This is a genomic window from Paracoccus sanguinis (genome assembly GCF_900106665.1).
GTDB classification, from domain to species: Bacteria; Pseudomonadota; Alphaproteobacteria; order Rhodobacterales; family Rhodobacteraceae; genus Paracoccus; species Paracoccus panacisoli.
The window spans coordinates 1-220,571 of the sequence record NZ_FNNA01000001.1; the positions used below are offsets into that span (position 1 = coordinate 1).

At 70.8% G+C, this 220,571-nt stretch carries 214 protein-coding genes, 6 tRNA genes, 1 other RNA gene and 4 pseudogenes (1 of these 225 running past the window's edge); 114 read left to right on the forward strand and 111 right to left on the reverse strand.

What is annotated here, in order from left to right; genetic code table 11:
- The 6 genes and pseudogenes from BLW17_RS00005 to BLW17_RS00025 form a co-directional block, all read right to left on the reverse strand.
- Positions 1–266: pseudogene (locus tag BLW17_RS00005) on the reverse strand (phage tail tape measure protein); the annotation flags it as partial.
- A complete protein-coding gene (locus tag BLW17_RS18390) occupies positions 259–402 on the reverse strand; it encodes a DUF7697 family protein (protein WP_170835562.1) in 144 nt (47 codons plus the stop codon). The pseudogene BLW17_RS00005 and the gene BLW17_RS18390, both read right to left, overlap by 8 nt.
- Positions 403–485: 83 nt before the next feature.
- Positions 486–923 (reverse strand): hypothetical protein, encoded by a 438-nt coding sequence (locus BLW17_RS00010; protein WP_036732914.1) that lies wholly within the window; start codon positions 921–923, stop codon positions 486–488.
- Positions 923–1,864: a phage tail tube protein gene (locus BLW17_RS00015; protein WP_036732913.1), complete on the reverse strand. Its 942-nt coding sequence runs from the start codon at positions 1,862–1,864 to the stop codon at positions 923–925. Before BLW17_RS00015 ends, BLW17_RS00010 begins: the two co-directional genes overlap by 1 nt.
- Before the next feature lie 24 nt (positions 1,865–1,888).
- Positions 1,889–2,305, reverse strand: a complete 417-nt coding sequence (locus BLW17_RS00020) for a hypothetical protein (protein ID WP_036732911.1) — start codon at positions 2,303–2,305, stop codon at positions 1,889–1,891.
- A complete protein-coding gene (locus tag BLW17_RS00025; protein WP_036732909.1) occupies positions 2,302–2,727 on the reverse strand; it encodes a MerR family transcriptional regulator in 426 nt (141 codons plus the stop codon). Before BLW17_RS00025 ends, BLW17_RS00020 begins: the two co-directional genes overlap by 4 nt.
- A gap of 76 nt (positions 2,728–2,803) precedes the next feature.
- Between BLW17_RS00025 and BLW17_RS00030 the strand changes: the two genes are divergently transcribed.
- From BLW17_RS00030 to merA, 4 genes are read left to right on the forward strand one after another with little or no spacing between them, the layout of a single operon-like run.
- Positions 2,804–3,193 (forward strand): mercuric transporter MerT family protein, encoded by a 390-nt coding sequence (locus BLW17_RS00030; RefSeq protein WP_036732906.1) that lies wholly within the window; start codon positions 2,804–2,806, stop codon positions 3,191–3,193.
- 18 nt (positions 3,194–3,211) lie between these two features.
- Positions 3,212–3,517: a heavy-metal-associated domain-containing protein gene (locus BLW17_RS00035; RefSeq protein ID WP_036732904.1), complete on the forward strand. Its 306-nt coding sequence runs from the start codon at positions 3,212–3,214 to the stop codon at positions 3,515–3,517.
- Positions 3,518–3,521: 4 nt separating this feature from the next.
- Complete coding sequence (merF, locus tag BLW17_RS00040; protein WP_139305874.1) at positions 3,522–3,755, forward strand: mercury resistance system transport protein MerF; 234 nt, start codon at positions 3,522–3,524, stop codon at positions 3,753–3,755.
- Positions 3,748–5,184 (forward strand): mercury(II) reductase, encoded by a 1,437-nt coding sequence (gene merA, locus BLW17_RS00045; RefSeq protein WP_036732900.1) that lies wholly within the window; start codon positions 3,748–3,750, stop codon positions 5,182–5,184. Before merF ends, merA begins: the two co-directional genes overlap by 8 nt.
- A 50-nt stretch (positions 5,185–5,234) precedes the next feature.
- Here merA and BLW17_RS00050 read toward each other — a convergent pair whose 3' ends face one another.
- The 4 genes from BLW17_RS00050 to BLW17_RS18395 form a co-directional block, all read right to left on the reverse strand.
- Positions 5,235–5,864: a DUF6441 family protein gene (locus tag BLW17_RS00050; protein WP_036732899.1), complete on the reverse strand. Its 630-nt coding sequence runs from the start codon at positions 5,862–5,864 to the stop codon at positions 5,235–5,237.
- The gene (locus tag BLW17_RS00055) at positions 5,861–6,172 is read right to left on the reverse strand and encodes a head-tail joining protein (protein WP_036732897.1); all 312 of its coding nucleotides are present in this window, start codon (positions 6,170–6,172) and stop codon (positions 5,861–5,863) included. The genes BLW17_RS00050 and BLW17_RS00055 overlap by 4 nt, the downstream gene beginning before the upstream one ends.
- On the reverse strand, positions 6,172–6,507 hold the full coding sequence (locus tag BLW17_RS00060; RefSeq protein WP_036732895.1) for a DUF2190 family protein: 336 nt from the start codon (positions 6,505–6,507) through the stop codon (positions 6,172–6,174). Before BLW17_RS00060 ends, BLW17_RS00055 begins: the two co-directional genes overlap by 1 nt.
- Before the next feature lie 75 nt (positions 6,508–6,582).
- The gene (locus BLW17_RS18395) at positions 6,583–7,083 is read right to left on the reverse strand and encodes a phage major capsid protein (RefSeq protein WP_483140692.1); all 501 of its coding nucleotides are present in this window, start codon (positions 7,081–7,083) and stop codon (positions 6,583–6,585) included.
- Here BLW17_RS18395 and BLW17_RS18400 point away from each other — a divergent pair.
- Positions 6,968–7,228, forward strand: a complete 261-nt coding sequence (locus BLW17_RS18400) for a DUF3489 domain-containing protein (RefSeq protein ID WP_331429081.1) — start codon at positions 6,968–6,970, stop codon at positions 7,226–7,228. The genes BLW17_RS18395 and BLW17_RS18400 overlap by 116 nt on opposite strands.
- A gap of 271 nt (positions 7,229–7,499) precedes the next feature.
- A complete protein-coding gene (locus tag BLW17_RS00075; protein WP_211656917.1) occupies positions 7,500–7,991 on the forward strand; it encodes a hypothetical protein in 492 nt (163 codons plus the stop codon).
- 31 nt (positions 7,992–8,022) lie between these two features.
- Here BLW17_RS00075 and BLW17_RS00080 read toward each other — a convergent pair whose 3' ends face one another.
- From BLW17_RS00080 to BLW17_RS00165, 21 genes and pseudogenes are all read right to left on the reverse strand, one after another.
- Entirely contained in the window at positions 8,023–8,238 is a 216-nt protein-coding gene (locus BLW17_RS00080; RefSeq protein WP_036732890.1) for a DUF7220 family protein, read from the reverse strand.
- Positions 8,235–8,594 carry a hypothetical protein gene (locus BLW17_RS18405; protein ID WP_231572765.1) on the reverse strand — a complete coding sequence of 120 codons (360 nt, stop codon included), beginning with the start codon at positions 8,592–8,594 and terminating at the stop codon, positions 8,235–8,237. The genes BLW17_RS00080 and BLW17_RS18405 overlap by 4 nt, the downstream gene beginning before the upstream one ends.
- 244 nt (positions 8,595–8,838) lie before the next feature.
- Positions 8,839–9,423 (reverse strand): annotated as a pseudogene (locus tag BLW17_RS18410) (DNA cytosine methyltransferase); the annotation flags it as partial.
- Positions 9,347–10,723, reverse strand: coding sequence for a site-specific DNA-methyltransferase (locus BLW17_RS00090; RefSeq protein ID WP_036732884.1), 1,377 nt, complete (start codon positions 10,721–10,723; stop codon positions 9,347–9,349). The pseudogene BLW17_RS18410 and the gene BLW17_RS00090, both read right to left, overlap by 77 nt.
- A gap of 417 nt (positions 10,724–11,140) precedes the next feature.
- The gene (locus BLW17_RS00095; RefSeq protein WP_036732881.1) at positions 11,141–11,521 is read right to left on the reverse strand and encodes a DUF6362 family protein; all 381 of its coding nucleotides are present in this window, start codon (positions 11,519–11,521) and stop codon (positions 11,141–11,143) included.
- Positions 11,514–11,714 carry a hypothetical protein gene (locus BLW17_RS00100; RefSeq protein WP_028720215.1) on the reverse strand — a complete coding sequence of 67 codons (201 nt, stop codon included), beginning with the start codon at positions 11,712–11,714 and terminating at the stop codon, positions 11,514–11,516. Before BLW17_RS00100 ends, BLW17_RS00095 begins: the two co-directional genes overlap by 8 nt.
- Entirely contained in the window at positions 11,711–12,250 is a 540-nt protein-coding gene (locus BLW17_RS00105) for a crossover junction endodeoxyribonuclease RuvC (protein WP_036732878.1), read from the reverse strand. The genes BLW17_RS00100 and BLW17_RS00105 overlap by 4 nt, the downstream gene beginning before the upstream one ends.
- Positions 12,251–12,590: 340 nt before the next feature.
- Positions 12,591–14,912 carry an AAA family ATPase gene (locus BLW17_RS00110; protein ID WP_231572762.1) on the reverse strand — a complete coding sequence of 774 codons (2,322 nt, stop codon included), beginning with the start codon at positions 14,910–14,912 and terminating at the stop codon, positions 12,591–12,593.
- A complete protein-coding gene (locus BLW17_RS00115) occupies positions 14,909–15,676 on the reverse strand; it encodes a hypothetical protein (protein ID WP_036732872.1) in 768 nt (255 codons plus the stop codon). The genes BLW17_RS00110 and BLW17_RS00115 overlap by 4 nt, the downstream gene beginning before the upstream one ends.
- Positions 15,663–16,064 carry a hypothetical protein gene (locus BLW17_RS18230; protein ID WP_157814984.1) on the reverse strand — a complete coding sequence of 134 codons (402 nt, stop codon included), beginning with the start codon at positions 16,062–16,064 and terminating at the stop codon, positions 15,663–15,665. Before BLW17_RS18230 ends, BLW17_RS00115 begins: the two co-directional genes overlap by 14 nt.
- Entirely contained in the window at positions 16,061–16,267 is a 207-nt protein-coding gene (locus tag BLW17_RS00120) for a DUF6511 domain-containing protein (protein WP_036732925.1), read from the reverse strand. The genes BLW17_RS18230 and BLW17_RS00120 overlap by 4 nt, the downstream gene beginning before the upstream one ends.
- A gap of 207 nt (positions 16,268–16,474) precedes the next feature.
- On the reverse strand, positions 16,475–18,163 hold the full coding sequence (locus BLW17_RS00125; protein WP_036732869.1) for a DEAD/DEAH box helicase: 1,689 nt from the start codon (positions 18,161–18,163) through the stop codon (positions 16,475–16,477).
- Between the two features lie 14 nt (positions 18,164–18,177).
- The gene (locus tag BLW17_RS00130) at positions 18,178–18,801 is read right to left on the reverse strand and encodes a hypothetical protein (RefSeq protein ID WP_036732867.1); all 624 of its coding nucleotides are present in this window, start codon (positions 18,799–18,801) and stop codon (positions 18,178–18,180) included.
- A gap of 101 nt (positions 18,802–18,902) precedes the next feature.
- On the reverse strand, positions 18,903–19,460 hold the full coding sequence (locus BLW17_RS18750) for an ATP-binding protein (RefSeq protein WP_269429073.1): 558 nt from the start codon (positions 19,458–19,460) through the stop codon (positions 18,903–18,905).
- Positions 19,457–19,777 carry an AAA family ATPase gene (locus BLW17_RS18755; protein ID WP_269429072.1) on the reverse strand — a complete coding sequence of 107 codons (321 nt, stop codon included), beginning with the start codon at positions 19,775–19,777 and terminating at the stop codon, positions 19,457–19,459. The genes BLW17_RS18750 and BLW17_RS18755 overlap by 4 nt, the downstream gene beginning before the upstream one ends.
- Positions 19,777–20,073 carry a hypothetical protein gene (locus BLW17_RS00140; protein WP_036732865.1) on the reverse strand — a complete coding sequence of 99 codons (297 nt, stop codon included), beginning with the start codon at positions 20,071–20,073 and terminating at the stop codon, positions 19,777–19,779. Before BLW17_RS00140 ends, BLW17_RS18755 begins: the two co-directional genes overlap by 1 nt.
- Before the next feature lie 38 nt (positions 20,074–20,111).
- Positions 20,112–20,306 (reverse strand): hypothetical protein, encoded by a 195-nt coding sequence (locus BLW17_RS00145; protein ID WP_018303655.1) that lies wholly within the window; start codon positions 20,304–20,306, stop codon positions 20,112–20,114.
- 84 nt (positions 20,307–20,390) lie between these two features.
- Positions 20,391–21,113, reverse strand: coding sequence for an RNA polymerase sigma factor (locus tag BLW17_RS00150; RefSeq protein ID WP_036732862.1), 723 nt, complete (start codon positions 21,111–21,113; stop codon positions 20,391–20,393).
- Between the two features lie 99 nt (positions 21,114–21,212).
- Complete coding sequence (locus tag BLW17_RS00155; protein WP_036732858.1) at positions 21,213–21,458, reverse strand: hypothetical protein; 246 nt, start codon at positions 21,456–21,458, stop codon at positions 21,213–21,215.
- Positions 21,459–21,551: 93 nt separating this feature from the next.
- Complete coding sequence (locus tag BLW17_RS00160; RefSeq protein ID WP_139305875.1) at positions 21,552–22,865, reverse strand: hypothetical protein; 1,314 nt, start codon at positions 22,863–22,865, stop codon at positions 21,552–21,554.
- 186 nt (positions 22,866–23,051) lie between these two features.
- Positions 23,052–23,759 (reverse strand): hypothetical protein, encoded by a 708-nt coding sequence (locus BLW17_RS00165; RefSeq protein ID WP_139305876.1) that lies wholly within the window; start codon positions 23,757–23,759, stop codon positions 23,052–23,054.
- Positions 23,760–24,354: 595 nt separating this feature from the next.
- Here BLW17_RS00165 and BLW17_RS00175 point away from each other — a divergent pair.
- The 3 genes from BLW17_RS00175 to BLW17_RS00185 are packed head-to-tail and all read left to right on the forward strand — an operon-like array spanning position 24,355 to position 26,515.
- Positions 24,355–24,810: a DUF2924 domain-containing protein gene (locus BLW17_RS00175; protein WP_036732847.1), complete on the forward strand. Its 456-nt coding sequence runs from the start codon at positions 24,355–24,357 to the stop codon at positions 24,808–24,810.
- Positions 24,810–26,135, forward strand: a complete 1,326-nt coding sequence (locus tag BLW17_RS00180; RefSeq protein ID WP_036732844.1) for a recombinase family protein — start codon at positions 24,810–24,812, stop codon at positions 26,133–26,135. Before BLW17_RS00175 ends, BLW17_RS00180 begins: the two co-directional genes overlap by 1 nt.
- Positions 26,135–26,515, forward strand: coding sequence for a hypothetical protein (locus tag BLW17_RS00185; protein ID WP_425287073.1), 381 nt, complete (start codon positions 26,135–26,137; stop codon positions 26,513–26,515). The genes BLW17_RS00180 and BLW17_RS00185 overlap by 1 nt, the downstream gene beginning before the upstream one ends.
- A 3-nt stretch (positions 26,516–26,518) precedes the next feature.
- On the opposite strand, the gene BLW17_RS00190 is transcribed toward BLW17_RS00185, so the two are convergent.
- The 3 genes from BLW17_RS00190 to ychF form a co-directional block, all read right to left on the reverse strand.
- On the reverse strand, positions 26,519–27,355 hold the full coding sequence (locus BLW17_RS00190) for a protein NO VEIN domain-containing protein (protein WP_036732838.1): 837 nt from the start codon (positions 27,353–27,355) through the stop codon (positions 26,519–26,521).
- Positions 27,356–27,743: 388 nt separating this feature from the next.
- Positions 27,744–27,833, reverse strand: a tRNA-Ser gene (locus tag BLW17_RS00195).
- Positions 27,834–28,216: 383 nt separating this feature from the next.
- Positions 28,217–29,314 carry a redox-regulated ATPase YchF gene (ychF, locus tag BLW17_RS00200; RefSeq protein WP_036707905.1) on the reverse strand — a complete coding sequence of 366 codons (1,098 nt, stop codon included), beginning with the start codon at positions 29,312–29,314 and terminating at the stop codon, positions 28,217–28,219.
- A 177-nt stretch (positions 29,315–29,491) separates the two neighbouring features.
- Here ychF and trpA point away from each other — a divergent pair, with 177 nt between their 5' ends.
- Together trpA and BLW17_RS00210 are read left to right on the forward strand one after the other, a co-directional pair.
- Complete coding sequence (gene trpA / locus BLW17_RS00205; protein ID WP_052176331.1) at positions 29,492–30,358, forward strand: tryptophan synthase subunit alpha; 867 nt, start codon at positions 29,492–29,494, stop codon at positions 30,356–30,358.
- Between the two features lie 28 nt (positions 30,359–30,386).
- A complete protein-coding gene (locus BLW17_RS00210) occupies positions 30,387–31,007 on the forward strand; it encodes a VOC family protein (protein ID WP_231572761.1) in 621 nt (206 codons plus the stop codon).
- A gap of 546 nt (positions 31,008–31,553) precedes the next feature.
- Here BLW17_RS00210 and BLW17_RS00215 read toward each other — a convergent pair.
- On the reverse strand, positions 31,554–33,872 hold the full coding sequence (locus BLW17_RS00215; protein ID WP_074825940.1) for a ComEC/Rec2 family competence protein: 2,319 nt from the start codon (positions 33,870–33,872) through the stop codon (positions 31,554–31,556).
- A gap of 119 nt (positions 33,873–33,991) precedes the next feature.
- Here BLW17_RS00215 and gltX point away from each other — a divergent pair, with 119 nt between their 5' ends.
- Together gltX and gltA are read left to right on the forward strand one after the other, a co-directional pair.
- Positions 33,992–35,410, forward strand: coding sequence for a glutamate--tRNA ligase (gene gltX, locus BLW17_RS00220; protein WP_074825944.1), 1,419 nt, complete (start codon positions 33,992–33,994; stop codon positions 35,408–35,410).
- A gap of 138 nt (positions 35,411–35,548) precedes the next feature.
- Positions 35,549–36,841 (forward strand): citrate synthase, encoded by a 1,293-nt coding sequence (gene gltA / locus BLW17_RS00225; protein WP_036736464.1) that lies wholly within the window; start codon positions 35,549–35,551, stop codon positions 36,839–36,841.
- Positions 36,842–36,888: 47 nt separating this feature from the next.
- Here the strand turns inward: gltA and BLW17_RS00230 are convergent, their stop codons facing one another.
- Positions 36,889–37,380 (reverse strand): SRPBCC domain-containing protein, encoded by a 492-nt coding sequence (locus BLW17_RS00230; RefSeq protein WP_036736465.1) that lies wholly within the window; start codon positions 37,378–37,380, stop codon positions 36,889–36,891.
- A gap of 130 nt (positions 37,381–37,510) precedes the next feature.
- On the opposite strand from BLW17_RS00230, the gene BLW17_RS00235 reads away from it, so the two are divergent.
- The gene (locus tag BLW17_RS00235; protein WP_036736467.1) at positions 37,511–38,821 is read left to right on the forward strand and encodes an NAD(P)/FAD-dependent oxidoreductase; all 1,311 of its coding nucleotides are present in this window, start codon (positions 37,511–37,513) and stop codon (positions 38,819–38,821) included.
- On the opposite strand, the gene BLW17_RS00240 is transcribed toward BLW17_RS00235, so the two are convergent.
- From BLW17_RS00240 to folK, 4 genes are all read right to left on the reverse strand, one after another.
- Positions 38,818–39,507, reverse strand: a complete 690-nt coding sequence (locus BLW17_RS00240; protein ID WP_139305877.1) for a DUF2062 domain-containing protein — start codon at positions 39,505–39,507, stop codon at positions 38,818–38,820. The two genes, BLW17_RS00235 and BLW17_RS00240, sit on opposite strands and share 4 nt — an antisense overlap.
- 182 nt (positions 39,508–39,689) lie before the next feature.
- Entirely contained in the window at positions 39,690–41,810 is a 2,121-nt protein-coding gene (locus tag BLW17_RS00245) for a RelA/SpoT family protein (protein WP_231565648.1), read from the reverse strand.
- Positions 41,811–41,828: 18 nt separating this feature from the next.
- Positions 41,829–42,185: a DNA-directed RNA polymerase subunit omega gene (gene rpoZ / locus BLW17_RS00250; RefSeq protein WP_036701390.1), complete on the reverse strand. Its 357-nt coding sequence runs from the start codon at positions 42,183–42,185 to the stop codon at positions 41,829–41,831.
- A 103-nt stretch (positions 42,186–42,288) separates the two neighbouring features.
- A complete protein-coding gene (folK, locus tag BLW17_RS00255) occupies positions 42,289–42,879 on the reverse strand; it encodes a 2-amino-4-hydroxy-6-hydroxymethyldihydropteridine diphosphokinase (RefSeq protein WP_036731076.1) in 591 nt (196 codons plus the stop codon).
- A gap of 53 nt (positions 42,880–42,932) precedes the next feature.
- Here folK and BLW17_RS00260 point away from each other — a divergent pair, with 53 nt between their 5' ends.
- Both BLW17_RS00260 and BLW17_RS00265 read left to right on the forward strand, forming a co-directional pair.
- Complete coding sequence (locus tag BLW17_RS00260; RefSeq protein ID WP_036701386.1) at positions 42,933–43,505, forward strand: LabA-like NYN domain-containing protein; 573 nt, start codon at positions 42,933–42,935, stop codon at positions 43,503–43,505.
- 95 nt (positions 43,506–43,600) lie between these two features.
- Positions 43,601–44,425: a PAS domain-containing protein gene (locus tag BLW17_RS00265; protein ID WP_052176156.1), complete on the forward strand. Its 825-nt coding sequence runs from the start codon at positions 43,601–43,603 to the stop codon at positions 44,423–44,425.
- Between the two features lie 64 nt (positions 44,426–44,489).
- Here BLW17_RS00265 and BLW17_RS00270 read toward each other — a convergent pair whose 3' ends face one another.
- Positions 44,490–45,911 carry a class II 3-deoxy-7-phosphoheptulonate synthase gene (locus BLW17_RS00270; RefSeq protein ID WP_052176163.1) on the reverse strand — a complete coding sequence of 474 codons (1,422 nt, stop codon included), beginning with the start codon at positions 45,909–45,911 and terminating at the stop codon, positions 44,490–44,492.
- Between the two features lie 219 nt (positions 45,912–46,130).
- Here BLW17_RS00270 and BLW17_RS00275 point away from each other — a divergent pair, with 219 nt between their 5' ends.
- The 7 genes and pseudogenes from BLW17_RS00275 (at position 46,131) to BLW17_RS00305 (ending at position 53,496) form a co-directional block, all read left to right on the forward strand.
- Positions 46,131–47,315: an ABC transporter substrate-binding protein gene (locus tag BLW17_RS00275; RefSeq protein WP_036731078.1), complete on the forward strand. Its 1,185-nt coding sequence runs from the start codon at positions 46,131–46,133 to the stop codon at positions 47,313–47,315.
- A gap of 147 nt (positions 47,316–47,462) precedes the next feature.
- Positions 47,463–48,647, forward strand: coding sequence for an ABC transporter substrate-binding protein (locus BLW17_RS00280; protein ID WP_036731080.1), 1,185 nt, complete (start codon positions 47,463–47,465; stop codon positions 48,645–48,647).
- 145 nt (positions 48,648–48,792) lie between these two features.
- Positions 48,793–49,569: pseudogene (locus BLW17_RS00285) on the forward strand (ABC transporter ATP-binding protein); the annotation flags it as partial.
- A 278-nt stretch (positions 49,570–49,847) separates the two neighbouring features.
- Positions 49,848–50,528: an ABC transporter ATP-binding protein gene (locus tag BLW17_RS00290; protein WP_216593447.1), complete on the forward strand. Its 681-nt coding sequence runs from the start codon at positions 49,848–49,850 to the stop codon at positions 50,526–50,528.
- A 3-nt stretch (positions 50,529–50,531) separates the two neighbouring features.
- Positions 50,532–50,999: a hypothetical protein gene (locus BLW17_RS00295; RefSeq protein WP_036731082.1), complete on the forward strand. Its 468-nt coding sequence runs from the start codon at positions 50,532–50,534 to the stop codon at positions 50,997–50,999.
- 136 nt (positions 51,000–51,135) lie between these two features.
- On the forward strand, positions 51,136–52,137 hold the full coding sequence (locus tag BLW17_RS00300) for a branched-chain amino acid ABC transporter permease (RefSeq protein WP_036731084.1): 1,002 nt from the start codon (positions 51,136–51,138) through the stop codon (positions 52,135–52,137).
- A 15-nt stretch (positions 52,138–52,152) separates the two neighbouring features.
- Complete coding sequence (locus tag BLW17_RS00305) at positions 52,153–53,496, forward strand: branched-chain amino acid ABC transporter permease (RefSeq protein WP_036731086.1); 1,344 nt, start codon at positions 52,153–52,155, stop codon at positions 53,494–53,496.
- A gap of 106 nt (positions 53,497–53,602) precedes the next feature.
- Here the strand turns inward: BLW17_RS00305 and purN are convergent, their stop codons facing one another.
- Positions 53,603–54,214 (reverse strand): phosphoribosylglycinamide formyltransferase, encoded by a 612-nt coding sequence (gene purN, locus BLW17_RS00310; protein ID WP_036731143.1) that lies wholly within the window; start codon positions 54,212–54,214, stop codon positions 53,603–53,605.
- An 11-nt stretch (positions 54,215–54,225) separates the two neighbouring features.
- The gene (purM, locus tag BLW17_RS00315; RefSeq protein ID WP_036731088.1) at positions 54,226–55,269 is read right to left on the reverse strand and encodes a phosphoribosylformylglycinamidine cyclo-ligase; all 1,044 of its coding nucleotides are present in this window, start codon (positions 55,267–55,269) and stop codon (positions 54,226–54,228) included.
- Positions 55,270–55,371: 102 nt separating this feature from the next.
- Between purM and BLW17_RS00320 the strand changes: the two genes are divergently transcribed.
- A tRNA-Ile gene (locus BLW17_RS00320) sits at positions 55,372–55,447 on the forward strand.
- Here the strand turns inward: BLW17_RS00320 and BLW17_RS00325 are convergent.
- The 9 genes from BLW17_RS00325 to BLW17_RS00365 all read right to left on the reverse strand — a co-directional run bounded on the left by BLW17_RS00325 (position 55,426) and on the right by BLW17_RS00365 (position 68,315).
- The gene (locus tag BLW17_RS00325) at positions 55,426–55,809 is read right to left on the reverse strand and encodes a YigZ family protein (protein ID WP_052176166.1); all 384 of its coding nucleotides are present in this window, start codon (positions 55,807–55,809) and stop codon (positions 55,426–55,428) included. The two genes, BLW17_RS00320 and BLW17_RS00325, sit on opposite strands and share 22 nt — an antisense overlap.
- Positions 55,806–56,297 (reverse strand): GAF domain-containing protein, encoded by a 492-nt coding sequence (locus tag BLW17_RS00330; RefSeq protein ID WP_036731092.1) that lies wholly within the window; start codon positions 56,295–56,297, stop codon positions 55,806–55,808. Before BLW17_RS00330 ends, BLW17_RS00325 begins: the two co-directional genes overlap by 4 nt.
- Before the next feature lie 72 nt (positions 56,298–56,369).
- Positions 56,370–58,034: a formate--tetrahydrofolate ligase gene (locus tag BLW17_RS00335; protein ID WP_036731094.1), complete on the reverse strand. Its 1,665-nt coding sequence runs from the start codon at positions 58,032–58,034 to the stop codon at positions 56,370–56,372.
- Positions 58,035–58,251: 217 nt separating this feature from the next.
- Positions 58,252–58,440 (reverse strand): hypothetical protein, encoded by a 189-nt coding sequence (locus tag BLW17_RS00340; protein WP_036707887.1) that lies wholly within the window; start codon positions 58,438–58,440, stop codon positions 58,252–58,254.
- Positions 58,441–58,452: 12 nt separating this feature from the next.
- Positions 58,453–62,088 (reverse strand): vitamin B12-dependent ribonucleotide reductase, encoded by a 3,636-nt coding sequence (locus BLW17_RS00345; RefSeq protein ID WP_036731096.1) that lies wholly within the window; start codon positions 62,086–62,088, stop codon positions 58,453–58,455.
- A gap of 417 nt (positions 62,089–62,505) precedes the next feature.
- Positions 62,506–63,072 (reverse strand): 5-formyltetrahydrofolate cyclo-ligase, encoded by a 567-nt coding sequence (locus BLW17_RS00350; RefSeq protein WP_231572709.1) that lies wholly within the window; start codon positions 63,070–63,072, stop codon positions 62,506–62,508.
- Between the two features lie 9 nt (positions 63,073–63,081).
- Positions 63,082–64,467: a magnesium transporter gene (mgtE, locus tag BLW17_RS00355; protein WP_036701362.1), complete on the reverse strand. Its 1,386-nt coding sequence runs from the start codon at positions 64,465–64,467 to the stop codon at positions 63,082–63,084.
- A 241-nt stretch (positions 64,468–64,708) separates the two neighbouring features.
- Entirely contained in the window at positions 64,709–67,279 is a 2,571-nt protein-coding gene (locus tag BLW17_RS00360; RefSeq protein ID WP_074825950.1) for a DUF3772 domain-containing protein, read from the reverse strand.
- Between the two features lie 4 nt (positions 67,280–67,283).
- Positions 67,284–68,315: a cysteine synthase A gene (locus BLW17_RS00365; protein ID WP_036701360.1), complete on the reverse strand. Its 1,032-nt coding sequence runs from the start codon at positions 68,313–68,315 to the stop codon at positions 67,284–67,286.
- Between the two features lie 277 nt (positions 68,316–68,592).
- Between BLW17_RS00365 and BLW17_RS00370 the strand changes: the two genes are divergently transcribed.
- A complete protein-coding gene (locus BLW17_RS00370) occupies positions 68,593–70,104 on the forward strand; it encodes a class I adenylate-forming enzyme family protein (protein WP_052176158.1) in 1,512 nt (503 codons plus the stop codon).
- Positions 70,105–70,140: 36 nt separating this feature from the next.
- Here BLW17_RS00370 and BLW17_RS00375 read toward each other — a convergent pair whose 3' ends face one another.
- A complete protein-coding gene (locus tag BLW17_RS00375) occupies positions 70,141–70,503 on the reverse strand; it encodes a hypothetical protein (protein ID WP_052174862.1) in 363 nt (120 codons plus the stop codon).
- Positions 70,504–70,721: 218 nt separating this feature from the next.
- On the opposite strand from BLW17_RS00375, the gene BLW17_RS00380 reads away from it, so the two are divergent.
- The 9 genes from BLW17_RS00380 (at position 70,722) to BLW17_RS00420 (ending at position 81,240) form a co-directional block, all read left to right on the forward strand.
- Positions 70,722–72,995, forward strand: coding sequence for an adenosylcobalamin-dependent ribonucleoside-diphosphate reductase (locus tag BLW17_RS00380; protein WP_036731098.1), 2,274 nt, complete (start codon positions 70,722–70,724; stop codon positions 72,993–72,995).
- A gap of 281 nt (positions 72,996–73,276) precedes the next feature.
- A complete protein-coding gene (locus BLW17_RS00385; protein ID WP_414811495.1) occupies positions 73,277–74,779 on the forward strand; it encodes a DEAD/DEAH box helicase in 1,503 nt (500 codons plus the stop codon).
- Between the two features lie 116 nt (positions 74,780–74,895).
- Positions 74,896–75,468 carry a thymidine kinase gene (locus BLW17_RS00390; RefSeq protein ID WP_036731100.1) on the forward strand — a complete coding sequence of 191 codons (573 nt, stop codon included), beginning with the start codon at positions 74,896–74,898 and terminating at the stop codon, positions 75,466–75,468.
- Between the two features lie 110 nt (positions 75,469–75,578).
- A complete protein-coding gene (locus BLW17_RS00395) occupies positions 75,579–76,748 on the forward strand; it encodes a D-alanyl-D-alanine carboxypeptidase family protein (protein ID WP_052176159.1) in 1,170 nt (389 codons plus the stop codon).
- Between the two features lie 20 nt (positions 76,749–76,768).
- Complete coding sequence (tmk, locus tag BLW17_RS00400; protein WP_036731102.1) at positions 76,769–77,482, forward strand: dTMP kinase; 714 nt, start codon at positions 76,769–76,771, stop codon at positions 77,480–77,482.
- A gap of 2 nt (positions 77,483–77,484) precedes the next feature.
- Entirely contained in the window at positions 77,485–78,594 is a 1,110-nt protein-coding gene (locus tag BLW17_RS00405) for a DNA polymerase III subunit delta' (RefSeq protein WP_036731105.1), read from the forward strand.
- A 29-nt stretch (positions 78,595–78,623) separates the two neighbouring features.
- Complete coding sequence (locus tag BLW17_RS00410; protein WP_052176172.1) at positions 78,624–79,478, forward strand: TatD family hydrolase; 855 nt, start codon at positions 78,624–78,626, stop codon at positions 79,476–79,478.
- Complete coding sequence (locus tag BLW17_RS00415; protein WP_036731107.1) at positions 79,475–80,299, forward strand: MBL fold metallo-hydrolase; 825 nt, start codon at positions 79,475–79,477, stop codon at positions 80,297–80,299. Before BLW17_RS00410 ends, BLW17_RS00415 begins: the two co-directional genes overlap by 4 nt.
- Positions 80,296–81,240: an AEC family transporter gene (locus tag BLW17_RS00420; protein ID WP_036731109.1), complete on the forward strand. Its 945-nt coding sequence runs from the start codon at positions 80,296–80,298 to the stop codon at positions 81,238–81,240. The genes BLW17_RS00415 and BLW17_RS00420 overlap by 4 nt, the downstream gene beginning before the upstream one ends.
- A gap of 146 nt (positions 81,241–81,386) precedes the next feature.
- Here BLW17_RS00420 and BLW17_RS00425 read toward each other — a convergent pair whose 3' ends face one another.
- From BLW17_RS00425 to metH, 8 genes are all read right to left on the reverse strand, one after another.
- A complete protein-coding gene (locus BLW17_RS00425) occupies positions 81,387–82,358 on the reverse strand; it encodes an ABC transporter permease (RefSeq protein ID WP_036731111.1) in 972 nt (323 codons plus the stop codon).
- A gap of 6 nt (positions 82,359–82,364) precedes the next feature.
- Positions 82,365–83,681, reverse strand: a complete 1,317-nt coding sequence (locus tag BLW17_RS00430) for an ABC transporter permease (RefSeq protein WP_036731113.1) — start codon at positions 83,679–83,681, stop codon at positions 82,365–82,367.
- A gap of 16 nt (positions 83,682–83,697) precedes the next feature.
- Positions 83,698–84,786 carry an ABC transporter substrate-binding protein gene (locus tag BLW17_RS00435; RefSeq protein WP_231572710.1) on the reverse strand — a complete coding sequence of 363 codons (1,089 nt, stop codon included), beginning with the start codon at positions 84,784–84,786 and terminating at the stop codon, positions 83,698–83,700.
- A 60-nt stretch (positions 84,787–84,846) separates the two neighbouring features.
- The gene (locus BLW17_RS00440; protein ID WP_036731115.1) at positions 84,847–85,923 is read right to left on the reverse strand and encodes an ABC transporter substrate-binding protein; all 1,077 of its coding nucleotides are present in this window, start codon (positions 85,921–85,923) and stop codon (positions 84,847–84,849) included.
- Between the two features lie 110 nt (positions 85,924–86,033).
- Positions 86,034–87,113: an ABC transporter substrate-binding protein gene (locus BLW17_RS00445; RefSeq protein ID WP_036731117.1), complete on the reverse strand. Its 1,080-nt coding sequence runs from the start codon at positions 87,111–87,113 to the stop codon at positions 86,034–86,036.
- Positions 87,114–87,150: 37 nt separating this feature from the next.
- A complete protein-coding gene (locus BLW17_RS00450) occupies positions 87,151–88,257 on the reverse strand; it encodes an ABC transporter ATP-binding protein (RefSeq protein ID WP_036731119.1) in 1,107 nt (368 codons plus the stop codon).
- 192 nt (positions 88,258–88,449) lie between these two features.
- Positions 88,450–88,536, reverse strand: a tRNA-Leu gene (locus tag BLW17_RS00455).
- Between the two features lie 49 nt (positions 88,537–88,585).
- The gene (gene metH, locus BLW17_RS00460; protein ID WP_036731121.1) at positions 88,586–92,326 is read right to left on the reverse strand and encodes a methionine synthase; all 3,741 of its coding nucleotides are present in this window, start codon (positions 92,324–92,326) and stop codon (positions 88,586–88,588) included.
- 308 nt (positions 92,327–92,634) lie between these two features.
- Between metH and lipB the strand changes: the two genes are divergently transcribed.
- The 12 genes from lipB to trpB all read left to right on the forward strand — a co-directional run bounded on the left by lipB (position 92,635) and on the right by trpB (position 103,815).
- Positions 92,635–93,342, forward strand: a complete 708-nt coding sequence (lipB, locus tag BLW17_RS00465) for a lipoyl(octanoyl) transferase LipB (protein WP_081962579.1) — start codon at positions 92,635–92,637, stop codon at positions 93,340–93,342.
- Between the two features lie 125 nt (positions 93,343–93,467).
- Entirely contained in the window at positions 93,468–94,037 is a 570-nt protein-coding gene (locus tag BLW17_RS00470; RefSeq protein ID WP_074825952.1) for a c-type cytochrome, read from the forward strand.
- A 303-nt stretch (positions 94,038–94,340) separates the two neighbouring features.
- Positions 94,341–96,020, forward strand: coding sequence for a cytochrome c oxidase subunit I (locus BLW17_RS00475; RefSeq protein WP_036731123.1), 1,680 nt, complete (start codon positions 94,341–94,343; stop codon positions 96,018–96,020).
- A gap of 63 nt (positions 96,021–96,083) precedes the next feature.
- Complete coding sequence (locus BLW17_RS00480; RefSeq protein ID WP_036731125.1) at positions 96,084–96,524, forward strand: VOC family protein; 441 nt, start codon at positions 96,084–96,086, stop codon at positions 96,522–96,524.
- Positions 96,514–97,005: a DUF2244 domain-containing protein gene (locus BLW17_RS00485; RefSeq protein ID WP_036700650.1), complete on the forward strand. Its 492-nt coding sequence runs from the start codon at positions 96,514–96,516 to the stop codon at positions 97,003–97,005. The genes BLW17_RS00480 and BLW17_RS00485 overlap by 11 nt, the downstream gene beginning before the upstream one ends.
- Before the next feature lie 177 nt (positions 97,006–97,182).
- Positions 97,183–98,490 (forward strand): MFS transporter, encoded by a 1,308-nt coding sequence (locus BLW17_RS00490; RefSeq protein WP_081969045.1) that lies wholly within the window; start codon positions 97,183–97,185, stop codon positions 98,488–98,490.
- A gap of 203 nt (positions 98,491–98,693) precedes the next feature.
- Positions 98,694–100,373 (forward strand): 30S ribosomal protein S1, encoded by a 1,680-nt coding sequence (rpsA, locus tag BLW17_RS00495; RefSeq protein ID WP_036700651.1) that lies wholly within the window; start codon positions 98,694–98,696, stop codon positions 100,371–100,373.
- A gap of 199 nt (positions 100,374–100,572) precedes the next feature.
- Positions 100,573–100,866, forward strand: a complete 294-nt coding sequence (gene ihfB, locus BLW17_RS00500) for an integration host factor subunit beta (protein ID WP_036731127.1) — start codon at positions 100,573–100,575, stop codon at positions 100,864–100,866.
- A gap of 87 nt (positions 100,867–100,953) precedes the next feature.
- Positions 100,954–101,379 carry a lipopolysaccharide assembly protein LapA domain-containing protein gene (locus BLW17_RS00505; RefSeq protein WP_052176161.1) on the forward strand — a complete coding sequence of 142 codons (426 nt, stop codon included), beginning with the start codon at positions 100,954–100,956 and terminating at the stop codon, positions 101,377–101,379.
- A gap of 34 nt (positions 101,380–101,413) precedes the next feature.
- Positions 101,414–102,085 (forward strand): phosphoribosylanthranilate isomerase, encoded by a 672-nt coding sequence (locus BLW17_RS00510; RefSeq protein WP_036731129.1) that lies wholly within the window; start codon positions 101,414–101,416, stop codon positions 102,083–102,085.
- The gene (locus tag BLW17_RS00515) at positions 102,082–102,537 is read left to right on the forward strand and encodes a GNAT family N-acetyltransferase (protein WP_036731131.1); all 456 of its coding nucleotides are present in this window, start codon (positions 102,082–102,084) and stop codon (positions 102,535–102,537) included. Before BLW17_RS00510 ends, BLW17_RS00515 begins: the two co-directional genes overlap by 4 nt.
- A 51-nt stretch (positions 102,538–102,588) precedes the next feature.
- Positions 102,589–103,815: a tryptophan synthase subunit beta gene (trpB, locus tag BLW17_RS00520; RefSeq protein WP_036731133.1), complete on the forward strand. Its 1,227-nt coding sequence runs from the start codon at positions 102,589–102,591 to the stop codon at positions 103,813–103,815.
- Between the two features lie 30 nt (positions 103,816–103,845).
- Here the strand turns inward: trpB and BLW17_RS00525 are convergent, their stop codons facing one another.
- The 3 genes from BLW17_RS00525 to pth all read right to left on the reverse strand — a co-directional run bounded on the left by BLW17_RS00525 (position 103,846) and on the right by pth (position 105,664).
- Complete coding sequence (locus tag BLW17_RS00525; RefSeq protein WP_036731135.1) at positions 103,846–104,448, reverse strand: DUF4893 domain-containing protein; 603 nt, start codon at positions 104,446–104,448, stop codon at positions 103,846–103,848.
- Between the two features lie 49 nt (positions 104,449–104,497).
- Entirely contained in the window at positions 104,498–104,872 is a 375-nt protein-coding gene (locus BLW17_RS00530; RefSeq protein WP_036731137.1) for a DUF2237 family protein, read from the reverse strand.
- Positions 104,873–104,962: 90 nt separating this feature from the next.
- Entirely contained in the window at positions 104,963–105,664 is a 702-nt protein-coding gene (gene pth / locus BLW17_RS00535) for an aminoacyl-tRNA hydrolase (protein ID WP_074825955.1), read from the reverse strand.
- Positions 105,665–105,809: 145 nt separating this feature from the next.
- On the opposite strand from pth, the gene BLW17_RS00540 reads away from it, so the two are divergent.
- The 16 genes and pseudogenes from BLW17_RS00540 to BLW17_RS00615 all read left to right on the forward strand — a co-directional run bounded on the left by BLW17_RS00540 (position 105,810) and on the right by BLW17_RS00615 (position 122,800).
- Positions 105,810–106,439: an ATP-dependent Clp protease proteolytic subunit gene (locus tag BLW17_RS00540; RefSeq protein ID WP_036708135.1), complete on the forward strand. Its 630-nt coding sequence runs from the start codon at positions 105,810–105,812 to the stop codon at positions 106,437–106,439.
- A gap of 205 nt (positions 106,440–106,644) precedes the next feature.
- Positions 106,645–107,910 carry an ATP-dependent Clp protease ATP-binding subunit ClpX gene (gene clpX, locus BLW17_RS00545; protein WP_036708137.1) on the forward strand — a complete coding sequence of 422 codons (1,266 nt, stop codon included), beginning with the start codon at positions 106,645–106,647 and terminating at the stop codon, positions 107,908–107,910.
- 1,261 nt (positions 107,911–109,171) lie between these two features.
- Positions 109,172–110,068 (forward strand): polyphosphate kinase 2, encoded by an 897-nt coding sequence (gene ppk2, locus BLW17_RS00550; RefSeq protein WP_036704723.1) that lies wholly within the window; start codon positions 109,172–109,174, stop codon positions 110,066–110,068.
- Positions 110,068–110,376, forward strand: coding sequence for a DUF1330 domain-containing protein (locus tag BLW17_RS00555; protein ID WP_036735342.1), 309 nt, complete (start codon positions 110,068–110,070; stop codon positions 110,374–110,376). The genes ppk2 (BLW17_RS00550) and BLW17_RS00555 overlap by 1 nt, the downstream gene beginning before the upstream one ends.
- 100 nt (positions 110,377–110,476) lie before the next feature.
- Complete coding sequence (locus BLW17_RS00560; RefSeq protein ID WP_036704720.1) at positions 110,477–110,929, forward strand: tellurite resistance TerB family protein; 453 nt, start codon at positions 110,477–110,479, stop codon at positions 110,927–110,929.
- 73 nt (positions 110,930–111,002) lie between these two features.
- Positions 111,003–111,830 (forward strand): ABC transporter ATP-binding protein, encoded by an 828-nt coding sequence (locus tag BLW17_RS00565; protein WP_036735340.1) that lies wholly within the window; start codon positions 111,003–111,005, stop codon positions 111,828–111,830.
- Positions 111,831–111,856: 26 nt separating this feature from the next.
- Positions 111,857–112,579, forward strand: a pseudogene (locus BLW17_RS00570) (transporter substrate-binding domain-containing protein); the annotation flags it as partial.
- Between the two features lie 237 nt (positions 112,580–112,816).
- Positions 112,817–113,701, forward strand: coding sequence for an ABC transporter permease (locus tag BLW17_RS00575; RefSeq protein WP_036735338.1), 885 nt, complete (start codon positions 112,817–112,819; stop codon positions 113,699–113,701).
- Positions 113,698–114,522, forward strand: a complete 825-nt coding sequence (locus BLW17_RS00580; RefSeq protein ID WP_036735337.1) for an ABC transporter permease — start codon at positions 113,698–113,700, stop codon at positions 114,520–114,522. The genes BLW17_RS00575 and BLW17_RS00580 overlap by 4 nt, the downstream gene beginning before the upstream one ends.
- 6 nt (positions 114,523–114,528) lie before the next feature.
- Positions 114,529–115,863 (forward strand): glutamine synthetase family protein, encoded by a 1,335-nt coding sequence (locus BLW17_RS00585; RefSeq protein ID WP_036712070.1) that lies wholly within the window; start codon positions 114,529–114,531, stop codon positions 115,861–115,863.
- Between the two features lie 184 nt (positions 115,864–116,047).
- Positions 116,048–117,082 carry a rod shape-determining protein gene (locus tag BLW17_RS00590; RefSeq protein ID WP_036704714.1) on the forward strand — a complete coding sequence of 345 codons (1,035 nt, stop codon included), beginning with the start codon at positions 116,048–116,050 and terminating at the stop codon, positions 117,080–117,082.
- A gap of 8 nt (positions 117,083–117,090) precedes the next feature.
- A complete protein-coding gene (mreC, locus tag BLW17_RS00595) occupies positions 117,091–118,086 on the forward strand; it encodes a rod shape-determining protein MreC (protein WP_074825958.1) in 996 nt (331 codons plus the stop codon).
- Positions 118,087–118,090: 4 nt separating this feature from the next.
- Positions 118,091–118,630, forward strand: coding sequence for a hypothetical protein (locus BLW17_RS00600; RefSeq protein WP_036711685.1), 540 nt, complete (start codon positions 118,091–118,093; stop codon positions 118,628–118,630).
- Between the two features lie 76 nt (positions 118,631–118,706).
- Positions 118,707–120,653 (forward strand): penicillin-binding protein 2, encoded by a 1,947-nt coding sequence (mrdA, locus tag BLW17_RS00605; protein WP_036736265.1) that lies wholly within the window; start codon positions 118,707–118,709, stop codon positions 120,651–120,653.
- A 43-nt stretch (positions 120,654–120,696) separates the two neighbouring features.
- The gene (gene rodA / locus BLW17_RS00610; RefSeq protein ID WP_036736267.1) at positions 120,697–121,839 is read left to right on the forward strand and encodes a rod shape-determining protein RodA; all 1,143 of its coding nucleotides are present in this window, start codon (positions 120,697–120,699) and stop codon (positions 121,837–121,839) included.
- Between the two features lie 40 nt (positions 121,840–121,879).
- Positions 121,880–122,800, forward strand: coding sequence for a 2-hydroxyacid dehydrogenase (locus BLW17_RS00615; RefSeq protein WP_036736269.1), 921 nt, complete (start codon positions 121,880–121,882; stop codon positions 122,798–122,800).
- Positions 122,801–122,863: 63 nt separating this feature from the next.
- Here BLW17_RS00615 and BLW17_RS00620 read toward each other — a convergent pair whose 3' ends face one another.
- Together BLW17_RS00620 and BLW17_RS00625 are read right to left on the reverse strand one after the other, a co-directional pair.
- Positions 122,864–123,628: an SseB family protein gene (locus tag BLW17_RS00620; protein WP_036736271.1), complete on the reverse strand. Its 765-nt coding sequence runs from the start codon at positions 123,626–123,628 to the stop codon at positions 122,864–122,866.
- On the reverse strand, positions 123,625–124,329 hold the full coding sequence (locus BLW17_RS00625; RefSeq protein ID WP_081969254.1) for a uracil-DNA glycosylase family protein: 705 nt from the start codon (positions 124,327–124,329) through the stop codon (positions 123,625–123,627). The genes BLW17_RS00620 and BLW17_RS00625 overlap by 4 nt, the downstream gene beginning before the upstream one ends.
- A gap of 221 nt (positions 124,330–124,550) precedes the next feature.
- Here BLW17_RS00625 and BLW17_RS00630 point away from each other — a divergent pair, with 221 nt between their 5' ends.
- Genes BLW17_RS00630 through kdsA form a run of 3 tightly spaced genes read left to right on the forward strand, consistent with a single transcriptional unit; the run spans position 124,551 to position 127,952 of the window.
- Positions 124,551–125,204 (forward strand): ABC transporter ATP-binding protein, encoded by a 654-nt coding sequence (locus BLW17_RS00630; protein ID WP_036705915.1) that lies wholly within the window; start codon positions 124,551–124,553, stop codon positions 125,202–125,204.
- Positions 125,188–127,062 carry a KpsE/RkpR family capsule polysaccharide export protein gene (locus BLW17_RS00635; protein ID WP_074825961.1) on the forward strand — a complete coding sequence of 625 codons (1,875 nt, stop codon included), beginning with the start codon at positions 125,188–125,190 and terminating at the stop codon, positions 127,060–127,062. Before BLW17_RS00630 ends, BLW17_RS00635 begins: the two co-directional genes overlap by 17 nt.
- On the forward strand, positions 127,059–127,952 hold the full coding sequence (gene kdsA / locus BLW17_RS00640; RefSeq protein ID WP_081969080.1) for a 3-deoxy-8-phosphooctulonate synthase: 894 nt from the start codon (positions 127,059–127,061) through the stop codon (positions 127,950–127,952). Before BLW17_RS00635 ends, kdsA begins: the two co-directional genes overlap by 4 nt.
- On the opposite strand, the gene BLW17_RS00645 is transcribed toward kdsA, so the two are convergent.
- Positions 127,949–129,154 (reverse strand): BaiN/RdsA family NAD(P)/FAD-dependent oxidoreductase, encoded by a 1,206-nt coding sequence (locus BLW17_RS00645; protein ID WP_036731978.1) that lies wholly within the window; start codon positions 129,152–129,154, stop codon positions 127,949–127,951. The genes kdsA and BLW17_RS00645 overlap by 4 nt on opposite strands.
- Before the next feature lie 399 nt (positions 129,155–129,553).
- Here BLW17_RS00645 and BLW17_RS00650 point away from each other — a divergent pair, with 399 nt between their 5' ends.
- On the forward strand, positions 129,554–129,823 hold the full coding sequence (locus BLW17_RS00650; RefSeq protein WP_139305929.1) for a peptidoglycan-binding domain-containing protein: 270 nt from the start codon (positions 129,554–129,556) through the stop codon (positions 129,821–129,823).
- Between the two features lie 367 nt (positions 129,824–130,190).
- Here the strand turns inward: BLW17_RS00650 and BLW17_RS00655 are convergent, their stop codons facing one another.
- Positions 130,191–131,462 (reverse strand): Zn-dependent hydrolase, encoded by a 1,272-nt coding sequence (locus BLW17_RS00655; RefSeq protein WP_052176263.1) that lies wholly within the window; start codon positions 131,460–131,462, stop codon positions 130,191–130,193.
- Between the two features lie 77 nt (positions 131,463–131,539).
- Positions 131,540–134,938 (reverse strand): bifunctional proline dehydrogenase/L-glutamate gamma-semialdehyde dehydrogenase PutA, encoded by a 3,399-nt coding sequence (putA, locus tag BLW17_RS00660; protein ID WP_036731980.1) that lies wholly within the window; start codon positions 134,936–134,938, stop codon positions 131,540–131,542.
- Positions 134,939–135,057: 119 nt separating this feature from the next.
- Here putA and BLW17_RS00665 point away from each other — a divergent pair, with 119 nt between their 5' ends.
- Together BLW17_RS00665 and BLW17_RS00670 are read left to right on the forward strand one after the other, a co-directional pair.
- On the forward strand, positions 135,058–135,522 hold the full coding sequence (locus BLW17_RS00665) for an Lrp/AsnC family transcriptional regulator (RefSeq protein WP_036701315.1): 465 nt from the start codon (positions 135,058–135,060) through the stop codon (positions 135,520–135,522).
- 167 nt (positions 135,523–135,689) lie between these two features.
- On the forward strand, positions 135,690–136,331 hold the full coding sequence (locus tag BLW17_RS00670) for a TerC family protein (protein ID WP_036701313.1): 642 nt from the start codon (positions 135,690–135,692) through the stop codon (positions 136,329–136,331).
- Positions 136,332–136,416: 85 nt separating this feature from the next.
- Here the strand turns inward: BLW17_RS00670 and BLW17_RS00675 are convergent, their stop codons facing one another.
- From BLW17_RS00675 to cobT, 9 genes are all read right to left on the reverse strand, one after another.
- Positions 136,417–137,598 (reverse strand): DUF1501 domain-containing protein, encoded by a 1,182-nt coding sequence (locus tag BLW17_RS00675; protein WP_036731983.1) that lies wholly within the window; start codon positions 137,596–137,598, stop codon positions 136,417–136,419.
- 13 nt (positions 137,599–137,611) lie between these two features.
- Positions 137,612–138,979 carry a DUF1800 domain-containing protein gene (locus BLW17_RS00680; RefSeq protein WP_036731986.1) on the reverse strand — a complete coding sequence of 456 codons (1,368 nt, stop codon included), beginning with the start codon at positions 138,977–138,979 and terminating at the stop codon, positions 137,612–137,614.
- Between the two features lie 139 nt (positions 138,980–139,118).
- Positions 139,119–141,053, reverse strand: coding sequence for an aspartate--tRNA ligase (gene aspS, locus BLW17_RS00685; RefSeq protein ID WP_036731989.1), 1,935 nt, complete (start codon positions 141,051–141,053; stop codon positions 139,119–139,121).
- 123 nt (positions 141,054–141,176) lie between these two features.
- On the reverse strand, positions 141,177–141,812 hold the full coding sequence (locus tag BLW17_RS00690) for a CPBP family glutamic-type intramembrane protease (protein ID WP_036731992.1): 636 nt from the start codon (positions 141,810–141,812) through the stop codon (positions 141,177–141,179).
- Between the two features lie 4 nt (positions 141,813–141,816).
- Positions 141,817–142,644, reverse strand: a complete 828-nt coding sequence (locus BLW17_RS00695; protein WP_036731995.1) for a glycoside hydrolase family 25 protein — start codon at positions 142,642–142,644, stop codon at positions 141,817–141,819.
- A gap of 130 nt (positions 142,645–142,774) precedes the next feature.
- Entirely contained in the window at positions 142,775–144,154 is a 1,380-nt protein-coding gene (locus BLW17_RS00700; protein WP_036731998.1) for an FAD-binding oxidoreductase, read from the reverse strand.
- A gap of 151 nt (positions 144,155–144,305) precedes the next feature.
- Positions 144,306–146,114: an aminopeptidase P family protein gene (locus BLW17_RS00705; protein WP_036732001.1), complete on the reverse strand. Its 1,809-nt coding sequence runs from the start codon at positions 146,112–146,114 to the stop codon at positions 144,306–144,308.
- 11 nt (positions 146,115–146,125) lie between these two features.
- Complete coding sequence (locus tag BLW17_RS00710) at positions 146,126–147,319, reverse strand: patatin-like phospholipase family protein (protein ID WP_052176264.1); 1,194 nt, start codon at positions 147,317–147,319, stop codon at positions 146,126–146,128.
- A gap of 38 nt (positions 147,320–147,357) precedes the next feature.
- A complete protein-coding gene (gene cobT, locus BLW17_RS00715; RefSeq protein ID WP_074825965.1) occupies positions 147,358–149,220 on the reverse strand; it encodes a cobaltochelatase subunit CobT in 1,863 nt (620 codons plus the stop codon).
- A 163-nt stretch (positions 149,221–149,383) separates the two neighbouring features.
- Here cobT and BLW17_RS00720 point away from each other — a divergent pair, with 163 nt between their 5' ends.
- A complete protein-coding gene (locus tag BLW17_RS00720) occupies positions 149,384–149,923 on the forward strand; it encodes a hypothetical protein (protein ID WP_036732005.1) in 540 nt (179 codons plus the stop codon).
- Here the strand turns inward: BLW17_RS00720 and BLW17_RS00725 are convergent.
- Positions 149,913–150,695, reverse strand: a complete 783-nt coding sequence (locus BLW17_RS00725; RefSeq protein WP_036732008.1) for a transglutaminase-like domain-containing protein — start codon at positions 150,693–150,695, stop codon at positions 149,913–149,915. The genes BLW17_RS00720 and BLW17_RS00725 overlap by 11 nt on opposite strands.
- Before the next feature lie 116 nt (positions 150,696–150,811).
- Positions 150,812–151,789, reverse strand: coding sequence for a cobaltochelatase subunit CobS (gene cobS / locus BLW17_RS00730; RefSeq protein ID WP_036709607.1), 978 nt, complete (start codon positions 151,787–151,789; stop codon positions 150,812–150,814).
- 198 nt (positions 151,790–151,987) lie between these two features.
- On the opposite strand from cobS, the gene BLW17_RS00735 reads away from it, so the two are divergent.
- On the forward strand, positions 151,988–152,983 hold the full coding sequence (locus tag BLW17_RS00735) for a DUF808 domain-containing protein (RefSeq protein ID WP_036732010.1): 996 nt from the start codon (positions 151,988–151,990) through the stop codon (positions 152,981–152,983).
- Between the two features lie 100 nt (positions 152,984–153,083).
- Here the strand turns inward: BLW17_RS00735 and BLW17_RS00740 are convergent, their stop codons facing one another.
- Positions 153,084–153,572, reverse strand: coding sequence for a disulfide bond formation protein B (locus BLW17_RS00740; protein ID WP_036732013.1), 489 nt, complete (start codon positions 153,570–153,572; stop codon positions 153,084–153,086).
- 26 nt (positions 153,573–153,598) lie between these two features.
- Positions 153,599–154,195 (reverse strand): DedA family protein, encoded by a 597-nt coding sequence (locus tag BLW17_RS00745; protein WP_036709614.1) that lies wholly within the window; start codon positions 154,193–154,195, stop codon positions 153,599–153,601.
- 198 nt (positions 154,196–154,393) lie between these two features.
- On the opposite strand from BLW17_RS00745, the gene ypfJ reads away from it, so the two are divergent.
- Together ypfJ and gyrA are read left to right on the forward strand one after the other, a co-directional pair.
- Entirely contained in the window at positions 154,394–155,239 is an 846-nt protein-coding gene (gene ypfJ / locus BLW17_RS00750) for a KPN_02809 family neutral zinc metallopeptidase (protein ID WP_036732016.1), read from the forward strand.
- Between the two features lie 287 nt (positions 155,240–155,526).
- Positions 155,527–158,232, forward strand: a complete 2,706-nt coding sequence (gene gyrA / locus BLW17_RS00755; protein ID WP_036732034.1) for a DNA gyrase subunit A — start codon at positions 155,527–155,529, stop codon at positions 158,230–158,232.
- A 320-nt stretch (positions 158,233–158,552) separates the two neighbouring features.
- Here gyrA and BLW17_RS00760 read toward each other — a convergent pair whose 3' ends face one another.
- Both BLW17_RS00760 and BLW17_RS00765 read right to left on the reverse strand, forming a co-directional pair.
- Positions 158,553–159,374 (reverse strand): inositol monophosphatase family protein, encoded by an 822-nt coding sequence (locus tag BLW17_RS00760; RefSeq protein WP_052176266.1) that lies wholly within the window; start codon positions 159,372–159,374, stop codon positions 158,553–158,555.
- Positions 159,375–159,474: 100 nt separating this feature from the next.
- Positions 159,475–159,846 (reverse strand): helix-turn-helix domain-containing protein, encoded by a 372-nt coding sequence (locus BLW17_RS00765; RefSeq protein WP_036702428.1) that lies wholly within the window; start codon positions 159,844–159,846, stop codon positions 159,475–159,477.
- A 151-nt stretch (positions 159,847–159,997) separates the two neighbouring features.
- Here BLW17_RS00765 and BLW17_RS00770 point away from each other — a divergent pair, with 151 nt between their 5' ends.
- The 3 genes from BLW17_RS00770 (at position 159,998) to BLW17_RS17555 (ending at position 162,503) form a co-directional block, all read left to right on the forward strand.
- Positions 159,998–160,978 carry an NADPH:quinone oxidoreductase family protein gene (locus tag BLW17_RS00770; RefSeq protein WP_052176267.1) on the forward strand — a complete coding sequence of 327 codons (981 nt, stop codon included), beginning with the start codon at positions 159,998–160,000 and terminating at the stop codon, positions 160,976–160,978.
- A gap of 133 nt (positions 160,979–161,111) precedes the next feature.
- Entirely contained in the window at positions 161,112–161,855 is a 744-nt protein-coding gene (locus BLW17_RS00775) for a Bax inhibitor-1/YccA family protein (RefSeq protein WP_036712627.1), read from the forward strand.
- Positions 161,856–162,092: 237 nt separating this feature from the next.
- Positions 162,093–162,503 carry a hypothetical protein gene (locus BLW17_RS17555; protein ID WP_139305879.1) on the forward strand — a complete coding sequence of 137 codons (411 nt, stop codon included), beginning with the start codon at positions 162,093–162,095 and terminating at the stop codon, positions 162,501–162,503.
- Here BLW17_RS17555 and BLW17_RS00785 read toward each other — a convergent pair.
- The 4 genes from BLW17_RS00785 to BLW17_RS00800 form a co-directional block, all read right to left on the reverse strand.
- Positions 162,491–162,565: transfer RNA gene (locus BLW17_RS00785), tRNA-Glu, on the reverse strand. The two genes, BLW17_RS17555 and BLW17_RS00785, sit on opposite strands and share 13 nt — an antisense overlap.
- 146 nt (positions 162,566–162,711) lie before the next feature.
- Positions 162,712–164,454 carry a single-stranded-DNA-specific exonuclease RecJ gene (gene recJ / locus BLW17_RS00790; protein ID WP_036732022.1) on the reverse strand — a complete coding sequence of 581 codons (1,743 nt, stop codon included), beginning with the start codon at positions 164,452–164,454 and terminating at the stop codon, positions 162,712–162,714.
- 122 nt (positions 164,455–164,576) lie between these two features.
- Positions 164,577–165,542, reverse strand: coding sequence for a class II fructose-bisphosphatase (gene glpX, locus BLW17_RS00795; protein WP_036711010.1), 966 nt, complete (start codon positions 165,540–165,542; stop codon positions 164,577–164,579).
- Positions 165,543–165,638: 96 nt separating this feature from the next.
- A complete protein-coding gene (locus BLW17_RS00800; protein ID WP_036711000.1) occupies positions 165,639–165,899 on the reverse strand; it encodes a BolA family protein in 261 nt (86 codons plus the stop codon).
- Positions 165,900–165,970: 71 nt separating this feature from the next.
- On the opposite strand from BLW17_RS00800, the gene BLW17_RS00805 reads away from it, so the two are divergent.
- Positions 165,971–166,597: a J domain-containing protein gene (locus tag BLW17_RS00805; protein ID WP_036702439.1), complete on the forward strand. Its 627-nt coding sequence runs from the start codon at positions 165,971–165,973 to the stop codon at positions 166,595–166,597.
- A 247-nt stretch (positions 166,598–166,844) separates the two neighbouring features.
- Here BLW17_RS00805 and BLW17_RS00810 read toward each other — a convergent pair whose 3' ends face one another.
- Positions 166,845–167,441, reverse strand: a complete 597-nt coding sequence (locus BLW17_RS00810; RefSeq protein WP_036702440.1) for a peptidylprolyl isomerase — start codon at positions 167,439–167,441, stop codon at positions 166,845–166,847.
- Entirely contained in the window at positions 167,434–167,934 is a 501-nt protein-coding gene (locus tag BLW17_RS00815) for a peptidylprolyl isomerase (RefSeq protein WP_036711003.1), read from the reverse strand. Before BLW17_RS00815 ends, BLW17_RS00810 begins: the two co-directional genes overlap by 8 nt.
- A 192-nt stretch (positions 167,935–168,126) precedes the next feature.
- Between BLW17_RS00815 and BLW17_RS00820 the strand changes: the two genes are divergently transcribed.
- Positions 168,127–169,329 (forward strand): phosphoglycerate kinase, encoded by a 1,203-nt coding sequence (locus BLW17_RS00820; RefSeq protein WP_036711005.1) that lies wholly within the window; start codon positions 168,127–168,129, stop codon positions 169,327–169,329.
- Positions 169,330–169,401: 72 nt separating this feature from the next.
- Here BLW17_RS00820 and BLW17_RS17995 read toward each other — a convergent pair whose 3' ends face one another.
- Positions 169,402–169,713 carry a hypothetical protein gene (locus BLW17_RS17995; RefSeq protein ID WP_052175067.1) on the reverse strand — a complete coding sequence of 104 codons (312 nt, stop codon included), beginning with the start codon at positions 169,711–169,713 and terminating at the stop codon, positions 169,402–169,404.
- 241 nt (positions 169,714–169,954) lie between these two features.
- Here BLW17_RS17995 and BLW17_RS00830 point away from each other — a divergent pair, with 241 nt between their 5' ends.
- Together BLW17_RS00830 and ftsY are read left to right on the forward strand one after the other, a co-directional pair.
- Positions 169,955–170,884, forward strand: coding sequence for a class I fructose-bisphosphate aldolase (locus tag BLW17_RS00830; protein ID WP_036702449.1), 930 nt, complete (start codon positions 169,955–169,957; stop codon positions 170,882–170,884).
- 155 nt (positions 170,885–171,039) lie between these two features.
- Positions 171,040–172,182, forward strand: a complete 1,143-nt coding sequence (gene ftsY, locus BLW17_RS00835) for a signal recognition particle-docking protein FtsY (protein WP_074825968.1) — start codon at positions 171,040–171,042, stop codon at positions 172,180–172,182.
- Between the two features lie 237 nt (positions 172,183–172,419).
- On the opposite strand, the gene BLW17_RS00840 is transcribed toward ftsY, so the two are convergent.
- The 4 genes from BLW17_RS00840 to hisS all read right to left on the reverse strand — a co-directional run bounded on the left by BLW17_RS00840 (position 172,420) and on the right by hisS (position 176,080).
- The gene (locus BLW17_RS00840; protein WP_036712510.1) at positions 172,420–172,698 is read right to left on the reverse strand and encodes a DUF2171 domain-containing protein; all 279 of its coding nucleotides are present in this window, start codon (positions 172,696–172,698) and stop codon (positions 172,420–172,422) included.
- A gap of 70 nt (positions 172,699–172,768) precedes the next feature.
- Complete coding sequence (gene hisG / locus BLW17_RS00845) at positions 172,769–173,494, reverse strand: ATP phosphoribosyltransferase (RefSeq protein WP_036736571.1); 726 nt, start codon at positions 173,492–173,494, stop codon at positions 172,769–172,771.
- Positions 173,488–174,594 (reverse strand): ATP phosphoribosyltransferase regulatory subunit, encoded by a 1,107-nt coding sequence (locus tag BLW17_RS00850; RefSeq protein ID WP_036736573.1) that lies wholly within the window; start codon positions 174,592–174,594, stop codon positions 173,488–173,490. Before BLW17_RS00850 ends, hisG begins: the two co-directional genes overlap by 7 nt.
- 7 nt (positions 174,595–174,601) lie before the next feature.
- Positions 174,602–176,080, reverse strand: a complete 1,479-nt coding sequence (hisS, locus tag BLW17_RS00855; protein WP_036736574.1) for a histidine--tRNA ligase — start codon at positions 176,078–176,080, stop codon at positions 174,602–174,604.
- A gap of 47 nt (positions 176,081–176,127) precedes the next feature.
- Here hisS and BLW17_RS00860 point away from each other — a divergent pair, with 47 nt between their 5' ends.
- Positions 176,128–176,328, forward strand: a complete 201-nt coding sequence (locus tag BLW17_RS00860; protein ID WP_036702459.1) for a SlyX family protein — start codon at positions 176,128–176,130, stop codon at positions 176,326–176,328.
- Positions 176,329–176,403: 75 nt separating this feature from the next.
- On the opposite strand, the gene BLW17_RS18415 is transcribed toward BLW17_RS00860, so the two are convergent.
- Positions 176,404–177,036, reverse strand: coding sequence for a DUF4177 domain-containing protein (locus BLW17_RS18415; RefSeq protein ID WP_074825971.1), 633 nt, complete (start codon positions 177,034–177,036; stop codon positions 176,404–176,406).
- A 100-nt stretch (positions 177,037–177,136) separates the two neighbouring features.
- Between BLW17_RS18415 and BLW17_RS00870 the strand changes: the two genes are divergently transcribed.
- A complete protein-coding gene (locus tag BLW17_RS00870; RefSeq protein ID WP_197055319.1) occupies positions 177,137–178,207 on the forward strand; it encodes a calcium/sodium antiporter in 1,071 nt (356 codons plus the stop codon).
- 52 nt (positions 178,208–178,259) lie between these two features.
- Here the strand turns inward: BLW17_RS00870 and gatB are convergent, their stop codons facing one another.
- Entirely contained in the window at positions 178,260–179,774 is a 1,515-nt protein-coding gene (gene gatB / locus BLW17_RS00875; protein ID WP_036736885.1) for an Asp-tRNA(Asn)/Glu-tRNA(Gln) amidotransferase subunit GatB, read from the reverse strand.
- A 301-nt stretch (positions 179,775–180,075) separates the two neighbouring features.
- On the opposite strand from gatB, the gene BLW17_RS00880 reads away from it, so the two are divergent.
- A complete protein-coding gene (locus tag BLW17_RS00880) occupies positions 180,076–181,281 on the forward strand; it encodes a hypothetical protein (protein WP_036735261.1) in 1,206 nt (401 codons plus the stop codon).
- Positions 181,278–182,648: a cytochrome P450 gene (locus tag BLW17_RS00885; protein WP_036735259.1), complete on the forward strand. Its 1,371-nt coding sequence runs from the start codon at positions 181,278–181,280 to the stop codon at positions 182,646–182,648. The genes BLW17_RS00880 and BLW17_RS00885 overlap by 4 nt, the downstream gene beginning before the upstream one ends.
- A 9-nt stretch (positions 182,649–182,657) precedes the next feature.
- Here BLW17_RS00885 and BLW17_RS00890 read toward each other — a convergent pair whose 3' ends face one another.
- Together BLW17_RS00890 and BLW17_RS00895 are read right to left on the reverse strand one after the other, a co-directional pair.
- On the reverse strand, positions 182,658–182,885 hold the full coding sequence (locus BLW17_RS00890; RefSeq protein WP_036735258.1) for a hypothetical protein: 228 nt from the start codon (positions 182,883–182,885) through the stop codon (positions 182,658–182,660).
- A gap of 99 nt (positions 182,886–182,984) precedes the next feature.
- A complete protein-coding gene (locus BLW17_RS00895; RefSeq protein WP_036735256.1) occupies positions 182,985–183,392 on the reverse strand; it encodes a group III truncated hemoglobin in 408 nt (135 codons plus the stop codon).
- Positions 183,393–183,527: 135 nt separating this feature from the next.
- Between BLW17_RS00895 and queF the strand changes: the two genes are divergently transcribed.
- From queF to BLW17_RS00950, 11 genes are all read left to right on the forward strand, one after another.
- On the forward strand, positions 183,528–183,989 hold the full coding sequence (gene queF, locus BLW17_RS00900) for a preQ(1) synthase (RefSeq protein WP_036735267.1): 462 nt from the start codon (positions 183,528–183,530) through the stop codon (positions 183,987–183,989).
- Between the two features lie 118 nt (positions 183,990–184,107).
- Positions 184,108–184,182 (forward strand) — tRNA-Thr (locus BLW17_RS00905).
- 302 nt (positions 184,183–184,484) lie between these two features.
- A complete protein-coding gene (locus BLW17_RS00910; protein ID WP_052176530.1) occupies positions 184,485–185,606 on the forward strand; it encodes an AI-2E family transporter in 1,122 nt (373 codons plus the stop codon).
- 9 nt (positions 185,607–185,615) lie between these two features.
- Positions 185,616–185,906 carry a hypothetical protein gene (locus tag BLW17_RS00915; RefSeq protein WP_036735253.1) on the forward strand — a complete coding sequence of 97 codons (291 nt, stop codon included), beginning with the start codon at positions 185,616–185,618 and terminating at the stop codon, positions 185,904–185,906.
- Entirely contained in the window at positions 185,906–187,189 is a 1,284-nt protein-coding gene (gene murA, locus BLW17_RS00920) for a UDP-N-acetylglucosamine 1-carboxyvinyltransferase (RefSeq protein WP_036735250.1), read from the forward strand. The genes BLW17_RS00915 and murA overlap by 1 nt, the downstream gene beginning before the upstream one ends.
- A complete protein-coding gene (locus tag BLW17_RS00925) occupies positions 187,182–187,700 on the forward strand; it encodes a DUF2948 family protein (RefSeq protein ID WP_231555410.1) in 519 nt (172 codons plus the stop codon). Before murA ends, BLW17_RS00925 begins: the two co-directional genes overlap by 8 nt.
- Positions 187,693–188,259, forward strand: a complete 567-nt coding sequence (locus BLW17_RS00930; RefSeq protein ID WP_036735248.1) for a GNAT family N-acetyltransferase — start codon at positions 187,693–187,695, stop codon at positions 188,257–188,259. Before BLW17_RS00925 ends, BLW17_RS00930 begins: the two co-directional genes overlap by 8 nt.
- A 79-nt stretch (positions 188,260–188,338) precedes the next feature.
- On the forward strand, positions 188,339–189,640 hold the full coding sequence (hisD, locus tag BLW17_RS00935; protein WP_036735246.1) for a histidinol dehydrogenase: 1,302 nt from the start codon (positions 188,339–188,341) through the stop codon (positions 189,638–189,640).
- Positions 189,637–189,897 (forward strand): SemiSWEET family sugar transporter, encoded by a 261-nt coding sequence (locus BLW17_RS00940; protein WP_036705355.1) that lies wholly within the window; start codon positions 189,637–189,639, stop codon positions 189,895–189,897. Before hisD ends, BLW17_RS00940 begins: the two co-directional genes overlap by 4 nt.
- The gene (locus BLW17_RS00945) at positions 189,894–190,388 is read left to right on the forward strand and encodes a UPF0262 family protein (protein WP_036705353.1); all 495 of its coding nucleotides are present in this window, start codon (positions 189,894–189,896) and stop codon (positions 190,386–190,388) included. The genes BLW17_RS00940 and BLW17_RS00945 overlap by 4 nt, the downstream gene beginning before the upstream one ends.
- A gap of 68 nt (positions 190,389–190,456) precedes the next feature.
- Entirely contained in the window at positions 190,457–190,915 is a 459-nt protein-coding gene (locus tag BLW17_RS00950; protein ID WP_036705358.1) for an arsenate-mycothiol transferase ArsC, read from the forward strand.
- Between the two features lie 30 nt (positions 190,916–190,945).
- Here BLW17_RS00950 and hisH read toward each other — a convergent pair whose 3' ends face one another.
- From hisH to BLW17_RS00970, 4 genes are all read right to left on the reverse strand, one after another.
- A complete protein-coding gene (hisH, locus tag BLW17_RS00955; protein WP_036735243.1) occupies positions 190,946–191,581 on the reverse strand; it encodes an imidazole glycerol phosphate synthase subunit HisH in 636 nt (211 codons plus the stop codon).
- Between the two features lie 5 nt (positions 191,582–191,586).
- Complete coding sequence (gene hisB / locus BLW17_RS00960) at positions 191,587–192,192, reverse strand: imidazoleglycerol-phosphate dehydratase HisB (protein ID WP_036735241.1); 606 nt, start codon at positions 192,190–192,192, stop codon at positions 191,587–191,589.
- Between the two features lie 137 nt (positions 192,193–192,329).
- Positions 192,330–193,613: a hypothetical protein gene (locus tag BLW17_RS00965; RefSeq protein WP_083388316.1), complete on the reverse strand. Its 1,284-nt coding sequence runs from the start codon at positions 193,611–193,613 to the stop codon at positions 192,330–192,332.
- Between the two features lie 72 nt (positions 193,614–193,685).
- Positions 193,686–193,769 (reverse strand) — tRNA-Tyr (locus BLW17_RS00970).
- Positions 193,770–194,253: 484 nt separating this feature from the next.
- Here BLW17_RS00970 and rlmB point away from each other — a divergent pair.
- From rlmB to BLW17_RS00990, 4 genes are all read left to right on the forward strand, one after another.
- Positions 194,254–195,090 (forward strand): 23S rRNA (guanosine(2251)-2'-O)-methyltransferase RlmB, encoded by an 837-nt coding sequence (rlmB, locus tag BLW17_RS00975; protein WP_074825974.1) that lies wholly within the window; start codon positions 194,254–194,256, stop codon positions 195,088–195,090.
- A 132-nt stretch (positions 195,091–195,222) separates the two neighbouring features.
- Positions 195,223–195,651, forward strand: a complete 429-nt coding sequence (locus BLW17_RS00980) for a YHS domain-containing (seleno)protein (protein WP_211656918.1) — start codon at positions 195,223–195,225, stop codon at positions 195,649–195,651.
- Positions 195,652–195,881: 230 nt separating this feature from the next.
- Positions 195,882–196,316, forward strand: a complete 435-nt coding sequence (locus BLW17_RS00985; RefSeq protein WP_036735115.1) for a CoA-binding protein — start codon at positions 195,882–195,884, stop codon at positions 196,314–196,316.
- Between the two features lie 263 nt (positions 196,317–196,579).
- Complete coding sequence (locus BLW17_RS00990) at positions 196,580–198,184, forward strand: 2-isopropylmalate synthase (RefSeq protein WP_052176522.1); 1,605 nt, start codon at positions 196,580–196,582, stop codon at positions 198,182–198,184.
- Between the two features lie 182 nt (positions 198,185–198,366).
- Here BLW17_RS00990 and guaB read toward each other — a convergent pair whose 3' ends face one another.
- Complete coding sequence (guaB, locus tag BLW17_RS00995; RefSeq protein WP_036705309.1) at positions 198,367–199,815, reverse strand: IMP dehydrogenase; 1,449 nt, start codon at positions 199,813–199,815, stop codon at positions 198,367–198,369.
- 86 nt (positions 199,816–199,901) lie between these two features.
- Entirely contained in the window at positions 199,902–200,900 is a 999-nt protein-coding gene (locus BLW17_RS01000) for a TDT family transporter (RefSeq protein WP_036735117.1), read from the reverse strand.
- Positions 200,901–201,123: 223 nt separating this feature from the next.
- On the opposite strand from BLW17_RS01000, the gene BLW17_RS01005 reads away from it, so the two are divergent.
- The 7 genes from BLW17_RS01005 to BLW17_RS01035 all read left to right on the forward strand — a co-directional run bounded on the left by BLW17_RS01005 (position 201,124) and on the right by BLW17_RS01035 (position 208,247).
- Positions 201,124–202,290, forward strand: a complete 1,167-nt coding sequence (locus BLW17_RS01005) for an OmpP1/FadL family transporter (protein WP_081969192.1) — start codon at positions 201,124–201,126, stop codon at positions 202,288–202,290.
- Positions 202,291–202,432: 142 nt separating this feature from the next.
- Positions 202,433–203,296 (forward strand): nucleoside/nucleotide kinase family protein, encoded by an 864-nt coding sequence (locus tag BLW17_RS01010; RefSeq protein WP_036702573.1) that lies wholly within the window; start codon positions 202,433–202,435, stop codon positions 203,294–203,296.
- The gene (locus tag BLW17_RS01015) at positions 203,296–204,219 is read left to right on the forward strand and encodes a homoserine O-succinyltransferase (protein ID WP_036735120.1); all 924 of its coding nucleotides are present in this window, start codon (positions 203,296–203,298) and stop codon (positions 204,217–204,219) included. Before BLW17_RS01010 ends, BLW17_RS01015 begins: the two co-directional genes overlap by 1 nt.
- Before the next feature lie 2 nt (positions 204,220–204,221).
- Positions 204,222–205,289: a polyphosphate kinase 2 gene (ppk2, locus tag BLW17_RS01020; RefSeq protein ID WP_197055297.1), complete on the forward strand. Its 1,068-nt coding sequence runs from the start codon at positions 204,222–204,224 to the stop codon at positions 205,287–205,289.
- Between the two features lie 133 nt (positions 205,290–205,422).
- On the forward strand, positions 205,423–206,343 hold the full coding sequence (locus tag BLW17_RS01025; protein WP_036735123.1) for a TPM domain-containing protein: 921 nt from the start codon (positions 205,423–205,425) through the stop codon (positions 206,341–206,343).
- A gap of 93 nt (positions 206,344–206,436) precedes the next feature.
- Entirely contained in the window at positions 206,437–207,183 is a 747-nt protein-coding gene (locus BLW17_RS01030; protein WP_036735126.1) for an SDR family oxidoreductase, read from the forward strand.
- Positions 207,184–207,224: 41 nt separating this feature from the next.
- On the forward strand, positions 207,225–208,247 hold the full coding sequence (locus BLW17_RS01035; protein WP_081969193.1) for an NAD(P)/FAD-dependent oxidoreductase: 1,023 nt from the start codon (positions 207,225–207,227) through the stop codon (positions 208,245–208,247).
- A gap of 28 nt (positions 208,248–208,275) precedes the next feature.
- Here the strand turns inward: BLW17_RS01035 and BLW17_RS01040 are convergent, their stop codons facing one another.
- Complete coding sequence (locus tag BLW17_RS01040; protein WP_052176523.1) at positions 208,276–208,923, reverse strand: 5'-methylthioadenosine/S-adenosylhomocysteine nucleosidase; 648 nt, start codon at positions 208,921–208,923, stop codon at positions 208,276–208,278.
- A 236-nt stretch (positions 208,924–209,159) separates the two neighbouring features.
- Here BLW17_RS01040 and BLW17_RS01045 point away from each other — a divergent pair, with 236 nt between their 5' ends.
- The 3 genes from BLW17_RS01045 to BLW17_RS01055 all read left to right on the forward strand — a co-directional run bounded on the left by BLW17_RS01045 (position 209,160) and on the right by BLW17_RS01055 (position 211,954).
- Entirely contained in the window at positions 209,160–210,206 is a 1,047-nt protein-coding gene (locus BLW17_RS01045) for an ABC transporter substrate-binding protein (protein WP_139305881.1), read from the forward strand.
- A gap of 117 nt (positions 210,207–210,323) precedes the next feature.
- Positions 210,324–211,487: a TRAP transporter substrate-binding protein gene (locus BLW17_RS01050; RefSeq protein WP_074825980.1), complete on the forward strand. Its 1,164-nt coding sequence runs from the start codon at positions 210,324–210,326 to the stop codon at positions 211,485–211,487.
- Positions 211,488–211,540: 53 nt separating this feature from the next.
- On the forward strand, positions 211,541–211,954 hold the full coding sequence (locus BLW17_RS01055; protein ID WP_052176515.1) for a PaaI family thioesterase: 414 nt from the start codon (positions 211,541–211,543) through the stop codon (positions 211,952–211,954).
- A 4-nt stretch (positions 211,955–211,958) separates the two neighbouring features.
- On the opposite strand, the gene BLW17_RS01060 is transcribed toward BLW17_RS01055, so the two are convergent.
- Positions 211,959–212,594 carry a tRNA-specific adenosine deaminase gene (locus tag BLW17_RS01060; protein WP_052176514.1) on the reverse strand — a complete coding sequence of 212 codons (636 nt, stop codon included), beginning with the start codon at positions 212,592–212,594 and terminating at the stop codon, positions 211,959–211,961.
- A gap of 190 nt (positions 212,595–212,784) precedes the next feature.
- Positions 212,785–213,054: a PepSY domain-containing protein gene (locus BLW17_RS01065; protein ID WP_036735068.1), complete on the reverse strand. Its 270-nt coding sequence runs from the start codon at positions 213,052–213,054 to the stop codon at positions 212,785–212,787.
- 110 nt (positions 213,055–213,164) lie between these two features.
- Between BLW17_RS01065 and ssrA the strand changes: the two genes are divergently transcribed.
- From ssrA to BLW17_RS01080, 3 genes are all read left to right on the forward strand, one after another.
- Positions 213,165–213,521, forward strand: a transfer-messenger RNA (tmRNA) gene (gene ssrA, locus BLW17_RS01070).
- Positions 213,522–213,608: 87 nt separating this feature from the next.
- Positions 213,609–214,283 (forward strand): glutathione S-transferase, encoded by a 675-nt coding sequence (locus BLW17_RS01075; protein WP_036735063.1) that lies wholly within the window; start codon positions 213,609–213,611, stop codon positions 214,281–214,283.
- On the forward strand, positions 214,283–215,560 hold the full coding sequence (locus BLW17_RS01080; RefSeq protein ID WP_036735061.1) for a glutamate-5-semialdehyde dehydrogenase: 1,278 nt from the start codon (positions 214,283–214,285) through the stop codon (positions 215,558–215,560). The genes BLW17_RS01075 and BLW17_RS01080 overlap by 1 nt, the downstream gene beginning before the upstream one ends.
- A 6-nt stretch (positions 215,561–215,566) precedes the next feature.
- Here BLW17_RS01080 and BLW17_RS01085 read toward each other — a convergent pair whose 3' ends face one another.
- Entirely contained in the window at positions 215,567–216,220 is a 654-nt protein-coding gene (locus BLW17_RS01085; RefSeq protein ID WP_052176513.1) for a histidine phosphotransferase family protein, read from the reverse strand.
- 39 nt (positions 216,221–216,259) lie between these two features.
- On the opposite strand from BLW17_RS01085, the gene BLW17_RS01090 reads away from it, so the two are divergent.
- The 3 genes from BLW17_RS01090 (at position 216,260) to olsA (ending at position 218,230) form a co-directional block, all read left to right on the forward strand.
- Positions 216,260–216,457: a DUF3553 domain-containing protein gene (locus BLW17_RS01090; RefSeq protein WP_036702566.1), complete on the forward strand. Its 198-nt coding sequence runs from the start codon at positions 216,260–216,262 to the stop codon at positions 216,455–216,457.
- 106 nt (positions 216,458–216,563) lie between these two features.
- Positions 216,564–217,346, forward strand: a complete 783-nt coding sequence (gene olsB, locus BLW17_RS01095; protein ID WP_036735074.1) for an L-ornithine N(alpha)-acyltransferase — start codon at positions 216,564–216,566, stop codon at positions 217,344–217,346.
- A complete protein-coding gene (gene olsA, locus BLW17_RS01100) occupies positions 217,343–218,230 on the forward strand; it encodes a lyso-ornithine lipid O-acyltransferase (protein WP_081969190.1) in 888 nt (295 codons plus the stop codon). Before olsB ends, olsA begins: the two co-directional genes overlap by 4 nt.
- Here the strand turns inward: olsA and BLW17_RS01105 are convergent.
- Both BLW17_RS01105 and BLW17_RS01110 read right to left on the reverse strand, forming a co-directional pair.
- Complete coding sequence (locus BLW17_RS01105; protein ID WP_036702565.1) at positions 218,227–220,005, reverse strand: SLC13 family permease; 1,779 nt, start codon at positions 220,003–220,005, stop codon at positions 218,227–218,229. The two genes, olsA and BLW17_RS01105, sit on opposite strands and share 4 nt — an antisense overlap.
- Positions 220,006–220,284: 279 nt before the next feature.
- Positions 220,285–220,571: the final stretch of a TIGR00282 family metallophosphoesterase gene (locus BLW17_RS01110; protein ID WP_036735059.1), read on the reverse strand. Its footprint extends 529 nt past the window's final position; 287 of the gene's 816 nt are visible here — the last part of the coding sequence; its start codon lies beyond the right edge, outside the window; it ends in the stop codon at positions 220,285–220,287.

The window sequence follows — 220,571 nt, forward strand, 5'->3', positions numbered from 1 at the left end:
GACTGCGCAAGCTTGGCCTGCGCGTCGACCGTCTGCAGCCCGGACCGGATCATCGCCACGCCAGCGGCAGCGGCCGCTGCCACGGCGGCGGCGGCGGCCACGCGCACACGCCGCGAGAAGGCCGCAAGCCGGGCGTTCGCCGCTTCCATCTCGCGGCTGAGCCGTCCGAAGCCACGCGACCCGGCCTCGCCGACGCCTTCCAGTTCGGCGCGCACCTGCCGTCCGCCCACGGCCGCGAGGCGGACGCTGACCCTCTTCTCAGCCATGGGAGTGATCCATCTGTTCGTTGAGTTTGGCGACCATCACCGCTTCGACGCCGGGCAGCAGTTCGGCCATGGCCAAGGGTGGAATGCCAAGCGCGTCACCTAGGGCAAGCGCGGCCGACATGTCCCAGCCGATCACCGCGCCGGGCAGGACACGCAGCTGTCCGCCGAGCCGGCCGACGAGGTCCCAGACCTGCCAACCCTCCTGAGTTTCCGGACGGTTCAGCCGCGCCGGGCAGTCCGGGCAGGTTTGCGCGCAGGCTTGGCAGTAGCGCTCGCCCCCGCCGAAGGACCATTCGGCGAGAGCGCGGAGACGTTTTTTTCCTGCTCCAGTAGCAGACCCTTCGAGACGTAGGTCAGCTGGAAGGCTTCGAAGATCGGCCAGACGTCGAGCAGCGCGTCGATCGCCTCGGGGCTCGGGTCGATGGCGTTGCCGTCGGCGTTGCCGATGCCGTCCCAGGCGAGCACGGCCCGTCGCGCCAGCGATTTCGCGAAGGCAACGGCACGCTCTTCGTCGGAGGCCTCATCGGGCACGGCCTCGACGGCGGGATCGCTACGGGTCGCCACCATCAGTGCGGTGGTCAGAGGGCGCAGCTGCACCCGGACGCCAGAGGCGAGGTCATGCCAGCGGGGCGCGTTCGTCAGGTCGAGCGTCAGCATCAATACGTCTCCACATCGTTCACGAGGGTTGCGGTGCACATCCGGCCGACGATGCTGTCGCGCGCGGCCTGCCAGTCGAAGGTGGCCTGCACGCCCTGCGGGCCCGCAATCTCGATCCGCGGGCGTGGCAGGTAGACGGCGTGCACGGTAAAGGTGAAGCTTTCGCCCGAGGGCAGGCTGTAGGCGAATTCCATCTCGCAGGCCTCGCCATTGATGGCCTGCGTCACCAGCGTTTGGTCGGCAAAGCGCACCTCGATCCGGCCGGTGAGCGCCGCGATGGACGGGTCCGCGCCGTCGATGCGGCCGTCGCTCCGGATGGTCTCGATCCGGTCGAGGTTGTTGGCATAAGTGATCTCGGCGGAGACCACGTTGCCTAGTGCCGTGCCGTTGCGGGTGATCGCGCCGTTGAAATGGCCGAAGCGCTTCAGCTCCAGCGCGGCGGGCGTTCCGGCACTGGTCGTCGTGCCCACCGTCTCGCCCTGCGCCACCAGCCGCCCCGTTGCGGTCAGGAGCCCCGAGCGCTGCATCTGCCAGGTGATCTGGTCGAGAACGCAGCCGGAATACATCGCATAGCGCGGCACCTCGGGCATGCCGGTCTCGATCGACATCGAGGGCAGCGTCCAGGACCCCGACTGGAACTCGTGGGTGTACGGGGCCTCCGCGCCCGTGGTCGTGGGCGTGCCGAAGGCGGCCTTCAGCCAGAACCCGAAGGCCTCGGCGTCGAGCGGGACCACGACATCGCCATCGGCCGTCACCGCATCCTTGATCGGCGCGAGCGGATCGCGGCCGTAGCCCAGCAACTCCGAGTTCAGCAGCGGCTGCTCGGCGCCGAGCGACGTGCTGGCGAAGGGCATGCGGGTGAAGCCGCTGGCGGGCGGCGTTCCATAGGTCGTCTCGAACGCAAGCGCCATCAGCGCCCGCGCCCCCTGGGCTCGTGCCATTGTGTTCTCCTCGGGTTGTCGGGATCAGCCGAGTGGATCGGCCGTGGAATAGTGCAGCACCACCGGGATCACGGCGGCCTTCAGGCTGGCCGCACCCTCGACCGGCAGGTCCACGGGCCGCGGCGCTTCCGCCTCGACCCAGTCGCAGAGCCCGCCCAGCGTGCGGTCGGCGGCGAGCGCCACGCCGACGCTGGCGGTCAGCGTGTCGAATGCGACGTCTCGGATTGCGCCCTGCACGACCGCCTCGATCTCGGCCCGGTGCTGGTAGTGGTAGGCGAGCGGCGACAGCGTCACCTCCGGCTCCCCCGGCTCGCCATCACGCAGGATCAGCAGGCCGTCAGCCGGCACGCGCTCGGGCAACACGTCACCCCGCAGCGCGGTGGCGGGCAGCGCCGAAAGCCGCGCGTGCAGCGCGGCGAGGATGGATTCGCGGGGTGTCATGGGTCGGCCGAGTTGGAAATCGCGTCGAGCACCGGACAATCGGGGACTTCGGCGCCCAAACACCTGGATGCAGTTGTAGCGAGGACGGATTCGATACGCCGAAGATCCGCGATCCTCGCGCGGACATCGGCAAGGTGCCGCTCCGTCCGTTCCTTGACCTCGGCGCAGGTCGGCGCGGCGCCGTCGCCGAGCCCCATCAGCCCGCGGATGTCCTCCATCGAGAACCCGAGTTCGCGGGCGCGCAGGATGAAGCGGAGGCGTGTGGCGTGTGCGGCGGAATAGACCCGGTAGCCGGCGTCCGTGCGGGGCGGGTCGGGCAGCAGGCCGGTCTTCTCGTAATAGCGGATCGTCTCGATGTTGCAGCCGGTCGCCCGGGCCAGGTCGCCGCGTGTGAAGCCGCTCTCGCGCTCGTGATCGGTCATGGGCAAGTTTCCTCTTGAGCCTGTAGTTGCTACAGACCCTACACCTCTCCTCAATCACAGACGAGAGGTGCGCGACATGGCGCTGACAGACGACAGAACGGACAGCACGGGCGCGGATCACCCGGCCCGAAAGGGCTGGCTCGCGGCGGGCGGGGTGCTCGGCGCATTCCTCGCTTCGGCCTGCTGTGTCGGACCGCTGGTGCTGCTGACCCTCGGCATCTCGGGGGCCTGGATCGGCAACCTGACGGCGCTGGAGCCTTACAAGCCGATCTTCGCCGTGATCGCGCTCGGCTTCATCGGGGCGGGTTTCTGGCAGGTCTATTTCCGCAAGCCGACCGTCTGCGAGCCCGGTTCCTACTGCGCAAGGCCAGCATCGGCGCGCATCACCAAGACCGCGCTCTGGGCCTCGCTGATCCTCGTTGTCGCAGCACTCACCATCGACTGGTGGGCCCCGCTTCTCTACTGACCCCGAAAGGACACCCTCATGAAGAAGATGCTTGCTCTTGCCCTGTTCGGCTTGACCGCCGTCGCGCCGATCACGGCCATCCCTGTTGCCGCGCAGACCGTCGCCGCCGAGCAGACCGTCACCTTCGCGGTCGACAACATGACCTGCGCGCTCTGCCCAGTGACGGTGAAGCGCGCGATGGAAGGCGTCGATGGCGTGCGCACCGTCGAGATCGACTTCGAGGCCCGCACCGCCACGGTGATCTTCGATACCGCCGCGACCAGCCCCGACGCCATCGCGGCAGCCTCGGCCAATGCAGGCTACCCGGCGCGCATCGCGGGCTGACGGGATGACCGAGCAGTCCGATCGCAAGCTGATCGCGACAGGGATCGTAGGAACCGTCATCGCGGCGCTCTGCTGCTTCACGCCGGTGCTCGTGGTGCTTCTGGGCGCCGTGGGCCTGTCGGCCTGGCTGGGTTGGCTCGACTACGTTCTGCTGCCCGCGCTCGCGTTTTTCGTCGCACTGACCGTGTACGCGGTCTGGAGACGGCAGCGGCGACTGAACACTCGAACGGATGGATGACCTGATGAAAGACGATTGCTGCGCGCCCAAGGGCGATTTCGACCTTGCCGTGATCGGCGCCGGATCGGCCGGCTTCTCGGCCGCGATCACCGCCGCGGCAGGAGGAAAGCGCGTCGCGCTCATCGGGCATGGCACCATCGGCGGCACCTGCGTGAACGTGGGTTGCGTACCCTCCAAGACGATGATCCGCGCAGCCGAGGCTCTGCACGGCGCGCAGGCGGCGTCCCGGTTTCCTGGCCTCGTCGGCGAAGCGAAGGTCGCCGACTGGACCGCTCTCGTCGCGGCCAAGGACAATCTGGTCGCGACGCTGCGTCAGAAGAAGTACGCGGATTTGTTGCCGGGCTACGAAGGTGTGACCTATCTCGACGAGGGTCCGGCGCGGCTCGTTCCCGGCGGTGTCGATGTCGGCGGGCGCAGGATCACGGCACCCAAGGTCATCGTCGCCACCGGCGGCCGACCCGCCGTGCCCGACATCCCTGGGGTCCAGAACGCACCATCGCTCGACAGCACGTCGCTGCTGGAGCTGGACCAGTTGCCCGAGACCCTGATCTTTCTCGGCGGCGGCTATATCGGCGTGGAACTCGCGCAGATGATGGCGCGGATGGGCACCCGCGTCACCATCGTCTGTCGCTCGCGCCTGTTGCCGCGCACCGAGCCGGAGGTGGCGCAGGCGCTCACCGAGGCCTTGCGCGCCGAGGGTGTCACGGTTCTTGACGGCGCAACCTATCACGCCGCGCGGCACGACGGGGACCGTGCGATGCTGACCGTGACGGTGAATGGCTCGGAGCGCGAACTGACGGCCGACCGCCTTGTCCTGACGACGGGACGCGCACCCAACACCGAGGGGCTGGGCCTCGCGGAGATGGGCGTCGAGACCGACGCACGCGGTGCGATCCGGGTTGGCGACGACATGCAGACCACGAAGCCCGGCATCTTTGCGGCGGGCGACGTGACCGACCGCGACCAGTTCGTCTACATGGCCGCCTACGGCGCGAAGCTTGCCACCCGCAACGCCGTGTTGGGCGGGGCGGAGCGCTACGACAATGCAGCGATGCCGTGGGTGGTGTTCACCGATCCGCAGGTCGCCGGCGTCGGACTGACCGAACGCCGGGCGCGCGCGGCGGGTCATGACGTCAAGACCAGCGTGCTGGCTCTCGACAACGTGCCTCGCGCGCTCGCCGCCCGCGACACGCGCGGCCTGATCAAGCTGGTCGCCGACCGGGCGACCGACCGCCTGCTGGGCGGCGTGATCATGGCGCCGGAGGGAGCCGACAGTGTCCAGACGCTCGTCATGGCGCTGAAGGCCGGCATGACGACAAAGGCGCTCGGCGAGACGATCTTTCCCTATCTCACCACGGTCGAGGGATTGAAGCTCGCCGCGCAGACCTTCGACAAGGATGTCGCGATGCTGTCGTGCTGCGCGGGGTGACCCGAGCCGTCGATCTAGTGGCTGCCGAGCAAGATTGCGCATCGATGCGATCACAACCTACCCTCCACCCAGTTCGCTACGATCAGCCCCGGCACGCTGTCCAATGCCCGGTTCGCGTCCCGCGTGAGATCCAGCCGCTTCGGCAGCTTGACCTGCGGCACCAGCAGGAAGATCGGCGCGGTGACCTTGCCGCGCCCGGTCTTGGAGCGAGAGACCACCGCCTGGCCTTTCGTGTTCAGCCGTCCCTCCGCCACAAGCAGGCTCGGTCCGGTGCGGCGATAGACGAAGCGCAGGCGGAGGCCACGGCGGCGTTCCCATTCGCCGGGGGTGATCCGGCCGCCGCGGAGGGACTTGCCCGCAGCAGGTAATGGGATCGCCAGCCAAAAGCCGTTCTTCGAGCGGATCAACGGGCCGGTGTCGTGCGCGCCGACGATGACCGGGGCCTTCGACCAGACCAGCGCCGCGGCGTCGAGGCTCTCGCCCGACCTCGGAAAGTTCTGGCTCCGGATCGAGTTGGCGAGCCGAGGGCCGAGCCCCGCGCCGGTGATCTGCAAGCGCCAGGCCGACTTCAGCCCGGTCCCGGCCTCGCGCATGGCGGCCGTCACCGCGCGTTCGCCCGCCGCGACCTCGGCCGCCATCATCGTGACGATGTCGGGATCGATGTCGAGCTTCAGTTTCACGCGGGCCTCAGATCGACGGTCCAGACCAGCCGCTCGCGGCCGCGCACGGGCTCGCCCTGAATGAGGAAGGCGTCGCCATCGATCTCGATGCGGTCGCCGGGGCGCGGGTTAGCCACCTCCGCCACGCGCAGGTCAATCCGGGTGGTCTCGGACCAGAGCCGCGCGTCGCCAAAGTCGGAGACGACATCCGCCCGCCGGGCGACGACGCGCACGAGCACGGGCGCGCCGCCGTCGGCGATGTAGACCGCGTCCCGGCCGACGTTCGGATCGGCGAAGAGCGCGCCCACGGCGGCGGCAAAGGCGCTCATCACAAGGTCGCGTTCAGGCGGACTTGGCCGATGGTGTCACCCGCGCCGCTCGCCACCGCCTCGACAGCCACGCCGATGAGGGTGTTGTCGGTCGCGACCGTGGTGCAGCGCTTGTTGGTGTCGTCCCAATAGACCCTGGCGCCGACGGTCCAGGCCTGGGAGCCGACCTTTGTGATGTCGAAGACGCCGACGAGCGCGGTCTCGACAGGCTCGCCGAGGGCGGCGTCCCCGGCCGCGATGCCGAAGATGGAGCCGACGAGCAGGCCATCGCCGGAGGCGACGGCATAGGGCGCGGTCAGGGTGATGGTGTTGCCGGGCTGGACGTAGTTTTTCATGATGGGTTTCCTCGTGGAAAGACGAAGGGCGGCCCGATTGGACCGCCCCGTATGTCAGGGTTCAGAAAGCGCGCCTTACGCGCCCGGGTTCTTGTAGAGACCGCGCCAATCGATCGCCTTGGCGCCGAAGTCGAGGCGGCACTTGATCTCGACGCCGTCGACGTCGAAGCCGTTGCGGGTCTCGATGTAGGCGCCCTGCTGGCCCTCGAGATAGGCGTACTCGATGGTGTCGATCTGGTTCGGGCTCGCGGCCAGATACCAGGCGGTCTCGCTGGCTGCGTCGAGCCGGGGCTCGCTGATCGGCGCGAGCGTGCGGATCGACTGCGGCACCACGCTGGACGTCGCGGCGGGCACGAGGTTCTGCGCGACCAGCTGCTCGGCCTTCAGTTCCAGCGAGGCCGGCACGATCAGGAAGGCGGGCCGGACGTTCAGCACCGTCTTCTTGTCGAGCCCCGTCTGCTTGGCCATCGCCGCCCGCGCCGCTCCGACGCTGCTCACGTCGAGCGCCGCGCCGGTGCCCGCGAGCAAGCAGGCCACGCTGATCGCCATGCTGCGCGCGCCGGACGGCGCGACCATCGAAGAGATCATGGCCGCGACCAGCTGGCAGTCGCACACGGTGCGCGGCGCGATGGCCGGGGCGCTGAAGAAGAAACTCGGGCTCGAGGTGACCTCGGAGAAGGTCGAGAACCGGGGACGCGTGTACAAACTCCCTGCCGCCTGAGGCACCGGACCCCGACAAGTCGATGGCCGCCGCCCCTACGGGGCGGCGGTCGATCATCCTCGAGAAGGGACGAAATCGATGCAAACAGCCTTTTCGGACTTTGGACCCTTCAGGGATCGGATCGAGGCATCGGACAAACTCCGTCCGCACTGAGGCATAGGTTAGAAGTGCACACGCAGGCGGTGGCGTCTGTCTCGGCTCTTCCGAGGCGTTTCTGCTGCGGCCCGATGGACAAGAGCCTCTTTCCCGCACAGAGTGCGATGTCATGGATATGAGCGAGAAAACAGACAAACAAATTCAGAATCTGATCGAGAACCACCGCCGCGCCGGGAAGCTCGACGCCCCGCTGGCCGTAGCGGCTATCGAAGAACAAGGTCGACGCAACAAAGTATTCAACTTCAAGGCCGGCATCGAGTTCTTGTTGCAGGCGGCGCATGACAAGCGTCCGGTTAACTATCGCCAGTTGGCCGAAGCTGGCGGTGTCCTGAAGCCCGGCGACGTTTGGCACCAACACATGGCCCGGAAGATCCCGCTTTCCCAAATCGTCGACTATGCCCACACCCACGACATGCCAGCTATCACTGCGTTGATTGAGACAACGCAGGGAGTGACGGATAGTATTCTTGCTGGGTTCCAGAAAGGGCTGGACGATACCGGAATTCGCGTGCCATCAGGCATGTCCATAAAAGAGTTCTATTTTTCAGAACGGCAACGTGCCTTCGACTGGGCCGCCTCCCAAGAACCGCCGCTGACCCCTCAGTGAATGTCCGCTCCGTCCTCATAGCCGACCGCCGCTACCGCATCCGGATCGCCTCGAACACCCGCCGCAAGGCGAAGGAACGAGCTATCGACACGATAGTGAAGATAGCGCCCATCTTCAGGTTCTGCGCCAGCGTCGTGTGCAGGCCGAAGATCGGGAAGATCAGGATCTGCGTCATGACCGCGACGCCGTAGCCGACGATCACGTTGACGACGGACTCCACCAGCGACATAAGGCGGGACTGCTTCATGCCGCTGCCTCATCCATCGGCCAGCAGTTCAGCCGCCAGAGTTCGCAGCGCATGCGCCGCAACCAAGGGGACCACGCCGTTGCCACAGAGGCGAAGCCGGTCCACCCGGTGGGCCAACCCATCAGCGCCTCGACGAACAGCGGGTTCAAGGTCCGGCGCGCATCGCAGGTATCGCTCCCAGCCATCGGCGTCACCAGGACCTGGCGGCCAAGCAGGCCGTTCACCGGCGTGTTCGCCAGTGTCGTCGCTCCGTCCTTGTGATCCCGGGCCGTCGGCGTCATCCACATCCCCGCCGAATGGGTCAGGTCGGCCGAGCGGCGGTTGCCCGCGCTCGGCTTGCATCCGTCGTTGGCCATCGGCGTCGGCCACATCACGGCCGTCGTCGCGAGATTCATCCCGTGCTGCCCCGCTGCCTGCGACGGCGTCGGCTTCGTCTGTCGGTTCTCGTTGGCGCTGGCCCTCGGCGTCGGCCAGAGCCGGAGCAGTTCCGTCCGGTTTCCACCACTCGACCGGATCCCAGAGCAGGCGCGCGGGGTTGGCCAGCTGGTCTCCTTCGCGGATGGCAAGGATGAACAGCCGCTCGCGCTTGTGCGGCGCGCCGACTTCCGCCGCCGTGAAGAGGCCTGCCGCAAGCTTGTAGCCCATGCCGACCAGTCCGTTGGCGACTTCGGGGAAGCCGAGCCGGAGATGATGGGCGACATTCTCGAGGAAGACGAAGGGTGGCTCGACCTCGCCTATGATCCGGGCGACATGCGGCCAGAGGTGGCGCGGATCGTCCACACCCCGGCGCTTGCCCGCGACGGAGAACGGCTGGCACGGATAGCCCGCAGTGACGATGTCCACCGCACCGCGCCACGGGCGGCCGTCGAAGGTCGCAACGTCGTCCCAGACAACAGCCTGATCCAGGGACGCGTCTTCCATCCGCGCCACGAGAGTGGCTGCGGCGTAGGTTTCCCGTTCGACATGGCCCACAGCACGATATCCGGGGATGGCGATGGTGAGCCCGAGGTCGAGACCACCTGCGCCGGAACAGAGCGAGAGGCCGAAGAGGCATGCGTCTCCGGCTCCGGAAGCGCGTCCGGAGGAAGGTAAAGCCAGGTCATGCATGTCACGCGGCGGTCTTGCGCTTTCGCGCGGGTTCTGGGGCGGCGTCCGGGTCCGGCGTATCGGCCCGGGCCTCGGCATCGTCGCCCAGCCGCTCCGTCCTCACCTGCGCAAATGTCCGACCGTCACCGTCGAGGATCGCGTCGCGGCCGGTCTCGGCCTGCCAGCGTTCGACGGCGACATCGACGTAGGCCGGGCTGATCTCCATCGCGAAGACGCGACGGCCATTGGCCTCGCCCGCCATGATCTGCGAGCCGGAGCCTGAGAACGGCTCGTAGCAGAGGCCGCCCCGCGCCACATGCTGGCGCATCGGGATGCCAAAGGCGTCCAGCGGTTTCGGGGTCGGGTGATCGGGGCGCTCGTCCTTGGCGAAGCTGGGCAGCGCCCATGTCGACGGGAGGGTTTCCTCGGCGACCTTCGGCGGGCGGTTCGGGCGGCGCCAGCCCATGAAGCAGGGCTCGTGCTTCCAGAGGTAGTGCGACCGGGTCAGAACCCCGCGGTCCTTCACCCAGATGATCTGCTGGTGCACGAAGGCGCCTGCCTTTTCCCAGCAGGCTTCCAGCATCGCCTGGCGGCGCGAGGCGTGCCAGCAGTACCAGGCGGCGTTTTCGGCGATGGCCTCGGCCACGGCAGCCGCGATGAAGCCGTCGTAGAGCTCCGCGCCCTGGCTGCTGTCGTCCCAGGTGACGCCGTAGGACTGGCTCCAGTCCTTGTTGCGGGTCGGATGGTTCGAGCCGTCGTAATCGACGAGATACGGTGGGTCCGTGGCGAACAGGATCGCCCGCTCGCCGTTCATCAGGCGGCGCACATCGGCAGCGCTGGTGCTGTCGCCGCAGAGCAGCCGGTGGTCGCCGAGGATCCAGAGATCGCCGGTGCGCGACGCCGGATTGCGCGGCGGTTCGGGGATGGTCACCGGCGGCACGGAGCCCCCGGCGCCACCTTCTTGACCGTCCCCCTCCGGCACGAAGGCCAGCAGCTTGTCCAATTCGCCGTCCGAGAAGCCGACCAACGACAGATCGAAATCATCGGCCAGCAACTCGTTCAGTTCGGCGGACAGCAGCGCCTCATCCCATGTCCCGAGTTCGGTCAGTTTATTGTCCGCGATCCGGTAGGCCCGTCGCTGCGCCTCGGTCAGATGCCCGAGCACGATCACCGGCGCTTCGGTCAGCCCGAGCTGCGTCGCGGCCAGCACGCGCCCGTGCCCCGCGATCAGCTCGCCATCCTCAGCAACGAGGCAGGGCACGGTCCAGCCGAACTCGGCCATGCTGGCGGCGATCTTCGCGACCTGGTCCGCGCCATGCGCCTTCGCGTTCTTCGCGTAGGGCTGAAGCTTGGCCAGCGGCCACATCTCAATCCGATCCGGGGAAAAGCTCAGCGTCATCGTCAGGTCGTCCTTCGGATCAGGGTGGATGCCCCTGGCTTCCGAACACCGGGGTCCAGACTGGACTCCAGGCGGGGTCCAGCGGCCACCAAGGGTGTCCAGCATCAAGAGTTTGATTTTGCAGTGTTTCAGGCGCGTTCAGGCGGCGCTGGCTTCCGGGTGGCTTCCCAAAAATCCGGCCCTGTCGCTAGCGATGCGTCGTGCTTCGCCCGCCAGCATACGAATGTCGCCAGGAAGGAACCGGAAACTCCCTCGTGGTGGACCCCGGCCAGACCCTTGCTGGATACCGGGGTCCAGACGGCCCCCCGTCAACGCAAGGGGAGAGCGGGCTTTCCAGCGCACTCTCCCCATCTTGCCTTCGGAATAGCATGGATCTGTTGCAGATGTCGAAGGAAAAAGTGTTGCAACACATTGGAGTCACTGCGCATTCAGACGCGCAGCGATCTTGGTCAGCGCCAGTTGCCAGCGACGCCACGCGGTCGTGCGGTCGCAACCCAGTTCCCCGCTGATCTGCTTCCACGGCACCCGAGCCGCGCGCGACCAGACCAGCTTGCGCTCCGCCTCCTCGATCCAGAGCATCCAGTCGAAGGTCTGCTCGAGCCGGGTGATCGCGGCGGCCGAGGGCCAGACCCGCATCGGCTGCGGCTCCATCGCCGCGATCTCGCGGCTGGTCCGCACGATGTCGGGCCAGGTGTTGAAGTAGCCCTGCGCCTTGACGGGCGGCAGCTTGCGGAGGGTGCGGAACGCTTCCTCGAAATGATCGGCGACGCAGTCGGCGGTCCATTCGCGATCAGCCATGGCGCGCCTCCCTGTCGGAAGGACGCGGGCCGTAGAGCTTTTCGCCGAGCTGGCGGACCAGTTCACGCTCGGGCCAGGTGAGGCGGTCGTCATCCGCGGAGACCGCGAGGACGCCCTGTTCCTGCCAGCCCTCGCGCTTGACCTGCTCGGGATCCCGGCGGCGGCCGCCGTAGCCGTGGGGATGCCATCTCATGCGACACCTCCCTTCGTCTCGATTGCCCAGAGCAGGATGGCGATGGCGTCGGCCTCGTTGTCGTCGGCCGGGCTGAAGCCAAGGGCGCGAACGGCGGCGACCATGGCTGCCTTTTCGGCGTTGCCCTTGCCAGCGGCGTGACGCTTGATCGTGCCGACCGGGACGCCCTCGTAGGGCACGCCGCGCAGTTCCGCCCATGCGGTCAGCGTGGCCATGAGCCCGCCGTAGATGTGGCTCGCGTCGGTGCCTGCGTGCCGGCGGACTTCCTCGAACCAGATCGCAGCAACGGGTCCGGACAGCCGGTCAATCTCGGTCAGCCAGTTGGTGAAGCGCAGGTAGCGCATGCCGCCGCCGTCGAAGCGCCCCGGGCGCAGCGAGACGGTGCCGCTGGTGATCAGCCCGTCATGGCCGCGGATCGCCCAGCCGGTTGAGGTGCCGAGGTCGAGCGCGAGGATGCAGCGGTTGCGGGGGGCGTCGAGCGGCAGCGGTTCAAACCTTGCGCCGTCGCAATTGGGGATCAGAGTCGGCTGAGCCATGATGGGTCTCCTTTGCCGGTGGCCTGTGGTGGTGGAAGACGACGGCGGTCTGGTGCTTGGCGGTACGGGGCCGCCGTCGTCGGATCGGAAAGCACAAGGGAGCGTCACGGCGGCGCGCGGGGCTGGCCCGGACGTATGGGAGGAGTGGCCAACCCTGTGGGGTGGCCCTCCCATACGTAGTATGGGGGTTTGACACCTAACTGTTCCGGGGAGGACAAGTGACTGAAATCATTGCGGAATAAGACTTCATCAAGTCTTCGGGCATGAGTTTGGGACCTAACTCTTATTTGCCCGTAACCCGTTGATTTCGTTGAGTGCACAGTTGGCGCTGTCATATGAGTCAGGCCTCACTCATATGAGTTAGGTCGTCCTCCAGCCCCTCCGGGTAGACCCAGACGGCGGGGTTTTCGACCTGCAGGCAGAGCCCCGACTGGGGACATTTGAAGTGGCTGGGCAGGACCGGACGGACCTCGGTGGTGACCTCGCCGGTGGCCGGATCAATCTCCTCGACGGGCGCGCCGAACTGCATTCCCTCGACGCATAGGTAGCCGAACCGGGACCGGGTGACGGGGAAGCCGAACCCCGAGGGGTCGCGCAGGAACTTCACGAAGCCCTTGGTCGCCAGCACGCTGAGGCGCTCACGGATCGTGTGCTTGCTGCCCAGACCGCCCCGGTTCTCGAAGGTCTCGGCGAACTGCATCGCGGTGTAGAGGCGCTCGCTGGCCGCCTCATCCAGCAACATGCCGAGGATGACATCGTGCTTGCGCAGCCGCTCGGCATCGAGCTTGGCGCCGACCTCCTTGCGCACCAGGCGCTCGTTCATCGGGTTCAGCTCGACCCACTCGCCCTTCACCTTGTCGATCAGCTTTCCCGGTAGCGCGGGTCCGTTCCGCAGCTCGATCTCCAGCCTGCGGACGCTGCTGTCCTCGTCGGGCCGGTGCATGAGCAGCCCCGAGGTGTAGAAGCCGCGCAGCGCGCTGGCGCCGGAGAGGGCGAGGAAGGGATCGTCCTTGACCTGATGCTTGCTGGCCTTGCGGGTGTGGTGGGCGAGGATGACGCCCGCGTCCGGATTGACCGCCTCGCGCAGAAGCTCCACCCGGTCCTTCAGGAAGAACATCATGGCGGTGTTGTCGTTCTCGCCACCGCCCTCGGGACCGCCATCGAAGAGGTTGCGGATCGGGTCGATGACGATGATGTCGGGCGGCGCGTCGGGGAATGCAGCCTGGATCGCCTCGGCAACGCGGGCGACGCCCTCCGCGTCGAGCAGCAGCTTCAACTTCGGTGTGGCGATGAAGGTGTCGCGCGCGGCGGCGATCACGGTGGCGGGCAGCGCGATCTGCTGCATGCGCTCGCGCAGGTAGTGATACTGGATCTCGGCCTGCAGGTAGAACACGCGCAGCGGCCGGGGCGGCGTCAAGCCGAGGAACGGCACGCCAGCGGCCATGTGCACGAGCCAGGAGATCAGGAAGTCGCTCTTGCCGACCTTGGGCGCGCCGCCCAGCACCAGGAGCCCGCCCGGCGTCAGCACGCGGGGGCCAATGATGTCCTCGGGCATAGGACTGGTGTCGTCGAGCAGCGCGCCGAGGCTGAAGGTCGGCAGCGGGCTGGCCGGGGCACCGGCATGGGCTGCGCGCAGGAGCGGCGGGCCGTTGCGCTTCACATGCAGCGCCCAGAGCCGTTCGGACTCGGCCTGAAGCCGATCGAGCGGCCAGGACGGGCGCAGCATGGCGGCGTTGTAGCCGCAGATCGCCTCCCAGCCCGCGAAGGGGTCGAGGCGGCCCCCGTGCACGAGGCGTACGTAATGGCCGATGGCGGCGCTGGCCCCCTGGAACCGGGACCACTCGTCGACCGCGCCTTCGCGCACCGGCGTGGTGAGCACCGCGTCGATGCCGGGTTTCGCGGTCGGCGCGGTTGCGTCGCTGGCGAAGCCTACGCCTGGCAGCGGCGGCATGTCGGCGACCTTTTCCGCGAAATCGGCAAGATCCACTTCGACCGAGCGATGCTCGCGGATCTGCACGAGGCGTTGATGGCCGTGCTTGTGATAGACGGTGCCGGGCACCCGGATCGGCTGGTGCGCGGAGCGGAAATGCGTGTCGCCGCCGACCTTCACCGCGATCTCGCCCCGCAGGCGACAGAGGGTGACCAGGTCCTCTCCCTCAGCGGGTTCGGTCAGTTTCCACCAGACATGGAGCTTCGCGGCGCCCTCTGGCGTGCGCCCGCCGCTTTCGATGATCAGCGTCGGCGTTCCGATGTGGCGGGTGACATGGTCCAGCTTGGCCGGGATGTCGCCCGCGTCGAGATCGACGACTATGGCCTGCATCTGCAGCACGTCAGCGGCGCGGGCCTGGCCCTGTTCCTCGACCGTGCCGGGGATGACATAAACCGCAGCGCCTTCACGGTTGGCCCATGCGGCAAAGGTCGTGAGTTTCCCTGGTGCGCTGTCGTCGGCCGCGATCCAGATGTTGTGCGGCTTGCCGTCCCGGCCCTGACCCTTATCGACGAAGCCGCGGAGCGGGATCAGCCCCTCGCACCAGCTGAACACGGTATCGAGGAAGACGGCGATCTGCCCGGGGTCGGGGTCGCAGCCGAAAGGGTTCTCGGACGGCGGCCCGTCGTTGAAGTCCATCCACGGGTTGAAGTGCAGGATGCCGTTGTCGCTCATGCGGGAAGCCTCCAGCAGCGCGCGGACCAAGGGCAGAACCGGCATTCGAAGAAGTCGCGGCTGGCGGCGATGCGGGGCAGCAGCTCGCCGGCGTCGGTGGCCTGCAGGATCCGGACGCCGCGGTCCGACATGCGCTGCGCGAGATCGGCATCGAAGGGCACGAGCTCATGGTGAAGCTCGGCGGTGTCCTTGTTGATCGCTGTGAACACGGCGGGGGCGGCCGAAATGCCCGGCACGCTTGCTTCCATGTAGGCCTGGTAGACGGCGATCTGGGCGGCATAGACGGGCTTGGAGACCGTGACCCCGTCCTTGACGCAGGCGCGCCAGTTCTTCGCGTTCATCGTCTTGCATTCCCAGAGCGCCGGGACGGCGAGGCCGAAGCCTTCCGGGCCGGCGGCAAAGATGCCGTCGACATGGCCACGGATGCGCCCGCCCGCGACAGAGAACCCGAACTGGCCGCCGTCTGGACGGTTGCCTTTTTGCGTGTAGAGCTCGAACCCCGCGCCGCGCAGCCAGCGGATGGCGAGCTCTTCCAGCTCGTGCCCGATGGCAAAGATGCGCAGCAGCTTGCCGGAGAAGTCCTGGCCCTCGTCCTTGGGCGCATCGGCGAACTCGAACTGCAGCGCGCGTTCGCAGGCGTGGCCGAGGCGCGAGCCGCCGAGATAGTCGCGGGGCGGCCGCGTCGCCTGATCGGCGGTGAGGGCCCGATCAACGGCGGCGTTGACCCGGTCGGCAAAGCTGGGGCGGCGGTTATAGTCCAGCATGCTGGCCTCCCTCGTAGCTGCGGTGGGCGAGCCCGTGGCAGGTCGAGCAGAGCCATTCGACCGAGAGCGGCGCGTCATAGTCGTGGTGATGCGCTTCGAGGTCGGTCACGCAGCCACATCGCTGACACCAGACCGGCACGACGATCCGACAAGCCTTGACGGCACGCCTGACGATGCTGTGGGCCCGATATTTCTCGGCGTGGCGCAGGCGATAGCGACGCTGCGCCTCCCGATGCTTCTCGGGGTTCCTGAATTTCTGCGCGTAGGCGCGCTGGTATTCCCGGCGGCAGTCGCGGCACCAGGTCTGCCGACCATCGGGACTGAGCCGGCGGCGTCCGAACTCGCAGACGTCCTTCTCGACGCCGCATTTTGTGCAGAGCTTGGTCAAAACGGCACCTCCGGCGTCTGCGCCCGGGCGATGTCGGACATGGCCTCGCGGAAGCCCTCGACGGCGTCCTCGATCAGCGCGCGCACCTGCGCCTCGGTCAGATCCGCAAGCGGGGTGGCCCAGCCGATCTCGTCCATCAGCAGCGCCACGCGCTTCATGGTGGCGGTGATCGCGGCGCGCTCCTCCTCGGTCAGATCAACCATGGCGAAATGCTCCCGCGCCAAGCGCGTCCAGAAGGACTGGCAGGACATCGAGCAGAACCAGACCGAGGGCCGGGGTCGCTTCGACCGGTGCGGATCGAACCAGCCGAAGCCACGGGTGGGTTGCCGGCAGACAGCACAGAGCGTTCCACGCGGATGCCAGAGTCGCCGCCGGTCCTCGGCCGTGATGGGGATGAAGGTGGACATGGGTCATGCCGCCCTCCGTGCGGGGCTGGCCGCCGTGTCGATCAGCTGGCGGATGGCGCGCTTGTTGAAGCCGAAGGTCATCAGCGCCGAGGCGCGGTAGCGCGTCAGGCCGAAGTCGTGGCGGCACTCGGGCGGTAGGTACTGCAGCTGCTTTTCGGTCGGCGGCTGGCGCAGCCAGGAGCGGGTCTTGAAGGCGCTCTCGTCGGTCTCGTGGGTGTTCAGCCAGTCGTCGGCCTGCGCTAGGCAGACCGTGCGCTCGCCGACGCCGAGCAGATGCGGGCGTTCGCCTTTGGCCCCGCCGATTGCGTACCAGACCCCGTCCAGCCAGAAGATGCCGCCCCAGGCTGCGAAGCCCGTGGCCATCAGCGCGTCGTCCGTGCCGTAGAGGTCGACCCACGCGAAGCTGGACCGCTTCAGCAGGTCGATCTCGGTCATCATGAAGCCCGACAGCGGCGCGGCACCGTCACCTTCACCGGCCTCTTCGTCCTCGCGCGGGAACACCTCGCCGCAAAGCGGGCATTCGGTGGCGGCGAGCGGAATATCGGCGCCGCAGCCGGGGCAGGTCTTGGTCGGCGCCTCGCCGGTTTCGGTCTTGCCGTCGAGATCGACATCCTGTTCCAGCGTGCCGTGGATCAGGCTCGACGTCCCGAAGTCCAGCACGACGCAGTCGGTCTTGACGATGCCGGGGTGTTCCTCGGGATCGACGGTGCGCAGGCCGCGCCCGACCATCTGGATCATGGTGGACTTGTAGGAACTGGGCCGCAGCAGCACGACGCAGGAGGTGGGCGGGTGGTCCCAGCCCTCGGTCAGCACCGCGACGTTGACGACGACGCGGATGTCCCCCGCCGCGTAGTCGGCGAGGATCGCCTTGCGGGTCTCGGCCGCCAGATCGCCATGGATCAGCGCGGCGGAAACGCCCGCCGCCCTGAAGGCGTCGGTGACGTGTTCGGCATGCGCGACGGTGGAGCAGAACACTACGGTCTGCCGGTCGCCCGCCTTCTCCTTCCAGTGCCGGATCACCTCGTCGGTGACGGGGGCGCGGTCCATGATGCCGGCCACCTCTGCCATGTCGAAATCCGACATGGTCTTGCGGACAGAACGCAGCTCGTCCTGCACGCCCACGTCGATGACGAAGGTGCGCGGCGGCACGAGATGGCCCGAGGCGATCAGCTCGCCCAGCCGCACCTGATCGGCGACATTGTCGAAGACCTCGCGCAGGCCCTTCCTGTCGCCCCGGTTCGGCGTCGCCGTGACCCCGAAGATCCGGGCGTCGGGATTGGCCTCGCGCACCCGATCGATGATGCGGCGGTAGCTGTCGGCGACGGCATGGTGCGCCTCATCCACGACCAGCAGGTCGAGACGCGGCATGTCGGCCAGGTTCGAAGCCCGCGCCAGCGTCGGCACCATGGCGAAGGCGACCTTGCCGCCCCAGGACTTCTCCGTGGCGTCGATGACCGAGGTGGCGACGCCCGGCACCACGCGCTGGAACTTGGCGCGGTTTTGCGCCGTCAGCTCGTCGCGATGGGCGAGCACGCAGGCCTTGGCGCCGTCGCCGATCATCTCGCCGGTGACCGCCGAGAGCATGATGGTCTTGCCCGCACCGGTGGGCGCCACGCCCAGCGTGTTGCCGCGGGAGGCGAGCGCAGCCACGCTGCGCTCGACGAAGGTCTTCTGGCGGGGGCGCAGGCGCATGGCCGGTCTCCCCCTTACTGCGCCCAGCTCGGCCGCCCGGCGGCGCCGGGGGCGGACGCGGGCTGACTGGGCTGGGTGGCCGTGGCGGGCTGCTGCGGGGCGTGGCCCTGCGCCGGGGCGGCGGCGAACTGCGGCGCGGCCGTGCCCATCAGCGCGGCGTAGTCGCGGTGATCGGGGGTGACAGCAGCGCGGATCTCGTTCTTGTCCTCGCCGTTGGTGTCGGTGCCGATGTCGATGCGGGCGACGAACTCGACGCCGTCGAGATCGCCGAAGCCGTTGATGCGGCGGCGCGCCTGCGCCTCGGGCGAGTTGTCCTTGTCCGACACGCCGCGCGCCGAGTTGAGGATGCCGCGGATCAGGCCGCGCCCCATGTTGGCCCAGTCAGGGCCCTTCGGGCTGTAGAGGCCGATCAGCGACCAGACCTTGCGGCGGGCGTAGGGCCCCTCGAGCACCGTGTATTCGGCGTCGAGATAGACGGCGCCGGTGGCGGCGCGGCGCGCCCAGCCGCCGGTCCAGCCCTGCGAGGGGTCGTCGAAGCCGCCGGGGCGGAGCGTCAGGCGCACCTTGGCGAGCGTGCCCTTGGGGATGACGTTGGTGTTGGATTGGGCGGAGTTGAAGTCGTTCCAGGGTCCGGACATTGCGCGGCTCCTTTCAGGTTGAGGATGGGACGCGCAGCGGCGTCAGAGGGGAAAAGCCACCCCGGCGACCGGATCGGGACACCGGGCGTGGGGGGAGGCGCTCAGCCATGGCCGGGCTCCTGCGCGGGGGCGGGATCTGCCGGGGTCACCAGCGGCCAGGTCAGGCGTTCGGAGGCAGGCGCCGCGGGGCGATGGATCTTCTCCATCAGCCGGCCAAGATGCGGCGGCTCGACCCTGTCGAGGCGGCCCGAGCGGTCCTTGGCCGGATAGCCCCAGGAGTTCAGAGTCTGGCAGACGAAGGCGCGCTGCGGCTGGCCGCCGGGGTCCGGGATGTCGGCCATGGTGATGACCTGATCGACGATCCCCGGCAGCTCCAGCCCGGTCTTCGAGCCGTCGATCTGCGGCTGGAAGACCTTGCGATTGAAGTCGTCGAGCCTCTCGTCGAGGATGCCCACGAACCAGACATGCTTGCCGCGCGTGTGCTGCAGGTGGGTCAGCCAGCCGATCATCTCGCGGCCATGCAGCCCGTAGGCGCCGCGGATGTCGGGCTTGCCGGTCTTCTCGGAGAACGCCTCGGGTTGGCCGCGGCACCATTGGAAGCAGAGACGACCGGCCACGGTGATCGAGTCGATGAAGACGGTCTCGTACTTTCCGATCACCGCCGGATCGCCGTAGCGCCCGCAGACCTCGTCGAAATGCGCCTGGCTGTAGGGCTGATCCTCGCGCAGCGCCGGGTTCGGCCGCCGATGAACACCGCGAAATCACGGCATTCCTTCCATGTGCGGGGCCGGAGCGTGTCGATCTCCAGCCCCTCGACCGCCAGATCCCCGGCCTCGAGATCGAGGAAGAGCGTGGTCGGGGCGTTCAGCGTCCAGAGCAGACTGGTCTTCCCGATGCCGGACCGGCCGAAGATGACGCCCTTGATACCCTTGCGCTGAGCGAGCCGTTCGTCAGCGCCGATGATGGGAAGGGCCATCACTGGCCCTCCTTCTTCATCACTGCCGCGGCGGCGCGATCCGCGCCGATGCACCCGGCCTCGCGGGCGAGCTTGTAGAGGCGCTTCAGCGCGTCGGCGCGGCGGTAGGCGGCGGTGCTCTCCCGCTCAGCCTCCACGATCGCGAAGGCGATCTCGTCGACGGTCGCCTCGACGACCGGCATCGGCTCGTGCGGTTCGTCTCCGGGACGCTGCGGGAGGGAGAAGGTTTCGGGGAGATCTTCGAGGGCGTAGTTCACCTTGCGAAGACAGGTGATGGCGTCCGGCTGGTCCGGCATGGCGGTTCTCCGTGAGATGATGTGATCAAGGAGGCGCATCACGCGGCCTCGCGGACGTCGGGCGCGGGCTCGGCGACGTAGATCGCCAAGAGCGGCGTCCCGTCGGCATGGGCGCCGGCGTCCTCGATCTGATAGTTGCGGTTGGGCTCGCAGACCTCGGTCAGCTCCCAGCGGCGATAGAGCCCCGGAAGACGCCTGAAATCCTCGAGCGACAGATCGGCAGTGCGGTTCATGCGTGTCTGCTTTCGGTTGGAGGGAAGGCGCTCGGGGCGCTCGAATGGAAAAAGCCACCGGCGGGACCGGATCGGGACATCGGGTCAGGGGATTTCCTCGAGGGCGTCGTTCAGTCGGCGCATCGCGCGCTGGTACCGCTTGCGGGCGGCGGCCTCGGTCAGGCCCAGTGCGGCTCCCGCTTCGGCTTGGGAAAAGCCCTCGACCGCCACGCGGATCACCAGCAGGGCGTCGTCGCCGAGCAGCTTCCGCACGGCGCCGTTCAGCAGTGCGTACCCGTCTGCGCCGATGCCGCGGTTGCCGCTGTCCGCCACCTCGTCGGGATCGGCGCAGCTGGCGAGATATTCGCGTGCCGTGTCGCGCCGGCGCACGCGGATCATGTCGCGCTCGACGTTGCGCAGCACCGTGGCCGCGATCCAGTTGACGCGCCTGAGATCGAGGCTGCGGACTGCCTCGGTGGTGCGCGCCAGAACGTCGGACGCGATCTCATCGGCAGTGCCGAGCCTGCGCCAGATCGATCGGCGGCGGATGGCGTCGAGGCCGGGCCAGAGCGCCAGCAGGAGCAACGTCAGCGCACAGTCGGACGCGGGCCCGTCGCCCTGCGCCGCTCTGACGAGCGCGGAGAGGATCAGGTTCTTCTGGCCCTGATCGCCGGTCGTGCCGTGCAGCCCGTCCAGCAGGGCCGCCGGATCCCGGAACGGTGTGAGGGCAGCCTGCGCACGTCGGACGGCGTCGAAACTGCGCTGGAAGTGAAGGTTGGAAGAAGAATGCATGAGGTGATCACGGATCTCGTGCCACGCGATAGACATCGGACGCCTGCCTTGCGGCCAGGCGTCCGGCGCCTTCTCGTGGCCAGGTCAGGACGTCGCGCGTCTCTGCGATTTCAGGGGATTGGGTGAATGCGCGCGTCAGCGCGCGGGCGCGGTCGCGTTGTTCAGCGTGCCGCAGCCGCGGCAGGTGGCCTGAACCGGGAAGCCCACGAGATACTCGTGCCCCCGCGCGAAGCGCAGGTGCATGCGGCCGTCCCGGCAGACGCCGAGCAGCTTGTCACAGCGCGTGCAGCGCCATTCCGAGTTGTGGTTGGTGGGCTTGGTCTTCGCGGTGCCGGACCAGCTCGTCGGGGCTGCCTGGCGCGAGGGGAAGGGAGTCGGCATGGAAGTGCTCCTCTGATCGATGGAGCACTCCCATTGGCCTGAGGAATCGGAGCCCGTCAGACCCCCCAATCGGAGCCGGATCGGAGCCAGCTGTCAGATTGCGATCTCCCACGGCCCCTTGGCGCCAAGACTTCTCAGAAAGTTGGCCTTCAGCTTGTCCCACAGCGGCTGCTTGAAGATGTTCGACAGGGACTGGTCTTCAGCGATTCCCTTGACAATATCCTTGGTCGACATCGGCGTCGGGCCGTTGTTGTGGGCATCGACCAGCCGCTGGATGATCTGGATGCGGTTTTCGCCCTTGATGTCGATGGTGCCTTTCCCTGGCACGAAGAGGGTCGCGATATCATCGCCGCTACGGGTGAGTCCGACCGTCATGCCTCCACGGGCCAATATCCGATGTCGCCGGAACACGGACCGGAGCTTGTCTGCGACCAACGCGATTTCGGCTTGCTTGGTGTCGATCTGATCAACAAGTGGCGTCAGAACATTGGCCGCCAGGCACGGTCCAGGAGCGGTGCCGGCCTGCAGAACCAGTCCAATACCGAGGTTGTGGCGCGCCCGAAGTTCCGTATCGACGGCAGACCGGACCCTCTCCCGGTCGAGACCACGCGCAAGGTAGATCGGAACATCGCCGCCATCGATGCTGAGCGTTCCAAGGTAGAGGAGATGATCGGTCAGCTTCTCGATGGCGGGCGCATCGAGCGCCTTTTCGAGACTTTCCTTCAGGTGTTGCGCGACCCAGCCGTCACGCACCCGATAGATCCTGTAGCGATCCGGGTTGCCCGCAGACGTCGCCTGTCCCTCAGTGACCTTGAGGTCGGCCACCTTACGGTCTTCTTCCTCCGCATCTCCCTTCTCGATACGAACGACCACTTCGGCTGCCACCGGGCCGACCTCGTCTTCATCGTCGATCAGGTCGTCGCCTTCCCAGCCGGCCGGCACGAGGAAGCCCAGATCGTTCAGGAGGCCAGGATCGACACCGCGAGATTGGAGCCATGCGCCGGTGACCCTGTCAGCTCCGATATCCCATATGGCCAGCAAGGCGGGCATGACAGCCATGCTCTCCTCATCGCCCGGTGCACGGCCATCACGGAGGATGTTCCAGTGTCTGAGCAAGCGATGCCCCAGAACGCGCTCGAAAGGGTCGTCGATGCTGAGAAGGCTGCTCGTGTTGCGGTCGGTGAGCGTGAAGTTGAGGGTTTGCGCCTCATCTCGTCCCGCGCGGAAATACCGGACCGCAATCTCGACGAAGCGGATTGCGAGCGCCCGCTCGAAGATCCTCGGAAGGCCCGGATGGCTGTCGATGATCTCTGAGATGTCCTGGTCGATCGTGGTGGAAAGCGAGAGGCGGTTGGCGAGATTGCCGATGCTGATGTCAGCGCGGATCACCTGCGCGCGGTCGATCACCACCTCGTCAAGTTCCGGCGGTTCAAGATCGAGCCCCTGCAGGAACTGCGAAATGTCGTAGGCCTGAAAGTCGACGGGCTGGTTGGAGTAAGTCTGCTCGAGGGCAGTCTCGATGAAGCGTTCGGCAACTGTGTGCCTGAGCTTTCGGTTGCCTGCGCGGACATGGACCCGCCCAGTCGATGGCGTCTAGACGATCATCGCCTCTCCAGGCGGGCGGAAATAGATGCTCGACCGATTGCCATCGTCATCGATCTCCCGAACGCTCGTGGGGGGATCGGGATGGAATAGCAGGTACATCTCCGCCGCCGGTTCATCGCCGTCCTCGGGGATGTCGAACTTGTCGATGCTGTAGCCGTCGCCGCGATCGAGACGCTTGTTGAGGTCGACCAGAAGCTCGTCGAGCAATGCACTGCCGGCGTCGGGGCCCCCATCGACCGAAGGCTCGGCCATGAAGGTCTGGTAGTGCTTGTCGTAGCGCCGGTAGAGACGCAGGTGCAGGCTGTTCTCCGCCGCTTCAAACAAGCCGTGTTCGTTGGCGTAAGCCCACAGGCTTCGCGCGAGCTTGTCCCGCCGGTTCAGAAGTTCCTTGGCGCGCTCGGGTTCGAGCGTGGTCTTGGCGAGACCTTCGAGGACATACTCGCCACGGTGGCTTGCGATTGTGACGATCCGGGCAGCTTCAGCTTCGAGAGGCCCCAGCCGGTCCTTCTTTTCCTGGGGCAGCATATTTCTGGCAACCGACGGACCGTCCGGATTCTCGGGGTCGAACCTGTAGGGCCCAAGCCAGCTCAGCCTCTCGAAAGCCTTGCTCTTGAGGAATCCGGACAGCAGTTCCGGCTCTGCATCGTCGAATAGCCGAGAAAGATTGGGGCAAGTTCTGGCCGGGGCGCGTACCATATAAATCTCCGAAAATACTGAGCTGAACTATAGATCGCGACCGTAGTGCCTAGCTCGGGGCTCGACACCGCGACGTCGCCTCAGGGGGCCGAGTTGACTAACACCACCCTCCCGGGCCGAGAGAATCGTTAGGGCAAGATTCACGCGCGCGTCCTCGATCAGCGCCGAAATACGGGGACCGATCGGGCTTGCTTTGCACGGCATGAACTCACCTCATCGAACAACTGCTCTCGCTTGATTCAACTCCCGATGATCATGGACAAATCCGTGATCGGCAAGCCCTGATGTTCCCTTCCTGTTCGCATTCACTCATCTCGTTCAGCTGAGATGTCCCGTCGGGGGCGGCTGGGTGGCTTTTGATCGGTAACGACACCACCGAACACGGCTGCCGAGACATGAAACGCCCGAACCCGCTCCCTCCCGACCAGATGACCGCCTCCGAGCGCCGCGCCGAACTCTGCGGCCTGCTGGCGCTCGGGCTGGTTCGGCTGCTCGGGCAGGATGGACGCGAAGTATCTGACAATACTGGAGAACGTTGCCTACACTATCCCGACGACCAATGCCGTCATGCAACTCCAACTCACCGGAGAAACGCATGACGAAGCCCGATCCCATCCCCGCGCGCCTGGCCGCGCTGAAGTCCATGTCCGTCACCCAGTTGAAGGCGGAGTGGCAGACGATCTTTGCCACGGCGGCGCCAAACAATAGTCGGGCGTTCCTCGAGAGCCGGTTGGCCTACCGCATCCAGGAACTGACTTATGGCGGTCCTGATCGCGAAACCCGGCGCATGCTGGACCTGCTAGCCGACGAGGTCGGCGGCACCCTGACACGCAAGAGCCAGATCGCCGATCCTCGCAATCCCGTGGTCGGCACGAGGCTGATCCGAGAATGGAACGGGGTAGAGCACACGATCACGGTCTTGCGGGACGGATTCGAGTGGCAAGGGCGACCGTACAAATCCTTGTCCGCGATTGCGCGGGCGATCACCGGGACGCGCTGGAATGGCTACCGCTTCTTCGGGTTGCGTGAACGAAAGCGGGGGAATGATTGATGGATCAGCGTCCAAATCCCGTCCGCCGCCAGCGCTGCGCTATCTACACGCGCAAGTCGTCCGAGGAAGGGCTGGAGCAGGAGTTCAACAGCCTGCACGCCCAACGAGAGGCCTGCGAGGCCTACATCGCCAGCCAACGCTCCGAGGGCTGGGTGCTGGTCCGCGATCAGTATGACGACGGCGGCATCTCGGGCGGGACGCTGGAACGGCCCGGTCTCAAGCAGCTTCTGGCCGACATTGAGGACGGCCTGATCGATGTGGTGGTCGTCTACAAGATCGACCGCCTGTCGAGGTCGCTGATGGACTTCTCGAAGCTGGTCGAGGTCTTCGACCGCAACGGCGTGACGTTCGTGTCGGTCACGCAGTCCTTCAACACCACCACGTCCATGGGGCGCCTGACGCTGAATATCCTGCTCAGCTTCGCGCAGTTCGAGCGCGAGGTCACGGCCGAGCGCATCCGGGACAAGGTCCGCGCCTCCCGCATGAAGGGCATGTGGATGGGCGGCTATGTCCCGCTCGGGTACGATGTGAAGGACCGCAAGCTCGTGGTGAATGAAGACGAGGCTGCCACCGTGCGGGGCATCTTCGAGAGGTTCGTCGAGGTCGGATCAGCGACCGTGCTGGCCCGCGAACTGCGCCGCAAAGGGCTCCGCAACAAGCAGGGCACCTTGGTCGACAAGGGATATCTCTACAGAGTGCTGGTGAACCGCGTCTATCGCGGCGAGGCGGTCCACAAGGGCAAGGCCTATCCCGGCGAGCATCAGGCCATCATCGACGAGCAGCTGTGGGATCAGGTCCATGCCATCTTGCGGCAGAATCCGCGAAAGCGCGCCAACAACACCCGCGCGCAGGCGCCAGCGCTGCTCAAGGGGCTGATCTTCACGGCCACGGGCGCCGCCATGACCCCGAGCAGCACGAAGAAGGGCGCGCGGCGATACCGGTACTACGTCTCGATGGACGTCATCAAAAACCGCGAACCCAGCGATGAAGGCATCCCGCGCCGTCTTCCTGCCGACCTAGTGGAAGCGGCTGTGGTGACCGAGTTGCGGCGGGTGATGCGCGCGCCGTCGATCACGGCACAGGTCATTGCCCACTTGGCGCGCGAGGGTCACGCCTTCGCCGAGGCCGACGTGATCTCCGCGCTGCAGACGTTCGATGACGTCTGGGGCCAGCTGTTCCCTGCAGAGCAGACCCGGATCGTGCAGTTGCTGGTGCGCCGGGTCACGGTCACGTCCGAGGGGCTGGTCATCGATGTCCGGACTGACGGCGTCTCCGGCGTCATGCGCGACATGATGGCGCCACGAAAGAAGGTGGCGGCGGAATGATGAAACCCGACGAGTCCATCCAGATCTTCGTACCGCTCAAGGTCCGCAAGCAGAACGGGCGACCGAAGATCATGCCGCCCGCAACCTATTTGCCGAGCGAAGACCGGACGCAGGATCCGCATATCTTGCGCGCCATCGGCCGGGCGTGGGGCTGGCGGCGGCGCATGGAGACTGGTGAATTCAACACGGTCACCGATCTGGCGAAAGCCGTAGGGCTGGCCGAACGCCATGTCAGCCGACAGCTGCGGCTCGCCTATCTCGCGCCGGGCGTCCTCAAGCGACTGGTCTACAAGCGCGAGGTGCCCGCCGTGACCCTGTTGAAACTGACCGATGTCGCGGCCCTGCCATGGCACGCACAGCCGGAGCGGGTGTTCGACTGAGGCTCAGTGAAAGCTCGCCTGAAACGCCGTTGCGGTCAGCGAGACATGCGCGTCCAGTGGCGGGTGCAGTTCGAACGCCTTCGGCTCGCGTGAGAAATTCCACAGCCGGAACAGACGCCATTCCGACCGGCGCTCATCGGCCACGGCCAGTTCGTTGCGGGTGATGTGGAACGGCGTGCGCTCCCATCCGTTCGTGGTCTTGACCTCGATCAGCCGGGGTAGCCCGTCCGGGGCGAAACTGGCGATGTCGTAGCCCGCGCCATCGCCATCCTCCTCCGACACCCAGCGCACCTTGCGCGCCAGATCGTCCCGTCCTGCTGTCCGCAGTGCCGCGCGCTCATGCGCCAGCACACGTTCCTCGCCCGCGCGGCCGAGGGCCCGGTTGCGCTCGTCCCGCCCAGCAACGTCGAACTTGCGGGCGATGTGCAGCATCTGGTCCAGTTCCTGCGGAGGCGGCTGGTTCGACAACGTCGGCGGCGGCCCGATCCAGATCTGCGCCGCCTCGCGTAGGCCAGCGGCGGGGTGCAGCCCCGGTTGGCGCCCGAGCCAGGCGGGGTTCAGAGCCAGCCACCGGGCCACGGCATCCACCAAGGTCATCTGGAAATTGAACGCGGGTTTGTAGCCGGGGATCCAGTCCTCGCCGAGGCCCTTCAGCACCGCGCTGATGTTCTGGTGCTTGAACTCGACGGACCCCTCGGACCGGTTGTTCAGTAGCGGCAGGAGCGCCCGGCGATGCTCGGCCTTGCTGTAGCGGCGCGCGGAGATGTCGTCGGCCAGCATCGCGAAGTAATCCGCGACGATCAGGTCGTTCTCTGCATCCGTCCAGGGCCCGTTCGACATTGCGCCAGGCTATGGGCGCGAAGTCTGTTTGTCATCAGAGACTTCTGGCAGGGTCTTGGCTCGCTTCGGACGCTTCCGCCGGACTTGGAGATCGGCCGCCACTGAGCCGTCCTTCTGACCGCCCTGCGCCTTCGTGTTGGTCTCCGTCACCGGATTATCTCGCGAACGGGGCGACCTCATGAACCTGACAACCCATTGGAAATACGAGGATGTTTCGCACCGTCCCGTGGCCGTTGAGGGGCGTTCAAAGAGAGACGCAGGCCATTCGGAGACCCGTTCTGCGTCAAGCGTCCAGTCTCCGAAGGGCGGATGGCCCGGCCAACGCCCTTTGAAACAAAAAGAAAAAAGGCCCCAATCGGGGCCCCTGGACGGATTCAGTATCTGAATGTGGCGGAGTGGAAGGGATTCGAACCCTCGAGACGGTTTCCCGCCTGCACCCTTAGCAGGGGTGTGCCTTCGACCACTCGGCCACCACTCCGCCGGCGGGTCTATCAGCGGCAGCGGCCGGAGAACAAGGGTGAATCGAAGCATCTGCACGATGTTCGTGACCCGTACGGGCGGAACCCGACGCCCTCTCCCGCCCCGACCCGCTCACCCGGCTGCCGAGAAGCCCATTCATCTGGCGCCGACCAAGCAAATCCGTTCTATAGAAGAGGCACTACGGCGGGACGCGCTTCGTTCAACAAACCACAAACCCATGCCGTCCGCGCCTTCCCGGCGACGTGTGCCAGGCCTCCGCGCGGCCCCACCGCGCAGCTCCACGCCACGCCAATCAACCCATCCCGACGACGTTATCGGGCGACCCAGTTTGCCTTGCCCCCGAGCGGCCACCGCGCGTACCCACCGCAAGGCTCCACCCCCTCAGGCGTTGAACAGAAAATGCAGCACGTCGCCGTCCTGCACCTCGTAGCCCTTGCCCTCGACGCGGAACCGGCCGGCCTCGCGGGCGCCCGCCTCGCCGTTGCCCGCGACGTAATCCTCGTAGGCGATGGTCTCGGCGCGGATGAAGCCCTTCTCGAAGTCGCCGTGGATCACGCCCGCCGCCTGCGGGGCGAGCGTGCCAGCGTGGATCGTCCAGGCCCGCGCCTCCTTGGGGCCCACGGTGAAATAGGTCTGCAGGCCCAGCAGCGCATAGGCCGCGCGGATCAGGCGGTCGAGACCCGCCTCGTCCAGCCCCATCTCGCCCAAAAACAGCGCCGCCTCGTCCTCGGGCAGCTGGCTGATTTCCTCCTCGATGCGGGCCGAGATCACCACGTGGCCCGCCCCCTGCGCGCGCGCCATCTCGGCCACGCGGTCGGACTGGGCGTTGCCGGTCGCGGCCTTCGCTTCCTCGACGTTGCAGACGTAGAGCACGGGCTTCGCCGTCAGAAGCTGCAGCATGTCCCAAGCCTTGCGGTCGTCCTCGGCCACCGTGACGGTGCGCGCCGGCTGCCCGGCCTCGAGCACCGCCTGCGCGGCCATCAGCAGCCGGTCCTGGGCCGCGGCCTCCTTGTCGCCGCCCTTGAGCTTGCGGGCCAGGTTCGCGCGCCGCCGCTCGATCGATTCGAGGTCGGCGATCATCAGCTCGGTTTCGATGGTCTCGGCGTCGGCGACCGGGTCCACGCGCCCCTCGACATGGGTGATGTCGCCGTCTTCGAAACAGCGCAGCACATGGGCGATGGCGTCCACCTCACGGATGTTGGCGAGGAACTGGTTGCCGAGCCCCTCGCCCTTGCTGGCGCCCTTCACGAGCCCCGCGATGTCGACGAATGTGATGCGGGTCGGGATGATCTGCTTGGACCCCGCGATCGCGGCGAGCCGCTCGAGCCGGCGGTCGGGGACCGCCACCTCGCCCACGTTGGGCTCGATGGTGCAGAAGGGAAAGTTGGCCGCCTGCGCCGCGGCGGTGCGGGTCAGGGCGTTGAACAGGGTCGATTTGCCCACGTTCGGCAGCCCGACGATCCCCATGCGAAAGCCCATGTTCCATTCCCTTCGATGCGCGTGTCGCGGCCTTCTAGGGCAGCGGCGGCCCTGCGTCCAGCGGGCCGGACGGCGGCCCCCTGCCCCCGCAGCGGCCGCCGGGCCGTGCGGTCCCTGCCCTTCCCCTCGCAGCCCCGCTTGCCTATGACGGGCCAGACCCGACCGCGAGGAGCCCGCATGACCGCCCCCCACCGCGACCCCGATCAGCGCGACCCGAGCCCCAACGCCCCGGCGCCGACCCGCATCGACGCGACCTTCGCCCGGCTGGGCGCCGCGGGGCGCAAGGCCTTCGTCTCGTACGTCATGGCGTTCGACCCCGACCGCGAGACCTCGCTGCAGATCCTGCGCGGCCTGCCGGCGGCGGGGGTGGACGTGATCGAGCTGGGGATGCCCTTCACCGATCCGATGGCGGACGGCCCGACGATCCAGGCGGCCGGGCAGCGGGCGCTTGCCGCGGGCGGCTCGGTCACCGGGGTGCTCGAACTGGTGCGTGCGTTCCGCGAGGAGGATGCGACGACGCCCATCGTCCTCATGGGCTACTACAACCCGATCTACGCCCGCCGCGGCGGCGTCGCGCGCTTCCTCGAGGAGGCTGCCGCGGCCGGCGTGGACGGGCTGATCGTCGTGGACCTGCCGCCCGAAGAGGACGCCGAGCTCTGCCTGCCCGCGCAGGCGGCGGGGCTGAACTTCATCCGCCTCGCCACGCCAACGACCGACGACCGGCGGCTGCCGGCGGTGGTCGAGAATACCTCGGGGTTCGTCTATTACGTGTCGGTCACCGGCACGACCGGCGGCGCGGCCGCCAACGCCGCTGACGTCGCGCCCGAGATCGCGCGCGTCCGGGCCGCCGCAGGGCTGCCGGTCGTCGTGGGCTTCGGCATCGCCTCGCCCGAGGCGGCCGAGGCGCTGGCCGGGGTCGCGGACGGCTGCGTGGTCGGCTCGGCCATCGTGGCGCGGCTCGGGGCGGGTGAGCCGGTGGCCGATGTGCTGGGCTATGTCGAAAGCCTCGCCGCCGGCGCTCACCGGGCAGGCCCGACGGGCTGAGTCCTCCGCGACGCGACGAGGTGGAACGGTGAGCGGGGCGGACGGCGATGCCGGGGCGGATGGCGCGGCCATCACCTTCGACCATCTCGCGGTCGCGGCCGAGACGCTCGAGGCCGGGGCGGCGTTTCTTGAGGAGCGGCTTGGGGTCGCGCCGGACCCGGGCGGCGCGCATCCCCGCATGGGAACCCACAACCGGCTGCTCTCGCTGGGGCCCGAGGCCTATCTCGAACTGATCGCCATCGACCCCGCGGCCCCGGCCCCGGACCGGCCGCGCTGGTTCGGGCTCGACGGGTTTCGCGGGGCGCCGCGGCTGGTCGGCTGGGTGGCGCGGACGACGGCGCTGCGCCCGCCGCCGGGCACCTCGGTCTCGGCGCAGTCGCGCGGCGACCTGCGCTGGCAGATCGCGCTGCCAGAGGATGGCCGCCCGATGGCGGGCGGCGCGCTGCCGATGCTGATCGACTGGCAGGGCGGCCCCCACCCGGCGGAGCGCCTGCCCGACCGCGGCCTGCGGCTGGCGCGACTGGTGCTGGGGTTCGCGGGCCTCTGGCCGGATTGGGCGGCGACCTCGGACCCGCGGATCGAGATCGGACCGGGCGCAGTTCCGCTGCGGGCGCTGATCGAGACGCCATGCGGGGCGGTGTGGCTCTAGCACAGCGCGGGGGACACGACGTGGCGGGCGTCGTGCGAGATGATTCTGGTGTGATTGTTGAGCGGCGGGCGGGTTCTCCGGCCTCAGGTGGCCTGAGGTTGCCCCCGCACAAGAAGCCACGGCGCGCCGCTTGACCTTACGGTATGCACCCGCGTCTCGATCGCAGGTTCCCGGCTCGCAGTTGCTGAGAAAGGCCGGCGTCCGCGGCACGCGGGCGGCGCTCATCGTCTACCGCCGGGCCTCGGACGGCAACGATCCTAGAGATCGCTCGTCTGCCGCAGGAGGCACAGCCGCTCACCGCGTACCGGCCACGCAGCCTCAACGCACGTTGGCCCCTAAACGTGTCACGCGCACGTGAGTGGACCCCGGTGCGCCACTCCAACCTAACGGTCCGTCCCAGCGTGCCGCCGTTCAACCTCCCGGTTCGAACCGGCGCTGCGCCTCTTCAACCTCCCGGTTCTAGCCAGCGCTGTTTCCCGAGTCATCTAGCTGAGCGTCGCACCCAACGCTGCTCCCACAAGGCCGGCCACCCGTCCCATCTTGCCCTCACCGCTGCCGCGCCATGCCGCCCTTCGCCTCCGCGCCCCGCGCCTCGCTGCCCCGCCCGGCCGCTTCAGCACGCTTTTCCCACTCCCCGCCACCCAGCCCCGCCCGGCGCCGCACCGCGGCCGAAGTCCAGAGCCGCGCGCCGGTCGCCTCGGCGGTGGTGAGCCAGGTGAGCCGCCCCCCGCGCACCCACGCCGCCTGCGCCCCCGTCGCCCGCAGCCGCGCCTCGTCGAGCAATACGCAGTCATGCCGCCCCCTTGCCGCCCGGCCCTGCATCACCACGACCGCCCCCCCGGTGCAGGCGCGCTCCAGCGCCGCCGCTGCGCCCTTTCCCGAGAGGTGGTGCAGCGCCAGCCCGCCCACGCGGCTGACCCGGTCGCCGCGTGGGCCGGTCCAGCCGGGCCGCGCGGCGGCGGCCTCGGCGCTGGCCGCGTCGCCGTCGGCGCGCAGCCAGCTGTCGGCGACGAAGGCGCCCGCGGGTTTCGAGAGCGCCCGCCCCTCGGCCGTCATCACCCCCACGGCGCTCGCGTCCCCGGCGACGATCAGCGTCGGCCGCGCGCCCGCGACCCAGATTCCCGCGGCAAGCGCGACCGCCGCCAGCGCCACCCCCGCCAGTCCCCGCGCCGCACGCCGCCCGAGCGGCGCGCTCAGCGCCAGCAGCGCCACGGTGGCCCCGGTCCCGCCCAGCGGCAGCACCGCCCAGTGCGGCGCGCTGACGGTGGAGACCGCCCCCGCCCAGCCGGCGACCATCTCGCCCACGCCCAGCATCCAGCGCGTGCCCCACCCCATCGCCCAGAGCGCCGGCCCGGCGAGGCCCAGCGGCGCCAGCAGCGCCGCGATCACGCCCGCCGGCATCACCACCGCCCCCATCACCGTCACCACCAGCAGGTTGGCGATGAGCCCGTATTGCGCCGAGCGGTTGAAATGCGCCGCCGCCAGCGGCGCCGTCGCCAGCCCCGCGATCAGCGAGGACAGCACCAGCAGCGCCACGACCCGCAGCACCCAGGGCAGCCGGTCGGCGTGCCGCGACCAGACGGGAAAGACGAGGATCAGCGCCGCGGTGGCGGCAAAGCTCATCTGGAACCCCGGCGTCACCAGCGCCTCGGGCGCCACGGCGAGGATCGCCAGCGCCGCCACCGCCACCGTCCTGAGCGACAGCGCCCGGCGGTCGAGCAGGATCGCCCCGAGCATCACCGCCACCATCAGGAACGCCCGCTCGGTCGGCACCCCGCCGCCCGAGAGCCACAGATACGCCCCCGCCGCCGCCAGCGCCCCCAGCGCCGCCACCTTGTGCAGCGGCCGCCCGGCCAGCCCGCGTCCCACCGGGCTCGCCATCAGCCCCGCCAGCGCCAGCCTGAGCGCGGCATAGACGAAGCCCGCCACCATGCTCATGTGCAGGCCCGAGATCGAGACGATGTGGTAGAGGTTCGAATCGCGCATGAGCTGGTTCGTCGCCTCGGCGATGCCCGAGCGGTCCCCGGTCATCAGCGCCGCGGCGACCGCCCCCTCCTGCCCGCCGATCGCGTCGCGCATCGCGGCCCCCAGCCGCAGCCGCAGGGCGGTGGCGTCAAGCCAGCGCGGCGGGGCGGGCGCGACGGTCAGGATCGGCGTCCGGGTATAGCCGACCGCGCCCAGCCCCTCGAAGAAGGCGGCGCGGCGGAAGTCGAAGCCCCAGGGCTCGGCCGGGCCGGGGTTCGGCCCCAGATGCCCGGTCAGCATCACCCGCGTGCCGGGCGGCGGCAGCGCCTGCGGCTCGGTCAGCGAGATCCGCACCCGGCGCGGCGTCCGTTCGGGGGCGGTGTCGCGCAAGCGCACCTCGTCGAGCGTCAGGCGCATCCGGTCGCGGGCCGAGCGGTCGATGTCGGCCACCCGCCCCTCGATCGGGCCATAATAGCGGAAGTCGAGCACCGGCGCGGCGACCAGATGCGCCCTGAGCCCCGCGGACAGGAACCCGCCCGCGACCAGCGCCAGCGCCAGACCGGCCATCCGCACCGGATCGGCGCGCGCCCACCCGATCCGCCCGGCCAGCGCCGCGCGCCGGACGGCCCATCCGGCCCCCAGCGCCGCCAACAGCAGAAGCGCTGCTGCGGCATAGGCGCGGGCGCCCGGCTCGACCGTCAGGGCGAACCACGGCCCGATCCCGAGCGATAGAAACAGCGGCGCCCAGACGATCAGCCCGGCCTGCCCGACCCGGGTGTCGTCGCCTTCCAACTCCTCGCGCCGCGCCTTGCGCCGCACCAGCGCCTGCCACAGCCGCAGGCCGAGCGCCCGCGGCCCCCGCGCCTGCCGCGGTGTCAGCCCTGCGTCGAGCGCCGCCAATCCTTGTCTCTCCCCGTCCGCATCGCGTATCCCTCGGCCAACCCTAACCGCGCGGCCTTTCCAGAAGGTTAACGCCCGCCCGGGTGACCACCGCCGCGGCCGAGAGACAGGACCGACCCATGACGCCCCCCGCCCCCAGCCAGCCTGCCCCCGACGCGCCCGTCGTCACCCGCTTTGCCCCCTCCCCGACCGGCTACCTGCACATCGGCGGCGCGCGCACGGCGCTGTTCAACTGGCTCTACGCCCGGGGCCGGGGCGGACGCTTCCTGCTCAGGATCGAGGACACCGACCGCGCCCGCTCGACGCCCGAGGCGACGGCGGCGATCCTCGAGGGGCTGACGTGGCTCGGCCTCGACTGGGACGGCGAGCCGATCAGCCAGGCCGGGCGCGCCGACCGCCACGCCGAGGTCGCGCGCGAGATGCTCGCCGCCGGCACCGCCTATCCCTGCTACACCCCCGCCGACGAGATCGCCGCCTGGCGCGAGGCGCACCCGAACCAGGTGTTCCAGAGCCCGTGGCGCGACGCCGACCCGGCCACCCGGCCCGACGCGCCCTATGCCATCCGCCTGCGCGCCCCGCGCGAGGGCGTCACGGTGATCCACGACGCGGTGCAGGGCGACGTGACCTTCCGCAACGACCAGCTCGACGACATGATCCTGCTGCGCTCGGATGGGACACCCACCTATATGCACGCGGTGGTGGTGGACGACCACGACATGGGCGTGACGCATATCATCCGCGGCGACGACCACCTGACCAACGCCGCCCGCCAGGCCCAGGTCTATGCCGCGAACGGCTGGGCGCTGCCGGTCTTCGCCCATATCCCGCTGATCCACGGCACCGACGGCAAGAAGCTGTCCAAGCGCCACGGCGCCGTCGGGCTGCACGAGTTCGCCGCAATGGGCTATCCGCCGGCGGCGATGCGCAACTACCTCGCCCGGCTGGGGTGGAGCCACGGTGACGACGAGCTGTTCTCGGACGCCGAGGCGCAGGCGTGGTTCGATCTGGACGGGATCGGCAAGGCGCCGGCGCGGCTCGACTTCAAGAAGCTCGAGCACGTCTCGTCGCACCATATCGCGCAGATGGACGACGCCGCCCTACTGGCCGAGATCGCGGCCTTCCGCCAGGCCACCGGCGCGCCGGCGCTGACGCCGCGTCAGACAGAGCGGCTGACCCCGGCGCTGGGGGTCCTCAAGGCCAAGGCCCGGACCCTGCCGCAACTGATGGAGCAGGCGCATTTCGCCCTCGTCGACCGCCCCGTCGCGCGCGACGACAAGGCGCAGGCGGGGCTGGATGCGGTATCCGATGGTATACTGCCAGAATTGACTGCTGCGTTGCAGCATGTTAACTGGAATCGCGACGACCTGGAGGCCGCGGCGCAGCGGATCGCCGAGGCGCACGGCGTGGGGCTCGGCAAGATTGCGGCGGGGTTGCGCGCCGCGCTGGCAGGGCGCAGTTCCACCCCCAGCGTATTCGACATGATGCTGGCTCTGGGCCGCGAGGAAAGCCTGGCCCGGCTGGCGGACGCGGCGTCCTGACGCCGCGCCGAGGGGTCTGCGGCGGCTGCCGCAGGGGTGACCGGCGCGCCCGCGCGCCGATGCGAGGACAAAGGTGGCCCGGTGCCGCCCGACGAGTGACCCGGTCCCGCGGGACCAAGAGGCGAAAAGGAACGTGCGATGGCCGAAGCCAAGACTGCCCGGATCACGGTGAACGACAAGGACATCGACCTGCCGGTGCTGACCCCCACGGTCGGGCCGGACTGCGTGGATATCCGCAAGCTGTATGGCCAGGGGGGCGTGTTCACCTTCGACCCCGGCTTCACCTCGACGGCGGCGTGCGAAAGCGCGATTACCTACATCGACGGTGACCAGGGCGAGTTGTGGTACCGCGGCTATCCGATCGAGCAGCTGGCGGCCAAGTCGCACTACCTCGAGGTCTGCTACCTGCTGCTGCACGGCGAGCTGCCGAACAAGTCGCAGATGGACGATTTCGAGACCCGGGTCACCCGCCACACGATGGTGCACGAGCAGATGCACTATTTCTTCCGCGGCTTCCGGCGCGACAGCCACCCGATGGCGACCATGGTCGGCGTCGTGGGCGCGATGTCGGCCTTCTACCACGATTCGACCGACATCAACGATCCGAACCAGCGCGAGATCGCCTCGATGCGGCTGATCGCCAAGGTGCCGACGATCGCGGCGATGGCCTATAAATACTCGATCGGCCAGCCGTTCGTTTATCCGAGGAACGACCTCGATTACGCCTCGAACTTCCTGCACATGTGCTTCTCGGTCCCGGCCGAGCCCTACCACGTCGATCCGGCGCTGGCCCGCGCCATGGACCGCATCTTCACCCTGCACGCGGACCACGAGCAGAACGCCTCGACCTCGACCGTGCGGCTCGCGGGCTCGTCGGGCGCCAACCCCTTCGCCTGCATCGCGGCCGGCATCGCCTGCCTGTGGGGGCCGGCGCATGGCGGCGCCAACCAGGCCGCGCTCGAGATGCTGGAAGAGATCGGCTCGGTCGACCGCATCCCCGAATACATCAAGCGCGCCAAGGACAAGGACGATCCCTTCCGGCTGATGGGCTTCGGCCACCGGGTCTACAAGAACTTCGACCCGCGGGCGAAGATCATGAAGGAATCGGCCGACGAGGTGCTCGACATCCTCGGGATCGAGAACAACCCGACCCTGCAGGTCGCCAAGGAGCTTGAGAAGATCGCGCTCGAGGACGAGTACTTCGTCTCGAAGAAGCTCTATCCGAACGTCGACTTCTACTCGGGGATCATCCTGTCGGCGATGGGGTTCCCGACCTCGATGTTCACCCCGATCTTCGCGCTGTCGCGCACCGTCGGCTGGATCTCGCAGTGGAAGGAGATGCTGGGCGACCCGGACAACAAGATCGGCCGCCCGCGCCAGCTCTATGTCGGTGCCGACCGGCGCGACTATCTGGACGTCGACAAGCGCTGAGCCGCGCCGACCGTCAAGACGAAGGGGGCCCGCCGCGGCCCCCTTTTTCATTCCACGAGTTCGGCGAGCTGCGCGAAGGTCGCGCCCCAGCCCTCGGCAAAGCCCATCGCCGCGTGCCGGTCGCGGTCCTCGGCCGACGCGTGCAGCACCCGCGCGGTCAGCCGCGTGCCGCCCGCGTCGGGCACGAGCGTCAACTCGGCGGTCATGAACGGCGTCCTGGCTGGCCGGAACCCGGCCGAGAGCGCGTCCGTCCACACCAGCCGTTGCGGCGGCTCGGCCACCAGCACGCAGCCGCCCGCCTCGCCCTCCGCATCTGCGGCGCAGTCCTCGGCCGCGCCGTCCGGCCCCTCCATCTGGATGTCGAAGGCCCCGCCCGGATGCGGCTCGACCACCGCCGAGGTCACCCGCCACGGGCGCGGCGCGAACCAGCGCGACAGCTGCTCGGGGTGGGTCAGGGCGGCCCACACCGCCTCGGGTGCGGCGTCGATGCGCCGCGTGATGACAAGGTCGTTGCCCTCGGTCGTGGTCGTGGCTGGCATGGCGGACGCTCCCCTCAGCGGTCCGGGACAGGGTGAGGCGTCGCCCGCGCGACCGTCAAGGCCCCGGTTCCGCGGTGGGCGGCGACGTGCTAGGCCTTGCCGTGATCCGGCTGCGACAAGGGGGCGCGCGATGAACCTGCTGTTCGCCAACGACCGGCGCGGGACCTATCCGCCCAGCCTCTATGCCGAGCAGAACCCGCCGCTGCCCCCCTTCCCGCCCCTGCGCGGCGAGGCGCGGGCCGACGTGGTGGTCGTCGGTGCGGGCTACACGGGCCTCTCCGCCGCGCTGCACCTCGCGCGCGCCGGGCGGCGGGTCATCGTGCTCGAGGCGCAGCGGGTGGGGTTCGGCGCCTCGGGCCGCAACGGCGGGCAGATGGGGTCCGGCCAGCGCCTCGACGTGGCCGACCTCGAGCGGCTGGCCGGCAAGCCCGCCGCCCGCCGGCTCTGGGACATGGCCGAAGAGGCCAAGGCCCTGACCCGCGCCCACGCGGCCGAGGCCGGGGTCGCGGTCCACGACGGCATCGCCCACGCCGCCCGCAGCGCCGCCGAGGTCGCCCACGCGCACGAGAATGCCGCCCGCCTCGCCCGCGACTACGGCTACGACCGCATCACCCCGCTGGACGGCCCGGCGCTTTCGGCGCTGATCGGCACCGGCGTCTATGCCGGCGGCGACCTCGACCGCGGCGCCGGGCACCTCGACCCGCTGGCGCTGGCGCTGGGGATGGCGCGGCTGGCCCGCGACGCGGGCGCGGTGATCCACGAGGGCGCCCATGTCCACGCCATCCGCCACGCCCGTCGCGCGACCGAGACGACCATCGTGCAGACCGGCACCGGGCGGGTGCTCTGCGACCACGTCATCCTCGCCGCCAACGGCTATCTCGGCCACCTCGACCTCGGCGTGGCGGCCCGGGTCATGCCGATCAACAACTACGTCGTCGCCACCGAGCCGCTTGGCCCCCGCGCCGACGCGCTGATGGCCGAGAACGTCGCCGTCCACGACACCCGCTTCGTGGTGAACTACTGGCGGCTCTCGGACGACCGGCGGCTGGTCTTCGGCGGCGGCGAAACGCTGGGCTACCGCTTCCCCCGCGACATCGCGGCCAAGGTCCGCGGCCCGCTTGAGCAGGTCTACCCGCAGCTCAGGGGGGTGCGGATCACCCACGCCTGGGGCGGGACGCTGGCGATCACCATGAGCCGGCTGCCGCTCTTCGCCCGCCCCGCGCCGAACTGCCTGTCGGCGAGCGGGTTCTCGGGCCACGGGGTGGCGCTCTCGAACCTCGCCGGGCGGCTGATGGCCGAGGCGGTGATGGGGCAATCCGAGGGGTTCGACACCATGGCCGCCCTGCCCGCGCGGCAGTTTCCCGGCGGCGCCGGGCTGCGCTGGCCGCTGCTGGTGGCCGGGATGGGCTGGTACTCGCTGCGCGACCGGCTGGGCGTCTAGGGCGCGGCGTCAGGCCGGCCGGGGTCGTCGCCCACCGCGCCCTCGGCGCGCGCCTTGCGCGCCCGGCGGGCCAGCCGGCGCTGGTGATAGACCTCGACCAGCGGCACCGTCAGGCGGTGGAAGAGGAGCGCGGCGATCAGCCCCGGGATCAGCCCGCCGACCATGTAGGGCAGGAACACCGCCTGGGCGAAGTCGACCAGCCGGTCCCATTCCGCCGGCCGGCCGTCGAGCACGGCGAGCAGGTTGCGCAGGAACTGCCGCGTGGCGCCCGAGAACGCCTCGAGGATCAGCATCGGGTCGATGCTGCCCCCCTGCCCCAGCATCCACCGCCCGAGCGTGATCGCCACGACCGCGATCACCGGGATCGTCAGCGGGTTGCCGACGAAGCTGCCGATCACCGAGGCGAGCACGTTGCCGCGGATCGCCAGCGCCAGCGCCATGGCCCCCACGACGTGCAGCCCGAAGAGCGGCGTGAAGCTGATGAACACCCCCGCCGCCACCCCGCGCGCTACCCGCTGCGGCGGGTCCGGCAGGCGGCGCAGCCGGTGCACGCGGTACTTGATCGCCCGCCACCACCCGCCGCGCGGATAGACGATGTCGCTGGCCATCTGCGAATAGCTGCGGGGCTTGCGGCGGAACATGGGCGTCTCGGGCGGGCGGATGGCGGTGTGTCCGCCACTGTCCACCAGCCGTCCGCGGAGGGCAACCGGATCGCGGGAGTGTGTGGCGGGCGGGGTGCTTCAGAACGGTGCGGCAAGGCGCGAACGTGGCTGCGCCGGATCAACGAGTTTCCAGCGGGACCGCTCTTGATCACGCCTCCGCCCCTAACGCCGTTCGGGTTCGCCCCCCCGCACCCCGCAGGGCCCCCTCAGACCACCGCCGAGGGATCCCGGATCCGCGCCACCTGCGCCACGTCGCTCTCCGCCTCGAGCGCCGTCATCAGCGCGTGCAGGTGCTCGCTGTCGCGCAGGTCCACGTCCACCCGCAGGCGGTAGAAGTCCGGCTTGCGGTCCAGGAACTCGAGGTCCGAGATGTTCGCCCCCTGCGCCCCGATCAGCGTGCAGATGCGCCCCAGCACACCTGCGTCATGCCGGATCGTCAGGTTCAGCCGCGAGGAGTAGACCGCCGGGTGCCGCCCCTCGCGCCAGCGCAGGTCGACCCAGCGCTCGGGCTGGTCCTCGAACCCCGCCAGCACCGGGCAGTCGATGGCGTGGATCACCACGCCCTTGCCGCGATAGGTGATGCCCACGATCCGCTCACCCGGCAACGGGGTGCAGCAGGGGGCGCGGGTGAACTCCTGATCGGCCTGCAACCCGGCGACGGCACGGCTTGCGTCGATCTCGTCGGCCGAGGGCGCGAGGTCGGGCCAGAGCGCCCCGATCACCTGCTGGGCCGAGATCTCGGCCGCGCCGATCCGGGCCAGCAGCTCGTCCGCGCCCGGCATCGCCAGCGCCTTGGCGGCGGTGCGCAGCGCCTTGTCGGTGACCTTGCGGTTGACGTGCTCGAACGCCACCCGCACCAGCTCGGACCCGAGCCGGATGAAGCGCGAGCGGTCCTCTTCGCGCAAGGACCGCCGGATCGCCGCCTTGGCCCGGCCCGTCACCACGATGTCGAGCCAAGTGGCCTGCGGACGCTGGCCCGAGGCCGCGATGATCTCGACCGACTGGCCGTTCTTCAGCCGCGTCCACAGCGGCACGCGGATGCCGTCCACCTTGGCGCCGACGCAGGAATTGCCCAGCCGCGTGTGGATGGCATAGGCAAAGTCGATCGGCGTCGCGCCCTTGGGCAGCTGGATCACGTCGCCCTTGGGGGTGAAGCAGAACACCTGGTCCTGATACATCTCGAGCTTCACGGCCTCGAGGAACTCGTCGTGATCCTCTTCCCCGAAGCGCTCGGTGAGGCTCGCCAGCCACTCGGCCGGATCGACCGCAAAGGGGTTCTTCGACCGCACCCCGTCGCGGTAGGCCCAGTGCGCGGCGACCCCGGCCTCGGCCACCTCGTGCATGGCGCGGGTGCGGATCTGCACCTCGACGCGGGTGCCGTCGCGCGCCGAGACGGTCGAGTGGATCGAGCGGTAGCCGTTCGACTTGGGCTGGCTGATGTAGTCCTTGAACCGCCCCGGCACGGCGCGCCAGCGGCGGTGGATGATCCCCAGCGCGCGGTAACAGTCGGCCTCGGACCGGGTGATGATGCGGAAGCCGTAGATGTCCGAGAGCCGCGAGAAGCTGAGCTGCTTTTCCTGCATCTTGCGCCAGACGCTGTAGGGGCGCTTGGCGCGGCCGAAGACCTCGGCCTCGATCCCCTCGGCGTCCAGCGCCGCGCGGATGTCGGCGGTGATCCGCGGGATGATGTCGCCGGTCTCTTTCTGCAGCGTCACGAAGCGGCGGATGATCGAGTTGCGCGCCTCGGGGTTGATGACCTTGAAGGCCAGGTCCTCAAGCTCCTCGCGCATCCACTGCATCCCCATCCGCCCGGCGAGGGGGGCGAAGATGTCCATCGTCTCGCGCGCCTTCTGCACCTGCTTGTCGGGCCGCATTGAGCGGATCGTGCGCATGTTGTGCAGCCGGTCGGCGAGCTTCACGAGGATCACCCGCAGGTCGCGGGACATCGCCATGAAGAGCTTGCGGAAGTTCTCGGCCTGCTTCGAGTGGGTGCCGGAGAGTTGCAGGTTGGTGAGCTTCGTCACCCCGTCCACGAGGTCGGCCACGTCGCGGCCGAACAACTCGGCCACCTCGCCCCAGGTCGAGCGGGTGTCCTCGATCGTGTCGTGCAGAAGGGCGGTGACGATGGTCGCATCGTCCAGCCGCATCTCGGTCAGGATGGCGGCGACGGCGACGGGATGGGTGAAATAGGGTTCGCCCGAGTGGCGGAACTGCCCCTCGTGCATCCGGCGGCCATAGTCATAGGCCCGCCGGATCAGGTCCTCGTTGGTCCGCGGGTTGTAGTTGCGGACCAGCGCGACGAGGTCTTCGACGTCGATCCGGTCCAACCCGTGCCGCCTCTGACCTCAGCCCCGGCCTTGCGCCTCGAGCATCATGCGCAGCATCCGCTCTTCCGATTCCTCGTCGGCGGGCTTGGGACGGTCGATCTCGGCCCCGAGCAGAAGCGCCATCGCGTCCTCTTCGGGCTCGTCCACCTCGATCTGGGTCTGAGTCTGCTCGATCATCCGCTCGCGCAGCTCGTCGACCGGCTGGCCCTCGTCGGCGATCTCGCGCAGCGCCACGACCGGGTCCTTGTCGTTGTCCCGCTCGACCGACAGCGTGGCCCCGGCGCCGATCTCGCGGGCGCGGTGGGCGGCGAGCATCACCAGGTCGAACCGGTTCGGAACCTTGTCAACGCAATCCTCGACTGTGACGCGGGCCATGAGCTACCTTTCCGAATCGACTGGTGGGGCAAGGCGGCATAGGTGGGGGTGCGGACCGGGAAAGTCAAGCCGCGCTGCCCCCCGGAGGGTTTTCAGCCGCCTGTCACACCTGCGCCCGCCCGCCCTCGGGCGCCATCCCCGCCAGCCCCTCGGGGCCGAGCGCTGCCAGCATCGCGGCCACGCTCTGCCCCAGCCGCGGATGCACCCAGCCGGGCGCGATCTCGGCCAGCGGCGCCAGCACGAAGCCGCGGTCCTGCAACCGCGGGTGCGGCAGGATCAGCCGGTCGGGGGCGACCTGCACCTGCGCCGCGGCCGGCAGGGCGCGCCAGCGGTCCTGCGTCGCCGCGTCGGGGCGGACCTCGCCCCCCATCGCCAGCAGGTCGAGGTCGATCACCCGCGCCCCCCAGCGCGTCCCGTCCCGCACCCGGCCGAGATCTGCCTCGACCCGGTGCAAGGCGGCCAGCACCGCCTCGGGCGACATCGACCCCGCCGCCACCACCGCGGCGGCGTTGACGTAGTCCGGCCCCGACCCCGCGGGGTGGGCCGGGGTGCGCCAGAATCGGCTGACCGCGCGCAGCCCCAGCCCTTCGGCACCGAGCCGGCCCAGCGCCACGCGCACGGCGGCCTCGGGCGGACCTGCCCAACAGGACAGGTTTGCGCCAAGGGCGAGCAGGGCTAGGTTTTCTCGCAGCATCCGCGGTGGGTTGGCGGGTCCGGCTTGGGTTTGTTCGGCAGGGGACTGGGGCATTGTTTTACAAGGACGACCGACTGGCGCTGTTCATCGACGGCGCGAACCTTCATGCCGCGACCAAGGCGCTCGGGTTCGATCTCGACTACAAGCTGCTGCGGCAGGAATTCGAGCGGCGCGGCAAGCTGGTCCGCGCCTACTACTATACGGCGCTGCTCGAGAACGAGGAATACTCGCCCGTCCGGCCGCTGATCGACTGGCTGAACTACAACGGCTTCGCCATCGTCTCGAAACCGGCGCGGGAATACACCGACTCGATGGGCCGGCGCCGGGTCAAGGGCAACATGGACGTGGAACTGGCGGTCGATGCGCTGGCGCTGGCCCCGCGGCTCGACCATGCGGTGCTGTTCTCGGGCGACGGCGACTTCCGCCCGCTGGTGGCGGCGCTGCAATGCCAGGGGGTGCGGGTGTCGGTCGTCTCGACCATGCGCAGCCAGCCGCCGATGATCGCCGACGAGCTGCGCCGGCAGGCCGACAACTTCATCGAACTCGACGCCCTGCGCGAGATCATCGGCCGCCCCCCGCGCGAGACCCGCGACCCTGCCGAGCCTGCCCCGGCGGTCGAGGCCTGATCTGAACCGCCGATCTTAACCCTTGGGTAAGATCGGCCGAGACGTTCGCGCCGCCGCCGCGTTATGATCCGAGCCGTATCGAGGACCATTGTGCCATGACCCGCAACAACGACGACGGCAAGACCGCCCCGCTCGGACCCGAGCGGTTGCTGCGCCTGTCCGACTTCGACGCCCGCAGCCCGGACCGGGTGGCGGGGGCGCTGCGCGACTACTGGCTGTCGCTGCGCCGCGGCCGGGCGGTGCCCTCGCGCGCCGATGTCGAGCCGGCCGGGCTGCGCGCCGCCCTGCCCTTCGCCTTCATCCTCGAGCGGGTGGCCCCCGGGGCCGCGCGCTTCCGCCTCGCCGGGCGCCACCTCGTCGACCTGATGGGGATGGAGGTGCGGGGGATGCCTCTCTGCTCGGTCCTCAACGCCCCCTCGCGCGGGCGGCTGAGCGACGTGCTCGAGGCGGTGTTCAAGGGACCGCAGATCGCCGAGCTGGACCTGATCGGGCCGGTCGGCTACGGCCGCCCGGCGCTGACCGGGCGGATGCTGCTCATGCCGCTCAAGTCGGACCTGGGCGACGTGTCCCGCGCGCTCGGGTGCCTCGCGACCGAGGGCGAGATCGGCACCGCCCCGCGCCGCTTCGACATCGCCGCCGACCGCGCGATGCCGGTGGTCGAGGGCGCGCGCGTCCTGACCCCGCAGCCCTCGATGCACGGCTTCGCCGAGCCGCCCGCGCCGTGGCGCGGCGAGCCGTTCGCGGCCGACGACGCCGACTCCCCGGCCCCCGTCCCCCGGCGCCGTCCCGCGGCCGGGCGGCCCCCGTCGCTGCCGACGATGCCGCCGCTCTTCGACGCGCCCGCGCCGCGCCCGGCGATCCGCGAGGACGAGACGCCCGAGGAGCGCCGCGCCCGCTTCCGCGTCATCTCGAACGACTGAAGACCGATTGACGACAAAGGGCGCCCCGCGGGGCGCCCTTCGGTTTCGGCAAGGCCGCTGCGCTTCAGACCGCGTCGCGCAGCCCGACCGGGGTGCCGGTGCGCCGCGCCCGCAGCTCTTCGGCCACGAGGAACGCCAGTTCCAGCGACTGGCTGGCATTCAGCCGCGGGTCACAGGCGGTGTGGTAGCGGCTCGACAGATCCTCGTCGGTGACCGCCCGGACGCCGCCGGTGCACTCGGTCACGTCCTGTCCGGTCATCTCGAAATGCACGCCCCCCGGCACGCTGCCCTCGGCGGCGTGGACGGCGAAGAACTCCCGCACCTCGCGCAGCACCTGGTCGAACTGCCGGGTCTTGTAGCCCGAGGCCGCCTTGATCGTGTTGCCGTGCATGGGGTCGCAGCACCAGAGCACGTTGGCCCCTTCCGCCTGCACGGTGCGGATCAGCCGCGGCAGGTGGTCGCCCACCTTGCCCGCCCCGAAGCGCGCGATCAGCGTCAGTCGGCCGGCCTCGTTGGTCGGGTTCAGCGTGGCGATGAGCCGCTTCAGGTCATCCTCGCTGATCGAGGGGCCGCATTTCAGCCCGATCGGGTTCTGCACCCCGCGCAGGAACTCGACATGCGCCCCGTCCGGCTGCCGGGTGCGGTCGCCGATCCAGAGCATGTGGCCCGAGCCCGCCACCGGCAGCCCGGTGGTCGAGTCGATCCGCGCCAGCGCCTCTTCGTATTCCAGCAGCAAGGCCTCGTGGCTGGTGTAGAACTCGACGGTGCCCAGCTCGTGCGCCGTCTCGGACGACACCCCGGCCGCCTGCATGAAGGCCATGGCGTCGCTGATCCGGTCGGCGATGGCGCGATACTCCGCCGCCTCCGGCCCGCCGGTGAAATCGGCGATCCAGCTCTGCACCCGGTGGATGTCGGCATAACCCCCGGTCGAGAATGCGCGCAGCAGGTTCAGCGAGGCCGCCGCCTGCGTGTAGGCCTGCAGCATCCGCTGCGGGTCGGGGACGCGGGCCGCGTCGGTGAAGTCGAAGCCGTTGATGATGTCGCCGCGGTAGGAGGGCAGCTCGACGCCCCCCATCACCTCGGTCGGCGCCGAGCGCGGCTTGGCGAACTGCCCGGCCATGCGACCGACCTTGACCACCGGCATCTGCGCGCCCCAGGTCAGCACCACCGCCATCTGCAGCATCACCTTGAAGGTGTCGCGGATGTTGTCGGCCGAGAACTCGGCAAAGCTCTCGGCGCAGTCGCCGCCCTGCAACAGGAACGCCCGGCCCGCGGCGGCATCGGCCAGATGCGCCTTGAGGCGGCGCGCCTCGCCCGCGAAGACCAGCGGCGGAAAGCGCGACAGCTGCGCCTCGACGGCGTTCAGGGGGGCGGCGTCGGGATAGTCGGGCATCTGCACGCGCGGCCGGGTGCGCCAGCCCTGCCGGCTCCAGTCCGGGGCGCCCGCGGAACGGCGGGGGGCCTCGGTCTTGGCGCTGAGCGGCATGGCGGTCGAACTGGTATCCTGCGGCATGACGGACGATCCTCGATGAAACACCGGGCGAATATAGTGACGCCGCGCGGGCGAGGAAAGCCGGTCCGCGGCACCCGGCGGGCCGAGGGGCGCACGGATGGTCCTGCATAGCGGCTATGCAGCGGGTGCTTTCCTTTCGGCGGCAACCTGCCTAGTCTCTCGTTCCAGACTGTGTCTGGAGAACGGATCACCATGAAGAAACTGCTGCTCGCCACCGCCGCCACCGCGCTTTCGGTCGGCATGGCCACCGCCGAGGACGTCAAGATCGGCATCTCGATGGGCTTCACCGGCCCGCTCGAGTCGATGGCGCCGCAGATGGCCAACGGGGCCGAGCTCGCCATCAAGGAGATCAGCGAGTCGGGCAAGCTGATGGACGGCGCCAAGGTTGAGGCCGTGCGCGCCGACAACACCTGCGCCGACGCCGCAGCCTCGGTCGCCGCGGTCGAGCGGCTGGTGACCTCGGACAAGGTCAACGGGATCATGGGCGGGATGTGCTCGGGCGAGACGATCGCCAGCCTCGAGCGCGTGGCCGTGCCGAACGGCATGGTGATGATCTCGCCCTCGGCCACCTCGCCGGCGCTCTCGACCATCGACGACAAGGGCTTCTTCTTCCGCACCTCGCCGTCCGACGCCCGCCAGGGCGACGTCATGGCCGACATCGCGCTCGAGCGCGGGGTCAAGTCGGTGGCGGTCACCTACACCAACAACGACTACGGCAAGGGCCTCGCCGAGGCGTTCAAGACGGCCTACGAAGGCAAGGGCGGCAAGGTCACGATGATCGCCGCGCATGACGACGGCAAGGCCGACTATTCGGCCGAGGTCGCGGCGCTGGCCGCTGCCGGCGGCGATGCGCTGGCCGTGGTCGGCTACGTCGACCAGGGCGGCTCGGGGATCGTGCGCGGGGCGCTCGATTCCGGCGCGTTCTCGACCTTCATCATGCCCGACGGGATGGTGGGCCAGGCGCTGATCGACAAGTTCGGCGCCGAGCTCGAGACCTCGTTCGGTCAGAACCCCTCGTCCGAAGGCGCCGGCCGTGACAAGTTCACCGAACTCGCCAAGGCCGCGGGCTTCGACGGCAGCGCCGTCTATTCGGGCGAGGCCTATGACGCCGCCGCCCTGATGCTGCTGGCGATGCAGGCCGCCAAGTCCACCGATCCCAAGGTCTACAAGGACAAGATCATGGAGGTGGCGAACGGCCCCGGCGAGAAGATCGGCGTGGGCGAGCTGGCCAAGGGCCTCGAGCTTTTGGCCGCCGGCACCGACATCGACTATGACGGCGCCTCGTCGGTCGAGCTGATCGAGCCGGGCGAAAGCGCCGGCACCTTCCGCGAGGTCGATTTCAAGGGCGGCACGCTCAACGTCGTCAAGATGCGCTGACACGCGCGCCGCCGCAGTCCGGGGCCCGTCCCCGGCCGCGGCGGACGCCGGACCTACGCCGTGCCCCCGCCCGGGGCGCGGCGGAACCCGCGGACAAGGCGGCCATCAACGGACCGCCGCCGCACACACAGCAGGGAGAAGACCAGAATGAAGAACCTGATGCTCGCCACCGCCGTGGCAGCTCTCACCGCCTCGGGCGCGCTGGCCGCCGACGTCAAGCTGGGCGTCTCGCTCGGCTTCACCGGCCCGCTCGAGTCGATGGCGCCGTCGATGCTCAAGGGCGTCGAGATGGCGGTCAAGGAAGCCAACGACTCGGGCAAGGCGATGGACGGCACCACCTTCTCGATCGTCCAGGCCGACAGCACCTGCGCCGATGCCGCCGCCGCCGTGACCGCGGTCGAGCGGCTGGTGACCTCGGACAAGGTCGCGGGCATCGTCGGCGGGATGTGCTCGGGCGAGACCATCGCCAGCCTGGAAAAGGTCGCGGTGCCGAACGGCGTCGTGATGATCGCCCCCTCGGCCACCTCGCCCGCGCTGACCACGATCGACGACAAGGGCTTCTTCTTCCGCACCGCGCCCTCGGACGCGCGCCAGGGCGAGGTGATGGCCGACATCATCCTCGAGCGCGGGATCAAGTCGGTCGCCGTGACCTACACCAACAACGACTACGGCAAGGGCCTCGCCGAGTCGTTCAAGTCGGCCTACGAGGGCAAGGGCGGCAAGATCACCATCACCGCCGCCCATGACGACGGCAAGGCCGACTATGCGGCCGAGGTCGCGGCGCTGGCCGCCGCCGGCGGCGACGCGCTGGTCGTGGCGGGCTACGTCGACCAGGGCGGCTCGGGGATCGTGCGCGGGGCGCTCGATTCGGGGGCCTTCAACACCTTCGTCTTCACCGACGGCATGGTCAGCCAGACCCTCGTCGACAAGTTCGGCAAGGAGCTCGAGACCTCGTTCGGCCAGAACCCCTCGGCCGAGGGCGAGGGCCGCGACGCCTTCATCGCCAAGGCCAAGGAGTCGGGCTTCGAGGGCTCGGACGCCTTCGCCGCCGAGGCCTATGACGCCGCCGCGCTGCTGATCCTCGCCATGCAGGCCGCCAAGTCAGCCGATCCCAAGGTCTACAAGGACAAGGTGATGGACGTGGCCAACGCCCCGGGCGAGAAGATCATGCCCGGCGAGCTGGCCAAGGCGCTCGAGCTGCTGGCCGACGGCAAGGACATCGACTATGTCGGCGCGAGCGCCGTCGAACTGGTCGGCCCGGGCGAAAGCGCCGGCACCTACCGCGAGGTCGACTTCAAGGGCGGCACGCTCAACGCGGTCAAGACGCACTGATCCGGTCGCGGCGCCCGCCCGGTGCGGGGGCCGCGCGCCAGCCGCCGCCGGCGGGGGCGGCACCTGACCAGACTGGCGGCGCCCTGCGGGGCGCCGCGGCCCCGGCGGGAACGGCCACCGGGCGCGAGAGGGAAACGAGGGACGCATGATCCAGGTCCATGACCTGCACCGGCATTTCGGGGGCTTCCGCGCCGTGGACGGGGCGAGCCTGACCATCGCCACCGGCTCGATCACCGGCCTGATCGGCCCGAACGGCGCGGGCAAGTCGACGCTCTTCAACGTCATCGCCGGCGTCCTGCCGCCCACCTCGGGGCGCGTGGTGATGGACGGCGAGGACATCACCGGCCTCGCCCCGCACAAGCTCTTCCACAAGGGCCTGCTGCGCACCTTCCAGATGGCGCATGAGTTCTCCTCGATGACCGTGCGCGAGAACCTGATGATGGTGCCGCCCGCGCAGTCGGGCGAAACGCTGTGGAACACCTGGTTCGGCCGCAAGCGCATCGCCGATCAGGAACGCGCGCTCCTCGCCCGCGCGGATGAGGTGCTGGACTTCCTCACCATCAGCCACGTGGCCGAGGAAAAGGCCGGCAACCTCTCGGGCGGGCAGAAGAAGCTTCTGGAACTCGGCCGCTGCATGATGGTCGACGCCAAGATCGTGTTCCTGGACGAGGTCGGCGCGGGCGTGAACCGCACGCTGCTCATGACCATCGCCGACGCGATCCTGCGGCTGAACAGGGAACGCGGCTACACCTTCTGCGTGATCGAGCACGACATGGATTTCATCGGCAAGCTCTGCGACCCGGTGATCGTGATGGCCGAGGGCAAGGTGCTGGCGCAGGGCTCGGCCGACAGCATCATGCAGAACGAGGCGGTGATCGAGGCCTATCTCGGCCGCGGCCTCAAGAACAAGGTCCAGGCCGAGATGGCCGAGGAAACCCGCCGCCACGAGGGCCACGGCGCCCAGCCCGGCCTCGGCGCCGAGGCGGGCCGTCCCGTGAGCGCGTCGGGGGCTGCGACCTCGCCGGGCACCACCCGAGGACCGCTGGGCGAACTCGACGACCCCGGCACCGAGGTGCGGCCATGATGCAGACCCAGACGCAAACCCAGACCCAGACCCAGACGCCGGCCCATGCCCGCCCGCGCCCCGGCGCCGCCGGCACCCGCCCGGACGGCACCCTGCCCTATCTCTCGGCGACCGGGATGCGCGGCGGCTACGGCAAGGCCGACATCCTGAACGGCTGCGACCTCAGCGTGGACCGCGGCGAGATCGCGGTGATCGTCGGCCCCAACGGCGCCGGCAAATCCACCGCGATGAAGGCCGTGTTCGGGATGCTCGACCTGCGCGAGGGCACGGTGACGCTCGACGGGCACGACATCGCCGGGCTCACCCCGCAGGACCGGGTGCGCCGCGGCATGGGCTTCGTGCCGCAGACCGCCAACGTCTTCCCGACCATGACGGTCGAGGAAAACCTCGAGATGGGCGCCTATATCCGCGACGACAATTTCCGCGCCACGATGGAGCAGGTGTACCACCTCTTCCCCGCCGTGGCCGACAAGCGCCGCCAGAACGCGGGCGAGCTGTCCGGCGGCCAGCGCCAGCAGGTCGCGGTGGGCCGGGCGCTGATGACCCAGCCGAAGCTTCTGATGCTGGACGAGCCCACCGCGGGCGTCTCGCCCATCGTCATGGACGAACTCTTCGACCGCATCATCGAGATCGCCCGCACCGGCATTTCGATCCTCATGGTCGAACAGAACGCCCGCCAGGCGCTCGAGATCGCCGACATCGGCTATGTGCTGGTGCAGGGCACCAACCGTTATACCGGCACCGGGGCCGAGCTGATGGCCGACCCCGAGGTGCGCCGCACCTTCCTCGGGGGCTGACCGATGCGCCGGCTCGCCCCGCTGACCCTCGCCCTCGCCCTGCCCGCGGCCGCGCTGGCGCAATCCGCGCCAGCGGCTCCGGCCCCGGCCACGCTGCCGCCCGCGGTGGCGGCGCTGGCCGACCCGCCGTCGATCCACGACCCGGCCGCGGTCAATCCCGCCACCGCGCTGCCCGCCGACGCGATCCTGCCCGGTGCGGCGGGCGTGCGCGGCATCGCCTGCGCGCTCGACCCCGCCTCCGACGGCACCGCCCGCAGCGTTGCGGTCATCCACCCGTGGTCCGCCGCCCCGATGCTGATCGGCCCCGAGGGCCCGCGCCCGGCGCGGTTCTTCAAGCGCGGCCGCACGCTGATCTTCGACGCCGGCCGCACGGTCCTCTACATCGACCGCGACCACCACCACGCCACGCTGAGCCTCAGCACGCCTCGCGCGGTCCAGAACCTGCGCGGCCTCTGCCGGGTGACGCCATGACCCCCTCTGCCGCCCCTCGGGCTGGACAGAAATATCCCCGCCGGAGGCATCCCGCGGCCCCGTCCGCGATCCGCCGCCCGCAGGGCGCCGCCTCTGCGCCCGCGCGTCACCGCGACGCCCCCTCGAGAGAGAGCTGATGGACCTGCTGAACGCGCTCGTCGCGATCCTGAACTTCGTCGTCATCCCCGCCGCGGCCTACGGCGCGCAGCTCGCGCTCGGCGCGCTGGGGGTCACGCTGATCTACGGCATCCTGCGGTTCTCGAACTTCGCCCATGGCGACACCATGGCCTTCGGCACCGCCATCGTGATCCTGCTGACCTGGTGGCTGCAGTCGATGGGGGTCAGCTTCGGCCCGCTGCCGACGGCGCTGCTGGCGCTGCCCCTGGGGATCGCGCTTACGGTGGTGCTGGCGCTGCTGACCGACCGCTGGGTCTATCGCCACTACCGCCGCGTCAAGGCCGCGCCGATCGTCGTCGTCATGGCCTCGGTGGGCGTGATGTTCGTGATGAACGGCCTCACCCGCCTGCTGATCGGCGTGGGCGAGATCCAGTTCGCCGACGGCGCCCGCTTCGTCGTCTCGGTCCCGCAGTTCCGCGCCTGGACCGGACTCGACGAGGGGCTCGCCCTCAGGACCACGCAGGTCATCACCCTGGTCGTCGCCGCCCTCGCCGTCTGGGCGCTCTTCCGCTTCCTCAACCGCACCCGGGCCGGCAAGGCGATGCGCGCCTATGCCGACAACGAGGATCTCGCGCTCCTCTCGGGCATCGACCCCGACCGGGTGGTGCGGCTGACCTGGATCATCGCCATCGCCCTCGCGGTCACCGCGGGCACGCTTTACGGCCTCGACAAGTCCTTCAAGGCCTTCAACTATTTCCAGATCCTGCTGCCGATCTTCGCGGCCGCCATCGTGGGCGGCCTCGGCAACCCGATGGGCGCCATCGCCGGCGGGTTCCTGATCGCCTTTTCCGAGGTCGCCCTGACCTACCCCTGGAAGAAGATCGCCGAATATCTCGGGTTCGAGCCGACCGGCCTGCTGCAGATGCTCGGCACCGAATACAAGCTGGCGATCAGCTTCGTCATCCTGATCGTCGTGCTGCTGGTGCGCCCCACGGGGCTGTTCCGCGGCAAGGCCTACTGACCCGCGGAGCCGCCGATGTCCTCCACCCGCCAAGCCGACACCTCCGCCAGCCCGCTGCGCGGCCCGCTGCTGTTCGCCGTACTCGCGGTGCTCTTCGTGCTCGAGGGCACGGTCTCGAACGCGCTCTTCTCGGGGTCGTGGAACAGTTCGCTCGCCATCCTCAACATGGGCCTGATCTCGGCGGTGACCGCGCTCGGGGTCAACATGATCTGGGGCTATGGCGGGCTCTTCAACGCCGGCGTCGTGGGCTTCGTGGCGCTCGGCGGCCTCGCGCCTGTGCTCATCTCGACCCAGCCGGTCGCGGGCGCCTGGGCGGCGGGCGGGCCGCGGCTGATGCTCGCGCTCGCGCTCGGCCTCGCCACGCTGGTCCTCGCCATCGCCGCCGCTGGCCGCCTGCGCCGCGCCGCCCGGATCTGGGTGCCGGCGGCGATCCTGATCGGCGGCTACATCCTCACCCGGCAGGTCTTCGACCCCGCCATCGCCGCGATCGAGGCCAACAACCCGGCGAACGCCGGCAACATCGGCGGCCTCGGGCTGCCGGTCCTGCTGTCCTGGCCGGTCGGCATGGTCTTCGCCGCGCTCGCTGCCTGGGGGGTGGGCAAGGTCGCGCTGGGGCTCCGCTCGGACTATCTCGCCATCGCCACGCTGGGCATCGGCGAGATCATCGTGGCCATCCTCAAGAACGAGGGCTGGCTCGCCCGCGGCGTCCTCAACATCACCGGCATCCCGCGCCCGGTCCCCTACGAGCTGCAACTGCAGTCCAACCCAGACTTCGTCGCCGCCGCCGCCCGCTGGGGCTATGACGCCGCGACCTTCTCGGGGATCTACGTCAAGCTCTGCTACCTCGCGATCTTCGTCGCCGTGGTGCTGACGCTGATCCTGCTGGCCGAGCTGGCGCTGCACTCGCCCTGGGGCCGGATGATGCGCGCCATCCGCGACAACGAGACCGCCGCCCGCGCCATGGGCAAGGACGTCACCCGCCGCCACCTGCAGCTCTTCGTGCTCGGCTCGGCGGTGATCGGGCTTTCGGGGGCGATGATGGTGACGCTCGACGGGCTGATGGCGCCGGGCGGCTACAACCCGCTGCGCTACACCTTCCTCATCTGGGTGATGGTGATCGTCGGCGGCTCGGGCAACAACTGGGGCGCGGTGCTGGGCGCGGTGCTGATCTGGTTCCTGTGGATCAAGGCCGAGGTCTGGGGCCCGGCGCTCATGTCGCTCCTGACCCTGCCGCTCTCGGACGGCCCGCTGCTGCGCCACCTGACCGAGACCGCGCCGCAGATGCGCTTCCTCGCCATGGGCCTACTGCTGCTCGCGGTGCTCCGCTTCGCCCCGCGCGGCCTCCTGCCCGAGCGCTGAGCCGCGGGGGCCAGCCCCCCGGCCTCGCTTCGGGCTGGACAAAAATATCCCCGCCGGAGGCATCCGGCGGTCCCGCCCGCGCCTCGCGCGGGTCAGCGTGCCCCCGTCAGAGGTCGAGCCGCCCGGTCTCGCCCGCCGCAAAGCGGCGCAGCACGGCGGGATAAAGCCGGTGCTCGGCGGCCAGCACCCGCGCCGCCAGCGTCTCGGGCGTGTCGCCCGCTTCGACCGGCACCCGCGCCTGCCCGAGAATCGGCCCGCCGTCGAGTTCCGGCGTCACCAGATGCACGCTCGCCCCCGCCTCGGCATCCCCGGCCGCCAGCGCCCGGGCATGGGTGTCGAGCCCGGGATAGAGCGGCAGCAGCGAGGGGTGGATGTTCAGCATCCGCCCGGCAAAGCGCGCAACGAACCCCGGCGTCAGGATGCGCATGAACCCGGCGAGGCAGATGATGTCCGGCCGCGCCGCTTCGAGCGGCGCGAGCAGCGCCGCCTCGAACGCCGCGCGGTCGCCCCGGAAGGGCCGGTGATCGACGGCAGCCGTCGGGATGCCGCGGGCGGCGGCCTTGGCGAGCCCCCCGGCGGCAGGATCGTTCGACAGCACCAGCACCGGGCGGGCCGGGTGGTCGCCGGTCATGCTGTCGGCCAGCGCGACCATGTTCGACCCGCCGCCCGAGATCAGGATGGCGACCCGGCGCGGACCCTTGGTGACGGCCCCGCTCACCACGGCGCCGTTCACCACAGCGTGCCGGTGTAGCCTACGCCGGCGCGGCCGCCGACCTCGCCGATCTCGCGCACCGTCTCGCCCGCGGCGCGCAGGCTGGCGGCCAGCGGCTGCGCCCGGTCGCGCGCCACGACGAGGATCATGCCGATCCCGCAGTTGAAGGTCTTGAGCATCTCGGCCTCGGACACCCCGCCCTCTTCGGCGAGCCAGCGGAACAGGGCCGGCGGCTCCCACGCGTCCAGATCGACGATCGCGCCGAGTCCCTCGGGCAGCACCCGCGGCAGGTTCTCGGTGATCCCGCCGCCGGTGATATGGGCCGCGGCATGGACCCCGCCCGCGCGCATCGCCTCGAGCACCGGGCGGACGTAAAGCCGCGTCGGCTCGAGCAGCGCAGCCCCCAGCGTGCCACGGCCAAAAGGCGCCGCGGCGTCCCAGCCGAGCCCGGTGCGCTCGACGATCCGGCGCACCAGCGAATAGCCGTTCGAATGCACCCCGCTCGAGGCGAGGCCCAGCAGCACGTCGCCCTCGGCCACGCCCTGCGGCAGATGCGCCCCCCGCTCCATCGCGCCGACCGCGAAGCCGGCAAGGTCGAAGTCGCCGCCGTGATACATCCCCGGCATCTCGGCGGTCTCACCGCCGATCAGCGCGCAGCCGGCGGCCTTGCAGCCCGCGGCGATCCCCTCGACCACCGCGGCGGCCTGCGCCACGTCGAGCTTGCCGGTGGCGAAATAGTCGAGGAAGAACAGCGGCTCGGCGCCCTGGCAGACGAGGTCGTTGACGCACATCGCCACCAGGTCGGTGCCGACGCCTGCGACGATCCCGGTGTCGATGGCAATCCTGAGCTTGGTGCCCACCCCGTCGGTCGCGGCGACCAGCACCGGGTCGGCATAGCCCGCGGCCTTGAGGTCGAAGAGCGCTCCGAACCCGCCCAGCCCCGACATGACGCCGGGCCGGTCGGTGGATTTCGCGGCCGGCTTGATCCGGTCCACCAGCGCGTTGCCGGCATCGATGTCCACGCCCGCCTGGGCATAGGTCAAGGCGCTGTTCTCGGTCATCGGGGCCCCCTCGGTGATGCTGCCCCCCGATAGCGCAAGCCCGTGCGGCCCGCAACGCGCCGCGCTTGACCCGGGCGCCGCGGCTGACTAGGCGAAAGGCGTGGGGCTGTAGCTCAATGGTCAGAGCAGGGCGCTCATAACGCCTTGGTTGGGGGTTCAAGTCCCTCCGGCCCTACCACTGCCTAGCGGCCGCTCGGCGAGGTAATGCCGCACCGCGCCGATCACGTGCCGGAAGCGGTCGCCGCCCAGGTGCTTGCCGCCGTACCAGCGCGTCACCACGACCACGTGGTCGTCCAGCCCCTCGGTCTCGAGCATCCGCAGGATGATCGCGCCCGCGCCCGCCTCGCCGTCGTCGGCCTTGAGCCCCTCGCCCCCGATCCGCGCGGCCCACGAGTTGTGGGTGGCCTTGGCGAACCTCCGCTGCGCCGTCAGCGCGGCCAGCGCCGCGTCGATCGCCGCGCGGTCGGCGACCGGGCCGCCCGAGACGGCATAGACCGAGCCGCGGTCGCGGATGATCCGGTCGAAAGTGGTCAGTGTCATGCCGCCCCGTCCGCCGCGCGGGCCAGCGCCACCCGCATCAGCACCGCCTGCGCGGGCAGGCGCAGCGCCTCGGCGGCGGCCACGCGGTCCGGGGTGAAATGCCCGGCGCGGTCGAGCAGGTTGACCGTGCCGATCACCCGCCCCCCGACCGTGACCGGCAGGTTCAGCGCCGCACCGCAGCCCAGCCGGGCAATGGTGGCGTGGTCGAAGAGCAGTTCGGCAACCTCTTCGGGCGTGTTGGCGACCCAGGTCCGGCGGGCGCGGATGACGATCTCGGTCCAGCGGTTCTCGGGCAGCGGCTTCTCGCCGCCGACCGGGTAGGTGTCGGGGTCGCTGGTCCAGACCCGTCGCGCCATCCCCGTGTCGGGGTCGAGCGCCATGACGGTGTAGAGCCGCGCCCCGACCGTCGCCTGCACCAGCGCCTCGAGCGCCCCGAGTGCCGCCTGCGGGTCGGGATCGGCGAGTGCCGCGCTCAGATCATGGCTCATGGGAGGGGCGCTTTCGTCGGCATGGCATTCGCATGAACCGTGCATGAACGCTGCACGAACCTTGCACGAACATCAGAACAGCCCGACGACCTCACCGGCGGCATCGAGGCCGATGCGGTCGGCGGCGGGTTCGCGCGGCAGGCCGGGCATGGTCATGATGTCGCCGCAGATCGCCACGACGAAGCCTGCGCCGGCCGACAGCCGGACCTCGCGGATCGGGATGACGTGGCCCTCGGGCGCGCCCAAAAGCTTGGGATCGCTCGAAAAACTGTACTGCGTCTTGGCCATGCAGACCGGCAGATGGCCGAAGGCGGCCTGCCACTCGTCAAGCTGGCGGCGCACCGCGGGCAGCGCCTCGACGTGATCGGCGCGGTAGATGCGGGTGCAGATCGTCTCGACCTTCTCCCACAGCGGCAGGTCGTCGGGATACAAGAGGTTGAAATCGCTCTGCGTTTCGGCGGCCGCGACGACCGCCCGGGCGAGATCCTCGGCCCCTGCCCCGCCCTCAGCCCAGTGGCGGCAGACGACCGCCGTCACCCCGACCGCCGCCGCCGCGTCGATGATCGCCTGCGCTTCCGCCTTGGAATCGCTCGAGAAATGGTTGATCGCCACGACCACCGGCGGGCCGTAGAGGCGCAGGTTCTCGATATGCCGCAAGAGGTTCGGCAACCCGCGCCGGACCGCCGCGACATCCTCGGTCCCGAGGTCGGCCCGCGCCACCCCGCCGTTCATCTTGAGCGCCCGCACCGTCGCCACCAACACCACCGCCGCGGGCCGCAGCCCGGCCGCCCGGCACTTGATATCAAAGAACTTCTGCGCCCCGAGGTCGGCCCCGAAGCCAGCTTCGGTCACGACGTAATCCGACAGCCGCAGCGCCGTCCGCGTGGCGATGACCGAGTTGCAGCCATGCGCGATGTTGGCGAACGGCCCGCCGTGGACGAGCGCCGGGTTGTTCTCGAGCGTCTGGACGAGGTTCGGCTGCAGCGCGTCCCTGAGCAGCACCGTCATCGCCCCATCCGCCTTGAGGTCGCGCGCCGTCACCGGCCGCCCGTCGCGGGTCCGGGCGACGATGATCCGCGCCAGACGCTCCTGCAAGTCATTGAGATCGTTCGCAAGACACAGGATCGCCATCACCTCGGAGGCCACGGTGATGTCGAAGCCGCTTTCCCGCGGGGTGCCGTTCGCGGGGCCGCCCAGCCCCAGCACCAGCGACCGCAGCGCGCGGTCGTTCATGTCCATCACCCGCCGCCAAGCCACCCGCCCCGGGTCGATGTCGAGCGCGTTGCCCCAGTGGATGTGGTTGTCGATCAGCGCCGCGAGCAGGTTGTGGGCGCTGGTGATGGCGTGGAAATCGCCGGTGAAGTGAAGGTTCATGTCCTCCATCGGAATGACCTGCGCCCGCCCGCCACCGGCCGCGCCGCCCTTCATCCCGAAGTTCGGGCCGAGGCTGGCCTCGCGGATGCAGACCGTCGCGGCCTTGCCGATCCGGTTCAGCGCATCGCCCAGGCCCACCGTGGTGGTGGTCTTGCCCTCGCCCGCAGGCGTGGGGTTGATCGCGGTGACGAGCACCAGCCGCCCCTCGGGCGCACCGTCGAGACCGGCGATGAAATCGCGCGAAATCTTCGCCTTGTCGTGGCCGTAGGGCAGGATGTCGCCGGCCCCGATGTCGAGCCGTGCGGCGATCTCGGCGATGTTGCGCGGGGTCGCGGCGCGCGCGATCTCGATATCGGTCAGCATGATGTCCCCCCCGTGGTCGGCCCCGGTCTGGACGCCGGGTGGCGGCACCCTAGCCGCGGCGGCGCGGTGCCGCCAAGCCCGACACGGCATCGCCGCCCGAGGCTGGCCCCGGACGGCGATCTGTCCCTGTCCCGCGGTTACTCCGCGCGTCTTGGCTCAACTCGACAGGTTCCCCGCCCGGTCCCGGGTCGGAGGTCGTGCCCGGCCGGGTGGCCGGTCATTTCTGCGGGCTGCGGCGCCCGTCCGGTTCCCTGGCGACGCCCTTGAAGGGGCCGTCAGTGGACTTGCGGTCCATGAACTCGCCGGTCCTGGTGTCGCGCTTGACCCAGTCGCCCGAGGGGTGCTGCGTCTGGGTGCGGTCGGTGACCGATCCCTTGCGATAGCCGTCTCCGGTGTTGGTCGCCATCTCGCCCTCCGTTCAGCTGCAGCCCGAGGTGCCGCCGCAGGTGTTGCACTTCATGCAGGTGCCGTTGCGCACCAGCGTGTAGTTGCCGCACTCGCCGCAGGGGTCGCCCTCATACCCCTGCATCTTCGCCTTGGTGCGCGCGTCCATCGTCACGGCGACGGTGGTGCTTTCGAAGACCGCGGCCTCCTCGGCCAAGCCCGAGGCGACGGCGACGGTCGAGACGCCGCCCTGCAGCACCATCAGCTCTTGCGGCATCCGCTTGCGCAGGTAGCCCGTCGAGCTGATCTGCTTGAGCAGCTCGACCGACTTCGAGGCGCCGGTCTCGGCCGGGACCAGCTCGGGCTGGCCTTCGCGGTGGCCGTTACCCAGGTCGTCGAAGCTGGTGCCGTTCGGCTTGACGTGGGCGAGGTCGGTCCGGTCGAGGTAGCTGACCGCCAGCTCGCGGAAGATGTAGTCGAGAATCGACGTCGCGTTCTTGATCGAGTCGTTGCCCTGCACCATCCCCGCCGGCTCGAACCGGGTGAAGGTGAAGGCGTCCACGAATTCTTCGAGCGGCACGCCGTACTGCAGGCCCACCGACACGGCGATGGCGAAGTTGTTCATCATGGCGCGGAAGCCCGCACCTTCCTTGTGCATGTCGATGAAGATCTCGCCCAGCTTGCCGTCGTCGTATTCGCCGGTGCGCAGATAGACCTTGTGGCCGCCGATGATCGCCTTCTGGGTATAGCCCTTGCGGCGCGCGGGCAGCTTTTCGCGGTTCGAGCGGATGGCCTCCTTGACGATGATGCGCTCGACGATCTTCTCGGCGATGACGGTGGCCTTTTCCTGCGCCGAGCCGGATTCGAGCACCTCGGCGGCCTCGTCGTCATCCTCGACCAGCGCGCTCGCGAGCGGCTGCGAGAGCTTCGAGCCGTCGCGGTAGAGCGCGTTGGCCTTGATCCCCAGCGACCAGGACAGCTCATAGGCCGCGAGCGCGTCGGCGATGGTGGCCGAGTTCGGCATGTTGATGGTCTTCGAGATCGCGCCCGAGATGAAGGACTGCGCGGCGGCCATCATGCGGATGTGGCTGTCCACCGACAGGTAGCGGGTGCCCTTCTTGCCGCAGGCATTGGCGCAGTCGAAGACGGCGTAATGCTCGGGCTTGAGGAACGGCGCGCCTTCCAGCGTCATCGTGCCGCAGACGTGGTCGTTGGCCGCGTCGATCTGGGCGCGGGTGAAGCCGAGGTGGCGCAGCAGGTCGAAGCCCGGGTCCGACAGCTTCTCGGCCGGGATGCCGAGGGTGCCCTTGCAGAAATCCTCGCCCAGCGTCCACTGGTTGAAGACGAAGCGGATGTCGAAGGCGGACGCCAGCGCCGCGTCCACCTTTTCCAGCTCGCGCGGGCCGAAGCCGTGGCCGACCAGGGCTGCGTGGTTGATGCCGGGGCAGTTGCCGAGCGAGGCGTGGCCGACGGCGTAAGCCACGATCTCCTCGATCTGGGCCGAGCCGTAGCCGAGGGTTTCCAGCGCCGCCGGCACCGACTGGTTGATGATCTTGAAGTAGCCGCCGCCGGCCAGCTTCTTGAACTTCACCAGCGCGAAGTCGGGCTCGATCCCGGTGGTGTCGCAGTCCATGACGAGGCCGATGGTGCCGGTCGGCGCGATCACCGTCGTCTGGGCATTGCGGAACCCGTGCTCTTCGCCGAGCGCGAGCGCCTTGTCCCAGGCCCGCTGCGCCATGACGGCGAGCTCCGGGTCGGGGCAGTTCTCCACGTCCAGCGCCACGGGGGCGACGTTCACCGCCTCGTAGGCCTCGGTGCCGTGCGCCGCGGCGCGGTGGTTGCGGATCACCCGCAGCATGTGGTCGGCGTTCTTCGCATAGCCCGGGAAGGGCCCGAGCTCGCCCGCCATCTCGGCCGAGGTGGCGTAGCTGACGCCGGTCATCAGCGCGGTCAGCGCCCCGCAGAGCGCCCGGCCCTCGTCGCTGTCATAGCCAAGCCCGAGGTTCATCAGCAGTCCGCCGATGTTGGCATAGCCGAGGCCGAGGGTGCGGAAGTCGTAGCTGCGCTGCGCGATCTCCCTGGACGGGAACTGCGCCATCAGCACGCTGATCTCGAGCGTCACGGTCCACAGCCGGGTGGCGTGCACGTAACCCTGTGCGTCGAACTGCCCGCCATTCAGGAAGGTCAGCAGGTTCATCGACGCGAGATTGCAGGCCGTGTCGTCAAGGAACATGTACTCCGAGCACGGGTTCGAGCCGCGGATCGGCCCGTCCTCGGGGCAGGTGTGCCAGGCGTTCACGGTGTCGTGGAACTGGATGCCGGGGTCGGCGCAGGCCCAGGCGGCATGGCCGATCTGATCCCACAGCTCGCGCGCCTTGACGGTCTTGGCGGTCTTGCCGTCGGTGCGGCGGATCAGCGCCCAGTCGGCATCCTCGCGCACCGCCTTGAGGAAGGCGTCGGTGACGCGGACCGAGTTGTTCGAGTTCTGGCCCGAGACCGAGGCGTAGGCTTCCGAATCCCAGTCGGTGTCGTAGGTCGGAAACTCGATCGAATCAAAGCCTTGGCGGGCGTATTGCAGAACCCGGTTGATGTAGGTCTCGGGGATCATGGCGCGCTTGGCGGCGCGGATCGCCCCCTTCAGCGCGGCGTTCTGGGCCGGATCGGTGGCGCCCTCTGCGCTGCCATCCCACTGACGGATCGCCGCGAAGATCTCGTTCAGCTTCGCCTCGTGCTGCTTCGAGCCGGCGACCAGCGAGGCGACCTTCTGCTCCTCAATGACCTTCCAATTGATGAACTGCTCGATGTCGGGGTGGTCCATGTCGCAGATGACCATCTTGGCCGCCCGCCGCGTGGTCCCGCCCGACTTGATCGCGCCCGCCGCGCGGTCCCCGATCTTGAGGAAGCCCATCAGCCCCGACGACTTGCCGCCACCCGAGAGCTTCTCGCCCTCGCCGCGCAGCGACGAGAAGTTGGTGCCGGTCCCCGAGCCGTATTTGAACAGCCGCGCCTCGCGGACCCACAGGTCCATGATCCCGCCCTCGTTCACGAGGTCGTCCGAGACCGACTGGATGAAGCAGGCGTGCGGCTGCGGGTGCTCATAGGCGCTGTCGGACTTGACCAGCGCGCCGGTGCGGTAGTCGACGTAGAAATGCCCCTGGCTCGGGCCGTCGATGCCGTAGGCCCAGTGCAGGCCGGTGTTGAACCACTGCGGGCTGTTCGGCGCCCCCATCTGCCGGGCGAGCATGTGGCGCATCTCGTCGTAATAGGCGCGGGCGTCGGCCTCGGTGGTGAAGTAGCCGCCCTTCCAGCCCCAGTAGGCCCAGGCGCCGGCCAGCCGGTCGAACACCTGCCGCGCCGAGGTCTCGCCCACGTTCCGCTCACCCTCGGGCAGCGCGGCGAGCGCCGCCTCGTCGGCGACCGAGCGCCACAGGAACTCGGGGACGCCCTTTTCCTTGACCCGCTTGAGGCGCGCGGGCACCCCCGCCTTGCGGAAGTATTTCTGCGCGATGACGTCGCTGGCGACCTGGCTCCAGCCCTCGGGGACTTCGACGGCGTCGTTGCGGAACACCACGGTGCCGTCCGGGTTGCGGATTTCCGAGGTGGTGGTGACGAAGTCGATGCCGCCGTAGGCGCCCGTTTCGGTGGTGGTGTAACGCCGGTCGATCTTCATCCTTCGCCCCTCTGGTCCGCGGTCTCGGGCCGCGCTGGTTGGTCTGGTCCGGGCCGCTTGCACGCCCCCCGCCGGCTGGCGGAAGGCGGGCGGCGAGGGTGCCGCCGCGGCGCTGTCGGTTGTCGTGTCACCCCTCGGCCGGCAACTAGATGTGGTGGTCTCGTCCGCCGGCTCACACAAAGTGAAGCGTCGGAGCCGTCTCTTCAAGCGGATTATTTGCGCCGTCGACGGACATCTTTGGTTGACACGCCGGAGTTGTGACGCCCCGATCGAGCTGCGACTCGAAGGTTAACGGCGCTTGGGAATCACCGCGGCGCGGCCGAAAAAATCAGCCCCGCGCGCGCCTTGGGGGCGGTCGTTCAGCAGTTATCAAGGGTTGTCCACAGGGCCATCCACAGCGCGACCCCTGCGGGGGGATCAGGCCGGGGTGGCGAGGATGCCACGGTCGGTGACGATCGCATCGAGCCGCTCGTCCGTCGCCGTCGCGGGAATCGCTGGCAGCTGCTGCCCCGCCCAGCCGAGCCCGATCGCCGTGACCGGCCCGGCGGCGCGCAGCCGGGCCAGCGTGCGGTCATAGAACCCGCCGCCGTAGCCCAGCCGCTGCAGCGCCGCGTCGAACCCGACCAGCGGCACGATCAGCACCTCGGGCGTGACCTCGGGCGCCGAATCGGGCGGGTTCGAGGTGCCGAAGCTGCCCGGCACCAGCGCCTCGCCGCGCCAGAGGCGAAAGACCAGCGGCTGCCCACGCCCCGGCACCACGGGCAGGCACAGCGGGCCGTCGTGGGCCTCCATCGCCGGACGGGGATCGGCCTCGCCGCGCATCGGCCAGTAGCCGGCGAGCACCCGCCCCGCGTGGGGGGCGAGCGCCCGCCTCAGGTTCGCCGCCAGCGCCGCCGCATCGCCGCCCGCAAGCCGCCCGGTCAGCGCCTGCGTCCGCAGCGCCGTCTTCTGCGCCACGACATCCGCGTCCACGTCACCGCCCACGGCGCACCCTCACAACAGGATCACGGTGGCGAGGCCGAGGAAGGCCAGGAACCCCATCACGTCGGTCAGCGTGGTGACGAACGTGCCGGAGGCCAGCGCCGGGTCGAGCCCCAGCCGCTCGAGCGTCAGCGGCACCAGAACGCCCCCCAGCGCGGCCACGATCTGGTTCACGATCATCGCCATCGCCAGCACCATCCCCAGCTTCGGATCGCCGAAGATCAGCGTCCCCGCGAGGCCGAGGATCAGTGCCAGCCCCATGCCGTTCAGCATCCCCGCGAAAAGCTCGCGCCGCACGACGCGGCGGGCGTTGCTCGAGGTCAGGTCGCGGGTGGCCAGCGCCCGCACCGCGACCGCGAGCGACTGGGTGCCGGCGATGCCGCCGGTCGAGGCGACGATCGGCATCAGCGCGGCGAGCATCACCAGCGACGAGATCGTGTCCTCGAAGCGCGAGATCACGATGGCCGAGAGCGACGCGGTGAAGAGGTTCACCACCAGCCACGGCAGCCGCTGGCGGGCGGTGGCGAAGGCGCCGTCCGAGACGTGGCTTTCCTCGTTGACGCCCGAGAGGCGCAGCATGTCCTCTTCGTGCTCCTCGTCCAGCACGCCCATCGCGTCGTCGATGGTGATGACGCCGACCAGCCGGTCGTCGGCATCCACGACCGGGGCCGAGATGAGGTGATACTGGTTGAAGGCGTAGGCCACGTCGCCTTCGTCCTGCAGCACGCCGATGGTGCGGAAACTGTCCTCGGCGATGTCGGCCAGCCGGGTCGTGCGCTGCGCCGAGAGCAGCCGGCCGAGCGTCACGTAGCCGACCGGATGGCGGCGCGGATCGACCAGGATGACGTGATAGAACTGGTCCGGCAGCCAGTCCTCGCGGCGCAGGAAGTCGATGGTCTCGCCCACCGTCCAGTGCTGCGGCGCGGTCACAACCTCGGACTGCATCAGGCGGCCGGCGGAGTATTCGGGATAGGTCAGCGACTGCTCGACCGCGACCCGGTCCTCGGCGTCGAGCGCGGCGAGGATCTGTTCGCGCTCGGGCGGGTCGAGGTCCTCGAGCAGGTCCACCACGTCGTCGGTGTCCATCTCGCGGACGGCCTCGGCCACGACCTCGCGCGGGAGCTGCTCGATGACCTCCTCGCGCAGCGATTCGTCGATCTCGGTCAGGATCTCGGCGTCGATCTCGCCCGAGTAGAGGCGGATGAACTCGCGCCGCCGGTGCGGCGGAAGCTGCTCGATGAGGTCGGCGATGTCGGCGCCGTGGACGGGTTCAAGCAGTGCGTTCAGCCCGGCCGCGTCGCCCGCGTCGATGGCCTCGACGACCTCGGCCACCAACGCGCGGGCGGGGACGAAGTCGTCGTCCTCGGGGTCGTTGTCGCGCGGGCGCGGGTCAGTCATGCGGGCGGCCTTCGGCAGAGGGTGGGTTGCGGCGCGACCATAGGCCGTTCACCCGCCCCGAGACAATGCACCGGGACCGAGGGCGCCGCGACGCAAGCTGTCATTTCGCCGCCAAAAAACCGGCACAGGTCGGCGTATCGCGCGGCACGTCCAACCGCCGCGCGGCGTCGTTCTCGCCGATTTACCCCGGGGGGGGGGGAGGCGGCCGTCAGCGGCAGGGGGCCGCGCCCCCCGCCGTGCCTCAGCCCCGGTCGCCGTCGCCGTCCCCGTCGCTGCCGCCCTCGGCGATCTCGAGGCCCGACGAGGTCGCCTGCGTGATCCGCGGGTCCTGCTGCTCCTCGCCCCGCGGCCGGGCCGTTGCGGCCTCGGCCTCGGCGTAGTCCGCCGCGGCGGGGGCGCCCGACCCCGGGGGGCCGCCCAGGGCCTTCTTGCCGCTCTCGCCCAGCTCTTCGGCATTGACGATGCGGACCTCGCGGTGGGCGAAGGGGATCTCGATCCCTTCGGCGGCGAAGCGCTCGATGATCTGGTGGCGGATCTCGGACTGCACGCCCATGCCCTGGTTGATGTCCGACAGGATGGCGCGGATCTCGAAGTCGAGGCTGTCGGCGCCGAAGCCCATGAACAGCACGTTCGGCGCCGGGTTGATCAGCACCGTCGGCTGGTCCTCGGCGATCTCGCGCAGGATGTCGACCACCCGGCGGGTGTTGCTGCCGTAGGCCACGCCGACCTTGATGATGATCCGCCCCTGCAGGTTGCCGCGGGTCCAGTTGGTGACCTCCTTCGAGATCAGGTCCGAGTTCGGCACGATCACGTCTGTGCGGTCGAAGGTCTGGATCTGGGTCGAGCGCACCGAGATGCGCTTGACGTAGCCCTGCGACTGCCCGACCTGGATCCAGTCGCCGACCGCCACGGGACGCTCGACCAGCAGGATGATCCCCGAGACGAAGTTCGACACGATGTTCTGCAGGCCGAAACCGATACCGACCGACAGCGCACCGGCGAGGATGGCAAGGCTCGACAGGTCGATCCCGGCCGAGGTCACAGCGAGCAGCGCCGACAGGAAGATGCCCACGTAGCCGAGGCCCGAGACGGCGGCGTTCTTGGCGCCGATGTCCAGCCGGGTGCGCGGCAGGATCGAGGTCCGCACCGTCCCCTGCACCACCCGCGTCGCCATGTAGCCGAGCGTGAAGACCACGACGAAGGTCAGCACCGCCCCGGGCGAGAGCTTCACCCCGCCGAGCGAGAACCCGTTGCGCAGGCTCGTCCACGCCTCGCCGAGGTCGGAATTGCTCGCGCCCCAGATCAGCGCCAGCAGCGGCATCGCCAGCACCACGAGGCCGAAGCCGATCAGCACCGGCGCCAGCGCATTGCGCGACATCCCCCGGTCGCGCTTGACCACGGACCAGAGGTCGGTGGCGAACTCCTGCAGCACGATCACCAGCATGGCGAGGCCGATGGTCAGCGCCGCCGGCCACAGGATCGAGTTGGCAAGCGTCACGAAGCCGATCACCGCCAGCACGGGGCTGGCAAGCGCGATCAGCCGCGCCGCGGCGCCGAGCGCGGCCATGACCTTGCCGGCATAGCCCGTCTGCTCGGAGGCGTCGTGCTCGGGCCGGTGGCGCAGCACCAGGCCGAGGCGGAAGAGCAAGAGCGCCCCCACCACGATCAGCGGCAGGTGCCAGACCGCCGCGGCGGCATCGCTCACCTCAAGCGGGATGCGGCTGCCGGTGCCGGGATCGGTGCGGATGCCCGACAGCGGCAGGACCGCCTGCCCGGCGATGTGGTGGACCGCCAGCGCGGCGGCCATCGAGATGCCGTAGAACTGGCCGCGCTGGCGCTGGACCTCGGGGTAGCAGATCGGCGGATCGCCGGTCAGGGTGAAGAACCGCAGCGACAGCCAGCGCCCGGTGAAGAACAGCAGCGCCGCCACCGGCAGCACCATCAGCAGCGGCCGTGCCCACGACCCGGCCAGCCCGGTGGTGTCGAGCGCGCGGACCAGCAGATAGGCGCCCGCGGTGGGGATGGCGATCTGGCCCAGCGACACGGCAAAGGCCACCGCGTCGCGGGCATAGTCGCTTGCCCGCGAGCCGAGGCGCGAGGGCAGCGAGTCGATCCACCGCCGCCCGTAGATCAGCAGCCCCAGCGCCAGCGCGAGATACAGCCCGATCAGCGGCAGCCGCCCGATCAGCGCCCGCCCGGCGGCGCCATAGGTCCGGTCGCGCACGTCGCCGGCGATGCCGTTGAGGACCGTCATCCCCTCGGAGGCCGCAGCGATCAGGCTCGACGGCAGCAGCGGCGAGGGGCTGAGCTTGAGGATCGCGTCGGCCTGCCGGGTGCGGGCGGTCTCGTCGATGGCGCGCACGAGGCTGTCGGCGCGGCTGTAGGCCTCGACCGCGCGCAGGCCGGGGGCCTGCAACTGCGCGAGCTGCTCGGTCAGCTCCTTGCGGCGCTCGGCGATCTCGGGGGCCTCGGTCTCGCCCTCGGCGGGCGCCGGGCCCAGCGCCGAGATCTGGTCGCGCAGCGTGGCGATGCGCGGGGCGTTGAGCGACTGCGCCTGCAGGAAGCGGTCGCGCCACGAGACGATGTCGGCGCGCAGCCGCTGCAGCGTCTCGGTGGTGGCGCCGCCGGCGTCCACCTCGTCCTCGGCACGGCTCGCGATCTGGTTCCACGCCTGATAGTCGGGCTCGGTCTGGGCCAGCGCCGGCGGGGCCACCGCCAGCGCCAGCCACAGCGCGGCCAGCGCGGCGAGAAGGACGGCGGACCAGCGGCGGCGGGGCGCGGGGGTGGCGCGGGCAGTCAGTGCAGCAGCCATCCCGTCAGGCCTCGGTCACGTCCGGCAGGGCCGATTCGCGCGTCTCGAGCCAGTGCGGCACCGGCAGGCCCTTGTCGCGCAGGAACACCGGGTTCCAGAGCTTGGTCTGGTAGCGCGTCCCCGAATCGCAGAGCACCGTGACGATGGTCTTGCCCGGCCCCATCTCGCGCGCCATGCGGATCGCGCCCGCGACGTTGATCCCCGACGAGCCGCCGAGGCACAGCCCCTCGTGCTCGAGCAGGTCGTAGAGAATGGGCAGCGCCTCGCTGTCGGGCACCCGGCAGGCGAAGTCGGGGGTGAAGCCGTCGAGGTTCGCGGTCACCCGCCCCTGCCCGATCCCCTCGGTGATCGAGTTGCCGGGCGCGTCGAGCTCGCCTTGCGTGTACCACGCAAACAGCGCCGAGCCCTCGGGGTCGGCGATGCCGATCTTCACCCCCTTCGGCTGCAGCGCCATCCCGACCCCGGCGAGCGTCCCGCCCGAGCCCACCGAGCAGATGAACCCGTCCACCCCGCCCCCGGTCTGGTCCCAGATCTCGGGGCCGGTGGTTTCCAGATGCGCCTGCCGGTTGGCGGTGTTGTCGAACTGGTTCGCCCAGACCGCCCCGCCCGGCAGCGTGGCGGCCAGCGCCTCGGCCAGCCGGCCCGAATAGCGGACGTAGTTGTTGGGGTTGCGGTAGGGGGCGGCGGGCACCTCGACCAGCTCGGCGCCGGCGAGGCGCAGCATGTCCTTCTTTTCCTGGCTCTGGGTCTCGGGGATCACGATGACCGAGCGGAAGCCCATCGAGGCGCCGACCAGCGCGAGGCCGATGCCGGTGTTGCCCGCGGTGCCCTCGACGATGGTGCCGCCCGGGCCCAGCGCCCCGCGCGCCACGGCGTCGCGGATGATGTAGAGCGCGGCGCGGTCCTTGACCGACTGGCCGGGGTTCATGAACTCGCACTTGCCCCAGATCTCGCAGCCGGTCGCCTCGGAAGCCCGGTTGAGCCGGATGAGCGGCGTGCGGCCGATCAGGGCCGCGAGATCGGATGCGTTGCGCATGGTCAGCCCTCGCTGTTGATCCTGCCGTTTAACCAGCCGGGGACGAGCGCGGCAACCCGTCCGCCGCGGGCGAAGGCCGTGGACGCACGCGATCGTGGGCAGAGTTGAGGCGTGCGGGCCGTCGCGGTTGGCGCGCCGGGGCCGTCGCCGCAGGCGCACAGGCGCAGTCAACCGCGGTTGCCCCGCACCACGTCCGGGGGGCGGGTTGCGGCGGCGACGGCCCAACCCCTCGCACGGCCCCTTGCACCCGCCGCCCGGGCAGGATCATCCTGCCGCCATGAGCCAGACGCCGCCCCCCGCCCCCGCCCCCTCGCGCCCGCTGAACCTCGCCGCGCACGTGCTGGCCGCGGGGCAGGCCACACCCGAAAAGCTCGCCCTCGCCGTCGTCTCGCCGACCCGGGCCGACCGCTGGTCCTACGGGCGGCTGACGGCGGCGGTGCGGGGAACGGCGACGGGGCTGCTCGCCCGCGGGCTCAGGCCGGGCGACCGGGTGCTGCTCAGGATCGGCAACGAGCCTGCGTTCCCCATCGCCTATCTCGGCTGCATCGCGGCGGGGTTGGTGCCGGTCCCGACCTCGGCCATGCTCACTGCCCGCGAGGTGGGCAAGATCGCCGCCGAGATCACCCATGCGCTGACCATCGCCGGCCCCGGCATCGCCCTGCCCGAGGGCGACTCCGCCCCGGTCCTGCCGGTGGCCGAGCTGGCCGCGATGGCGACCCTGCCCCCCGCCGAGTTCGCCGAGGGCGACCCGGACCGGCTGGCCTACATCGTCTATACCTCGGGCACCTCGGGCCAGCCGCGGGCGGTGATGCACGCGCATCGCGCCATCCTCGCGCGGGCGATGATGTTTCAGGGATGGTACGGGCTCACGCCGAACGACCGGCTGATGCACGCGGGCGCCTTCAACTGGACCTTCACCCTCGGCACCGGGCTGATGGACCCCTGGACGGTCGGCGCCACCGCGCTGATCCCGGCCGAGGGCACCGCGCTCGAACAGATCCCGCTGCTGGCCGCGCGGCACGGTGCCACGATCCTCGCCGCCGCCCCCGGCGTCTTCCGCCGCATCCTGCGCGCCGACTGGGCGCCGATACCCAGCCTTCGGCACGGGCTGACCGCGGGCGAGCGGCTCGACCCCGCGCTGCGCGACGCGTGGCGGGCGCGGACGGGGACGGAACTCCACGAGGCGATGGGGATGTCCGAGTGCTCGACCTTCCTCTCCGGCTCGCCCGCGCGGCCTGCGCCGCCCGGCACGGCGGGCTATCCGCAGCTGGGGCGGCGGGTGGCGATCCTGTCCGAGGACGGGGCCGAGAACCCGCCCGGCACGCCCGGCGTCCTCGCCGTCCATCGCAGCGATCCGGGCCTGTTTCTCGGCTATCTCGGCCAGCCCGAGGAGACCGCGGCCCGCCATCAGGGCGACTGGTTCCTGACCGGCGATCTGGCCGTCGCGGCCGAGGACGGGGCGATCTCGACGCTCGGGCGGGCCGACGACATGATGAACGCGGGCGGGTTCCGCGTGGCCCCCGCCGAGGTCGAGGACGTGCTCGCCCCCGTGCCCGGCGCGGGTGACGTGGCGGCGGCGGAGCTGACCGTGCCGGGCGGGGCGTCGATCATCGCCGCGTTCTGGACCGGCGACGCGACGCAGGACGCGCTCGCGGCCGCGGCCGCGACGGGGCTGGCCCGCTACAAGCAGCCGCGGCGCTATGTCCGCGTCGACGCCCTGCCCCGCACGCCGACCGGCAAGGTCAACCGCCGGGCGCTGCGCGAGGCGCACAGGCCCGAACCCGGCTGACCCCCGGCTGACGCCGCGGGCGGGCCTGTCCCCGGCTCACTCGGGGAAGCGGATCACGTCCAGCGGATACTCCATCACCGCCTGCAGCGGCTGATCGAGGTCCTCGCTGAAGGCGAACACGTGCAGCGCGTCGCCGTGCAGCACGACCCGGCAGAACCGCCCCTCGCGGGCCAGCGCCTTGGGGCATTCGGCGAGGTCGGCGTGATCGACCGTCGCCTCGAACACCTCATAGGTCATCACCGCCATCGGCACCGGACGGGCGGGGACGAGGTTGATCGGCGCGGCCACGCCCGCCGTCTGCGGGCCGGTCTCCATCTCGCCGGGCTGCGAGGCGAGCGCCGGGGCTGCGGCGAGCACGGTTGCGGCAAGGATGCCGGCGGAAATCCTGTTGCGGATCATTCGGTTGGCCTTCTCGGGCTGGTTGCCCGAAATCCTTATCGCTTTGCTAAGGTAACGGGGCTGCGCCGAATTGTCGCACCCCCGCCTGTCAGCCGGTGACGCCGCCCGTCCGCCCTCGGTCCCACGGCGTCACCGCAGCGCAGGCTTGCCTGCGCCGGGCGGTTGCCGCAACAAGGCGCCCTGTGCCCCCGACCCTCTCCCGACCCGCAGGACCGCCCATGACCCGCTTTGCCGCCCCCATCGCCGAACAGATCTGGGACATGAAATACCGCCTGCGCGACGCCGACGGCACGCCGCGGGATGGCTCGGTCGAGGACAGCTGGCGGCGCGTCGCCCGCGATCTCGCCAGCGTCGAGGCCGACCCCGCCGCGTGGGAGGACCGCTTCTACGCCGCGCTCGAGGATTTCCGCTTCCTGCCGGCCGGCCGCATCCTGTCGGGCGCGGGCACGGGGCGGTCGGTCACGCTCTTCAACTGCTTCGTCATGGGCACCATCCCCGACAGCATGGAGGGCATCTTCCAGTCTCTCAAGGAAGCCGCGCTCACGATGCAGCAGGGCGGCGGGATCGGCTACGACTTCTCGACCATCCGGCCCAAGGGGGCGCCGGTGACGGGGGTGGCGGCGGATGCCTCGGGGCCGCTGTCGTTCATGGACGTGTGGGACGCGATGTGCCGCACGATCATGTCGGCGGGCTCGCGCCGCGGGGCGATGATGGCCACCATGCGCTGCGATCACCCCGACATCGAGGCCTTCATCGCCGCCAAGCAGGACAGCGCCCGGCTGCGGATGTTCAACCTGTCGGTGCTGGTCACCGACGAGTTCATGGCCGCGCTCAAGGCCGATGGCGACTGGCCGCTGGTCTTCGGCGGGCAGGTCTACCGCACCCTGCGCGCCCGCGATCTGTGGGACCGGATCATGCGCGCGACCTATGACTACGCCGAGCCGGGGGTGATCTTCATCGACCGGATCAACGCGATGAACAACCTCGCCTATGCCGAGACGATCGCCGCGACCAACCCCTGCGGCGAACAGCCCCTGCCGCCCTATGGCGCCTGCCTCCTGGGCTCGGTGAACCTCGCCCGTCTGGTCCGCGACCCCTTCGGCCCCGAGGCGTCGCTGGACGAGGACGCGCTGGACGAGCTGGTGACCGTCGCCGTGCGGATGATGGACAACGTGGTAGACGCGAGCCGCTTTCCCCTGCCCCAGCAGGCCGCCGAGGCGCGCGCCAAGCGGCGCATCGGGCTGGGCGTCACCGGGCTTGCCGACGCGCTGATGATGGTCGGGCTGCGCTACGGCGCGCCCGAGGCCGCCGCCGCCACCCGCGGCTGGATGCGCCGCATCGCCCGCGCGGCCTATCTCGCCAGCGCCGATCTGGCGCGGGAAAAGGGCGCCTTCCCGCTCTACGACGCCGAGGCGTTCCTCGCCTCGGGCTTCATGCAGCGGATGGACGAGGACGTGCGCGCCGCGATCCGCACCCACGGCATCCGGAACGCGCTGCTGACCTCGGTCGCGCCCACCGGCACGATCTCGCTTTACGCCGGCAACGTCAGCTCGGGGATCGAGCCGGTGTTCGCGCTGAGCTACACCCGCAAGATCCTGCAGAAGGACGGCACCCGCAGCGAGGAAGAGGTGGTGGACTATGCCGCGAGCCTCTGGCGCGAACGGATGGGCGACGCCCCCCTGCCCGACTGGTTCGTGGACGCCCAGACGCTCGACCCGCTCGACCATGTCGCCATGCAGGCGGCGGCGCAGGAATGGGTGGACAGCTCGATCTCGAAGACTATCAACTGCCCGCCCGACATCCCGTTCGAGGCGTTCAAGGACGTCTACCTCGCCGCGTGGGACCAGGGCTGCAAGGGCTGCACCACCTATCGCCCGAACGCCGTGACCGGCTCGGTCCTGTCGGTGGCCGAACCCGCCCCCGCCCCCGCCACCGCGCCCGCAGAGCAGCTGCCGGCGGTCTATCTCGAGGCGCCGATGGACAGGCCGCAGGCGCTCGAGGGGGCGACCTACAAGCTCAAGTTCCCGGGCAGCGAGCACGCGATCTACATCACCCTCAACGACATCGAGGAGGGCGGCCGGCGCCGGCCGTTTGAGGTGTTCATCAACTCGAAGAACATGGAACATTACGCCTGGACCGTGGCGCTGACGCGGATGATCTCGGCGGTGTTCCGGCGCGGCGGCGACGTGTCCTTCGTGGTCGAGGAGCTGAAGGCCGTGTTCGACCCCCGCGGCGGGGCCTGGATCGAGGGCCGCTACGTCCCCTCGATCCTCGCCGCGATCGGCGGCGTGATCGAGCGGCACATGGTGGCGATCGGCTTCCTCGCCGCCGAGGGCGCGGGGCTGAAGGCCGACCCGACCGCCGACGCCGCGCCCCCCGCGCCGGGGGCTGTGCCGGTCGGTCCCTCGTGCCCGGCCTGCGGGATGCCGGGGATGCGGATGGTCGAGGGCTGCCTGACCTGCCCGAGCTGCGGCCACTCGAAATGCGGCTGACGCCGGATGCGGCAGGGTTTCTGCCGCATCCGCCCTTGACTTTCAGACCCCCGGCCCCGATCTAGGCCACGTCTAGGAACCCGCTGCCGCGTGAGCAGCCGCAGTCTGACTGCCAAGGGCCGGACGCTCAATCGGTTTCCCCTCTCACGCAGGGTTGCCCGCGGGACTTCGTATCGCCCCGCGCCCCTGACGTTGCCGCGACCGACCCCTGACCGGGGCGGCGTCGGCGTGATCTTTCCGCGCGGCCCGATACGGGGGCGGCGCCACAGGACCATGAGAATATGACTGACAACATGACCCAAGCCCGCCCCGCCAACCCGGCCGGGCGCACCCAGAAACCCCGCCGCAGCGGCGACGCCCCCCATCGCGGCCCCCGCGAGGGCGCGCACGGCACCGACGGCCCGCGCGGCAAGTCGCGCTTCGACGCCGACAAGCCGAAATCCGCGGGCTTCGGCGCCCGCCGCGGCCCCGGCCGCGCCAAGAAGGCGCGCGCCGAAGGCCAGGCCGAGCCCTTCATCCGCCGCGCCATCCCCGAGATGGACACGGCCTTCACCCGCATGGGCATCGACCCGCGCGTGGCGATCAACCTGCCCGAGCTGGGGCTGAACGAGCCGACGCCGATCCAGGCCGAGGCCATCCCGGCGCTGGTCGCGGGCCGTGACCTGCTGGGCCTCGCCCAGACCGGCACCGGCAAGACCGCCGCCTTCAGCCTGCCGATGCTGACCCGCCTCGTGAGCAAGGGCGAGCGCGCCGAGCCGATGAGCTGCAAGGCGCTGATCCTCGCCCCCACCCGCGAGCTGGCCACCCAGATCGCCCAGAACGTCGAGGCCTTCGCCCGCGGCACCGGCATCCGCAGCTTCCGGGTCGTCGGCGGCGCCTCGATCAACGTGCAGGTGGACCGCCTCGCCCGCGGCGTCGACGTGCTGATCGCCACGCCCGGCCGCCTGATCGACCTGATCGAGCGCAAGGCTGTCCGCTTCGACCAGACCCGCTATCTGGTGCTGGACGAGGCCGACCAGATGCTCGACATCGGCTTCATCCACGCGCTACGTCGCATCGCCAAGCTGCTGCCGGCCGAGCGCCAGACGATGCTCTTCTCGGCCACCATGCCGAAGCTGATGGAAGAGCTGGCCGACAGCTATCTGACCGATCCGGTCCGCGTGGCGGTGAACCCGCCGGGCAAGGCCGCCGAAAAGATCGACCAGGGCGTCCACTTCGTGAACCAGGGCGACAAGGCGGCGCTCTTGGCCGAGTATCTCTCGAAACACCCGGGCGAGCTTGCGATCGTCTTCGGCCGCACCAAGCACGGGTCCGAGAAGCTGTCGAAGCTGCTCGAGAAATGGGGCTTCTCGGTCGCCGCGATCCACGGCAACAAATCGCAGGGCCAGCGTGAGCGGGCGCTCTCGTCCTTCCGCTCGGAAGAGACGCAGGTGCTCGTGGCGACCGACGTCGCGGCGCGCGGGCTCGACATCCCGCAGGTGGCGCATGTTTATAACTACGACCTGCCGAACGTGCCCGAGAACTACGTCCACCGCATCGGCCGCACCGCGCGCGCCGGGCGTGACGGCCGCGCCGTGGCGTTCTGCGCCCCGGCCGAGGTCGGTGAGCTCAGGGCCGTGGAAAAGGCCATGAAGGCGCAGATCCCGGTCATCGGCGGCGAGCCGCCGGCTGGTCCCGTGCCCAGCCCGCGCAAGCCCGGCGCCCGCCCGCAGGGCGACGGTGCCGCCCGCAAGCGCCCGGCGCGCCGCCCCTCGCGCGCGCCGAAGGGCCAGCAGCGCGGCTGACCCCGCGCCCGCCTCGATCCTGTCCAGCCCGGCGCCCCCCGCGTCGGGCTGGATCTTTTCGGCCCCCCCGTGCGCCCGGCCCTTGCAGCCGCCGCGCCGAGTTGGCACCCCGCGGCATGGCCAAGCTCTATTTCCACTACTCGACGATGAACGCCGGCAAGAGCACGCTCCTGCTGCAAGCCGCCCACAACTACCGCGAGCGGGGCATGACGCCCCTGCTGCTCATCGCGGCGCTCGACACCCGCGCGGGGCCGGGGCGGATCGGCAGCCGCATCGGGCTCGGCGCCGACGCCATCGCCTTCGACGCCGACACCGACCTCTTCGCGCTGATCGCGGCCGAGGGCCCCGACGCCGCCTGCATCTTCGTGGACGAGGCGCAGTTCCTTACCCCCGCGCAGGTCTGGCAGCTCGCCCGGGTGGCCGACGACCGCGGCCAGCCGGTCATGGCCTACGGCCTGCGCACCGATTTCCGCGGCGAGCTGTTCCCCGGCTCGGCGGCGCTGCTCGCGCTTGCCGACGACCTGCGCGAGGTGCGCACGATCTGCCATTGCGGGCGCAAGGCCACGATGGTGGTGCGGCTCGGGCCGGAGGGCGCGGTGCTGCGCGAGGGCGCCCAGATCCAGGTCGGCGGGAACGAAAGCTACGTCTCGCTCTGCCGCCGCCACTGGCGCGCGGCGATGGGCGCCTGAGCCGGTTCAGGGAATCTTTACCGCCGCGCTGTAGGACGAGACCGGGGGTGAGCGTTGCGGCAGCGCTGCGGCTGCGTTAACCCTGACGCCGAACCGGCAAAGGACGACCCATGCGGCTTTCATCGCTTCCTCGCACCGCCCGCGGCGCGCTTGCTGCCGCGATCCTGGCGCTGACCGCGCTGCCCGCGGCGGCGTTCGACACCACCGCCCGCGCGGCCTGGGTCTATGACGTGGCCACCGGCACGGTGCTGATGGAAAAGGACGCCGACCGGGCGATTCCTCCCGCCTCGATGTCCAAGCTGATGACCGTCTACATGCTGTTCGACGCGATCCAAGAGGGGCGCGTCAGCCTCGACACGCGCTTCCCCGTCTCGACCAAGGCCCGGCAGATGAAGGGCTCGACGATGTTCCTGAACGAGCGCGACCGCCCGACGGTGGAAGAGCTCATCAAGGGGATCATCGTGCTCTCGGGCAACGATGCCTGCGTGGTCGTGGCCGAGGGGCTGGCCGGCACAGAAGAGGCCTTCGCCCGCGAGGCGACGGCCCGGGCCAAGGCCCTGGGGCTGACCGAGACGCATCTGACCAACGCCTCGGGCTGGCCGGACCCCGGGCACCGGATGTCCACCCATGACCTCGGCGTGCTCGCCCAGCACCTGATCACGGACTTCCCCGAGCTCTACAAGAACTTCTCGATCAAGGAATACGCCTTCGACAACCGCGCGCCCGCCAACCGCCACAACCGCAACCCGATCCTCGGGCTCGGGATCGGCGCGGACGGGCTCAAGACCGGTCATACCGAAGAGGCGGGCTACGGCCTCGTGGGGTCGGCTGTACAGGACGGGCGGCGGGTGATCTTCGTGCTCAGCGGGCTCGGGTCGGAAAAGGCGCGGGCCGAGGAATCCGAGCGCATCGTCAACTGGGCCTTCCGCCAGTTCACCATGAAGACCGTGGTGCCGAAGGGGGAACGGGTGGCCTGGGCGCCCGTCTGGCTGGGGGCCGCGCGGCGGGTGGCGCTGACCACGCAGGACGGCGTGAATGTGCTGATCCCGGCCGGGGCGGCCGCGGGCGTGACGGCCGAGGCGGTGTTCGACGGTCCGATCGAGGCCCCGATCACCGCCGGGCAGCGGCTGGGCGAGCTCGTCGTGACGGTGCCGGGGTCGGTGCAGTCGCGCCTGCCGCTGGTCGCCGCCGATGACGTGCCGCGTGCAGGCTTCATGGGCCGGATGCAGAACGCCGCGATGCGGCTGGGCCGTCAGGCCGCCGCCGCCGTCGGCGGCTGACGCGCCGGGGCCCGCGGACGGTGTTCATCAGCCTCGAGGGCATCGACGGGTCGGGCAAGTCCACCCAGGCGCGGCGTCTGGCCGAAGCGCTGAGGGCCGAGGGACGCGAGGTCGTGCTAACCCGCGAGCCCGGCGGCGCGCCGGGGGCCGAGGACATCCGCCGCCTGCTGGTCGAGGGCAGCGCCGACCGCTGGTCGGCCGAGACCGAACTGCTGCTTTTCACTGCCGCGCGCCGCGATCACCTCGAACGGACCATCCGCCCGGCGCTCGACCGCGGGGCATGGGTCGTGACCGACCGCTTTGCCGACTCGACCCGCGTCTATCAGGGGGCGACCCGCGGCGACCTGCGCGGAGCGGTCGATGCGCTGCACGCGCTGATGATCGGGGTCGAGCCGGACCGGACCTTCGTGATCGACCTCGACCCGGCCGAGGCGCTGGCACGGACCCTGCGCCGGCAGCAACCGGGCGATCTCCCGCCCGCCGCCGAGCTGGCCGAGGCGGCCGCGCGCGCCGTCGCCGCGCCGCCGGTCGCGGCCGTGCCCGCCGGCACCCACCTTCCGTCAAGCGACGATGCCGCCGCCGAGGACCGCTTCGAATCGATGGGCCTGCCGTTCCAACGCGCGCTGCGCGACGGGTTCCGGGCGCTCGCCGCGGCCCATCCCGACCGCATCCGCCTGATCGACGGCAGCGGCCCGGCCGAGGCAGTCGCCGCCCGCGTTCGCGCGGCGCTCTGAGGATGGCCCGCGACCTCGCCCCCGACGACCCGCCGGTCGAATCCGACCGCGTCCCCGGCGCCCCGCACCCGCGCGAGACGCCCCGCGTCATCGGCCAGGACGAGGCCGCGGCCGGTTTCCTCGACGCCGCCGCTGCCGGCCGGCTGCACCACGGCTGGCTGATCACCGGCCCGCGCGGCACCGGCAAGGCGACGCTCGCCTGGGCCATCGCCCGCTGGCTCATCGCCGGCGGCGAACCCGGCCGGCTCGAGGTCGACCCTGACCACCCGGCCGCCCGCCGGATGCGCGCGCTGGCCGAGCCGCGGCTGCATCTCGTGCGCCGCAGCGAGGATGACAAGGGCCGCCTCAGGGCCGAGATCGTCATCGACGACATCCGCCGGATGATCGAGTTCTTCCACCTCTCGGCCATCGACGGCGGCCGCCGGGTGGTGATCATCGACGCCGCCGACGACATGAACCCCCAGTCCGCGAACGCGGTCCTCAAGATGCTCGAGGAACCGCCGCGCGACGCCATGCTGCTGCTCATCTCGCACCAGCCCGGGCGGCTCTTGCCGACGATCCGCTCGCGCTGCCGGCAGCTCCGCCTCGGGCCGCTCGCACCCGACGACATGGCCGCGGCGCTGGCCCCGCTCGAGGTCGAGGGCGACCCGGCCCGCCTGGCCGCGCTTGCCGCCGGCTCGGTGGGCGAGGCGCTGCGGCTTGCCGGGCAGGACGGGCTTTCGCGCTACGGCGACCTCGTGGCGCTGTTCCAGACCCTGCCGCAGATGGACCGCAGCCGCGCCGCGGCGCTGGCCGAGACGGCGGGCGGGCGGCCGGGCCCGGACGGCGATCCCTTCGACCTGACCATGACGCTTCTCGACCGTTTCCTCGCCCGCGCCGCCCGCGCCGGCCTGATGGGCCCGCCGCTGCCCGAGGCCGCGGACGGCGAGGCCGCCCTGCTCGCCCGCCTGTCCCCCGACGAGCCCGCCGCGCGCCGCTGGGCCGAGGCGCAGGCCGAGCTGTCGGCGCGGGCCCGGCGCGGCCGGGCGGTCAACCTTGACCCCGCGGCGCTGGTGATGGATATGCTCATGACCCTCGCCCAGACCGGCGCCGACGCGCCCGCGCGGGGATGAACGCTGACCCCGAGGCCGGGACCGATCCGATGAGCACCGACGCACCCCGGCCCGCCCGGTCCCCCGAACCCGTGGCGCAGAACCCTGCGGACCGTCCGCAGCTCGTGGACAGCCACTGCCACCTCGATTTCCCCGATTTCGCCGGCGAGCTGCCGGCGCTGGTCGACCGCGCCCGCGCCGCAGGCGTCACCCGGATGGTGACGATCTGCACCCGGTTGCGGCTGGAACCCTCGGTCCGCGCGATTGCCGAGGCGCATGACGGCGTCTTCTACGCCGCCGGCACCCACCCGATGTATGCCGCCGAAGAGCCGCTGGCGACGGTCGAGGATCTCGTCGCCCTCTCCCGTCACCCGAAGTTCGTGGGCATCGGCGAGACAGGGCTCGACTACCACTACACCGCCGAAAGCGCCGCCCGGCAGGCCGAGAGCCTGCTGGTGCACATCGAGGCCGCGCGCCGCACCGGCCTGCCGCTCATCATCCACGCGCGCGACGCCGACGACGACATGGCGGCGATCCTGACCCGCGAGCACGCGGCGGGCGGCTTTACCGGCGTGATGCACTGCTACACCTCGGGGCCGGCGCTGGCCGAGGCGGCGCTCGGGATCGGCTTCTACCTGTCGATGTCGGGCATCGCGGCCTTCCCGCGCTCGACCGAGCTGCGCGAGATCTTCGCGGCCGCCCCCCGCGACCGCATCCTGGTCGAGACAGACGCCCCCTACCTCGCCCCGCCCCCGCACCGCGGCAAGCGGAACGAGCCCGCTTACGTCGCCCACACCGCCAGGGTGGGTGCGGCGCTGTTCGAGATGGAGGAGTCCGCGTTCGCCGCCCTGACCAGCGCCAACTTCGACCGCCTGTTCACGCGCGCCGCGGGGGCCGCGGGGTGAGCGCGCCGGCCGGGGGGCAGCTTCGCGCCGTCATCCTCGGCTGCGGGTCGTCCGGCGGCGTGCCGCGGCTCGGCGGGCATTGGGGCGCCTGCGACCCCGAGAATCCGAAGAACCGCCGCCGCCGCTGCGCACTGCTGGTCGAGCGCCACGGCCCCCGCGGCGTCACGCGGGTGCTCGTCGACACCGGCCCCGACCTCGTGCCGCAGCTGACCGACGCGGGCGTCGGGCTGCTGGACGGGGTGGTCTGGACCCATGCCCACGCCGACCACATCCACGGCATCGACGACCTGCGCCAGATCGTCCACAACCGCCACAGCCTGCTGCCCGGCTGGGCCGACGCGCCGACCGAGGCCGCCTTGCGGACCCGCTTCGGCTATGTCTTCGAGACGCCGCCCGGCTCGGGCTATCCGCCGATCGTGACGCTGAACCGGATCGACGGGCCCTTCGCGATCGAGGGCGCCGGCGGGGCGCTGCACCTCACCCCCTTCACCGTCGATCACGGCGCCACCCCGGCGCTGGGGTTCCGGATCAGCGCCGGCGCGGGCGCCCCTGCCCTCGTCTATCTGCCCGACGTCCTGGAAATCCCCGAGGCGGCCTGGCCCGCGATCATGGAGCCCGAGGTCTTCATCTGCGACGCCCTGCGCTACGCCCCGCACCCGAGCCACGCGCATCTCGCCCTGACGCTGGAGTGGATCGCGCGGTCGCGGGCGCGGCGCGGGGTGCTGACGAACATGCACATCGACCTCGACCATGACGCCGTCATGGCCGAGACCCCCGACCACATCGTCCCGGCCCATGACGGGATGGACATCCGGCTGTGACGGCGCTCTTCGACGTCATCCTGCCGGTCTTCCTGGTCATCGGCTTCGGCTATCTCGTGGCTTGGCGGGGGCTTTTCGCGCCGGCCGCGGTGGACGGGCTGCAGCGCTATGCGCAGAACTTCGGCGTGCCGGTGCTGCTCTTCAAGTCGATGGCGGCGCTGGACCTCTCGGCCGAGTTCGACCCGCGGCTGCTGGTGTCGTTCTACGCCGGCGCGCTCGCCTCGTTCCTCGTCGGCTGGGTCGTCGCGCGCCGCGTCATCGGCCGGAGCCCCGAGGATTCCGTCGCCGTCGCCTTCGCCTGCCTCTTCTCGAACTCGCTGCTGCTCGGCATCCCGATCATGGAGCGCGCCTACGGCACCGAGTCGCTCGCCGGCAACTTCGCCATCATCGCGCTGCATTCGCCGATGCTCTACACACTCGGGATCACGGTGATGGAGTTCACGCGCGCCCGCGGCACCGGCGTCTCTGCGGGTCGCGTCGCGGGGCGGGCGCTCCGGGGGGTGCTCAGGACGCCGCTGGTGATCGGCATCCTCAGCGGGCTGACGATGAACGTGCTGACCATGGCCGGGCTGGTGCTGCCCGGCGGCTTCTGGGCGGCGGTCGAGATGATCGCCCGCTCGGCGCTGCCGGCGGCGCTGTTTGCGCTGGGGGGCGTGCTGCTGCGCTACAAGCCGCAGGGCGACGCGGCCTCGATCGCGCTGATCTGCGCCTGCTCGCTGATCCTGCACCCGGCGCTGACCTGGTGGCTGGGGCAGATGCTGGGCCTGCCCGTGGCGGGGCTGCGTTCGGCGGTGGTGACGGCGGCGATGGCGCCGGGGGTCAACGCGTACCTGTTCGCCAATCTCTACCAGTCAGCGATCCGGTCGGCGGCGTCCTCGGTCCTGATCGCCACGGCGCTGTCTATCCTGACGATCTGGGGCTGGCTCGCGCTGCTGCCCTAGGCCCTGACGCCGGAACGGGGCATCGGTGGGCTAGGGCGTTCTCGTCAGCGCAACAGTGCGGTCGAGGGCGGCGGAGACCGCGAGCGCCGGGGTCGCGGCAGCTCCGGCCGAGCGCCGCGTGGCGGGCTCGTCCCCCCACCCCGCCCTCACGCCGGGGTCAGCCCACGCAGACGCTCGCCCCGCCGCCGCAGCACCTCGACCGTCGCCAGCAGCGCGATCGAGAAGATCACCAGCAGCGTCGCCACCGCGAGGATGGCGGGCGAGATCTGCTCGCGGATGCCGTTCCACATCTGCCGCGGAATGGTCTGCTGGTCGGGGCCGGCGATGAACAGCACCGCGACGACCTCGTCGAACGAGGTGACGAAGGCGAACAGCGCCCCCGAGATCACGCCGGGCAGGATCAGCGGCATGGTGATCTTGAAGAACGTGGTCCGCGGGTTCGCCCCCAGCGAGGCCGCGGCGCGGTTCAGCGACTGGTCGAACCCGATCAGCGTCGCCGTCACGGTGATGATGACGAAGGGAATCCCGAGCGTCGCGTGCGCAAGGATCACGCCGAGGTAGGTGTTGGCGAGGCAGCCCGAGTTCGACAGCATCGGCGCCAAAAGGCGGCCGATGGTGCTCGTCGTGTCCACGCAGGTCGAGGAGTAGAAGAAGAACATCCCCGTCGCGGTGATGATGATCGGCACGATCATCGGCGAGATCAGCACCGCCATGATGATCCGCCGGAACGGCATCTCAGGGCGCGACAGCCCCAGCGCCGCCAGCGTCCCCAGCACGGTGGCGAGGATCGTCGAGAAGAACCCGACGATCAGCGAGTTCTTCGCCGCGTTCAGCCACTTGGCGTTGGCCCAGGCGTCCGCCCACCAGCTCGCGTCCCGCGGCGCGTCGGCCCGCGACCTTCCGAAGGTCAGCAGCGTGTCGTACCAGCGCATCGAATAGCCGTCCGGGTCGAAGGACAGCATCTTCTCGGTGAAGGTGAAGTAGGGCTCGGCGTTGAAGCTGAGCGGGATCACCACCAGGATCGGCGCGATCAGAAAGACGAAAATCGCCACGCAGATCGCGATGTAGGTCCAGTGCCAGACCCGCTCCAGCGGCGAGGCGTAGGTGGGCAGCGCCATGTCGGATCACCCCAGCTTGAGATTGTCGATCCCGACCAGCCGGTCGTAGATCCAGTAGAGCACCAGCACCGCGCCCAGCAGGATCGCCGCCAGCGCCGCCGCCATCGACCAGTTCAGCGTCTCGGTCATGTGCATCGCGATCATGTTCGAGATGAGCTGCCCGGTCGAGCCGCCGACCAGCGCGGGCGTGATGTAGTAGCCCACGGCCAGGATGAAGACGAGCAGCGCCCCGGCCCCCAGCCCCGGCAAGGTGAGCGGGAAATAGACCCGCCGGAACGCCGTCCACGAGGTCGCGCCCAGCGACTTGGCGGCGCGTACGTAGCTCGGGTTGATGGTCCGCATCACCGAATAGAGCGGCAGGATCATGAACGGCAGCAGGATGTGGGTCATGGCGATGACCGTGCCGAGCTGGTTGTAGATCATCTGAAGCCGCTGCTCGTTGCCGATCACCCCCAGCCAGACCAGCAGGTCGTTGATCACCCCCTGCTGCTGCAACAGCACCATCCAGGCCGTGGTCCGCACCAGAAGCGAGGTCCAGAACGGCAGCAGCACGAGGATCATCAGCAGGTTCGACTTCCGCATCGGCAGCGTCGCCAGCAGATGCGCGATCGGGAAGCCGAGCAGGAAGGTGGTGAAGGTGATCAGCAGCGACAGCATCAGCGTGCGCTTGAAGAGCATCACGTAGACCTGCTGCTGCGGCGGGGCCATGACCACGTTGCCGGCGTCGTCGCGGGTGCGGTCCACCGCGGCGAGGTAGAAGTTCGCGGTGTACGCCGTCGAGGCATTGCGCATCGCCCGCCACAGCATCGGCTCGCCCCATTTCGGGTCGGCATCCAGCAGCGCCTCGCGGTAGGGCGGCTCGAACCCGTCGCGCGCCTTCCGCCCGGTGGCGGTGAAGAGCGAGCGGGTGCCGGGCACGTCATAGTTGATGCGCGTGCCGACGATCCCCACGGTGCGGTTGTCGGCCGCGGCCTTGAGGTCGGCGGCGAGCGCGGCAAAGGCGCTTTCGTCCGGCTGGGTGCCGGGCTTGTGCTCGGCGAACCAGGCCGAGGTCTGCGGCATGTTGGCCGAGAAGCCGTCGTTGTACATCGAACGGTGCAGCATCTGCCCGATCGGAATCACGAAGGTGATGACGATGAACGCCAGCAGCGGCAGCACCAGCATGAAGGCGCGGCGCCGCGCCTTGGCCTGGCTGCGGGCCAGCGCCCGGGCGAGCGGGCGGCCGTCGGCGGTGGTCAGCGGCGCGCCGGGGGCGGTCACGGTCGGGCTGGCGCCCGAGGCGCCGGCGACCACGGCGGCGTGGGGGTCGAGTGCAGATGCCATGCTCGGGTCCTTCCTCTCAGCCCGCGGCCAGCCAAGCGGCGAAACGCTCGCGCAGCTCGGTCTCGTGTTCGGCCCAGAACTGCGGGTCCACCGCCAGGGCGGTGGCGACGTTGGCGGGGGCGGTCGGCAGATGCGGGGTCATCGGCACCGGCGCGCCGCGCTTGGTGGTCCCTGCGAAATTGCCCACCATCGCCTGCGACGAGAGCCGCGGGGGACCGTAGGGCAGCTCTTCGGCGAAGCGCGCCAGCGGCTCGGGCGCCGTCGAGGCCGCGACGAAGGCCAGCGCGCCGGCGCGGTTCGGGGCGCCCTTGGGGATCACCCAGCCCTCGAGTTCGTAGATCTGCGCGTCCCACAGGATCGCCAGCGGCAGCCCGTCCACCTCGGCCGCCTTGAAGATGCGCCCGTTGTAGGCCGCGGCCATCGCCACCTCGCCATCGGCAAGAAGCTGCACGGGCTGGGCGCCGGCCTCCCACCAGACGACCTCGTGCTTGATCGTGTCGAGCTTGGCGAAGGCGCGGTCCTGCCCCTCGGGCGTGGCGAGCAGCGGATAGACCTGATCGCGCGGGACACCGTCGGCAAGCAGCGCCAGCTCAAGCGTGAACTGCGGGGTGCGCGACAGGCCACGGCGGCCGGGGAAGCGCGTCAGGTCAAAGAAATCCGCCGCCTGCGTCGGCGCGGCGCGGCGCGCGTCATAGGCGATGACGGTGGAATAGATGTCGGTCGGCACGAAGCACGGCCCGAGCGTGCCGGGCATGAAGTCCGCCGTCGCGGCCGTGCCGTCCGGGGCGGGGACGAGGGTGGCGGGGTCGATCGGCTCGACCTCGCCCTCGTCACACAGCCGCATCGCGGCCCCCTGCCCGACGCTGGCCACGTCGGTGGTGACGTTGCCGGCCTGCACCTCGGCGTGGACCATGCCGTGCGGGTCGTCGCTGTCCGAGAACCGCACCATCGTCCCGGTCGCCTCGGTGAAGGGGCGGGCCATCGCCACCTCCTGCGCGGCCGAGAAATCGCCGCCCCAGGACAGCACCCGCAGCTCACCCGCACCGGCCCAGGGCACCGGGGCGACCGAGACGAGCAGCGGCAGAAGGGCAAGGCGCATCAGCATGGCAAGGGGTCCGTGAGTTGGGGACCGGGGCGCCCGCGACGGGCGCCCCGGCGCGCGGGATCAGCTGGCGAGCCAGGCGTTGAAGCGCTCGGTCAGCTCGGTGCCGTGGTCGGCCCAGAAGGCGGCGTCGTTGACCAGCCCCTTCTCGGCGTTCTCGGGGGTCGAGGGCAGATAGGGCGCCATGTCGGTCTTGCCGTCCTTGTACTTGCCGACGCTGGCCGCCGCCGACTTCCGCGACGGGCCATAGGCGATCATGCTCGACATCACGGCCTGCCGGGCGGGGTCCGAGGCGAAGGCGATGAACTTCATCGCCGCGTCCTTGCCGGGCGCGCCCTTGGGGATCACCCAGTAGTCCATGTCCAGGTTCACGCCGTCCCAGACGAAGCCGAAGTTCTTGCCCTCGCCCACGATGGCGTCGAAGATCCGGCCGTTGTAGGCCAGCGTCATCGACACCTCCTTGTCGGCGAGCAGCTGCGGCGCCTGGGCCCCGGCTTCCCACCAGACGACGTCGCCCTTGATCGTGTCGAGCTTCTTGAACGCCCGGTCCACGCCCTCGGGCGTCGAGAGCACGTCATAGACCTCGGCCGCGGGCACGCCGTCGGCCAGCAGCGCGAACTCGAGCGCGTATTTCGGCCGCTTGATGATGCCGCGCTTGCCGGGGAACTTGGCGGTGTCGAAGAAATCCGCGACCGTCTGCGGGGCGCCGTTCGGGAAGGCGTCCTTGTCATAGGCGATGGCGGTGGACCAGACCATGATCGCGGTGCCGCACTCGTTGAGCGCGCTCGGCAGATAGTCGTCGGCCGCGGCCGAGCCGTCCGCGCCCTTGGCCAGCGCCGCCGGATCGATCGGCTCGATCAGCCCCTCGTCGCACAGCCGGATCACGTCCGACTGCTCGACCTCATAGACGTCCGAGGTGATGTTGCCCGCCTCGACCTCGGCCTTGAGCTTGGCGGGCGGGTCCGAGGCGTCGAGCACGCTCGTCTGGATGCCGGTCGCCTCGCTGAACGGCTTGACGTAGGCCTCCTCGACCGTCTTGGCGAAGGCGCCGCCGTAGGTGGTGACGTTCAGCGGCCCCTCGGCCAGGGCGGGCGCGGCGATCAGCGCCAGCGCGGTGCCGAGGATCAGTCTGGTCTTCATGATGTCTCTTTCCCCTCCACGAAAATGGGCGCCGGCGCCGGTCAGGCCCGCATCGGCGGCCCGGATACCCCCCGCACCACGCGGCGCGGGGGACCATTGCAACCCGTTCGTCAGCCAGCCAGCCAGGCGTTGAAGCGCTCGCTCAGCTCGCCGTCATGATCGACCCAGAAGTCGAGGTTCGAGCTCAGGCCCTTCTCGAGGTTCTCGGGCGAGGTCGGCAGGTGCGGCCCCATCGGCTGGTCCTTGCCGGCGATGTTGCCGACGAGGCCCGAGGCCGACTTGCGCGGCGGGCCGTAGCTGATCTGCTCGGCCGCCTTGGCCAGCTGCGGCGCCTCGGTCGAGAAGGCGATGTAGTCCATCGCGTTCTGCTTGTTCGGCGCGCCCTTCGGCACCACCCAGCCTTCCATCTCGTAGATCTGGCCGTCCCAGATGATCTTGAACGGCTTGCCCTCGCCCACGGCGGCGTTGAAGATCCGGCCGTTGAAGGCATAGGCCATGGTCACCTCGCCATCCGCCAGCAGCTGCGGCGGCTGGGCGCCGGCTTCCCACCAGATCACGTCCTTCTTGATGGTGTCGAGCTTCTTGAAGGCGCGGTCGACGCCCTCGGGGGTGCCCAGAACTTGATAGACCTCGGCCGCCGGCACGCCATCGGCCATCAGCGCCAGCTCGAGGTTGAACTTGGCGCCCTTGCGCATGGTGCGCTTGCCCGGGAACCTGGCGGTGTCGAAGAAATCGGCCGGGGTGGCGGGCTTGGCGTCGGCGAACTTGCTGTCGTCATAGGCCAGCACCATCGAATAGACGTCGGTGGCGACGAAGCATTCGGTCACCGCGCCCTCGATGAAGTCGTCCTTGGCGGCCTCACCGCCCGGACCGGCTGCCAGGATCGCCGGGTCGATCTGCTCGAGCGCGCCCTCGTCGCACAGCCGCACCGCGTCGGCATATTCGACCGAGGCCACGTCGGCGGTGACGTTGCCCGCCTCGACCATCGCCTTGATCGGCGTGGCGGGGTTGTCGGCGTCGGTCACGGTGATCTTGATGCCGGTCTTTTCCTCGAACGGCGCGTTATAGGCGACCTTGTGGCTTTCGCCGTAGGACCCGCCCCAGTCGAGCACGTTCAGGACCTTGTCCTGCGCCGAGGCAGCGCCGGCGAGCACCACCAGCGCGGTGGTCGAGATCAGCAGCTTCTTCATGTCTCTCTCCTGTTGGTCTTGTCGTTGATTGGGTCTGTCAGACCGGGTCGAGCGCCCGGGCATCCTGCGGGTTCCAGCCGATGCGGATGTGCTGGCCGGGCGACAGCCGGGTCTGACCCAGCGTGTTGCGGAACTTCATCACGAACTCGTCGCTGCCCGCCACCTTCATCCGGGCCCGCAGGATGTCGCCCATGTAGATCACGTCGCGCACCTCGGCGTCGATGGTGTGGGCGCCCTGCGGCATCATCTCGGGCTTGAACTCGACCCGCTCGGGGCGGATCGAGACGAGCGTCGGCTGGCCCGCCTCGCGGACGTTGACCGCGGTCGCGTCGATCAGCTCGCCATTCGGCAGGCGAACCACCGCGCGCTCGCCGTCGAGCTTCTCGATCACGCCCGAGAGCTTGTTGTTCTCGCCGATGAAGCCCGCGACGAAGCTGTTCTGCGGCTTCTCGTAGAGCTCGGAGGGCGGCGCGAGCTGCTGGATGCGGCCGTCGTTGAAGACCGCGATCCGGTCCGACATGGTCAGCGCCTCGCCCTGGTCATGCGTGACATAGACCACGGTGATTCCCAGATTCTCGTGCAGCGCCTTGATTTCATACTGCATATGCTCGCGCAGCTGCTTGTCGAGCGCGCCGAGCGGCTCGTCCATCAGCACCAGCTTGGGGTCGAACACCAGCGCCCGGGCCAGCGCGATGCGCTGCTGCTGGCCGCCCGAGAGCTGCGCCGGGCGGCGGTTCTTGAACTTGCCCATCTGCACCATGTCGAGCGCGCGGGCGATCCGGCTCTCACGCTCGGCCTTGCCCATGCCGCGCACCTCGAGCGGGAAGGCGAGGTTCTCGCCCACCGACATATGCGGGAATAGCGCGTAGCTCTGGAACACCATGCCGATGCCGCGCTTGTGGGGCGGGACGTCGTTGATGTTCTTGCCGTCCAGACGGATCTCGCCGTTGGTCGCGGTCTCGAAGCCGGCGAGCATCATCAGGCAGGTCGTCTTGCCCGACCCGGACGGCCCGAGCATCGTCAGGAACTCGCCCTTGCCGATGTCCAGGTTGAGGTCCTTCACCACAAGGGACTGGCCGTCATAGCTTTTCTGGACATGGTCGAAGACGACGAAACCGTCGCTCCTGGCCGAAGACGTACCCACGCGCCCCTCCTTGGTCGGTCCGATGCGGTGCGAGACTAAGCGGCGATCACCGCGCGCCGCAATCCGAATCTAGCGGTCAGGGGCCGATGAACGCGGCAGGCTTGCGTCATTTCGGTGGCAGGATTGCGACAGCGAGCGGGCGCTTCGGACAGGAAAAAGGGGCGCCCGGTTGCCCGGAGCGCCCCTCATTCATGGTGCGGTCGAGAAGACTCGAACTTCCACTCCGGTTAGGGAACAGCGACCTCAACGCTGCGCGTCTACCAATTCCGCCACGACCGCATTCCGTGGTGGGCGTGACATAGCCGCGCCCGCCGGGTTTGAAAAGGGGTCATTCGGCGGCGACGACACGTCCCGGCAGATAATTCAGCACTGGCGCCAGCCAACGCTCGGCCTCGGCCAGGCTCATGCCCTTGCGGGCGGCGTAATCCTCGACCTGATCGGCCTCGACCTTGGCCACGCCGAAGTAATAGGCGCCGGGATGACCGATGTAGAGGCCCGAGACCGACGCCCCCGGCCACATCGCCATCGACTCGGTCAGCTCGACGCCGGTCGCCTCGGTGGCGGCCAGCAGCGAGAAGAGGGTGGATTTCTCGGTGTGGTCGGGCTGCGCGGGATAGCCGGGCGCGGGGCGGATGCCGGGGTAGGATTCGGCGACCAGCTCTTCGGTCGAGAGCGCCTCGTCCGGGGCGTAGCCCCAGTAGGACCGCCGCACCCGCTCGTGCAGCATCTCGGCCATCGCCTCGGCGAAGCGGTCGGCCAGCGCCTGGACGAGAATCGCCGAGAAATCGTCGTGCGCGTCGCGGTAGGCCTGGGCGCGGGCGGTCTCGTCGCCGGCCGTAACGACGAAGCCGCCGACCCAGTCGGACTGCCCCTCGGGCGCCACGAAGTCGGCGAGCGCCACGTTCGGCCGCCCGTCGCGCTTGGGCAGCTGCTGGCGCAGCGTGTGCAGCGTGGCGAGCGGCGTGGTGCGGTCGTCGCCGGTCCACAGGCGGATGTCGTCGCCCACCGCGTTGGCGGGCCAGAAGCCCACCACCGCGCGGGGCTTGAACCAGCCCTCGTCGATGATCCGCGCCAGCATCGCCTGCGCATCGGAGAAGAGCGCGCGCGCCGCCTCGCCCTGCTTCGGGTCGTCGAGCAGGCGCGGATAGACGCCCTTCATCTCCCATGTCTGGAAGAACGGGGTCCAGTCGATGTAGCGGGCGATCTCGGCCAGATTCCAGTCCTCGACCACCCGCGGGCCGGTGAACTGCGGCGCGGTGGCCCGGTAGGCGGCCCAGTCGAGCTTCAACGCGTTCTCGCGCGCCGCCGCCAGCGGCAGGCGCTCGCGGTCGGTCTGGCCGCGGGCGTGACGTTCAGCCACATCCTGATATTCGGCCCGCAACTGGCTGACATAGCCTGATTTTGCCTCGCCCAGCAGGTTCGCCACCACGCCCACCGCGCGGCTCGCGTCGGTGACATAGACGGTCTGCCCGGCGCGGTAGCGGGGGTCGATCTTGACCGCCGTGTGCACGCGGCTGGTCGTGGCCCCACCGATCAGCAGCGGGATGTCGAAGCCCTCGCGCTCCATCTCGGCGGCGACATGGACCATCTCGTCCAGCGACGGGGTGATGAGGCCCGAGAGCCCGATCACGTCCACCCCCTCGGCCCGCGCGGTCTCGAGAATCTTCGTCGCCGGGACCATCACGCCGAGGTCGATGATCTCGTAGTTGTTGCACGACAGAACGACGCCGACGATGTTCTTGCCGATGTCGTGGACGTCGCCCTTGACCGTCGCCATCAGGATCTTGCCCGCCGAGCGGGCGCCGCCACCGGCCTTCTCGGCCTCCATGTAGGGCAGCAGGTGGGCGACCGCCTGCTTCATCACGCGGGCCGACTTGACCACCTGCGGCAGGAACATCTTGCCGGCGCCGAAGAGGTCGCCGACGACGTTCATCCCCGCCATCAGCGGCCCCTCGATGACGTGCAGCGGGCGTTCGGCGGCAAGCCGCGCCTCTTCGGTGTCGGCCGCGATGTATTCGGTGATGCCGTTGACGAGCGCGTGCTCGAGCCGCTTGTCCACCGGCCAGTCGCGCCAGCGCAGGTCCTTTTCGCGCCCCTTCGCGCCGCCCTCGGCGCGGAACCGCTCGGCGAGGTCCAGCAGCCGCTCGGTGGCCGAGCCGCCGGCGGCGGGGCGGCGGTTCAGGACCACGTCCTCGCAGGCCTCGCGCAGCGCGGGGTCGATCTGGTCATAGACGGCGAGCTGGCCGGCGTTGACGATCCCCATGTCCATCCCGGCCTGGATCGCGTGATACAGGAACACCGCGTGCATCGCCTCGCGCACCGGCTCGTTGCCGCGGAAGCTGAACGACAGGTTCGAGACACCGCCCGACACATGGACGTGGGGCAGCGTCTGGGTGATCCGCCGGGTCGCGCCGATGAAGTCGTTGCCGTAGTTGTCGTGCTCTTCGATCCCCGTCGCCACGGCGAAGATGTTGGGGTCGAAGATGATGTCCTCGGGCGGGAAACCCATCTCGGTCAACAGGTTGTAGGCGCGGGTACAGATCTCGACCTTGCGGTTCTCGGTGTCGGCCTGGCCGGTCTCGTCGAAGGCCATGACGACGACCGCGGCCCCGTAGAGCCGGCAGAGCCGCGCCTGGGCAAGGAACGCGGCCTCGCCTTCCTTGAGCGAGATCGAGTTCACCACCGGCTTGCCCTGGACGCATTTCAGCCCGGCCTCGATCACCTCCCATTTCGAGGAATCGATCATGACCGGGACGCGGGCGATGTCGGGCTCGGCGGCGATGAGGTTGAGGAAGGCGGTCATGGCGGCGGCCGAATCGATCAGCCCCTCGTCCATGTTGATGTCGATGATCTGGGCGCCGTTCTCGACCTGGTCGCGGGCCACGTCGAGCGCGGCGGGATAGTCGCCCGCGGTGACGAGCTTGCGGAAGCGCGCCGAGCCGGTGACGTTGGTGCGCTCGCCCACGTTGACGAAGGGGATGGCGTCGGTCTTGACGAAGGGCTCGAGCCCCGAGAGGCGCAGTTTCGGTGCGATGTCAGGGACTTGCCGGGGCGCCTTGCCGGCGACGGCGGCGGCGATGGCGGCGATGTGCTCGGGCGTCGAGCCGCAGCAGCCGCCGACCACGTTGACCAGCCCCTCGTCGGCGAAGCCGGCGATCTGGGCGGCCATCTGGGCGGCGGATTCGTCGTATTCGCCCATCTCGTTGGGCAGGCCGGCGTTCGGATAGGCGCAGATCAGCGTGTCGGAAACGCCTGACAATTCAGCCAGATGCGGGCGCATCGCGGTGGCGCCGAGCGCGCAGTTGAGGCCAATGGTCAGGGGGGCCGCGTGGCGCACCGAATGCCAGAAGGCGGTGGGCGTCTGGCCCGAGAGGGTGCGGCCCGAGAGGTCGGTGATCGTCCCCGAGATCATCACCGGCAGGCGCAGGCCGGTCTCGGCAAAAACCTCTTCGGCAGCGAAGATCGCGGCCTTGGCGTTGAGGGTGTCGAAGATCGTCTCGATCAGGATCAGATCCGCGCCGCCCGCGACAAGGCCTCGAATCTGCTGGGTATAGGCCGCGCGGAGCTGATCGAAGGTGACGGCCCGGAAGCCCGGGTCGTTGACGTCGGGGCTGATCGAGGCGGTGCGGTTCGTCGGCCCCAGCGCCCCCGCGACCCAGCGCGGGCGGCCGTCCTGCGCGGTCGCCGCGTCGAGGGCGCGGCGGGCGAGGCGGGCGCCCTCGCGGTTCAGCTCGAACACCCGCGCCTCCATCCCGTAGTCGGCCTGGGCGATGGTGGTCGAGGAAAACGTATTGGTTTCAACGATGTCCGCGCCCGCGAGCGCATAGCGCAGGTGGATCGCCTCGATCGCCTCGGGCTGGGTGAGGTTCAGCAGGTCGTTGTTGCCCTGCTGCGGGTGGTCGGCGTGCAGGTGGCAGCCGCAGCCCCCGGAACGGTTTGATTCGCCAAGGAAATCCGCCTCGCCCAGGCGCAGGTTCTGGATCTGCGTGCCCATCGCCCCGTCGAGGATGAGGATGCGCTCGCGGGCGGCGGCGCGGATGGCATCGAAGGCGGGGGAGAGGCGGGGCATGGGACGGACTCCGGGCGGGCGGTTTGCGGTGGATATAGGCCGCGCGGGGGGAAATGGAAAACTCATGTTGTGCGGGGTGAAGTTGAGCGGGTTTCACGTTGTGGGTTGGCGCGCGACGGGGCCGGTTAGGAAGCCGCGAGCGATCACGGCGAAAACGGCACTGCACATCCCGTGCACCGTTCGCCTGATGTTCATGCACCGTTCATGCACAGTTCATGCGAACGATCGTGCGCACCCGACGACCGCGCTCGGCCGGGCTGGGACGCTGCCCCCTTGCACGCGGCGGCGGGTCGGGCCACCTCGGCGCCATGACCGCGACGCTTCCCACCCCCGACACCGTGACGCTGCCCCCGCTCGAGGGGAGCGCGGTCGAATGGCTGCTCACCCCCACCCCCGTCGGCCACCCCGAGGCGGTCGAGTGGATGGAGGCGCGGGTGGCGGCGATCCTTGCCGGCACGGCGCCCGAGACGCTGTGGCTGGTCGAGCATCCGCCGCTCTATACCGCGGGAACCTCGGCCCGGGTCGAGGACCTGACCGATCCGGGCCGGTTTCCGGTCCATCCCACCGGGCGCGGCGGGCAGTACACCTATCACGGGCCGGGGCAGCGGGTGGTCTATGTGATGCTCGACCTCAACCGCCGCGGGCGCGACGTGCGGGCCTTCGTGCAGGCGCTCGAGGGGTGGGTGATCGACGCGCTGGCGGGGTTCGGCCTGCGGGGCGAGATCCGCGAGGGCCGGGTGGGCGTGTGGATCGCCCGCCCCGACCGCCCTTCCCTGCCCGACGGGACGATGCGCGAGGACAAGATCGCCGCCATCGGCATCAAGCTGCGCCGCTGGGTCAGCTTCCACGGCCTGTCGATCAACGTCGAGCCGGACCTGTCGCATTACGCGGGAATCGTCCCCTGCGGGATCAGCGGGCACGGGGTCACGAGCCTCGTGGACCTCGGTCTGCCGGTCGGGATCGACGATCTGGACGCCGCCCTCAGGGTCACGTTCCCGCGACATTTTGCCGGTTGACCGAACCATTTGACTTATGTCGTGTTGCGGGATTGCAGGCGGTGCTATGAGCTGTCCATGACGGCGCGCCCGAGGGGCCGCTGCGCCGCGCAAGCAAACGTCAAACGCCCTGGAAGGACGACCCGATGAAGATCAGCCTTTACGCCACTCTCGCCATGTTCGCCCTGGCCGTTCCGGCCGCAGCCCAGGACGCCGCGGGCGACCCCGTCAAGGGCGAGAAGGAATTCAACAAGTGCAAGGCCTGCCACATGGTGCAGGCGCCCGACGGGACCGACATCGTGAAGGGCGGCAAGACCGGCCCGAACCTCTACGGCGTCGTCGGCCGCAAGGCGGGCACCGAAGAGGGCTTCAAGTACTCGGACGCGCTGGTGAAGCTCGGCGAGGCCGGTGAGGTGTGGTCGCCCGAGGACCTGATGCACTACATCACCGACCCGAACAGCTACACGCAGGAAAAGACCGGCGACAACAAGCTGAAGACCAAGATGACCTTCAAACTCGCCAAGGGTCAGGCGGACGTGATCGCCTTCCTCACCCAGCACTCGCCGGACGCCGGCGCGGCCCCGGCCGCCGGTTCGGCGCCTGCCGCGGCGGCCCCGTCGGCAGCGGCCCCGGCGGCAGCGGCCCCGGCTGCGGCAGCCCCTGCGGCGGCGGCCCCGGCGGCTGGCGCGGCGCCCGCGGCCCCGGCCTCGAACTGAGCCGCGGCGGGCGGGCCTCGTGTCCGCCCCACCGGCGCCTCGGCCACGCTGGCCTGGGTGACCTGACAGCGCGCCCCGGATGCAGGACGCATCGGGGGCGTTCCTCTTGCCCCCCGCGCGGGCTAGCCGAGGCGCGACCTGAGCCGGATCGCCTCCCTGCCCCCGCCGGTCGGCACCGCTGCATTTATCTGCGGCCGCCGCTGCGCGGACGCATTGCCTCACTCGAATTCGTGACCTAGAACCGGACCGGAGTCCGCCGGCCACGCCAGCCGGGCCGGGTCCGATTCTGAGGAGAGCATTCGCATGGCTGACGCCGCCGTTCACGGCCACGGTGAGCACCATGACACCCGCGGGTTCTTCACCCGCTGGTTCATGTCCACCAATCACAAGGACATCGGGGTCCTGTACCTCTTCACCGCCGGCGTCGTCGGGCTGATCTCGGTCTGCTTCACCGTCTACATGCGGATGGAGCTGCAGCATCCCGGGGTGCAGTACATGTGCCTCGAGGGGGCGCGCCTGATCCCCGCCGCGGCCGGTGAGGTCTGCACCCCGAACGGGCATCTATGGAACGTGATGATCACCTATCACGGCGTCCTGATGATGTTCTTCGTCGTCATCCCGGCGCTGTTCGGGGGGTTCGGCAACTACTTCATGCCGCTGCACATCGGCGCGCCGGACATGGCGTTTCCGCGGCTGAACAACCTGTCCTACTGGCTCTACGTCGCCGGCGTCGCGCTGGGGATCGCCTCGCTGCTGGCGCCGGGCGGCAACGACCAGATGGGCTCGGGCGTGGGCTGGGTGCTCTACCCGCCGCTGTCGACCACCGAGGGCGGCTATTCGATGGATCTCGCGATCTTCGCCGTCCACGTCTCGGGCGCCTCATCGATCCTGGGCGCGATCAACATCATCACCACCTTCCTGAACATGCGCGCCCCGGGCATGACGCTCTTCAAGGTGCCGCTGTTCGCCTGGTCGGTGTTCATCACCGCCTGGATGATCCTGCTGTCGCTGCCGGTGCTGGCCGGCGCCATCACCATGCTGCTGATGGACCGCAACTTCGGCACCCATTTCTTCGACCCCGCCGGCGGCGGCGACCCGGTGCTCTACCAGCACATCCTGTGGTTCTTCGGGCACCCCGAGGTCTACATGATCATCCTGCCGGGCTTCGGGATCATCAGCCACGTGATCGCCACCTTCTCGCGCAAGCCGATCTTCGGCTACCTGCCGATGGTGCTGGCGATGGCCGCGATCGCGATCCTCGGCTTCGTCGTGTGGGCGCACCACATGTACACCGCCGGCCTGTCGCTGACCCAGCAGGCGTATTTCATGCTGGCGACGATGACGATCGCGGTGCCGACCGGCATCAAGGTCTTCTCTTGGATCGCCACGATGTGGGGCGGCTCGATCGAGTTCAAGACGCCGATGCTCTGGGCCTTCGGCTTCCTGTTCCTGTTCACCGTCGGCGGCGTGACCGGCGTGGTGCTGAGCCAGGCCCCGCTCGACCGGGTCTATCACGACACCTATTACGTCGTGGCGCACTTCCACTACGTGATGTCGCTGGGCGCGGTCTATGCGATCTTCGCCGGGGTGTATTTCTGGATCGGCAAGATGTCGGGCCGGCAGTACCCCGAGTGGGCGGGCAAGCTGCACTTCTGGGCGATGTTCATCGGCTCGAACCTGCTGTTCTTCCCGCAGCACTTCCTGGGCCGCGAGGGGATGCCGCGCCGCTACATCGACTACCCTGAGGCCTTCGGCTACTGGAACAACATCTCGTCGATCGGCGCCTATCTGTCGTTCGCCTCGTTCCTGTTCTTCATCGGCGTGGTGTTCTACACCCTCTTCGCCGGCAAGCGCGTGACCGAGAACAACTACTGGAACGAGTACGCGGACACGCTGGAGTGGACGCTGCCCTCGCCGCCGCCCGAGCACACGTTCGAGCAGCTGCCCAAGCGCGAGGACTGGGACCACGCCCGCGCCCACTGAGCGTGCGCTGAGGTTGAAGCGGCCCCGGAGCGATCCGGGGCCGTTTTTCTGTCGGAGGTGAGGATGCCCGCGCTGGTCCCCGAGCTGAGCGTGTCGGATTTCCCGGCGGCGCTCGCGTTCGATCTCAGGCTCGGCTGGGCGGTCGTCCATGACCGCCCCGAGGACGAGTTCGCCCCGCTGCGGCTGGGCGAGGGGCCGCAGGCGGCCGAGGTGATGCTGGACGGGCTGCGGACCGGGCGCAACTTCGACGCCGACCTGACGGCCGCGGACCGGCCATTCGGGCGCGGCCTCAACCTCGAGATCACGGCGCCCGCGCTCGCGCCGCCGCTGGACCATCCGCTGGCCCTGCCGGTTGAGGAGATGTGGTACCGCGCCGGCGCGGTCGAGACCGGCGTGCGGCAGTTCATCGTTGCGGACCCCGACGGCTACCTGCTGCGCTTTTCCGAACCGCTCGGCACCCGCCCCTACGCGGGCCCTGCGGCGAGGGGCGGCCATGCCTTATGAGTGGCAGCCCGCCTCTGCCGAGGGCCGGCGGGTGCTGCTCTGGCGCCACCGCTCGCTGACGCCCGAAGGCTTCGTCTGGGTCATGGGCGGCGCGGCGGCGGCGCTGGTGCTGCCGCTGGTCGCGGTGATCGGGCGGGCGGTGATGTGGGGGCTGCTGCCGTTCGCGGCGCTGGCGCTGTGGGGGCTGTGGCGCGGGGTGCAGCACGGCTGGCAGAACGGCGGGACGCGCGAGGAGGTGGTGCTGGAGCCCGCGCGGCTGACCGTGACCCGCCGCGATCCGGGCCGGGCCGACCGGGTGTGGCAGGCCAACCCCTACTGGGTGCGCCTCGCGCTGCGGCGGGACGGGCCGGTCGAGGACTACCTGACGCTGACCGACGGCAGCCGCGAGATCGAGCTCGGCGCCTTTCTCGACCCCGCCGAGCGGCGGGCGCTGCGGGCCGAGATCGAGGACGCGCTGGCCGAGGTGCGGGCGCCGCGCTGACGGCTGATAACGCGGCCTTATGGTGCTGAGCCACTGGCCGAGCCGCACCCCGCGCGTCCGCCCGCGCGGCGCCTGCCGCGCCACAACAGGCTTTCGCCGACCGCCCGGGCGTGGCAGAGAGCGTCACGCGCGCCCCGCCCCTTGCCCCTGCAGTTCGCCCGACCAGATCACCCGACCATGACCACCACCCTGCCCCGCAGCCGCGCCGACCGACGCCGCGCCGCGTTCCGCCGCAAGGGCGGGCGGGCGGCGCGGATGTTCGTGCTGCTCACGGTGCTGATCGACGCGACCGGCATGGGGCTGATCTTTCCGGTCATGCCGAACCTGCTGGAAGAGCTGACCGGCCAGAACCTCGCCGGGGCGGCGGTCTGGGGCGGAATCCTCGGGACCGCCTATTCGGCCATGCAGTTCCTGTTCGGGCCGGTGGTGGGCAACCTGTCGGACGCCTACGGGCGGCGGCCGGTGATGCTGACCGCTCTGTTCGTCATGACGATGGACTATATCCTGCTGGCGGTCGCGCACACCGTCACGCTGATCCTGATCGGACGCATCATCGGCGGGATCATGGCCGCCACCCACGCGACCGCCGCGGCCTATATGGCCGACATCTCGACGCCCGAGGAAAAGGGCCGCAACTTCGGCCTCATCGGCGCGGCCTTCGGGGTCGGGTTCGTGCTCGGCCCGGTGATCGGCAGCCTCGCCTCGGTCATCGACCTGCGGGCGCCGTTCTGGATCGCGGGCGCGCTGGCTGCGGCGAACCTCGTCTTCGGCTGGTTCGTGCTGCCCGAGACGGTCACCCGCTCGATCCGCCGGCCGTTCTCGTGGGCGCGCGCCAACCCGCTCGCCTCGTTCGCGGCCATCGGGCGGCTGCCGGGGCTTCGCCCGCTGCTCGCAGTCTTCGCACTCTTCAACCTCGCGGGCTACGTTTACCCCGCGGTGTGGAGCTTCTTCGGCAAGGCGCGCTTCGGCTGGGACCCGCTGCACATCGGGCTGTCGCTGGCGGCCTTCGGCATCGCCATGGCCTTCGTCCAAGGCGTGCTGGTCGGCCCCGCGATCCGCCGCTTCGGGGTCTGGCGGACGGTGATCCTGGGCTTCTCGCTCGAGATCGTGGCCTTCCTCTTCTACGGGGTGGTGGCCAACCCGGTGCTGGCGCTGGCCTTCACCCCGCTTGCCGCCATCGCCGGGCTGGGCGGGCCGGCGCTGCAGCAGATCATGTCCAACATCGCCCGCGACGACCAGCAGGGCGAGTTGCAGGGCGTGCTCTCCTCGGTCGCGGCCATCGCGATGGGGATCTCGCCCCTGATCATGACGGCGATCTTTGCCTTCTTCACCCGCGAGAGCACCCCGATCTATGCGCCGGGGATGCCCTTCGTCGCTGCCGCCGCGATGATGGTGCTGGCGCTCGCGATCCTGTGGGCCTACCGCCCGCGGGGCGCGGTGGTGCCGCCGGCCGAGGCCGCGGGACGCCCGCCCGGCGCGGCCTAGCGCGGCTTGCCCCGCGCGCCCGTCTGCGCTATACGCGCGCCAGTCCCGGGCGACGGGATGGTGTGACGGGGCCACAACAGGCCGCTTGAACTCGGGTCGGGCAATTTGCCGCGACCCTTTGTCGTTGCCACGGGCCTGCCAATCACCAGACCGGCGGAGCCAACCGCCCGGCCCGCAACAACGTCAAAGGATTGATCAGCCGCATGGCAAAAGCCGCGACCATGGAGGAATTCGAAGCCCTCCTCAACGAAAGCTTCGAAATCGACACCCCGGACGAAGGTTCGGTCGTCAAGGGCAAGGTCATCGCCATCGAGGCGGGCCAGGCCATCATCGACGTCGGCTACAAGATGGAAGGCCGCGTCGATCTGAAAGAATTCGCAGCCCCCGGCGAAGAGCCCAACCTGTCGGTCGGCGACGAGGTCGAGGTCTATCTCGACCGCGTCGAGAACGCCCGGGGCGAGGCCTCGATCAGCCGCGAGAAGGCCCGCCGCGAAGAGGCGTGGGACCGGCTCGAGCAGGCCTATGCCAAGGAAGAGCGCGTCGACGGCGCCATCTTCGGCCGCGTCAAGGGCGGCTTCACCGTCGACCTCGGCGGCGCCGTGGCGTTCCTGCCCGGTAGCCAGGTCGATGTGCGTCCGGTGCGCGATGCGGGCCCGCTCATGGGTCTCAAGCAGCCGTTCCAGATCCTCAAGATGGACCGCCGCCGGGGCAACATCGTCGTCTCGCGCCGCGCGATCCTCGAAGAGAGCCGCGCCGAGCAGCGCGCCGAGGTCATCTCGAACCTGCACGAGGGGCAGGTCGTGGACGGCGTGGTCAAGAACATCACCGAATACGGGGCCTTCGTGGACCTGGGCGGTGTGGACGGCCTGCTGCACGTCACCGACATGGCCTGGCGCCGCGTCAACCATCCGTCCGAGATCCTGTCGATCGGCGAGACCGTCAAGGTCCAGGTCGTCAAGATCAACAAGGAAACCCACCGCATCAGCCTGGGCATGAAGCAGCTCCAGTCCGATCCGTGGGATACGGTGGCCGAGAAGTTCCCGATCGGCTCGGTCCACAAGGGCCGCGTGACCAACATCACCGACTACGGCGCCTTCGTCGAGCTGGAGGCCGGGATCGAGGGTCTCGTCCACGTCTCGGAGATGAGCTGGACCAAGAAGAACGTGCACCCCGGCAAGATCGTCTCGACCTCGCAGGAGGTGGACGTCATGGTGCTGGAGATCGACGAGCAGAAGCGCCGCGTGTCGCTGGGTCTCAAGCAGACCATGCGCAACCCGTGGGAAGTGTTCGCCGAAACCCACCCGGCCGGCACCCAGATCGAGGGCGAGGTCAAGAACATCACCGAGTTCGGTCTGTTCGTGGGCCTCGACGGCGACATCGACGGCATGGTGCACCTGTCGGACCTGTCGTGGGACCAGCGCGGCGAGGATGCGATCCAGAACTACCGCAAGGGCGACGTCGTCCGGGCCGTGGTGCAGGAGGTCGACACCGACAAGGAGCGCATCAGCCTGTCGATCAAGGCGCTCGAGAACGACACCATGACCGAGGCCGTGGACGGCGTGAAGCGCGGTTCGGTCGTGTCGGTCACGGTGACGGCGATCGAGGACGGCGGGATCGAGGTGGAGTACAACGGCGTCAAGTCGTTCATCCGCCGCTCGGACCTGGCCCGCGACCGTCAGGACCAGCGCCCCGAGCGCTTCTCGGTCGGTGACACGGTGGACGCCCGCGTGACCAACATCGACACCAAGACCCGTCGTCTGGGCCTGTCGATCAAGGCGCGCGAGATCGCCGAAGAGAAAGAGGCCGTCGAGCAGTACGGCTCGTCCGATTCGGGCGCGTCGCTGGGCGACATCCTCGGCGCGGCGCTGAAGTCGCGCGGCTGAGCCGAGGCTCGGACTGAAGACACCGGCCGCCCCCGCCTTGCGTGGGGGCGGCCATTTCATGTGCAGCGGCAGCGGGTTGCGCGAAACCTCTGCAACCTTTAGCCGAGACGCGGCGTTGGGCGACAAGTCTCGGCGCCGGTCCATGGTGCAGCTCATGGACCCTCGCCCCCCAGTTCCAGGCATGACGGGTTTTGCAACGATGATACGGTCCGAACTGATCCAGAAGATCGCCGACGAGAACCCGCATCTGGTCCGGCGCGACGTCGAACGGATCGTGGCCACCGTCTTTGACGAGATCACCGGGGCGATGGCCCGCGGCGACCGGGTCGAGCTGCGCGGCTTCGGCGCGTTCTCGGTCAAGAAGCGCGACGCCCGCATGGGCCGCAACCCGCGCACCGGCGAGGCGGTCGAGGTCGAGCAGAAGCACGTCCCGTTCTTCAAGACCGGCAAGCTGCTGCGGGATCGGCTGAACGGGCTGGACAGCGACGGCTGAGCGCGGCAAGTCCTGTCGGATCAGCTCTTGGGCGCCCGCGCGCAGCGCAACGCGCGTCCGGGGCCGGAATGAATCGGAGAGTTCGGGATGCGCTATCTTCGCATGATCTTTGTCGCGGTGCTGGCGTTGGCGCTGCTGACGGTGGCGCTGGCCAACCGCCAGCTGGTGACGGTCGGGCTGTTCCCGGGCCAGCTCGATGCCTATTTCGGCGGCGGCTGGGCGGCGCGGATGCCGCTGTTCCTCGTGATCCTGCTGTCGCTGCTGATCGGGATGCTGCTCGGGCTGGTGTGGGAATGGATGCGCGAGGCGCATCTGCGCCAGGAGTCGGCGCGCCGGGCGCATGAGCTGACCCGGCTCGAGCGCGAGGTGGGCGGGCTGCGCACTACCCACGCCGCGCCGCGCGATGAGGTGCTGGCGATTCTGGATGCGCCGCGCCGTCCGGGCGCGACCGCTGCGGCCCCGACCGCTACGACCCCTGTCACAACCAATGCCCCGGCGCTGGTCCGGCGCTGAGCTGGTGACCCACAACCTACCTGCAGGCCGCGCGATGAGCGCCGCCGTCAAGATCTGCGGCCTGACCCGCGCCGAGGATGCCGCCGCCGCCGCGGCGGCGGGGGCGCGCTTCGGCGGCCTCGTGTTCTTTCCCCGCTCGCCCCGTCATCTCGACGTCCCCCGCGCTGCCGCCCTCGCCCGCACCATGCCGGAGGAGCTGGCGCGCGTGGGGCTGTTCGTGAACCCGACGGATGAGGCGCTCGACGCGGTGCTGGCCGAGGTGCCGCTCGACATCGTGCAACTGCACGGGGGCGAGACCCCCGCGCGGGTGGCCGAGGTGCGGGCGCGCACCGGGCTGCCGGTGATGAAGGCGGTGGGGATCGCGGCGCCCGCCGATCTGGACCGGCTCTGGGATTACGGGCTGGTGGCCGACCTGCTGCTGGTCGATGCCAAGCCCGCGCCGGGGGCGGCGCTGCCGGGCGGCAACGGGTTCGCCTTCGACTGGCGGTTGCTGGTCGGGCGGCGGTTCCTCAAGCCGTGGATGCTGGCCGGCGGGCTGACGCCGGACAACGTGGCCGAGGCGATCCGCCTGACGGGCGCGCCGGCCGTGGACGTCTCGTCCGGGGTCGAGAGCGCGCCCGGCGTCAAGGACGCGGACCTGATACGCGCCTTTGCCCGCGCCGCCGGGGCGGATGCGGCGGCCGAGGCCGGCGCCGGGTCTCCATGACCCCTGTCCCGCCCGTGTGGCGCGAGGCGACCCGCGCCGATGTCGCCGCCGTGGTGGCGCTGCTATCCGACGACCTGCTGGGACGCGGGCGCGAGGGCACCGACCTCACCCCCTATCTCGCCGCCTTCGACGCCATGCGGCGCGAGGGCGACAACCGCCTGATCGTCGCCGAGGCCGAGGGCCGCGTAGTCGCCTGCTACCAGATCACGCTGATCAGCGGGCTGTCGCTCTCGGCCGCGCGGCGGGCGCAGATCGAGGGGGTCCGCGTCGCCGCCGAACGCCGCGGCAGGGGCCTCGGCGCGGCGCTGATCGCGGATGCCGAGGCGCGGGCGCGCGCCGGGGGTGCGACGCTCCTGCAGTTCACCACCAACGCCGCGCGGACGGATGCGCAGCGCTTCTACCAGCGGCTCGGGTTTACGCCCTCGCACATCGGATTTAAGAAGACCCTCTAGCCCCGCGCCCCTCTGCCCCTTGGCGCGCGGCCCAGCCAGGAGAGCGCGCGCATGGCCCAGGATCTCGTCAACAGCTTCATGTCGGGCCCCGACGAACAGGGCCGCTTCGGCATCTTCGGCGGCCGCTTCGTCAGCGAGACGCTGATGCCGGTGATCCTCGACCTTGAGGCGGAATACGGCCGGGCCCGCAACGACCCGGCCTTCGCCGCCGAGATGGACGATTTGTGGCGCAACTATGTCGGCCGTCCCTCGCCGCTCTATCGCGCCGACCGGCTGACCGAGCGGTTGGGCGGCGCCACGGTCTATCTCAAGCGCGAAGAGCTGAACCACACCGGCAGCCACAAGATCAACAACGTGCTGGGGCAGATCCTGCTCGCCCGCCGGATGGGCAAGACCCGGATCATCGCCGAGACCGGCGCCGGCCAGCACGGGGTGGCGACGGCCACCGTCTGCGCCAAGTTCGGGCTGAAATGCGTCGTCTACATGGGCGCCCACGACGTCGAGCGCCAGCAGCCCAACGTGTTCCGCATGAAGCTTCTGGGCGCCGAGGTGGTGCCGGTGCGCTCGGGGCGCGGGACGCTCAAGGACGCGATGAACGACGCGCTGCGCGACTGGGTGACGAACGTGCGCGACACCTTCTACTGCATCGGCACGGTGGCGGGGCCGCACCCCTATCCGGGCATGGTGCGGGATTTCCAGACCGTCATCGGCCGCGAGACAAAGGCGCAGCTGATGGAGGCCGAGGGACGCCTGCCCGACACGGTGATCGCCGCAATCGGCGGCGGGTCGAACGCGATGGGGCTCTTCCACCCCTTCCTCGACGACCGCGAGGTGCGGATCATCGGGGTCGAGGCCGGCGGCAAGGGCGTGGACGAGACGATGCAGCACTGCGCCAGCCTCACCGGCGGGCGGCCCGGCGTGCTGCATGGCAACCGCACCTATCTCTTGCAGGACGACGAGGGGCAGATCCTCGAGGGGCACTCGATCTCGGCCGGGCTCGACTATCCGGGCATCGGCCCAGAGCACGCGTGGCTGAGGGACATGGGCCGGGCCGAGTATGTGAGCGTCACCGACACCGAGGCGCTCGCGGCCTTCACCCAGCTTTGCGAGACCGAAGGGATCATCCCGGCGCTCGAACCCGCCCACGCGCTGGCCCATGTGGCCAAGATCGCGCCCGACCTGCCGCGCGAGCACCTGATCGTGGTCAACCTCTCGGGGCGCGGCGACAAGGACATCTTCACCGTCGCCCGGCACCTCGGCGTGGCGATCGAGGGCTGAGTCTCGGTCGCCGCCGTTGCCGGTGTTCCGTCAGCGGGTGAGCGTGAGGACGTTCAGCACCGACTCGCGGTAGGGCAGCGGGAAGAGGATCCGCGCCCGGTCGGCGTCGATCGGCTCGAGCAGGCCCACATCGGGCAGCGTCTCGGTGCCCTGGGTGTCCATGTCGTCGGGGAAGTCGGCATAGGGGCGCGGCGCCTCGCCCGCCACGAAGGTCGAGCCGAGGTAGACCCAGACACCGTCGTCATGGTGCAGCGTGCCGCTCGTGCGCTGCGAGCCGGTCAGCTTCTCGAAGCGCAGCGCCGTGCCGTCGCGGGTGATGGCGCAGCGGAAGGGCGGGTAGCTGACAGACGCCTGCAACCCGCCGATCTTGGTCATCCGGCAGGACCAGTCGCCGATCAGCGCCTCGGGCGTGGCCGCCAGCGCCGCGCCGCGCAGCGTGTCGGCCGCGTCGGCCGCCTGGGCGGCGCTGCCCTGCCCCAGCGCCTGGCGCAGCGCCGCCCCGGTCGCCCGGTCGAGCGCCTCGAGCCGCGCGGCATCCTCGGGGCGGATCCGGGTGCCGTCGGCGAGCGGATCGGCGGCCGTAGCGGTCAGCGGAAGCAGCGAGAGCACTGCGGCAAGGGCGAGGCGGGTCATGGCGATCTCCTTGTCGGTCAATGGCTTGGGCGGCAGATTTGAGCCGCCGTCAGCGGTCCCGCTCAACCGCATGGGCGCGCAGCAGTTCCAGCGGCACGATCTCGGTCGCGCGGATGTGCGTGGCCTCGAGCACCACCTGCGGGGCGGCATATTCCTGTGCCGCCTGCAGGAACCGCGCGGCGCAGAGGCACCAGCGGTCGCCGGGCTTGAGGCCGGGAAAGCGGTACTCGGGCCGCGGGGTCGAGAGGTCGTTGCCGAGGTATTTCGAGAGCGCGAGGAACTCGGCCGTGACGATCACGCAGACGGTGTGGCTGCCCGCGTCTTCGCGCCCCGTGTCGCAGCAGCCGTTGCGATAGAAGCCGGTGAGCGGGTCGGTCGAGCACGGCTCGAGCCGCGTGCCGAGGACGTTGCGCGAAGGCTCCATCGTCTGTCCTTTCCGGTGAGGGCGGCGCGGGTTGCGGCGGCCGGACCGGGGCGCTGCCCCGGACCCCGGGATATTGGCGCAGGGAAGAGTTCAGCGAAAGCGATCTGTGAGGGCGCGCAGGCGGCTGGCGAGGTCGGGCTCGGGGTCGGGCGCAGGCGGCGCGGCGGGGGGCGCGGCGGGCGCAGGCGCAGGCGCCGGGGCGGGGCGGGTGCCGCTGTTGCGCGGCGGCGCGGTGCGGGCGGCGACGGCGTTCTGGAACCGCGCGCCGTCCCCCGCCGCCAGCGCCGGCGCCCCGTCCGAGATCCCGCGCAGCAGGTCGTCGAGCATCGCCTCTTCGGCCTTGGCGAAGTCCGAGAGCACGTAGCCCGCGACCCGGTCCTTGTGGCCGGGGTGGCCGATGCCGATGCGGGCGCGGCCGTAGGCCTCGCCGATGTGCTGGTGGATCGAGCGCAGCCCGTTGTGGCCGGCGTGCCCGCCGCCCTGCTTGACCCGCACCCGCCCCGGGGCGAGGTCCAGCTCGTCGTGCAGCACGATGACCTCGGCCGGGGTGAGCCTGAGGTAGCGCATCGCCTCGCCCACCGCCTGCCCCGAGAGGTTCATGAAGCCCTGCGGCTTGAGCAGCGTCACCCGCGCGTCGCCCAGCCGCCCCTCGGCGGTGAGCGCCTGAAAGCGCGACTTCCACGGCGAGAATCCGTGATCGGCGGCGATCCGGTCCAGCGCCATGAAGCCGACATTGTGGCGGTTGCCCGCATATTTCGCGCCCGGATTGCCCAGGCCTACCATCAGCAGCATCACGGAAATCCCCGGTCCCTTGCGGCGGACGTTGCCCGTAACTAAGACTCTGTCAACCTTTCGCCCCTATGAAAGGTCCCTCAGGGCCGGGACCAGCGGCGATTCGAGATACACATCAGGCAACGGCAGGGACGACAGGCGCGAGATGCACGATCCGGCAGAATTCTACATGAACACGCTCGTCCCGATGGTGGTCGAACAGACGTCGCGCGGCGAGCGCGCCTACGACATCTTCTCGCGCCTGCTGAAAGAGCGGATCATCTTTCTGTCGGGTCCGGTCCATGACGGGATGGCGACGCTCGCCTGCGCGCAGCTTCTGTTCCTCGAGGCCGAGAACCCGAACAAGGACATCTCGATGTATATCAATAGCCCCGGCGGGTACGTGACCGCGGGGCTCTCGATCTACGACACGATGCAGTATATCCGGCCGCGGATCTCGACGCTGGTGATCGGCCAGGCGGCGTCGATGGGCTCGCTGCTGCTTGCCGCGGGCGAGAAGGGGCAGCGCTTCTCGCTGCCCAACAGCCGGATCATGGTCCACCAGCCCTCGGGCGGGTTCCAGGGCACGGCCTCGGACATCCTGATCCATGCGCAGGAGACCTCGAAGCTGAAGCAGCGGCTGAACGAGATCTACGTCAAGCACACCGGCCGGACGCTGGAAGAGGTCGAGGCGGCGCTCGAGCGGGACCGGTTCATGTCGCCCGAGGAGGCGAAGGACTGGGGCCTGATCGACGACATCCTGGCCGACCGCGGCAAGGCGGTGCCGGAGACGTGAGGTCCCGCGGCCGGGCGCGCCGTGCGGTGCGACCGGTCGATTGCGACGGAAATGCGGGATTGTGACCGCCGCGCGGGCTGCCTAACATGGGCGGACGCATCCGGACCGGGCGTTGGGCGCAGCCCGCGGGCCCGGCGAGGGGACGGCTAGACGACGAACCCCGGGGCCACGGCCGCAGGGCACCTGACGAACGAGGACGACGACGATGGCCAACCAGCCCGGCGGTGACAGCAAGAACACGCTCTACTGCAGCTTCTGCGGCAAGAGCCAGCACGAGGTCCGCAAGCTCATTGCGGGCCCGACCGTGTTCATCTGCGACGAATGCGTCGAGCTGTGCATGGACATCATCCGCGAGGAGACGAAGTCCTCGGGGCTCAAGTCGGGCGACGGGGTGCCGACCCCGCGCGAGATCATGGCCGTGCTCGACGACTACGTCATCGGGCAGGAGCACGCCAAGCGCGTGCTCGCGGTGGCCGTGCACAACCACTACAAGCGGCTGAACCACTCGTCGAAGACCGACATCGAGCTGGCGAAGTCGAACATCCTGCTGATCGGCCCGACCGGCTGTGGCAAGACGCTGCTGGCGCAGACGCTGGCGCGGATCCTCGACGTGCCGTTTACCATGGCCGATGCGACCACGCTGACCGAGGCCGGCTATGTGGGCGAGGATGTCGAGAACATCATCCTCAAGCTCTTGCAGGCGTCGGAATACAACGTCGAGCGGGCGCAGCGCGGCATCGTCTACATCGACGAGGTCGACAAGATCACCCGCAAGTCCGACAACCCCTCGATCACCCGCGACGTTTCGGGCGAGGGGGTGCAGCAGGCGCTGCTGAAAATCATGGAGGGGACGGTCGCCTCGGTGCCCCCGCAGGGCGGCCGCAAGCATCCGCAGCAGGAGTTCCTGCAGGTCGACACGACGAACATCCTGTTCATCTGCGGCGGCGCGTTCGCCGGGCTCGACCGGATCATCGCGCAGCGCAACAAGGGCACCGCGATCGGCTTTGGCGCCTCGGTCAAGGACAATGATGAGCGCGGGGTGGGCGAGCTGTTCAAGCAGCTCGAGCCCGAGGACCTGCTCAAGTTCGGGCTGATCCCCGAGTTCGTGGGCCGCCTGCCGGTGATCGCCACGCTGACCGACCTCGACGAGGAGGCGCTGATCACCATCCTGACCGCGCCCAAGAACGCGCTGGTCAAGCAGTACCAGCGGCTCTTCGACCTCGAGGACGTGAAGCTGACCTTCACCGACGACGCCCTCAAGGCGATCGCGCGGCGGGCGATCAAGCGCAAGACCGGCGCCCGCGGCCTGCGCTCGATCATGGAGGACATCCTGCTCGACTCGATGTTCGAACTGCCGGGTCTGGGCAGCGTGACCGAGGTGGTGGTCAACGAGGAGGCGGTGGACAACCCCGCCGCCAAGCCGCTGCAAATCCACGCCGAGCCGAAGAAGGAGCCGGCAGCCGCGGGGTGATGCTGCGGGGTTGGGTTTTGGTGTTTAGCGGGGGCGCCCTGCCGCGGTGAGGGGGGGGGGCGCCTCTTGCGTTTCGCTGGCGCCTTTTTCGTTCCGCTTGCTCGCTTAGTGGCTATTGCGTTGCGTTGGGCGACCGCGGCAAGCATCGCGGTCGGGATGGGCCCGATGGGCCGGTGGAGCCGGTCGTGGCAACCGACTTTGAGGACGCGAGCGAACGCTTGGCCGGTGTCATACCGTGGGAGAGCCTGCTCGGCTCGATGCTCGAGTTGCCGGAGGTGGGCAGCTTGACTGAGGTGGTGAACGAGGAAGCGGTGGTTAACCCTGTCTCAAACCGTTGCAGATCCATACCAAGCCGCAGAAGGAGCCGGCCGCCGCGGGGTTAGCTGAGGCAGGCGGGGCCCTGGCTGGGTGCCAGGCCGGAGCAGGGCAGCGTGACCGAGGTGGCGGTCAACGAGGAGGCGGTGGACAATCCCGCCGCCAAGCCGCTGCGCATACACGCCGAGCCGAAGAAGGACCGGCCGCGGCGGGCTAACGCTGCCGGGCTGGGTTTAGTGCTTAGCGGGGCGTCCTACCACGGTGAGTAAGGGGAGCCTCTCGCGCTTCGCTGTCTCGGTACGGGACTGTCGCCGCATTTAAGGTGATGGCGGCAAGCATCGCGGCGGGTGGGTCGGCCCATGCGGTCGGCGGCTCCAGCGCGGCAACCGAACATCGCCGTCCGCGAGCGGACGCTTGTCTGATGTCAGACGTGGGAGAATCTTCCCGAGCCACGAGCTGGATCACCGCGGTGAGTTGATGCGGATGTCGCTGCCCGCGGCTTGGCGCGGATGGGCTGCCCTCAGCGTCCCGGCGATTGACCGTGCGACCTAGTATGAACCGGCACTTCGCGCGTCGTCGGCCTCGCTGACATAGTTGGGCCGGTCGCCGGATGGCTGGTAGTCTGGGCAGCCCGGTCCAGGGTCAAGGTATCAGGCGCCAATTGCGTGTGCAGTGCCCCTGCGGCGTGCCACCGTGCCGAGATGCTCCCGGCAGAGGTTGCGCACCTCGACATCGGAAGGAGCCCCGGTGTTCTTCCTGAAGGTTTCGGCTTTTCCCCCTGCCCAACGCTGACCCAACTCCGCGAGCCGCCCTCCCCATACCTGCGCGGCAAAATGCCGCCCCGCGCCTCGCCCGCGCCGACCGCACCCCCCGCGCCGCCCGGTTGCGCCGCCGGCGAAAGCTTCGCATGATCCGGCCAACTGCCGCGCCATGACAGGGACCGACGATGACCACCGATTTCGACATGCTCGCCATCGACGAAGGCCTCGACGAGGATTTCGAGCTCGACCTTGAGGACGCGATGCTGCCCCGGCAGATCGCCGCCGCCTACAAGGAGATGCATCCGAACCCCCTGCCCCGCCAGATCTACTACACCGAGCTGCTGCGCCTGCAGTCCGAGCTGATCAAGCTGCAGGACTGGGTCAGCCACTCGAAGGAAAAGGTCGTCGTGCTCTTCGAGGGCCGCGACAGCGCCGGCAAGGGCGGCGTGATCAAGCGCATCACCCAGCGGCTGAACCCGCGCGTGGTGCGCACGGTGGCGCTGCCGGCGCCCTCGGACCGCGAGAAGACCCAGTGGTACTTCCAGCGCTACGTCCCGCACCTGCCGGCGGGGGGCGAGATCGTGCTCTTCGACCGCAGCTGGTACAACCGCGCCGGCGTCGAGCGGGTCATGGGTTTCGCCGACGAGCCGCAGGTCGAGCAGTTCTTCCAGGACGTCCCGGAGTTCGAGCGGATGCTCGTCCGCTCGGGCATCCGGCTGGTGAAATACTGGTTCTCGATCACCGACGAGGAACAGCAGATGCGCTTCCTCATGCGCATCCACGACCCGCTCAAGCAGTGGAAGCTGTCGCCGATGGACCTGCAGTCCCGGGTGCGCTGGGAATCCTACACCAAGGCCAAGGAGGAGATGCTCGAGCGTACCTCGATCCCCGAGGCGCCGTGGTACATCGTCCCGGGCAACGACAAGAAGCGCGCGCGGCTCAACTGCATCAGCCACCTGCTGGGGCTGATCCCCTATACCGACATCGCGCATGAGCCGATCAGCCTGCCGGACCGGGTGTTCAACCCGGATTACGAGCGCGACACGCTGCCGCGCGAGCTCTACGTGCCCGAGAAATACTGATGCCCCGCGCGTACTGGGTGGCCCACGTCACCGTCGATGACCCGCAGGGGTATGAGGCCTACCGGGCCGCCAACGGCGCGGCCTTTGCCCGCTTCGGCGGCCGGTTCCTCGTCCGCGGCGGGCCGCAGTCGGTGGTCGAGGGCACGGCGCGCCCGCGCACGGTGGTGATCGAGTTCGCCAGCCGCGCCGACGCCGAGGCCTGTTATGCGAGCGCCGAGTATCAGGCGGCGCTCGCCCTGCGCCGACCGTGCAGCCAGGCGGACGTGGTGATCGTGGACGGCTGGGACGATCCCGCCGCGGGCGCCTGACGCAGGTTCCGCGCGCCCGTCCCGCGTCGCGCCGCGGGCGGTTGAAGCCGTTGACCTTCATCATGTTGCAACCGCCGCGGACGCGTTGGATACTCGGCCCATGTTCAGGAATCTGCTGCCACGGCTGTTTGGTGAGACGCCGCCCGAAACCGGGCTTTCGGCGGATGACGCCGAAATGGCCGTCGCGGCGCTGCTGGTGCGCATCGCGCGGGCCGACAACCACTACACGCAGGCGGAAAAGGCCCGGATCGACGCGCTGCTCGGGCGACGGCAGGGGCTGACGCCGGCGCTCGCCTCGGACCGGCGGGCGGCGGCCGAGATGCTCGAGGCCGAGGCCCCCGACACCGTCCGCTTCACCCGCGCGGTGAAGGAGCGGATCCCGCTCGACCAGCGCCGCTCGGTCATCGCGGCGATGTGGTCGGTGGCCCTGACCGACGGGCCGCGCGGCGCGGCCGAGGAATCCGCGATCCGGCTGGCGGCGAGCCTGCTGGGCGTCAACGATGTGGATAGCGCGCTGGCCCGCCAGTCGGTCGAGGGCGGAAGCCTGAGCTGACCGCCCGAGGCGCGTCCGGCACGGCCACGAACCCGTTGCAATTCATCCCGGCTTTGCGCCAGATGGGCGGATCATGACGCCCGCCATTCCCTCGCCGTCCCCCGCCCCCCTCGGCACCGCCCCCGCTGCCGATGCGGCGCCGGTCATCCGCATCAACGGGCTGCACAAGGCCTATGGCGCGCTTGAGGTGCTGAAGGGCGTCGACCTGACCGCGCCGCGCGGCCATGTGGTCACGCTCATCGGCTCGTCGGGGTCGGGGAAATCGACGCTGCTGCGCTGCTGCAATCTGCTTGAGATCAGCCAGCGCGGCGACATCGTGATCGAGGGTGAGCCCGTGCGCTGGACCAGCGACGGCCCCGCCCGCCAGCCCGCCGACCGGGCGCAGGTGCGCCGGCTTCGCACCAACCTCGCGATGGTGTTCCAGCAGTTCAACCTGTGGTCCCATCTCAGCGTCCTGCAGAACGTGATGGAGGCGCCGGTGACGGTGCTGGGCCAGCGCCCGGCCGAGGTCGAGGCGCGGGCGCGTGCGCTGCTCGACAAGGTGGGCATCGGCGACAAGGCCGAGGCGTGGCCCGCGCAGCTTTCGGGCGGCCAGCAGCAGCGCGCCGCCATCGCCCGCGCGCTCTGCATGGAGCCGCGCGCGCTGCTCTTCGATGAGCCGACCAGCGCGCTTGACCCCGAACTGCAGCAGGAGGTGGTGAAGGTCATCAAGGACCTCGCCGCCGAGCACCGGACGATGATCCTCGTGACCCACGACATGCGGCTGGCGGCGGACGTGAGCGAGCACGTCCTCTTCCTGCACAAGGGCCGGGTCGAGGAAGAGGGCCCGCCCGAACAGGTTTTCCGCGCACCCCGGACGGACCGGCTGCGCCAATTCCTCAGCGCGACCATGGCCGCCTGAGACAACACGACCGACAGGAGAGAGTGATGAAGAAACTGATGCTTGCCGGGGCCGTTCTGGCCCTGACCGCCGGGATGGGCATGGCCGAGAACCTGCGGATGGGAACCGAGGGCGCCTATCCTCCCTACAACTTCGTCAACGACAAGGGCCAGCTCGACGGGTTCGAGATCGAGCTCGGCAACGCGCTGTGTGAAAAGATCGACGCCCAGTGCACCTGGGTCAAGAACGACTGGGATTCGATCATCCCGAACCTGGTGGCGTCGAACTATGACACCATCATGGCCGGCATGAACATCACCGACGAGCGCAAGAAGTCGATCGCCTTCTCGGAAGCCTACACCCCGCCGCCGCCCTCGGCCTATCTCGCCAAGACCGCCGATGCCGACATCAACGGCACCGTCTCGGCGCAGACCAACACCATCCAGGCAGCCCACGTGGCCGAAACCGGCGCCACGCTGGTCGAGTTCGCCACCGGCGAGGAGACCATCGCCGCGGTCCGCAACGGCGAGGCCGACGCGGTCTTCGCGGACAAGGACTTCCTCGCCCCGTTCATGAAGGATTCGAACGGCGAGCTGGTGTGGGTCACCGGTCAGGACAACGTCTCGCTGGGCGAAGGCATCGGCATCGGGATGCGCCAGTCCGACACCGAGCTGAAGGCGCGGTTCGACAAGGCCATCGAGGAGATGAAGGCCGACGGCAGCCTCGACGCGCTGATCGGCAAGTGGTTCGGCCCCGAGGCCAAGACCTTCGCCGCCGAGGCGAAGGCAGCCGCGGCAGCTCCGGCGGCGACCCCTGCGGCGGCTCCGGCGGCGGCAGCATCTGCGGCGGCGGCTCCGGCGGCTGACGCGGCGGCGGCCCCCGCGGCCCCGGCCGCGGCGCCTGCGGCGGATGCGGCGGCCCCGGCCCCTGCGGCCCCGGCCAGCAACTGATCCGGCCCTGACCGAGGCCGCCGTCCCGCGCTCGGGGCGGCGGCCTTGCCTCGCCCCATGTTCGCCCAATGCGCCGACCCCAAGGCCCTCGACGGCCTCGCCTGGATGCTGTGCTACCTCACCTCGGGGACGCACCTGCTGTTCTATCGCTCGTTCGGGATCGTCCTGCTGCTGCTCGTCGCCACCGCGCCAATCGCGCTGGCGATGGGGTTCGCGGGCGCCATGGCCGCACGCTCGCGCCTGACGCCGCTGCGCTGGCTGGGCAAGACCTACGCCGCCATCGTCCGCGGCGTGCCCGACATCATCTTCTTCCTCTTCGTGCCAATCGCGCTCGACCAGGGGCTCGAGTGGCTGCGCAGCCGCGTCTATTGCGACCCCTCGGTGCCGGTCCGGCAGGGCAACGAGTTCGTCGTCTGCCCGGCCGCCAAGCTGCCGCTGTCGAACGCCGCGCCCTGGGTGCATGACCTCTACGGCATCACGCTGGCCATCGTGGCGTTCTCGTTCGTCTTCGGCGCCTTCGCCGCCAACGTCCTTTACGGCGCCATGCAGGCCGTTCCGCGCGCCCAGCTCGAGACGGGCGAGGCCTACGGCATGAGCCAGCGGCAGATCGACCGCCGCATCCTGATCCCGCAGATGTGGACCTATGCGCTGCCCGGCCTCTCGAACCTGTGGATGATCCTCATCAAGGCCACGCCGCTTCTGTTCCTGCTCGGGGTCGAGGACATCGTCTACTGGGCGCGCGAGCTGGGCGGGTCCAAGACCTCGACCTATGCCTATCCGCACGGCGACTGGCGGGTGTGGTATTTCCTGGCGCTGCTGGTGTTCTACCTCGGCATGACCTGGATATCGCAGCGGGTGATCGACCGGCTCTCGGGGCGGCTGTCGCGTGGGCAGGCGACGATGGCGGGTGAGCGGATGCGCCACGCCGGGGCCGCGCCATGAGCTGCGCGCAGACCTTTGCCGACTATGCCCTGCGCTCGATCGGGATCGGCGCGCGCGGCCTGCCGCGCACCGACTTCGACCTCTGCCACCAGTTTGTGCTGATCGGCTCGGGGCTGATCTGGAACCTCTATTTCGGCATCCTCGCGCTGGCCGTGGGGTTCTTCCTCGCCACGGCGCTGGCGCTCGCCAAGGCCAGCGACAACCCGTGGCTGCGCCGCCCGGCCGAGGCCTTCATCTTCGTCTTCCGCGGCAGCCCGCTCTTCATCCAGTTCTTCCTCGCCTATTCGGCGGTGGTGCTGCTGCCGCGCGAGGGGTTGAACGTGCTGGGCGTCACCATCCCGACCGCGTGGCTCGCCCGCGCCTGGGCCGGGGCGCTGATCGTGCTGATCCTGAACACCGCCGCCTATTCGGCCGAGATCTTCCACGGCGGCCTGCGCAACGTGCCCAAGGGCGATCTCGAGGCCGCCGAGGCCTACGGCCTCTCGGGCTGGTCGCGCTTCCGCCGCATCGTCTGGCCGACCATGCTGCGGCTGTCGTGGCCCGCCTACACCAATGAGGCGATCTTTCTCTTCCACGCCACCACGCTGGTGTTCTTTTCGGCGTTTCCGGCCGTGCAGCAGATGGGCGACAGCCTGTATTACGCGAGCTATCTGGCCGACAAGACCTTCAACCCCTTCGTGGCCTATCCGATCGTGGCGGGGTATTTCATTCTTCTGACCCTCGGGCTCATCGCCCTTTTCGGGGTCGTCAACCGGCGGCTGAACCGGCATCTGCCGGGCGCCGCCCAGCGGCTGAGGTATCGGCCCAAGCTCATCAGGTGAACGAACATGGACTGGCTGAGGGACCACCCGGAGGTCAAGACGATCCGCGTCGCGGCGGCCGATCTGAACGGCGTCGCACGCGGCAAGCGCATCCCGGCGCGCTTTGCCGACAAGCTGCTGACCGAGGGGACCAAGTTCCCCTATTCGGTGCTGAACATGGATATCTGGGGCGAGGACGTCGAGAACTCGCCGCTGGTGTTCCAGGCGGGCGATCCCGACGGGCTGTTGATGCCGACCGAGCGCGGCTTCATGCCGATGCCGTGGCTCGACGCGCCGACCGGGCTTCTGCCGCTCTGGATGTTCCACCCCGACGGGCGGCCCTATGACGGCTGCCCGCGCCAGGCGCTGGCCCGCGTGGTCGAGCGCTACAAGGCCGCGGGGCTGACCCCTGTGGTGGCGACCGAGCTTGAGTTCTTCCTCGTCGACGACAGCCAGTCGGGGCATCTGCAGGTGCCGCCCTCGCCGCGCTCGGGCAAGCGCCGCACCGGGGCCGAGACGCTGAGCCTGCGGGCGCTCGACGCCTTCGACAAGTTCTTCACCGACCTCTACGACAGCTGCGAGGCGATGGACATTCCCGCCGACACGGCGATTTCCGAGGCCGCCCCGGGGCAGTTCGAGATCAACCTGATGCACCAGCCCGACCCGCTGAAGGCGGCGGACGATGCGTGGCTCTTCAAGCTGCTGGTCAAGGGTCTGGCGCGCCGCTACGGCTTTGCCGGGTCGTTCATGGCCAAGCCCTATCACCTGTTCAACGGCTCGGGGATGCACATGCATTTCTCGGTGCTGGACCGGAACGGCGACAACATCTTCGACGACGGCACCGACGCGGGCTCGGACCGGCTGCGCCATGCGGTCGCGGGGTGCCTGGCCGCGATGCCCGGCTCGACGCTGGTCTTTGCCCCGCACGAGAACTCCTACGACCGATTGGTGCCGAATGCCCATGCGCCGACCGGCATCGGCTGGGCCTACGAGAACCGCACCTCGGCGATCCGCATCCCCTCGTCGGGCCCCAAGGCGCGGCGGATCGAGCATCGGACGCCGGGCGGCGACGTGAACCCCTATCTCACCACGGCGGTGATCCTGGGGGCGGCGCTCAACGGGCTCGAGGACCGGGCCGAGGCGCCCGCCCCGATCAGCGGCAATGCCTATGACCACCCGCTCGAGCAACTGCCCGCCGACTGGGGCGCGGCCATCGACGCCTTCGAGGCCTCGCCCGAGATCCGCCGCATCCTGCCCGCGCATCTGATCGAGAACTTCGTGATGACCAAGCGGCAAGAGGCCCACTACATGGCCGAGCTGTCGGACGAGGAGACCGTCGAGCTCTATCTCGACACGGTGTAGCGGCGGCGCGGGGTTCCGCCGAGCCGGGCGAAAACAGCTTTCACCGCTGGGTCGCGCGGCCTATATGGGCCATCGGCCAGACAGGGCGCGCGGGCGACTCGTGCGGTCACAGATCAACAATGGCCTCGGGACAGCAGGCGGCAAACGGGCCGCCTGAAAACGGGCAGACGAAGGATTACGGCACATGGCATTCGGCGGTCTGTTTTCGACCGATATCGCGATCGACCTCGGGACGGCGAACACGCTGATCTACGTCAAGGGCAAGGGCGTGATCCTGAACGAGCCCTCGGTGGTTGCCTATCACGTCAAGGACGGCAAGAAGCAGGTCCTGGCGGTGGGCGAGGACGCCAAGCTGATGCTGGGCCGCACGCCCGGCTCGATCGAGGCGATCCGGCCGATGCGCGACGGGGTCATCGCCGACTTCGACAGCGCCGAAGAGATGATCAAGCACTTCATGAAGAAGGTGTTCCGCCGCACCTCGTTCTCGAAGCCCAAGGTCATCGTCTGCGTGCCCCACGGCGCGACCCCGGTGGAAAAGCGCGCCATCCGCCAGTCGGTGCTTTCGGCCGGGGCCCGCAAGGCCGGGCTGATCGCGGAACCCATCGCCGCGGCCATCGGCGCGGGGATGCCGATCACCGAGCCGACCGGCAGCATGGTCGTCGACATCGGCGGCGGCACGACCGAGGTCGCGGTGCTCTCGCTCGGGGACGTGGTCTATGCCCGCAGCGTCCGCATCGGCGGCGACCGGATGGATGAGGCGATCGTCAACTACCTGCGCCGCAATCACAATCTGCTGATCGGCGAGCAGACCGCCGAGAAGGTCAAGACCTCGATCGGCACCGCGCGGATGCCCGACGACGGGCGCGGCGCGGTCATGCAGGTGCGCGGCCGCGACCTCTTGAACGGCGTCCCGAAGGAAGTCGAGATCACCCAGGCGATGATCGCCGAGGCGCTGGCCGAGCCGGTGCAGGCGATCTGCGAGGCGGTGATGATCGCGCTCGAGGCGACGCCCCCCGACCTCGCCGCCGACATCGTGGACCGCGGCGTGATGCTGTCGGGCGGCGGCGCGATGCTGGGCGAGATGGACCTTGCGCTGCGCGAGCAGACGGGCCTGATGATCAGCCTTGCCGACCAGCCCATGAGCTGCGTGGCGCTGGGGACCGGCAAGGCGCTGGAATACGAAAAGCAGCTGCGCCACGTCATCGACTACGACAGCTGAGGCCGCCGATGGCGCGCCGCAGCCATGACTACGCGACGCCCGTGCGCCGCATCCTCGTGGCGCTGCTGGTGCTGGTGCTGTTCGGGATGTTCCTGTTCTGGCGCATCGACAGCCCGCGGGCCGAGCGGATGCGCGCGGCCTTCGTGGACCGCTTCGTGCCGTCGCTCGACTGGGCGATGGCGCCGGTCACGGCCGCGAGCCGGATGGTCGCGGGGGCGCAGTCCTATCAGCGCCTCTACCAGCAGAACCAGGAGCTGCGGCGCGAGCTGCAGAAGATGTCGGCCTGGAAAGAGGCCGCCGTCCAGCTTGAGCAGGAGAACGCCAAGCTTCTGGCGCAGAACAACGTCCGGCTGGACCCGGCGCTGACCTCGGTCTCGGGCGTGGTGATGACCGATGCGGGCACCGCATTCCGCCAGTCGGTGCTGCTGAACCGGGGCGCGCGGGACGGGATCCTCGACGGCTGGGCGACGATGGACGGGCTGGGGCTCGTCGGCCGCATCTCGGGCGTGGGGCAGACCACCAGCCGGGTGATGCTGCTCACCGACCCCTCGTCGCGGCTGCCGGTGACGATCCAGCCCTCGGGGCAGCGGGCGCTGCTGACCGGGGACAACACCCCCTTCCCGGTCCTCGACTTCATGGAATCGCCCGAGGACGTGCGCCCCGGCGACCGCGTGATCACCTCGGGCGACGGCGGCCTGTTCCCGCCGGGGCTGCTGGTCGGCCAGGCGGTGCAGGCGTCAGACCGGCGAATGCGGGTGCGGCTCGCGGCCGACTATGGCCGGCTCGAGTTCCTGCGCGTGCTGCGCTCGCACCCGGCCGAGCAGCTGGCCGACGCGGGCGGGCTGATCCCGCCGCCGCCGCCCAGCTTCATCGGCCCGCCCCTGCCCCCGCGCCCCGCCCCCTCGCCGGTCGGCACGGCCGAGGCCGCCGCCGCGGCGGGCGCCGTGCGGGCGACCGACTCGCCCGCGCCCGAGGCCGACCGCGAAGTCCAGGCCGAGGACTGAGCCGGTGCTCGACGCGCCCCGCCAGCGCCGGCTGATCGGCCAGGCCCTCTACCTCGCCGCAAGCCTCGGGCTGATCCTCGTGGCGCTGCTGCCGCTGTCGCCCGGCGCGATCCGCTGGCCGGGGCCGGACTGGCTGATGGCGTTGACCCTCGCCTGGGTGCTGCGCCGCCCCGAGCAGGTGCCGGTGCTGTCTGTGGCGGCCGTCATGCTGCTGGCCGACGTGCTGTTCCTGCGCCCGATCGGCCTTGGCGCCGCCATCGCCGTGGTGGCGACCGAGGCCGCGCGGCGGCGCGAGACCCGCTGGGCCGAGCAGGGGTTCGTGGCCGAATGGCTGCGGGTCGGCGCGCTCGTGGCACTCGGGCTTCTGGCCGAGCGGGTGGTGATGACGCTTTTCGTGATCCCCCCGGCGCTGGCGCCGCTGCCGCCGTTGGGGCAGGATATCCTGCGCCTGATCGCCACGCTCGCGGCCTATCCGCTGGTCGTGGTGGTGCTGCGCGCCTTCGGCCTGCGCCGCGCCGCACCCGGAGAGATGGACCTCGCCTGACCCCCGCCTGCCCCTCGCCTGACCCCCGCCCGCCCCCTGCCCGAAGCCCTGCCTGACCCGCGAATGACCTGACCCGATGAAGAAATCCGCCCGCGAGATCGTCGACAGCTCCCGCCAGATCACCCGGCGCGGGCTGATGCTGGGCGCGATTCAGGCGGCGGTGGTGGCCACCCTCGGCTGGCGGCTCAAGACCATGCAGCTTGACCGCGCCGACGAGTTCCGGCTGCTTTCGGACGGCAACTCGATCAAGCTGCGCCTGCTGCCCCCGGCCCGCGGGCTGATCCACGACCGCAACGGCGTGCTGCTGGCCGGGAACGAGGCCAACTACCGCGCCACCATCACGCGCGAGGAGGCCGGCGACCCCTCGCTGGTGATCGCCCGGCTGCGCCACCTGATCCCGATGACCGACACCGCCGTGGCGGCGCTTCTGGCCGAGATCAACCGCCGCAGCGCCATCACCCCCATCGTGATCGCCGACCGGCTGAGCTGGGACCAGTTCTCGTCCATCGCCGTCAACGCCCCGGCGCTGCCCGGCGTCTCGCCCGAATCCGGCCTCTCGCGCAGCTATCCGCGCGGCGGCGACTTCGCCCATGTGCTGGGCTACGTCGGCCCGGTCTCGGACTTCGACCTCTCGAAGATGGAGAACCCCGACCCGGTGCTGATGCTGCCCGAGTTCCAGCTTGGCAAGCTCGGCGTCGAGGCCAAGCTCGAGACCGAGCTGCGCGGCAAGGCTGGCACCCGCAAGGTCGAGGTGAACAGCGCCGGGCGCGAGATGCGCGAGCTGGAACGGATCGAGGGCCAGCAGGGCGAGACGGTGCAGATGACGCTCGACGCGGGCTTGCAGAACTTCGCCATGCAGCGGCTGGGCGAGGAATCCGCCGCCGCCGTGGTGCTGGACGTCGAGACCGGGGACATGCTGGCCAGCGCCTCCTCGCCCAGCTTCGACCCGAACCTCTTCGTGCGCGGCATCTCGAGCGGCGACTACAAGGCGTTGATGGAGCACGACCACCGCCCGCTCGCCGACAAGACGGTGCAGGGGGTCTATCCGCCCGGCTCGACCTTCAAGATGGTCACGCTGCTGGCTGGGCTCGAATCTGGGCTGATCAACGCCAACTCGCATTTCTACTGCCCGGGCTACACCACCGTCGCCGGCCGCCGCTTCCATTGCTGGAGCCGGGGGGGCCACGGCTCGGTCGGCCCGGTCCAGAGCCTCGAGCGGTCCTGCGACGTCTTCTATTACGAGCTGGCGCAGAAGATCGGCATCGACCGGATCGCCGAGATGGCCCGGCGGCTGGGGATCGGGGTGCGCCCCGACCTGCCGATGTCCGCCATCGCCGAGGGCATCGCCCCCGACCGCGCCTGGAAGAAGGCCCGCCACAACCAGGACTGGCAGATCGGCGACAGCCTCAACGCCTCGATCGGGCAGGGCTACGTGCTCGCCTCGCCCCTGCAGCTTGCGGTGATGACCGCGCGGGTGGCGACGGGGCGCGAGGTGATGCCGCGGCTCGTCCGGGCGGTGGACGGGGTGGCGGTGCCGGTGACGCCGTTCGCGGACCTCGGGCTCGGCGAGAGCAGCCTCAGGATCGCGCGGGCCGGGATGGACGCGGTGATGAACGGCGACCGGGGCACCGCCGCCAAGTCGCGGATCGTCGCGCCCGAGTGGCGGATGGCCGGCAAGACAGGCACCAGCCAGGTGCGGAACATCACCGCCGCCGAGCGCGCCCGCGGCGTCATCTCGAACGACCAGCTGCCGTGGATCCGCCGCGACCACGCGCTCTTCGTCTGCTACGCCCCGGTCGAGGCGCCCCGCTATGCCGTGGCAGTGGTGGTCGAACATGGCGGCGGCGGCTCGGCCGTGGCCGCGCCGGTCGCGCGCGACATCCTGCTGTTCGCGCTCGCCGGCGGGATGCCGCCGCTCGAGGCCTATCCCCCCGGCCAGCGCGGCGCCATCGAGGAGATGCGCGCCCGCCTGCGCCTCATGCCCGCGCCGGTGGCGCAGGCGACCGGCCGGGCGCGGGCGTGATCGCGGCATGAGCGGGGCATGAGCGCGGCATGAGGCTAAGGGCATGAGCAGCTATCTCGACTACAAGTCCGACCAGACGCCCACCGGCTGGCGCAAGATCCTGTATCTGAACTGGCCGCTGGTGTTCCTGCTGACGGCGGTCGCCTCGGCCGGGTTCCTCATGCTCTACTCGGTCTCGGGCGGGCGGGCCGAGGTCTGGGCCGAGCCGCAGATCGAGCGCTTCGTCGTCGGCATGATCGCCATGATCGCGCTCGCATTCACGCCGATCTGGTTCTGGCGCTCGATCTCGGTCGTGGCCTACGTCGCCTGCGTCCTGCTGCTCTTCGCGGTGGATGTGTTCGGGCACAACGCGATGGGGGCGCAGCGCTGGCTGGACGTCGGGCCGGTCAAGCTGCAACCCTCCGAGATCACCAAGATCGCCCTCGTCCTCGTGCTGGCCGCCTATTACGACTGGCTCGACCTCTCGAAGGTTTCGCGGCCGCTCTGGGTGCTGATCCCGGTGGTGCTGATCCTCACCCCCACGGCGCTGGTGCTGGCGCAGCCCGACCTCGGCACCTCGGTGATGCTGGTCGCGGGGGGCGGGATCATGATGTTCGTGGCCGGGGTGAGCCTGTGGTACTTCGCCGCCGTGATCGGCGCGGTGGGCGGGCTGGTGGCGACCGTGCTCGAAAGCCGCGGGACCAGCTGGCAGCTCTTGCACGACTACCAGTATCGGCGGGTGGACACCTTCCTCGACCCGACCAGCGACCCGCTGGGGGCGGGCTACAACATCACCCAGGCGCAGATCGCGCTGGGGTCGGGGGGCTGGTCGGGGCGCGGCTTCATGCAGGGCACGCAGTCGCGGCTGAACTTCCTGCCCGAAAAGCACACCGACTTCATCTTCACCACGCTCGCCGAAGAGTTCGGCTTCGTCGGCACGATCAGCCTGCTGACGCTCTATGCGCTGGTGATCGGCTTCTGCCTCTACTCGGCGCTGACCAACCGCGACCGCTTCGGCAGCCTGGTCACGCTCGGCATCGGCGGCACGTTCTTTCTGTATTTCGCCGTCAACATGAGCATGGTGATGGGGCTGATGCCGGTGGTGGGGGTGCCGCTGCCGATGGTGAGCTATGGGGGCACGCAGCTGATGATCCTGCTGATGGCGTTCGGCATCGTCCAGTCCGCCCACGTCAACCGGCCGCGCTGATGCCCGTTCCGCCATGTGAAACGACCCGAGGCACCCGCTGATGCGCGCCTTTTTCGCCGCCCGTTCCGCCATGTGGAGCGACTGGGCCCCGGCGCTGACCGCCGCCTGCCCCGAGCTCGATCTCGCGCGCGAGGGCGACCCGGCCAGCTTCGACGCGGTGATCCATGCCCCCGGCTACCCCGAGGACGGCACGGCGATGGACTTTCGCCCCTTCACCCGCGCCCGGCTGGTCCAGAGCCTCTGGGCCGGGGTCGAGCGGATCGCGCCCAACCCGACGCTGACCCAGCCGCTCTGCCGGATGGTCGATCCGGGGCTGGCGCAGGGGATGGTGGAGTATTGCGCGGGCTGGGTGCTGCGCGCCCATCTGGGCATGGACCGCTATGCGCAGGACGGCATCTGGCGCAACGACACCGTGCCGCCGCTCGCCGCCGAGCGGTCGGTGGTGGTGCTGGGGATGGGCGAACTCGGCGCCGCGGTGGGCCGGGCGCTCGCGGCGCTCGGGTTCCGGGTCACCGGCTGGTCGGCCTCGGGGCGGCCGGTCGAGGGGCTCGAGGTGCTGCCGGGCTCCCGTCTCGACGAGGCGCTGGCGCGCGCCGAGATCCTCGTGACGCTGCTGCCCGACACGCCCGACACCCGCGACCTGCTGGACGCGGAGCGGCTCGCGCGGCTGCCACGGGGCGCGGTGCTGATCAACCCGGGCCGCGGCACGCTGGTGGTCGAGGAGGCGCTGATCGCGGCGCTCGACGCAGGCCGGCTCGGCCATGCGGTGCTCGACGTGTTCCGCACCGAGCCGCTGCCCGCCGGGCATCCATTCTGGCGCCACCCCGGGATCACCGTGACCCCGCATATCGCCGCCGAAACCCGGCCCACCACGGCCGCGCGCTTGGTGGCCGAGAACCTGCGCCGGGCGATGGACGGCCGCCCGCTGCTCTATCAGGTGGACCGCAACCGCGGCTACTGACCGCGTCTCGTCTGCACAAATATTCCGGGGGGAGTCCCGGAGGGACGGGGGGCAGCGCCCCCCTTACCAGCGCAGCCGCGGCGGGGCGTCGGGGTCGCGCCGGGGCGGCGCGGGCGCGGGCGCGGGCGCCGCGGGCTCGATCGTCACCGCGCCCTGCGGCAGGGCCAGTGTCTCGAAGGTCACGTCCAGCCCGCCAGAAATCTCGGGCAGGAAGGCCGCGAGTTCGGCCAGCGCCTTGGCGATGGCCGGGCGATCCGCCTCGGCCGCGCCCGCCACCGCCAGCAGGTGGCCGGTCCGCCCGTCCGGCCAGACCGCCCCCACCAGCGCGGCCCCCGCGATCATCCCCGCCATGTCGCCCAGCCGCCCGGCCAGCGGTTCAGCCAGCACGGTCAGCGCCTCGGGGGCGGGCGGCGTCAGGCGCAACGGGGCGGCCTCGGCGGCCTCGGGCGCGCCCGCGAGCGCGCCGACCAGCCAGCCCAGCGCCGCCGCGTCGAGCAGCATCTCGGACGCCCGCCCCGGATTGACGAGCAGCCCCTGCCCCGCCGCCGCAAGCTCGGCCGCAAGCACCCGCCCCGGCAGCGCGAGATGCGCGACCGGACCGCCGAGGAACCCGGCCAGCGCCGCCGCGTCGTCGCAGGCGAGCGCCACCGGCCCGCCGGGCAGGTCGAACATCCGCAATTCGGCCCGGTCCCCGGCGGGGTCGCGGGCGAGGGCCACGTAAAGCTCGGTATCGGCCAGCTGGCGTAGGACCAGCGCCCGCTGCGCCGGGTCGGCATCGTGGAACGGCACGCGGGCGGACAGGCGGTCGAGGGGGGTGGCGTCGGTCATCGGGTCGTCTCTCCCGGCATCGTCTGGGCGGGCGTTGGGTCCAGCGTCCGGGCCAGCGTCTCTTGCAGCGCCGGCAGCAGCTCGGCCGCGAACCACGGGTTGCGCTTCAGCCACCCGGTATTCCGCCACGACGGGTGAGGCAAGGGCCAGACCCGCGGCGCGTGGTCCCGCCAGCCGGCCACCGCCGCGGTCACGTCGCGCAGCCCGAGGTGCCAGCGGATCGCGTGGCCGCCGATGAGCAGCGTCACCTCGGGGGCGATGTCGGTCAGCACCCGCGCCCGCCACGTCTCGGCGCAGAGCCGCGGCGGCGGCAGGTCGGCGCCCGCGGCGTCATAGCCCGGAAAGCAGAACCCCATCGGCACGATGGCTACGCGGCTGCGGTCGTAGAAGGTCGCCTCGTCCACCCCCATCCACGCCCTGAGCCGCTGCCCCGAGGCATCGGTGAAGGGCCGCCCCGAGAGATGCACCCGCATCCCCGGCGCCTGGCTGGCGACGAGCACCCGCGCGCCGCGCGCGAACCACACCACCGGGCGAGGCGCGTGCGCCGTGGCGGTGGCGGCAAACCGGTCGGCGCAGAGGCGGCAGGCACGTAGCTCGGCGGCGACCGGCGGCTCGTGGGCGGCGCGGTCGGCGGGGGCCTGCGCCGTGGCCGGTGCGGCGGCCGGATCGGCCACGTCGGGAGAGGGATGGGGTCTGGGCATGGGGTCCACAGATAGGCGCCCGTCAGGGGAATTACAGGCAGCATTTTCACGATCCGCTGTGCCCAGATGGACAGAACGGCCCTGCGGGACTATCTAGGCGGGCACGGGCCGCCGTCTCATCCGCGGTGCGGCCCGCTCACCCGCCCCTGTCTGCCCCGGCCGGTCGCGTGCCGGCCGTTCCCGCCGTCCCCCACCCCGCCGAGCCCAGGACCCGCCGCCTCATGCTGGAATTCGACAATGTCTCGAAGTCCTTCTGGACCGGCACCCAGCGCAAGGTGATCCTCGACCGGGCCTCGTTCCGGGTGAACCTGGGCGAGTCGCTGGGCATCCTCGCTGCCAACGGCACCGGCAAGACGACCATCATCAACATGATGTGCGGGCTGGAAAAGCCCGACGAGGGCCGGATCCGCGCCAACTGCCGGGTGTCGTTCCCGCTGGGCTTCACCGGCGGGATCATCAACCGCCTGTCGGCCAATGAGAACGCCCGCTACATCGCCCGGATCTACGGGCTCGACCCGGATTACGTCTCGGCCTTCTGCCGCTGGCTCTGCGACATCGACGAGTATTTCGACCGCCCGGTGGGGGTCTACAGTTCGGGGATGCGCTCGCGGCTGACCTTCGCGCTGCTGCTGGCGCTCGACCTCGACATCTACCTGATCGACGAGGGGATGCCCTCGACCACGGATGTCGAGTTCAACCGCAAGGCGGGGACGGTCCTGCTCGAGCGGCTCAAGACGGCGACGGTGGTGGTGGTGTCGCACCAGGCCGCGACGCTGGAAAAGTTTGCCCGGCGCGCGGCGGTGTTGCGCGACGGACGTCTGTTCATGTTCGACACGCTCGACGAGGCCAAGCAGTATTATGACTACACCGCCTAAGGTCCGCCGGTTTCACCTGAGCGCCGCGGAATCCCCGGTCGCGGCCGTGCGCGGCAGCCCGGCCCCGGCCCCGGCGCCCAGCCAGCCGCCCGCAGGCACCCCGCCCCGCGCGGCGATCCGGGTCGAGCTGCAGCGCGGCGCGCGGTCGGGGGCCGAGGCGGCGGCGAACCTGCCCCTGCCCGGCGCGGCCCAGCCGGGCGGGATCGACCGGCTGTTCGCGGGTGAGAACGACGACGGCTTCGGCGACACCCGCTTCCCGGGCGCCGCCCCCAAGCCCGAGGCCACCCCTGCGCCGGGCGCACCCGCCACGCCCGCTGACCCGGCCGCCGCGGCCGCCCCAACCGCACCCGCCACCGAGGCCGAGCGGCTCGCCGCGATCCGGGCCGAGAACCTGACCGGCCGGCAGCTGCGCATCGCCCGGCGCATCGCCGCCATGCACGGGATCGAGGTCGCCACCGACGCCGAGGCGGTGCTGCGCCTGCGCGACCGCGGGATCGACCCGTTCAACCGCGGCGCCGTGGGCCGCATCCTCGCCGATGCCGGGACCGAGGCGCAGGCCGCGCCCTCGCCCCAGGCGCCGGTGCGCTTGCCCGACCCGGCGCTGCCGACCCGCGCCCGGCGCCGCGACTTGGCCAAGGCCGCGCCCCCCGCCCTGCCCGGGCCCCCCAACGCGCCCGGCCTGCCCTCGCGCGAGATGCTGACCGAAGAGCGCCGCGCGGCCGAAATCTTCCGCATCCAGCGCGACATCGCCCGCCGCCGCCGCCGCAACCTGATGATGCTGATGGCGCGGCTGGCGTTCTTCGTCGGACTGCCGACGATGATCGCCGGCTGGTACTACTTCACCCAGGCGACGCCGCTTTACGAGACGCACTCGCAGTTCCTGATCCAGCAGGCCGACTCGGGCGGCGGCAGCGAGCTTGGGGGGCTGTTCTCGGGCACCCAGCTGGCCACCAACCCCGACAGCGTGTCGGTGCAGGCCTATCTCAGCTCGCGCGCCGCCATGCAGCGGCTGGACGAGGAGCTGGGCTTCACCCGCGCCTTCCAGGACCCGGCCATCGACCCGCTGAAGCGCCTGCCCGCCGATGCCACGCAGGAACAGGCCTACGGCGTCTACAAGGACTCGGTGAAGATCGGCTACGACCCGACCGAGGGGGTCATCAACCTCAACGTCATCGCCCCTGACCCGACGCTCTCGCACGACTTCAGCGTGGCGCTGATCCGCTATGCCGAGGGGCAGGTCGACCAGATGACCGCGCGGCTGCGCGACGACCAGATGAAGGGCGCGATCGAGCGCTACGAGGATTCCGAGCAGAAGGTTCTCGACGCGCAGAACCGGGTCCAGCAGCTGCAGGAAAAGCTCGGCGTGCTCGACCCGATGGCCGAGAGCGGGGCGGTGATGAGCCGCATCGCCAGCCTCGAGAGCGAGCTGTCGAAGAAGCAGCTCGAACTCGGCCAGCTCGAGGCCAACCCGCGCCCGAACCAGAGCCGGGTGCAGGGCGTGCGCGGCGACATCGGCCGGCTTGAGACGATGATCGCCGAGACCCGCTCGCAGCTGACCGTGAACCAGGGAGACCGGGCGTCGCTTGCCTCGATCTCGGGCGAGCTGAGGATCGCCGAGAGCGACCTGACCACCCGCCAGCAGCTGCTCGCCGCCGCCGCGACGCAGATGGAAAGCGCGCGGGTCGAGGCCAACAAGCAGGTCCGCTACCTCTCGCTCTCGGTGGCCCCGGTGCCGCCCGACGAGGCGACCTATCCCAAGGCGCTGCAGAACACGATCGTGGCGTTCCTGATCTTTTCCGGAGTTTACCTGATGATGTCGCTGACCGCCTCGATCCTGCGCGAACAGGTGTCCACATGATCCGCGACAACGGCTCGGAAGCGCCGGGGACGCTGGGCGCGGGGGCGGCCGGCGACCAGCGGACGGTGGCCGCGGGCAACGTGGTCTTCGGCAACGACCTGCCGCTGGTGCTGATCGCCGGGCCCTGCCAGCTCGAGACGCGCGACCACGCGTTGCGGCTGGCCGGGGTGCTGGCCGAGGCCTGCGCCGCCGCCGGGGCGGGCTTCGTCTTCAAGGCGAGCTACGACAAGGCCAACCGCACCTCGCTGTCGGGGCGGCGCGGGGTGGGGATCGACGAGGGGCTGGAGATGCTGGCCGCCGTGCGCGACGCCTTCGGCTGCCCGGTGCTGACCGACGTGCATGACGCCGAGCAGACGGTCCGCGCGGCCGAGGTGGCCGACATCATCCAGATCCCTGCCTTCCTCAGCCGGCAGACCGACCTGCTGCTGGCTGCGGGCCGCTCTGGCGCGGTGGTCAACATCAAGAAGGGCCAGTTTCTCGCGCCCTGGGACATGCCCAACGTGGCCGACAAGGTCGCCTCGACCGGCAACGAGCGCATCCTGCTGACTGAGCGGGGGGTCAGCTTCGGCTACAATACGCTGGTCGCGGACATGCGGTCGCTGCCGATCATGGCCCGGACCGGCTGGCCGGTGGTGATGGACGCGACGCACTCGGTCCAGCAGCCGGGCGGCCAGGGCGGCTCGTCGGGCGGCCAGCGCGAGTTCGCGCCGGTGATGGCGCGGGCGGCCGTGTCGCTGGGGATCGCCGGGGTGTTCATCGAGACGCACGAGACGCCCGACACGGCGCCCTCGGACGGGCCGAACATGATCCCGCTCGACCGGATGCCGGCGCTGATCGCCAGCCTGATGCGGTTCGACGCGCTGGCCAAGGCCGACCCGCTGCGGGTCTAGGCCGCAAGGATAGCGCGGGCGGCGGCGTGGGCCGAAGCCCAGGCCCACTGGAAGTTGTAGCCGCCGAGCCAGCCGGTCACGTCGACCACCTCGCCGATGAAATGCAGCCCCGGCACGCGCCGGGACTCGAGGGTGCGGGCGTCGAGGTCGCGGCCGTCCACGCCGCCCAGCGTGACCTCGGCGGTGCGGTAGCCCTCGGAGCCGACCGGGCTGATCGTCCAGGCCGACACCCGGGCGGCGAGCGTCGTCAGCACCCGGTCGGGGACATCGGCGAGCCGGGCGGCCCCCAGCCCCATCTCTTCGGCAATGGCACCGGCGAGCCGCGCGGGCAGCACCCGGCCCAGCACCGCCGCCGGGTGGCTGCGCCCCGCCTGCCGCTTGGCCGCGATCAGCTCCGCCGCGAGGTCGTGCCCCGGCGCGAGGTCGAGGCGCAGCGCCTCGCCCGGCCGCCAGAAGCTCGAGATCTGCAGGATCGCCGGCCCCGACAGCCCGCGGTGGGTGAAGAGCAGCTGGTCCCGGAAGCGCGGCGGGCGCTGGCCCTTGCGCGGTGCGGTGGTGGTCTCGGCCACCGCCTCGACCGACAGCCCGGCGAGCGGCGCGGTCTGCGCCAGCTCATGCGCGCCGAAGGTCAGCGGCACGAGGCCGGGGCGCGTTTCGACGATGCGGTGGCCGGTCGTCTCGGCGATGCGGTAGCCGATGCCCGTCGCGCCCATCTTCGGGATCGACTTGCCGCCGGTGGCAACGACGACGTGGCGCGCCTCGATCGGTCCGGCCGAGGTGTGGACGACGTGCGGGGAGCCGGGCGAGATTCCCTCGACCGCGACGCCGAGGCGCAGCTCGGCCCCCTCCATCCGCCGGCGCAGCATCTCGACGATCTGCTTCGCGCTGCCGTCGCAGAAGAGCTGGCCTTCGGTCTTTTCGTGCCACGCGATGCCCGCCCGATCGACAAGTGCAACGAAGTCCGCCGGGGTGTAGCCCGCCAGCGCCGAGGCGCAGAAGCGCGGGGTCTCCGACAGGAAGCGGTCGGGCGCGGTGGCGAGATTGGTGAAGTTGCAGCGCCCGCCGCCCGAGATGCGAATCTTCTCTCCCGGCGCGTGGGCGTGTTCGAGCACCAGCACCCGCCGCCCCTGCCCCGCGAGGCTGCCCGCGCAGAACAGCCCCGCCGCGCCGCCGCCGAGAATGAGGATGTCTGCACGCTCCATTCCTGGGGCGATATAGGTGGCGCGGGGCGGGGACAAGTTGCGGGGATGGCGGGTCTGAGTTCTGGGGGCGAGGGAGGGGTTCGGGCTCGTATAACAATCTGACGGGACGGCGCCGAGGGCGCTTTGACCTCAGCGTGGATGCGGCATTTTCGCACGCAGTGAATAGTACTTGGACTCTTCGCATGTCATGATACTGGATCAGGCGCAGGCAACACGAAGCAGCCCAGCGGTCTTCAGAGAGCTTCAATCGCGCCAAGGTTGTTAACTTTGTCAGAGCGTGAGGTCGCTTGGAGACAGTTTGCGAGAACGAAATGCCCTCACCTTCCGTCTCATTGGGCTGGCTCTGCCTCTCGCCGGATACGCGCAGGCGGACAGCCATTGCGGGGTGCGTTCACGGCGATGTCGGAGCGGCAGCGCCGTACCGTCCAAGAGGAACTCAAGACCGCGGGCTTCTATGAGGGCCGGGTCGACGGGTCTTACGGGCCGGGCACCGAGCGTGCGCTGGCGGAGGGAGCCGCCTTCATCAGCGAGAACAGTCGGGGAGAGGCCCGGTACGATCTGCGCTCGGAGGCCGGGATCCGCGCGTATCTGAGCGATCTGGCCGACGGAACGGCCGCTGCGTGGCTGTACGGCGAGGGCAATGAGGCCGATCTCTCGGTTTCTGGCTGACCGATTTCGCAGGCGCTGCGCAGGTGGGGGCTTCTTCGCGTTCACCGTAGTGGCGAGCGTTAGACTGTTGGGCGTCACGATGGTGTCGGCTATCCCACCCACAGTCCGGTGAGCAGGTGAGCAGGCGAGCAGGTGAGGCTCGGTCAAGTGCGGAGATCGGTAAATGCTCATCTGAAGCTGCGGCATCGTTCCTGCGCTTCAGCCAGGTACCGCTGAAGGCGGGCGACCGAGACGCAAGCAGTGGCGCGTGTCGCACCGCTTAGAGGCCGCCGCAGAGCATCGCTCGGGATCAGCAGCCGCTCGGGCTGCGATCCGCCCGCGCACCCCTAACCCTCAGTGTCTCAACCGCACCGCCCCCGCCCGCGCTTCACCCGCCCAACCCCTCACCAGCATCGAGCGCCAGCACCGCCTCGGCCATGACCTCGGCGCCGAGGGCGATGGCGTCGGGCTCGGCCCATTCCTCGGGGCAGTGCGAGCGCCCCCCTCGGCAGGGCACGAAGACCATCGCCGCCGGTGCGATGCGGGCCATGAAGGCCGCGTCGTGGCCCGCGCCCGACACCATCCGGCAATGGCTCGCGCCGATTCGATCGGCGGCGGCGGCGAGCGTTTCGACCAGCCCCGCGTCCATCGGCATCGGATGGTTGTCCGACAGCAGCCGCGCGGTGCCGGTGATCCCGGCGGGCTGGTCGGCGACGCGGGCCTCGACCCAGGCGAGGAAATCCTGCATCGCCGCCCGCTCGGGCGCGCGGGCGTCGATGAGCAGGCGGGCGCGACCGGGGACGACGTTCGCCGCGCCCGGCTCGATCGCAAACTCGCCGACCGTGGCGGTGAAATGGCCGCGAGCGGCGCGGGCGGTGGCCTCGGCGTCGATCTGCCCGATCAGGGCGGCGGCCGCGACCAGCGCATCGGCGCGGCGCCCCATGGGGACGGTCCCGGCATGGTCGGCCTGGCCGGTCAGCACCACCTCGATGCGCTCGATCCCGGCGATGGCGGTGACGAGGCCAAGGTCGATCGGGCCGCCCTCGAGCACGGTCCCCTGCTCGATGTGCAGTTCCAGAAAGGCGCGGATGCCGGTCGCGGGCTCGAGCCGCTCGGGGTCGCCACCCACGTCGCGCAGGGCCTGCGCGAGCGTGCGGCCCTCGTGGGTCAGGCCCAGCCAGGCCTCGGGGCGCACCCCCGCCATCGCCCGCGAGCCGATGCAGGAGACGCCGAAGACCGAGACCTCCTCGGCCAGAAAATCCACCACGGCGAGGTCGTGGCGCAGGGCGATGCCGCGCTCGGCCAGCATCCGCGCCACCTCGAGCGCCGCGATCACCCCCGCCGTGCCGTCGAAGCGGCCGCCGTCCGGGACGGTGTCCGAGTGGCTGCCGAGCATGATCGTCCCCAGCTCCGGCTCGGTGCCGGCGCGGGTGCCGATCAGGTTGCCGCCGGCGTCGGTCCTGAGGCTCAGCCCGGCCTGCGCAAAGGCGCCCGCGACCCAGGCGCGGCCCTCGTCGAAACGGGGCGAGAAGGCGCGCCGGGTCCACGGGCGGTCCGGGTCGGTGATCGCCGCGAGAGCCGTCAGGTCGGCCTCGATCCGGTCGGGGCTGACGCGCAGGTTGCGGGGCGGCAGGGTGGGGGCAGGGGTCGCGTCGGGCATGAGGGGCCTCGGGTTCAGCGCCCCGGTGCGGGGCCGGGTGTCGTTCTAGCGGCCCCGCCGGGGCGGCGCGAGCCCCCCTACCCCGCGAGCAGTGCCGCGTTGCCGCCGGCGGCCGTGGTGTCGACGCAGAGATGCCGCTCATGGACCGCGTGGGCCCGGTCGGGCATCGCCGTGACCAGCGGCAGGATCGGCCCCGGCCGCGCCGCGAGCGACTGGGCATAGTCCCGCGACGTCTCGGCGTCGCCCCACCAGAGCACGCCTGAGAAGCCGTCGAGCCGCGCCAGCGCCGCGGGCTCAATCCGCCCCGCGACCGTCACCGCCCGGCCGCCGAGCGCGCGGACCGCGTCGGCCTGCGCCTCGGCCGCCGTCCGGCCAGGGCCGAGGCAGAGAAGCGGCGGGCGCGGCGTGAGGCTCAGCCGGTTCAACTCGCCCGTGGGGCCTGGCATCAGCCGGGTCTCGACCGGCGCTGCAGGCCCCGCCGCGGCCAGCGCCGCCGCCACATCGGCCAGCGCCGCGGTGCCATCCGGGGCCCCTGCCGCCGCCCCCGGCTCGGGCGCGTAAAACCGCGGCAGGTACAGCGGCCCGCCCGCCTTGGGACCGGTCCCCGACAGCCCCTCGCCACCAAAGGGCTGGCTGCCGACGACCGCGCCGATCTGGTTGCGGTTGACGTAGAGGTTGCCGGCGTGGACCGCGTCCGTCACCTCCTGCACGCGGCCGTCGATGCGGGTGTGCAGGCCGAAGGTCAGCCCGTAGCCGCGGGCGTTGATGTCGTCCACCACCCGGTCGAGGTCCTCGGCCGCGAAGCGCGCGACGTGCAGCACCGGGCCGAACACCTCGCGGTCGAGATCGCCGATCCCGCCGACCTCGATCAGCGTGGGCGGGATGAAATGCCCACCCTTGGGGGCCGCGACCTGATGGGCGATGCGCCGGCCGGCGAGGTAATCCGCGATCCCCTCCTGCGCCTCGGCGTCGATCACCGGGCCCACGTCGGTCTCGAGCCGGGCCGGGTCGCCGACCCGCAGCTCGTCCATCGCGCCCGCGATCATCTCGGTCAGCGGGGCGGCGATGTCGTCCTGCACATAGAGGCAGCGCAGCGCAGAGCAGCGCTGCCCGGCCGAGCGGAAGGCCGAGGCGACCACGTCGCGCACCGCCTGCTCGGGCAGGGCGGTCGAATCGACGATCATGGCGTTGAGCCCGCCGGTTTCCGCTATCAGCGGGGCACCGGGGGCGAGATGCTCGGCCATCGCCCGGGCGATGGTCTGCGCGGTCTCGGTCGAGCCGGTGAACACCACCCCCGCCACGCGCGGGTCCGAGGTCAGCGCCGCCCCGACCGTGCCCCCCTGCCCCGGCAGCAGTTGCAGCGCCGCAGCCGGCACGCCGGCCTCATGCAGCAGCCGCACGGCGATGGCGGCGACCAGCGGCGTCTGCTCGGCGGGCTTGGCCAGCACTGCATTGCCCGCCATCAGCGCCGCCGCGATCTGGCCGGTGAAGATCGCCAGCGGGAAGTTCCACGGGCTGATCGCCGCGATGATCCCGCGGGGCGGGCGGTCCACCCCCTCGCCCTCGGCGGCGTAGTAGCGCAGGAAATCCACCGCCTCGCGCAATTCGCCCACCGCGTCGGCGCGGGTCTTGCCCGCCTCGCGGGTCAGCGCCGCGAAGATCGGGCCGAAGTTCGCCTCATAGAGGTCGGCGGCGCGGCGCAGGGCGGCGGCGCGCGCGGCCGGCGGGGCGTCCCACGGGCGGGCGTCGGCGAGGGCGCGGGCGACGGTCGCGGCGTCGGCCTCGGTCACCTGCGCCACGGTCGCGCCGGTGGCGGGGTTGCGCACCGGCTGCACCATGCCGGTCGGGGCCGAGACGGTCAGCGGCGCCGCATCGGGCACCGTCACGTCGCGCGCCGCGTCGATCCGCGCCAGCGTGGCCGCATCGCTGAGGTCGAAGCCTCGCGCGTTCACCCGCCCGGCGCCGAAGATCGCCGCCGGGGCCGCGAGGCCCTTGGGCGCCCGCGCCTCGGAGAGCGCCGCGAAGGGGTCGCGGGCGATCTCGGCCGGGGTCACGCTCTCGTCGACGATCTGGTGGACGAAGGACGAGTTGGCGCCGTTCTCGAGCAGCCGCCGCACGAGATAGGCGAGCAGGTCGCGGTGCGCGCCGACCGGCGCATAGATGCGGCAGCGGCCCTTCGTCTCGCGCAGGACGATGTCGTGCAGCCGCTCGCCCATGCCGTGCAGGCGCTGGAACTCGAACCGGATGTCGCCCGCCATCTCGAGCACGGCGGCCACGGTCTGGGCGTTATGGGTGGCGAACTGCGGATAGATCCGGTCGGCCATGCCGATCAGCTTGCGCGCGTTGGCGAGATAGCTCACGTCGGTCGCGATCTTCGAGGTGAAGAGCGGAAAGTCGGGCAGCCCCTCGACCTGCGCGCGCTTCATCTCGGTGTCCCAATAGGCGCCCTTGACCAGCCGGACCATGATCCGCCGGTCAAGCCGCGTGGCGAGCGCGTGAAGCCAGTCGATGACCAGCCCGGCGCGCTTGCCGTAGGCCTGCACCACCACGCCGAAGCCGTCCCAGCCGGCGAGGCTTTCGTCCGACAGCACCGCGCAGATGACCTTGAGCGACAGCACCAGCCGGTCCTGCTCCTCGGCGTCGATGTTCATCCCCATGCCGGCCGCCTTGGCGGCCTGGGCGAGGCGCAGGACGACGGGCACCAGCTCCTCCATCACCCGCGCCTCCTGCGCGACCTCGTAGCGGGGGTGCAGCGCCGAGAGCTTGATCGAGATGCCGGGGTTCTGCGCCACGTCCGGTTTGTCGCAGGCGCGCGCGATGGCGGCGATGGCGTCGGCATAGGCGGTCTCATAGCGCGCCGCGTCGGCGGCGGTCATCGCGGCCTCGCCCAGCATGTCGTAGCTGTAGCTGTAGCCCTGCGCCTCGCGCGTGCGGGCGCGGTCGAGCGCGGCCTCGATGGTCTCGCCCAGCACGAACTGGCGCCCCATCTCCTTCATCGCGCGGGTGACGGCGGCGCGGATCACCGGCTCGCCCAGCCGCCTGAGCGCGCCGCGCAGCGTCCCGGCGATGCCGCCCTGCGCGTCGTCCAGCACCTTGCCGGTCAGCATCAGCGCCCAGGTCGAGGCGTTGACGAGGCTCGAGGATGCCTCACCCAGATGCCTGCCCCAGTCCGAGGGCGCGATCTTGTCCTCGATCAACGCGTCGATGGTGTCGCGGTCGGGGACGCGCAGCATCGCCTCGGCCAGGCACATCAGCGCCACGCCCTCGCGGGTCGACAGCCCGTATTCCGACAGGAAATGCTCCATCAGCGAGGGCTTCGCCTCGGCGCGGATGCGGCGGACGAGATCCTCGGTCCGCGCGGTGATGCGGGCCCGGGCCTCGGGCGACGGGGCGGCCGTGGCGAGGTCGGCCAGAAGCGCGGCCTCGTCGCGGAACTTGGCGTCGGTGGTGAAGCGGTCGAGGTCGGGCAGGCTCATGGTCGGGCATCCGCGCGAAAGGGGTTCAGGCCCGGATATAGGACGTTGCGTATGGACGATTCGACCAAAGATGGCGAGGATGACAGGCGATCAGACCATATTGGGGGCGCCGGACTGACATGACCGACCAGCTTGACGCCGCGAACCGCAAGATCCTGCGCGAGCTGGTGGCTAACGCCCGCATCCCGATCAGCGAGCTGGCGCGCAAGGTCGGGCTGTCCAAGACCCCGGTCGCACAGCGCATCCGCGCGCTCGAGGCGATGGGGCTGATCACCGGCTACCGCGCGATGCTGTCGCCGCTGAAGCTGGGGCTGACCCACGTCACCTTCATGCAGGTGCGGCTGTCGGACACGCGGCAGAAGGCGCTCGAGCAGTTCAACGCCGAAGTCCGCGCCATCCCCGAGATCGAGGAGTGCTACATGATCGCCGGCGGCTTCGACTATCTGCTCAAGGTCCGCTCGCGCGACATGATCGAGTTCCGCCGCCTGATGGCCGAGCGCATCTCGGCGCTGCCCCATGTCGCCGCCACCTCGAGCTTCGTGGCGATGGAGGCGGTGGTCGAGCAGGGCTGGACCCCAAGCTGAGCCGCGGCCGCGCGGCAGCGCTGCCGTCGGCCATTGCCCTCACCCCCTCTGCGGGCTAGGTGGCAAGGGACGACCGCGCCGTGCGGTCCGGGCCGCGGGCCCTGCCCCGACGGCAGCCCGGCCCGGGGGCCAGACGGCGCACGAGGCGGCACGGGAAGGGACGGCCCATGGAAATCTTTACCGCAGCCGGGTTCACGGCGCTGCTGCAGGTCATCGCCATCGACCTGGTGCTGGCGGGCGACAACGCCATCGTCATCGGCCTTGCCGCCGCCGGCCTGCCGCGCGAGCAGCGCAACAAGGCGATCCTCGTGGGCATCATCGCGGCCACGGTGCTGCGGATCTTCTTTGCCCTCATCACCACGCAGCTTCTGGCCATCAAGGGCCTGCTGCTGGTCGGCGGCCTGCTGCTGCTCTGGGTCTGCTACAAGATGTTCCGCGAGCTGCGCGCCGGCCACCCCGACCCCGAGCATCTGGAAGAGGTGATCGCGGGCGACGGCGACAACGTGGTGACGGCGACCGGCAAGGCGCCTCCGCGCAAGACATTCGCCCAGGCCGCGATGCAGATCGTCATCGCCGACGTGTCGATGTCGCTCGACAACGTGTTGGCGGTGGCGGGGGCGGCGCATGGGCACACGACGGTGCTGATCGTCGGGCTGGTGCTCTCGATCGCGCTGATGGGCCTAGCCTCGACCTGGATCGCGCGGGTCATCAACCGCTATCCGTGGATCGCATGGGCGGGCCTGCTGGTGATCCTCTATGTCGCGCTCAAGATGATCTACGAGGGCAGCCACCAGCTCGGCTGGATCTGAGGCCGCCCCTTCCCGCCCACTGACCCCGGCCCGGCGCCTGCCGCGGCCGGGGTTTCTCGTTCGGGGGCGAGGCCGGTGGGGCCGCTCAGCGCAGCAGGCCGGGGTCCGGGCCGAGCGCGAGGCCGGGGAAGATGCGGTCCTCGATCACCCCCGGCGCGATGCCGAAGAGCCCGCGCAGCGCCCAGCCGGCATAGGCGCGCACGTCGCGCGTGGGCATCAGGTCGCGGTCCTGGTAGAGCGCGCCCTCGCCCAGCCCCGGCCAGTCGCCGAGCACGCGGCCGCCGCGCACCGCCCCGCCCGCGAAGAGAATCGCGCCCCCGGTGCCGTGGTCGGTCCCGCCCGAGCCGTTCTCGCGCGCGGTGCGGCCGAACTCGGTCAGGGCGAGGGCGGCGGTGCGCGACCAGTTCGGGCCAAGCCCCGCGCGCAGGGTCAGTACGGCCTCGGCCAGTTGGCCCAGCGGGCGGGTGATGACCTGCGCCTGCCGGGCGTGGCTGTCCCAGCCGGTGAGCGAGAAGGCCGCGATCCGGGTCGCACCGTTCAGCCGCCCGGCGGCAAAGGCGGCCAGCCGCGCGCCCTCGCCCTGCGGGCCGCCCCGGCGTCCCTCGCCCGCCATCGCCCCCGCCCCGCCGATCAGTGCCGCGTCGGCAGCGGCGTCGCGGAACAGCGGGTCGTCGTGGTAGACCTCGGCCAGAAGCCGCTGCGCCTGCGGGGTCAGCGCCAGCCGCGCCTCGGGCGCCCAGCTCAGCGCATGGGCCGGGCCCGAGAGGATCAGCATCTCCTCGGTGCCGACCGAATAGGCGGTCTCGGCGGTGGCGCCCGGGATCTCGGCCAGCAGGCGGTTGAGCCAGCCGCCCTTCTGCTGGTCGATGGGCAGGTCGTTGCCGGTCCCCGCCTCGAGCAGGTCCTGCCCGTCGAAATGGCTGCGCTTGTCGCGGTAGGGCGTGGCCGCGGCGTGGGCGAAACCCAGCTCTCCGGCCTGCCAGAGCGGCATGAGGTCGGCCAGCGCCGGGTGCAGCGCGTAGAACCCGTCGAGGTCATGGGCCCCGCCCGCCGGCCCCACCGACAGCGCCGGGCGCAGCGCCCTGAGCGCCGGGTCGCCGTAGGGCTGCACCACGTCCAGCCCGTCCATCGCCCCCCTGAGCACGATGACCACGAGCCGGTTCTCGCCCGGCACGGCGGCAAGGCTGATGGTGCTGAGCCACGGGTGCGCTGCCGCCGAACAGGCGGCGAGCGTGGCGGCCCTCAGGAAGCTGCGGCGGGTATGCATGGCGTCCCCCTTTTCAGCGGCGGTTGAAGTCGGTCGAGGCGAGGACGAGGGCCACCCCCTCGCGCACCGTCTCGGCCCGCGGGACGGCGGCGGCGAGCGCCTCGGACGCGCTGCCGCCGAGGGCGGTGTCGATCAGCGCGCGGGGGTCGGGCAGCGGATCGACGAAGCGCGCGGGCACCCTCAGCGCCCAGTCGATCCGGGCCGCGAGCGTCTGCGGCGTGATCCAGTCGGCGGCGGCCTCGGGCCAGCCGTCGGGGCCGCGGGCGCGGACGAAGGGCTGGCCCATGCGGGCAAGCGGCGCCCAGAGCAGGCGGTTGGCGTCGGGCGGCACCAGCGCCAGCACCTCGGCCCCCGTCACGCCGAGCGCGCGCAGCCCGGCCACCACGAAGTCGAAGGGCTGGCGCGCCTTGGCCCGGAACGTCGCGCCAAGGTCGGGGTGGCCGGCCAGCACCGCGTTGACCTGCGCCAGATCGCCGCCGCTGCCGCGCAGGGTCGCGGCGAGATCCTCGACCAGCCCCGCGGGCGGGTCATCGGCGGCGAAATGAATGGCGAGCTTGCGGGCCAGATGCGCCGCCGTGGCCGGGGCGGCGGCGAGGTCGCCGAGCGCGCGGGCGATCTCGGCCAGCCCGTCGCGGTCGTCGCCGCCGTAGCGGCGGCCCAGCACCGTCTCGGCCCCCGGCTCAGCCATCTGCGGGCGGTAGGGCACCGGGTTGCGGGGGTTGAAGCTGAGGCCGGTGAAAAGCTCGGCCAGCGCCCGCACGTCGCCCTGCGCGTAAGGCGCCCCGACCCCGAGCGTGTGCAGTTCGAGCACCTCGCGCGCGAGGTTCTCGTTCAGCCCCAGCCGCTCGCGCGACCGCCGTATGGCCGCGCGCGAGTTCGGCCCGACGCTGCTCGTCTGGTTGAGATAGACCAGCATCATCGGGTGGGTGACGGCGGCCACCACCATGTCGCCCAAGCGCCCGCCGAGGTTCGGGCGGATCGCCTCATCGACCAGCGCGGCGGCCAGCAGGTGCTGCGGCGGGTTCTGCGGCACGGTGGTGAAGTGATCGGCCCAGAACTGCACGAGCCGCTCGCCGAACCCCGAGGGCGCGTCGAGCGCCCGCGCGATCCGCCGTTGCAGCACGACCAGCCGCTGCTGGTCGATCGCATCGGCCAGCGCCTTGTAGCCCGCGGGGTCGAGCCTGCCCGCGTCCCGCGCCTTGCGCGCGTCGTCGAGGCGGATAATCGCGGCGGTGGCCTCGTCGCGGGTCCAGCCGTCCGGGCGGGCGGCGTCCGCGACCCCCGCGAGCACGCCCGCGAGGTCCGCAGGCGGGGCCAAACGCGGCGAGAGGCCGAAGCCCAGCCGGATCGCGGCGAGGGCGGGATCGTCGGGCGGGCGCATCGGCGCGTCCTCGGGCGCGGGCTGCGCCCCTGCCGTTATCGCAGGGCCGGGGCGGGCGCGCACCGCCCCTCACGCAAAGCTGATGCGCGGCGGGCGGCAACCCGCCTGCCGCTCAGTCGGGGCCGCGCGCGCCGGCCGCTCAGGCGTCCTTCGGCAGCACCCGCAGGCGCAACTCGCGCAGCTGCTCGTTCGTGGGCTCGCTCGGCGCGCCCATCATCAAGTCCTCGGCACGCTGGTTCATCGGGAACATGATGACCTCACGGATGTTGCTCTCGTCGGCGAGCAGCATCACGATCCGGTCGATGCCCGCGGCGCAGCCGCCGTGCGGCGGGGCGCCATAGCGGAACGCCTTGACCATGCCGCCGAATCGCTTCTCGACCTCGTCGCGGCCGTAGCCGGCCAGTTCGAAGGCCTTGAACATGATCTCGGGCGTGTGGTTGCGGATGCCGCCCGAGATCAGCTCGTAGCCGTTGCAGGCGAGGTCATACTGCCAGGCGTGGACCTTGAGCGGGTCGCCCGAAAGCGCCTCGAGCCCGCCCTGCGGCATCGAGAAGGGGTTGTGCGAGAAGTCGATCTTGCCGTCGTCGCCGCGCTCGTACATCGGGAAATCGACGATCCAGGCGAACTTGAACTGGTTCTCGTCGATCAGGCCCAGCTCGCGACCGATCTCGGTCCGGGCGCGGCCGGCGACGGCCTCGAAGTCGGCCGGCTTGCCGCCGAGAAAGAACACGGCATCGCCCTCGCCCAGCCCAAGCTGGGTGCGGATCGCCTCGGCACCCTCGGGGCCAAGCGCCTTGGCGACGGGGCCAGCCGCTTCAATTGGACCAAAAAACGCGTTGAATATGCGTCCCATCTCGTCGACTTTTTGACTTTGATGTGCTTTCTGAATACGAACAAGCGCTTGGCGGTCTGACTCCAGCTGCTCTTCTGGGTTAACCACTTCGCTGACCGGAGTGTTGAGCAACTCCTCAAGCGATGTTGCGCTGGAACGTTTCCGCCAGAAGATGTAGCCCATCCCGGGCAGGCCCTGCGCCTGCGCGAAGGCGTTCATCCGGTCGGCGAACTTGCGCGAGCCGCCGGTCGGCGCGGGGATGGCGCGTATCTCAGTGCCGTCCTGCTCGAGCAGCTTGGCGAAGATGCCGAAGCCCGAGCCGCGGAAGTGGTCCGAGACGTCCACCATCTCGATCGGGTTGCGCAGGTCCGGTTTGTCGGTGCCGTACTTCCGCAGGCTCTCGACATAGGGGATCAGCGGCCAGTCGGCGTCCACGCGGCGGCCGCCGCCGAAGGTCTCGAACAGGCCCTGGATCACCGGCTGGACGGCCGCGAACACGTCCTTCTGCTCGACAAAGGACATCTCGATGTCGAGCTGGTAGAAATCGGTGGGCGAGCGGTCGGCGCGCGGGTCCTCGTCGCGGAAGCAGGGCGCGATCTGGAAGTAGCGGTCGAAGCCCGCCACCATGATCAGCTGCTTGAACTGCTGGGGGGCCTGCGGCAGGGCGTAGAACTTCCCCGGATGCAGCCGCGAGGGCACGAGGAAGTCGCGCGCGCCCTCGGGCGACGAGGCGGTGATGATCGGGGTCTGGAACTCGGTGAAGCCCGCGTCCCACATCGCGTCGCGCAGCCATTTCACGACCCGTGCGCGCAGCATGATGTTGGCGTGCAGCGACTCGCGCCGCAGGTCGAGGAAGCGATAGGCGAGGCGGGTTTCCTCGGGGTAGTCCTGGTCGCCGAAGACCGGCAGCGGCAGCTCGTCGGCGGGGCTGAGGATGGCCACGTCGGTGGCGTAGACCTCGATCTCGCCGGTCGGCAGCTTGGGGTTCACCAGCGCCGCGTCGCGCAGCTTCACGCGCCCGTCGATGCGGATGACGGTCTCGGCGCGCAGCTTTTCCAGCGTGGCAAAGGCCGGGCTGTCGGCGTCGGCGATCACCTGGGTCATGCCGTAGTGGTCGCGCAGGTCGATGAACAGCACGCCGCCGTGGTCGCGGACCCGGTGGACCCATCCCGACAGGCGGACGGTCTGGCCGGCGTCGGCCGCGGTCAGGGCGCCGCAGGTGTGGGTGCGGTAGGCGTTCATCGGGCTGTCCTTTGTTGTCCGCAGCGCTTCAACGCCGCAGGGCGCGCGGTGTCAAGCCGCAGGACCCGGGCGCCGGCCGGGACGCGCCGGATATTTGCCGACGAGCGCGGGTGCGGCGGGCGCTCAGAATGGCCGCACCACGTTGCCGGAATAGAAGAACGCCCCCATCCCGACGACGAAGAGCACATTGCCGGCGATGGCGTGGGCGACCCAGGCGGCCGGGAACCCGCGCTGCTGGTAGAGGCGGGCGAAGATCAGCCCGCCCACGAAGGTCATCACCGCCACGACCGCCGACCAGTACATGAGGTGGGCGAAGGAAAACACCGCCGCGTTCACCAGCCGGGCGCTGCGCGCGCTGCCCATCAGGGGGGCGTAGCGGTGGAAGTAGAGGGCGCGGAAGATCAGCTCCTGCGGCAGCGCCGAGAGCAGCGGGTAGAAGATCAGGATGAACGGCACGAAGCGCAGCCACGCGCGCGAGGTGTTGATCTGGAACCCTGGATGGGTGGCTACCATGATCGCGTAGCCGGTCAGCCCCACGCCGAGGCTGAACAGCGCCATGCGGCCCCAGCGGATCCGGCGCCAGCCGCGGACGAGCTCGCGCCAGTCGAACTCTCCGGTCCACCAGATCAGCGCCAGCCCGGCGAGCGTGAAGCCGAAGAGCGCCGGGAACAGCCCGCGCGGCGGCAGGAACAGCGCCATCGCCAGCGGCGCGCCGATGAAGAGGACGAGGAACTCGGCCCAGCGTCCGGCGCGCTGCATGGGATCAGCGCTGCGACCGGGAGGCCACCCAGCGGTTCCACTGGGCGCGACTGCCGGCAAAGGCGTTCAGATCGACGTTGCCGCCGAAGCCCGGGGACGTCCCCGTGCCGGTGTACTGCCAGAAGGTCCAGCGCTGGCCGGGGTAGATCCGCGACGGGTGATCGGCGACCGAGCGCAGCCAGAACTCGGCCCTGACCTGCCCCAGTGCGTTGTCGTGGTAGAAGTCGACGGTGGTGTAGATGACCGGCCGCTGCCCGTAGTGATTGCCGACGATGGTCAAGAAGGTGTTGATCTCGCGGTGCACCTCGGCGGGGCTCGGGCGGAAGCGGCAGGTCCGCGACTGGTGGTTCCACTCGAGGTCCAGCACCGGCGGCAGCGCGCCGCGCTCACGCGGGACGTTGGCGATGAACCACGCCGCCTGCTCGGCGCCCGAGCGGCAGAAGTAGTAGAAGTGATAGGCGCCGCGCGGGATGCCGGCCTGCCCGGCCCCGGCCCAGTAGGTGCGGAAGGCGGGGTCCGAGTGGTCGGCACCCTCGGTCGCCTTGATGAAGGCGAAGCTGATGCCGGCCCGGCGGGCGGTGTGCCAGTCCACGTTGCCCTGATAGCGCGAGACGTCGACGCCGTGGACCTGGTGGTTGTAGGGGTGGCCCGAGGTCCAGACATGGGGCGCGCTGTCGCCGAGCGCAGGCACCGCGCCGCCGACGAAGCCGCCCTGCACCGACTGGCCCGAGCCGATGCTCGCGTCCGTCACCACGTGGCGCGTGCTGCCGCCCCCGCAGCCTGCCAGCGCCGTCATCGCCGCCAGCGCGACCGCCTTGATCCAGAGTTTCATGCGTCCCGCCTCGATCCCGTATTTCTTCTTTTGCCCGGGACTATTCCACAGGCCCGCGGCAAACGCCAAGCGGACCCGGCGGCGGCGGTCAGGCGGGGCCGTTCACGAAACCGTCAGCGGCCGCGTGGGGTCAGTTCATGTCGGGCACCATCTTGCCCGGGTTCATGATGTTGTTGGGGTCGAGCGCCCGCTTGATCGTGCCCATCACGGCCCAGGCGGGGCCGTGCTGCGCCTCCATCAGGCCGCGCTTCCCGACCCCGATGCCGTGCTCGCCGCTGATCGTGCCGCCGACGGCGAGCGCGCGGTGCGCCATGCGCTCGGCCACGCCCTTGGCGATGGCGATCTCGGCCTGGTTGCCGGGCTCGAGCAGCATCAGCACGTGGAAGTTGCCGTCGCCGACGTGCCCCACCACATCCCCGATCAGCCCCGAGGCGTGCATGTCGGCCGCAGCCGCCGCCACCGCCGCCGGCAGCTCGGACATCGGCACGCAGATGTCGGTGCTGATCCCCGTGGCCCCGGGGCGCAGCTTCAGCGCCGCGTAATAGGAGGCATGGCGCGCCGCCCACAGCCGGTTGCGCTCTTCGAGGCTGGTGGCCCAGGCGAAGCCCGCGCCGTGATGCTCTTCGGCGATAGCGCCGAAGAGCTCGGCGTCGCGCTTGACCGCCTCGGGGGCGCCGTTGAACTCGACCATCAGATGCGGCTGCTCGGGGTAGTTCGAGCCGAGATGCAGGTTCACCGCCCGCATCCCGAGCGCGTCCATGAACTCGATCCGCGCCATCGGCACGCCCATCTGCATGGTCTGCGCGACGCAGGTCACCGCGTCCTCGAGCGTCGGGAAGGCGCAGACGGCGGCGGCCACGTCCTCGGGCTGGCCGTGCAGGCGCAGCGTCAGCTCGGTGATGATCCCGAGTGTGCCCTCGGACCCGACCAGCAGCGCGGTGAGGTCGTAGCCGGCCGAGGATTTCGCCGCCCGGCTGCCGGTGCGGATGATGGTGCCGTCGGCCAGCACCGCCTCGAGCCCCAGCACGTTCTGCCGCATGGTGCCGTAGCGGACCGCCGTGGTGCCGCTCGCGCGGGTCGAGGCCATGCCGCCGAGGCTGGCGTTGGCGCCGGGATCGACGGGGAACATGAGGCCGGTGGCGCGCAGTTCGGTGTTCAGCGCTTCGCGGGTGACGCCGGGCTGGACCACGGCCAGCAGGTCGGCGGGGCGGATGTCGAGCACCCGGTCCATCCGCATCATGTCGAGAACCAGCCCGCCGCGCACGGCGAGCGCGTGCCCCTCGAGCGAGGTGCCGGTGCCCCAGCCGATCACCGGCACGCCGTGGGCGTTGCAGATCTTGAGGACGGCGGAGACCTCTTCGGTCGTCAGCGGCCAGGCCACGGCATCGGGCGGCGGCGCGCTGTGGAACGTCTCGGACGCGCCATGCAGCGTGCGATCCGATTCGCCGGTGGACAGCCGGTCGCCAAGCACCGCGCGCAGTTCCGAGAGGATGTGATCGGCGATGGGCATGGCTGGGGTCCTCGGGCTCGAGCGGCAGGGGGTGACGGCGCGCAGTCTTGCACCCGCGGGGCCCGAGCCTCAACCCCGGATGGCATACCAGATCGGGCTTCTTGCCGGCCCGATTACCCCTGCCCCGCTGCCGAAGCGCGGCGGCAGGCGGTCAGACCGTCAGATCGCCCAGCGGCGCCGTGGCTGCGGCCAGCCAGCCGCGCAAATCGGGGGGCAGCCGCGGCCCGCACTCGGCCGCGACGCGGGCGTGATAGGCGTCGAGCCAGGCGATCTCGGCCCGGCTCAGCATCCCCGGCTCGATCAGGCGCCGGTCGAGGGGCACCAGCGTCAGCGTCTCGAACCCCAGAAGGTCGCGCCCGTCCGGGCCGGTCGCCGGCTCGACCGCGATCAGGTTCTCGAGGCGGATGCCCCATTCCCCCTCGCGGTAATACCCCGGCTCGTTCGAGAAGATCATCCCCGGCTCGAGCGGCAGTTCGGACCGGCGCGAGATCCTGAGCGGCCCCTCATGGACGCAGAGCGCCGCGCCGACGCCGTGCCCGGTGCCGTGGTCGAAATCCATCCCCGCCTGCCACAGCGGCGCGCGGGCCACCGCCTCGATGTCGCGCCCGGCGAGGCCGCGCGGAAAGCGCAGCCGCGACAGGCCGATCAGGCCCTGCAGGACGCGGGTATAGGCGTCGCGGGCGGCCTCGGGCGCAGGGCCGACGGCGATGGTGCGGGTGACGTCGGTGGTCCCCATCGGATACTGCCCGCCCGAATCGAGCAGCAGCAGCTCGCCCGCGCCCACGGTCCGGTTGCTCGCCTCGGTCACGCGATAGTGCACGATGGCGCCGTTCGGCCCGGCGCCGCTGATCGTGTCGAAGCTGATGTCGGTGGCCCCCGCCTCGCGGCGGAACCCTTCGAGCGCGCGGACCACGTCGATCTCGGAGAAGCGGCCGGGGGTCTGGGCGTCGATCCACGCGAGGATGCGGACCATCGCCACCGCGTCGGCGAGATGGGCGTCGCGCATCCCCTGCAACTCGGCCGCGGTCTTGCGCGCCTTGGGCAGCGCCACCGGGTCGCGGTCGCGCACCACGGTCGCGCCGGCCGCCGTCAGCGCCGCGGCGACCGCCACCGGCGCGCTTTCGGGGTCGATCCGCACCGCGCCCTTCAGGGCCGACAGCGCGGCGGCGAAATCCTCGGGCGGCGCGATGGCGACGGCGTTGCCCAAGGCTGCGCGCACGTCGGGCGTGAACTTCTCTGGCGCGGCGAACAGCTGCACGGCGCCGGTGTCGTCGATGATGGCGAAGCTCTGCACCACCGGGTTGCGGGGAATGTCGGCCCCGCGCAGGTTCAGCAGCCACGAGATGCTGTCGGGCAGCGTCAGTACCGCCGCCCCCTGCCCCGCGGCCTTCAGGTCAGCCGCCACCTGCGCCCGCCGCGCCTCGGCCGACGCTCCGGCCAGCGCCTCGGGGTGCAGGCGCGCCGTGCCCACGGGCGGGGCCGGGCGGTCGGTCCAGATCGCATCGACGGGGTTCTCGACAGGCATCAGCGTGACGCCGCTGCCGTCGAGCTTCGCGGTAAGCGCCTCGATCTCGGTCACGCCGTGCAGCCAGGGGTCGAACCCGACCACCCCGCCTTGGGGCAGCGCCGCGCGCAGCCAGTCGGCGGCGCCGGTCTCGGGCCAGTTCACCGGGGTCAGCACCGCCGGATCGGTCTCGGCCCGAACCTGCACCCGGTAGCGGCCGTCGATGAAGACGCCCGCGCGGTCGGCGGTCACGATCGCGAAGCCGGCGCTGCCGGAAAACCCGGTCAGCCAGCGCAGCCGCGCGTCGCAGTCGGCCACGTATTCGCCCTGATGCGCGTCGGCGCGCGGCACCAGCACCGCATCGATCCCGCGGTCGGCCATCCACGCCCGCAGCGCGGCGATGCGCGGGGCGGCGTCCGCGGGCGCGGCGCCCGACTCGAAGCTCTGCCAGCCCATGCCCGGCCCCCTCAGTTCGACGCCGCCGGACCCAGCAGCGGCGCCGGGTCCGAGGCCCAGCCGTGCCGCGATTGCCCGGTGGCGAGCCCGGCCCGATAGACGGTGTTCATGTAGACCGGATCGAACGGCAGCCCCTGCGGCAACCGCAGTGCCGGCGGCACCGCGGTCACGTGGAAGTCGAAGCCGTCGCGCCGGGCCAGCCGCTCCATCTCGGTGATGTCGACCAGCGACTGCGCCTTGATCATCGTGCTGAGGCTGCGCCCGGCGATGGCCAGCGCGTTCTGCGCCACCGTCTCCGGCTCAGGCGAGAGCTTCGAGTTCCGCACCACCCACATCCGCCGCGGCCCGCGGCGCGGCGGCAGCGTGACCTCGGGCGGATAGGCGAAGACCCCGCGGGTCACGCCGCCGTCCACGTGCATCTCCTGGAAGCGGTGGCCTTCGGCGACGACGTCGATGGCGACCGGCGGGAAGGCCGCTGGGATCGAGGCCGAGGCGAGCAGGATGGCGCGGATCAGGTCGACCCGGTCGGGCTGGCCCGAGGCCGCGATGCGGCCGATGTCCCAGATCACCTGCCGCTGGGCGTCGAGGTTGGTGGTGCCGATCAGCAGCATCCGCCCTTTGCGCCGCTCGGCCGCGATCTCGTCCACCATCGTCGGGGTGACGATGGCGGCGATGCGTTCGCGCAAGGGCGAGCTGTCGCCGACCGACGGCGCCCCGGTCAGCACCTGCAGCGGTTTCAGCAGCACCACGTCCGAGCGCCGGGTCTGGGTGTAGGACCGCTTGAGCTCGTTGTCGTACCGCGGTCCGAGGAACGCGAGCGGCGCGATCAGCGCCCCGGTCGAGACGCCGGTGACCATGTCGAACTCGGGCCGGTCGCCGCGCTGGGTCCAGCCGATCAGCAGCCCGGCGCCGAACGCCCCGCCGTCGCCGCCGCCCGACAGCGCGAGGATGTCCACCGCGTCGGTGCCGCGTAGCCGCGCGAGCGCCGCCGTGCCCAGCGAATCGGTCTGCGCGTCGCTGGGGCCGATGACGTTGCCATAGGCACGGATGCGGCCGTAGCCGGGCGGCTCGGCCGTGAGCGTCACGGATGCGGGCACCGCGGGCAGGTGGCGCACCGGCCCGAGGTCGCAGGCGGCGGTCGAGAGTGCCGCAGCCAGCAGCACGAGTGTGCGGGCGCCCCGGCCCGCGCGGTTCGCTGTCGTCATCCGGTCCCGGCCCCTGCCTCTCATGCCCATCTTCACCCTCAGCGCCGCGCGCTGCCGGCCAGCGCCCGCGCGCGTTTCCGCGGATCGCTTTCGAACAGCGCGGCGAGCTGTTCGGTGATCGCCCCCGCGAGCTGCTCGGCGTCGGTGATCGTCACCGCGCGCTGGTAGTAGCGGGTCACGTCATGGCCGATGCCGATGGCGATCAGCTCGACCTGGCGGCGCTTTTCCACCATCGCGATCACGTCGCGCAGGTGCTTTTCCAGGTAGTTCGCCGGGTTCACCGACAGCGTGGAATCATCGACCGGCGCCCCGTCCGAGATCACCATCAGGATCTTGCGCGCCTCGGTCCGCCGCACCATCCGGCGGTGCGCCCATTCCAGCGCCTCGCCGTCGATGTTCTCCTTCAGGAGTCCCTCTTTCATCATCAGCCCGAGGTTGGGGCGCACCCGCCGCCACGGCGCGTCGGCGGATTTGTAGATGATGTGGCGCAGGTCGTTGAGCCGCCCCGGCGTGGCCGGGCGCCCGGCCTTGAGCCACGCCTCGCGGCTCTGCCCGCCCTTCCAGGCGCGGGTGGTGAAGCCGAGGATATCGACCTTGACCTGGCTGCGTTCGAGCGTGCGGGCCAGCACGTCAGCGCAGACCGCCGCGATCGAGATCGGCCGGCCGCGCATCGAGCCCGAGTTGTCGATCAGCAGCGTCACCACCGTGTCGCGGAACTCGGTGTCCTTCTCGACCTTGAAGCTGAGCGGCGTCGTCGGGTTCGCCACCACGCGCGCAAGGCGGCCGGCGTCGAGCACCCCTTCTTCCTTGTCGAACTCCCAGCTGCGGTTCTGCTGCGCCTGCAGGCGGCGCTGCAGCTTGTTGGCCAGCCGCGAGACCGCGCCCTTCAGCGGTTCGAGCTGCTTGTCGAGATAGGCCCGCAGCCGCTCGAGCTCGGCCGGCTCGGCCAGATCCTCGGCCCGGATCTCCTCGTCGAAGGTCTGGGTGAAGACCTTGTAGTCGGTCGAGGCCTCGCTGACCGGCGGCGGCAGCTCGGGCGGCATCTCGCTGTCCGGCATCTCGGCGTCTTCGACCAGCTCCTCCTCGGACTGGTCGTCGAGGCTGACCTGCGCCTGGCGCTCGTCCTCGGTCCGCTCCTGGCTGCGCTCGGGGCTGGCCTCGGCGTCGTCGCCCTCCTGCTCCTCGCGGGACTGGTTGTCGCCCGATTCGGGATCGGGCTCGGCGTTCTCGTCGGCCTCGTCCTGCTGCGGCTCGTCGGGGTCGTCGCCCAGCTGGTCGCCGTAGCCGAGTTCCGCGATCATCCGCCGGGCGAGCCGCGCGAAGGCCGCCTGATCGGCGAGCGCCGCGTTGACGTCGGCGAGCGCGCCGCCCGCCTGCTGCTCGACGAACGGGCGCCACAGGTCGGCGACGTGCTGGGCCGCGGGCGGCAGCGCCCGCCCCGTCGCGGTCTGCCGGACCAGATAGCCGGCCGCGGCGGCCAGCGGCGCGTCGGCGGCGGCGCGGATCTGGCCGTAGCCCTTGCGCTCGGCCTCGGCCCCGAGCCGCGCGTCGATGTTCGACAGCGCCCCGGGCATGTCGCGGGCCCCCAGCGCCTCGCAGCGCGCGGTCTCCATCGCCTCGTAGAGCTCGCGCGCCATCGGCCCCGCGGGGGCGTAGCGGGCGTGGGTGGCGTCGTCGTGGTGGCGCAGCCGCATGGCGAGCGCATCGGCGGTGCCGCGGGCGAGCAGGATCTCCTCGCGCGTCATCCGGCGGCTGACCTGCGGCAGGCGCATGGTGTCGCCCGCGACGCCCGAGGGGTCGGCGGTGTAGGTGACGTTCAGCTCACGCTCGTCGGCCAGCGCGCGGGTGGCCTCGGCCAGCGCCTTCTTGAACGGATCGGCGGGGTTGTCGGCGGGTTTCATGGGGGTGTTGTAGGCCGTTCCGGGGCGGCTGTCCATACGGCGCGGCGGGCCGCGACGCGCCGGACCGGGGGCGCTGCCCCGGACCCCGCGGTATTTCCGCCGGAAAGAAACGATGCCGCACCGGGCGACGTTGGGGCGCGACGCCCGACCCGGAGGACCGCCCATGCGCCGCGCCGCTTTCTGCCTTCTGCTCACCACCCTTGCGCCGCTGCCGGCGCTGGCGGCGGACGCCTGCCGGGCGGAGTATCAGCGGGGCTTCACCGAGGGGGTGGCGGCGGTCAACGCGCAGTTGGGCGCCGTGACCGCGCAGATGCAGCGCGACGTGCAGGCGCAGGTGAATGCCCAGCTCGCGGCGCTGGACGCGCAGCGCAACGCGGAACTCGAGGCCCGTCTGGCCGCGGCGCAGGGCGAGGCGCTGGCGGCGCAGGGGCCGGTGCAGGCCCGTGGCGCGGGCGGGGTGGCGGTGATGCCCGCGATGCCGAGCTTGCCGCCGCTGGTGCGCGCGCCAGGGGGCGGGATCGCGCCCGCGCGGCCGGACGGCACGTTGCCGGGCGCTGCGGCGACCGCGGACATGGCGGCGCGCGGCGCGGCGGGGCTGCCAGACGATCCGGCGGCGCTGCCGGCCGGGACGACGATCACCATCTCGGACCCGCAGGCGCTGCCGCCCGAGCTTTACCGCGCGCTGGTCGACTTCACCCGCTGATCTCGCTGACCGCGACGCTCTGGCGCTGCATGGTGGCGTTGGTCATCGTGGTCAGGAACGCCACGTCGAGCGCGTCGCGGCCGACCGCGATCAGCGCCATCTGGTCGGCGTGGGCCATCCCCGTCGCGTCGATCAGGTGCCATGCGCCGTCCAGATAGACCTCGGTCACCGCGTGGAAGTCGGGCGGCGTCACGCCGGGCGCGAAGACGCTGGCGATGCGCGCCGGCACCTGGGCCGCGCGGCACAGCGTGATCATCAGATGGGCGTAGTCGCGGCAGACCCCCTGCCGGTCGATGAAGCTGTCGATGGCGGTGGTGTCGATGGTGCTCGACCCGCTGACATAGGTCAGGTGGCCGGCGATCCAGTCGCGGATCGCCGCGACCCGCGCACCCCCGGTCAGCCCGCCGAACTGCTGGCCCGCGAAGGTCACGAAGCGGTCCGAGGGGCAGTAGCGCGAGGGCAGCAGATAGCGCAGCGCGTCGCCCGGCAGCTGGTCGAACGGCACGTCCGAGAGCGCCGCGAAGTCCGGGCGCGGCCGCGTCACCTCGACCTCGGCGCGGTAGCTGCAGGTCAGGTGGTCGGCGGCGCGCACGACGATCTTCTCGCCAATCCCCTCTTCGCCGGGGACGCGGGCGAAATGCTCGAGCGGGCCGAGGTCGATGTGGGCCTGCACGATCTCTTGCCCCAGCGCGCCGGCGGCCTCGATCGACAGGATGGCGGGGCCGGGCGCGCTCAGCGCGTAGTCGAGCGCGACGTCGATCGAAAGGCGCATGGCAGGTCCTGCTGAGGCTGGGGCGTGGCCGCCATCCCTACGCGGCGCCCTCGCCCCGGCAAGGGGGCGGGGCGCGCGACGTGGCGACGGATCGGGACGGTGGGGGCCGGCTGCGCTCAGCCGGCGCGGGCTGCCGCGCTTTCAGGCAGTTCCTCGTCGAAGAGGCGCTGGTAGAACTCGGCCACCGTCTGGCGTTCCAACTCGTCGCACTTGTTCAGGAAGGTCAGCCGGAAGGCATAGCCCACGCTGTCGAAGATGCGCGCGTTCTGCGCCCACGAGATGACCGTCCGCGGGCTCATCACCGTCGACAGGTCACCCTGCATGAAGGCGGTGCGCGTCAGGTCGGCCAGCGTCACCATCTGGGCCACGATCTTGCGGCCCTTCTCGGTGTTGTACTGCGGCACCTTGGCGATGACGATCGCCGTCTCGGCGTCGTGGCTGAGGTAGTTCAGCGTGGCGACCAGGTTCCAGCGGTCCATCTGGCCCTGGTTGATCTGCTGGGTGCCGTGATAGAGGCCCGTCGTGTCGCCCAGGCCCACCGTGTTGGCGGTGGCGAACAGGCGGAAATACGGGTTCGGGGTGATGACCTCGTTCTGGTCGAGCAGCGTCAGCTTACCGTCCGCCTCGAGCACCCGCTGGATCACGAACATCACGTCCGCGCGCCCGGCGTCGTATTCGTCGAAGACGATCGCGGTCGGGTTCCTGAGCGCCCAGGGCAGGATGCCCTCGTGGAACACGGTGACCTGCTTGCCGTCCACCAGCTTGATCGCGTCCTTGCCGATCAGGTCGATGCGGCTCACGTGGCTGTCGAGGTTGACGCGCACGCAGGGCCAGTTGAGGCGCGCCGCGACCTGCTCGATATGGGTGGATTTCCCGGTGCCGTGGTAGCCCTGGATCATCACCCGGCGATTGTAGGCAAACCCCGCGAGGATGGCGAGCGTGGTGTCGGGGTCGAACTTGTAGGTGCTGTCGAGGTCCGGCACGCGCTCGGTGCGCTCGGCGAAGCCCCTGACCTTGATGTCGCTGTCGATCCCGAAGACGTCGCGGACGTCGATCTCTTCGGTCGGTTTCGCGTGCATATCCAGATCGGCCATCGCTCGGTCCCCTTCGCCTGTCGAGCCGTGATGGAGCATCCGCGCCCGGGGTGCAAGGGACCGCGGGGGGCCTCGCTCGTCTGCGGCGCGCGTTAGGCCGGACGCTGCGGCGCTGCGGGCCCGGGCCGCGCGAACCGATTGACGCGTCCGGCGTTCACGGGCACCACCGGGGACTGAACCTTAGACGAGAGCACCGAGATGAGCGGACTGATCGCGCTTCTGGACGATGTGGCGGGGATCGCCAAGGTGGCCGCGGCCTCGGTCGACGACGTCGCGGGGATGTCGGCCAAGGCCACCGCCAAGGCGGCCGGCGCGGTGATCGACGATGCGGCGGTGACGCCGAAATACGTCCACGGCTTCGACGCCGACCGCGAGGTGCCGATCATCTGGCGCATCGCCAAGGGCTCGATCTTCAACAAGCTGGTGATCCTGTTGCCGGTGGCGCTGCTGTTGTCGGCCTTTGCGCCCTGGGCCATCGCGCCGCTGCTGATGGTCGGGGGCGCCTATCTCTGCTTCGAGGGGGCCGAGAAGGTGTGGCACGCGATCTCGGGCGGCCACGACGACCACGCCGAGATCGAGATCGACACCAGCGACCCCGCCCATCTGGAGGAGGAAAAGGTTGCGGGCGCGATCAAGACCGACTTCATCCTCTCGGCCGAGATCATGACCATCGCGTTGAACGAGGTGTCGCGGCTGGTGGTCGAGCAGGACATCCACGGCCCCGGCAAGTTCGCCATGGAGGCGGCGGCGTTGGCCTTCGTCGCCGTCATCATCACGGTCGGGGTTTATGGCTTCGTCGCGCTGATCGTGAAGGCCGACGACTACGGCGTGGCGCTGGTGCGGACCCGCTCGGGCTTCTGGGCCTCGGCCGGGCGGACGCTGGTGCGGGCGATGCCGGGGTTCATGAAGGTGCTGACGGTGATCGGCACCGCGGCGATGATCTGGGTCGGCGGCAACATCGTCATCCACGGGCTGCACGAGCTGGGCTATCACGCGCCCTACGACTTCATCCACGCCCAGGCTGAGCGTGCCGCCCATGCGGTGCCGGCGATGGCCGGGGCGGTGAGCTGGTTCGTCACCGCGCTGATCGACGGCATCTTCGGGCTGGCGCTGGGGCTGCTGCTCATCCCGCTGTCGAAAGCGGTGATCGCGCCGCTGTGGCGCGCCGGGCAGCGGGCGGTGGGCAAGGCCTGAGACAGGCAAGCGGCGGGCTTCCCCCCGCGACCGCGGCCTGATTTGGGCAATTGAGCCCAGAAAGACGCGGCGCGGGCGGTGTCGGCCCGCGCCGTTTCCGTCAGCGGCGGCTCAGACCCCGCGCGAGCGACGCACCCCAGAGCACCGTCAGACCGGCCGAGATCAGCGCGTTCCACGCCGCCATGCTGAGGCCGAGGAACACCCACGCCGGCTCGTCACAGCGCACGACCTGCGCGCCGCGGATGCGGCTCACGAGGTCCGCCGCGCTGATGGTCGAGAGATCGGCGACCCCGCCGGCGCACGCGCTCGGCCCCGCCCACCAGTGCAGCTCGACCCCGGTGTGGTAGAGCGCAAGCCCCGTGGCCACCGCCGCCGCGACCATCCCGAGGCCGGCCCAGAGCGGGCGGTATCCGGCCAGCAGCACCACCGCGCCAACCAGCAGCGCCGCAAGATGCGGCCAGCGCTGCAGCAGGCACAGCTCGCACGGGCGATAGCCCGCCGCCTGGAACCCGAGCGCAGCGAGCAGCAGCAGCCCCGAGGCGGCCGCGGCAGCAAGCGCCAGCGAGCGCGGGGCGAGGGGGTCGGTCATGGGAAGGCTCCGAAGGGAAAGGGGGATCAGTGCGGGCGCCAGGTGACGACGCGGTAGAGATAGACGAGCACCACCGCCGCCACGACGAGTTTCGAGACCGGGTCGATCACATCCGCGACACGCCCGTAGTTGGCCGAGAGCAGGAACCCGGCCGCGGTCAGCAGCCCGGTCCAGATCGCCGAGCCGAGCAGCGTCCAGGCGAGGAACCGCCCCCAGCCCATGCGCGCGATCCCGGCCGGGACCGAGATCAGCGTCCGCACCGCCGGGATCATCCGGCCGAGGAACACCGCCTTGCCGCCGTGCCGGTCGAACCACGCCTGCGCCCGGTCGATGTCGCCGGGCGAGACGGTCATCACCCGCCCCCAGCGCGCCGCCCACCGCTTGAGCCGGGGCGCCCCGACCCAGGCGCCGAGGACGAACCAGAAGCTCGTCCCGAGCGCCGAGCCCGCGATCCCCGCGATCAGCGTGGGCAGCAGCGCAAGCCGCCCCTCGGCCACCAGGTAGCCGGCCAGCGGCATGATCACCTCGGACGGGATCGGCGGAAAGATGTTCTCGAGCAGCATCAGCGCGAAGACGCCCGGATAGCCCCAGGACCCGATCACCGACACCACCCAGTCGAACATCCGCCTTGCCCTCGCCGTTTCTCGTGCCATGCGCGCGCGCCCCCCGGGGATCGGGGGCCGCTGCGCCCTGCCCGGCCTGCGCCCGGCGGGGCCAGAAACCCCGCCTTGCAGCAGCCGTCAACCCTGCGTAACCATTCGCCATCGACGCGCCCTGCCCCCGATCCGGCGGCGGCGCAGCCTTCTGGAGGACGACGCGAAATGGAATGGCGTGGCCGCCGCGGCAGCGGCAATATCGAGGACCGCCGCAGCATGGGCTCGGCCGGTGTCGGCGGCATCGGGCTCGTCGGGATGCTGGTCGTGCTCGCGGTGGGGTATTTCTTCGGCGTGGACATCTCGCCCCTCGTCGGCGGGATGGAGCAGGGGCAGCCGACCGAGCAGCGCCAGCTGACCGCCGAAGAGCAGGAGATGGGCCAGTTCGTCTCGGTCGTGCTGGCCGACACCGAAGAGGTGTGGACCGACGTGCTCGCCCGGCAGGCCAACATGGACTATCAGAAGCCCAGCCTCGTGCTGTTCTCGGGCGCGGTGCAGTCGGCCTGCGGCGGCGCCTCGGCGGCGATGGGCCCGTTCTACTGCCCGAACGACCGCAAGGTGTATCTCGACACCGACTTCTTCCGGGTGATGAAGGGCAAGATGGGCGCCGGCGGCGATTTCGCCTATGCCTATGTGATCGCCCACGAGATCGGCCACCATGTCCAGAACCAGATCGGCATCCTGTCGAAGGTGAACGAGATGCGCGCCCGGGCGTCCGAGGTGGACTCGAACCGCATCTCGGTGCTGACCGAGCTGCAGGCGGACTGCTTTGCCGGGATCTGGGCCCGGCAGGCGAGCGAGAAGTTCGGCACCATCGACCAGGGCGACATCGAAGAGGCGATCAACGCCGCCCGCGCCGTCGGCGACGACATCCTGATGGAAAAGGCCGGCCGCGCGCCGATGCCCGACTCGTTCACCCACGGCTCGGCGGCCGAGCGGTCCGAGTGGCTACAGCGCGGGCTGGCCTCGGGCGACCTTCGCCAGTGCAACAGCTTCGCCGAGGCGGGTCTCTGACACCGTAGCCGCGCCAGACGCGACCACGCCGCGCCGCGCCCCACCCCGGGGCGCGGCGCTTGCGCTTTCCAACCTGCCGCACACCCCTCGGGCGGGATTGAAGACCCGGGTTTGTTGAACCTAGCGGCGGTGGGTGATAGACCGCACATCAACAACATATCGAAGGCGCACCCGTGGCCGACACCCCCGAAGACCTGCCCGAAGACCTGCCCCCCGAGGACCAGACCGACGCCGCGACCGACGCGGGCGGCGAGGATGCCGCGTCCGGGGGGGCCGGGGCGCTCGTCATGCCCCATGACGGGCCGACCATCGACATCGCCGAAGAGATGCGCTCGTCCTATCTCGACTACGCGATGTCGGTCATCGTCAGCCGGGCGATCCCGGACCTGCGCGACGGGCTGAAGCCGGTTCACCGCCGCATCCTCTTCGCGATGGACGAGACCGGGAACACCCACGACAAGCCCTATCGCAAGTCGGCGCGGCCCGTGGGCGACGTGATGGGGAAATACCACCCGCACGGCGACAGCGCGATCTATGACGCGCTCGTCAGGATGGCGCAGGACTTCTCGATGTCGCTGCCGCTGCTGGACGGGCAGGGCAACTTCGGCTCGATGGACGGCGATGCGGCCGCGGCGATGCGCTATACCGAGGTGCGCATGGCCAAGGCCGCCAACTGGCTGCTCATGGACATCGACAAGGACACGGTCGAGTTCCAGGACAACTACGACGGCAAGGACCGCGAGCCGACCGTGCTGCCGGCGCGGTTCCCCAACATGCTCGTCAACGGCGCCGGCGGCATCGCCGTCGGCATGGCGACCAACATCCCGCCCCATAACCTGGGCGAGATCGTCGACGCCACGCTGGCGCTGATCGAGAACCCGGACCTGCCGACCGAACGGCTGCTCGAGATCGTGCCCGGCCCCGACTTCCCGACCGGCGGGATGGTTCTCGGCCGCTCGGGCGTCCGCAAGGCCTATCTCGAGGGGCGCGGCTCGATCGTGGTGCGCGCCCGCACCCGGGTCGAGACGCTGCGCGCCGGCCGCGAGGCCATCGTGCTGGACGACGTGCCCTATCAGGTCAACAAGGCCACGCTGATCGAGCGCATCGCCGAGCTGGCCAAGGAAAAGAAGGTCGAGGGCATTGCCCACGTCCAGGACGAATCCGACCGCCACGGCGTGCGCGTCGTCATCGAGCTCAAGCGCGACGCGACGGCCGAGGTGGTGCTGAACCAGCTCTACCGCTTCACCCCCATGCAGACCTCGTTCGGGGCCAACATGCTGGCACTGAACGGCGGCCGGCCCGAACAACTGACCCTGCGGGACTTCCTGACCCACTTCATCGCCTTCCGCGAAGAGGTGGTGGCCCGCCGCACCGCGTTCGAGCTGCGCAAGGCGCGCGAGCGCAGCCACATCCTCTGCGGTCTGGCCGTGGCGGTGTCGAACGTGGACGAGGTGGTGGCGACGATCCGCGCCTCGAAGGATGCGGCCGAGGCCCGCGACCGGCTGATGGAGCGGCGCTGGCCGGCGCACGACATCCTCGAATACCTCAGGCTGATCGACGACCCGCTGCACCCCGTGAACGAGGACGGCACCTACAACCTGTCCGAGACGCAGGCCAAGGCGATCCTCGAGCTGCGCCTGCAACGCCTGACCCAGCTCGGCGTGCAGGAGGTGACGGACGAGCTGAAGGCGCTGGCCGACGCGATCCGCGACTACCTCGCCATTCTCGCCAGTCGCGCCCGGATCATGGAGATCATCTCGGCCGAGCTGACCGAGGCCAAGACGCTGTTCGCCGTGCCGCGCCGGACCGAGATCGTGGACTGGGCGGGCGATCTGGACGACGAGGACCTGATCGAGCGCGAGGACATGGTCGTGACCATCACCTCGGGCGGCTACATCAAGCGCACCCCCCTGTCCGAGTTCCGCAGCCAGCGGCGCGGCGGCAAGGGGCTGTCGTCGATGGCCACCAAGGAAGACGACGTGGTGACGACGCTGTTCGTTGCCAACACCCACACCGAACTTCTGTTCTTCACCACCGACGGGATGGTGTACCGGCTCAAGACGTGGCGGCTGCCCTTGGGCGGGCGGACCGCGCGCGGCAAGGCGCTGGTCAACATCCTGCCGATCGACGGCGGCACCTCGATCGCGGCGCTGCTGCCGATGGACGCGCCCGAGGCCGAATGGGACGACTATCAGGTGATCTTCGCCACCGACGGCGGCGAGGTGCGGCGTAACGCGCTGTCGGATTTCACCAACATCATGCGCAACGGCAAGATCGCCATGAAGCTGCCCGAGGGCGTGAGCCTGATCGGCGTCCGCATGGCGACCGACGGCGACGACGTGATGCTGGTGACGGCCAAGGGCCGGGCGATCCGCTTTGCCGCGACCGACGTGCGGGTGTTCCAGTCCCGCGGCTCGACCGGCGTGCGCGGCATCCGGCTGGCCGAGGGCGACCGGGTGGTGTCGATGTCGGTGATCCGCCACTTCGAGGCCGACCCGGCCGAGCGCGCGGCCTACCTCAAGATGCGCCGAGCTGTGGCCGGCGCGCTCGATGACGGGGCCGAGGCGGACGAGGATGACGAGGCCGCCGAAGGCGCGACCGAGGGCGCGATCACGCAGGAGCGCTATGCCGAGATGTCGGCCGCCGAGGATCTGATCCTGACGGTGACGGCGCAGGGGGCGGGCAAGATCAGCTCGAGCCACGGCTACCCGCTGCGCGGCCGCGGCGGCCAGGGCGTGATGGCGATGGACCGCGCGATGCGCGGCGGCGACCTGGTGGCGAGCTTCCCGGTCGAGCCGGGCGACCAGATCATGCTGGCGACCTCGACCGGCCAGTCGATCCGGGTGCCGGTGGACGGCATCAGCTTCCGCTCGCGCACCGCGGGCGGGGTGCGGGTGTTCAACACCGCGGGATCGGAAACCGTCGTCTCGGTCGCCCGGGTGGCCGATCAGGGCGACGAGGCCGAGGACGAGGCGGGTAGCACCGAGGGCTGATGCGGGGAGCTCTCGGGCGGGCTTGGGGCTAGAACGTAGCCACTGCCGCATGGTGAGCGTGCTTGGTCGACGGTGCCTTGGCGGATCAGGGCGACGACACGGGGCACGCGGCCGGCACCGCCAAGCGCTGACAAGCGACCACGTTCGCCGGCCGTAGGATCACGCCAAGGCAGCCGGTGGTGTCCGTGAGCTAATGTGGTCAACGGCTCCGTTGCGCTCCTCACAAGGCGGCCAGCGTCTAGAGGCGGAGCGGTAAGGTCGCCCGATCCCCCATGACGGCCCCAGGCGACCCCATAAGCACCTGCCGCTAAGCCGTGAGCTCACCCCGCCAGCAGTTCCAGCGCAGCGGCGTGCAGCTCGGGCGTGGCGGCGGCGATCACCCGGCCGCCGTGGTGGGCGGGGCCGCCCTGCCAGTCGGTGACGATCCCGCCCGCGGCCTCGACCACCGCGATGGGCGCCACGATGTCATAGGGCTGCAGCCCCGCCTCGATCACCAGATCGACGCAGCCGAGCGCCAGCAGCCCGTAAGCATAGCAGTCGAGCCCGTATCGCGTCAGCCGCACCGCCCCTGCCACCCGGCGGAAGGCGGCGCCATCCTCGGGCGTGCCGACCTCGGGGAAGGTCGTCATCAGCGTCGCCTGCGCCAGCGCCACGCCGCGCCGCACCCCGAGCGACGCGAGCCCGTGCGGCGAGGCGATGGCGGCGGTCCCGAGGCCCCCCTCGAACCGCTCGCCCGTCCAGGGCTGGTCGATGATCCCGTAAATCGGCCCCTTCGCATCGGTCACCCCGATGAGCACCCCCCAGCTCGGCGCGCCGCAGAGATAGGCGCGGGTGCCATCGATGGGGTCGAGCACCCAGGTCAGGCCGCTGGTACCGGGGGTCGGCCCGTACTCCTCGCCCACGATGGCGTCGTCGGGCCGCCGCGCGGCGAGGATCGCGCGCATCGCGCGCTCCGAGGCGCGGTCGGCCTCGGTCACCGGGTCGAACCCCGTGGCCAGCTTGTTGTCGGGGGCGAGCGCCGGGCTGCGGAAGAGCCGAAGGGTCTCGGCCCGTGCGGCGTCGGCCATGGCGGCGGCGGTCTCGCGCAGCGCGCGGGCCAGATCGGCGTCGGGCGCGCGGCGCAGTCGGTCGGGATCGGTCATCGGCGCAGCCTTCCGGGCAGGGTCGGTTCAGCCGCGAGGCTTAGCCGACCGCCCGCCCCCGCGCCACCCGGCGCCGCCGCCGCCGCCGTGTCCGTGGCCGTCAGGCCGACAGCGAGGTCGGGTTGGCGCTGACCGACAGCACCCGGGCCAGCTCGAAGATCTGCCGGCGCTGCGCCTCGGGGATGCTGTAATAGGCGCGGATCAGCTGCAGCGCCTCCTTGTCCGAGATCAGGTCGAACTCGGCCGGCGACGCGCCGTCCAACCCCTCGAAGAAGAAGGCCACGGGCACGTCCATCGCCTTGGCGATGTCCCACAGCCGCGAGGCCGAGACGCGGTTCATGCCGGTCTCGTATTTCTGGATCTGCTGGAACTTGATGCCGACAGAATCGGCGAGTTGCTGCTGAGTCATGCCGATCGTCCAGCGGCGATGCCGGATCCTCTGGCCGACGTGCACATCGACAACGTGTTTCATCGGGAACCTCGTGCAAGTGATACGGGAAATAACGCTGCGAAACGCAATCTGCGAGAATAATCGCATGACAAACAGGGACCTCTGCCTAAAAAGACAGGTCCGGCGGGCCTGACCCAGGGGCGTCGCGACGAGGGGGAATGACATGGACCGGATGATCCGAATCAACGCCACGGGCGAGGGCCCGACGCTGGTGACAGGGGCGGGCGCGGCGCGCCCCGTGCCGGGACCGGGCGAGGTCGCCGTGCGGCTGCATGCAGCGGCGCTGAACTTTGCCGACCTGCTGATGGCCGAGGGGCGCTATCAGGACACCCCGCCGGTGCCCTTCACCGCCGGGCTCGAGGGCGCGGGCGTGGTCGAGGCGGCGGGTCCGGGCGTCACCCTTGCCCCCGGCACGCGGGTGGCGGTCAGCGCGCACGGCACGCTCGCCGATCGGGGCCTGTTCGCGGCCGACCGCTGCACCCCCATCCCCGACGCCATGCCGATGGAGGACGCGGCCGGCTTTCAGGTCGCCTACGGCACCAGCCACCTCGCCCTGACCGGGCCGGGCCGGCTGGCGGCGGGCGAGACGGTCGCAGTGCTGGGCGCCGGCGGCGGGGTTGGATTGACGGCGGTCGAGATCGCCGCCGTCTCGGGCGCCCGCGTGATCGCCATCGCGCGCGGCGCCGACAAGCTGGAGGCCGCCGCACGCGCAGGGGCGACCGAGCTGATCGACAGCGCCGAGGTCGAGGACCTGACCGCGACGCTCAAGGCGCTCGGCGGGGTGGACATCGTCTATGACGCCGTGGGCGACGCGCCGGGGCTGGCGGCGTTCCGGGCGCTGCGTCCGGGCGGGCGGCACCTGCTGATCGGCTTTGCCGGCGGGCGACCGCCCGCGCTGCCGCTCAACCATGCGCTGGTCAAGAACATCTCGATCATCGGCTTCTACTGGGGCGGCTACCGCATCACCGATCCCGCCGCCCTGCGCGCCAGCCTCGACGCGGCCTTCGCGCTTTATGCCGCGGGTCGCCTGCGCCCGACCACCGGCACCGTCCTGCCGCTCGAGGAGGCCGCCGCCGGCTACGCGCTGCTGCGCGGCCGCGGCGCGGTGGGCAAGGTCGTGCTCTCCATCGCGCCCGAGCCGGGCCGGGCGTGACGCCCCCCCGCGGCACGCCGAAGGGGGCCGTTTTTCGCCGCCCGGCGGTTGAAAACCCGCGGTGCGGCCACGATATTTCCGGGACAGTCCGCCTTGGCGCGGGCTGCAGAGCTTACTCGATCAAGGAACGACGATGGCAGACTACAACACGATCCGCCGCCCGGCCACGACGGCCCCCCGTGCTGCGGTCTATGACGAAGGCCTGCGGGCCTACATGAACAAGGTCTACAGCCTGATGACGGCCGGCATGGCGGTCAGCGCGGCTGTCGCCTGGGGCTTCGCCGAAATGGCCGGCGGCCCGGGCGCCTGGACCGAGTTCGGGCGGGTGATCTACCAGTCGCCGGTGCGCTGGGTGATCATGTTCCTGCCCCTCCTGATGGTGTTCGCGTTCGGCGCGGCGCTGAACCGGCTGTCCACGCAGGGCGCCACGCTGATGTTCTATGCCTTCGCCGCGGCGATGGGCGCCTCGCTCAGCTCGATCTTCCTGCGCTACACCGATGCGTCGATCGTGACGACGTTCCTCGCCACCGCGGGCGGGTTCGCGGCGCTGTCGCTCTATGGCTACACGACCAAGCGCGACCTGACGGCGATGGGGCGGTTCCTGATCATCGGTCTCGTTGGCCTAATCATCGCGATGATCGTCAACATCTTCGTCGGCTCGGGCGCGGTCGCGTTCGCGATCTCGACCATCGGCGTGCTGATCTTCGCGGGCCTGACCGCCTATGACACCCAGCGGATCAAGAACACCTACCTTGAGCTTGCCGCGTCCAACAGCGACTTCATCGGCAAGTCGGCGATCATGGGTGCGCTGACGCTGTACCTGGACTTCCTGAACCTCTTCACCTTCCTGCTGAGCTTCATGGGCCAGCAGGAGTGATCCTCAGGCACTGAGTTGACGGGGGCCGGCGGAAACGCCGGCCCTTTTCGTTTGGGCCTTGGAGAGGCCTGAGGAGCCAGCGGCGGGAGCCAGCGGTCACTGGTCAGGCTGGCTCACCCTGCTGGGCCCTGAGAGGGCCGATCCAGTCCCGGAGCGCGAAAGCGGTCACCAGCATCGCCTCGATTTCCTCGATGGCCGCCTCGATCTGCTCGTGATCGGCATCGGCGCAGGATGCAGGTGACCCGCCTCGTCCTTGACGAAATGAAGGTTCATCATCTCCGACCGACCCTCGACTTTGAACCACGCCCCGTGGACCGCCCGGTTCCGGTAATCGACCCGCTCTTCCACGCGGTGGCAGAAGATGGACACGTCAGCAGCCAAGTCAGCGGGCAGGTCTTTGGTCATCGCCCTTACAGCGCGAAGCAAGGTCTTCCTGCTCTTTCGCGCCTTGATCTCCTCTTGGATGAAGAGACGCGATTGGAAGCCGGGCAGCATTTCGTGAAGCGTATGCTCGATATGGCCGGCCACGACGACGTAGTACCCAAGCCGGGCAAAGAACTCGGGCGGAAGTCCGAAAGGCTCAGTCATCGCCGCTCCAGCAACGTCAGCCGTGTGTCTGAAATCTTTGGGAAAAGTGGCAGCCCGTAGGGGAGTCGAACCCCTCTTTTCAGGTTGAAAACCTGACGTCCTAACCGATAGACGAACGGGCCACCGTGGCGCCTCTCAGCGTCTGCTGCGCGGCGTGGAGCGGTGTTTAGGCGACCCTGCCGGGGGCCGCAAGCAGAAAATGATCCCCTCGGCGATCTTTCCTCTCGGCCCCGCCCCGCCCGGGGGGCGGGCCGCCCTGCCCCGCGCCTCAGGCCGCCGGCGCGGCGTCGTCCAGACGCAGCCGCACCCGCCGCCGCCCGCCCCAGACCGACAGGTCGAGCCGCCCGGCCAGGTGAAACCGCCGCCCGTGCGCGCCGAGCAGCGCGGGGCCCAGCGGGCCCTGCATCGCCCCCCAGCCAACCGCGTCGAGCGCCGGCGCGCCGGGGCTGCGGGCGCGCAGGCGCAGGTGGCCGTCGCCCATCGTCTCGACCCGCTCGAGGATCACGTCGGCCAGCGCAAACCGCGGCGCCGGCGCCGCCGCCCCGAACGGCCCGGCGCGGTCCAGCGCTTCGAGCAGATCGACGGTGGCGAAGGCCGGGTCGAGCAGCCCCGAGATCCGCAGCCGCCCGGCCTCGGCCCGCCCCGCGAGCGCCGGGGCCAGCAGCTCGGACAGCCGCGCCATCGCTGCGGGAATCGCCGCCTCGGCCACCGTCAGTCCGGCGGCCATCGCGTGCCCGCCGCCCTTCTCGATCAGCCCTTCCGCGGCCAGCCGCTGCACCGCGCGGCCGATGTCGACGCCGGGGACCGAGCGGGCCGAGCCCTTCCCCACCCCGCCCGCCACGCCGATCACAACCGAGGGCAGGCCGCTCGCCTCTTTCAGCCGGGCGGCGACGATGCCGACGACGCCCGGATGCCAGCCCGCGCCGGCCGCCCAGGCGAGGCTCGCGTCGCCGCGCGCCTCGGCCTGCGCCACGGCCTCGGCCCGCACCCCGGCCTCGATCGCGCGGCGGTCCTGGTTCAGCGCGTCGAGCTCGGCGGCGAGCCGCGCGGCCTCAGACGGGTCGCCGCAGCTCAGGCACAGCGCGCCGAGGTCGGCGCGACCGACCCGGCCGCCCGCGTTGATCCGCGGCCCGAGCAGGAAGCCGAGGTGGAAGGCCGAGGGCGGCCCGTCGAGCCGCGCGGCATCGGCCAGCGCCACCAGCCCGGGCCGCTCGCGCCGGGCCATGATGGCGAGGCCCTGCCGCACGAAGGCGCGGTTCACCCCGATGAGCGGCGCCACGTCGGCCACCGTCGCCAGCGCCACCAGATCGAGCAGCGGGATCAGCGCGGGCTCGGCCAGCCCCCGCGCCCGCAGGCCGCGGTTCGCCTGCACCAGCGTCAGGAACACCACCCCCGCGGCGCAGAGATGGCCGAGGCTGCCGTCCTCGTCGGCCCGGTTGGGGTTCACGACGGCCAGCGCCGGGGGCAGCGTCTCGCCGCCCTGGTGGTGGTCGAGGACGATGACCTCGGCCCGCCCTGCGGCGGCGAGCGCCTCGTGGCTCAGCGTCCCGCAGTCGACGCAGACGATCAGGTCATGGGCCGCCCCCAGCGCCGCGATGGCGGGGGCGTTCGGGCCGTAGCCCTCGTCGATCCGGTCGGGGATGTAGAGCGTCGCGTCCCGCCCCTGGGCGCGCAGCCAGGCGAGAATCAGCGCCGCCGAGGCGCCGCCGTCGACGTCGTAATCGGCAAAGACCGCGATCCGCTCGCCGCCCACCGCCGCCGCCACCAGGCGCTCGGCCGCCACGCCCATGTCGCGCAAGGACAGCGGGTCGGGCAGCAGGTCGCGCAGCTTGGGTTCGAGATAGCCGCCCGCCGCCTCGGGCGCGACACCGCGCGCGGCGAGGATGCGGGCCACCGGCAGCGGCAGGGCGGCGGCTTGCGCCAGCCCCTCGGCCAGACGCTCTTCGGCGGGATCGGGGCCGGCCCAGCGGCGGCCGGTCAGCGACGCCTCGACGTTCAGGAATGCGGTCATGGCGCGCTTGTCGCCAAGGCGGCCGCCTTAGGCAACCCCCTCGGGCAACGCGCCACGGGCCGGCGTCTTTCCGGCCCGAACACCCATCGGCGGCGCAGCCGGGGCCGCGCCGCCGGGTCAGGTCAGCGGATCGGGTTGCGGTAGAACACCCGCCGCACCGACCCGGTCTTCGAGCGCATGAGAATCGTCTCGGTCTCGATGAACTGCGGCTCGCGCCGCAGCCCCTGCACGATCGAGCCGTTGGTGACGCCGGTGGCCGAGAAGATCACGTCCGCCGTCACCATCTCGTCGCGCGAATAGATCCGGTTCAGGTCGGTGATCCCGGCCTTGGCGGCGCGGCCCCGCTCGTCGTCGTTGCGAAACAAGAGCCGGCCCCACATCTGCCCGCCCATGCACTTGAGCGCCGAGGCCGCGAGCACCCCCTCGGGTGCCCCGCCCGAGCCCATGTACATGTCGATGCCGGTCTTCTCGGGCTCGGCCACGTGCATGACGCCGGCCACATCGCCGTCGGTGATCAGCCGGATCGCGGCGCCGGTGGCGCGGACCTCGGCGATCATCTCTTCATGGCGCGGACGCTCGAGGATGCAGACGGTGATGTCCTCGGGCTTGACCCCGCCGGCCTTGGCCAGCGCGTGCACCCGCTCGGTCGGCGTCATGTCGAGGCTGACGACGTCCTGCGCGTAGCCCGGCCCCACCGCCAGCTTGTCCATGTAGACGTCGGGCGCGTGCAGCAGCGTGCCGCGCGGCGCCATGGCGATCACGGTCAGCGCGTTCGGCATGTCCTTGGCGGTCAGCGTCGTCCCCTCGAGCGGGTCGAGCGCGATGTCCACCTCGGGGCCGGTGCCGGTCCCGACCTCCTCGCCGATATAGAGCATCGGCGCCTCGTCGCGCTCGCCCTCGCCGATCACCACGACGCCCTTGATGTCGAGCATGTTGAGCTGCTCGCGCATGGCGTTGACCGCGGCCTGGTCGGCAGCCTTTTCATCGCCGCGGCCGATGAGGCGCGCCGAGGCATGGGCTGCCGCCTCGCTCACCCGGGCGAGGCCCAGCGAGAGCATCCGGTCGTTGAAATCCTTGGGCGCGGTCATCATCAGGTCTCCTGCGGGTTTGGCCGCTGTTACGCCCGCCCCCCCGCGGCGGCAAGACTGGGGGCGCTAACACGGGGCGTGCGGGGGTGGCGCCGCTCAGTCGGCCGACAGCTCGAGCGCCAGCGCGTGGATCCGCGGGACGATGTCGCCCAGCGTGCGGTTCACCAGCCGGTGCTGCTCGACGCGGCTCAGCCCGGCCAGCGCCGGGGCGCTCATGCGGATGCGCCAGTGGGTCTGGCCGCCCTCGCGCCAGCCGGCGTGGCCGTGGTGCTGGTGGCTCTCGTCGATGACCTCGAGCCGGGTGGGCGCCAGCGTGGCCAGCCTTTCGCGCATCTCGTCGGCAATCTCTCGCGTCATGGGGCCGGTTCCTCTTTCCCTCGGGTTCAAATGCCCTACACTCCCGGTCCCGAGTCGAAAAGCAGGGCCCCATGACCAACAGCGACCCGTTCGGTTTCGATATGTCCGCCGCGTCGGACAAGAAGCGCCGCGCCAAGGGCCGGCGCGGGATGTCCGGTGCGTTCGAGACGTCGACCCGGCGCTGCGACAAGGTCGGCTGTTCCGAACCGGGGCAGTACCGGGCGCCCAAGTCGCCCAAGCAGCTCGACGACTACTTCTGGTTCTGCAAGGACCACGTGCGCGAGTACAACGCCAACTGGAACTATTTCCAGGGCCAGTCCGAGGCCGAGTTCCAGGAGTTTCTGGACAACGCCACGGTGTGGGAGCGTCCGACCCGCCCCTTCGGCCGCGCGACGCAGGAACAGGCGTGGGCGCGGCACGGCGTCAACGACCCGCTCGAAATCCTCGGCGCCAACGGCACCAACCCCGAGGCGCGCAGCCGCGCCACCCGCAAGCTGCCCCCGACCGAGCGCCGCGCGCTCGAGATCCTCGACGCCCGCGACAGCTGGACCCGCGCGGAAATCCGCAAGCAATACAAATCGCTGGTGAAGGATCTTCACCCCGACATGAACGGTGGCGACCGCTCGGACGAGGACCGTCTGCAAGAGGTCGTCTGGGCCTGGGACCAGCTCAAGGACAGCCGCAGCTTCAAGGAGTGAAGCGGGCGGGGGCGTGATTTGCCGATGCCGTAACGGGGTTGTCGCTGAGCCGCGCGACGCTCGAGCTGTGGAGCGCCCTCATGGGAAAAGCCACGCGCTAGGTGTGCGTGCTATTCGTCCGCGGTCCAAATCCTCACTGACCGAGCAAGGACCGAGCGACCGAGTAACAAAAGAGTGCGCAACGACACGCCCCCAAAAGTCGATGGCCCGCCGATCCGGCGGGCCATCAGCATTTAACGCACCCGCCTTACGGCGCGATGGTCACCTTGCTCATGTAGTCGGGCTTCTCGACCGCGCCGTTCGCCGCCTGATCGCCCTTCTTGATCGCGTTGAGCACGTCCCAGCCCTCGATCAGCTGCCCCACAACGGTGTACTGCCCGTCGAGGAAGTTGGCCGGCGCGAGGTCGATGAAGAACTGGCTGTTGGCGCTGTCCGGGTCGGCCGAGCGGGCCATCCCGACGGTGCCCGCGCCGAACGTCACGTCACTGAACTCGGCCTTGAGGTCGGGCAGGTCGGACCCGCCCATGCCGGCCTGGCTCGTGTCGCCGTCGTGGCGGCCGTGCTGGACGTCGCCGGTCTGGGCCATGAAGCCGTCGATGACGCGGTGGAACACCACCCCGTCATACTTGCCCTGCTGGGCGAGCGTGGTCAGCCGCTCGACATGGTTGGGCGCCTTGTCGGCATAGAGGTCGAGCACGATCTTGCCCTTGGGCTGGCCGGCCGCGTCGGCGACCTCGATCACCATGTTCGGGCCGGGGCCGTCGGTGGCCTTGGGGGCCGCGACCTGGGCCTGGGCCACGCCGGCGGCGAGGATCAGGGCGGAGGACAGGAACAGCTTACGCATCGGCAGCCACCTTGACCGAGATCATCCGGTCGGGGTTCGCCGGCGGCTCGCCCCGGGTGATCTTGTCCACGAACTCCATCCCCGAGACGACGCGGCCGTAGACCGTGTACTGCCCGTTCAGGAAGTCGTTGTCCTTGAAGTTGATGAAGAACTGGCTGTTGGCGCTGTTCGGGTTCGACGACCGCGCCGCCCCCAGCGTGCCGCGCGAATGCGGCAGCTTCGAGAACTCGGCCGGCAGGTCCGGCAGGTCCGACCCGCCGGTGCCGGCGCGCCGCGCATCGCCGCCCTCGCGGCCATGCTCGACGTCGCCGGTCTGGGCCATGAAGCCGTCGATCACGCGGTGGAACGCGACCCCGTCATACTTGCCGGCGCGGGCCAGCTCTTTCATCCGCGCGCTGTGCTTGGGCGCCACCTCGGGCAGCAGCTCGATCACCACCGGGCCGTCCTTCAGCTCGATGATGATGGTGTTTTCGGGGTCCTTGATGTCCGCCATCGGGGTCTCCTCGTCGTTGGTCCGGGATCGGTGTCCGGCGGCCGGTCTAGGCCGCGAACCGTGCCCCCGCAACGCCCGACGGACGGCTGCGGGTCCATGCCGCCCGGCCGCCGCGGGGTTGACGATGAGTTGACGCGACCGTGAAGCTGTCGGACAAGGCGCCAGCACCGCGCCCGCGAGGAGTAAGAGACCATGCCCCGTTTCCACACCATCGACGACCTGGACCTCGACGGCAAGGTGGTCCTGACCCGCGTGGACGTGAACGTCCCGGTCGAGGACGGGCGCGTGACCGACGCCACCCGCATCGAGAAGATCGTGCCGACCATCAAGGCCATCCAGGCCAAGGGCGGCATTCCGGTGCTGATGGCCCATTTCGGCCGTCCCAAGGGCCAGCCGGTCGAGGCGATGAGCCTGCGCCAGGTCCTGCCGGCGCTCGAGGCGGCGTTGGGCCAGCCGGTGGCCTTCGCCGAGCACGCCATCGGCGGCGACGCCAAGCGCGCGGTCGCCGCACTGCAGCCGGGCAACGTCCTGCTGCTCGAGAACACCCGCTTCTATCCGGGGGAAGAGGCGAACGACCCGACCTTCAGCGCCTCGCTCGCCGCGCTGGGGCAGGTCTATGTGAACGACGCCTTCTCGGCCGCCCACCGCGCCCACAGCTCGACCGAGGGCGTGGCGCGGCTGCTGCCCGCCGGCGCGGGCCTGCTGATGGAGGCCGAGCTGAATGCCCTCAACGCAGCACTGGGTGAGCCCGAGCGGCCGGTGGCGGCGGTGGTCGGCGGGGCCAAGGTCTCGACCAAGCTCGAGCTGCTCGGCAATCTCGTCGAGAAGGTCGATCACCTGATCATCGGCGGCGGCATGGCCAACACCTTCCTGCTGGCCAAGGGGGTCGAGATCGGCAAGTCGCTGGCCGAGCCGGACATGGCCGACACCGCCCGCGACATCCTGACCAAGGCCGCCGAGACCGGCTGCCAGATCCACCTGCCCGTCGACGTGGTGGTGGCGCGTGAGTTCCGCGAGGATGCGCCGCACGAGCTGGTCCCGGCCGAGGCCTGCCCGCCCGACGCGATGATCGTCGACGCCGGCCCGCAGACGGTCGAGGCGATCCGCGGCGTCTTTGCCGCCGCGCGCACGCTGATCTGGAACGGCCCGCTCGGCGCCTTCGAGATCCGGCCGTTCGACGCGGCCACCAACGCCGCAGCCCAGGCCGCGGCAGAGCTGACGCGCGAGGGCAAGCTCGTCTCGGTCGCCGGCGGAGGCGACACGGTGGCGGCGCTGAACAAGGCGGGCGTGGCGCAGGACTTCACCTTCATCTCGACGGCGGGCGGCGCCTTCCTCGAATGGATGGAGGGCAAGGACCTGCCCGGCGTCGCGGCGCTGATCGATTCCAAGCGCTGACGCACGGCGTCGCATAGACATGACGAAGGGGCGGCCCGCCGGGCCGCCCCTTTCCACATCGCGGGGTGTAGGTCAGTTGCTCGCGGCCGGGGTGGTCGCCGCCGGTCCGGTGGTCGTCGCGGGCGGCGTCGTGGTGGCGGGCGGCGTGGTGGTCGCCGGGGCCGCCGGCACCGCCGCGTCGGTCGCCGCGGGGGTCGCGCCCTGCGTCGTGGTGCTGACCGCATCCGAGGCCGGGGCGTGCTCGCCCACCGGCTCGGGACGGCCGTTCATCCAGCCGAACACCAGCGCCGCGATGCCGGCCAGCAGCAGCGCCGCGACGATGGCGATCAGCGCCGGGCTGTGGCGGCGAGCGCTGCGCTCAGGCGTGTTTTCGTTGTGGGACATGGGGCTACCTCGCTGCGGAAGGGCGGTGGGGTGTCGGGCGGTGCGGGTGGCGGTGCGCACCCGGTGTGGAACCAGAACCCCCGCGGGCGCGGCAGGGTTCCGGCAGGGGGGGCCGCCGCGCCGCCCCCTCTCCCCGCGCGGCTGACGCCCCACCGTAGCCGTTAGCGCAACCGGCCTTTCCCTCGCCCGGCGGTCTGCTAAGGGGTCGCCAACCTGATCCGTGAACCGTGGAGCGCCTCCGATGCAGATGACCGACACCGTCAAGAAGATCCTCGCCAACTATGAGGGCGAGAACCCGGGCGTGAAGGGCAATCTGGCCCGGATGCTGATGACGGGCAAGCTGGCCGGCACCGGCAAGATGATCATCCTGCCCGTCGACCAGGGCTTCGAGCACGGCCCGGCGCGCAGCTTCGCCAAGAACCCGCTCGGCTACGATCCCCACTACCACTACCAGCTCGCCATCGACGCGGGGCTGAACGCCTATGCCGCGCCGCTGGGCATGATCGAGGCCGGCGCCGACAGCTTCGCGGGCCAAATCCCGACGATCCTCAAGTGCAACTCGGCCAACTCGCTGATGTCGGACACCGCGGGCAAGAACCAGGCGGTGACGGCGACGGTGCAGGACGCGCTGCGGCTGGGCTGCGCCGCGATCGGCTTCACCATCTATCCGGGCTCTGACATGGCGCTCGACATGTTCGAGGAGATCTCGGAGATGCGCGCCGAGGCGGCCTCGGTCGGCATCCCGACGGTGATCTGGTCCTATCCGCGCGGCGAGGCGATCACCAAGGACGGCGAGACCGCCATCGACATCGCGGCCTATGCCGCGCAGATCGCGGCGCTCTTGGGCGCGCACATCATCAAGATCAAGCTCTCGACCGACCACCTCGAGAACAAGGACGCCAAGAAGGTTTATGAGGATCAGGGGATCGACATCTCGACCCAGGCCAAGCGCGTCGAGCACTGCATGCAGGCGGCCTTCGGCGGGCGCCGGATCGTGGTGTTCTCGGGCGGTGCGGCCAAGGGGTCGGACGCGGTCTACGAGGACGCCATCGCCATCCGCGACGGCGGCGGCAACGGCTCGATCATCGGCCGCAACAGCTTCCAGCGCTCGCGCGAGGATGCGCTGGCGATGCTCGGCAAGCTGGTGGACATCTACCTCGGCAAGGCCTGATCCGTTTCAGGTTGAGGAGTGGACGGGCGGCGCTGCGGCGCCGCCCGTTTTCGTTTCCGGCGTTGGATCGGGCCGAGGCGTCGGCCTGACCGGCGCGGGGTTTCCCTTTCCGCGCCGCGTGCTTTAGGGAGAGCGCAAAGTCACGGGGGCCGGCCATGTCGTTCTTTTCCAAGCTGCGCGAGCGTCTGACCAAGTCGTCCTCGAAGATCGGGACGGGGCTGGATGACCTGATCGGCCAGGGGACGGACGCGGCAGCGGCTGCGCCGCGCCCTGCGCCGGAGCCTGCGCCGACCTCTCAGCCTACGCCCGCCCCGCAGCCTCCTGCCCCTGCCCCCGCCCCGCAATCCCCGACGCCCGCGCCGCAGCCCGCCCCGCAGACGCCCCCGGCGCCTCGCCCGGCCGCGCCGCAACCCGCCTCGCAGCCCGGCCTGATGGGCCGGCTGTTCGGCGGCGGCGCCCCGGCCGAGCCGCGGCGTGAGCTGGACGACGCGATGCTCGAGGATCTCGAGGACATGCTCATCGCCGCCGACATGGGGACCGAGACCACGCTGCGCGTCACCGCCAACATCGCCGAGGGGCGGATGGGGCGGAAGATCAGCGCGACCGAACTGAAGCAGGCGCTTGCCGACGAGGTCACCCGGATCATGACCCCGGTCGCGCGGCCGCTGCCGCTTTACACCAAGAAGCCGCAGGTGGTGCTGGTGGTGGGCGTCAACGGCTCGGGCAAGACCACGACGATCGGCAAGCTCGCGAGCCAGTTCAAGGCCGCCGGCAAGTCGGTGGTGATCGCGGCGGGCGACACCTTCCGGGCCGCGGCAGTCGAGCAGTTGCAGGTCTGGGGCCAGCGCGCGGGCGTGCCGGTGATGGTCGCGGCGCAAGGGTCGGACCCGGCGAGCCTCGCCTATGACGCGATGGCGCGGGCCGAGGCGGAGGGCGCGGACCTTCTGCTGATCGACACCGCCGGGCGGCTGCAGAACCGCGCCGACCTGATGGAGGAGCTGGCCAAGATCGTCCGGGTGATCCGCAAGCGCGACCCGTCGGCGCCGCACAACACCCTGCTGGTGCTGGACGCGACGACGGGCCAGAACGCGTTGAGCCAGGTCGAGACGTTCCGCAAGCTCGCCGACGTCTCGGGTCTGGTGATGACCAAGCTGGACGGGACGGCGCGCGGAGGCGTGCTGGTGGCGCTCGCCGATCGGTTCGGGCTGCCGATCCATGCGATCGGGGTGGGCGAGCAGATCGACGACCTCGACGCCTTCGAGCCGGACGAGTTCGCCCGCGCGCTGGTCGGGCTGTAGCGGCGCAACGTTCGCGCAACACCCGTCAGCGGCGCGGCGGATGAACGCGCCCGGCGTAGAACCGGCGCAGGCCGGGTTTTGCCGGAAATGGCGATGCACGGGGCGTGCAGGGTTCCTGCAACGTTCGTGCGATGTTCATGCACAGTTCATGCGAACGATTTCGCCTTCACCCCGCGCCGCGCATGAAAAAGCCCGCCGCGCGGGGGCGGCGGGCCGGATCGGGCATAGGGCGCTAAATCAGCGGGCCGCGTCGCCGTGGTCGACGGGCGAGCCGTCCTCTTCCTCGAGCAGCTGGCGGGCGTTGGCGGCGTCGGCCGACAGCCAGACCTTGCCGCCGTCGACCGAGGCGACGTTGCCCATCGGGATGTAGTGATGGTGCTCCATCTTCACCCCGTGCGCCTCGTCCTTGCGCTTCATCTTGATGCGGTCGCCGTCCATGTGGTCGACCACGCCGACGTGCACGCCGTCGGCGCCCACGATCTCCATGTCGTCCTTGATCTGGCTTGCGTCTGCCATGGGTCTGTCTCCTCGGATGGGGGCATGGGTGCCCCGGACCCGAGGGCAACGCCGTCTGCCGCCCTTCGGTTCAGACCGTCTCGACGCCCGGGGCCCGCAGGCCCAGCCGGGTCAGCAGGGCGCGCAGGTCGGGCCGCTCGACCGCGCTGCGGGCGGCGAACAGCGTGGCCTGGCTGGGGTGGATCAGCGCCCCGTCGAGGATCTTGAGGTTGTTCGCCCGCAGCGTCTCGCCCGACGAGGTGATGTCGGCGATGGCCTCGGCCGTGAGGTTCGCCACCGTGCCCTCGGTCGCGCCCTGGCTGTCGACGAGCTGGTAGTCGGCGACCTCGTGCGCCGAGAGGAACGCGCGCACCAGCCGGTGATACTTGGTGGCGATCCGCAGGCGGTGGCCGTGGGCGGCGCGGAAGTCGCGGGCGATGGCGGCGAGGTCGTCCAGCGTCTCGCAATCCCGCCAGCAGGCCGGGACTGCGATCACCAGATCGGCGTGGCCGAAGCCCATCGGCGCGATCTCGGTCACGTCCGAGCGCCAGCCGGCGAGTTTCTCGCGCACCAGATCCGAGCCGGTGACGCCAAGCTGGATGCGGCCGGCGGCGAGTTCGCGCGGGATCTCGCCGGCCGAGAGAAGGACGAGCGACAGGCCGTCCACCCCCTCGACCTGGCCCGCGTATTCGCGGTCGGCGCCGCTGCGGGTCATGCGCAGGCCGCGGGCGGCGAACCAGTCGAAGGTCTGTTCCATCAGCCGACCCTTGGAGGGGACGCCGAGCTTGAGGGTCTGGGTGGGGGCCGGGGTCAGCATAGCGCGGCCACCAGCGCGGGGCGGATGATGCCGCCGACGGCGGGGATGGCCCCGCTCCCGCTCCCGCTCCCGCCTCCGCTCCCGTTCCCGGACCCCTGCCCCAGCACCGCGGTCAGCGCGTCGTAGCGCCCGCCCGAGGCGACCGGGGGCCAGTCGGGATGGGCGGGGGCGGTGAAGGAAAAGGTCATGCCGTCGTAATACTCCATCGTCCGCCGCCCGTGGCTCGCGTCGAAGCGCACCGTCTCGGGGTCGATGCCGCGGGCGGCGAGCGCGTCGAGGCGGCCGGCGAGACGCTCGACCGCTTCGGCGATGGCGGGGATGTGGTCGGCGAGCACCCGCAGTTCCGCCAGCGCCACCGGCGCGGGGCCGGCGATGGTGAAGAGCCGGTGCAGCCGCTCGCGCCAGATCGCCGGCAGCGCCGGGCTGACGGCGCCGCGTTCCAGCCGGGCGATCCGGTCATGCATCTCGGCGCGGGTGCGCTCGCCCGTCCAGGGCGCGCCGTTCACGGCGAAATGCCGCGGCGGGACCGGGTGCGAGAAACGCTCGAGCAGCGATTCGAAGCGGCGCGGGCGCCAGATGTGGTGGCGCAGCGCCGCGCGGCGGTCGTCGGGCAGCGGCAGCCCGTCCACCGCGTCGAGCAGCAGGTCCATGTCGCCCATCGTGGCGTCGAGCCCAAGCGGCGCGAGGATGCCGTGGAAGAGCGCGAAGACCTCGGCATCGGCCTGCGGCTCGCGGCTGAAGAGCTCGAACCCGGCCTGCAGGTATTCGTTGTCGCGCGGCGTCTCGGGGCGGGTGTCGCCCTGGTCCTGCTTGCGGAAGACCTCGCCCAGGTAGCAGTAGCGGGCCGGGTCGGCGCCACCCGCCATGTGCATCTGCACCACCGGAACGGTGAAATCGGGGCGCAGCATGACCTCGCCCCGCACCGGGTCGGTGGTGACATAGGCGCGGGCGCGGATGTCCTCGCCGTAGAGGTCGAGCAGGGTTTCGGCCGGCAGCAGGATGTCGGGGGCGACCTCGGTCGCGCCGGCGGCCCGGAAGGCCTCGAGAATGCGGCGGCCGTGGGCCTGCGCGGCGGTGCGGGGGGCGAGCGGGCGGGTCATCTGCGGCTCAGCGGGCGAGGATGCCGCGCACGGTCTCGACCAGGTCGGCGCGCGGGACCTCGACCTGCGCGGGCTGGGATTTCCATTCCTCGACAGAGGCTTGCGCGGCAATCTTCGCGCCGAGGATGAGGTCTTTGACCTGCACCACGCCGCGCGCGGCCTCATCGGCGCCCGCGATCACCGCGACCGGGGCGGCGCGCTTGTCGGCGTATTTGAGCTGGTTGCCGAAGTTCTTGGGGTTGCCGAGATAGACCTCGGCGCGGATGCCCGCGGCCCGCAGTTCGGCCGCCATCGCCTGATATTCGGCCATGCGGTCGCGGTCCATGACCGTGACCACGACCGGCCCGCGGGCGGTCGTCTCGGCCGGGTTGCGGGCCCTGAGCGCCGCGAGCAGGCGGTCGACGCCGATCGAGACGCCCGTGGCGGGCACCTTCTGCCCGGTGAAGCGCTCGACCAGGTCGTCGTAGCGCCCGCCCCCGGCGACGCTGCCGAACTGGCGCGGGCGGCCCTTGTCGTCGAGGATCTCGAATGTCAGCTCGGCCTCGAACACCGGGCCGGTGTAGTAGCCGAGGCCGCGGACCACCGAGGGGTCGATGACCACGCGGTCGGGGCCGAGGCCGGTCGCGGCCAGCAGCGCCGCGATCTCTGTCAGCTCGGCGACGCCCTCGGCGCCGACGGTCGAGCCGCCGACGGCGGCCGTGAGGTTGGCGAGCGTCGCCTCGTTGGTGGCGGCGCGGGCGGTGAGGAAGGCGAGGATGGGGGCGGTCTGCGCCTCGGTCAGGCCCACGCCGTCGATGCGGGCGCCGCTCTCGTCGGTGCGGCCCTGGGTCAAGAGCGCGCGGACGCCCTCGGCGCCGACCTTGTCGAACTTGTCCACCTGGCGCAGCACGTCGGCGGCCTGTTCGGGGGCGACCGCCGCGGCCTCGAGCACGCCGTTCAGCACCTTGCGGTCGTTGACGCGCACCAGATAGTCGCCGCGCGGGATGCCCGCGGCCTCGAGCGCGTCGGCCAGCATGGCGATGATCTCGGCATCCGCGGCGACCGACGCGGCACCCACGGTGTCGGCGTCGCATTGATAGAACTGGCGGAAGCGGCCCGGCCCCGGCTTTTCGTTGCGCCAGACCGGGCCCATCGCGTAGCGGCGATAGGGCGAGGGCAGGTCGTTGCGGAACTGCGCCGCGACGCGCGCGAGCGGCGCCGTCAGGTCGTAGCGCAGCGCCAGCCAGTCGCCCGAGCCGCCGCCGGGGACCTGTTCCTCTTGCCACGCGAAGACGCCCGCGTTGGGGCGGTCCACGTCGGGCAGGAACTTGCCCAGGGCCTCGACCGTCTCGACGGCCGAGGTCTCGAGCGCGTCGAAGCCGTGCAGGCGATAGACGGCGGCGATGCGCTCGAGCATGAGGTTGCGCTCGGTCACGTCGGCGCCGAAGCTGTCGCGGAAGCCCTTGGGCGGCTCGGCGCGCGGGCGGCGGGGTTTGTCCTTGGCCATCGGTCTGATCCGTGAGATGCCGGGACCGCTTAGCGGAAGGGGCCGGGATGGACAAGTTTCAGACGCTGGAAGAGCGGATCGCGCATCTGACGCGGGCGGTCGAGGAGCTGTCGGACGTCGTCACGCGGCAGGATGCCGAGCTGAGGCGCCTGTCGCGCCGGGTCGGGCTGCTGATGGAGCGCGAGGCCGACCGCGAGGCGGCGGAGGGGACGATCCCGCTCGCCGACCAGCGCCCGCCGCATTGGTGAGCCGCCCAGCCGCCCGCGCGGGGGGGGCGGGCGGCGGGAGCCTCCGGCGGGGATATTTGGGTCCAGCCCGAGGGGTCAGCGTTCCGCGGGGCCGAGGCGGTGCGGGGCGGTGAGCGCTTCCGGCGTGCTGGCCGCGAGCGGCGGGCGGCGGGTGAAGGGCGGGGGCGCCGCGGGGTCGGTCTCGGCGGGAGTTTCGGCGGGTGCGGGGTCGAAGCCGGGTTCGTCGTAGGCATCGACCTGCTGGGCCGCGGCGACGCCCTCGGCCGCGCCCGCGTCGGGCCAGTCGGCGGGCGGTGCGGCCGCAGGCGTCGCGGGCGCGGCGGGGCGCGGGGTGCTGACGACGGGGGCGGCCGCCGGGCGCGCCGGGGCGGCGTCCGAGGGCGCGGTGGCGGCCGGCGCCGGCTGGGCGGGTGCGGCGGGACGGGCCGGGGCGAGCGCGCGGCGGAACACCAGCACGTTGTGATAGACCGTGCTGCGGCTCGTCAGCCCGCTGCGCTCTTCGCTGGGCAGCGTCTCGGCGCGCACGTATTCCCAGCCGTTCGCGGCCATGCGGTTCATCTCGGTCAGCAGCGCGAAGCTGAAGCGCTCGGCCGGGGTGCGGGCGCCGCGGGCCTTTTCACCCCGCGCCGGGGCGGGGATCACGGTGTATTCGTAGAGCTGCTGCACGCTGGCCTCCGGTTGTCCGTCGTCGGACCGGAGATAGGGCATCCGCGCCCGCCGGACCAGAGGCGGCGCGCCGATTGACCGGCGCCCCGTCCGGTGAGAGGGATGGCGCGGCCGGGGCGGACCGGCGCGCGAGAGGCGAGCGATGCTGAACATCCTGAGTTTCGTCGGCGGGCTGGCGCTGCTGGTCGCGGGCGCCGAATTGCTGGTCAAGGGCGCCTCGCGGCTGGCGATCTCGTTGGGGCTGACGCCGCTGGTCGTGGGGCTGACGGTGGTGGCCTTCGGCACCTCGGCGCCCGAGATCGCCGTTTCGGTCGGCGCGGTGGCGGGCGGGCAGACCGACATCGCCATCGGCAACGTGATCGGCAGCAACATCCTGAACGTGCTGTTCATCCTCGGCTTGAGCGCGCTGATCATGCCGCTGGCCGTGGACCGGCAACTGATCCGGCAGGAGGTGCCGATCATGATCGGCGTCACCGGGCTGCTGCTGGTGATGCTGCGCGACCGGATGCTGGGGATGGGCGAGGCGGGGCTGCTGCTCGCGCTGCTCGTGGCCTATACGGCGTTCGTGGTGATTCAGTCGCGCCGAACGCTGCGCGCGGGCAGCGCCGCCGACGAGCCGGCCCCGGCCGAGGACTGGGCGAGCGGGCGGCTGGTGCAGGCCGGGCTGATCCTCGGCGGGCTGGTCGGGCTGGTGATCGGGGCGCAGCTCGTGGTCAGCGCCGCGGTCAGCTTTGCCCGCGCGCTGGGGGTGAGCGACCTCGTCGTGGCGCTGACCATCGTGGCGGCGGGCACCTCGCTGCCCGAGATCGCCACCTCGCTGACGGCGGCGCTGAAGGGCAACCGCGACATGGCGGTGGGCAACGTGGTCGGCAGCAACCTGTTCAACATCCTCGGCTGCCTCGGGATCGCCGGGCTGGTGGCGGGGCCGGCGGGGCTGACGGTCGCGCCCTCGGTGATGGCCTTCGACGCCTGGGTGATGATGGGGGCGGCGGTCGCCTGTCTGCCGATCTTCCTGACCGGCTGCCGGATCGCCCGGTGGGAGGGGGCGGTCTTCCTCGCCTACTACGTCTTCTACGTGGGCTATCTGGTGCTGGCCGCCGAGGACTATCACCGGCTGCAGGGCTATACGCGGGCCATGCTGCTGTTCGTCATGCCGCTGACCGTCCTGACCGCGCTGGCCATCTGGCTGCGGCCAAAGCCTCAGCCGCGTTGAGGCGGGGCCGACGGCAGCGCGGTGCGCCCGCGCGCCGCCGAGCGCCCGGCCTTCAGAGCCCGAGCTTCTTCGCCACCAGCTCGTTGACCGCGGCCGGGTTGGCCTTGCCGCCCGAGGCCTTGAGCACCTGGCCGGTGAACCAGCCGGCAAGCTTGGGATTCGCCTTGGCCTTTTCCACCTGCGCGGGGTTGGCGGCGATGATCTCGTCCACCGCGGCCTCGATCGCGCCGAGGTCGGTGACCTGCTTCATGCCGCGCGCGGCGGCGATTTCGGCCGGGTCGCCGCCCTCGGTCCAGACGATCTCGAACAGGTCCTTGGCCATCTTGCCCGAGATCTCGCCCGAGGCGATGAGGTCGAGCACGCCGCCGAGCTGCGCCGCCGAGACGGGCGAGGCGCCGATCTCGAGCCCCTCCTTCTTCAGCCGCCCGAACAGGTCGTTGATGACCCAGTTGGCCGCCTGCTTGCCGTCGCGGCCCTGTGCCACGGCCTCGAAATAATCGGCGTTCTCGACCTCGGCGGTCAGCACGCCGGCGTCGTATTCCGACAGGCCCAGCGCCTGCACGAAGCGCGCCTTCTTCTCGTCGGGCAGTTCGGGCATCGAGGCCGCGATGGCGTCCACCCAGCCCTGCTCGATCTCGAGCGGCAGGAGGTCGGGGTCGGGGAAATAGCGGTAATCGTGCGCCTCTTCCTTGGAGCGCATCGAGCGCGTCTCACCCTTGTCGGGGTCGTAGAGGCGGGTCTCCTGCACCACCGCGCCGCCGTCCTCGAGGATGGCGATCTGGCGGCGGGCCTCATACTCGATGGCGGCCTGGATGAAGCGCAGCGAGTTCATGTTCTTGATCTCGCAGCGGGTGCCCAGATGGCTGAAATCCTGGGTCTCCTGATAGCGCTCGTAATCGCCGGGCTTGCAGACCGAGACGTTGACGTCGGCGCGCAGGTTGCCGTTCTGCATGTTGCCGTCGCAGGTGCCGAGATAGCGCATGATCTGGCGGAGTTTCGCGACGTAGGCCGCAGCCTCCTCGGGCCCGCGGATGTCGGGGCGGCTGACGATCTCCATCAGCGCGACGCCGGTGCGGTTGAGGTCGACGAAGCTGAGCGCCGGGTCCATGTCGTGGATCGACTTGCCGGCGTCCTGTTCGAGGTGGATGCGCTCGATCCGCACGCGGCGGGCAAGCCCCGGGCCCATGTCCACGATCACCTCACCCTCGCCCACGATGGGGTGGTAGAGCTGGCTGATCTGATAGCCCTGCGGCAGGTCGGGGTAGAAGTAGTTCTTGCGGTCGAAGGCCGAGGTCAGGTTGATCGCGGCCTTGATCCCGAGCCCGGTGCGGACCGCCTGGGCCACGCAGAATTCGTTGATCACCGGCAGCATCCCCGGCATGGCCGCATCGACGAAGGCCACGTTGCTGTTCGGCTCGGCCCCGAAGGCGGTCGAGGCGCCCGAGAAGAGCTTGGCGTTCGAGGCGACCTGGGCGTGGACCTCGAGGCCGATGACCAGCTCCCACTCTCCCTTCGCGCCCGAGATGACCTTGGGGGCGGGGGCGGTGAAATCGAGATGGTCGAGCATCGCGGGCGTCCTTTTCGAGTGTCGGCCGGTTCTAGGCCGCGCTCGGGTGCGGGGCAAGGGCGCGGGTGGGGTGGGGTGGGCCGGTATTCGGGCCCGAAAGAAGGGGTGGGGCGCGCGCAGGGCGGCGGGTCCGCCCGGTCGGACGCGCCACGTACGGTCGGTGAGGCACGGGTGGGCGCGTCCCCTGCCCCTGCCCCTTGCCCAAGCCCTTGCCGCCGCTCCCCCGGCCCCTGCCCCCTGCCCTTGCCGCTTCGTTCCCGTTCACATACCCATTTCCCGACGCTGACCGCCGAGCCGGACGATGACCCGACCTTTCCGCCGCCGGGTTCTCTACATCCCCGGCTATGACCCCATCCCCCCGCGCCGCTACCGCGAGCTCTACCGCCGCGAGGGGGCGCGGCAGGCGGCGATCTCGGGCTATCGGCTGGGGTTCGGGGCGCGCGGCGACCGGACGGGATTCGGCTGGGGGGTGACGGGCGATTTCCCCGAGGGCGCGGCCGAGGCCGAGGTCGAGGTGCTGGTCTGGGCCGACGTGGTGGCGGGCTCGATGGGGCACTCGATCCCCGCGACCTACGGGCAGCTTGTCCGCACGGCCTGGGCCTATGTCGGCTCGGGCGCGCTCTGGCGGCTGATGCGGCTGCGCCGAGGGCCGGTGATCGCGGCGCTCTATCCCATCGCGGTGCTGCTGGCGCAGGCGCTGGCCGCAGGGCTGCTGGCGGTGGGGGTCGCGGTGCTCGGGGCGCGGCTGGTCCACTGGCTGCCGGGGGTGGTGCTGGGGCTCGCCGCTGGGGCCGCGCTGCTCGGGTGGTTCCGGCGCATCGACGGGCGGGTCTTCGCCTATTACCTGATGCACGACTATGCCTTCACCGCGCAGGACGGGGGCGCCTATCCGCCCGCGCTCGAGGCGCGGATCGCGGTCTTTGCCGACCGGGTGGCAGAGGTTCTGGCGGGCGACTGGGACGAGGTGCTGGTCGTCGGTCATTCCTCGGGCGCCTATCTGGCGGTCTCGGTGCTGGCCGATCTCGTGCGCGCGGGACGCGCGGCCGAGGACGGGCGGCTGGCGCTGCTGACGCTGGGGCACGTGGTGCCGATGGCCTCGTTCCTGCCGCGCGCCGGGCGGCTGCGGGCGGACCTGCGGTGTCTCTCGGCGCGGGCCGAGGTGACGTGGGTGGACGTGAGCGCGCCGGGCGACGCCTGCTGCTTCGGGCTTTGCGACCCGGTGGCGGTGTCCTCGGTCGAGCCCGAGGGGCGGGTCGGGCCGCTGGTGCTGTCGGCGGCGTTCAGCCGGACGCTCTCGCCCGAGACGCAGCGCGCGCTCAGGGGCCGGTGGTTCCGGCTGCATTTCCAGTATCTCTGCGCCTTCGACCGGCCCGAGGGCTACGATTACTTCGCCATCACCGCGGGGCCGTTGCGGCTCGGGGCGCGGTTCGCCGGGCGCGGGCATTCGCCGGGGCGGATCGCGCGGGCGGTGAACGACTGGCCCGGTCGGGCCGAGGGGGCGCCATGAGCGCGCCGCCGGTCCCGCCGAAGCCGCCCTCGACCGAGGGGCGCGGCAGCGTGCTGCGCTATGCCCGCGCGTTCCGGCGCGACCTCTTGTCGGCGCTGCCCGCGCGGCTCTACCGCGCCTGGATGGCCGAGTTCCGCAGCCCGCTGATCCACTCGGTCGTCTGCAACGATCCGGCGCTCGTGCGGCTGGTCTTGCAGGAGCGGCCGGGGGATTTCCCCAAGTCCGCGCGGCTGCGCGAGGGGCTGGCGCCGCTGCTCGGCCGGTCGGTCTTCGTCACCAACGGCGCCGAGTGGGCGCGGCAGCGGCGGATCATCGACCCGGCGTTCGAGGGCGGGCGCCTGCGCGAGACCTTTCCCGGCGTGCGCGACGCGGCGCTGGCGCTGGCCCAGAGGCTCGGCGCGCAGGCGGGGCGCGAGATCGACCTCGAGCCCGAGACGAGCCATGCCGCCGCCGATGCGATCTTCCGCACGCTCTTCTCGATCCCGATCGAGGACGCCACGGCGGCGCGGGTGTTCGCGGCCTTCCGCGCCCATCAGGACGCGCAGCCGATCGTGAACCTCGCCGCGCTGCTGCCCTGGCCCGCGTGGCTGCCGCGCCCGCACGGGCGGCGGACGCGGGCCACGGCGGCCGAGATCCGCGGCCTGATCGCCGCGCTGGTCGCCGCGCGGGCCGAGGCGATTGCGGCCGGCACCGCGCCCGACGATCTGGCGACCAAGATCATGACCACGCCCGACCCCGAGACGGGGGCGGGCTTCTCGCCCGCCGAGATGGTGGATCAGGTGGCGATCTTCTTTCTGGCCGGGCACGAGACCTCGGCCAGCGCGCTGGCCTGGGCGCTGTGGCTGCTCGCCGCCTTCCCGGACTGGCAGGAACGGGTGGCCGACGAAGCGGCCGCGGTGCTGACCGGCGAGGCGCCCGAGTTCGCCGCCGTGGCGCGGCTGCGGGTGGCCCGCGCGGTCTTCCGCGAGGCGATGCGGCTCTACCCCCCCGTGCCGATGATGGTGCGCGAGACGACCCGCCCCGAGGTCTTCCGCGAGCGCCCCCTGCCGCGCGGGACGCAGGTGGTGATCTCGCCCTGGCACCTGCACCGCCACGCGCGGCTGTGGGACGACCCGGACGGCTTCGACCCCGGCCGGTGGGAGACGGAGAACGGCCGGGCCTGCGCGCGAGCCGCCTATGTCCCCTTCAGCGCCGGGCAGCGGGTCTGCCCCGGCGCGGGGTTCGCGATGGTCGAAGGGCCGCTGATGCTGGCGCTGATCTGCCGCGACCTGCGGCTGACCCGCGGCGCGGTCGATCCGGTGCCGGTGGCGCGGCTGACGGTGCGGGGACGCGACGGCATCCGCGTGCGGCTGTCGCGGCGCGGCTGAAGCGCGGGCTCAGCGCGCCCGCCAGCGGCGGTAGAGCCGGACGAGCAGCACCGCGCCCGCCACCGCGCCGAGCGCGCCCGCGAACATCCCGAGCAGCCGCACGACGATCCAGAACAGCACGCCGCCGAGGGCCCCGCCCAGCGCGCCCACCACCGCCGCCTGAAGCGTCGATTCGCGGTCGTTGTCGGCCATGAGGAACCCGGCGAGCACGCCGACGAGAGCGAAGATCAGGATCATGCCCGGCGATATGGGTCGCGCGGCGAGCGGTTCAAGGACGCCGGGTCAAGGACGGTGGGTCAAGGGCAAGGGTCGAGGGCAGCGGTTCAAGCGCCGGGGTCAGGCCCGCGCCCCCAGCCGCGGCACCCCGCCGGGGTTGCGCGCATCGCTCACCCCCATCCGCAGCCCCGCCCCGATCCGGTGCGCGAGCGCCGACCAGGCGGCCGCCGTCGCCGCCGGCAGCGTCCGGTGCAGCGTGGCGTCGAAGAGCATCAGCCAGTCGTCGAAATGCCCCGGCCGCACGTCGCCCGCCGCCATGTGCACGCGCATCGGATTGCCGTCGTAACCGCGCTCGTAAAGGATCGCGTTGCGCCAGAAGGCAGCAATGCGCGCCTCGTGCGCGGGCCAATCGGTGACATGGGCGGCGAAGACCGGGCCCAGCACCTCGTGCCGGCGCACGGCGGCGTAGAAGACCGCGACCACGCGGTCGATCTCTTCAGGGGTGACGGGGAAGCGGGGCGGGATCATGCGCCTGACATGGGCCGCCCGGCGCGAAACGGCAAGCGGCGCGCCGTCGCAGGGCGCAGAGGGGGGCGAGTGATTGACGCCCGCCCCGGGCAGATGCGACGGGCGGGGCTCATGCACCGACCGACGGGGACCGAGATGCCGCATTACACCGATTCGCTCACCCAGCTCGGCCGCCCGGCCGCGCTGCCCGCCTCGCCCGACGAGGCGGTGCTCGAGCGGGTGCCGAACCCGCAGCCGGGGGCGCTTTACGCGGTGCGCTTCACCCAGCCCGAGTTCACCAGCCTCTGCCCGCTGACCGGCCAGCCGGACTTCGCCCATCTGGTGATCGACTACGTGCCCGGCGACTGGCTGGTCGAATCGAAGTCGCTCAAGCTGTTCCTCGGCAGCTTCCGCAACCACGGCGCCTTCCACGAGGACTGCACGGTGGGCATCGGCCTGCGGCTGGTCGAGACGCTCGCGCCGCGCTGGCTTAGGATCGGCGGCTACTGGTACCCGCGCGGCGGGATGCCGATCGACGTGTTCTGGCAGACCGGCGCCCCGCCCGAGGGGCTGTTCCTGCCCGACCAGGGCGTGCCGCCCTATCGCGGCCGCGGCTAGGCGCGCTGGGTCGGGCGGGGTGCAGCGCGGAGCTTTCGGCAGGCGCCGGAAAAACCCCCTTGCACCCCCCGACCCTTGCCGATACATCGCCCCGCACGGTCCGAGACGGACCACCGGCGCTGTGGTAGCTCAGTGGTAGAGCACTCCCTTGGTAAGGGAGAGGTCGAGAGTTCAATCCTCTCTCACAGCACCATCCATATTCCTGACATCGCCGGAAGATCGAGCCATCGCGGCGCTGACCCTGGCGTTACAGCCGGGCTGAACGCCACCTGTGCCTGGCACGGAATCGTCACAGGGTTGCTGCGGGCTCATCCCCGATGCCCCAACGAGCCGGCCACCGTGTCGGGGATCGGCATCCCCTCCCCCACACCTCCTCGTCGGGGCTTTGCGCCTGCCTGCCTGCGGGGCTACCGTTCGGCATGGACCTGCGCTTCCCCCACCACCGCGATGACGGCTGCCCCGTGACCCCCTGCCCCGCCACACCCTCGGCCGCCGATGCTTGAGCGCCGCGACCCGCTGCGCGGGCTTCTGGGCGTCGTGCTCGGGGCGCTGCTGGTCGCGCTGACCGGCTGGTTCCTCGTCATCGGCAAGGCGGTGGTGCTGCCGATCATCATCGCGGTGATCTCGGTCTACGTGCTGACCGCGGCGAGCCACGCGCTCGCGCGCCTGCCCTGCGGCGCGGCGCTGCCCGAGTGGCTGCGGCGGGTGGTCGTGCTGATGGCGTTCCTCGTCGCGGTGATCACGCTGGCCGCAGTCATGACCTCGACCGCCGATCAGGTGCGGGTGCGGCTGCCCGAGTATCAGCGCACGGTCGCGGCCCTGCTGACGCGGGTCTTCGACAGCGTGGGCGCCGACCGGCCGGACTGGCAGGCGCTCTGGGACCGGCTGGTGGCGCGGATCTCGTTCGCACGGCTGGCGGGGACGGTGCTCGCCTCGATCAGCGCGGCGGCGGGGATGGTGTTCATGGTCGTCGTCTACGCGATCTTCCTGATGGCCGAGCGCGACGCCTTCGGCCACAAGATCGCCGTCGCCCTGCCCGCCGAGCACCGCGACCGGGCCGAGGCGATCATCCGCGCCACCAACACCGCGATCCGCGACTACCTCGCGATCAAGACGCTGGTGAACGCGATCCTCGCGACGATCTCGTTCGTCGTCATGTGGGCCTTCGGGGTGGATTTCGCGCTCTTCTGGGCGATCCTGATCGGGCTTCTGAACTACATCCCCTATGTCGGGTCGATGCTGGGGGTGGCGTTCCCGGTCGTCCTGTCGATGGCGCAGTTCGGGGCGCTGTCGACCACGCTGGGGATCGCGGCGCTGCTGACTGCGGCGCAGGTGTGGGTCGGCAACGCGCTCGAGCCGCGGCTGATCGGGCGGACGGTGAACATGTCGCCCTTCGTGGTCATGGTGGCGCTGGCGCTGTGGTCCTCGCTCTGGGGGATCGCGGGGGCGATCCTCGCGATCCCGCTGACCTCGATCATCGCCATCATCATGGCCAATTTCCGCTCCACGCGGCCCTTTGCGGTGCTGCTGGCCAAGGACGTGAGCGTGTTCGAGGACCACCCGGCCGCGGCCCGGCCGGGGCCGCATCGGCTGGACGCTCGGCCCCGCGCCGATTAACAGGGGCGAATGACCGACACCCTGCCGCCCACCCTGCCCGACGACGAGCCGCCCGAGGACGAGCCGACCGGCCAGCCGGCCCCCGCCCCCGCGGCGCGGGGCGGGGCAAAGGCCGGGACGGCGCGCACCACCACGGGCGGGCGCGAGGCGCGGCTGGGTGCGGCGCTGCGCGCCAACCTCGCGCGGCGCAAGGCACAGGCACGCGACCGCGCCCAGAACGAAGGCCGCACCGACGACACCCCCGCCCGCGCGCAGGCGCTGAACACGGACGCGCGCAGCACGGGCGCAAGCGAGGACTGATGGACACGATTCTGGTGCGCGGCAACGGGCCGCTGAACGGCGAGATCGCCATTGCGGGGGCCAAGAACGCCTGCCTTACGCTGATGCCGGCGACGCTTCTGACCGACGAGCCGCTGACGCTGACCAACGCCCCGCGGCTGTCGGACATCCGCACCATGACGGCGCTGCTCGCCTCGCTCGGGGCCGAGGTGGCGAGCCTGCAGGACGGCCAGGTGCTCGCCATGTCGAGCCATGCGCTCACCAGCCACACCGCCGATTACGAGATCGTGCGGAAGATGCGCGCCTCGATCCTCGTCCTCGGCCCGATGCTGGCGCGGGATGGCGAGGCGGTCGTCTCGCTGCCCGGGGGCTGCGCGATCGGGGCGCGGCCGGTGGACCTGCACCTCAAGGCGCTGGCCGCGATGGGGGCAGAGCTCGACCTGCGCGACGGCTATGTGCACGCCAAGGCGCCCGCGGGCGGCCTGCGGGGGGCGGTGGTCGAGTTTCCGCTGGTCTCGGTCGGGGCGACCGAGAACGCGCTGATGGCCGCCACCCTCGCCCGCGGCACGACGGTGCTGAAGAACGCCGCCCGCGAGCCCGAGATCGTCGACCTCGCCCGCTGCCTGCGCCGGATGGGCGCGCGGATCGAGGGCGAGGGCACCGACACGATCACCGTCGAGGGCGTGGACCGGCTGGGCGGCGCCACCCATCCGGTCGTCACCGACCGGATCGAACTGGGCACCTATATGCTTGCCCCGGCGATCTGCGGCGGCGAGGTCACCTGCCTCGGCGGCCGCATCGACCTGGTCGAGAGCTTCTGCGAGAAGCTGGACGAGGCCGGGATCGCCGTCACCGAATCCGAGCGCGGACTGACCGTCAGCCGCAAGAACGGCCGGGTGCGGGCGGTCAACGTGCGCACCGAGCCGTTCCCCGGCTTCCCGACCGACCTGCAGGCGCAGATGATGGCGCTGCTCTGCACCGCGGACGGGGTCAGCGACCTGGAAGAGACGATCTTCGAGAACCGTTTCATGCACGCGCCCGAACTGACCCGGATGGGGGCGCGGATCGACGTGCACGGCGGCCATGCCCGCGTGACCGGCGTCGACCGGCTCAAGGGCGCGCCGGTGATGGCCACCGACCTGCGGGCCTCGGTCAGCCTGATCCTCGCCGGGCTCGCGGCCGAGGGCGAGACGGTGGTGAGCCGCGTCTATCACCTCGACCGCGGCTACGAGAAGGTCGTGCGCAAGCTGCGCGGCGTCGGCGCCGACATCGAGCGCATCAAGGAGGCACCCGCGCATGAGTGACCCCGTTCCGAACGGCGATGCCCGCAGCATGGGCCGCGACGCGAGCTTCGCGGACGCCGATCCCGACCGTCCGCTGGCGATCCGGGCCGAGGATGCCGAGGATCTCGCGGTGCTCGCGGCGCTTGCGCAGGATTCGGTGCTGACCGTCGCGGACGCGGTGTGGGACCGCCAGAGCCGGCATTTCGCCCTGCTGCTGAGCCGCTTCCGGTGGGAGGACGCGGACGCCGCCGAGGCCGAGGGCCGCCCGTTCGAGCGGGTGCGCACGATCCTCGCCATCGGCGACGTGACCGCGGTGCGCCACGACGGGATCGACCGCTCGGACCCGGGGCTGGTGCTGTCGCTCCTGGACCTCGAATGGCGGCCGGGCGAGGACGGGACCGGCACGCTCATCCTGCAGTTCGCGGGCGACGGCGCGGTGGCCGTGGATGTCGAGGCGATGTGCGTCGATCTGCGCGACGTGGCCCGCCCGCACCGGGCGCAGGCGGCCGCGCGGCCGCAGCACGGTGATTGACGCGATCCGCGGCCGCCTGTGGCGGCCGCGCGCGCCGGTCCTGTGGCAGCTCACCCCGGACCGCGCGGCCGAGTGGCGGGCGATCCGCGCCGCCGCGCTGCGGGATGCGCCGCTCGCCTTCGCCCTCGGCGCAGGCGACGCCGAGACCGACGACAGCGCCGACCCGCTGATTGAGGCGCGGGCGCATCTCGCGGCGGTCGAGGTCTGGGCCGCGGGCCCGCGCGAGGGTCAAGCCAAGGCGATCGCCGGCTGGCAGCCGGGCTGGACGCCGGGCACCGAGGACATGGGCTGGATCACCGGGGTCTTCACCGCCCCCGAAGCGCGCGGCCGGGGGCTGACGGCGCTGACGCTGGGCCGGATCGCCGAGCGCGCGGCGGCGGCCGGGTTCCGGCGGCTCGGGCTGCGGGTCGGCAGCGGCAATGACGCCGCCCGGCGCTGCTATCTGCGTGCGGGGTTCCAGCCGGTCGGCGCGCCGTTCCTGAACGAGCGCGGCCTGCCCGAGATCGAGATGCACCGCCCGTTGCCAGCCCCCGCCGCCTCTGCCCGCCGGAGCGCTTGAGGCCCCCGGCGCCAGCCGCTAACAGCAGCCTGAACCCGGCCCCGCCGCCCCCGGCGGCCCCTCCGGCGAGGAGATCACCATGCCCGTCACGCTCAACACCTCGGACCCGGATTTCGAGACCGGCTTTGCCGCCATGCTCGCCGCCAAGCGCGAGGATGCCGCGGACGTGGGCGACGCGGTGGCGGCGATCATCGCCCGGGTCAGGGCCGAGGGCGACGCGGCACTGGTCGAGCTGACCAACCGCTTCGACCGCACCGACCTGACCGCCGACCGCCTGCGCCTGACCGAAGGAGAGATCGACGCCGCCTGCGCCGCGGCCGACCCCGAGGACCGCGCGGCGCTGGAACTCGCCGCCCAGCGCATCCGCGCCTATCACGCACGGCAGATGCCCGAGGATGCGCGCTGGACCGACGAGACCGGCGCCGATCTCGGCTGGCGCTGGACGCCGGTGTCGGCCGCGGGGCTCTATGTGCCCGGCGGGCAGGCGAGCTATCCCTCGTCGGTGCTGATGAACGCGGTTCCCGCCCGGGTGGCGGGCGTGCCGCGGCTGGTGGTCTGCGTGCCCGCCCCCGAGGGGGTGCTGAACCCGCTGGTGCTGGCCGCCTGCCGCATCGCCGGGGTGGACGAGGTCTGGCGGGTCGGCGGCGCGCAGGCGATCGCGGCGATGGCCTATGGCACCCAGACGATGCAGGCGGTGAACAAGATCACCGGGCCGGGCAACGCCTATGTGGCCGCCGCCAAGCGGCAGGTCTTCGGGCGGGTCGGGATCGACAGCATCGCCGGCCCCTCCGAGGTACTGGTGATCGCCCAGGGCGCGCAGAACCCCGAGTGGCTGGCCCTCGACCTGCTGGCGCAGGCCGAACACGACGCCGACGCGCAGGCGATCCTGATGACGCCCGACCCGGCGCTGGCGATGGCGGTGGTGGCGGCCGTGCACCGCATCCTGCCCACCCTGCCCCGCGCCGCCATCGCTGGCGCAAGCTGGCGCGACCACGGCACGGTGATCGTGACCCGCGACCTGGCCGAGGCCGCCGCGCTGTCGGACCGGATCGCACCCGAGCATCTCGAGCTGTGCGTCGACGACCCCGAGGCGCTGGCCGCGCAGGTCCGCCACGCCGGCGCGATCTTCCTTGGCGGGTGGACGCCCGAGGCGGCGGGCGACTATGTCTCGGGGCCGAACCACGTCCTGCCCACGGCACGCTCGGCGCGGTTCTCGTCGGGGCTGTCGGTGGTGGATTTCCTCAAGCGCACCACGCTCTCGCGGCTCGATCCGGCCTCGCTCGGGGCCATCGGCCCGGCGGCGGTGCGGCTGGCCGAGGCCGAGGGCCTGGGCGCCCACGCCCGCTCGGTCGCCGCGCGGCTGGCGCAGGTGAACGGGTGAGCGCGACCGAACTCGTGGGCTTTGCCGCGGCGATCCTCGGCACGGTCTGCTGGCTGCCGCAGGTGGTCAAGACGTGGCGCAGCCGGGCGGTCGACGACCTCTCGTGGGCCACCAACCTGCTCCTGTTCGCCACGGTCACCATGTGGCTGAGTTACGGCTTGATCAAACGCGACGCGCCGTTGATCCTGTCGAACATCGTGGCGGTGCTCAGCATCGGCGCGATCCTTGTGGCCAAGCTGCGCTGGGGGCGCCGATGACCGAGACGCTTGCGAAATCCCGGCTGTTCCGGGTCGAGATCGACGACACCGCCCTGCCCCCCGCCACCCCCGAGATGGAGCAGGAGCGCCGGGTCGCGGTCTTCGACCTGCTCGAGGACAACTCGATCAGCCTGCCCGCGCGCGGCGAGGGCGCCGCGCCCGAAGGCCCCTATGCGCTGCTGCTCGCGGTGCGCGACCGCCGGCTGGTCTTCGACCTGCGGGCCGAGGACGAGGCGCCGGTGGCCGAGTTCCACCTGTCGATGGGCCCCTTCCGGCAGGTGGTGAAGGACTACTTCCAGATCTGCGAAAGCTACTTCGACGCCGTGAAGCGCCTGCCCCCGGCGCAGATCGAGGCGATCGACATGGCCCGCCGCGGCATCCACAACGAGGGCGCGCGGACCCTGCAAGAACGGCTCGAGGGCAAGGCGAGCGTCGACATCGACACCGCCCGGCGCCTCTTCACCCTGATCTGCGCGCTGATCGCGGATTGACCCGGGTGGGTGTGCCGGCCGATCCTGCTGCCTCGGCCGCGGCCGCCCCCGCGGGCCTCGCCGCGGAGGTGCGGTTCCCGGCCTCGGTGCTCTTCTGCTGCGATCACAACGCCATCCGCTCGCCCATGGCCGAGGGGATGATGAAGAAGTTCTACGGCCGCCGCGCCTATGTGCAGTCGGCGGGCGTCCACAACGACATGGAGATCGACGGCTTCGCCATCGCGGTCTGCCAGGAGATCGGCGTCGAGCTCTCGCGTCACCGCACCCGCAGCTTTGAGGAGATGCGCGACTGGGGCGACGATCTGGGTCAGTTCGACCTGATCGTGGCGCTGACCCCGGCCAGCCAGCGGCAAGCGCTCGAGCTGACGCGCAGCTATCACCTCGACGTGGAATACTGGCCGATCATGGACCCGACCGGGATGGCCGAAAGCCGCGAGGCGCGGCTGGGCGTCTATCGGCAGGTCCGCGACCATATCCGCAGCCGGATGCTGGCGCGCTTCGGCCCGGCGCTCGACCCAGAGCCCTGAACACCGAGCCCTGATCGGGCCGGAGGTCCGTCAGGGCCGCCAGTCGAGGAAATTGCCCAGCATCGCCAGCCCCAGCCGCTGCGACTTCTCGGGGTGGAACTGCAACCCCACGATGTTGTCGCGCGCGACGATCGCCGTGACCGGCCCGCCGTAATCGACGCTCGCCACGAGGTCGGCGGGGTCCGCCACCCGGAACTGCCAGCTGTGGACGAAATAGGCGTGCCCGCCCGCCGGGATGCCGGCGAGGATCGGGTGCGGTCGCGCGACCTCAAGGTCGTTCCATCCCATGTGCGGCACCTTGAGCGCCGGGTCGGCCGGCGTGATCCGCTCGACCCGGCCGCCGATCCACCCGAAGCCGGGGGTCGGTCGGTACTCCAGCCCCTCGTCGGCCAGCATCTGCATCCCCACGCAGATGCCGAGGAACGGGACGCCCCGCCCCATGACCGCCTCGGTCAGCGCCTCGAGCATCCCCGGTACCGCGTCGAAGGCCGCCCGGCAGGCCGGGAAGGCCCCGTCGCCCGGCAGCACGATGCGGTCGGCCGCCGCCACCACCGCGGGGTCCGAGGTCACCGTGACGTCCGCGCCCCGGTCGCGGCCGGCCAGCGCCACGGCCTTTTCGGCCGAGTGCAGGTTGCCGCTGTCATAGTCGATGATGGCGACGCGCATCGGACCTACAACGCGCCCTTGGTCGAGGGCAGCGCGTCGCCCAGCCGCGGATCGGGCTCGACCGCCTCGCGCAGCGCCCGCGCCACGGCCTTGAAGGCCGCCTCGGCGATGTGGTGGGCATTCAGCCCGTGCAGCAGGTCGACGTGCAGCGTCATGCCGGCGTGGGTCGAGAGCGCCTGGAAGAACTCGCGCACCAGCTCGGTGTCGAAGGTGCCGATCTTGTCGGCCGGAAACGGCAGGTTCCAGACGAGGTAGGGCCGCCCCGACAGGTCGAGCGCGGCGCGCACCAGCGTGTCGTCCATGGCGAGGTGAAAGCTGCCGTAGCGGCGGATGCCGCGCTTCTCTCCCAGCGCCTCGCGCAGGGCCTGGCCCAGCGCGATGCCGCAATCCTCGACCGAGTGGTGGTCGTCGATGTGCCGGTCGCCGTCGCAGTTGAGCGTGATGTCGATCAGCGCGTGGCGGGCCAGCTGGTCGATCATGTGGTCGAAGAAGCCGATGCCCGTGACGCTCTCGGACCGGCCGGTGCCGTCGAGATCGACGCGGACCTCGATCCGGGTTTCGTTGGTCTCGCGGGTGACGGTGGCGGTCCGGGGGGCGCGGCGCGGGTCCATGGCGGTGTTTCCTCGGCTGACGGTCGGTCCATGGTGAACGGGGCGGGCTTAGCCCATCCGCGCGATCGGGCGCAATGCGGTCGCGCGCGGGGCACTCGGGCGCAATGCATTGGGGCGCGCGGGCGCCAGCGCGCAGGTCAGGCGAGCCACAGCCCCTCGGCGCGCAGGCGCTTGCGGATCGCGCGCTCGGGCGGCAGCGGGCGCGCGCCCGCGAACATCGGGCGGATGCGGCTGCGGCCGAGGCCGGCGCGGATCAGGCGCTCGCCCGCCTCCCACCCGTCGATGAGGGGGGCGATCTCGGGCAAGGCGGCGAGCGCCTCGATCTCGGCCACGGCGCGGTCCGATTCGCGGGCGTAGAGCAAAGGCAGGCGGCGCCAGTGGCAGGTCACGTCGCCGTCCACCCCCGCCAGTTCCGGCCCCGGGCGGCCGCCGCCGAGGCTGTGGATCACCAGCGGCAGCACGATCTGGTCGAGCCACGGGTCGAGCGACTGGCAGGCCAGCGCCTCGCCCGGATCGTCGCGCACCGCCACCGCCCAGTCGCGGAAGCGCTGGCCGAACAGCGCGGGGTCGGCCCCGAAGAACCAGCCCGCGTTGAAGTAGAGGAACCGCTCCCAATGCTCGTCGGGCTGGGTGCGGTCGAGCGTGGGGGCGATGTCGAGCCCGAAGCGGTCGTAGAGCGAGGCCCAGATGTCGTGATGGCCCGGCCCGTAGAGCGGCGGGCTGGGCCACGTCCCGGTGCGGCGCATCGAGGCCGCGGGGCGGGCGAAGTCGAAGGGCACCGCGCCGAGGTCGCCGAGGATCAGCGTGTCGCTGTCGAGGAACAGGAACGGCCGTCCCGGCTCGAGCACGCCCAGCGCCTCGATCTTGTTGCCGTGCGGGTAGCTGGCGCCGAAGTCGCGGGCGACGAGCGGCCGGATCTCGGCGCCAAAGCCGGTGAGGGCGCCGCGGGCGGGGTCGCTCATGCGGGTGGCGCGGCCCGCCCACGCGGCCTCGGGCTGCGGCTCGGCGACGATCAGGCGGCCGGGGAAGCCCGGCGCATTGCGGCGCAGGCTGGCGGCGAGCAGCGCGGCCTGCCGGTCGATGCCGCCGGCCTGGGCGACGATGAGGATGTCGAAGGGGGTTGGGCGGGGGCGCTCTTCCGTGGGTCGGGGTGCCGTGCGGGCGGATGCGCGGGCCGGGGGCGTGGCGCTCGCGGGCGATCCGGCGTCTGCGGCGGGTTCGGCCTGCGGGGCGTTGCGCTCAGACGCCTTGGCCTGCGCGGCGGTGCGGAGCGCGTGGCGTTCGGCCTGACGCTGGGCCTTGTGTGCGGCCCGCTCGGCCTGCCGCGCTGCCCGGCGCGCGGCGCGCTCGGCCTCGGCGGCGGCCTTCCGGTCGGGGTTGGGCCGGGCGGTACGGTCGGGATCGTCGCTGCGGTTGGTCATGGCAAGCCCGTGGCGCGGCACCGTCCACCGGTCAAGCCGGATCGGTGCGGGATGAGACCACCAGGGGGAGGATGGTGGGCGACCCTGGAATCGAACCAGGCATGGGTCTCCCCGGCGGAGTTACAGTCCGCTGCCGCACCTTGCAGCACGTCGCCCGACGCCGGGGGTGATTAGCCGCGGGGCTTCGGGTGGTCAAGCGGTTTTGCGGCGGTGGTTGGAGCGTGGTGTGGCCTCACGTCCTCGAGCGGCGCCGCGGGGGCTGGCGGCGTTGTTGGGTGTCCCGTTTGGCGAGGGTCCAAACCCGACGGCGCGACCGGATGCGGAGGGTGGCTGCACCCGAGAAAATCCGTCCTGAGCGCATGGAGGACTTGAGACCGGGGCATCCAGAAGAACGGCGAACGAGAGGGTGGAAAGCCGGAGAGCCTGCGAACGAGCGAGCCGGTGCAATGGAGAGAGGGAGAGATGGAGCGATGAAGGGTTAGACAGCCACACAGCCCGAGACCCAAAGGGCCACAGAGCCAGCGATCAATCCCCCCGACCCCGCCCGACCTCCCGCACCGGCGCCACAAACACCACCGTTCACCCCTGCCCCTTGCGCCGCACCCCCGCGCGGGTGATCACGGGGCGGACAGGAGAGCCCATGACCAGACCCCCCGCCCCCCGCACCCCCGACGGCGCGCCGCGCAAGACCAAGAAGCCCGCCTGGGTGATCGACAAGGAACGCGCCCGGCGCGCCTCGGCGGCCGAGACGGTGTGGCTCTTCGGCCTGCACGCCGTGCGCGACGCGCTGTTGAACCCCAACCGGACCCGGCTGCGGCTGGTGCTGACACGCAACACCGCCGGGCGGCTCGAGGACGCGCTCGCCGCCTCGGACATGACGCCCGAGATCGTCGATGCGCGGGTCTTCGACCGCGAGGTGCCGCTCGACCCCGGCAGCGTCCACCAGGGCGCGGCGATCGAGGTCAAGCCGCTCGGCTGGGGCGCGCTCGACACGGTCGCCGCCGAAGGGGGCGGCGCGGGGCGGGCGCTGGTCGTGGCGCTCGACCGCGTCACCGATCCGCACAACGTCGGCGCCATCCTGCGCTCGGCCGAGGTGTTCGGCGCCCGCGCGGTCATCGCGACCGCCCGCCACGCCGCGCCCGAGACCGGGGCGCTGGCCAAGACCGCCTCGGGCGCGCTCGAGCGGCAGCCCTATCTGCGGGTCACGAACCTCGCCGACGCGCTGATCGCGCTGAAGGAGATGGGCTATACCGTCATCGGCCTCGACGGCACCGGCACCGAGACCCTGCCCGAGGCGCTCGCCGCGCTGCCGGGGCGGGCGGTGTGCCTCGTCCTCGGGGCCGAGGGGCCGGGGCTGCGGGACAAGACGCTCGAGACCTGCGACCGGGTGGTGCGCATCCCCTTTGCCGCGGATTTCGGCTCGCTCAACGTCTCGAACGCGGCGGCGGTCGCGCTTTACGCGGCGGCGACCGGCTGAGGCGCTGTTGCGCGGACGCAGCACGGGCGGTCACAACTGGGCGACGGGAGGGCCGCGCGCATTGCGACGAAAGTCGCGGGATGCCACATCGACCTCATGTCCCGCCCTTGCCCGAAACGCCTCCCGATGTCCGTGCGCCGCCTCTCCCTCGCCCCCCTCGCGCTCGCGCTGAGCGCCGCCCTCGGCCTCGCGGCCGGGCCGGTCTGGGCGCAGACGGCGGTCGGCGGGATGGACGTAGTCAGCCTGCGCGACAGCGGCCGGGCGATTGCCGGCGACGATGCGATCTCGACCCATTGGCGCGGCCGCGAGTGGAGCTTCGCCAACGAGGCGAATCGCGCCACCTTCGAATCGAACCCCTCGGCCTATGCGCCGGGCTTCGGCGGCAACTGCCCGGTGGCGCTGTCCGAGGGCGCGCGGCGCCCGGGCCTGCCGGATTTTCCGGTGGTGATCGGCGGGCGGCTTTATCTCACCAGCAGCGGCGCGGCGCAAAGCGCGATGCGGGCCGATCCCGACGCCATCCTGGGCCGGGCGGCGACCGCCTGGGCCAATCTCAAGAACTGAAAATCACGAAACCGCGAGAGGTCTGGAACCGCAGGCCGGTGATGCGCATTTACATCGGGAACACGGACCACGGAACGGTCCTGTTCGGATCACTGTCCCTCGTTCCGCGACTCGCGCCCGGTCTCTGACCGGGCGTTTTTTTTTGGCCTCGCCGGTCAGGCCGCGGCGGCGCGCTGGAACGCCGGACGCCGGCGGCGGGTTCGGCTGGCAGAACCATGAGGGACACCGCCATGACCGCCCAATCCGTCACCGCTGCCGACATCGCCCGCATCGCCCGCGAGACCCGCGCCATCGCCGTCGTCGGCCTGTCGCCCAAGCCCGAACGGCCGAGCCACGGGGTCGCCCGCTTCCTGCAGTCCCAGGGCTACCGCGTCGTCCCGGTGAACCCCGGCCACGCCGGCCAGACGATCCTGGGCGAGACGGTCTATGCCACGCTTTCGGACATTCCGGCCGAGGCCGGGATCGACATGGTCGACATCTTCCGCCAGTCCGACGCCGTGCCCGCCATCGTGGACGAGGCGCTCTCGGCGCTGCCGGGACTGCGCACGATCTGGATGCAGCTCGGCGTGAGCCACGCCGCGGCGGCTGCCAAAGCGCAGGCGGCGGGCCTGACGGTGGTGCAGAACCGCTGCCCGGCCATCGACTTTCCGCGCGTCGGCCTCTGAGCGGCCCTGCGAGCGCCGGGCATGACGCAGCGGCGCTTTTGGCCTTTTCAACGCCTCTCGCGCTTGTATAGTCCGGGCCCATGACCCGGACCCTGCCCCTTGCCACGTCCCGTTCCGCCGGCGCCCAGCCGGGCGCGCGGGCCGTGCTGCGTCTCCGCGGTCTGCTGCTTCTTACGCTGCGCTGAGCGGGTCCGCCGGGCCGCCGCTCGAGCCAGCGCAGCGCCCGGCCCCCCTCACTGACCGACGCAGCCAGGATGCCCCCCATGACCGATTCCGCCACGCCCGCCCGTGACGCCACCCAGACCCGTGACGCCAGCCGGGTGCTGATCTTCGACACCACCCTGCGCGATGGCGAGCAGTCGCCGGGCGCCACCATGTCCCACGCCGAGAAGCTCGAGATCGCCCAGATGCTGGACGAGATGGGCGTGGACATCATCGAGGCCGGCTTCCCCATCGCCTCGGAAGGCGACTTCGCCGCCGTCTCCGAGATCGCGAAGCAGGCCCAGACCGCGGTGATCTGCGGCCTCGCGCGCGCGCAACTGCCCGACATCGACCGCTGCTGGGAGGCGGTGCGCCATGCGCGTCGCCCGCGCATCCACACCTTCATCGGCACCTCGCCGCTGCACCGGGCGATCCCGAACCTCGACATGGACCAGATGGCCGAGCGGATCCACCAGACGGTGAGCCATGCGCGCAACCTGTGCGACAACGTGCAGTGGTCGCCCATGGACGCCACCCGGACCGAGCATGACTATCTGTGCCGGGTGGTGGAGATCGCCATCAAGGCCGGCGCCACGACGATCAACATCCCCGACACCGTGGGCTACACCGCCCCGCGCGAAAGCGCCGAGCTGATCCGCATGCTGCTCGAGCGGGTGCCCGGCGCCGACGAGATCATCTTCGCCACCCATTGCCACAACGACCTGGGGATGGCGACCGCCAACAGCCTCGCCGCGGTCGTGGCGGGCGCGCGGCAGATCGAGTGCACGATCAACGGCCTGGGCGAGCGCGCCGGCAACACCGCGCTGGAAGAGGTGGTGATGGCGCTCAAGGTGCGCCACGACATCATGCCCTTCACCACCGGCATCGACACCCGCAAGATCATGGGGCTGTCGCGCCGCGTGGCGCAGGTCTCGGGCTTCCCGGTCCAGTTCAACAAGGCCATCGTCGGCAAGAATGCCTTTCTGCACGAGAGCGGCATCCATCAGGACGGGGTGCTGAAGAACGTCGAGACGTTCGAGATCATGCGCCCCGCCGACATCGGCCTGAACGAGGCCAACATCGCCATGGGCAAGCACTCGGGCCGCGCGGCGCTGCGCGCCAAGCTGGCCGATCTGGGCTATGAGCTGGGCGACAACCAGCTCAAGGACGTGTTCGTGCGCTTCAAGGCGCTGGCCGACCGCAAGAAAGAGGTCCACGACGACGACCTGATCGCGCTCATGCAGGACAGCATGGCCAACACCGACACCGACTATCTGCAGGTCCGCAAGCTGCGGGTGGTCTGCGGCGGCGGCGAGCCGGCGATGGCGACGCTGACGATGGTCGTGGGCGATGCCGAGCGGACCGAGACCCGGCAGGGCGACGGGCCTGTCGACGCGGCCTTCAACGCGGTCGATGCGATGTTCGACCATCACGCGACGCTGCAGCTCTATCAGGTCCACGCGGTGACCGAGGGCACCGACGCGCAGGCCACCGTCTCGGTGCGGCTGGAGGAGGACGGGCGCATCGCCACGGGTCAGTCGGCGGACACCGATACGATCCTCGCGTCGGTCAAGGCCTACACGGGCGCGCTGAACCGGCTGAAGGTGCGGCGCGAAAAGACCGCGCCGGACAGCGACGCCAAGCAGGTGTCGATGTATTCGCACTGAGCGGAGCCGGGCACGGGGGTTGCCTCCGTGCCCGGCCGACGCTGTGTGAAAGGCTTTGGTGGCCTCAGTGACCGTTGAACGGGGCGACGTTGAGCCCTCCGTTCGGCACCGCGGACGCCTCGATGCGCCCGCCCGGCCTTGGATCAAGGCGAACGCTGCCCCTCGCGGGACAGCGTTACCCCTCACCCCAGCCGATAGTTCGGGCTCTCGCGCGTGATCTGCACGTCGTGGACGTGGCTCTCCTTCAGCCCGGCGCCGGTGATGCGGACGAACTCGCAGCCGCGGCGCATCTGCTCGACCGTGGCGCAGCCGGTATAGCCCATCGCCGCGCGCAGGCCGCCGACGAGCTGGTGGATCACCGCCGCCGCCGGGCCCTTGTAGCTGACCTGGCCCTCGATCCCCTCGGGCACCAGCTTGTCCGAGGCCGCGTCCTTCTGGAAATACCGGTCCGCCGAGCCGCGCGCCATCGCGCCGAGCGAACCCATGCCGCGATAGGATTTGAACTGCCGGCCCTGGTAGAGGATCACCTCGCCGGGGCTCTCGTCGGTGCCGGCGATGGCGCTGCCGACCATGGCGCAGGCAGCGCCCGCGGCGATCGCCTTGGCGAAGTCGCCCGAGAACTTGATCCCGCCGTCGGCGATGATCGGCACGTCGCCCGCCCCCGCCACCGCGTCCATGATCGCGGTGAGCTGCGGCACGCCCACGCCCGCGACGATCCGCGTGGTGCAGATCGAGCCCGGCCCGATCCCGACCTTGACCGCATCCGCCCCCGCATCGACCAGCGCCCGGGCCGCCTGCGCGGTGGCGACGTTGCCGGCGCAGATCTGCTGGCCCGGATAGGCCGCGCGCAGCCGCGCCACGGCCTTGGAGACACCCTCGGAGTGGCCGTGCGCGGTGTCGATCACCACCAGGTCCACGCCCGCCTCGATCAGCGCCACGCTGCGCTCGAACCCCTCGTCCCCGACGGTCGAGGCCGCCGCCACCCGCAACCGCCCGCGCTCGTCCTTGCAGGCGAGCGGGTTCAGCACCGACTGCTCGGTGTCCTTGAGCGTCAGAAGCCCGGTCAGCGCCCCGGCGTCGTCGGTGATGAGCAGCTTCTCGATCCGCCGCGCCTTCATCAGGCTGATCGCCTCGTCCCGGTCGGCGGGCTCGCGCAGGATCGCCAGGTTGTCGCGCGACATCATCACCCGCACCGGCGTCCGGTCGTCGCTGGCGAAGCGCATGTCGCGGTTGGTCACGATGCCGACCACACGGCCCTCGGCATCGACCACCGGAAAGCCGGTGACGTTGAAGCGCGCCCGCAGCGCCTTGGCGTCGGCGAGCGTCTGGTCGGGGCTCAGCGTGATGGGGTTGTAGACGATCCCGCTTTCGAACCGCTTGACGCGGCGGACCTCGTCGGCCTGCTGCTCGGTCGTCAGGTTACGGTGGATGACGCCCAAGCCCCCCGCCTGCGCCATGGCGATGGCCATGCGGCTTTCGGTCACCGTGTCCATCGCCGACGAGATCAGCGGGATGTTCATCGGGATCGAGCGGGTGACGTAGGTGGTGGTGTCGGCCGTGGACGGCATCACGTTCGACGCCGCTGGAACCAGAAGAACGTCGTCGAAGGTCAGCGCCTCGCGAATCTGCATGGGATGCAATCCTGTCAGGGGTTCGTTTGGCAGTTCCCCCTTTCACGGGACGCCGGGAAAGTCCAGCGCGGCCGAAGCGTCCCCGCTCAGGCGATGGCGGCGTTGGTCCGCGCGGCCAGGCGCCCCTGCGCCCAGGCCTTGAGGACGAGGAACAAGATCGGCAGCACCACCAGCGTCGCCAGGACGAGCGTCCCGCCGGCGACCAGTCGATGGCTCTCGGTCGGGACCGCGCGCCACAGCGTCACCCACAGCCCGGCGGTCGCGGCGAGCGGAAAGGTCAGCGCCCCCCAGAGCGGCGAGAACCCGTCGGCGAGCAGCCAGCGCCCGCCCACCGCCAGCGCCAGCACGCCGGCGAGCGCGGCCCAGGCGAAGGCGGTGCCCGCGCCGGTCCAGCCAAGCCCCAGCGCGACCGTCCCGAACAGCGCCACCGGCGCGAGGTGGATGGCGAGCATCGGCCGCAGCGGCGGCGGGACACGCATTTGGGCCGCCTGCGCGAGGCTCAGCCCCCAGATCACCAGCGCGGCGGCGAGGCTCGGCCAGAACAGCCAGCCGGCGAGGCCCGGCCACCCGAGCACGAGCGCGGCGCGGGCCGCGACGATCCAGCCGGTGAAGCCGAGGTGGAAGGCGGGCGTCACGCGCCGCTGCTCGGCCGGGCCGCGGCGCAAGACGCTGACCAGCACCGCCAGATAGGCCGCGTGCAGCAGCATGGTGGCGATGAGCAGCCCGCGGCCCAGCCCCGGCGCCGCCATCACCCCGATCAGCGCCGCGAGCAAATAGAGCGACAGCACCCCCGCCGCGACCCCGGTGCGGCCCGGCAGGACGGTCAGCTCGTCGGCCAGCACCGCGGGGCGGCGGATCAGCTTGACCGCATAGGCCGTCACCGCAAAGAGCCCAAGCGCCACCGCCATCCCCGCCCCCATCTGCGCCAGCCCGAGCGGCAGGCCAAAGGCCCCCGCCCCGCCCAGCCACGCCAGCGCCAGCGCCAGCGTGCCGAGAATCGGCGGGAACATCGCGGGCGGCGTGCGCCGCCACAGTCCGGGCGGCACGGGGCGGGGCATGGCGAAATGCAGGCGGTCGCGTGTCATGGCGCCATTCTGCCCAAAGCTGCGGCGCTGACCAGCCACCGCGTCGGCCCGAGCGTTGCGCCCGCGCCACGCAACCCCCGCCCGTTCCATGCAACGCTGCGTCATTTCGCCGACGTGATTGACCCAAGCCCCCCCTCTGCCCCTAGCTTGCACCCGACGGCCGCCGACCTGCGGCCTGAGGGAGGACATCCTGAAACATACCTTAACCGGCGCCGCGGCGCTGATGCTGACGGCCGCTCCGGTGCTGGCGGGCGGGATCGAACGGGCGCCGCAGTCGCTCAACATCCTGTTCGAGCCGGGCAACTACGTCGAATTCTCGGGCGGGCGGGTCACGCCGGACGTCTCGGGGCGCGACCTCGCGCTGCGCGGGCCGGGCGGCGTCGTCGTCTATCCGGGCGGGCGCTCGACCGGCGACGTGGCGGACGACTACAGCTTCGTCGGCATGGGCTTCAAATACCAGATCAACGACCAGCTCTCGGCCGCGTTCATCATCGAGCAGCCGTTCGGCACCGACATCCGCTATCCGAACCTGAACCCGGCGTCGGCGACCCAAGGGTCGCTGAACCTCGGCGGCACCTACGCCACGGTCGACTCGACCACCTACACCGCCCTGCTGCGCTACAAGTTCGACGATCGCTTCGGCATCCACGGCGGTCTGCGCGGCTCGCGCGCGTCGGGTGACGTGGGCCTGCGCGGCGCGGCCTACGGGCCGGTCAACGGCTACGACGTCGACCTCGACAGCGCATGGGGCACCGGCTACGTGCTCGGCGCGAGCTGGGAAAAGCCCGAGATCGCGGCCCGCGTCTCGCTGACCTACAACTCGCCGATCGAGCATGACTTCGACACCACCGAAAGCGGCCCGGCGATCGATCCCGATGGTCCCGGCCCGCTGCCCGCGCTGCCGCTGCTGAACGGCAACAGCGAGACCACGGTCAAGACGCCGCGCTCGTGGACCCTCGAGGGTCAGACCGGCGTTGCGCCCGGCACGCTGGTGTTCGGCTCGATCCGCTGGGTGAAATGGTCCGAGTTCAAGGTCGATCCCGACCGCTTCACCGCCGTCACCGGCGGCGGCCTGGTCGACCTGGACGACACCACGACCTACGTGATCGGGGTCGGCCGCAAGTTCACCGACAACTGGTCGGGCGCGCTGTCCTTCACCTACGAGAAGGCGGGCAACAAGCTCGTCTCGCCGCTGTCGCCCACCACCGGGCGCAAGGGCATCTCGCTGGCGGCGATCTACACCCAGGACAAGTGGAAGATCACGACCGGCGTGAGCTACTTCAAGCTCGGCGACGCGACCCCGGAAACCGGGACCCCGGACGTCGCCCGCGCCTCGATGACCGACGCCGACGCGCTCGGGGTCGGGATCAAGGTCGGCTACAGCTTCTGAGCCGCGCTTGACGCACATCAACGGGGCCTCGCGCAAGCGGGGCCCTTTTTGCTGCGCGCGCCGGCCCGTCCCCTTTCGCCCGCCCCCCTTTCGCTCACCCGGCCCGAGGCTTAGCTAGACGGCGACAGAACGGGGACAAGCGATGATCTACGACAGCGGGCAGGCGTGGCGGGCGGCGGCCGACAAGCGGGTGATGCTGTTCGGGATGTCGGGTCTCGGCAAGACGCACATCGCCTCGATGCTGCGCCGGTCGGGGGACTGGTTCCACTACAGCGTCGATTACCGCATCGGCACCCGCTACATGGGCGAGCTGATCGCCGACGAGTTCAAGCGCCACGCGATGAAGCTGCCGCTGCTGCGCGAGCTGCTGCTGACCGACTCGGTCAGGATCGAGTCGAACATCACATTCCACAACCTCGCGCCGCTCTCGACCTATCTCGGCAAGCCCGGCAACCCGTCCCGCGGCGGGCTGGCGTTCGACGAATACAAGAAGCGCCAGAACCAGCACCGCACGGCCGAGATCGCCGCGATGGCCGACAGCGGCCATTTCATCGAGCGGGCGCGCGCGCTTTACGGCTATGGCAATTTCGTCTGCGACACCTCTGGGTCGATCTGCGAGGTGGTGGACCCCGAGAACCCCGCCGACCCGCTGCTCGAGCGGCTGTCGGCGCTGATGCTGCCGATCTGGATCCGGGGGACCGAGGCGCACACGGCCGAGTTGGTGCGCCGCTTCGACGCGGCGCCGAAGCCGATGTATTACCAGCCCCGGTTCCTCGACGACGCCTGGGCGGCCTATGGCGCGACCCACCCCGGGCCCGTGGACCCAGACCCCTTCGTGCGCTGGACCTACGCCCGCGCGCTCGCCCACCGCCAGCCGCGCTACGCCGCCATGGCCCGGCGCGGCGTCACGGTCGAGGCCGACGAGGTCGCCGCCGTCGCCACGCCCGAGGATTTCGTCGATCTCGTCGCCCGCGCCATCGACCGCAAGACCGAGGAGGCCCGCTGATGCCGATCACCCTGCCCGAGAACCTGCCCGCCTATGACATCCTGGGGCGCGAGGGGGTGATGGTGATGACCCCCGACCGGGCGGCCAAGCAGGACATCCGCCCGCTCAGGATCGCGCTGCTGAACCTGATGCCGAAGAAGATCCAGACCGAGAACCAGTTCGCCCGGCTGATCGGCGCGACGCCCTTGCAGATCGACCTGTCGCTGATCCGCATGTCGGACCACGACAGCCGCAACACCGCGGCCGACCACATGGTCTCGTTCTACCGCCGCTTCGCCGAGGTCGAGGCCTCGGGCGAGCGCTTCGACGGGCTGATCGTCACCGGCGCCCCGGTCGAGCACCTGCCCTTCGACGAGGTCACCTATTGGGACGAGCTGCGCCGCGTCTTCGACTGGGCGCAGAGCCACGTCCATTCCACCTTCGGCGTGTGCTGGGGCGGCATGGCGATGGCGTGGCATTACCACGGCGTCCCCAAGCTGCTGCTCGAGGACAAGGCCTTCGGCTGCTTCCGCCACCGCAACCTCGCCCCCGCCTCGCCCTATCTGCGCGGCTTCTCGGACGACGTGCTGATCCCCGTCAGCCGCTGGACCGAGATGGCGCAGGCTGATCTGGACCGGGCGGGGCTGGCGACGCTGCTCGCCTCGGACGAGGTGGGGCCGTGCCTGGTCGAGGATGCCGGGAACCGCGCCCTCTACATCTTCAACCACCTTGAATACGATTCGGGCACGCTGAAGGAAGAGTATGACCGCGACGTGACGGCAGGAAAGCCGATCGAGGTGCCAGTGAACTATTACCCGGATGACGATCCGTCGCAGGTCCCGACGAACCGTTGGCGTAGCCACGCGCATCTGCTTTATGGCAACTGGATCAACGAGATTTACCAGACCACCCCGTTCGACCTCAACGACATCGGAAGGGACTGACGATGGCAGACAGCGCCGCCCCGAAATCCGCCAAGACCGGCGAAAAGCCCGGCGACAAGACCGGCGACAAGACCGACCCCAGGGCGGGCGCGAAGGCGGCCCGGACCGACGGCAAGGCGGGCGCCAAGTCCGAGTCCAAGGGTGACGGCAAGGGCGACGGCAAGCCGGGCGAGTCCGGGGCCAAGGCGGCGCGCCCCACGCCCGAGATCCCCTTCGTGGGCGAGATCTCGGAATACTTCCACAAGGGCGCCCCGCCCGAGGTCCGCCGCGCCATCGAGGCGGCGGGCAAGAAGGACATCCTCGACCCCGACTACCCCTATCGCGCCGAACTGCCCAAGGCCGACTACGAGGCGCACGGCGAGATCCTGCAGGTCGAGCTGGTCAAGATGCTGCGCGACATCATCTCGACCGACAAGCGGCTGGTGGTGCTGTTCGAGGGCCGCGACGCCGCCGGCAAGGGCGGCACGATCGAGGTCGTGCGCCAGAACCTCAACCCGCGCTCGGCCTATATCGTGGCCCTGCCCAAGCCCAACGAACGCGAGGCGAAACAGTGGTATTTCCAGCGCTATGTGGCCCAGATGCCCGGCGCGGGCGAGATCGCGCTCTTCGACCGCAGCTGGTACAACCGCGGCGTGGTGGAAAAGGTCTTCGGCTTCGCCTCGGACGCGCAGCGGGCGCATTTCTTCCGCCAGCTCCCGGATTACGAAAAGCTGCTGGTCGAGGACGGCGTGATCCTCGTCAAGCTGTGGCTGAACGTGGGCCGGGCCGAGCAGCTGCGCCGGTTCCTCGCGCGTGAGCAGGACCCGCTCAAGCAGTGGAAGCTGAGCTGGATCGACGTCGAGGGTCTGGCCAAGTGGGACGAATACACCGTGGCCATCCGCGAGACGCTGTCGCTGACCCACACGCCGGTGGCGCCTTGGACGGTGATCCGCTCGGACGACAAGCGCCGGGCGCGGATCGCCGCGATCCAGACCGTGCTGCACCGGGTCGATTACGCCGGCAAGGACCTGTCGCTGATCGGCACCCCCGACCCGCTGATCGTCGGCGGCCCCGAGATGCTGGTGCGCTGAACCGGGGCCCTGGTGCCGGTCTCGGGCGCGGCCCCCGGTGGCGGTGCTGCACACGTCCCCTCACCGGGCCGCGTGTTGACGCCCGCCCGGCCCCGCGCCACCCTCCGGCGCTGCAACCACGGGGAATGAACCCATGACCGCCCTCTCCGCCCGCGTCCGGGCGCCGCTCGCCCTCGCGCTCGGCCTGCTGCTCGCGCTCATGCTGGCGCCGGTCACGGGCCGGGCGCAGGCGCTGCCGGACTGGCAGCACACCTCGATCAACGATTTCGCCGGCCTGCTCACGCCCGCCGACACCCGCGTGCTGGACGAGGCGCTGATCGCGCTGCACGACCAGACCGGGGTCGAGGGCACGGTGGTCACGCTGACCGACCGCGCCCGCTACGGCGGCACCGACGGGCTCGAGCCCTTCGCCACCCGGCTCTTCAACCACTGGGGCGTGGGCGACCGGACCCGCAACGACGGCTTCATGGTGCTGGTCCTGCCCGGCGACCGCGAGGCGCGGATCGAGCTCGGGCGCGGCTACCCGCCCGAGGCGGGGCTGATGGCGCAGGACATCATGAACCGCGTCATGCTGCCCTCGTTCCGCGAGGGCGACTATGCCCGCGGGCTGCGCGAGGGCACGCTGGCCGTGATCGACCGCATCGCCCGCCCGCACGCCGCCGGCCAGCCGATCGCGCGCCCACGCCGGCAGTCGCCGCTGCCGGGCCTCGCCGCCTTCGGGGCGATGGTGGCGGGGATGTTCGGGCTGCAGGCGTGGCAGCGCCGGCGCCGCAACCGCTGCCCCCAGTGCGGCCACCAGGGCCTGACCACCGCCGCCGAGCCGATCCGCGAGGACCAGCCCGACGGCGGCTGGCGCACCGCGACCGAGACCCGCACCCGCCGCTGCCCCGCCTGCGGGTGGGAGGCGAGCCGCATCGCCCCCCTGCCCACCGTCACCTGGTACGACCGCACCGGGCGGCGCGAGCGGGTCGAGCGCGTGGGCAACCGCGGCGGCGGCTCGTCGGGCTTCGGCGGCGGCTCGTCCTCGGGCGGCGGCGCCTCGGGCCGCTGGTAGCCCGCCGGGCCACGCGCGCCGATGCGGCGCTTGCCCCGCGACGGGCGCCGCCCTAACACCGTCCCGACCGTATCTGAGGGAGGGGTTTTTCACATGGATATCAGCACCGCACGCGCCGTCGTCACCGGCGGCGCCTCGGGCCTCGGCGCCGCCACCGCCGCCCATTTCCGCGCCCGGGGCGCGCAGGTCGTGATCCTCGACCGCGAGGCGGCGGGCGAGGGCTACGCCGACGGCATCGGCGCCGGCTTCGCCCGGACCGACGTGACCGACGAGGCCTCGGTCACGGCCGCGCTCGACGCCGCGGTCGAGCGGATGAGCGGGATCGACGTCTGCGTGAACTGTGCCGGCATCGTGATCGGGGAAAAGACGCTGGGGCGCGAGGGGGCGCACCGGCTCGACAGCTTCCGCCGCACCATCGAGGTGAACCTGATCGGCAGCTTCAACGTCCTGCGCCTCGCCGCCGAGCGCATGGCCCGCAACGGCCGGGCCGAGGACAACGGCGTGATCGTCAACACCGCCTCGATCGCCGCCTTTGACGGGCAGGCCGGACAGGCCGCCTATGCGGCGTCCAAGGCCGCGATCGCCGGGATGACCCTGCCCATCGCCCGCGACCTCGCCCGCAGCGCCATCCGCGTCTGCGCCATCGCGCCGGGCATCTTCGGAACGCCCATGCTGCGCGGCCTGCCCCAGGACGTGCAGGACGGGCTTGCCGCCGAGGTCACCAACCCCAAACGGCTGGGCGACCCCGAGGAGTTCGCCCGCCTCGCCGCCTTCATCGTCGAGAACCCCTACATGAACGGCGAAACGATCCGCATCGACGGCGCGTTGCGGATGCGCTGAGGCGCGCTGCGCCCCGGCCATTCCCCGCAAAGGTGCCTGCCATGTCCGACCGCCCCGACTCTGCCGCCCCGACCGACGCTGCCGCCCCCGGCCAGTGGCCCGCCACCCCGGCCGAGGCGCAGGCGCCGGTCACGCCCGGCGAGGACGCGCCGGTCGACTGCCTGGTGATCGGGGGCGGCCCGGCGGGGCTGACCGCGGCGATCTATCTCGGCCGGTTCCGGCGCCGGGTGATGCTCGTGGACCGCGGCGACGGGCGGCTGAAGATGATCCCGCGCTCGCACAACCACGCCGGCTACCCCGAGGGTGTGGTCGGCACCGACCTGATCGAGAACATGGCCGCGCAGGCCCGGATGTATGGCGCCGAGCTGGAACAGGGCGAGGTCACCACGCTCGGCCGCGACGGCGAGGGGTTCCGCGCCGAGTGGAGCGGCGGCGCCCCGATCCGCGCCCGCACCGTGCTGATCGCCACCGGCGTGGTGAACCACCGCCCGCCGCTGGCCGAGGCCGTCCACGATGACGCGGTGCAGCGCGGCCTGCTGCGCTACTGCCCGATCTGCGACGCCTTCGAGCAGGCGGGCCGCCGCATCGGCGTCCTGGGCGGCGACCGTCACGGGCTGGCCGAGGCGCTGTTCCTGCGCAGCTACAGCCCCGACATCACCCTGCTGTCGCTGACCGGCGAGACGCTCGACGCAACCGAGCAGGACGAGGCGCGGATCGCCGGGGTCACCGTCATCCCCGCGCCCGTCTCGGGCTTCGACTTCGACGACGACACGCTGACCCTGACGCTGGCCGACGGGGACCGCGTGACGCTCGACACGCTCTATGTCGCGCTCGGCTCGCACACCCGCAACGGGCTGGGGATGGACCTCGGCACCGAGCTGGTCGAGGGCGAGTGCTTCGCCACCGACCCCCACCAGCGCACCAGCGTCGAGGGCGTCTATGCCGCGGGCGACGCGGTCGAGGGGCTCGACCAGATCAGCGTGGCGATGGGGACCGGGGCGCGGGCCGCGGTGGCGATCCACAACGACCTGCGCGCCAAGGATGGGCAGGTGCTGAAGGACTAGGGTCCGGCAGGACCCGCTTTCAGCAGCACTAGCCCCCGGCCGCCAGCGCCGCCCCCACCACGTCGAGCGCCGCGGCCAGCCGCTGGTCGATCACGTCGAGGTAGCGCGTCCAGTCCAGCATCCCGCCCAGCGGCGCGGCCCCGTCCGAGATCCCGCGCAGCCCGATCAGCGGCACGCCATGCGCCATGCAGGCGCGGGCGACGGCATAGGTCTCCATATCCACCATCTCGGCGTCGATGGCGTCGTAGCCCGCGCCCGAAACGATCGCCGCCCCGGTCGAAAGCCGCGCCGCGGGCAGCCCCGGCACGGTCCTGAGCGGCAGCACCGCCGGCAGGCCGGCGAACGGGGTCTCGCCCTTCGGAAACCCCAGCGGCGAGGCGTCCATGTCGCGGTAGCCGACGCTCTCGGCCTGATAGACCGCCGCCTGCTCGAGCCGCCGCGCCCCCGCGCTGCCGAGGCAGACGGCGAGATCCGGCAGCGCCCCCTGCCCCGCCAGCCGCGCGAGCGCCACGGCGGCCGAGAGCGCGGCCTCGACCGGGCCGACCCCGGTCATCACCGGCGTGATCCGCGCCCTGAGTGCCGGCCCGTACTCCGCCGCGGCCGCCATCAGGAACAGCACCCGCCGCCCGCCGAGGCGGGTGACGGGCACGGGATCGGGAAGGGCTTCGACGGTCACGGGGGATGTCCTTGGCAGGGGCGGTTGCCACCGACCTGCCCCGCGCGTGGTCCCGACGCAAGCACCATGGACGGGGATGGCGGCAGGCGCCCCCCACGCCCGGCACACACCCCCGTGCCCCGGGCCGCCGCCCGCCCTCTCGCGGTCTTGCGCGGGCGCATCTTGCCCCACGCCACCGCCACCGCTAGCGTCCCCCCAGCAACCCGCGCCCCGCGACCATCCCCGGAGGACCCGCCTTGACCTTCCTGCGCTCGACCGCGATCACCCTTGCCCTCTCCGCCCTCGGCACCGCGGCGCTTGCCGCCGATCCCGAGCTCACGGTCTTCGACTGGGCCGGCTTCGAAGAGCCGTCGATCTTCCAGGGCTACATCGACAAGCACGGCACGGGGCCGACCTACGCCTTCTACGGCGACGACGACGAGGCCTATCAGAAGCTCGCCTCGGGCTTCAAAGCCGACGTCGCCCACCCGTGCAGCCAGATGGTGTCGAAATACCGCGACGCCGGGCTGATCGAGCCGTGGGACACCTCGCGCATCGCGGCCTTCGCCGACATCGACCCGCGGTTCCTCAACTCGCCGGTGTTCAAGGACGACCAGGGCGTGTGGTACATCCCCACCGACTTCGGCTCGACCGCCATCGCCTACAACACCGAGAAGGTGCCGGCCGAGGACGTGGCGACGCTCAACGTCTTCATCAACCCGGCCTATCAGGGCCGCACCACGCTGCCCGATAGCGCCGACGACGTCTGGGCGCTGGCCTATCTGGCCACCGGCGTGACCGACTGGACCCACGTCACCGACGAGCAGTTCCAGAAGGCCGCCGACTGGCTGCGCGAGGCGCACAAGAACGTCAGCGCCTATTGGGCCGACCCGGCCGACGAGGCGCAGATGATGGCCTCGGGCGCGGTGGACGTGGCGTGGTCGTGGAACGACGTGCTCGCGCTTCTGCGCAAGGAAAACTATCCGGTCGGCTATCAGCGGGCGGCCAAGGAGGGCTCGTCCACCTTCTTCTGCGGCTTCGTGAACCTGAAGAGCGGTCAGGGCAGCGAGGACAAGATGTATGATTTCATCAACGCCTGGCTCGACCCGTCCTCGGCCAAGGGGCTGCTCGACACGATCGGCTACGGCTCGACCAACGTGAAGGGCCTGGCCACGGTGTCGGACGACCCGCGGGTGAAGGAGCTGGGCGAGACCGGCGGCCCGATCCTCGCCCAGACCCCGAACGACCCGGCGCAGCGTGAAAAGCAGCTGGCCGAGTTCGAGAAGATCAAGGCCGGGTTCTGACCGACCCCTGGGGCGCGCTGACGCCCCCCGGCGGGCGGCCGGCGCGCCGCCCCCATCCCCAAGCGATCCGGCGCCGCGGCCCGACCCGCGGCGCGCCCGACCGAACAGGAGAAGCTGATGAAACGCCGTGTCTTTCTGTCCACCGCCGGCATGGGCAGCGCCGCTGCCATGCTCGCCGCCCCGGCGCTTGCGCAGGGCAAGCCCAGCATCAGCTGGCGCTTGACCTCGAGCTATCCGAAAAGCCTCGAGACGCTGTGGGGGATTTCCGAGCAGGTCGCGCGGCGCGTGTCCGAGATGACCGACGGCGGCTTCCAGATCCAGCCCTTCGCGGCGGGCGAGATCGTCCCCGGCCTGCAGGCCATCGACGCGGTGAGCGACGGGACCGTGGAATGCGCCCATTCGCTCGGCAGCTTCAAGATCGGCACCGACCCGACCTGGGCCTTCGACACCTCGCTGCCCTTCGGGCTCAACACCCGCCAGACCATCGCCTGGCTCTACTACGGCGGCGGGCGCGAGCTGGTGAACGAGTTCGTGGGCAAGTCGAACCTGCGCTCGATCCCCTCGGGCAACACCGGCGCCCAGATGGGCGGCTGGTACCGGAAAGAGATCACCTCGCTCGCCGACCTGCGCGGCCTCAAGCTGCGGATCGCGGGCCTGGGGGGCACCATCCTCCAGCGCCTCGGTGTGGTGCCGCAGCAGATCGCGGGCGGCGACATCTATCCGGCGCTCGAGCGCGGGACGATCGACGCGGCCGAGTTCTCGGGCCCCTTCGACGACGAGAAGCTGGGCTTCCAGAAGGTCGCGCAGCACTACTACTACCCCGGTTGGTGGGAGGGGACGGCAAACGTCGGCCTCTACGTCAACCTCGACAAATGGAAGGCGCTGCCGGCGCATTACCAGGCCGCGCTCGAGGCCGCCTGCGCCGAGGCGATGACCCATTGCGTGGCCAAGTACGACAACGGCAACCCCGACGCGCTGATGCGGCTGATGGCGCAGGGAGCGCGGGTCCACGCCTTCCCCGACGACGTGCTTTCCGCGGCGTTCGCCGAGTCGCGCAAGCTCTATGACGAGTACGCCGCCTCGAACGAGAGCTTCCGCAAGATCTACGAGAACTGGTCGGCCTACTGGCTCAAGCAGCAGCAGTGGCTGCGGGTGGCCGAGCTGCCCTATGACTTCGTGACCTCGGCCCAGGCCGCCGCGCTGGCGCAGGCGTCCGCCGCGCAGCCGCCGGCCGAAGCGCCCGCCGCGCCGGCCGCGCCCGGCGCCCCGGCCAGCAACTGAGACCGTCGGCGGGGGCGTCAGCGTCCCCGCCGCGCCTTCCGGGGGGACCGCGCATGGACAGCGACGAGCAGGAGCGTATCGCCTTCGACCAGCCGGCCTTTGCGCGGCTGCTGGGGTTCAGGCTGATCTCGGTCGCCCCCGACGAGGTGGTGGCCGAGATGGCGGTGACGCCCGAGCTCGCCAACCGCAACGGGGTCATGCACGGCGGCGCGATCATGGCGCTGGCCGACAACCTCGGCGGCACCGCAACGATGATCAACCTGCCGCCCGGCAAGACCACCACCACGGTCGAAAGCAAGACCAACTTCCTGCGCCCGATCCGCATCGGCGACACCGCGACCGCGCGGGCGGTGCCGCTGCACAAGGGGCGCACGACGATGGTCTGGCAGACCACCATCACCCGGCCGGACGGCAAGGCCGCGGCCGTGGTCACGCAGACCCAGCTCGTCATTGAGTGGACCGGCTAACCGGTCAGGCGAGCGGGATCGCGTTCCCCGCCTTGCCCGACTGATAGGCTGCCGAGAGCTCCGCATAGGCCTCCGCGATCCGCTGCGCCCGCGCGCGCAGGGCGGGCTGGCGGGCCGGATCGGCGCCCGCGATCACCTCGGCCACCGAGCGGGCGCGCCAATAGGCGTTCTCGCGGCGATACCCGCCCGGGTCGAGCGTGAAGACCTCCTTGAGGATGCGCAGGTCATGCGGGATGGCGAAGCTGTCGCGGCTGTCCTCGTGGGTGAAGAAGTCGAAGAAATTGTCGAACCCCGCCCAGGTGATCGCCGACAGGCACATCGAGCAGGGCTCGTGCGTCGACAGGAAGATCAGCCCGCGCGGATCGGGCGGCTCGGGCAGTTCGTGCAGGGTCTTCAGCAGATGCACCTCGCCGTGCCAGAGCGGGTTCTCGGTCTCGGCGTTGGTTTCGGCCAGCACCACCGCGCCGTCGGATTTCCGCAGCACCGCGGCGCCGAAGATCTTGTTGCCGCGCGCCACGCCCTCGCGCGTGAGCGGCAGGATGTGGGTCTCGAGCGCGTCGAGCAGCGCCTCGGCCAGCGCCGTGTCGTCGAGGGGGATGTCGCTGGCGGGCGGGGTGGCGGGCGTGGCGCTGGGGGTCATCGGTCATCCCTCTCGTGTCGGTTCAGCCTCAGGGTCACACGGGAGGGTGCGTCGTGGCCACCGGAAAGGCGGGTCGTTCCGCAACGTGGAATGGCGACGTGTGCCCCAGTCGACCGGTAACTGAGCCGTTCCACAATGCGAAACGCGCGGCAGAGGGCCGCGCGTTTGATCAGTCAAAAGATTCAGCCGCTCAGCGGGCGCGAAGCTCGCCGGACACCGGGTCGATCTTTTCCTCAACCTTGGCCCCGGCGGTGGTGTAGTACTCCACCTCCCAATAGCCGTCGTCGTCCCAGCTCACCTCGTCGATATAGGCGAGGTTGGCGCCGGCGCGGGTCTCGATGGCGGTGACGACCTCGGACAGGCGCTTAGCCCCGGCGGGGGGCGGGGTGTCGGCGGCAGCCGCAGCACCGGCGAGCGGCAGGGCGAGGGCGAGAGACGCAAGGGCGGGCACAAAACGCATGGGACGTCCTTTCCTGGTTGCGCTATCGGAACGCGTCTGACCGGGGCAAAGGTTCCGTCCCGACGCGCCTCGCCCCGCGTCAGCCCGCCCGGCGAACGCCCCCTGTTGAGGCCCTTGCACGGCGCCCTGCTGCCGCCTATCTTGATCCTCGTTCGGGGCAACCCGGACTATGGACATAAACGCGCAGGTAATAAGCGGATCGGACCCGGGGGCGGTACCCGGCGGCTCCACCATCCATCCCTCGTTGGGGGCGAATGGGGCCGAAACAGGATCGACGAACGTCTAAAGCTGTTTGCTTTGTCTCGGTGAGGTACCACCGTTATCGGTCCGAAAAGTACAGTTGCCAACGACAACCGTGCTCCGGTGGCTCTGGCTGCGTAAGCAGTTCGAGTTATCGAAACCTAAGTCCTTGCGCTTAGCCGCGTAAGGCGGGGCCCCCAGGCGCCTGGCAACAGAAGCCTGGGACTTTCTTCCCCCTATCCCCAGACCCGTCCGGGCTTCCGCTCGTCCCCCCGCTGTGGCACCAACGCGCCACATCGCAAGGCGGGCCCTTCATGCTGACCATCCATCACCTGAACGAAAGCCGCTCGCAGCGGGTCATCTGGCTCGCCGAGGAACTGGGCCTGCCCTACGAGCTGGTCCGCCACCAGCGCGCCCCAAGGACGATGCTCGCCCCCGCCTCGCTCAAGGCGCTGCACCCGCTGGGCAAGGCGCCGCTGGTCGCGCACCGGGGCCGGGTGCTGGCCGAGACCGGGGCGATCGTCGCGGCGCTCGCCCGCGGCTCGGCGCTGCTGCCCGACGAGGGCACGGACGAGGGCGACGCGGTGCGCTATTGGCTGCATTATGCCGAGGGGTCGGCCATGCCGCCGCTGGTGATGCGGCTGGTGCTGGGGCGCATCCCCGCCTCGGTGCCGTGGCCGCTGCGCCCTGTGGCGCGGGCCATCACGGGCGGGGTCGAGACGGCCTATCTCGGCCCCGAGATGACCCGCCAGCTCGACTGGTGGGAGGCAAGCCTGACCGGCGACAGCTGGTTCGCCGCCGGCCGCTTCACCGCCGCCGACGTGATGATGAGCTTTCCGGTCGAGATGGCGGCCCTGCGCGGCGGGCTGGCCGACCGCCCGGCGACGCGCGGCTGGCTGGACCGCATCCACGCCCGCCCGGCCTACCAGCGCGCGCTGGTGGCGGGGGGCCCCTACTCCGGCGCCGGCACGGGCGAGAGGACCGCATGATGACGACCGAGACGCTTGAAACCGAGTCCCCCGACGCCCTGATCGCTCGCATGGGCGCCGCCGCGCGCGAGGCTGCGGCCGAGCTGGCCGTCGCCACCCCCGCGCAGAAGGCCGCCGCCCTGACCGGGGCCGCCGCGGCGATCCTGTCGGCGCAGGACGCCATCCTCGAAGCCAACGCCCGCGACCTCGCCCATGCCGAGGACAAGGGCCTCGCGCCCGCCATGATCGACCGGCTGCGGCTCGATCCGACGCGGATCGCGGGCATCGCCGAGGGGTTGCGCGCGGTCGCGGCCCAGCCCGATCCGGTCGGGCGGGTGCTCGCCGAATGGAACCGGCCGAACGGGCTGCACATCCAGCGCGTGGCGACGCCGCTGGGGGTGCTGGGGGTGATCTACGAAAGCCGCCCGAACGTCACCGCCGACGCAGGCGCGCTGGCGCTCAAGTCCGGCAACGCGGTGATCCTGCGCGGCGGGACGGATTCGCTGCAGTCCTCGGCGGCGATCCTCGCGGCGATGGCCGAGGGGCTGCGCGCCGCGGGCCTGCCCGGGACGGCGATCCAGATGGTGCCGACCCGCGACCGCGCCGCGGTGACGGCGATGCTGCGCGCCCAGGGGCTGATCGACGTCATCATCCCGCGCGGTGGCAAGGCGCTGGTCAGCCTCGTCCAGACCGAGGCGCGGGTGCCGGTCTTCGCCCATCTCGAGGGCATCTGCCACGTCTACGCCGACGCCGACGCCGATCTCGACAAGGCGCGCCGGGTGGTGCTGAACGCCAAGACCCGCCGCACCGGCATCTGCGGCGCGGCCGAATGCCTGCTGATCGACCGCGGCTTCTTCGCCCGCCACGGCGACGTGCTGATCCGCGACCTGCTGGAGGCGGGCGTCGAGGTCCGCGCCGAGGGCGAGCTGGCCCAGATCCCCGGCACCACGCCGGCCGCGCCCGACGATTTCGGCCGCGAGTTCCTGGACATGATCATCGCCGCCCGGCTGGTCGACGGCGTGGAGGGCGCCATCGCCCATATCCGCCGCTACGGCAGCCAGCACACCGAGAGCATCCTGACCGAGAACGACGCGACCGCGGCGCAGTTCTTCCAGCGCCTCGACAGCGCGATCCTGATGCGCAACGCCTCGACCCAGTTCGCCGACGGGGGCGAGTTCGGCATGGGCGCCGAAATCGGCATCGCCACCGGCAAGATGCACGCCCGCGGCCCGGTCGGGGCCGAGCAGCTCACGAGCTTCAAGTATCTCGTGACCGGCGACGGGACGGTGCGGGGGTAAGCCGGGTCAGAAGCTGATCTCGGCGCCGGTCTCGTCCACCTCCCACGTCACGGGACGGGCGAGTTGCGCCGCCATCCGGCCGAGTAGCGGGAAATGCACCGCCGCCGCCGGGGGCATCGGCTGCATCGGCGCGGCGTCCCCGTCGAGCCAGCGCCACAGGTCGCGGTCGATGCGCATCCGCGTCGCCTCGCCCACCACCCGCCAGCCCGGCGCCGTGCGGCAGATCAGCACCCGCCCGCCCCAGGGCATGGCGCTGTCGAGGCAGAGGAACGACAGCAGCAGCATCCGCGCCTCGGGCCGGGCGAGGTCCCCCTGCCCGTTCAGCTCGACCGTGAGCCGCGTGCCCTCGGTCACGTCGCCGAGCAGCTGGGCGATCTCGGGCAGCGCCACCCGCGCATCGGCGGGCGCATGGCCGAAGGCGCTGCGGAAGAACCGCAGCCGCGCCCGCGCCGCCCGCACGCTTTCGGTGATGAGGCTCAGCTCGGGCGATCGGGCGAGCCCCGACTGGTCGCCCGACATCTCGAGCAGTTCCACCCCGTTGCCGATCGCGCCCAAGGGCGACACGAGGTCGTGGCAGAGCCGGGCGGCGACGAGGCTGGCGAGGTCGGCGTCGGGGACGGTGGCCGCGGTCGCCGCGTTGATGATTGTCGGCGCGGTCATCGTCCGCTAGCCTCTCGGCCCGACGACAAAGGAGCGCCGATGGTCAACGACATCCTCGAGCCCGGAATGCTGGTGCGCCATCCAGGCGCGCCCGAGTGGGGGGTGGGACAGGTCCAGTCGCGGATCGGAGATCGGGTGACGGTCAATTTTCCTGAGGCAGGCAAACAGGTTCTGGACGGTCGGCGGGTGGTGCTGGAATTGGTCATCATTTCAACAGTTACGGATCAATCACGTTAATGTGGACGTGCAACCCTAAGGTGTGTCAAGCGGAAATCCGCCGATCCCCCACGTTGGTCCGGCGGGTTGCCGCGCAACCACAACGGGCAGCTGCGGGGCGCGCGTGGTGACCCGGGCGCCGAATTGGCTCGAAACGCGGCTTGCGACCAGCGAGGCCGACCTGCGCGGGGCGCAGCGCCTGCGCTACCGCGTGTTCGTCGAGGAGCTGGGCGGCGACGGGCCGCTGGTCGATCACGCCGCGCGGCTCGAGCGGGATGACTTCGATCCGGTCGTCGATCACCTGATCCTCGTCGACACCCGCCGCGACCCGGCCGAGGGCGATCACGTCGTCGGCGTCTACCGCCTGCTGCGCGGCGAGGTGGCGGAGGGCTTCGGCCGCTTCTACTGCGACGAGGAATACGATCTGGCCCCGCTGCGCGCCTCGGGGCGGCGGCTGGTCGAGCTGGGGCGGTCCTGCGTGGCCGACGAGTTCCGCGGCGGGATCGGGATGTTCCTGCTGTGGAACGCGCTGGCCGACTATGTGCTCGGGCACGGGATCGAGATCCTGTTCGGGGTGGCGAGCTTTCACGGCACCGACGTCGAGGCGCTCGCCCCGGCGCTGGCGTGGCTGCATCACCACCACCTCGCCCCGCCCGAGCTGCGGGCCACGGCGCGGCCGCCGAACGCCACGCGGATGGACCTGATCCCCGCGGAGGGGCTGGACCGGAAGGCGGCGATGACGGCGATGCCGGCGCTGATCAAGGCCTATCTGCGGCTCGGCGGCGTCGTCGGCGAGGGCGCGTGGATCGACCATGCGTTCAACACCACCGACGTGTTCCTGCTGATGGACACCGCCGCCATGTCGGACCGGCACCGCAGCTTCTATCAGGACCGCCGGCGCGAGGAATGAGGTCGCCCGAGCGCGCCCCCTCTCCCGCCGCCCCGGCCTCCCGCGCGCAACCGGCACCCCGCGCCACGGACGCGACATGGCGCGGTGCCGCGCCCCCGCCGCTGCCCCGGCCCGGGCCGCTCGGCTGGGGGCTGGCCGCGGTGCGCCTGGTCGCGGTGCTGCTGGTGCTGGGCCCGGGCGTCCTGCTGATCCTGCAGCTGCGCGGGATCGAGCGGCTGGTCGCGGGCCCGCGTCGGCCGGTCACCGGGCCGTGGGTGCAGGGGGTGTGCCGGCTGACGCTATGGTGCCTCGGGATCGGCTGGCGGCGGGTCGGGGCGCCGATGCGCGGCCCCGGCGCAATGGTCGCGAACCACTCGAGCTGGCTCGACATCCTCGTGCTGAACGCCGCGGCGCCGCTGTTCTTCGTGTCCAAGGCCGAGGTCGCGGGCTGGCCCGGGATCAACATCCTGACCCGGGTGACGAACACCCATTTCGTCACCCGCGACCCCCGCCTCGCCCGCCAGCAGGCAGCCGAGTTCGCCGCCCGCACCCAGGCCGGGCACCGGCTGCTGTTCTTCCCCGAGGGCACCTCGACCGACGGGCGGCGGGTGCTGCCGTTCAAGCCGACGCTGTTCCAGGCCTTCCTCGATCCCGACCTGCCGGCGGGGCTGGCGATCCAGCCGGTCAGCGCCGCCTATGCGGCACCGCCGGGGCGCGACCCCGCGTTCTACGGCTGGTGGGGGGACATGGCGCTGGGGCCGCATCTGCTGGCCGTGCTGGCCCAGCCGCGGCAGGGGCACGTGACGGTGACGCTGCACCCGCCGATCCCGGTCGCGGGGCATGACCGCAAGAGCCTCGCCGCGGCCGCCGAGGCGGCGGTGCGCCGCGCGGCCCCGGCCGCCTAGAGCGGCCAGAGCAGCGGGATCATCAGGCAGGCCACCACGCCGGTCACGATGTCGAGCGGGATGCCGAGCCGCATGAAGTCGGTGAACTTGTAGCCCCCCGGCCCGTAAACCATCATGTGCGTCTGATAGCCGATCGGGGTCGCAAAGGCGACCGAGGCCGAGAACATCACCGCCACCACATAGGCCCGCGGATCGTGGTTGAGCTGCTGGGCCAGCTCGATGGCGATGGGGGTCAGGATCACCGCCACGGCGTTGTTCGAGAGCAGCTCTGTCAGGATCAGCCCGAGGAAATACACCGTCACCAGCGTCCAGAACGGCGAATGCCCCGCCAGCAGCGGCGAGATCTGGTCCACGATCAGCTTGACCGCGCCAGTCGAATCGAGCGCCTCGCCGATCGCTAGCATGGCGAAGATCATGGCGAGCAGCCGCGCCTCGACGAAGCCGAAGGCCTCGTCGGGATCGACGCAGCCGCTGATGAGAATGATCGAGGCGGCGAGGAACGACAGCGCCATGATCGGCGCCACGTCGAAGGCGGCCAGCACCACCACGCCCAGAAGGCAGGCGGTGGCGATGGGCGCGTGCTTGCGGCGGAACGGCTTTGTCGTGGGGTGGCTCACGTCCACGAGGTCCATGTCGGCGGCAAGCCGGGCGATGTCCTCGGGCGCGCCCTCGAGGATCAGCGTGTCGCCGACCCGCACCTCGAGGTCGTCGAGCTGGCGGCCGATGTTCTGGTTCCGGCGATGCGCGGCGATGGCGTAGACGCCGTAGCGGCGGCGCAGGCGCAGATCGCCCAGCCGGCGGCCGATCATCCGGGCGCCGGGCGAGATCAGCACCTCGACCGTCTCGGTCTGCACCGAGCTGAGCTTGTCGAGCGCCCGCAGGTCCTTGTTCTGCTGCATCTCGAGCAGGTCGGCCATCTCGGACCGGATCACCACCCGGTCGCCGGGCTCGAGCACCACGTTGGCCATGTCGCGGCGCAGCGATGCGTCGCCGCGCAGGACGTCGATCACCCGCACCGCCTCGCGCTTGAACATCTTCACCTCGTTGACGTTCATCCCGACGATGCCGCTGTCGGCGGGAATGGCGACCTCGGTGAAGTATTTCATCTGCGCCCGGTCGGTCAGGAACGACGCCATCGAGCCGCGGTCGGGCAGGAGCCGCCAGCCCACCAGCGCGATGAACGCCCCCCCGGCGAGCGTTACCGCGATGCCGACCGGGGCGATGTCGAAGATGCCGAACGGCTCCATCCCCTTCGAGCGCACGACCCCGTCCACGAGCAGGTTCGTCGAGGTGCCGATGAGCGTGATCATCCCCCCCATGACGGTGAAATAGCTCAGCGGCATCAGCAGCTTCGAGGCCGAGATGCCGGCCCGCTTGGCGACCTGGATGACGATCGGGATCATCACCGCGACCACCGGGGTGTTGTTCATGATCGCCGAGGCGAGGCAGACGAAGACGAACATCGCCGCGATCGTGGCGATGGGCCGCTCGCCCGCCCGGGCCGCGACCATGCGGCTGAGCTGGTCGAGCGCCCCGGTCCGAAGCAGGCCGCCCATGATGATGAACATGAAGGCGATGGTCCAGGGCGCGTTGTTCGACAGCACCTCGGTCGCGTCCTTGAGCGGCACGAGGCCCAGGACGAGCATCAGCGCGGCGGTGCCGAGCGCGATGACCTCGGGCGGTTTGTCCTCGCGGATGAAGAGCACGAACATCACGGCGACGATGACCAGCGTGGTGATCGCCGCGGTCTGCCCGCCGAGCGCTATCCCGAACATCGACGCCTCTTGACCTTGGCCCGCGCGCGGGCGGTTCGGCGCAGGGTTGCCTCATGTCGCCGCGGCCCGCAAGCGCGCGGCGCGTGCCCGCGACGCCGGGTCAGCGCGGCGCGTGGCCGCGGCGCCGCGCGGGGGGGCGGGGCCGGGCCGCCTCCGGCGGGGATATTTGGGTCCAGCCCGAGGTGGTGGGTGGTGTGCTCAGGGGGGCGAGGGCGCCATGCTCGTTCTGGCGGTCGGCGGATCCCCGCGGGGGCAGCCGTGAGCCGGACGGGGCGCGGCTCAGGCCGCGGGGGAGGGGCTCAGGCGTCCGCCCTCGCGCACCGGCTCGACCGACTGCGCGAGGCCGGTGCGGTCGTCGGTGACCACCAGCACGCCCGAGAGCGTGGCCTCGCCCTCGGCCGGGACGAAGCGGCCCTGCGCCATCCCGGTCAGGAAGCGCCGCATCGGCTCGTCCTTCTGCATCCCGATGATGCTGTCGTAGTCGCCGCACATCCCGGCGTCGGACTGATAGGCCGTGCCGCGGCCGAGCACCGCGGTGTCGGCGGTCGGCACATGGGTGTGGGTGC

Excerpts from the sequence above, each read along its gene's own strand:
- BLW17_RS00010 (WP_036732914.1), bottom strand. The coding sequence starts at position 923 with ATGCTGACGCTCGACCTGACGAACGCGCCCCGCTGGCATGACCTCGCC.
- BLW17_RS00015 (WP_036732913.1), bottom strand. The coding sequence starts at position 1,864 with ATGGCACGAGCCCAGGGGGCGCGGGCGCTGATGGCGCTTGCGTTCGAG.
- BLW17_RS00020 (WP_036732911.1), bottom strand. The coding sequence starts at position 2,305 with ATGACACCCCGCGAATCCATCCTCGCCGCGCTGCACGCGCGGCTTTCG.
- BLW17_RS00025 (WP_036732909.1), bottom strand. The coding sequence starts at position 2,727 with ATGACCGATCACGAGCGCGAGAGCGGCTTCACACGCGGCGACCTGGCC.
- BLW17_RS00030 (WP_036732906.1), top strand. The coding sequence starts at position 2,804 with ATGGCGCTGACAGACGACAGAACGGACAGCACGGGCGCGGATCACCCG.
- BLW17_RS00035 (WP_036732904.1), top strand. The coding sequence starts at position 3,212 with ATGAAGAAGATGCTTGCTCTTGCCCTGTTCGGCTTGACCGCCGTCGCG.
- merF (WP_139305874.1), top strand. The coding sequence starts at position 3,522 with ATGACCGAGCAGTCCGATCGCAAGCTGATCGCGACAGGGATCGTAGGA.
- merA (WP_036732900.1), top strand. The coding sequence starts at position 3,748 with ATGGATGACCTGATGAAAGACGATTGCTGCGCGCCCAAGGGCGATTTC.
- BLW17_RS00055 (WP_036732897.1), bottom strand. The coding sequence starts at position 6,172 with ATGAGCGCCTTTGCCGCCGCCGTGGGCGCGCTCTTCGCCGATCCGAAC.
- BLW17_RS00060 (WP_036732895.1), bottom strand. The coding sequence starts at position 6,507 with ATGAAAAACTACGTCCAGCCCGGCAACACCATCACCCTGACCGCGCCC.
- BLW17_RS18395 (WP_483140692.1), bottom strand. The coding sequence starts at position 7,083 with ATGGTCGCGCCGTCCGGCGCGCGCAGCATGGCGATCAGCGTGGCCTGC.
- BLW17_RS00075 (WP_211656917.1), top strand. The coding sequence starts at position 7,500 with ATGAGCGAGAAAACAGACAAACAAATTCAGAATCTGATCGAGAACCAC.
- BLW17_RS00080 (WP_036732890.1), bottom strand. The coding sequence starts at position 8,238 with ATGAAGCAGTCCCGCCTTATGTCGCTGGTGGAGTCCGTCGTCAACGTG.
- BLW17_RS18405 (WP_231572765.1), bottom strand. The coding sequence starts at position 8,594 with ATGGCCAACGACGGATGCAAGCCGAGCGCGGGCAACCGCCGCTCGGCC.
- BLW17_RS00090 (WP_036732884.1), bottom strand. The coding sequence starts at position 10,723 with ATGACGCTGAGCTTTTCCCCGGATCGGATTGAGATGTGGCCGCTGGCC.
- BLW17_RS00095 (WP_036732881.1), bottom strand. The coding sequence starts at position 11,521 with ATGGCTGATCGCGAATGGACCGCCGACTGCGTCGCCGATCATTTCGAG.
- BLW17_RS00100 (WP_028720215.1), bottom strand. The coding sequence starts at position 11,714 with ATGAGATGGCATCCCCACGGCTACGGCGGCCGCCGCCGGGATCCCGAG.
- BLW17_RS00105 (WP_036732878.1), bottom strand. The coding sequence starts at position 12,250 with ATGGCTCAGCCGACTCTGATCCCCAATTGCGACGGCGCAAGGTTTGAA.
- BLW17_RS00110 (WP_231572762.1), bottom strand. The coding sequence starts at position 14,912 with ATGAGCGACAACGGCATCCTGCACTTCAACCCGTGGATGGACTTCAAC.
- BLW17_RS00115 (WP_036732872.1), bottom strand. The coding sequence starts at position 15,676 with ATGCTGGACTATAACCGCCGCCCCAGCTTTGCCGACCGGGTCAACGCC.
- BLW17_RS00120 (WP_036732925.1), bottom strand. The coding sequence starts at position 16,267 with ATGGTTGATCTGACCGAGGAGGAGCGCGCCGCGATCACCGCCACCATG.
- BLW17_RS00125 (WP_036732869.1), bottom strand. The coding sequence starts at position 18,163 with ATGCGCCTGCGCCCCCGCCAGAAGACCTTCGTCGAGCGCAGCGTGGCT.
- BLW17_RS00130 (WP_036732867.1), bottom strand. The coding sequence starts at position 18,801 with ATGTCCGGACCCTGGAACGACTTCAACTCCGCCCAATCCAACACCAAC.
- BLW17_RS18755 (WP_269429072.1), bottom strand. The coding sequence starts at position 19,777 with ATGGCCCTTCCCATCATCGGCGCTGACGAACGGCTCGCTCAGCGCAAG.
- BLW17_RS00140 (WP_036732865.1), bottom strand. The coding sequence starts at position 20,073 with ATGCCGGACCAGCCGGACGCCATCACCTGTCTTCGCAAGGTGAACTAC.
- BLW17_RS00145 (WP_018303655.1), bottom strand. The coding sequence starts at position 20,306 with ATGAACCGCACTGCCGATCTGTCGCTCGAGGATTTCAGGCGTCTTCCG.
- BLW17_RS00150 (WP_036732862.1), bottom strand. The coding sequence starts at position 21,113 with ATGTCTATCGCGTGGCACGAGATCCGTGATCACCTCATGCATTCTTCT.
- BLW17_RS00155 (WP_036732858.1), bottom strand. The coding sequence starts at position 21,458 with ATGCCGACTCCCTTCCCCTCGCGCCAGGCAGCCCCGACGAGCTGGTCC.
- BLW17_RS00165 (WP_139305876.1), bottom strand. The coding sequence starts at position 23,759 with ATGGTACGCGCCCCGGCCAGAACTTGCCCCAATCTTTCTCGGCTATTC.
- BLW17_RS00175 (WP_036732847.1), top strand. The coding sequence starts at position 24,355 with ATGACGAAGCCCGATCCCATCCCCGCGCGCCTGGCCGCGCTGAAGTCC.
- BLW17_RS00180 (WP_036732844.1), top strand. The coding sequence starts at position 24,810 with ATGGATCAGCGTCCAAATCCCGTCCGCCGCCAGCGCTGCGCTATCTAC.
- BLW17_RS00185 (WP_425287073.1), top strand. The coding sequence starts at position 26,135 with ATGAAACCCGACGAGTCCATCCAGATCTTCGTACCGCTCAAGGTCCGC.
- BLW17_RS00190 (WP_036732838.1), bottom strand. The coding sequence starts at position 27,355 with ATGTCGAACGGGCCCTGGACGGATGCAGAGAACGACCTGATCGTCGCG.
- ychF (WP_036707905.1), bottom strand. The coding sequence starts at position 29,314 with ATGGGCTTTCGCATGGGGATCGTCGGGCTGCCGAACGTGGGCAAATCG.
- trpA (WP_052176331.1), top strand. The coding sequence starts at position 29,492 with ATGACCGCCCCCCACCGCGACCCCGATCAGCGCGACCCGAGCCCCAAC.
- gltX (WP_074825944.1), top strand. The coding sequence starts at position 33,992 with ATGACGCCCCCCGCCCCCAGCCAGCCTGCCCCCGACGCGCCCGTCGTC.
- gltA (WP_036736464.1), top strand. The coding sequence starts at position 35,549 with ATGGCCGAAGCCAAGACTGCCCGGATCACGGTGAACGACAAGGACATC.
- BLW17_RS00230 (WP_036736465.1), bottom strand. The coding sequence starts at position 37,380 with ATGCCAGCCACGACCACGACCGAGGGCAACGACCTTGTCATCACGCGG.
- BLW17_RS00235 (WP_036736467.1), top strand. The coding sequence starts at position 37,511 with ATGAACCTGCTGTTCGCCAACGACCGGCGCGGGACCTATCCGCCCAGC.
- rpoZ (WP_036701390.1), bottom strand. The coding sequence starts at position 42,185 with ATGGCCCGCGTCACAGTCGAGGATTGCGTTGACAAGGTTCCGAACCGG.
- folK (WP_036731076.1), bottom strand. The coding sequence starts at position 42,879 with ATGCTGCGAGAAAACCTAGCCCTGCTCGCCCTTGGCGCAAACCTGTCC.
- BLW17_RS00265 (WP_052176156.1), top strand. The coding sequence starts at position 43,601 with ATGACCCGCAACAACGACGACGGCAAGACCGCCCCGCTCGGACCCGAG.
- BLW17_RS00270 (WP_052176163.1), bottom strand. The coding sequence starts at position 45,911 with ATGCCGCTCAGCGCCAAGACCGAGGCCCCCCGCCGTTCCGCGGGCGCC.
- BLW17_RS00275 (WP_036731078.1), top strand. The coding sequence starts at position 46,131 with ATGAAGAAACTGCTGCTCGCCACCGCCGCCACCGCGCTTTCGGTCGGC.
- BLW17_RS00280 (WP_036731080.1), top strand. The coding sequence starts at position 47,463 with ATGAAGAACCTGATGCTCGCCACCGCCGTGGCAGCTCTCACCGCCTCG.
- BLW17_RS00290 (WP_216593447.1), top strand. The coding sequence starts at position 49,848 with ATGCGCGGCGGCTACGGCAAGGCCGACATCCTGAACGGCTGCGACCTC.
- BLW17_RS00295 (WP_036731082.1), top strand. The coding sequence starts at position 50,532 with ATGCGCCGGCTCGCCCCGCTGACCCTCGCCCTCGCCCTGCCCGCGGCC.
- BLW17_RS00300 (WP_036731084.1), top strand. The coding sequence starts at position 51,136 with ATGGACCTGCTGAACGCGCTCGTCGCGATCCTGAACTTCGTCGTCATC.
- BLW17_RS00305 (WP_036731086.1), top strand. The coding sequence starts at position 52,153 with ATGTCCTCCACCCGCCAAGCCGACACCTCCGCCAGCCCGCTGCGCGGC.
- purM (WP_036731088.1), bottom strand. The coding sequence starts at position 55,269 with ATGACCGAGAACAGCGCCTTGACCTATGCCCAGGCGGGCGTGGACATC.
- BLW17_RS00325 (WP_052176166.1), bottom strand. The coding sequence starts at position 55,809 with ATGACACTGACCACTTTCGACCGGATCATCCGCGACCGCGGCTCGGTC.
- BLW17_RS00330 (WP_036731092.1), bottom strand. The coding sequence starts at position 56,297 with ATGAGCCATGATCTGAGCGCGGCACTCGCCGATCCCGACCCGCAGGCG.
- BLW17_RS00335 (WP_036731094.1), bottom strand. The coding sequence starts at position 58,034 with ATGCTGACCGATATCGAGATCGCGCGCGCCGCGACCCCGCGCAACATC.
- BLW17_RS00340 (WP_036707887.1), bottom strand. The coding sequence starts at position 58,440 with ATGGCGACCAACACCGGAGACGGCTATCGCAAGGGATCGGTCACCGAC.
- BLW17_RS00345 (WP_036731096.1), bottom strand. The coding sequence starts at position 62,088 with ATGAAGATCGACCGGCGTTACACCACCACCGAAACGGGCGCCTACGGC.
- mgtE (WP_036701362.1), bottom strand. The coding sequence starts at position 64,467 with ATGACTGACCCGCGCCCGCGCGACAACGACCCCGAGGACGACGACTTC.
- BLW17_RS00360 (WP_074825950.1), bottom strand. The coding sequence starts at position 67,279 with ATGGCTGCTGCACTGACTGCCCGCGCCACCCCCGCGCCCCGCCGCCGC.
- BLW17_RS00365 (WP_036701360.1), bottom strand. The coding sequence starts at position 68,315 with ATGCGCAACGCATCCGATCTCGCGGCCCTGATCGGCCGCACGCCGCTC.
- BLW17_RS00370 (WP_052176158.1), top strand. The coding sequence starts at position 68,593 with ATGAGCCAGACGCCGCCCCCCGCCCCCGCCCCCTCGCGCCCGCTGAAC.
- BLW17_RS00375 (WP_052174862.1), bottom strand. The coding sequence starts at position 70,503 with ATGATCCGCAACAGGATTTCCGCCGGCATCCTTGCCGCAACCGTGCTC.
- BLW17_RS00380 (WP_036731098.1), top strand. The coding sequence starts at position 70,722 with ATGACCCGCTTTGCCGCCCCCATCGCCGAACAGATCTGGGACATGAAA.
- BLW17_RS00385 (WP_414811495.1), top strand. The coding sequence starts at position 73,277 with ATGACTGACAACATGACCCAAGCCCGCCCCGCCAACCCGGCCGGGCGC.
- BLW17_RS00390 (WP_036731100.1), top strand. The coding sequence starts at position 74,896 with ATGGCCAAGCTCTATTTCCACTACTCGACGATGAACGCCGGCAAGAGC.
- BLW17_RS00395 (WP_052176159.1), top strand. The coding sequence starts at position 75,579 with ATGCGGCTTTCATCGCTTCCTCGCACCGCCCGCGGCGCGCTTGCTGCC.
- BLW17_RS00405 (WP_036731105.1), top strand. The coding sequence starts at position 77,485 with ATGGCCCGCGACCTCGCCCCCGACGACCCGCCGGTCGAATCCGACCGC.
- BLW17_RS00410 (WP_052176172.1), top strand. The coding sequence starts at position 78,624 with ATGAGCACCGACGCACCCCGGCCCGCCCGGTCCCCCGAACCCGTGGCG.
- BLW17_RS00425 (WP_036731111.1), bottom strand. The coding sequence starts at position 82,358 with ATGGCGCTGCCCACCTACGCCTCGCCGCTGGAGCGGGTCTGGCACTGG.
- BLW17_RS00430 (WP_036731113.1), bottom strand. The coding sequence starts at position 83,681 with ATGGCATCTGCACTCGACCCCCACGCCGCCGTGGTCGCCGGCGCCTCG.
- BLW17_RS00435 (WP_231572710.1), bottom strand. The coding sequence starts at position 84,786 with ATGCTGATGCGCCTTGCCCTTCTGCCGCTGCTCGTCTCGGTCGCCCCG.
- BLW17_RS00440 (WP_036731115.1), bottom strand. The coding sequence starts at position 85,923 with ATGAAGACCAGACTGATCCTCGGCACCGCGCTGGCGCTGATCGCCGCG.
- BLW17_RS00445 (WP_036731117.1), bottom strand. The coding sequence starts at position 87,113 with ATGAAGAAGCTGCTGATCTCGACCACCGCGCTGGTGGTGCTCGCCGGC.
- metH (WP_036731121.1), bottom strand. The coding sequence starts at position 92,326 with ATGCCCCGCCTCTCCCCCGCCTTCGATGCCATCCGCGCCGCCGCCCGC.
- lipB (WP_081962579.1), top strand. The coding sequence starts at position 92,635 with ATGACCGCGACGCTTCCCACCCCCGACACCGTGACGCTGCCCCCGCTC.
- BLW17_RS00470 (WP_074825952.1), top strand. The coding sequence starts at position 93,468 with ATGAAGATCAGCCTTTACGCCACTCTCGCCATGTTCGCCCTGGCCGTT.
- BLW17_RS00475 (WP_036731123.1), top strand. The coding sequence starts at position 94,341 with ATGGCTGACGCCGCCGTTCACGGCCACGGTGAGCACCATGACACCCGC.
- BLW17_RS00480 (WP_036731125.1), top strand. The coding sequence starts at position 96,084 with ATGCCCGCGCTGGTCCCCGAGCTGAGCGTGTCGGATTTCCCGGCGGCG.
- BLW17_RS00485 (WP_036700650.1), top strand. The coding sequence starts at position 96,514 with ATGCCTTATGAGTGGCAGCCCGCCTCTGCCGAGGGCCGGCGGGTGCTG.
- BLW17_RS00490 (WP_081969045.1), top strand. The coding sequence starts at position 97,183 with ATGACCACCACCCTGCCCCGCAGCCGCGCCGACCGACGCCGCGCCGCG.
- rpsA (WP_036700651.1), top strand. The coding sequence starts at position 98,694 with ATGGCAAAAGCCGCGACCATGGAGGAATTCGAAGCCCTCCTCAACGAA.
- ihfB (WP_036731127.1), top strand. The coding sequence starts at position 100,573 with ATGATACGGTCCGAACTGATCCAGAAGATCGCCGACGAGAACCCGCAT.
- BLW17_RS00505 (WP_052176161.1), top strand. The coding sequence starts at position 100,954 with ATGCGCTATCTTCGCATGATCTTTGTCGCGGTGCTGGCGTTGGCGCTG.
- BLW17_RS00510 (WP_036731129.1), top strand. The coding sequence starts at position 101,414 with ATGAGCGCCGCCGTCAAGATCTGCGGCCTGACCCGCGCCGAGGATGCC.
- BLW17_RS00515 (WP_036731131.1), top strand. The coding sequence starts at position 102,082 with ATGACCCCTGTCCCGCCCGTGTGGCGCGAGGCGACCCGCGCCGATGTC.
- trpB (WP_036731133.1), top strand. The coding sequence starts at position 102,589 with ATGGCCCAGGATCTCGTCAACAGCTTCATGTCGGGCCCCGACGAACAG.
- BLW17_RS00525 (WP_036731135.1), bottom strand. The coding sequence starts at position 104,448 with ATGACCCGCCTCGCCCTTGCCGCAGTGCTCTCGCTGCTTCCGCTGACC.
- BLW17_RS00530 (WP_036731137.1), bottom strand. The coding sequence starts at position 104,872 with ATGGAGCCTTCGCGCAACGTCCTCGGCACGCGGCTCGAGCCGTGCTCG.
- pth (WP_074825955.1), bottom strand. The coding sequence starts at position 105,664 with ATGCTGCTGATGGTAGGCCTGGGCAATCCGGGCGCGAAATATGCGGGC.
- BLW17_RS00540 (WP_036708135.1), top strand. The coding sequence starts at position 105,810 with ATGCACGATCCGGCAGAATTCTACATGAACACGCTCGTCCCGATGGTG.
- clpX (WP_036708137.1), top strand. The coding sequence starts at position 106,645 with ATGGCCAACCAGCCCGGCGGTGACAGCAAGAACACGCTCTACTGCAGC.
- ppk2 (WP_036704723.1), top strand. The coding sequence starts at position 109,172 with ATGACCACCGATTTCGACATGCTCGCCATCGACGAAGGCCTCGACGAG.
- BLW17_RS00555 (WP_036735342.1), top strand. The coding sequence starts at position 110,068 with ATGCCCCGCGCGTACTGGGTGGCCCACGTCACCGTCGATGACCCGCAG.
- BLW17_RS00560 (WP_036704720.1), top strand. The coding sequence starts at position 110,477 with ATGTTCAGGAATCTGCTGCCACGGCTGTTTGGTGAGACGCCGCCCGAA.
- BLW17_RS00565 (WP_036735340.1), top strand. The coding sequence starts at position 111,003 with ATGACGCCCGCCATTCCCTCGCCGTCCCCCGCCCCCCTCGGCACCGCC.
- BLW17_RS00575 (WP_036735338.1), top strand. The coding sequence starts at position 112,817 with ATGTTCGCCCAATGCGCCGACCCCAAGGCCCTCGACGGCCTCGCCTGG.
- BLW17_RS00580 (WP_036735337.1), top strand. The coding sequence starts at position 113,698 with ATGAGCTGCGCGCAGACCTTTGCCGACTATGCCCTGCGCTCGATCGGG.
- BLW17_RS00585 (WP_036712070.1), top strand. The coding sequence starts at position 114,529 with ATGGACTGGCTGAGGGACCACCCGGAGGTCAAGACGATCCGCGTCGCG.
- BLW17_RS00590 (WP_036704714.1), top strand. The coding sequence starts at position 116,048 with ATGGCATTCGGCGGTCTGTTTTCGACCGATATCGCGATCGACCTCGGG.
- mreC (WP_074825958.1), top strand. The coding sequence starts at position 117,091 with ATGGCGCGCCGCAGCCATGACTACGCGACGCCCGTGCGCCGCATCCTC.
- mrdA (WP_036736265.1), top strand. The coding sequence starts at position 118,707 with ATGAAGAAATCCGCCCGCGAGATCGTCGACAGCTCCCGCCAGATCACC.
- rodA (WP_036736267.1), top strand. The coding sequence starts at position 120,697 with ATGAGCAGCTATCTCGACTACAAGTCCGACCAGACGCCCACCGGCTGG.
- BLW17_RS00615 (WP_036736269.1), top strand. The coding sequence starts at position 121,880 with ATGCGCGCCTTTTTCGCCGCCCGTTCCGCCATGTGGAGCGACTGGGCC.
- BLW17_RS00620 (WP_036736271.1), bottom strand. The coding sequence starts at position 123,628 with ATGACCGACGCCACCCCCCTCGACCGCCTGTCCGCCCGCGTGCCGTTC.
- BLW17_RS00625 (WP_081969254.1), bottom strand. The coding sequence starts at position 124,329 with ATGCCCAGACCCCATCCCTCTCCCGACGTGGCCGATCCGGCCGCCGCA.
- BLW17_RS00630 (WP_036705915.1), top strand. The coding sequence starts at position 124,551 with ATGCTGGAATTCGACAATGTCTCGAAGTCCTTCTGGACCGGCACCCAG.
- BLW17_RS00635 (WP_074825961.1), top strand. The coding sequence starts at position 125,188 with ATGACTACACCGCCTAAGGTCCGCCGGTTTCACCTGAGCGCCGCGGAA.
- kdsA (WP_081969080.1), top strand. The coding sequence starts at position 127,059 with ATGATCCGCGACAACGGCTCGGAAGCGCCGGGGACGCTGGGCGCGGGG.
- BLW17_RS00645 (WP_036731978.1), bottom strand. The coding sequence starts at position 129,154 with ATGGAGCGTGCAGACATCCTCATTCTCGGCGGCGGCGCGGCGGGGCTG.
- BLW17_RS00650 (WP_139305929.1), top strand. The coding sequence starts at position 129,554 with ATGTCGGAGCGGCAGCGCCGTACCGTCCAAGAGGAACTCAAGACCGCG.
- BLW17_RS00655 (WP_052176263.1), bottom strand. The coding sequence starts at position 131,462 with ATGCCCGACGCGACCCCTGCCCCCACCCTGCCGCCCCGCAACCTGCGC.
- putA (WP_036731980.1), bottom strand. The coding sequence starts at position 134,938 with ATGAGCCTGCCCGACCTCGACCGCTTCACCACCGACGCCAAGTTCCGC.
- BLW17_RS00665 (WP_036701315.1), top strand. The coding sequence starts at position 135,058 with ATGACCGACCAGCTTGACGCCGCGAACCGCAAGATCCTGCGCGAGCTG.
- BLW17_RS00670 (WP_036701313.1), top strand. The coding sequence starts at position 135,690 with ATGGAAATCTTTACCGCAGCCGGGTTCACGGCGCTGCTGCAGGTCATC.
- BLW17_RS00675 (WP_036731983.1), bottom strand. The coding sequence starts at position 137,598 with ATGCATACCCGCCGCAGCTTCCTGAGGGCCGCCACGCTCGCCGCCTGT.
- BLW17_RS00680 (WP_036731986.1), bottom strand. The coding sequence starts at position 138,979 with ATGCGCCCGCCCGACGATCCCGCCCTCGCCGCGATCCGGCTGGGCTTC.
- aspS (WP_036731989.1), bottom strand. The coding sequence starts at position 141,053 with ATGAACGCCTACCGCACCCACACCTGCGGCGCCCTGACCGCGGCCGAC.
- BLW17_RS00690 (WP_036731992.1), bottom strand. The coding sequence starts at position 141,812 with ATGCAGCGCGCCGGACGCTGGGCCGAGTTCCTCGTCCTCTTCATCGGC.
- BLW17_RS00695 (WP_036731995.1), bottom strand. The coding sequence starts at position 142,644 with ATGAAACTCTGGATCAAGGCGGTCGCGCTGGCGGCGATGACGGCGCTG.
- BLW17_RS00700 (WP_036731998.1), bottom strand. The coding sequence starts at position 144,154 with ATGCCCATCGCCGATCACATCCTCTCGGAACTGCGCGCGGTGCTTGGC.
- BLW17_RS00705 (WP_036732001.1), bottom strand. The coding sequence starts at position 146,114 with ATGGGCTGGCAGAGCTTCGAGTCGGGCGCCGCGCCCGCGGACGCCGCC.
- BLW17_RS00710 (WP_052176264.1), bottom strand. The coding sequence starts at position 147,319 with ATGACGACAGCGAACCGCGCGGGCCGGGGCGCCCGCACACTCGTGCTG.
- cobT (WP_074825965.1), bottom strand. The coding sequence starts at position 149,220 with ATGAAACCCGCCGACAACCCCGCCGATCCGTTCAAGAAGGCGCTGGCC.
- BLW17_RS00720 (WP_036732005.1), top strand. The coding sequence starts at position 149,384 with ATGCGCCGCGCCGCTTTCTGCCTTCTGCTCACCACCCTTGCGCCGCTG.
- BLW17_RS00725 (WP_036732008.1), bottom strand. The coding sequence starts at position 150,695 with ATGCGCCTTTCGATCGACGTCGCGCTCGACTACGCGCTGAGCGCGCCC.
- cobS (WP_036709607.1), bottom strand. The coding sequence starts at position 151,789 with ATGGCCGATCTGGATATGCACGCGAAACCGACCGAAGAGATCGACGTC.
- BLW17_RS00735 (WP_036732010.1), top strand. The coding sequence starts at position 151,988 with ATGAGCGGACTGATCGCGCTTCTGGACGATGTGGCGGGGATCGCCAAG.
- BLW17_RS00740 (WP_036732013.1), bottom strand. The coding sequence starts at position 153,572 with ATGACCGACCCCCTCGCCCCGCGCTCGCTGGCGCTTGCTGCCGCGGCC.
- BLW17_RS00745 (WP_036709614.1), bottom strand. The coding sequence starts at position 154,195 with ATGTTCGACTGGGTGGTGTCGGTGATCGGGTCCTGGGGCTATCCGGGC.
- ypfJ (WP_036732016.1), top strand. The coding sequence starts at position 154,394 with ATGGAATGGCGTGGCCGCCGCGGCAGCGGCAATATCGAGGACCGCCGC.
- gyrA (WP_036732034.1), top strand. The coding sequence starts at position 155,527 with ATGCCCCATGACGGGCCGACCATCGACATCGCCGAAGAGATGCGCTCG.
- BLW17_RS00760 (WP_052176266.1), bottom strand. The coding sequence starts at position 159,374 with ATGACCGATCCCGACCGACTGCGCCGCGCGCCCGACGCCGATCTGGCC.
- BLW17_RS00765 (WP_036702428.1), bottom strand. The coding sequence starts at position 159,846 with ATGAAACACGTTGTCGATGTGCACGTCGGCCAGAGGATCCGGCATCGC.
- BLW17_RS00770 (WP_052176267.1), top strand. The coding sequence starts at position 159,998 with ATGATCCGAATCAACGCCACGGGCGAGGGCCCGACGCTGGTGACAGGG.
- BLW17_RS00775 (WP_036712627.1), top strand. The coding sequence starts at position 161,112 with ATGGCAGACTACAACACGATCCGCCGCCCGGCCACGACGGCCCCCCGT.
- recJ (WP_036732022.1), bottom strand. The coding sequence starts at position 164,454 with ATGACCGCATTCCTGAACGTCGAGGCGTCGCTGACCGGCCGCCGCTGG.
- glpX (WP_036711010.1), bottom strand. The coding sequence starts at position 165,542 with ATGACCGCGCCCAAGGATTTCAACGACCGGATGCTCTCGCTGGGCCTC.
- BLW17_RS00800 (WP_036711000.1), bottom strand. The coding sequence starts at position 165,899 with ATGACGCGAGAGATTGCCGACGAGATGCGCGAAAGGCTGGCCACGCTG.
- BLW17_RS00805 (WP_036702439.1), top strand. The coding sequence starts at position 165,971 with ATGACCAACAGCGACCCGTTCGGTTTCGATATGTCCGCCGCGTCGGAC.
- BLW17_RS00810 (WP_036702440.1), bottom strand. The coding sequence starts at position 167,441 with ATGCGTAAGCTGTTCCTGTCCTCCGCCCTGATCCTCGCCGCCGGCGTG.
- BLW17_RS00815 (WP_036711003.1), bottom strand. The coding sequence starts at position 167,934 with ATGGCGGACATCAAGGACCCCGAAAACACCATCATCATCGAGCTGAAG.
- BLW17_RS00820 (WP_036711005.1), top strand. The coding sequence starts at position 168,127 with ATGCCCCGTTTCCACACCATCGACGACCTGGACCTCGACGGCAAGGTG.
- BLW17_RS17995 (WP_052175067.1), bottom strand. The coding sequence starts at position 169,713 with ATGTCCCACAACGAAAACACGCCTGAGCGCAGCGCTCGCCGCCACAGC.
- BLW17_RS00830 (WP_036702449.1), top strand. The coding sequence starts at position 169,955 with ATGCAGATGACCGACACCGTCAAGAAGATCCTCGCCAACTATGAGGGC.
- ftsY (WP_074825968.1), top strand. The coding sequence starts at position 171,040 with ATGTCGTTCTTTTCCAAGCTGCGCGAGCGTCTGACCAAGTCGTCCTCG.
- BLW17_RS00840 (WP_036712510.1), bottom strand. The coding sequence starts at position 172,698 with ATGGCAGACGCAAGCCAGATCAAGGACGACATGGAGATCGTGGGCGCC.
- hisG (WP_036736571.1), bottom strand. The coding sequence starts at position 173,494 with ATGCTGACCCCGGCCCCCACCCAGACCCTCAAGCTCGGCGTCCCCTCC.
- BLW17_RS00850 (WP_036736573.1), bottom strand. The coding sequence starts at position 174,594 with ATGACCCGCCCGCTCGCCCCCCGCACCGCCGCGCAGGCCCACGGCCGC.
- hisS (WP_036736574.1), bottom strand. The coding sequence starts at position 176,080 with ATGGCCAAGGACAAACCCCGCCGCCCGCGCGCCGAGCCGCCCAAGGGC.
- BLW17_RS00860 (WP_036702459.1), top strand. The coding sequence starts at position 176,128 with ATGGACAAGTTTCAGACGCTGGAAGAGCGGATCGCGCATCTGACGCGG.
- BLW17_RS18415 (WP_074825971.1), bottom strand. The coding sequence starts at position 177,036 with ATGCCCTATCTCCGGTCCGACGACGGACAACCGGAGGCCAGCGTGCAG.
- BLW17_RS00870 (WP_197055319.1), top strand. The coding sequence starts at position 177,137 with ATGCTGAACATCCTGAGTTTCGTCGGCGGGCTGGCGCTGCTGGTCGCG.
- gatB (WP_036736885.1), bottom strand. The coding sequence starts at position 179,774 with ATGCTCGACCATCTCGATTTCACCGCCCCCGCCCCCAAGGTCATCTCG.
- BLW17_RS00880 (WP_036735261.1), top strand. The coding sequence starts at position 180,076 with ATGACCCGACCTTTCCGCCGCCGGGTTCTCTACATCCCCGGCTATGAC.
- BLW17_RS00885 (WP_036735259.1), top strand. The coding sequence starts at position 181,278 with ATGAGCGCGCCGCCGGTCCCGCCGAAGCCGCCCTCGACCGAGGGGCGC.
- BLW17_RS00890 (WP_036735258.1), bottom strand. The coding sequence starts at position 182,885 with ATGATCCTGATCTTCGCTCTCGTCGGCGTGCTCGCCGGGTTCCTCATG.
- BLW17_RS00895 (WP_036735256.1), bottom strand. The coding sequence starts at position 183,392 with ATGATCCCGCCCCGCTTCCCCGTCACCCCTGAAGAGATCGACCGCGTG.
- queF (WP_036735267.1), top strand. The coding sequence starts at position 183,528 with ATGCCGCATTACACCGATTCGCTCACCCAGCTCGGCCGCCCGGCCGCG.
- BLW17_RS00910 (WP_052176530.1), top strand. The coding sequence starts at position 184,485 with ATGCTTGAGCGCCGCGACCCGCTGCGCGGGCTTCTGGGCGTCGTGCTC.
- BLW17_RS00915 (WP_036735253.1), top strand. The coding sequence starts at position 185,616 with ATGACCGACACCCTGCCGCCCACCCTGCCCGACGACGAGCCGCCCGAG.
- murA (WP_036735250.1), top strand. The coding sequence starts at position 185,906 with ATGGACACGATTCTGGTGCGCGGCAACGGGCCGCTGAACGGCGAGATC.
- BLW17_RS00925 (WP_231555410.1), top strand. The coding sequence starts at position 187,182 with ATGAGTGACCCCGTTCCGAACGGCGATGCCCGCAGCATGGGCCGCGAC.
- hisD (WP_036735246.1), top strand. The coding sequence starts at position 188,339 with ATGCCCGTCACGCTCAACACCTCGGACCCGGATTTCGAGACCGGCTTT.
- BLW17_RS00945 (WP_036705353.1), top strand. The coding sequence starts at position 189,894 with ATGACCGAGACGCTTGCGAAATCCCGGCTGTTCCGGGTCGAGATCGAC.
- hisH (WP_036735243.1), bottom strand. The coding sequence starts at position 191,581 with ATGCGCGTCGCCATCATCGACTATGACAGCGGCAACCTGCACTCGGCC.
- hisB (WP_036735241.1), bottom strand. The coding sequence starts at position 192,192 with ATGGACCCGCGCCGCGCCCCCCGGACCGCCACCGTCACCCGCGAGACC.
- BLW17_RS00965 (WP_083388316.1), bottom strand. The coding sequence starts at position 193,613 with ATGACCAACCGCAGCGACGATCCCGACCGTACCGCCCGGCCCAACCCC.
- rlmB (WP_074825974.1), top strand. The coding sequence starts at position 194,254 with ATGACCAGACCCCCCGCCCCCCGCACCCCCGACGGCGCGCCGCGCAAG.
- BLW17_RS00985 (WP_036735115.1), top strand. The coding sequence starts at position 195,882 with ATGACCGCCCAATCCGTCACCGCTGCCGACATCGCCCGCATCGCCCGC.
- BLW17_RS00990 (WP_052176522.1), top strand. The coding sequence starts at position 196,580 with ATGACCGATTCCGCCACGCCCGCCCGTGACGCCACCCAGACCCGTGAC.
- guaB (WP_036705309.1), bottom strand. The coding sequence starts at position 199,815 with ATGCAGATTCGCGAGGCGCTGACCTTCGACGACGTTCTTCTGGTTCCA.
- BLW17_RS01000 (WP_036735117.1), bottom strand. The coding sequence starts at position 200,900 with ATGACACGCGACCGCCTGCATTTCGCCATGCCCCGCCCCGTGCCGCCC.
- BLW17_RS01005 (WP_081969192.1), top strand. The coding sequence starts at position 201,124 with ATGCTGACGGCCGCTCCGGTGCTGGCGGGCGGGATCGAACGGGCGCCG.
- BLW17_RS01010 (WP_036702573.1), top strand. The coding sequence starts at position 202,433 with ATGATCTACGACAGCGGGCAGGCGTGGCGGGCGGCGGCCGACAAGCGG.
- BLW17_RS01015 (WP_036735120.1), top strand. The coding sequence starts at position 203,296 with ATGCCGATCACCCTGCCCGAGAACCTGCCCGCCTATGACATCCTGGGG.
- ppk2 (WP_197055297.1), top strand. The coding sequence starts at position 204,222 with ATGGCAGACAGCGCCGCCCCGAAATCCGCCAAGACCGGCGAAAAGCCC.
- BLW17_RS01025 (WP_036735123.1), top strand. The coding sequence starts at position 205,423 with ATGACCGCCCTCTCCGCCCGCGTCCGGGCGCCGCTCGCCCTCGCGCTC.
- BLW17_RS01030 (WP_036735126.1), top strand. The coding sequence starts at position 206,437 with ATGGATATCAGCACCGCACGCGCCGTCGTCACCGGCGGCGCCTCGGGC.
- BLW17_RS01035 (WP_081969193.1), top strand. The coding sequence starts at position 207,225 with ATGTCCGACCGCCCCGACTCTGCCGCCCCGACCGACGCTGCCGCCCCC.
- BLW17_RS01050 (WP_074825980.1), top strand. The coding sequence starts at position 210,324 with ATGAAACGCCGTGTCTTTCTGTCCACCGCCGGCATGGGCAGCGCCGCT.
- BLW17_RS01055 (WP_052176515.1), top strand. The coding sequence starts at position 211,541 with ATGGACAGCGACGAGCAGGAGCGTATCGCCTTCGACCAGCCGGCCTTT.
- BLW17_RS01060 (WP_052176514.1), bottom strand. The coding sequence starts at position 212,594 with ATGACCCCCAGCGCCACGCCCGCCACCCCGCCCGCCAGCGACATCCCC.
- BLW17_RS01065 (WP_036735068.1), bottom strand. The coding sequence starts at position 213,054 with ATGCGTTTTGTGCCCGCCCTTGCGTCTCTCGCCCTCGCCCTGCCGCTC.
- BLW17_RS01075 (WP_036735063.1), top strand. The coding sequence starts at position 213,609 with ATGCTGACCATCCATCACCTGAACGAAAGCCGCTCGCAGCGGGTCATC.
- BLW17_RS01080 (WP_036735061.1), top strand. The coding sequence starts at position 214,283 with ATGACGACCGAGACGCTTGAAACCGAGTCCCCCGACGCCCTGATCGCT.
- BLW17_RS01085 (WP_052176513.1), bottom strand. The coding sequence starts at position 216,220 with ATGACCGCGCCGACAATCATCAACGCGGCGACCGCGGCCACCGTCCCC.
- BLW17_RS01090 (WP_036702566.1), top strand. The coding sequence starts at position 216,260 with ATGGTCAACGACATCCTCGAGCCCGGAATGCTGGTGCGCCATCCAGGC.
- olsA (WP_081969190.1), top strand. The coding sequence starts at position 217,343 with ATGAGGTCGCCCGAGCGCGCCCCCTCTCCCGCCGCCCCGGCCTCCCGC.
- BLW17_RS01105 (WP_036702565.1), bottom strand. The coding sequence starts at position 220,005 with ATGTTCGGGATAGCGCTCGGCGGGCAGACCGCGGCGATCACCACGCTG.